Genomic DNA, 230686 nt, shown 5'->3' with positions numbered 1-230686 from the left:
CACCGACGCTGGCGTCGAACTCGGTCACCCCCAGCTCCAACGCGGTCAACAGATTGGCCAGGGCCGTCCCCCGGGTGTTGTGGAAGTGCAGGAGCACCGGCACGTTCGCGTTCCGGTCGCGTACCGCGGTCAGCAGCTCACGGACCCGGCGTGGCGTGCCCATGCCGGTGGTGTCGCCGAACGCGACCCGATCCGCGCCGTCACGGACCACCCGGTCGACGATGCCGGCCACCCGCGCCGGGTCGACGTCACCCTCGTACGGGCAGCCGAAGCTGGTCGCCACGATCACCTCCACCCGGGCGGACGCTCCGTGCAGCAGGTCGATCAGCTCGGCGATGTCGTCCAGCGACTCGTCGGTCGACCGGTTGACGTTGCGGCGGTTGTGCGTGTCGCTGGCGGAGACCACCACCTCGATCTCGCTGAACCCGGCGGCGAGAGCCCGCTGGGCCCCCCGGGTGTTCGGCACCAGCGCCGAGTACCGCACCCCCTCGGCCTTCACCGCCCGCTGCCACACCTCGTCGGCGTCGGCCATCTGCGGGATCGCCTTCGGATGCACGAACGACACCGCCTCGATCCGGCGTACGCCGGTGCCGGAGAGTGCGTCGAGCAGCCGCACCTTGGCGTCGGTCGGGATCGGGTCCTCGTTCTGCAACCCGTCCCGTGGCCCGACCTCACGGATCGAGACGGAATCTGGCAACTGGCTCATCGGTCACCTCGCTGTGACGTCGGATCGGGACAGCATGTCGGCCGCTTTGCTCTGCTGCCCTATGTGCGACGGCTACTGTCCGTCATCGGGACGCCGCTGTCGCATATAGGTAAGCAGAGCAAAGGGCCCACCAACCAGTCTCGCCCGGCCGACGGGCCGCACCGCCGGGCGACGGGCGACGGCGACGGGCCGCCCGGCGGCCTGACGGTTCAGCGCATGCGGGAGACGATGCCCGTGTCGTAGGCGCCGGAGCGGAACTCCTCGTTGTCCAGCAACTCGGCGAAGAAGGGCAGGTTGTTCTTCGGGCCGACGACCTGGAACCCGGCGACCGCCTCCTTGGCGCGTCCGAGCACCTCGTCACGGGTCGCGCCGCTGATGATCAGCTTCGCCATCAGGCTGTCGTAGAACGGGGTGACGGTGTTGCCCTCGGTGTAGCCGGAGTCCACCCGGACACCCACGCCGCTGGGCTCCACCCAGGTCGTCACCACTCCGGGCCCGGGAAGGAAGCGCTTCGGGTCCTCCGCGTTGATCCGCATCTCGATCGCGTGCCCGGCCGGCGTCAGGGCGTCCGGATCGAACGTCGGCGCCAGCCCGGACGCCACCCGCAACTGCTCCTCGACCAGGTCGATCCCGTAGACGTACTCGGTCACCGGGTGCTCCACCTGCAACCGCGTGTTCATCTCGAGGAAGAAGAACTCTTCGGAGCCGGGGACGTCGCCCTCGGAGTCCCGCTGACGCGGGACCAACAGGCACTCAACCGTGCCCGCGTTGCGGTAGCCGACCGCCTCACCGGCCCGTACCGCCGCCGCCAGCAGGCGAACCCGCAGCTCCGGCGAGACCGCCGGGGACGGGGACTCCTCGACCAGCTTCTGGTTACGTCGCTGCACCGAGCACTCCCGCTCACCGAGCGCCACCACCCGACCGTCGGCCAGGCCGAGGATCTGCACCTCGACGTGGCGCACCCGGGGGAAGTACCGCTCGATCAACACCGACCCGTCACCGAACATCCGCTCGGCGAACGCGCGCACCTTGTCGTACTCGGTGCGCAGCGCTGCCTCGTCGACGGCGACGCCCATGCCCATGCCGCCGCCGCCGGCCGCGGCCTTGACCATGACCGGGTAGCCGATCTCGGCGGCGGCCGTCACCGCCGCGTCCAGGTCGGCGGCCGGGTCGGTGGTGCCCGGCGCGACCGGAACACCGGCTGCGGCCATCAGGTTCCGGGCATTGATCTTGTCGCCCATCGCGGTGATCGCGTCCGCGTCGGGGCCGACCCAGATCAGGCCACTGGCCTCGACGGTACGGGCGAACTCGGCGTTCTCCGACAGGAAGCCGTAGCCGGGGTGGATGGCCTGCGCACCCGTCGCCTTCGCGGCGGCGAGGATCGCCTCGGTGTTGCGGTAGCTCAGCGCCGGGTTCGGCGGGCCGACGAGAACCGCCTCGTCCGCCTCGGACACGAACGGCAGGTCGGCGTCGGCCTCCGAGTGAACCGCGATCGTGCGGATGCCGAGCCGCTTGGCGGTCCGGATGATCCGGCGGGCGATCTCACCCCGATTGGCTACCAGCAGTGACTCGATCATGTTTCCTCCCGGCGTCCGGATGGTGGGACGGTGGTTAGGGAATCATGACCGACGAACCTTTGCCGAGCCGGGTTCAGGCGAGCAACGCGGCGAGTGTCGCGCCGCGCAGCAGCTCGGCCCGGCGACGCCGGTCCACCTCACCGCCGAGGAACGGAGTCGAGTTCATCAACCCGAAGGCGGCATGCGCGAGCACCCGCGCCTCGCCGTCCGGCATGCCCGGGTGCAGGGCGGTGAGCACTGTCACCCACTCCTCGACGTAGAGCCGTTGCAGACGACGGATCCGTCGCCGCGGCTCGTCCGGCAGGCGATCCAACTCGTGCAGGTGCAACGCGATCACCGCCGGGTTGGCCAGCGCGAACTCGACGTGGAAATCGATCAGCGACTCCAACACGCCGCGCGGGTCGTCCGGGTGCCCGGCGGCGCGTTCCCGCCCGCCCGCCAGCAGGCCCTCACTGACCGGGATCAGCGCGGCGGCCAGCATGGCCTCCTTGCCGGCGAAGTGGTGGTAGAGCGCCGGACCGGTGACCCCCGCCGCCGCGCCGATGTCGTCCATCGACACACCGTGGTAGCCGCGCGCGGCGAACAGACCGACCGCGATCTCCAGGATCTCGTCCTTGCGGGACCTGCGCCGGCCCGCGCCCGCCGCACCCCGTGCCTGCTGCTCCACCGTCACCGGGCAAGCGTAGACCGCTACCTGAACACGGTGGGCCGCCGGTTGGCGAGCCGTTGAGCACACCTCGGCGCGGGTCGGCGCACTCAGTCGTCGTCCGGGTCGAGGTCGTGTTCCGTTCGCAGCGCGGCGGCCTCGGCGGGCCGGTCCAGCAGATCCAGGGCACGGGCCAGCAGCCAGGCCGTCTGGCGGACCGGCCGCGAGTCGGCCGGCAGCCCACCGAGAACCCGTCGCAGGAGCGGCTCCGCCTCCGCCGGCCGGTCCAGCCGGAGCAGCAGCTCACCGGCGAGGATCTCCACCTGGGCGGCCTCACCGAAAGCCTCGATCGACCGTAGTCGGTCGGGCACCCCGTCCAGCCGGGCCAGCGCCTCGTCCGGCCGGTTCTCGGTGGTCAGCACCCGCGCCCCGACCTCGGCGACCATCGCCAACTCGTACGTGACCGGTGGCTCCGGCTGCCCGGTCAGCGTCACCGCCAGCGCGTCCGCCTGCTCGACGGCACGAGTGGCCGCGGGCCGGTCGTCCGCCCAGAACCAGGCGTACGCCTCCCGTCGGCGGGCCCGCAACTCATCCAGCGGCAGGTCACCGAGCCGGTACGCCTCGGCGGCTGCGGCGAACCGCTCCGCGCCCGCCGCGTCCCGGTCCGCGTCGTAGAGGATGCCCCCGGCCTCCTCCAGCACCTGCCCCCGGTACGGGAGGTTGTCCGGACCATCAAGGTTGTGGGCCAACTGCTCCAACAGGCTCAGCGCCGGGTCGATCTCGCCCAGCCGGGCGTACACGCCGGCCAGCAGGTGCCGGCACCGGTCCGCCTCGGCCTGGGCACCGAGCCGGTCGAGACCGAGGACGGCCTCCTCGGCCACCTCGGCCGCCTCGCCCAGCCGACCCACCACCCGGTACGCGTTCGCCAACTCCCACCGCAGGAACGCGTCCCCCTCGGCACCCCGCTCCACGCAGAGCGTCACCGCCTCGACGAAGTCGTCCACCGCGTCGTCGGCGCGACCGGCGGCGAGCAACGCGCGGGCACGGGCGACGCGAACCGCCAACTCCGCGTCCGCCGGTGCCGACGCCAGCGCCTCGTCGCAGGCGGCCACCGCCTCGGCCGGGTCGTCCACCGTCCGGGCGTACGCCAGGGAGGCCGCCGTGACCAGCTCGCCGACGCCCACCTCCCGACCGAGCCGACGCGATTCGGCGGCGGCGGCTCGCGCCTCCTCGAAGCGTTCCGACTGCTCCAACACGTGCGCTCGGTGCAGCGCGACCCGGGCCGCCAGGTACGGGTCGCCACCCGCGTCGGCGGGCACCCGGTCCAGCGCCGTGAGCGCCTCGGCCCAGCGCTCCTGGTGGAGCAGCGCCAACGCCACCCGGTGGTGGGCGGCGGCCCGCTGCCGGGCGTCGCCGTCGCGGTCCAGCACCTCCGCGGCCTTCCGGACCAACGCCACCCCCTCGTCGGCGTCGTCGGACCGGGCCAGCAGCACGCCGAGCCGCCCGGCGACGACCTGGGCGGACAACTCGTCGCCCGCCGTCAGGTACAGGTCCAGAGCCGATCGGTTCGACTCGATCGCGCCGGGCAGGTCGTTGTCGTCGCCGTGCTGGGCGGCCCGCAACGCCATCCGCTGGGCGGCGGTACGCGCAGGCAGGTCGACCGAGCCGAACCGCTCGTCGTACGCGGCCAGCGCCGCCCGGAACGTGATCTGGTCGTGCCGACCCCAACTCTGCTCGGCGAGGTCCAGCAGCTCGTCCGGCCCGGCGTCGGCGGGCACCGTCGGTGCGGGTGTCTCGACGACACCGGCGCGCGTCGCGTCGCCGGCCGGAGAACCCTCGCCGACCGGAGTGGTCGACTCACCCGCGCTCGGGCGGGGCGGGCGTCGGCGGACACTCGCTGACAACGGCAGGTGTTCTGCGCTCGGCCGCACCGCCAGCCGACGGGCGATCCACTCCGACTGGTGGGTGCTGCCGTTGCGGGCGTCGAAGCGCTCGGCCAACTCGGTAGCGGTCCGCGTCAGCTCGTCGGCGAGCACCGACGCCGACACCTCGCCGCCCGGTCGGCCCTCGGCGGCGCGGCGGTAGACGGTAGCCGCGCCGCCCTGACCGGCCTGGCGCAACGCGGCGGCGGCCGTGGCGGCGAAGTGCATCGCGGCGGCCGGTGACGGTGCCCGGTCCAGCCAGTCCAGGTGCCGTTCGACCAGCTCCACCGCCCGCGCCTCGTTACCCGTCAGCGTGCAGAACTCGACGTGGTCGCCGATCTCCCACAGATTGGCGAGGTTGCCACGCAACCGGCGGTACGCCTCCCGGTGCGCGTCCCGCGCCGACTCGTCCCGCCCGGTGCGCAGGTACGGCGGGAGCAGCGCGGTGAGGATGGCCTGCGGCTGCTCGGTGCAGGTGAGCCGACCGGCGAGCACCGGTTCGGCCAGCGCGACGGCCTCCGCGTCCCGCCCGTTGTCGGCGAGGTAGACCACCTGGCTGGTGGGGTCGCAACCGGCGCAGTCGGAGAGGTCGTCGCGCGGGGTGGTCTGCCAGAGCCGGTACCAGTGCGCGGCCTTCTCGGTGTCGCCCACGTGGTCGGCGACCCGGAACCGGTGCTTGTGGACGGTCTGCAGGCTGTGCCCACCGGCCCGGTAGCGGCGTTCCATGTCGTCCAACACCGCGTACGTGCGGTCGAGGGGCACCTCGGGGAAGTTCAACAGACCGGTGATCATGTACTTGAAGTGCCAGAGCAGGTTGTGCGCGTGACGCTGGTGGTAGGGCTGCGGGTCACTGTCGAACTCGGACAGACACCGAGAGAAGGTCACGAAGGACTTCGCCGGCTCACCGCCGTAGATGTAGCCGGTGGTGGCCTGCATCCGGGTGACGAAGGCAAGGTGCCGGTCGTCGGCGGCGTCCACCCGGCGCAGCAACTGCTCGAGCGCGGCGATCTGCCCCGCCCCGTACGGCATGTCGGAGATGCCGCGCAGCGCCCGCCACAGGTCCTCGTCGCTCATGCTCGCTCCTGTCCTGGCACGGCCCGGCCGAGCAGGCCGAGGAAGGAATCGTTGAGCAGCGCCGCGTCGGCGGCGCGGATCGGATGGTGGCCGAGCAGCAGCGCCTGGCCGTACAGCGCCTCGACGGCGAGCCCCACCAGGTCCGGGTCGGCCAGCGCGGTGACCCGGCGGACCAACGGGTTGCGGTGGTTGAGCACCAACTGCGGACGGTCCGGCGGCGCGGTGGCGGCGAGCGCATCGAGGACCCCGCCCCACAGTTCGTCGGCCCGGTCCCGGCTGGCCGCCAACTGGTCGTTGAACGCCGCCGACCTGCTGACCAGGTAGAGCGCGGGCAGCGACACCGGGTCGTACGCCCGGATCACCACCTCGCAGCCGGACCGTTCGACGGCCCGCTGCGCGGCGGTGAGGAACGGCCGCAGCGCCAACTCCACCTGCGGGTCGAGCGCGTCGAAGCGGGTGGTCAGGTCGCTCGGCTCCAGCCGTTCGATGAGCACCGAGCGGTCCACCGCCGGCAGTCGCTCGATCAGCTCGGTGTCGTACGTGTAGCCGCCGTTGACGACCGCCAGGTCCTGTGCGGCGGCCACCGCGGCGAGCTGACGGAACTCGTCCAGGCTCGCCGCGTAGCGGAGCACGCCGTGGCGCTCCCGGAACTCGGCGAGGGTGAGCGTGCCGACGTTGGTGTCCATCGGCCACCACCTGTCGACCAGTCGGAGCATCTCGTCGTCGTGCAGCGCCAGCGCCTTCACACCCAGGTGGTGCACCTGGAGGAACTCGGCCAGCCGGTGCGGGTCGTGCCGGGCCAGCCGGACCAGCCAGCCGCGTACCTGGTCGCCGAGCGCCTCCCGGGTCGCGGTCAGCAGGGTGTCCTCGTAGAGGGCCTCCCGGCTGGCGGTGGGGCGCAGCTCGGTGGCGTCCACCACGCAGTGCGCGAAGAACGCCCAGTCCGGCAGCAGCCCGTCGGCGTGCTCGGTGAGCAGCATGCGCTTGAGGTAGACCCGGTGCCCGGCACGGGCGGCCGGGTTCACCGGTGCGGGCAGGATGACGGCGACACCGGTCAGCCCGGCCTCCGGCACGGTCAGGGGCAGCACGTCGAACGGGTCGACGCCGAGCGTCTCCCGGGCGTACGCGACGAGTGCCGCCCGGTCGACCGGCGCGCCGGGGGTGGTCGGCCAGGGCGGCTCACCGGTGGTGGTGACCACGTCGCCGACCCGGACGGTGACCGGCAGCAGCGCACCGAAGAGGCGGGCCAGGTCGGTGACGGTCGGGGTGGTGAACCACTGGTCGGCGTCGCGGCGGGGCACCAGCGTGACGGTGGTGCCCGGTTCGGCGCGGGCGGCGTCCGGCGGTGCGAGGCTCACCGCGTACCGGCCGTCGGCGTACCCGGTCCAGTGCACGGTGGGGTGGTCGCCGTTGCGGGTCGACACCTGGATCTCGTCGGCGACCAGGAAGCAGGAGAGCAGGCCGATGCCGAACTGGCCGAGGAACTCGTGCCGGGAGAAGCCGAGTTCGTCCCTCTTGGAGCTGCGGCCGATGGTGGCCAGCAACTCGTGCACCTGCGCCTCGGTCAGACCGATGCCGGTGTCGTGCACCCGCAGCGTGCCGTCGCCGGTGGTCTCCGGAGTCTCGATGCGGACCAGGGCGGGCGCGTCCGGCTCGGTCGAGCGCCGCGCGGTGATCGCGTCCACCGCGTTCTGCAGCAGCTCCCGCACGTAGACCCGCGGACTGCCGTAGAGGTGGTGGCTGAGCAGGTCGACCACGCCACGGAGGTCGACCTGGAAGGTGTGGTCCACGCGTTTCTCCCCGGTCCCGACATGCCGGCGCCCACCGTACCGATGATCACCGACACGCGCGTCCCCCTTTCGCCCGGCGGCTTGACCCTCGACCCGGTCGAACCCGCACGGTCGCCGGATGACCTCCACAGCTCTGGGCCGGGACTTCCGGCTGCTCTGGTCCGCCGCCGTCTCGTCGCGGTTCGGGGACGCGCTGCATACCCCCGCACTGGCCCTGCTGGCCGCGGCGGTGACCCGCGATCCGCGGATCATCGCGGCGGTCACCGTGGCGGGTCAGGTGCCACCGCTGCTCTTCGGCCTGCTCGGCGGCGTGTACGCGGACCGCTGGGACCGTCGTCGGACGATGGCAGTGGTCGACGGGGTACGCGCCGCCGTGGTGGCGGCACTGGCGGTGGCGGTCGTCCTCGACCGGGCCGACGTCCTGGTGTTGCTGGTGGTGGCGTTCGTCCTCGCCACGCTGGGCACTCTCTTCGACTCGGCCTCGTTCGCCCTGCTTCCCGCGCTGGTGCCACCGGACGCGTTGCCCCGGGCGAACGGTCGACTGCAGGCGGGGTCCGCGGTGGCCGGGGGCTTCCTCGGGGCACCGGCCGCCGGTGTCCTCTTCGCCGCCGCACCGGCCCTCCCGTTCGCCCTCGACGCCGTGACCTTCGCGGTGGCCGCGCTGCTCGTGCTGGCCCTGACCCCGACGCCGGTGGCGGTCCCGCCGACGCGGCCCGGGGCACGACGTGGATCGGTGTGGGGGGAGATCGTCGAGGGGCTGCGCTGGCTGCACGGGCACCGGACACTGTGGCGGGTCACGGTGCTCGCCGCCGCTAGCAATCTGGCGATCAGCGGGATGATGGCCGTGCTGGTGCTCTACGCGCTGGACGTGTTGCGGGTGCCACCGGCCGGGTACGGCCTGTTCGCCGCCGCCGCCGTCGTCGGGGGCCTGGCGGGGGCGCTCGGGGCCGGTCGGCTCGCCGCCCGACTCGGCACGGTCCGGGCGTTGGGCGTGGTGCTCGCCGCGGAGACCGTGGCGTTGACCGGGTTCGCGCTGGCCCGACATTCGGTGCCGGGCGGCTTCGCGTTGGCCGTGTTCGCCGCCGGCACCGTGGTGTGGAACAGCCTGTGGGCGTCGTACGGGCAGCGGAACGTGCCGGGCGGGCTGCTCGGCCGGGTCGGTGCGGCCCAGCGGATGGTCGGTCTGCTCACCGCGCCGGTCGGCGCGACGCTCGCCGGGTTGGCCGCCGCCGCGTTCGGCACGGTGCCGGTGGTGGGCGCGGCCGCGGGTGTGTTCGCGCTGGTCACCGTCGCGGCGTGGTGGGCTCTACGGCCGGTCCCACCGGCCTAGCTCACCGGCTCGGCTCGGCGGCCGGGGTCACCGGCTCAGCTCGGCGGCCGGCTCCCGGTGGGACAGGCCGGACAGGCGCAACGCGATCCGCCGCCGGACCGGTGGCATCGCACCGATCAACCGGAGCAGCACGTCACGGGCCGGCCGGCGGGCCGGGGAGACGGTGGCCAGCCGGGTCAGCCCGGCGGCGAAGCTCATCACGTCCTCGGCCATCGGTCGCTGCCGCGTGGTGTAGTCGTCGAGCAGCGAATCCGGGCCACCGTCGAGCACGTCGGCCAGCGCGGTGCCGACGGCGACCGCGTCGCAGATCCCGAGGTTCATGCCCTGCCCGCCGGCCGGGCTGTGCACGTGCCCGGCGTCCCCGGCCAGCAGCACCGATCCGGATCGGAACGTGTCGGCGATCCGGTGGTGCACCCGGAACCGGGAGCCCCAGAGCACCTCGGTGACCAGGTCGGGCCGTCGCGTCGGGCCACGTTCGTCGAGCAGCGCCTGAAGGTAAGCCCGGTCCGGGGCGGGTGGGGCGGCCGCCACGGCGGCGACCAGTCGGACCACCCCGTCCGGCAGCGGCGCCCAGATCAGCGGGCCGGGGCGGGCGAGGAAGAGAGCCGCCTCGTCGCGCGGCAGGACGCTTCGCACCCGTACGTCGGCGAGCACGAAGGACTCCTCGTCGGTCGGGCCGGTGAAGCCGATGCCGGCCGCCTGCCGCACGGTGCTGTGCAGGCCGTCCGCGCCGACGACGAACCGGGCGCGCACCGGTTCCCCGTCGACCTGGGCGAGCACCCCGTCGCCGGTGTCGTGCAGCCCGGTCAATCGGCTTGGTCGTCGCACCTGGACGCCGAGGTCGGCGAGCTGCCCCGCGAGCACCGCCTCGGTCACCGCCTGGGAGACCAGCAGCGCGTAGGCGTAGCGGGACGGCAGCTCGTGGAACGGCACCGTCAGCAGCACCCGGTCCCGGTCGCGCACTGTGAAACGCGGCGTCCGCACCGCCTGGGCGATCAACGGCGCCGCCGCGCCGATCCGGTCCAGCACCTCCAGGGTGTACGCGTGCACGACCGCCGCGCGGGATGTCGTCGGCGGCTCGGCCAGCTGGTCCAGCACTGTCACGTCGACCCCGCGCCGAGCCAGCGTCAGAGCTGCGGCGAGGCCGGTGGGCCCGGCACCCACCACCAGGACGTCGGTGTTCATCGCCACCTCCAGACGATCGATGCCAACACTTGTTGGCAAACGCTTGTTGGCGACGTTAGGACCCTGCTCATTGCGTGTCAACAGTTGTTGGCATACGGTCGTTGACATGACAGTGCCCGCTCCGCCGACCCCACCCCGCCGATCGGACGCCACCCGGGCGGCGATCCTGCGCGCGGCCCGGGAACGATTCGCGGCGGACGGCTACGAACGCGCCACGATCAGAGCCGTCGCCGCCGACGCCCAGATCGACCCGTCGATGGTCATGCGCTACTACGGCAGCAAGGAAGGGCTCTTCGCGGCGGCCGCCGAGTTCGATCTGCGCCTACCCGACCTGACCCCGATCCCGCCCGACGAGCTCGGCGAGACGCTCGTCCGGCACTTCCTCAGCCGGTGGGACGGCGACGAGACACTTGTGGCGCTGCTGCGGGCCGCCAGCACCAACCCCGGTGCCGCCGAACGGATGCGCGACATCTTCGCCAACCAGCTCACCGCGGCGGTGGCCGCCTTCGGCACCGACCCGACCACGACCGCCCGCCGTGCCGGGCTGGTGGCCAGTCAGGTCCTCGGCCTCGCCTTCACCAGGTACGTCGTCCGCCTGCCGCCCATGGTGGACATGCCACCGGAAGACCTGGTCTCCTGGGTCGCACCGACTCTTCAGCGCTACCTGACCGGAACACCGGGAAGCTGACCCAACCTTTTCCCTCCCCCCGTGCGTCTGGCAGGTGACGCGCATCGGGACGGCCGGGAAGGAGGGCGGATGGCACCCAGGGGTGACGACGGGCGCGACGGCTACCTCGCCTTCGTGGAGAGCCACCAACACCGGCTGCTCCGCGCGGCGTACCTGATCTGCGGCAACCGCCACCAGGCCGAGGACCTGCTCCAGGACGCCCTGCTGAAGCTGGCGCTGCGCTGGGGATCGGTCCGTAACGCCGACCCCTCCGCGTACGTGCGGGCCATCCTCTACCGCGACTCGGTGTCGTGGTGGCGTCGCCGACGGCGGGAGTGGCTCAGCGCCGCACCGCCGGACCAGGTGGCCCACGACCGGGACGGCGCGTTGCGGCTGACGTTGCACGACGCGTTGGGCCTGCTGCCCCCACGGCAGCGGGCCGTGCTGGTGCTGCGCTACTACGAGGATCTGACCGAGGTCGCCACCGCCGAGGCACTCGGGGTGACCGTCGGCACCGTGAAGAGCCAGTGTCACGCGGCGCTACGTCGACTCCGCGAGGTCGCCCCGGACCTCGCCCGGGACACCCGACCGAGCCAGGGCTCGGCCGACCTGGCCACCGGTCTGGAGGTGAACCCGTGAACGAGCAGGACCTGCGCCGACTGATGACCGTCAGCGTCGAGGACGTGCTGCCCAGCCGACCGGCCACCGCCGGATGGGAGCGGGCTCGCCGCACCCGCCGTACCCGAAGGGCCGTCGCGGCGGCGGCGCTGGCCGTGGCGCTCGTCGGCGGTGGCACGGTGGCCGCCCTGCGCTCGTCCGCCGATCCGCCGCCGGTCGTTCCGGTGGCCCCGACCGTCGAACCCACCCACTCCGGCCCGGTCCAGCGACCACCCGACGATCTGACCTACCTACCCGACCCGTTGAACCGGCTCGGCAGCCCGGCGACGGTGCCGCTCTCCGAGCGGCCGGTCCAGCGGGCACGGGCGCTGTTCCAACCGGTCGACGAGGAGAACCGCGCGAACGGGCCGGTCCGGGTTCTCGGCGACGACGGCGTGGTGCGCAGTCTCGACGTGGTGACGCCGGCGCCCACCCGGGACGCGAGCGGCAACGAGGCACTCGCCGTGAAGCCGGGAGTGCTGTCGCCGGACGGCCGATCGGCCGCGTTCGCCCAGAACGACGAGCTGATCATGGTCGACCTCACCACGGCGGCCGTCCAGCGAATACCGCTCGAGGGATACCTGGAGTTGGTCGTGTGGGCGCATGACCGGGTGCTGGTCGGAGGCGACGACCGGACGTACGCCGTGGACCGGGCCACCGGGGTCGCCGACCGGATCGACGTGTCGGCCTGGGTCGTGGCCGCACCCGACCCGGAGGCCGGCCGCGAGGCGGCGCTGATCGAGATGATCGGCGAACGGGACGCCCTGAAGCTGCGCAGCAGGACAGCCCGCGAGGCGGACATCCGTTCCGAACAACCCGTCACCCGCGGTGCGCTGCCCTCGCCGTACGCGATCAACGAGTTCTACGGCCGGGGCTGGCTGCACGGCGAGCGGTTGGCCAGCGCGGCGTGGATCACCAGCAGTGAGATCGACGGCGCCGAGGGGGTGGCCGTGCTGGACGCACGGACCGGCGCCGTGTCCCATCTGCTCGACCTGGGCCGGGATCGGGCCAAGGGCTGCTGCGAGGTGCTGGGCTGGGACAACAAGGGCTCGGTGCTCCTCCGGCTGGAGCCGGCTGCCCTGGCCCGCTGGAACCCGGAGACCGGCGAGATCACCGGCATCGTCCGCGACCTGCGTGGGGCGATAGCACTCGCCGGCTGACGGCCGTCCCCGCGCGACCGGGGCAATCGCGCGGGGACGGCCGTACGGCTCCTACGGCGAGGCTGCCGAACCCGCTCAGGCGGCGAGGCCGCCGGGCTGGTCGCCCTTGACCACAGGTGCCCGGACCAGGTTGCCCCACTCGGTCCACGACCCGTCGTAGTTGCGCACCTGCGGGTAACCCAGCAGGTGCCGCAGCACGAACCAGGTGTGGCTGGACCGCTCACCGATCCGGCAGTACGCGATCACGTCGTCGTCCGGGCTGAGCCCGAGCTGGTCGGCGTAGATCGCGCGCAGCTCGTCGGCGGACTTGAAGGTGCCGTCGTCGTTGGCGGCCGACTTCCACGGCTTGCTCACGGCACCGGGGATGTGCCCGCCACGCAGCGCGCCCTCCTGCGGGTAGTCCGGCATGTGCAGCGTCTCGCCCGTGTACTCGCCCGGCGAACGCACGTCGACGAGCGGCCGACCGGCGGCGATGTGCGCCATGACCTGCTCACGGTAGGCCCGCAGCGGCGCGTCGTCGCGCAGCGGCACCGGGTAGTCGGCGCGCGGGCGAGCCGGCTTGTCGCGGGTCACCTCGCGGCCCTCGGCGATCCACTTCTGCCGACCGCCGTCGAGCAGCCGCACGTCGGCGTGGCCGAAGAGCGAGAACACCCAGAGGGCGTACGCGGCCCACCAGTTGAAGTTGTCGCCGTAGAAGACGACGGTGTCGCCCCGCCCGATGCCCTTCGCGGCACACAGCTCGGCGAAGCTCTTGGCGTCCAGGTAGTCCCGGGTCACCTGGTCGTTCAACTCCAGGTGCCAGTCGACCTTCACGGCACCGGGAATGTGGCCCGACTCGTAGAGCAGCACGTCCTCGTCGGACTCGACGACGACGAGGCCCTCGTCGCCCAGGTGCTCGGCCAGCCACTCGGTGGTGACCAACCGTTGCGGGTCCGCGTACGACTGGAGGCGGGGATCGGGATCGCTCGGCACAGACATGATCCCCAAACTACGCCGCGTCGCGGCCGCACGGCCTGCCATCGGGGATCGGGAACGACACATGTGGCCGGGAACGCTAACCCGGAGCCGGTCGTTCTGTTCCGAGGATCAGTCGACGATCGGCCCGAGCAGCGGGCGCTTGGCCGTCACCGTGTCGCCGGATGACCGGCCGGTGAGCCGCCTCCGCACCCACGGCGCGAGGTGCTGACCGGCCCACCGCAGGTCGGCGGCGCGGGCGGCCAGCCACGGCGACGGGGCCGGGTGCGGAGGAACCATCAGCCACTCCTCGTCGCAACCCACCCCCAGCGCGTTCAACACCTGCCCCGCGACCCGCCGGTGACCGGCGGCGGAGAGGTGCAGCCGGTCGGTGCTCCAGAGCATCGGGTTGAGGAAGGTGTCGTCGGCGTACAGGTCGACCATGATCGCGCCGTGCCGCTCGGCGGTCTCACCGACCGCCTGGTTGAGCAACTGCACCCGGGGAGCGACGAGGCGCTGACCGGGCAGCCGGGCCATCACGTCGGCGAACCGGAACAGCAGCACGTCGGCGCCGCCGGAGCGCAGTTGCCGGACCACCTCGTCGAAGCGGGCCACCAGGGTGTCCGGGTCGAAGGTGCGACGCAGCACGTCGTTGCCACCGGCCGCGAAGCTGATCAGGTCAGGCTTCATCGCCACCGCCGCGGGCACCTGCTCGGCGACCACGCTGGGGAAGAGCCGGCCGCGGATGGCCAGGTTCGCGTACCCGAAGTCGGGGCCGGCCTCGGCGGCGAGCCGGGTCGCCACCAGGTCCGCCCACCCCCGATAGGTGCCGTCCGGGTACGCGTCGTCCATCCCCTCGGTGAAGCTGTCCCCGACCGCGACAAAACTGCGCCAGCGCACCCGCGCCCCCTCACGCCATTCGTTGCCTGCGGCGACCAGTCTGTCACCGCGTGCCCGGCGACGAGTGCCGCCAACCCGACGACGTGGCGCACGTCATCGATACCGCGCGCTGGCTGGCCCACCTCACCGTCGACCGGTCGTCAGCGGGATGACCGCCGCCGGGTAGCGGCCATCCCACCGACGACACCGGTCAGCCCAGCGCTGTGAGGATCTGCATGTTCCGGAGGCTGGCCGGCTCCGGCTGCTCACCGACCTTCTTCCCGTTCTCGTCGACGAGGAGCAGGGTGTAGCCGTCGTTGCCGCGTAACCGAACCACCATCGAGCCGTCCGGCTGGAAGAAGACCTGTCGCATCTGCCGGCCGCCCAGCGGCAGAGTGACGGCCTTGCCGGTCCGGGTGTCCAGGACGGCGTTCGCGATCAGGTCACGGCCGGCGTCCCCGTAGGTCTCGCTGTCACGGTCGATCCGGAACAGTGCCAGCCGTCGGCCGTCTGGTGACAGGCTGGCGATGTCGAAGCAGACGTATTCGCTGCTCTTGCCGCCGAGGCCGGGGATGGTGCGCCGGTCGGCGCCGGTCCGGTCGGTGATGACCACCCCGCCCGACGTGCCGTCGGCGAAGGCCAACGTGCCGTCGGCGGCCCAGACGGCGTGGCAACCGTCGAAGACGGGCAGCTCTGAGTACGCCCCCGACGACACGTCCAGCAACCGTGCACCAGCCGACGCACCGGCCGCGGGGTTGAGTCGTACGGTCAGTTGCCGGGAGTTCGGCGACCAGGCGGGCGATCCGCAGTTGTTGTCGGCCCCTTCGCCCAGCTTCCGTCGCCCCGAACCGTCGACGTCCGCGACCCAGAGGTCGCCGTTCTCCTCCACCCACGCGGCCCGTCGACCATCCGGCGAGACGGTCGCGTTGGTGAGGGCCGCGACGAAGGGAAGGTCGAGCAGTCGGTCGGGAGTCTTCCCGGGCTGCCACGAAAGGAGATGACCGGTTGCCGGGTACTCGCCGTCGGAGCTCGCCGGCCCGTACACCAACCGGCCGAAGGTGACTGTCGTCCCCGCCGACCCCTCCGGTGGCGGGGCCACCGGAGAATTCTTGGTCGGTGGTGGCGTGGGGTCCGGTGGGGGCGACGGGGTCGCCGTGACCGACGGGCTGTCGGCGGGCAGCGGGGGCGGGGACTGGTCGGGTCGGATCGCGAAGGCGGTGCCGGCCGCCGCCGCGATCAGCACCAGAGCGGCTGCCGACGTGGCCACCGCCCGTTGGATACCGAGCCTTCGGGACGTACGCAGGGTCCGGTCCCGCAGGTCGACCACGGTGACCTCCTCGGCCAGCTCGACCAGATCGAGCCGGAGGCGCTGGTCGTTCATCGGGTGCTTCCTTCCAGGACGTACAACTCGGCGAGTTCGGGTGCGACGACGCGCAACCTGGCCAGCGACTTGGCCGTCTGGCTCTTCACGGTGCCGACGGTGACGCCGAGCAGGTCGGCGGTCTCCACCTCGGTGCGGTCCTCGAAGAACCGCAGCACCAGCACGGCCCGCTGTTTCGGGGAGAGCTTCGCCAGCGCGGCCCGCAGGGTGAGCCGCAAACTGGTCTGCTGGGCGTGGTCCGGGCCCGAGTCGCCTCCGCGTGGCTCGGGCAGGTCGCCCGGCATCGACTCGGGTACCCGGCGACGCCGCCACCAGGAGACCTGCAGGTGGTACATGGTCTTGCGGGTGTACGCCTCGGCGTTGCCGCTGTGGTGCAGCCGGTTCCAGGACCGGTGCGTACGGGCCAGGGCCGACTGGACGAGGTCCTCCGCCAGGTGCTGGTCGCCGGTGAGCAGGTAGGCCGAGCGCAGCAACGCCGGCGTGCGAGTACGGACGAACGAGTCGAACTCACTCAGTAGAGGGTCCACACGGGCCGATCCTTCGGGTAGTGAGCTGGGGGTGATGTGCTGCCTTCCCTGACGCGAGCCGGCGCGACGATGGTTGCCGCCCGCGACGCCCAGGTTCACGTCACCGGAATCGCCCCGGCACGTCCGAATTGGTTCGCCCGGCCGGTCGGCTCGGCCCTAGGCTGCGCCCATGCTGCTACGCATGTCGACCCTGTTGCTGCGGACCCTGCGCGAGGATCCGGCCGACGCGGAGGTGCCGAGTCATCGGCTGCTGCTGCGCGCCGGTTACATCCGTCGCGCCGCGCCGGGCGGCTACACCTGGCTGCCGCTGGGCAAGCTGGTGCTGGACCGGATCACCGAGGTGGTCCGCGACGAGTTGGTGGCGATCGGCGACCAGGAGGTGCACTTCCCGGCGCTGCTGCCCGCCGAGCCGTACCGGACCAGCGGCCGGTGGACGGAGTACGGCGACGACATCTTCACCCTCGCCGACCGGCGCGGCGCCGAGCACCTGTTGGCACCCACCCACGAGGAGATGGCGGCTCTGCTCGTCAAGGATCTGTTCACGTCGTACCGGGACTTCCCGGTGACACTGTTCCAGGTGCAGACGAAGTTCCGGGACGAGGCCCGACCCCGGGCCGGTGTGCTGCGCGGCCGGGAGTTCCTGATGAAGGACGCGTACTCCTTCGACCTGGACGACGCGGGGCTGCGCGACGCGTACGCGCGGCATCGCGTCGCGTATCAGCGGATCTTCGACCGGTTGGGTCTGGACTACACGGTGGTGCACGCGATGTCCGGCACGATGGGCGGCTCCGCGTCGGAGGAGTTCCTGGCGACGACACCGGTCGGCGAGGACACCTACGTCGGTTGCACCGCGTGCGACTACGCGGCGAACACCGAGGCGGTGACCACCCGGGCACCCGCCGCTGGTGATCCGAGCGCGCAGCCTCCCGTCGAGGTGCACGACACACCGGAGACGCCGACGATCGCCGGCCTGGTGGAGTTCGCGAACGCCCGTCGGTTGGGCGGCCGGGACGGCTGGACCGCCGCCGACACGCTGAAGAACGTCGTGCTGTCCGTCAGCCAGCCGGGCGCGGACTGGGCCGAGCTTCTGGTGATCGGGCTGCCGGGTGACCGGGAGGTCGACCTCAAGCGGGTCGAAGCCGCTTTGCACCCGGCCCACGTGGCCGTCTTCGAGGAGTGGGCCGAGCATCCCGAGTTGGTGCGCGGCTACATCGGGCCGCAACTGCTCGACAAGTTGGGCGTCCGTTACCTGGTCGACCCTCGGGTGGTGACCGGCTCGGCGTGGCTGACCGGGGCGAACGAGCCGGGCCGACACGCGACCGACGTGGTCTGCGGGCGGGACTTCACGCCCGACGGCACGATCGAGGCGGCCGAGGTGCGCGCCGGCGACCCCTGCCCGACCTGCGACGACGGCGAGCTGACCATCCGGCGGGGCATCGAGATCGGGCACATCTTCCAACTCGGCCGCCGGTTCACCGACGCCTTCGCGGTCGACGTGCTCGGCCCGGCCGGCAAGCCGGTCCGGCCCACCATGGGTAGCTACGGCATCGGGGTCTCCCGGGCGGTGGCGGCGGTCGCCGAGCAGCACCACGACGACCGTGGGTTGGCCTGGCCGGCAGTGATCGCGCCGTGTGACGTACACCTCGTGGTTGCGGGCAAGGGCCCGCAGCTCGACGCGGCGCTGGAGCTCGGCGGACGTCTCGCCGCCGCCGGCCTGCGGGTGCTCGTCGACGACCGCACGCACGTCTCGGCCGGGGTCAAGTTCACCGACGCCGAGCTGATCGGCATCCCCCGGGCCGTCGTGGTCGGCCGCCGACTCACCGAGGGGTACGTCGAGCTGCGCGAGCGGGCCGGCGACGGACGCTCCGAGCTACCCCTGGAAGGGCTGGTGGAGCGGCTTGTCCACGAGGTACGCCAGGAACGTGGAAACCTGGTGTAGCTGCCGCGTCACAGGGTAGTGCTGTCGGATCGGTGGAAACGTCTTCGGAGGCTCTCGTGACCGAATACCGGGTCAGTGACGTGATGACCAAACAGGTCGTGTACCTGCCGGTCGAGACCACCCTGGACGAGGCGGCCAGGGTGATGAAGGAGGCGGACATCGGCGACGTGGTGGTCACCGACGGCGCCAGCCTCGCCGGGATGCTCACCGACCGTGACATCGTGGTGCGGGCCGTGGCGGAGAACAGCTCCCCCGCGGCCACCACCATCGGCTCGATCGTCACCCGCGAGGTCGTCATGATCGAGCAGCACTGCACGGCGGGTGAGGCGGCGGCGCTCATGCGGGACCGGGGCATCCGACGGGTGCTGGTCTGTGACAGCGATCGCAAGCTGGTCGGGATCGTCTCGCTCGGCGATCTGGCCATGCAGCTCGACCCCACCAGCGCGCTCAGCGAGATCAGCGAGCAGTCACCCACCGTCTGACGCCGGTCGGGTCGGCCCGGTCGGCTTGTGCCAAGGGCTCCGCACGACGGCGGTAGCCTCGACGCATGGCTGACATGCCGGCCCGACTGGCCGAGATCGTCGACGAGTTCGCCGCCGCCCCGCGCGACCTGGTGCTGGAGATGCTCCTGGAGTACGCGGACGTCATCCCGGTGCTGCCGGAGGGCACCGTCGAGCGCGAGGGCATGGAGCAGGTGCCGGAGTGTCAGACGGCGTTCTTCCTGCGCGCCAAGGTCACCTCGGAGGGCACCGTGACGACGATCTTCGACTGCCCGCCGGAGGCACCGACCACCCGGGCGTTCGCCGGGATCCTCGCCGAAGGGCTGGCGGGTGCGAGCGCCGAGCAGGTGCTGGCCGTGCCGGACGACCTCTACCAGCGAATGGGCCTGGCGCAGGCGATCAGCCCGCTGCGGATTCGCGGCGGCACGGCGATCCTGGGCCGGCTGAAGCGCCAGGTGCGGGAACAACTCGGCTGACCGCGAGGTTCCTTCCGATCATGGAGATCGAGATCTACGCGGACGTCATCTGCCCGTGGTGCTACATCGGCAAGCGCCGCCTGGACGAGGCCCTCGCCGGTTACGAGGGCGAGGTGACGGTCCGTTACCGGCCGTTCCAGCTCGACCCGTCGCCGGTACCCGAGCCGCTCCCGCTGGTGGAGGCGCTGGCCGGCAAGTTCGGCGGCCCGGAGCGCGCCCGGCAGATGATCGCCCACGTGACCCAGGTCGCGGCGGGTGACGGCCTGCGGCTGGACTACGACCGTGCGGTGATCGCGAACACCTTCGACGCGCACCGGTTGGTCTCGTACGCCACCGACCGGGGTCGGGCGGCCGAGATGGTGGAGGCGCTCTACCAGGCGCACTTCAACAACGGCATCGACGTCGGCTCCCGGGAGGCGCTGGCCGCGCTCGCCGGTGACATCGGCCTGGACGCGGCCGACGCACGACGGTTCCTCGACTCCGACGAGCGCGTCGCCGATGTCGAGGCCCAGCTCGCCACCGCCCGGGACCTCGGCATCACCGGCGTGCCGATGTTCGTCCTCGCCGGGAAGTACGCCGTCTCCGGTGCGCAGGAGGTGCAGACGTTGCTCGCCGCGATCGCCGAGGTCGAGCAGCGCGAGGCCGCAGCCCACTGAGCGGTCACAGCACCCGGCACCCGGCACCCGGCACCCGGCACCCGGCACCCGGCACCGATGATCACGATGTTTCACGTGCAACGACATCGATGCCGGTGGCTGGTCAGGCCGGCCTGGCCAGCCCCTCCACCACCTGAGCACCGGGCAGCGCGCCCAACGCCGGCCCCGGCAGTGCGATCTTGCTGTGCCGTACGCCGGAGCCGATGATCACGTGTGGGGTGGCGATCACCCGCGAGTCCACCAGGATCGGCCACTGCGCCGGCAGCCCGATCGGAGTGATGCCGCCGTACTCCATGCCGGTCAACTCGACCGCGTCGGCCATCGGCGCGAAGCTCGCCTTCCGCACGTCGAGCGTCCGGCGGGCCACCCCGTTCACGTCGGCCCGGGTGGTGGCCAGGACGATGCAGGCCGCGTACCGCACCACGCCGTCACGCTTGCCCGCCACCACCACGCAGTTGGCCGACACGTCCAGCCCCACCTCGTACGCCTCGCAGAACGCGGCCGTGTCGGCGAGGTCGGCGTCGATCGGCGCCACCAGCACGTCGTTGACGTCCACCGGGGCGTCGGCGGGCCACTGTGCGATGGCCTCCGCCACCGGCGGGGCCAGCAGGTCGAGGCGGGCGCGGGCCGGTTCGGTCTTCAGCGTTCCCATCACGGGTGCGATCCTCGCATCCGTGCTGCCGAACCGCCCGACGGCTCCCGGGCCGTCCCGCGACACCACCGGCCCGGGCCGGACCGCCCCGGTGCTCAACTGCCGGCGAGGAACGCGTTGTCGCGCATGAAGGAGCGGTCGCGAGCGGCCGCCAACTCCTCCTCGCGCCGGGCCCGGGCCCGTTGCAGCTCAAGGTCCTCCATCGCGTGCCGGACACCCAGCCGGATCACGCCGTAGAGGAAGACGAAGCCGAAGACGTAGAGGATCACCGTGGTGACGACAACGAACATGGCGTCACCGTAAAGCGAACGTGAACCGTTGTTGCTCTCATTTCCGGCCGGTTCCCCCGTACGTGTCAGCGAGGTGATCGGCCCAGGTACGGACGCCCCGGGGCAGTGCCTCGGTGACGAGACCACCGGCGCGCAACTCGCGACCGAGCCGCCCGGGGATCCGTACCGGCAGCAGCGGTCGGCGCGAGCCCCGGGCCGCCCGCCAGGCGCGCACCGCCTCGTCGAAGCGAAGCACCTGCGGGCCGCCGTACTCCTCGATGCCGCCCAGCGGACCGGCGACCAGCCGTGCCGCCAACCGCGCCGCCACCTCGCCCGGGTCGACCGGTTGGGCGAGCACCGCCCGGTCGCCGATCACCGGTCCCAGCCGTGAGCTGGATTTGAGCAGGTCGTCGAGGAACTGCGGGAACTGGGTGGCCCGCAACACCGACCACGGCACCGGTCCGGCCGCGACCACCTGCTCGGCGGAGAGTTTGTGCCGGTAGTACGGGATCGGTACTCGATCCACCCCGACGATCGAGATGTAGACGAGGTGCCCCACACCGGCGGCGCCGGCGGCCACCACGAGCCGCCGGGTGCCCAGCACGTCCACCTGGTAGGTCTGCCCGCCCTGCGGAGCGGACGCCAGGTGCAGCACGGCGTCCACCCCGGACACCGCCTCGTCCAGCCCGTCGCCGGTCACGAGGTCCGCCACCACCCACTCGACGTCGGAGCCGGTACGCGGTTGCCGGCTGGTGGCCCGGACGGTGACCCCGTCGTCGTGCAGCCGGGCGAGCACCGCACGCCCGAGACGACCACCCGCTCCGGTGACCAGAACCCTCATCTCGTCCTCCTCGCTCCGGCCGCGAGTCGCGGCACACCGTTTCGATCGATGAGCCGTCGGCCCACTCGGTGTCGACGGCACAAGCGGTACTCCCGTGACCGGGTGTGCGGCGGCTCACCCGGAGCGGACCAGGTCCAGCACGGTCAGCAGTGCGAAGAACGCGATCACGATCTCGTTGACGATCCAGGCGTGCCCCTCGGCCCATTCCCGCATCCGGGTCAGCACCCGTGCCGCCTTGTCTCCGAGCAGCAGCAACGCCAGCAGGGGCACGGCGAGCAGGAGCACGGTGACCAGCACGAACGGCACCAGGTGCCACCACGGCAGGTTGTGCCGGGCCACGCTCGCGCCGACGGCGGCCATGGTCAGGTCGTCGGTGGGTGTCACCACGAAGAGCAATGCGCCCAGCCGCATCGCCTGCCGGGGCTCGGCGCGCTCGATGCTGCCCAACCATCTCGGTGGACCGGACCGGTCACGGCGTACCCACACCACCGCGGCCAGGCAGACCAGCAGCACGAGGACCACGAGGTCGATGGCGGGACCGCGGTCGATCTTGCCGGCGGCGGCGCTGGCGTCGGCGGCCAGGCCGCCCACCCAACGGGTCAACAGCCAGCTCACCGTAACCCCGGCCGTGACGACCAGCCCGGCGCCGCCGAGGAAGGCCAGCGACGCCGCCCGGGGCCGGTTCGACGAGGCGAGGAAGACCGCCACGACCAGTTGGGACCCGGCGACCATCACCACGGCGAGCGGCAGGATGGTCAGGAGGTTCATCGCCCGTCATCCTTCCGGCCCGACCGGCTCGGATGCGGCCGTTTCCCCGGATCACCCGAGCGGTCGGGTGCTCCCGCCCACCACGACGCGGCCGGCCAGCAGCGCCCCGAGCAGGGCGAGGCCCGCCGCCACCACCAGGGTCGCCGTGTAACTGGCCGGGCCGGGAGCGCTACCCGCCGCCAGCACGGCCCCGGTCAGCGCCAGCACGGTGGCCGCGAAGAGAGAGTCGCCCAGTTGCAGCGACGAGCTGTTGCGGCCCTGCTCACCCGGGGCGGACAACTCCAGGGTGAGCACCGACAGCGACGGGTAGAGCAAACCCATGCCGAGACCGGCGACCGCCCAGCCGACCACCGCGACGGTCACCGGCAGCTCCGGCCGGACGGCCAACGCCACCGTTGCGGTGCCGACGGTGATGCAGGTCAAGCCCGCGCGCGGCAGGCTGGCCCGGGAGGCCGGCACCGGAATCCGGCCCTGCAACCAGGAGCCCACCGACCAGGCCAACGCCCCGACCGTGAGGACCAGCCCGGCCGCGGTCGGCGAGAGGCCCCGCTCCCGGGAGAGCATCAACGGGATGACGACCTCGGCGCCCACGAACGCCGCCGACGCCAGACCACGCAATCCGACGACGGTAGGCAGCCCGCGAGCGGCCCGGAGGAACCCGGCCGGCAGCAGACGCGGGGCGCAGACCAGCAGACCCACCACGGCGACCACGATCAGCACCAGGGCGGAGACGTCGCGCTGCTGACCCCCGATGTGCAGCAGTGCGGCGCTCACCGCGGCGCCGAACGCCCAGACGATCCGCGCCGCCGCGCCGGCCGGCGGACCGGTCGTCACGCTCCGGCCCAGCGACCGAAGGCCCGGATGGATCAGCAGGACCGCCGGCACGGCCACCGCTGGGACCGCCAGGAACACCCACCGCCAGCCCAGGTACTGCACGATCAGGCCCGCGACCGCGGGCCCCACCAGCGACGGTACGACCCACGCCGCAGCGAACGCCGCGAAGATCTTCCGGTGCAGGTCCTGCGGGTACGCCTGCCCCACGATCACGTAGAGCGCCACCGAGAGCAGCCCGGAGCCGAAACCCTGCACCGCCCGCCCGACGACCAGCGCGCTCATCACGGGGGCGGTCCCGGCGATCAGCAGACCGACCACGAACCAGGCGACGCCGTGCCACATCGGCCCCCGAGGTCCCCGTGCGTCGCACCAGATACCGGACACCACCATGGCCAACACACCCGTGGCGAACGATCCTCCGAACGCGATCCCGTACAGCGCCAGCCCGTCCAGGCTGCGGGCGACGGTGGGCATCGCCGTACCGACGGCCAACGCCTCGAACGCGAGCAACGAGATCAACGCGACGCTGCCCACGGTCATCGCCCGCAGTCGGGGCGCGAACAGCCCCGGTGCTGCGGGTGCGGCTGTGGCTGTAGGTGTGGTCGACATCCAGCGAGGATGCGACCTCAACCCTGATTCATGTCAAACCCTGGTGATCCGGCTCTCGTCAGGCGTCCTGCAACGCCTCCCCAACCCCGCGCACGAGGCCGGAAAAATGTTGGTCGGCCAGGAGGTGACCGGCGGTGATCACCAGGGCGATCGGCCACTCGATGACCTGGAGCGCGGCCAGCGCCCCGAGCCCCGCGTAGTAGACGATCTTGTCCGGTGGTGGTACCGCCACCTCGCCCAGCATCGGCAGGTCGACCCGTCGCTGATACATCTGGACGTTCTCGCGCGAGCCGTTGAGGTGTCGCGTCAGCGTGCTCATTCCGGCCTCCCCGTGTCCGGTGATTGTCGTCGGATTCCACACCCCACCCCGTCCATGCCCCGGCCTCGGCGGAAAGTTGCGCCACTGGCGGGGCATAACGGACGGCAGGTCGGGAAGCCAGGCCGCCGGACGCGAGGCGGTGGGAGGACTAGATGGCCGGCGTGCCGCACCTGTTCGGCGAGGCGGCGCGGACCGTCAACTCGGCCGCGACCAGGCTGGCCCGGACCGTCGGGCTGAGCCGTCGTCGGGTCTGGTCGCGGCCGGGCCGGCACCACATCGAGGTCCACGGCGTGTGCCAGGACGGCGGCAACCGGCTGGCGCGCCAGGTGGAGGACGCGCTGGAGCGGATGCCGGGAGTGGCCTGGGCCCGGGTCAACGCCCCGTCCGGCCGGGTGGTGGTCGCCGTCCAGAACCCCGAACCGGCGATGCGTGACCTGATCGCCACGATCAGCCGGGTCGAGCAGACCTGCGACCACGAACCCGATCCGGAGATCCCGCCGCCGCACCCACCGGAGGAGGGGCCCCGAACTCCGCGCACCCTCGGCGGCCTCGCCTCGGACGCGCTGGGCCTCACCATCTCGGCGGCCACCCGGATCCTGCCGTTCGCGCCGCTGCCCGGGGAGGTTTCCGGCCTGCTGGCCGCTGTGGATCTACAGCCGAAGCTGCACGAGTTCGTCGGCAAACGGCTGCGCTCCGACCCCCGCGCCGACATCCTCTTCCCCCTGGCCGAGGCGGTGGTGCAGGGTTTGACCGGTCGCTGGACCGGGATCGTCCTGGACGGCGCCCAGCGGGTGGTGCAGTGGGGCGAGGCGCGGGCTCAACTCTCCGCCTGGGAGCGCGCCGAACCACGGCTCACCGGTCACCCGGACCGCGCGACGGCCCGCTGGCCGGTGATCGACCGCCCTCGTCCGAAGCCGGACGGCCCCGTCGAGCGGTACATCAACAAGATGCTGGCCGCGGGCGCGGCCGCCGGGGCGGCGGCGATGCCGTTCGCCGGGCCCAAGCGGGCCACCGCGCTGGGCCTGGCCGCCCTTCCCAAGGCACCCGGTAGCGGGCGCGAGGGGTACGCCGCCCAACTCGGTTGGATGCTGGCCCGGCGTGGCGTGATCGCCATGGACCGCAGCGTGCTGCGGGAACTGGACCGGATCGACACGCTCGTGCTGGACGCGGCAGTGCTCGGCTCGGACCGGGGCGTACTGGCCGATCTGGCCCCGGCGACCGGAGCGGACGTCGACCAGGTGGCGGAGCGGGCCTTCGCGCTGTTCGACCCGGACCACCCGGCCGCGTCCCGCACCGCCGACGACTGGCGGCTCGGACCGCTGGACCAGATGCCCGCGAACGACGGTGCTGACATCCCGGACGGCGACCGGCTGCGGGCCGCCGGGGGTCAGCTCCTCGGTCTGCGACACGGGGACCGGCTGGCCGCGCTGTTGCGGGTCGAGCCGGAACCCGCGCCCGGTGTCGACGGCCTCCCGGCCGCCGCCCGCAGGGCCGGCCTGCGGCTGGTCGTCGCCGGTGGGGACGAGCAGCGGTACGCCTTCGCCGACGCGCTGCTGCCCGGCGGCGACCGGTTGACCGAGTCGGTACGCGCGTTGCAGCGGGACGGCGCGGTGGTGATGGTGGTCTCCGCGGACCGCAAGGCGCTCGGCGCGTCCGACTGCGGTCTCGGGTTCACCACCGCCCCGGACGAGTTGCCGCCGTGGGGGGCGCACCTGCTGGTCGGCGGCGACCTGCGGGTGGTGGCCCTGGTGATCGAGGCGACCGGGGTGGCCCGGCGCTTGGCGAAGCAGAACATCCGGCTGTCCATGGCCGGCAGCGGTCTCGGTGCGCTCGGCGCGTTCACCGCCCCACCGACGCAGTTGCCGCACAAGGCGCTGGTCGCCGTCAACGGTGCGGCCGGGTTGGCCTTCGCGAACGGGGTGTGGCGGGCCCGTCGGCTGCACGACCGTTCGGACACCCCGGCACCCGTCGCGACCGCCTGGCACCTGATGCCCGTCGGCACCGTCCTCGACCACCTGCGCAGCACAGCGGACGGGTTGACCGGCGGGGAGGCGCAGCGCCGGCACCACGCAGCGGCGGGGGACGGCGACTCCGGGCCCGGTAGCGGTGGTTTGGTGCGCGCGTTCGTGGAGGAGTTGTCCAACCCGTTGACCCCGGTGCTGGCCGCCGGTGCGGTGCTCTCCGCGTCGTTCGGATCGCTTGTCGACGCCGCGCTGGTGGGCAGCGTCGTCGGTGGCTCCGCCCTGATCGGCGCGGTTCACGAGCGGAACACGGAACGGTCGCTGGCGGAGTTGCTGTCCCGGTCGGCGGTGACGGCACGGGTCCGTCGGGACGGCGCCGAGCAGGTCGTCGCCGCCGGAGACCTGGTCCTGGGTGACGTCATCGCCCTCGAACCGGGCGACTCGGTGCCCGCCGACTGCCGGGTGCTCGAATCGGTGGGCTTGGAGGCGGACGAGTCCTCGCTGACCGGGGAGTCGTTGCCGGTCGCGAAGTCCAACCGGCCGGTGGTGGCCGCCGCGATCGCCGACCGCCACTCGATGCTGTACGAGGGAACGACGGTCGCCGCCGGACACGGCACCGCCGTGGTGGTGGCGACCGGATCGGACACCGAATCCGGCCGCAGCCTCGCTCTGGTCCGGCAGGCTCCGCCGACGAGCGGGGTGGAAGCCCGGCTCGGCTCGTTGACCAGCACCGCCATCCCGTTGGCTGCCGGCTCGGCGGTGGCGGTGGCGGGTGCGGGGTTGCTTCGGGGCGTACCCCTGGCCGAAACGGCGGCGACCGCCGCGAACCTGGCCGTGGCGTCGGTGCCGGAGGGGCTGCCGTTCCTGGTGAGCGCGGCGCAGCTGGCCGCCGCCCGGCGCCTCGCCGAGCACGGCGCGTTGGTCCGGAACCCGCGCACCATCGAGGCGCTGGGCCGGGTGGACGTGCTCTGCTTCGACAAGACCGGCACTCTCACCGAGGGGCAGTTGCTGCTGGCCGGGGTCGGCGACAGCGCCGGCGACCGGTACGCCCCGGTGGACCGGCTGGACGACCGACTCCAGTTGACGCTGGCCGCGGCGTTGCGGGCTACTCCGGCGGCGGCGAACCCGGAGGAGTTGGCGTTGCAGACCGACCGGGCGGTCCGGCGGGGTGCCGGGGATGCCGGGGTGGTGGAGCAGACCGGCGCTCCCGGTTGGCGGGCGACCGGAGGGCTGCCGTTCGAGCCGTCCCGTGGCTATCACGCGAGTATCGGCGAGACCGACGGCCACCTGTTGCTGAGCGTCAAGGGTGCTCCGGAGACGGTCCTGCCGCGTTGTTCGGCGCGGCGCATGGACGGCACCCAGCAGCCGTTGGACGACGCCGGCCGCGCCGAGCTGGAGCGGATGCTCGCCGACCGGGCCGGGGCGGGAAACCGGATCCTCGCCGTCGCGGAGTGCCCGGTGAACGACCCGAAGGTGACCGACTCCGACGTGCGAGGGCTGACCTTCGTGGGTTTCCTGGCCCTGGCGGACGGGGTTCGGGAGAGCGCCGCCCCGGCGGTACGCCGGATCCGGCAGGCCGGTGTGCACACCATCATGATCACCGGTGATCATCCGGCCACCGCCGAGGCGATCGCCGCCACCATCAGCGAACACGACGAGCAGCGGGTCGTCACCGCCGGTGAACTCGACCGACTGGACGACGACGCGCTCGCGGAACGGCTGGCCAACACCGACGTGGTGGCCCGCTGCACCCCCGCCCACAAGGTGCGGATCATCCAGGCGTTGCAGAAGTGCGGGCGGACCGTCGCGATGACCGGCGACGGCGCCAACGACGCTCCGGCGATCCGGCTGGCCGACGTAGGCATCGCCCTCGGTCAACGGGGCACCCCGGCGGCGCGTGCCGCCGCCGACCTGGTGGTCACCGACGACCGGTTGGAGACCATCATCGCCACCCTCGTCGAGGGGCGGGCCATGTGGTCGTCGGTGCGCCACGCACTCAGCATCCTGGTCGGCGGCAACCTCGGCGAGATCGCGTTCAGCGTGCTCACCGCCGCGGCAACGGGTCGTTCCGCGCTCACCGGACGACAACTGCTGCTGGTCAACCTGCTCACCGACCTGGCACCGGCGCTGGCCATCGCGGTCCGGCCACCCGCGTCGGACCGCACCGACAGGTTGCTCCGGGAGGGTCCCGACCTGGCGCTCGGGGAGAGCCTCACCAGGGAGATCGGGCTGCGGGCGGCAGCCACCACGCTGGGCGCGACGACGGGCTGGACGTTGGCCCGGTACACCGGCCGCCGTCAGCGGGCCGGAACGGTCGCCCTGGTGTCCCTGGTCGGCACCCAGCTCGGTCAGACCGTCCTGGCCGGGGGCACCAGCCCGACCGTACTGGCGTCCACTGCGGCGTCGCTGGGGGTGTTGGCCGTGGTGGTGCAGACACCCGGGGTCAGCCAGTTCTTCGGTTGCACTCCGCTCGGGCCGGTCGGCTGGACCATCGGGGCCGGGTCGGCGCTCGGCGCCACCTTCGCCAACGGCGTGCTCACCAAGCTGGTGGAACATCTGCCGGAGGCACGACCCGACACCGCCGCGCCCTCGCCCGAGGCCGAGCACGCGGATTGACCACCGCTGCACCGCTTGACCGGCTGCGGCCGGGCTATCGCAACGGGACCCGGGTCCTCTCCCACCTGCACGGCCGTCACTTCTACCGTTGATCTCGCTGGCTAGCCTGACGCAATGCCGCCGTTCCTGGACAACGGGACTCGTCCGAAGGTGTGGCCGTCCCTCCCGTTGGCGCTGCTGCTGCCGTGCGGTCTGCTGATCCTGATGGGCATCACCGACGACCGTGAGCCGCCTCCACCGGCCGGCGTACTGATGCCGGCGACAGTGGTCGCGGCGGAACCGGCCCAGAACGCTTACGGCCCCTACGTGCAGGTACGCGTCGACACAGCCGACGGGCCGACCGTCTGCGGCATCTACGCGCACTCGTTTCCCGACGGCCGGCTTCCAGCGCCGCACCAGCGACTGACGGTCGACTACACGCCGGAGAGATGCATGCCGGAGCCGGTCAACACGGAGATGCCCCGCAGCGTGATCGTCGCCATGGGAGCCACCGGACTGACGGCCTCACTCTTCTGGCTCTGGGCCGGTGCCCGTCTGCAACGGTTCACCCGCTGGTGGCGCTCGCGCCCCTGACCACAAGTCGTATCGTCACCGCCCATCGACCCGGAACGGGTCCCGCGCGGGCCCCTGCTCGGCCCAGCACAGACCGCCCCGGAACTCCACCCCTGGAGTGCCCTCGCCGAGCCGGCTGATGTCCACCACACCCGCCAACGAGGTCACGAGGTCCGACCGAAGTTCCTCGACGGCCGTTTCCAGACCGTCCTCCTCCGCGGACCAGTCGATGTCGGCCGCCCGCAGGTCGGCGATCGCGTGACCGGTGACCGCCGCCGGATCGGTGACGAGCACCTCGACCCGACAGTAGATGTGCACGGTGACGGGGGTTGGCTGCTCATCCATCGGTGGAGCATGACAAGTGGCACGCACGACGCGACAGGTCATTATCGAAGCGGATCGGGGAGCGGCACTTCCCCTCTCATCGCCTTCTCAGCCAGGTCGATCCGCTCACGGTGAAGTCTGCTGTCGTCCAGCGGATGACCAGGAACGTTGATGCAGCGTTGCCCCGACAGGGCACTGCACACTGGACACAGGAGAAAGAACCCGCTCGACGGCACCAGTTCGACACCCTGCGCCAGGGCGGCCCTGCCGATCTTGACGATCGCCTCGTACAGGTCGTCGTCCTGGTGCCGGGTGGCGGCAGCGGCCGCCTCCCGCATCCCATCCCAGAACTGTTCGACCGAATCCGGTTCGTCCACGTCAATACGCACGGCCGCGGATCCCCGCCCCCGGTCCAGGTAAACGTGAAACCCCACCGGGGCGTTGGTCGGTACCGTCGATGCGGAACGGGCCCTAGCATGTCGGCATGGCGACCCGGCTCGTGCAGATCAACATGAAGGCTCAGGACGACTCCGCGCTCGGCGGCTTCTGGGCGAAGGCGCTGAGCTGGGGAGTTTCCAGCGAAGCACCCGGCGTGACCAACCTCGAACCCGAGGGCTTCGTCTATCCCGACCCCGTCGCCGTCTGCATCGACCTCGTCGTCTCCCCGGAACCCAAGACGGTGAAGAACCGGGTGCACGTCGACCTCGCCACCACCTCGGCCGACCATCAGCAGCAGGTGGTCGCCCGGCTGATCGACCTCGGCGCGACACCAGCCGACGTGGGCCAGGGCGACGTTCCCTGGACGGTCCTGGCCGACCCGGAGGGCAACGAGTTCTGCGTGTTGGAACCCCGACCGGTCTACCGGGACACCGGGCCGATCGCCGCGATCGTCGTCGACTGCGCCGATCCGCGTGCGATGGCCCGCTTCTGGGGACAGGCCACGGACTGGACCGTGCACGAGGTCACCGACCGCCAGGCGGTGCTGCGCTCCGCCAAGGGCATCGGACCATACCTGGAGTTCATCCGGACACCCGACGTGAAGACCGTGTGGAACCGCGTCCACCTCGACGTCCGCCCGTACCCCGGGGACGACCTGGAAGCCGAGGCGACCAGGCTGAGTGCCCTCGGCGCCACCGTGGTCGACCTGGGCGAGGACGACATCCCGTGGAAGGTCCTCGCCGACCCCGAAGGCAACGAGTTCTGCCTGCTCACCCCCGCCTGACCGAGCCCTCGTCCGTACCCCGGCTCGATCCGCCGTCAACCGCCATCGCCCCTAGCATCGGGCACGGCGACCGACCGCTCAGCGCTGCCCTACCGCCGACAACGAAGGGTCTAGCATCCCAGGTCATGCGTGGTTTCTTCGCGGTTGAGGGTCGAAAGCTCTCCTATCTGGACTTCGGTGGAACGGGCACCCCGCTCCTGGCTCTGCACGGGCACTACAACGAGGCGTCGGCGTTCGCACCGCTGGCCGAGGCGTTGGCACCCCGCTGGCGGGTGATCGCGCTCGACCAGCGCGGGCACGGGGCGTCGGACCGTGCCGAGAGCTACGAGCGTGGCGACTACATATCCGATGTCGCCGCGTTCCACCAGCATGTGGACGTCGGACCTGCGGCGGTGCTGGGCCACTCGCTCGGCGGAGTGAACGCCTACCAGTACGCCGGGCGGTACCCCGACCAGGTCACCGCGCTCATCGTCGAGGATGCCGGCGCGGTCGTAGACGTTGATTGGTCGTTCACGACCAGCCTCCCCCGTCACGCGCCATCCCGTGACGCGCTGGCCGCGGCCCTGGGCGCGGCGGCACCCTACCTGGCATGTTCCTTCCGTCAGTTCGACGACGGCTGGGGCTTCTCATTCGACATCGATGACACGGTGGCGTCCCAGAAGGCACTCAGCGGTGACCACTGGCAGGACTGGGCTTCGGTGACCTGCCCGACTCTCCTGATTCGTGGAACGCGTAGCGATGAACTGGCGGCCGACCACGCTCGCGAAATGGTCGCTCGTCGCGCCGGCCACGCCCGCCTTGCCGAGCTGCCCGCCGGTCACGTGGTGCATCACGACGCCCGAACACAGTTCGCCGACACTGTTCGCGCCTTCTTGTCCGGACCCAGCTGAGCCGGGGGGAGTTCAGTACGGCTTGATCACTGCTCGTGCGGCAGACCCCAGCCCACTGACCAGGGGTAGGCGTTCGTGCCGCCGAAGACACACCGGTCGAGCCGTCCACTGCCGCTGTCCGTGTGTCGGAGGCGCTGCGGGCACGGCAGGCCAAGAAGCGGCTTGCGGTGATCAACCGGGGAAAGTGCTGGTGGAGCCCAGGGGACTCGAACCCCTAACCCCTGCCTTGCAAAGGCAGTGCTCTGCCAGTTGAGCTAGGGCCCCGTGTGGGCGTCGGAACGCCCGTAGGCCGAACGTCAGCGCAGGTCGGGCGCGGTGGTCGCCTCGTGCCACAGGGCGCGCTCGTCGTTCGAGGCCTTGATCTTGTTGAACACGACGGCGGCCACGCCGACGACGCCAGCCAGAATCAGCAGCTTCTTGAACATGCGGGCGACCCCTTGCGCTCGACTGACCGTCGGACGACATGCGGTGGGGCTAGCTGGAATCGAACCAGCGACCTCAGAGTTATCAGCTCTGCGCTCTAACCGACTGAGCTATAGCCCCGCGTTGCGACGAGCAAGATTAACCCATCCGCTCAGCCAGCCCCAAATCGGGGTCCAGCCGGACGAGCCAGGCCGTCGACGCCTGCACAACCTACCTGAGTACGGGACACCGGAGCGACCGCATTGCACGGTGCCCCGGTGTCCCGGTCGCTCAGTCCCGCTCGGCGAGGGTCAGCTCGATCCCGCCGACCAGGTCGGCGCAGACGTTGTAGACGAACGCTCCCAGCGTGGCCAGCGCGGTGAACAACACCACGTTGACCAGGCCGATCAGCGCCGAGCTGAGGATCACGCCCTTGGCGGTGATCTGGAAGCCGCTGGTGCTCTGGCCACCGCCGGCGTTCACCAGGTCACTCAGGCTCTCGTTGACGCTCTGGAACACACCCATCGCGTCCAACGCCAGGTAGAGCACCGACGTGGCGACCACCACGACGATGAAGAGCACCACCGAGACGGCGAACGCGAACTTCATCACGGACCACGGGTCGATCCGCTTCAGGTTCAGCCGGGCCCGGCGGGGTCCGCGGGAGGCGGCCGAGCTGACCGAGGTACGCGCGGCGCGTACCGCGTCACCGACACGCGCCGCCCCGACGGCGGACGCGTTGCCGATGCCCGGCGGCAGTCCACCGCCGCTGGCCGGGCGTCCGGCGGTGCCGGTACGGGCCGTGTCGGGCTGCGGCGATGTCATGCCCGGTGTGATCCGCGGCTGAGTGCCGGTCGCCCCGGTCGACGCCGCCGGCCCGGGCCGCACGGTGATCGGCTGGGTGGTCGCCGGACGCGCCGAGGAGGACGCCGTCGCCGAACCCGAGGGGGTGGCGGCGGTCGACGACGTCGGCGCGTCGGCACCGACGGTCTCGGTCTTGTCGGCCGACCCGGCATCTTCAGCGGGCGGCTCCGGCGGGGGTGTCATGCCCGGAGCCCTCGTGAATTTCGGGGCAGGCGCGTCGGCGGGGACCGTCGCCCGGCCCACGGCCGCGCGGCCGGTCGCTGGTGTGCCGCCCTTGGCGGCCTCCTCGTCGACCGGGTTGGCCGAGGTCCCCGTGTTCCCCGACTTCGCCTGTGTCTCCGTCATTCAACTAGTCCTGTTCGTCAGGCTCGTCGGCATTGCGAGCAATCGCCACGATAGTCACGCCGTCCGGGAGGTCCATCAGCTTGACCCCCATTGTGTTCCGGTCACGCGTACGGCGTACAGGCTTCACCGGAGTCCGAATGACACCACCATTGCTGGTGATCGCGAACAGCTCGTCGTCCGGATCGATCACCACCGCGCCGACCAGACCACCGCGCCGCTCGGTGATCTTCGCAGTCAACACGCCCTTACCTCCCCGGCCCTGCACCGGGTATTCCTCGATCGGGGTGCGCTTCGCATATCCCCCGTTCGTGGCCACCAGAACGTCCAAACCTTCTCGGACGACCTCCATGGCGAGCAGGACGTCGTCGTCCGTGAAGCGCATGCCGATCACGCCCGAGGTGGCCCGGCCCATCGGCCGCAACGCCTCGTCCGACGCGTTGAACCGGATCGCCTGTGCCTTCTTGGAGACCAGCAGCAGGTCGTTCTCCGGCGCAACCAACGCAGCACCGACCAGCTCGTCCTCATCGCGCAGGTTGATCGCGATGATGCCGCCGGAACGGTTGGAGTCGAACTCCTCGAGCCGCGTCTTCTTCACCAGGCCGTTCTTCGTGGCCAGTACCAGATAAGGGGCTACCTGGTAGTTCGGGATCTCGATGATCTGCGCTATCTGCTCGTCCGGTTGGAAGGCGAGCAGGTTGGCCACGTGTTGGCCCTTGGCTACCCTACTGGCCTCCGGCAACTCGTACGCCTTGGCCCGGTACACCCGCCCCTTGTTCGTGAAGAACAGGATCCAGTCGTGGGTCGAGCAGACGAAGAAGTGGCTGACGATGTCGTCCTGCCGCAGCGTAGCGCCACTGACGCCCTTGCCGCCGCGCCGCTGGGAGCGGTAGAGATCGACCTTGGTCCGCTTGGCGTACCCCGTCCGGGTGATCGTCACGACCACGTCCTCGCGGGCGATGAGGTCCTCCATCGAGACCTCGCCGTCGAACGGGATGATCTGCGTACGCCGATCGTCGCCCCACTTGGCGACGATCTCGCCCAACTCCTCCGAGACGATCCGCCGCTGCCGCTCGGGCTTGGCGAGGATGTCCTTCAGGTCGGCGATCTCGAGCTCGAGCTTGGCCAGGTCGTCGAGAATCCGCTGCCGCTCCAACGCGGCGAGACGACGCAACTGCATGTCCAGGATCGCGGTCGCCTGGATCTCATCGATCTCCAGCAGCCGGATCAGGCCCTGCCGCGCGTCCTCCACGGTCGGGGAACGCCGGATGAGCGCGATCACCTCGTCCAGGGCGTCCAGCGCCTTGGACAGACCCCGCAGGATGTGCGCCCGCTCCTCGGCCTTGCGGAGCCGGAACGCCGTCCGCCGGCGGATCACGTCGATCTGGTGCTCGACGTAGTAGCGGATGAACTGGGCCAGGTTGAGCGTGCGCGGCACCCCGTCGACAAGCGCCAGCATGTTGGCGCCGAACGTCTCCTGGAGCTGGGTGTGCTTGTAGAGGTTGTTCAGCACGACCTTGGCGACCGCGTCGCGCTTGAGCACCAGCACGATCCGCATACCGGTACGCCCGGAGGACTCGTCACGGATGTCAGCGATGCCGGCGAGCTTGCCCTCCTTGATCAGCTCGGCGATCCGCTCGGCGAGGTTGTCCGGGTTGACCTGGTAGGGCAGCTCGCTGACGACCAGGCAGGGCCGACCCCGCTTGTCCTCCTCGACCTCCACCACGGCGCGCATCCGGATCGACCCCCGACCCGTGCGGTACGCGTCCTGGATCGCCGTCGTGCCGACGATCAGGCCGTGGGTCGGGAAGTCCGGGCCCTTGACGATGCCGAGCAGCGCCTCGAGGGTGGTCTCCTCGTCCTCCTCCGGGTGCTCCAGGCACCACTGCACGGCCGCGCCGATCTCGCGCAGGTTGTGCGGCGGGATCTTGGTGGCCATGCCGACCGCGATGCCCTCGGAGCCGTTCACCAGCAGGTTCGGGATCCGCGACGGCAGGATCGTGGGCTCCTTGGCCCGGCCGTCGTAGTTGTCCTGCAGGTCGACGGTGTCCTCGTCGATGTCCCGCAGCATCTCCATGGCGAGCGGGTCGAGCTTGCACTCGGTGTTGTGGCTGACGAACCCGTCCGAGACGAACGAGTGGTCGTCGGTGTCGACCCGGACGCTGTAGACCGGCTGGATGCCGGCATCGGTGATCTGCGCCACCTCGGCGTAGTAGAAGCGCCCGTCAACGAGCGGCTCGACCACGTCGAGCACCTCGGAGTTGGTGATCCGGGCGGCGATCTCGTCGCGGTCCCGTTCCCAGCGCTCCACCCGGTCCACGTTGTGCCGACGGAGCCAGTCCCGCTCGGTCCAGCGCGTCGCGCCGTGCTCACGGATGAAGTCGCCGACCAGCGGCACGTGGTCGCTGGAGAGCGCGGTGCTGCTAGCCGGCACCTGGGCCAGCTCGGCCTCCAGCTTGGCCTGCTTGCGGCCGAGGAAACCGACGTGCGCGGCGAAGATCCGGGCGTCGCGGCGGTTGGTGACCACGACCTTGATCTCGCCGCTGTCGTAGCGGGTCTGCCGGCTGATCACACCGAACTCCAGCAGCAACTGCTGGACCTCGGCCGCCAACCGCTCGCTGCGCGTCGAGTACGAGATCTGCATGGCGTTGCGCGACAGTAGCGAGGAAGAGCCGTCGCCCTCGAACAGCGCCTGAAGGAACGCCCGCTTGATGGCGGCCGGCCCCTGCCAGACGAACTCGGGAACGAACTTCGCGGCGCTCCGTGCGCCCATCAGCTCACCGAGGAGGCTCGACCGGAGCGCGGTGAGGTCCTGCACGTCGAGTTCGTGCAGGGTGCTCCCGGAGGCGATGACCCGCTCGCTGATGTAACGCGGGCCGCCCACGGCCAGGTCGTAGGCCGCGAGGACGCGGACGAAGAACTCGCGGTCGATGTTGTTGAACCCGGCCCGGTTGGCGGACACCCAGCCCTCGCTGACGAAGGCACCGGCGAGGACGGCGGCCTCGACGTGCTCCAGCATCGGGTAGCCGATCTCGTCCGGCACGCTGCGCTGGAGGACCACCCGGTCGCCGGGGGAGATCTCGGCGAGCAGCTTCCACAGCAGGGTCGGCACGCCGGCCACGTCCACCAGGCACAGCACCGGGTGGTTGTGGGTGCCGGTCAGCTCGTACCCTTCGCGGATACGCAGCCGCAGCGTCGGGTGCTCGCCGGAGTGGAAGAACTTCGAGGCGCGGACCAGGTCGCCGTTGCGGTCGCGGACCTTGAGATCGATGTCGGTCTCGCTGGACGGCGCGGCGTCCGCCACCACGTCCGCGATCCGCACACTGCCGTCAGCGGTACGGATGCGGACATTACCGGTCAGACAATAACGCATCGCCGCAGCCGGGTCGTTACCCGGCGAGCCGAAGTTGCCGTTGCCGTCGACCAGCGGGTAACGCAGCGACCAGGGCTGCGCCATCCGGACCAGCGCGTCGTAGATCGCCGAGTCGCCGTGCGGGTGGAACTGGCCCATCACGTCGCCGACGACGCGGGAGCACTTCACGTACCCGCGGTCCGGGCGGTAGCCGGAGTCGAACATGGCGTAGAGGATCTTGCGGTGGACCGGCTTGAGGCCGTCCCGGACGTCCGGCAGCGCACGCCCGACGATCACGCTCATCGCGTAGTCGAGGTAGGAGCGCTGCATCTCCACCTCGAGCCCGACCGGTTCGATCCGGTCGTGCGCGACCACCGCGGCGATGGCCTCGGCGGGGACCTCGGGCTCGTTCGGTGTGGACTCGGGAGAATCGGTCACTGTATACCCTTATCAGACTCAGTGTCGTTTTCGTGCTGTGGATAACCGCTGTGGATACCGGCCATGCTGTGGATAACTCTGTGGACCGGCGGATCGACCGGGCAGCGCCCGGTCGATCCGCAGCGGTCCGTCAGATGTCCAGGAATCGCACGTCCTTGGCGTTGCGCTGGATGAACGACCGGCGCGCCTCGACGTCCTCACCCATCAGCACACTGAACAACTCGTCGGCGGTCGCCGCGTCGTCGAGAGTGACCTGACGCAGGGTACGCGTCGCCGGGTTCATCGTGGTTTCCCACAGCTCGGGATAGTTCATCTCGCCGAGGCCCTTGAAGCGCTGGATGTCGTCCGGCTTGGCGTTGGCCTTCTTCTGCTGGCGCAGCGCGATCAGCCCGTCCCGCTCCCGGTCGGAGTACGCGTACTGCGCGTCGTCACCCTTCTTGTTCCACTTGATCTTGTAGAGCGGCGGGGCGGCCAGGTAGACGTGCCCCAGCTCGACCAGCGGACGCATGAAGCGGAACAGCAGGGTGAGCAGCAGCGTCTGGATGTGCTGGCCGTCGACGTCGGCGTCGGCCATCAGCACGATCTTGTGGTACCGCAGCTTCTCGATGTCGAAGTCGTCGTGGATGCCGGTGCCCAGCGCGGTGATCAGCGCCTGGACCTCGTTGTTCTTGAGGACCCGGTCGATCCGGGCCTTCTCCACGTTGAGGATCTTGCCCCGGATCGGCAGGATCGCCTGGGTCCTCGGGTCGCGACCCTGCTTGGCCGAGCCGCCTGCCGAGTCGCCCTCGACGATGAACACCTCGGACTCGCGCGGATCGGTGGACTGGCAGTCGGCCAGCTTGCCGGGCATCGAGCCGGACTCCAGCAGCGACTTACGCCGGGCCAGCTTGCGCGCCTGCTGGGCGGCGATCCGGGCCCGGGCGGCCTGGGACGCCTTCTGGATGATCATCTTGGCTTCGGCCGGGTTACGGTCGAACCAGTCGACCAGCCGGTCGTTACAGACCCGCTGCACGAAGCTCTTCACCGGGGTGTTGCCGAGCTTGGTCTTGGTCTGGCCCTCGAACTGCGGGTTGGTCAGCTTGACCGAGATGATCGCCGCGAGCCCTTCGCGGATGTCCTCACCGGAGAGCTTCTCGTCGCCCTTGAGCAGCTTCTTGTCGGCGCCGTACCGGTTGACGACGCTGGTCAGCGCGGACCGGAAGCCCTCCTCGTGCGTGCCGCCCTCGTGCGTGTTGATGTTGTTCGCGAAGGTGTAGACCGACTCGCCGTACGACTCGTTCCACTGCATCGCGATCTCAAGCGACATGCCCTCCTCCTCGGCCCCGAACTCCACCACCGTCTTGTGGATGGGGTTCTTGGAGGCGTTGAGGTGCCGGACGAAGTCGGCGATGCCGCCGTCGTAGCGGAAGGTGACCTCGCGGGGCTTGCCGTCCTCACCCTCGGGGACCCGCTCGTCGAGCAGGTGGATGGTGAGGCCGCGGGTGAGGAAGGCCATCTCCTGCAGTCGCCGGTAGATGGTCTGGAAGTCGAAGTCGACGGTCTCGAAGACGTCCGCGTCCGGCCAGAAGGAGACCGCCGAGCCGGTGCGGTCGGTGGTCTCGCCCTTCTCCAGCGGAGTCGGCTTGGAGTTGTGGTACTGCTGCCGCCACACGAAGCCGGACTTGTGGATCTCCACAGCCATCTTCGTGGAGAGCGCGTTCACCACGGAGACGCCGACACCGTGCAGACCGCCGGATACGGCGTACGCCTTGCCGTCGAACTTGCCGCCCGCGTGCAGCACGGTCAGCGCGACCTCGACACCCGGCTTCTTGAGCTTCGGGTGCAGGTCGACCGGGAAGCCACGGCCGTTGTCGGTGACCCGGACGCCACCGTCGGCCAGCAGCACCACGTCGATGGTGTCGCAGTATCCGGCGAGCGCCTCGTCGACCGCGTTGTCGACGACCTCCCAGACGAGGTGGTGCAGACCGCGCTCGCCGGTGGACCCGATGTACATACCGGGCCGCTTGCGGACCGCCTCCAGCCCTTCGAGAACGGTGATCGACTCTGCGCCGTACTCCTGCTTTTCCTGCGCTGCCACCCTCGGCCACTTTCTCGCGTCAGCCGCGCCGGTTGGGCGCAGCGGGCGCGGGTTCGGCGGACAGGACGCGACGTCGGCGCGCGGACCGGTGCCGGAGACCTCCGGACCACGGGTCGAACGCGCCGGTCGCCGCGGTTGCCCGCGGATCGCGATCGGCTCGACCCGACGTGGAGAATGAACCTGGGGCCACCGGCCCCCGTCCCCCGCACCGGGTCTTCGTCTCGCTGTCAATCCTACTGTGCCCGGAGGACAGAACCACCACTCGGCACCCTCGGAGAGGCGGCTGAGAAGTCCGTAGCCGGAAGAACCCCGTCGCCCGCGACTCCCCCCACACGCCATGCTCGGATCGCACGCGCCGCCGCCGGACGGGTTGACCCGCGCCCGGGCGGGTCGGGGGTCGCGGCCCGGGCGTCCGTGCCGTACGTTTGCGGCGCCCCGGAACCCACCCTTGATCTTTATGGGCTGGAACCGGGACGATCGACCCGATCGACCCGACACGTGCTCTCTAAGAGGTGACAGATGGGGCTGGACAACGTCGCGGTGCACTGGCCGCGGACCGGCCGCTTCTACGATCCGGTGGCGCCGGCCGAGTTCGTCGACTTCGGCGAGATCGTCGACCTGCCGCGGATCTCCGCGCCGACGGCCGCCCTGGCCGAGCTGATCGCGAAGACCGGCACCATCCGGGCGACCGCGTACACCGAGTTGGTGGATCTGCTCCTGGGGCTGGAAGGTGTGTTGTACGCCACAGACGCCGCCGCCGAGGACGAGGACCCGGTGATCGATCCGGACGGCTGCTCGTGGATCGCCAGCGGGATCGAGAGGTTCGTGGCGGGGCACCGCGCGTACGGCGAGGCGGTCACCTTCGAGTCGGTCAGCACGGTGCTGCGTTCCCTGCTCGGCGACGGCAGGCTGGCCGAGCAGCAGTTGCGGTGGCTGGAGAGCCGCCTCGACGCGCTGCGCGACGAGCGCGGCGACCCGCCGCAGTGGAACTTCACCTGCGCCGAGTTGGGCGTGCTGGCGGCGTTCTACCGGCGGTGCGCGGAACGCGGTTTCGCCGTCTACGCCGACGCCTGACCCGAGCCGGTCTCCTGGGCCGCAGCGCCGCCGGTCGGTCGGTTGGCCGCCGCGATCAACCGGGTGAGCACCGCGTGCAGGTGTTGCAGGTCCTCGACGGGCAGCCCGAGTCGCTGCACGATCGCGGCCGGGATCAACTCGGCCTGACTGCGTAGCGCCGCACCGCTGGCGGTCAGGGTGACGGCCAGGCTGCGCTCGTCGCCGGGGTCGCGTTCCCGGCGCAGGTAGCCGGCCGCTTCGAGGCGCTTGAGCAGGGGAGACAGGGTGCCCGGATCGAGCTGCAACAGCCGACTGAGGTCGCGACCGGACAACGGGGCGTGTTGCCAGAGCGCCAACATGACCAGGTACTGCGGATGGGTGAGCCCCATCGGTTCCAGCAGCGGCCGGTAGACCGCGACCACACTGCGCGCGGCCACCGAGAGGGCGAAGCAGACCTGCTGTTCCAGCGCCAACGGGTCGACGCCCTGCGGTTCCTCACTCATCGGTTGCCCTCCCCACGCACGGTGGTTATCGTACCAACCATTGGTACACCAACTGTTGGTGCGCCAAACATCTGTGGAACACGCGGGAGAGGGCAGTCAGATGAGCAAGGACGGCGCGGTCACCAGGGCTCCGGGCGAGGGAGGTCGCCTCCTCCGCTGGGCCTTCCGGCACCTCGCCGGCCCGGCCGACGGGGTGAAGGGCGCGGTGCAGGGCGGCTCCGCCGAGGCCCGCGAGGCGTGGAAGCGGGACCTGGCCGAGCGCAAGCGCTACACCCGGGAGCAACGCGAACTCAAGCGGGCCGCCCGCGAGGCCGCCCGACGGAGCTGAGATCCCGTCAGCCGTACGTGTCTCGCGGGCCCCGCCCGCGTACCCGGCGCGGCCCCTTCGACCACGACGGCGCGGCCGGCCCGTGGATGTGAAGCTTGCGCACCACGTTGTGGCCGACCTCGCTGGCGATCTGCTTGAGCAGCGAACCCGCCAGCAGCCGCAGTTGGGTGGCCCAGGCCGTCGACCGCGCCTCCACGGTCAGCTCACCGTTCTCCAGCTTGACCGGGCGGCTGTTCTGGGCCACCTCCGCGCCGACGACCCGCTCCCAGGCGCCGAACACGGTGGCCTCGGCCGCCGGTTGCTGCCAGCCACGCGCCTTCACCAACCGGTTCAGCACCGCACCCAACGGCTGCGGGTCGCGGGGGTCGGGGCCCGGGCCGGAGTAACCCCGCAACCGCCGCCCCGAGCCGCCGGCAGCGTCGCCGCCCGCACCCCCGGGGGTACGCCGGGCGCGGGCCGCCGCCTGCCGCTTGGACAACGCCGCGTCGAGTACCGCCCGAGCCAACTCCGGCCCACTCGCGGCCGCCGCCGGCTCACCGCCCGCCGATTCCGCCTTCGGGGTACGCGCGCTCCGCCCCGCCTCGGGACGGTCGGCGCCTGACTCATTCGACACGGCGTACCGTCCCTTCGCCGACCCGGTAGCGGGTGCCACGCAGCGCAGCCGGCACATCGTCGTCCACCGCACAGGTGACCAGCAGTTGACCCGCCCCACCGACCAGCTCCGCCAGCCGCTCCCGGCGGCCGGTGTCCAACTCGGCGAAGACGTCGTCGAGCACCAGCACCGGCTCGATGCCGTCGGCCCGCAGCAGGTCGTAGCCGGCCAGCCGCAGCGCGAGCGCGAACGACCACGACTCGCCGTGGCTGGCGTACCCCTTGGCGGGTAGCGGCCCGAGAGTCAACGCCAGCTCGTCGCGGTGCGGGCCGACGAGCGTGGTGCCCCGTTCGATCTCGGCGGAGCGGGACGCGGCCAGCCCCGCGGCCAGTGCCTCCGCCAACGCGGCCCGGTCGGTGGTCGGCTCGGCCAGGTCGATCGAGGGCCGGTAGGCGATACCGGCCGCGCCCCGACCGGCGGCCACCGCGTCGTACGCCTTGGCGACGTGCGGGGTGAGCGCGGCGACCAGCTCCAACCGGCCGGCGAGCAGCTCCGCGCCGTGCTGGGCCAGGTGGGTGTCCCAGACGGCGAGGGTGCCGAGGTCGCCGCCCCGCGATCCACCGGTCTTGCGAGCCAGGTACGCGGTGCGCAGCAGGGCGTTGCGCTGCTTGACCACCCGCTCGTAGTCGGCCCGCACACCCGCGTACCGGGGTTGGCGGCTGACCAGCAGGTCGTCCAGGTAGCGGCGGCGCTCGGCCGGGTCGCCCCGGACCAGCTCAAGGTCCTCCGGGGCGAAGAGCACGAGGCGCAGGGCGCCCAGCACGTCCCGGGCCCGCCGCGCCGGAGACCGGCCCAGCCGGGCACGGTTGGCCTTCCCGGGCACGATCTCCAACTCGACCAGAAGCTCTCGCCCGTCGTGCGCCACCGCGCAGCGGATCACCGCCGACGTGGCACCCATCCGCACGAGTGGCGCGTCGGTGGCGACCCGGTGCGAGTCCAGGGTCGCCACGTAGCCCAACGCCTCGACGAGATTCGTCTTGCCGACGCCGTTGGCGCCGATCAGGACGTTCGCCCCCGGTTGGAGGTCGACGGCCACCCGCTCGTACGAGCGGAAGTCGACCAGTTCCAACCGTCGGACGTACACCGGGTGTGGATTTCGCTCAGCGCTTGTGGACGGCGTGGCCACCGAACTGCTGACGCAGCGCGGAGACGGCCTTCATGGCGGGCGAGTCGTCCTGTCGTGAGGCGAACCGGGCGAACAGCGAAGCGGTGATCACGTTCAGCGGGACGGCCAGCCGGACCGCCTCGTCGACCGTCCACCGGCCCTCGCCGGTGTCCTCGGTGTAGCCGCTCAGGTCGGCCAGCTCCGGGTCCTCGTCGAGCGCCCGGTCCAGCAGGTCGAGCAGCCAGGAGCGGACGACGGTGCCCTCCCGCCAGGACTTGATGACGCCCGGCACGTTGGTCACCAGTTCGGAGGCCGCCATCAGCTCGTAGCCCTCGGCGTAGGCGTGCATCAGGCCGTACTCGATGCCGTTGTGCACCATCTTCGAGTAGTGCCCGGCACCGACCGGCCCGGCGTGCACGAAGCCGAACTCGCCCTCCGGCTTGAGAGCGTCGAAGATCGGCATCAGCCGGTCGACGTGCTCCTGGGAGCCGCCGACCATCAGCCCGTAGCCGTTCTGCCGACCCCAGACACCGCCGGAGACGCCGACGTCGAGGTAGCCGATGCCCCGCTCGTTGAGCCGCTCGGCCCGGGGTGCGTCGTCGCTGAACCGCGAGTTGCCACCGTCGATGATGATGTCGCCCTCGCCGAGCACCGCGGCCAACTCGTCGATCGTCGCGTCGGTGACTCCGGCGGGCACCATGACCCAGACCGCGCGCGGCGACTCGAGCTTCTCCGCCAGGCCCGCGAGGGATGCGACGTCGCTGATCTGCGCGTTGTGGTCGAAGCCGACGACTTCGTGACCAGCGGCGCGCAACCTCTCCCGCATGTTGCCGCCCATACGGCCGAGTCCTACCAGGCCGAGCTGCATGTGTTTGTACCTCCGTGGATCTGTGTTGCAGGGCGCGATCAGCGAGAGACGCGGATCGGCATGATGAGGTACCGGTACCCGGGAATGACCTCGCCATCCTCGCCGGCGGGGGAGATCACGGCGGGTTTGAAGGCGTCGACGAACGACAGGACGGCCGTCTGGGAGCCCAGGTTTGCCAGGCCGTCGATGAGGTACTGCGGGTTGAACCCGATGGTCAGCGCGTCGCCGGTGAAGGTGGCCTCCATGGCCTCGCTGGCGCGGGCCTCCTCGGAACCGCCGGCCTCGACGACCAGGCCGTCGGCACTGAAACTGAGCAGCACCGGCGTGGTCCGCTCGGCGACCAGCGCGACCCGCTTGACGACCTCGATCAGGGTGCTGACCGGCACCCGGGCCTCGGCGTTGTGGGCCGCCGGGAAGAGCGACCGAACCGGCGGGTAGTTGGCGCCGTCGAGCAGACGGCTGGTGGTACGTCGGGTGCCACCGGCCAGGCCGACCATGCCCTCGCCTGCGGCACCCTGGGCCAGCGCGAGGGTGACCTCGCCACCCAGCGGGCCGAGCGCCTTGGCGGTGTCGTTCAGGGTGCGGGCCGGCACCAGGGCGTTGATGCTCACGTCGGGGTCGTCCGGTCGCCACTGGATCTCGCGCAGGGCCAACCGGTAGCGGTCGGTGGCGAGCATCGACAGCGTGCTGCCGGAAAGCTCGACGCGAACGCCGGTCATCATCGGAAGGGTCTCGTCCCGCCCGGCCGCGATGGCCACCTGGGAGACCGCCGTGGCGAACGCGGCGGCGTCCACCGTGCCGGCGCTCTGCGGCATCTCGGGCAGCGCCGGGTAGTCCTCCACCGGCATGGTGGGAAGGGTGAACCGGGCGCTGCCGCAGACCAGTTCGAGGTGGGCGCCGACCGCGGCGATGTCGACCGGCTTGGCCGGCAACGCCTTGGTGATCTCGGCGAGCAGGCGGCCGGAGACGAGGGCGGCGCCGTCGGCGTCTCCCTGCACCTCGACGGTCACCTGGCTGGAGACCTCGTAGTCGAACCCGGAAACCCTCAGGTTGCCGTCGGTGACCCGGAGCATGACCCCGGCGAGCACCGGTACGGACGGCCGGTTGGGCAGGCTCTTCGCGGTCCACGCCACGGCCTCGGCGAGCGCGTCGCGCTCCACTCGGAACTTCATCAATGCCTCCGCGTCGACGTCAGCGACAACTCTCTCATGCCGACCGCTGCCTACCGTCCCGCCCGACCGTGCGGGTACCCATCGCACCTTAGGGCGCGGGGGTATCGGCTGTGCGCCCGACCCCATGGATCGTGTCGATGCTGACCGGTTGATCCGGCAGCGTTCGGCCCGATCCACAGAAAGCCCAACGGTGATGATTGGTTTTTGTTCTCTTAGAAGAGATAACTCATCGTCTTCATCGCACCTGTGCAAACTGTGGAAAAGCCAGGTCTGCGCAGCTCAGACAGGTTATCCACCGGTGATTTAGCTGTGGAGAACCAGGGGTACAACCGGCCTGCGTGTCCACAGCCCGCCCTCGGTGCACAGTTGTCCACCGTCATCCACCGGTTGTCCACCGGTAATCCACCGACTTTCTCCCCAAGCCTGTGGACGACGATGAAGATCACCATTGCCGTCATCCCCAGAACCTTCAACAGGTCGTACACAGGTCGTCGGTCACCGGTGGAAAACCTGTCGGTTGTCCCCAGGCGTCCACAGCCTCGTACACAGGGTTTCTCCACAGCCTGTGGGTAACCGGCGGGGGACGGACCGTAGTTATCCACCGGCGGTGGACAACGAGTTGTGGACAACGAGTGGACGTCGAGGCGGTCACGGCCTCGATCCTGTGGTCTACACCATGTCGAGAGTCCAGCCGGAAGCCGAAAAAGTACGCCCGGCCGGAGATCCGGCCGGGCGTGTCCCGGGCTGTGCGCCGTCCCGACGGCCGGCGTACGCCTCAGCTGTTCTGCTTGATCCGGTTGGTCAGCTCGGCGATCTGGTTGTAGAGCGAGCGGCGCTCCGCCATCTGCTGCCGGATCTTCCGGTCGGCGTGCATCACCGTGGTGTGGTCCCGGCCACCGAATGCCTGCCCGATCCGGGGCAGCGACAGCTCGGTCAACTCCCGACACAGGTACATGGCGACCTGGCGCGCGTTGACGAGCACGCGGGACCGGGACTGGCCCCGCAGGTCCTCCAGGCTCACCCCGAAGTAGTCGGCCGTCGAGGCCATGATCTGGTCGGCGTTGATCTCCGGCCCGGCGCCGTCGGGCATGAAGTCCCGGAGCACCTCCTCGGCCAGGGACAGCTCGACCGTCGACCGGGTCAGGCTGGCGAACGCCGTCACCCGGATCAGCGCCCCCTCCAGTTCCCGGATCGAGTTGGACACCCGGGAGGCGATGAACTCCAACACGTCCGGCGGGGCGTACATCCGCTCCTGGGCCGCCTTCTTCTGCAGGATCGCGATGCGGGTCTCCAGGTCCGGCGGCTGGATGTCCGCCAGCAGGCCCCACTCGAACCGGGTTCGCATCCGGTCCTCGAGGGTGGCGAGCTGGCGCGGCGACCGGTCGGAGGTGATCACGATCTGCTTGTTGGCGTTGTGCAGGGTGTTGAAGGTGTGGAAGAACTCCTCCTGGGTGCGCTCGCGGTTCTCCAGGAACTGGATGTCGTCGATCAACAGGATGTCGACGTCGCGGTAGCGCCGTTGGAACGCGCTGGTCTTGTCGTCCCGCAGGGAGTTGATGAAGTCGTTGGTGAACTCCTCGGTCGAGACGTACCGGACCGAGCGGGCGTTGCCGAGGGTCGTGGCGTAGTGCCCGATGGCGTGCAACAGGTGCGTCTTGCCCAGACCGGAGTGACCGTAGATGAAGAGCGGGTTGTACGCCTTCGCCGGTGACTCCGCGACCGCCACGCTCGCCGCGTGCGCGAAGCGGTTGGACGATCCGATGACGAACGTCTCGAACATGTACTTCGGGTTCAGCCGGTTGCCGCCGGCGTCGGCACCGGGCAACCGGCGCTCGTCACGACCACCCGGGCGGTGGTCCACGCCGCTGCGGCCCGGGCCGCTGTCCGTGCCGGTGTCCCGGGGAAGCGCGCGGATCACGTGCTGGTCGCGCGGAGACGCCGCCTCTTCCCGGTAGCGGGGCTCGTAGGGCCGGGTGTCCGGGCCCGGCGGGTCCAGCCGAGCGGCCTGCTCGTCGTAGCCACGCCGGTCGGGCCCCGGCCGGGGGGTACGCATCGGCTCAGCGAAGGTTGCGCTGAACAACGCCTCCTGCCCGTCCCTGCTGGCGGGGATCATCCCGGGACGGTGCACGTCGACGGCCGGTGCGAGCGGTGGACCCGTGGGCGCCGGTGGAGCGGCCGGCTCCGGCGCGTGCCCCGCGTGGGTCTGCTCGGGGATCATCGGGTCGGCGGACGGCCGAGCGCCCTGGTCGTCACCGAAGGGTTCGGCGGCCGGGCCGTCGACGTCGAACGGCCCGGTCTCCGGGGTGCTGCGGTAGACGGTGCCGGCGGGTCGGCCCGCGGCGTCCTCGGCGACCCGGACGGTGACCGCGACCTGGATCGGCCGACCCAGTCGGCGGGTGAGCGCCTCGGTGATCGCCGGTCGGAGCCGGGATTCGATCACGTCGCGGGTGAACGCGTCCGGAACGGAGAGCAGAGCAGTGTCCTCGACGATCGCCCGCAGCCGGGTCAACCGGAGGTAGGCACGCTGCTGAGCGGAGATGATCTCGTCGGCCAGCTCGTCGGTCGCCGCTAACCACACTGCGGCAAGGTCGGTCGTACCGGCCACCGTCGTGCCACCCCCTCGCCTCTGCTCCCGGCCGCCGCTGTCTGCCAGCCGGCCGTCCCGGGCCCGCCGCGTTCGCGGGTGGAACAACACCCACCTGACGGTCGACCGATGGTCGTCCACAAGTTATCCACAGCCTGTGTACCGACCGATTGTGGCCGCCGCCGGCCGCGGGTGGGACCTGCCCCCTGCCTGAACGGGCGCTGAAGCGGGTTCACCGTGCCGAACGATTCACTACCTTGTCCGGTCTTGCCTCTGCGACGACCGGAGCTTCCGACGCTCACCGCAATCGGGCACGGTAACAGCGTTGTCCCTGCGCCATCAACCGGCGACGCGGCGGGGGCCTTCTCGGCATCAGCGAAAACCACCCTCCGGCCTCGGGCGCGTCCCGTTCTCGTACTGCTCGGGGTGTTTGACGGTCATTGCCCCCCTGCGTAGGCTGGAACGGCTGCTTTCACGCCCTCTGCTAGGGTGATGGGTGCTTGCTGTCCACGGTCGCATCCCCGCACCGCCGAGGTCCCGCTCCGCCGGACAGCACCGATCGTGGGCCACCGTCGAGGTGGCCTGGACCACCACACGACCCCGGCGATTCCGTCGTACGGGGCGCGTACGAAAACGGAGAGCCTGACGTGAGCAAGCGCACCTACCAGCCGAACAACCGCCGGCGCGCGAAGACCCACGGCTTCCGGCTGCGCATGCGCACCCGTGCCGGCCGTGCCATCCTCTCGAGCCGTCGCGCCAAGGGTCGCACCACCCTGTCGGCCTGAGCCGACCGGGCCGGTCCAGGGGACGTGGGCAGTCGTGCTGGCCGCCGCACAGCGACTGCGGCGCAGCACTGACTTCGCCGCAGCGGTCCGTGGTGGCCGGCGCGCCGGGCGTGGTGCCGTCGTGGTCCACCTGACCATGCCGGTGAACGCCGACCCCAGCACACCGACCTCGCCGCAGCCGGTGCGGGACGACAACGCGGAGCTGATCTCCGTGGCGTCCCGTGCCGGCTTCGTCGTGTCCAAGGCCGTCGGTAACGCGGTGACCCGTAACCGGGTCCGTCGTCGACTGCGTGCGCTGGTCCGGGAACGGCTGGTCGACCTGCCGCCCGGCAGCACCCTCGTCGTCCGGGCGCTGCCCGCGGCGGCGCAGGCGTCGTACCCCCGACTCGCCACCGACCTGGACGCCGCCCTCGCGGTCGCCCGGTCACCCCGCGAGCGGCGGCACCGATGAACGGCACCGGGCAGACCAGCCCACGCCCGTCGACAACAGGTGCCAAGGTGCTGATCGCGCCCATCATCGCGTACCGTCGGTGGATAAGTCCGGCACTGCCGGCCCGCTGTCGGTTCTACCCGTCGTGCAGTGCGTACGCCCAGGAGGCGGTCGTGCGGCACGGCGCGCTCCGGGGAGCCGTCCTGGCGGTCCGGCGGCTGTTGCGCTGCCACCCCTTTCACCCTGGTGGACATGACCCGGTACCGGAGCCGGGCGGCCGCCGCCGTGCTGATGTGACTGGAGCCCCGAATTGAGTCTCGACTGGATCTACTACGCGATTTCGTGGATCCTGCTGACCTGGCACTCTGCCTGGGACGCCATCGGGGTGCCGGTCGGCGCGGTGATCGGCACCAACTTCGCCTGGATCCTGGCGATCATCTTCCTGGTCGTCACCGTCCGGGTGATCCTGTTCCCCGTCTTCGTCAAGCAGATCAAGTCGCAGCGGGCGATGCAGGCGCTCCAGCCCAAGGTCAAGGAGCTTCAGGAGAAGCACAAGGGTGACCGGGAGACGCTCCAGAAAGAAATGATGGAGCTGTACAAGAAGGAGAAGGCCAACCCGCTGATGGGTTGCCTTCCGATGTTCCTTCAGATCCCGGTCTTCCTCGGCCTCTTCCACGTGCTGCGCCGCCTCGACCCGGACAAGCAGAACCAGACGCTGTACGGCTGGACCGCCGACCAGTTCCAGAGCGCCTCGCAGGCGAAGCTCTTCACCGCCCCGATCGCCGGAAAGTTCGGCTCCACCGCCGACGAGCTGGCCAGCCTCGGTGCCAACGGCACCACCGTCAAGGTCATCGCCGGTGTCCTGGTCCTGGTCATGATCGCGACCACCTACCTGACCAGCCGTCAGATGATCCTCAAGACCGGTTGGGCCGAGGACCCGCAGCAGCGGATGATCCAGCGACTGATGCTCTACGGCATCCCCGCGTCGCTGCTGATCTCCGGCGCGATCTTCCCGATCGGTGTGATCATCTACTGGGTCACCAACAACCTGTTCACCCTGGGCCAGCAGCAGTGGGTGCTGCGCAAGTTCCCGCCGCCGGTGACCGCCAAGAAGGCGGTGGCACCCGCCGCCAGCCGCAACCCGGTGCAGCCCGCCAAGACCGGCGGCCTGTTCGGTCGGGGTAAGACGGCTCCGCCGGCGCCGGTCAAGGCCGCCGCTCCCAAGGTGGCCGGGCCGAAGCCGGGCGCCAAGCCGGTGAACAACCCGAAGAAGGGTCGCCCCGCCAAGCGGCAGGGCTGACCCACAAGGGCCGCCGCCGGTGATCCGACGGCGGCCCGTTCCACACCGTGCAGCCGCCGGATGGTCGGCGCCGGTGGGAACCGACCGCGCGCCGCGCGGCCACGGGCGACACTGCCCGTACAGACGTGCCCGCGGGCACCGGCGACCTCCCGCCGGCCCCGGGAAACCAGTCGGACCGAGGGTCCGGCCGAGCGAGTACGGAGATGAGACCGTGACCGAGACCAGCATCCCCCGCACCGAGCAGCCCCTGGACGAGGAGGAGACCGCGACGCTCGAGGTGGACGGCGACGACACCGACACCGAGGACGACGACACCGACGCCCCCGCTACCGGTGCCCGGTCGAAGAAGGCCGTCGGTGAGGGCGACCTGTTCCGGCAGAGCGAGATCGCTGCCGACTACGTCGAGGGGCTGCTCGACATCCTCGACTACGACGGCGACATCGACGAGTTGGTCGCCGCCGGCCGCCCGATGGTCGAGGTGGTCGGTGAGCGTCTGCAGAATCTGGTCGGCCAGCGCGGGGCCACCCTGGAGGCGCTCCAGGAGTTGACCCGCCTCGCCGTCTTCCGGCAGACCGGCACGCCGAGCCGCCTGCTGCTCGACGTCGGTGGCTACCGGGCCAACCGCCGCAAGGAACTCGCCGCCGTCGCCAAGAACGCCGTCGAGAAGGTCAAGGAGTACGGCGAGCCGGTCCGCCTCGAGGCGATGTCCGCGTTCGAGCGCAAGTGTGTGCACGACGTGGTCAACGCCATGTCCGGCGTGGCCAGCGAGTCCGAGGGTGTGGAGCCGAACCGGCGCATCGTCGTACGGCCGGTGGACTGACCGGGTGACCCACGACGACAGCACGGCTGACGCCGTGTCCGGCCCGGGCGGTACGCCGTCCGGGCCGTCCCCTGTCCGGCCGGCTACTTCGGACGCCGCCGCGACTGAACCGGGCACTTCCCCCTCGCCGAGCGACGCGGCCCTGCCACCCGGGTTGGCACCGGCCGCGCTGACCCTCTTCGGTGACCGTCTCGACCTGGCCGCCGCGTACGCCGAACTGCTGGCGACCGACGGGGTCGTCCGTGGTCTGATCGGTCCCCGAGAGGCACCCCGCATCTGGGATCGCCATCTACTCAACTGCGCCGCGGTCGCCGAGCGGATTCCGTCCGGCGCGACGGTGCTCGACGTCGGCTCCGGCGCCGGTCTGCCCGGACTGGTGCTGGCCATCGCCCGCCCCGATCTCACTGTCACCCTGATCGAGCCCCTCGCCCGACGTACGTCGTTCCTGATCGAGGTCGTCGAGCGACTCGGTCTGGCCAAGTCGGTGCGGGTGTTCCGCGGCCGGGCCGACGAGGCGGCGACCGGGTCGAGCGGTCGGGACCCGATCAGCGGGGACGTGGTGACCGCACGCGCCGTCGCTCCACTGGACCGGCTGGCGGGTTGGAGTCTCCCCCTGGCCGTTCGGGGCGGCCGTCTGCTGGCGCTCAAAGGATCGTCCGCCGCCGCGGAGATCGAGGAGCACGCCGAGGTGGTGACGCGCCTCGGCGGCGGCGAGCCGACCGTGCACCTGTGCGGTGTGGACGTGATCGATCCCCCCACCACCGTCGTGGAGATCGTGCGGGAGCGGATGGTCGGCCCTCGACCCGCGGCTGGTAAGCGCACCCGGGCCGGTCGCTCCCGCCGACGCTGACACTTCGCGCCATCGGGCTTCCGGCTGGTGGGTTGCCTCGTTGTACCGGTACGGATGGACGAGGAGATGAGAACCCGACGTGGACCGGCCGCGCCCGTCCGCCGTAGGCTGGCCGCGCGTCGATAGTGTGGAGCGGGCGGTGGACGTCGTGGGTCTCCGACCGCTCCCGAGGGCCGTACAGTTCGCGGGTTGCGAGCGTGGCACGGCCGAGTTGACCGGGGCGCGGACCGACCATCCGAAGCGGGCAGGGATGACAGGTGCATGACGACGGCAGGTACGACGATCCACACGTGACCGGGGCGAGCAACGATCCCGTTTCACGTGAAACCGACTACCCGAGCTGGTCGCCCGGCGCGACCGACCCATCCACCCGACCTGCCGACGGCGTTGCGCCGGCAGTGCACGGTGCTGCGGCTGATCAACCAGTCGGGCCGGAAACCGGGGACCCGGCGGGTGTCCGTCGGTCAGCGGAAGGGTCGAGCCGACCCGCGAACGTCGCCGAGGTGCGGCAGGTGGTGGGTCGCCGGAACACCGCCGCAGCGGTTCGGTTCGAAGCGGCGGTCCCGCACCAGCCCACCGCAGCGGCCTCTCGGGATGCCGCGCCGACGTTCGCTGAAGCACCTGTCGCGTCGACCGAGTCGTTGGCAGCCGTGGCCGCTGACCCCACGTACGTTTCACGTGAAACCCCGACGCGCGAAGAGGATGACCCACCGTTGGCTATGGAGGCGATGCGGGCCGTGCAGATCCTGAATCCCAGTGGCGAGGTGACCATGCCTCGACCGGACCGGACCCGGGTCATGTGCGTCGCCAACCAGAAGGGTGGCGTGGGTAAGACCACCACCACCGTCAACCTTGCGGTGGCGCTCGCCCTGCACGGCAACCGGGTGCTCGTGGTCGACCTCGACCCCCAGGGCAACGCCTCGACCGGGCTCAACGTCCCGCACCACACCGGCATCCCGGACGTCTACGACTGCTTGATCAACAGCGTGCCTCTGGTGGAGGTGGCGCAGGCGGTCGAGGGCATCCCCAACCTGTGGTGCGTACCCGCCACCATCGACCTGGCCGGTGCGGAGATCGAGCTGGTCTCCGTGGTGGCCCGCGAGTCGCGTCTCGACCGTGCCATCGCCGCCTACCCCGGCCAGTTCGACTACGTCTTCATCGACTGCCCGCCGTCGCTCGGCCTGCTCACTGTCAACGCGCTGGTGGCCGCGCAGGAGGTGCTGATCCCGATCCAGTGCGAGTACTACGCCCTGGAAGGGCTCAACCAGCTGATCAACAACATCAACCTGGTACGCCAGCACCTCAACCCGAAGCTCGACGTCTCCACGATCCTGCTGACCATGTACGACCGGCGTACCCGGTTGGCCGACGCCGTCGAGCAGGATGTCCGGAACCACTTCGGCGACAAGGTCCTCCAGGCGGTCATCCCCCGCAACGTCCGGGTCTCCGAGGCACCGAGCTACGGCCAGTCGGTGATGACCTACGATCCCGGTTCGCGGGGCGCAACGAGCTACTTCGAGGCCGCCCAGGAGATCGCCGAGCGAGGCGTCAAGGAGCCGGTGGGCCGGAATGCGTAGTGCGGACGAGTCGCTGGGAGGCGTGGCATGAAGAACCGTCCTCGGGGCGGTCTGGGTAGGGGCCTGGGGGCGCTGATCCCGACCGGGCCGCAGCCGGGTGCCGCCGGCGCCGTGACGGCTGAACCGGCCACCGAGCATGAGGAGGTGGCTGCCGCAGCCGTCCCCGCAGTGCCCGTCGGGGCGCCGGTCCACGAGCCGGAGCCCACTCTCAGCCCGGTGCCGGGAGCGCGCTTCGCCGAGATCCCGGTCGACGCGATCCTGCCTAACCCGAAGCAGCCCCGTCAGGTCTTCGACGAGGAGGCCCTGGAGGAACTCAAGACCTCGATCCAGGAGGTCGGTTTCCTCCAGCCCATCGTCGTCCGTCAGCTCGACGACGAGAAGTACGAACTCGTCATGGGTGAGCGGCGCTGGCGCGCCGCCCAAGCGGTGGGGCGGGAGAACATCCCGGCCATCGTCCGGGACACCCGCGACGACGCCATGCTCCGTGACGCGTTGCTCGAGAACATCCACCGGGCCAACCTGAACCCGTTGGAAGAGGCCGCCGCCTACCAGCAGTTGCTGGAGGAGTTCGGGGCGACCCACGAGGAGCTGGCCCGCCGGATCGGTCGGAGTCGCCCACAGATCTCCAACACGATCCGGCTGTTGAACCTGCCGGCTCAGGTGCAGCGTCGAGTGGCAGCGGGAATTCTGTCGGCCGGCCATGCCCGTGCACTGCTGAGCCTGGACGAGGCAGAGGCACAGGAACAGCTGGCGTTGCGCATCGTGGCCGAGGGCCTGTCGGTCCGGGCCACCGAGGAGATCGTGGCGCTGACACTCAACGACGGGTCGGCCAAGAGCCAAGCGGCGAAGCGTCGACCCAAGGCACACGCGCCGGCGCTGAACGATCTCGCTGACCGGCTCTCCGACCGCTTCGACACCCGCGTGAAGGTGGACATCGGTCGGAGCAAAGGAAAGATCACGATTGAGTTCGCGACAGTGGACGACCTGGAGCGGATCGTCGGGATCATCGGTGTGCAGCAGGAGGGCGAGGGCTGACCCCTCCTCTCGCTGACGGCCGCGCCACCCATCGGGGTGCGCGGCCGTTCTGTTTCCATCGCCGTTTCACGTGAAACCGGTCGCTGTCCGTGCGATCACGGTGCCGTCGGCTTTGTCGAGGCGGCGGCGGGATCCACAGCAGAAGCGATACCGGTGCTTTTCTGGGGGATGGATACAGCGGCGCGCGCTCTGTGCGGTGCTTGTGGGCCTCGCGGTGCTTGTGGGCCTCGTGAGGGCTGCGGACTCGGAGGTCGCGTGCGGAGCGTGCGCGGACAGGCGTGCGGGCGGGGCAGGAGTGCCGGGCAGGCGTGCGGGGGCGGGCGTGCGGGCGGGGCGGGCGTGCGGGGGCGGGCGTGCGGGCGGGGCAGGCGTGCCGGGCAGGCGTGCGAGCGGGGCAGGAGTGCCGGGCAGGCGTGCGGGGGCGGGCGTGCGGGCGGGGCAGGCGTGCGGGCGGGGAGGCGTGCCGGGGGCGGGCGTGCGGGGGCGGGCGTGCGGGGTAGCGAGGGTGCGGGGTGGCGAGGGTGCGCGGCTGCCAAGGCATGCAGTGTCGGAACCCCCGAGGGGAGTGCCTGCGGGTGGCGCCGCGACCAGCCGCCAGACCGATCCGCGCACTCTCGGCCGTGCTGCAGAGGGCCTACGAGTCGGGCGGGCCGAGGGCGGGCGTTCGGGGTTTTTCGGCCGGGCGGCCTGCAGGCGGACTCCGCGCCACCTCTGCCCGGTAACGGCGGGGAACCGTTGGGTGCCGCCAGTTGCTTTCCGGTGCGTCAGGTGTGGCCGCTCCGGCTGATTGGCTGCGCCCGTTCGTCGGTAGGGGTGATCGACTCGAGTTCGGTGAAGTGGGGGTATCCCGACACCCTCGATACCCCTACTTCCGGGAACCCGTGTTGATCGCCTCGGAGCGCGGCGGCACTCTGGTGGCCGGATCGCCCAGGAGCGCCGAAACGGCTCGCCGTGCGGCTTGGTCGACCGCAGCCACCCCCGGCCGTTCTTGGGGCCGCAGCGGGCCACTCAGCGGCGCGCAAGCACCCCATGAACCATCCCAAGGACTCACGTGCGTCGGCAGTCTCCGTTTCACGTGAAACAGCGCCCCCTCACTGCCAACCCACGCGGACAGAGTGCCGAGACTCCTCGCCCAACAGCATCGGCGGATCTGGCCGATGAGCGCGGCCGGGAACGCCGACTGCCCTGGCGTACGGGGCGACGCATCTGGAGCGGCTCGACTCTGTGAAGGGAAGCGGATGTGCGGGACCGGCCGGCCGGTGGGCCCTCCACCTTCCGGGCTTCCGCAACGACGCGGATGTGCGGCGACCCACTCCCTAGGAAGACCGCGTCAGCACCACAGACCCGTCAGCACCACAGACCCGTCAGCACCACAGACCTATCTCACGGCGGTCGCGGTCGAAGCGCACAGTTCCGCGGGACGCCCCGGCCCTGTGCACCCCAAAGAGAGGCCACCGACGTCGGGAAGCTCCCACTCTCCCCAGCCCTGTGGAAAACGTGCCGGGCACTGCGTCCGCAGGATCTCTGCGTACCTTCGGTCGACCGTCCTGACGGTGATCGGTCGAGGGGCGCGGTCGGCGTTCGGAAACCTCCACGAGGGCAAGGATTACGCAGCACAGCGGGCTGCGACGACCCGTCCCCTCGGCCCGCTTCGACGGCCCGCCGACAACGACCCACGGGCGGAAAAGTTATCCACACCGGTTTTCCACAGGCACGCGTTGTTTCACGTGAAACAGCGCGTGGGAGGGGGTGCGGGCCTGTGGATGACGGCCTGTATTCGTGATCTCGGCAGCCTGTGGATACCGCTCGACCGGGAGGTCGGCCGCCCGACGTACCGGGCCTACGGCCGGTCCCGATCCGCTCTGTCGGGACCAGTCGTTCAGGTAGGGACACGGGTGCCAGACTCGGTTAGGGTCAGCGTCGTGCACGACACCCCTCCCTCAGTGCCGGACTTCACCCAGTGGCCGTCGTTCCCCTTCGAGGGTGACCTCTACGTGAAGCAACTCGATGACCCGGTCCCGGTCGAACCGCCTCGGAAAGGCGAAGGTCTCCGGGAATGCACAGCCTGCAGCGCGCCGGACGACGCCTACATCTGGGTGGGAGAGCGTTGGCGGGTCCGTGCCATGGACCGGCCGACCGGGCTGCCCATGGTGCTCATCCTGGAATCGCGAACTCACCTCGACCTGGGCGACCTTCCGAACCTTCTGGCTGCCGAGCTGGGTGTGATGACCGTCCGTCTGGAGAGGGCCATCCGGTCCCTCGACGGCGTGGCGCGTGTGCACGTCAACCGGTGGGGCGACGGCTCAGCCCACCTGCACATGTGGTTCCTCGCCCGACCGTATGGCCGCCTTCAGTTGCGAGGCACCTTCCTGTCCCTGTGGGACTCGATCCTGCCGCCGATCTCCGAGACCCAGTGGCGGGAGAATCTGGCGCTCGTCGCCGCCTGGCTCGCCGAGTTCGGTGGCCGCCCGCTCGCCGAGCCGCCCCGCATCCAGTGGCAGGCACCGTCCAGCCTGACGGCCCAATCGGCTGCTGCGGATGCCGCTGCTGTCGAGGCCGCTGCGGAAGCGGCTGCCTCGGTCATCGAGGCGGCGGAGGAGATACCCGAGCCGGCACCGGATCCGGCCGCCGACGTCGTCATGCCGGCCCAGGGCGCCAGCAGCCCAGCCCTCGACGCGGTAGCGCTCGGCGGGGACACTGAGGCCCGCGCCATCGGGCTCGGCGGGGACACCGAGGCCGACAGGACCGGGCTCGGCGGGGACACCGAGGCTGGCGCAGCCGCACTCCGCATCGATCCGGCGGGCCGATCCGATGCTCCGGGATCCACCGACAACGCCTCGGAGGGCGCGTCCTCCGACACACCGACGCCGACCACTCCAGCCTTCGGCAGCCCGACGTCGGGCATCCCGACGCCCCGCACCTCAGCACCCGGAATCGCCGGCACGGTGGAAGCGCCAGTCAACGCACGGTCGGTCCTCGGCGAACCGGATGAGAACCCGGATGACGGTGCCACCGACGACGCCACTGAGGGTCGCCGGTAACGGGGTCACCGCCAGGAAGGGGCAGCGTGCCCGCCCAGGAAGGCGGGCACGCGTGGCCGTCCGACGGCCCAGCGAACTCGACCGACCACAGAGCAGGCGACGGATCCGCGCCTGCACCGCCGAGCAGATCAGGCGGATCCGCGCCTGGGCGGCGGAACCGATCAGGCGGCGGCGAACCGATCAGGCGGCGGCGAGGCGGGTCGCCGCGCGGCTGACCAGGGTGCCGAGGAGACGGCCGAAATCCAGCCCCGCCGCCTGCACGGCGAGTGGCAGCAGCGAGGTCTCGGTCATGCCCGGCGAGACGTTGACCTCCAGCACGTGTGGCTGCCCGGCCGCGTCCACGATCACGTCGACCCGGGAGAGATCCCGCAGTCCGAGTGCGGTGTGCGCGGCGAGAGCCACGTCGGCGACCGTGGCGGAGACCTCCGGGTCGAGCCGGGCCGGAGCGTGCCAGGTGGTGCGTCCGGCCGTGTAGCGGGCGGCGTAGTCGTACACACCGTTGCGCGGCACGATCTCCACCGGCGGCAGAGCCTGCGGACCGTCACCGAGGTCGACGACGGAGACCGCCACGTCCATGCCGGGCACGTACCTCTCCACCAGCGCGGTGGAGTCGTACGAGAAGCATCCGACCATCGCGGCGGGCAGCGCCGCGGCGTCCCGGACCACCGCGCCCCCGAGCCCGGAACCGCCCTGCGCCGGCTTCACCATCAGAGGTAGGCCGAGCCGGTCGACGATCCGGTCCAGTACGGCGACCGCCCCGAGTTCGGAGAAGCGATCGTGTGGGAGTGCCACCCAGTCCGGGGTGGGGATGCCGGCTTCGCGGAGCACCGCCTTGGCCGAGGGTTTGTCCCAGGCGAGTCGGGAGGCTCTGGCGTCGCAGCCGACGTACGGGATGTCGCAGAGGTCCAGGACTCCCCGCAGCGAGCCGTCCTCGCCGGTGGCGCCGTGCAGTGCGATCACCACGGCGTCCGGCGGATCTGCGGCGAGCGCCGGTAGCAGCGCCACGTCGGCGTCCCGCAACTCGGCTTCCAACCCGACGGCACGCAGTGCGTCGAGCACCCGACGGCCGGAGCGCAGTGACACGTCCCGCTCGTAGGAGAGCCCGCCCGCGAGCACCACGACGCGCAGGTCGGGCGGGGCTGCGGAATCAGTCACGAGGAGGCGCTCAGCGGCGGTCGTACCCATGCCGGCATCATGCCAAGTCGGGCCCTGGCACGTCGGAACCGGCCCGGCCGCGCCGGCCGGTGGCACCGCCCACGGCGCCGAAGACCCGGCGCATCGCCATCTCCTGCTCCATCACGCCGGACAGCCGGCGGACGCCCTCGCGGATCCGCTCCGGCGGCGGGAAGCTGAAGTTGAGGCGCATCGCGCCGGTGCCGGTGCCGTCGGCGTAGAAGCCGGTGCCGGGCACGTAGGCGACCCGGGCGGCGATCGCTCGCGGCATCATGGCCTTGGAATCGAGCCCGTCGGGCAGGGTGGCCCACACGAAGAGACCGCCGGTCGGGGTGGTCCAGCTGGTGCCCTCGGGCATCAGGTCGGTCATCGCGTCGAGCAGGGCGTCCCGGCGTTCCCGGTAGACCTCGCGATAGACCTTGAGCTGCTGCCGCCACGGCATCGTGCCCAGGTAGGTGGACACGGCCGCCTGGGCGTAGCCGCTGGGGCAGAGGATCTGCGCTTCGCTGGCGATGACCAGCTTGTCGCGGACCGCGTGCGGGGCGAGGATCCAACCGACCCGCAGCCCGGGGGCGAAGGTCTTGGAGAAGGTGCTGAGGTAGAACACACCATCCCGGCGGCGGGCCCGCAGGGGTGCCGGCGCCTCACCCTCGAAACCCAGCTGACCGTACGGGTCGTCCTCGACGACGAGCAGTCCGGCGCGTTCGCAGATGTCGAGCACCCGTTCTCGGCGCTCCTCGCTGAGCGTCACACCGGTCGGGTTCTGGTAGGTCGGGATCGTGTAGAGGAACTTCACCCGGCGTCCGGCCCGGGCGAGATCGGCGATGGCGGCTTCCAGCGCCTCGGGGACGAGCCCGTCCGCGTCCATCGGTACGTGCACGACCTGCGCCTGGGCGGCCTGGAACACGCCCAGCGCACCGACGTACGTCGGCCCTTCGGCGAGCACGACGTCACCCGGGTCGAGGAAGAGCCGGGCCACCAGGTCGAGCGCCTGCTGCCCGCCCACGGTGACCACCACGTCCTCCGGGGAGGCGCCGCACGCGGCGTCGATGCCGGAGAGCGCCATCACCTCGCAGATCCGCTCGCGCAGCTCGAGTGTGCCCTGGCCGATGCCGTACTGAAGGGTGCTCACCCCGTGCTCGGAGCCGAGCCGGCCGAGCATCTCGCCGACCGCGTCCAGCGGCAGCGCGGCGATGTAGGGAGCACCACCGGCGAGCGAGACGACCTCCGGGCGGCTGGCCACCGCGAACAGTGCTCGGATCTCCGAGGCGGTCATCCCGCGTACCCGCCGGGCGTACCGGTCGGTGTAGTCGTCGAGCGTCGTGCCGGTCATGACCTCACCTCGATCGCTGCTCGGGTGGCTCCCGCCCCGGGTACCCCACCCGCCGGTGACCATGGCGGCGCGGGGTGCCGATTGTCGATCCTAATCCTTCAGGGCCCGGCTGCCGGGGCGCCGAGACGGATCGACCACATGGCGGACCCTCCCTCGGCGTCCCCCGGTGAGGTGGGCATCTGCGCGTCCCCTCCCGGATCGCCGATCGGCGGCGTACGATCGCTCGTCGGGGGCAGGAAGGCGGCGCTGTCGTTCCATGCCGGTCTCACCACCGAGCCTATTGTGGGGATGCGCCATATGTCGCGACGTCTGGTCAGCCTGACCCTCGACACGTTGGAAGACCTGCCCAGCCCGTGCCGGCAGTGCGTCTACTGGGAGCTCGACCCGGTCTCCGCCGACCGGGCCTGCGCCGCTGGTGATCCGGGCCTGGAGAAGGAGGCGTGGGTCTCCCAGACCCTGTTGGAGTGGGGCTCCTGCGGCAAGCTCGCCTACGTCGACGGCATGCCGGCCGGTTTCGTGATGTACGCCCCGCCCGCCTACGTGCCCCGCTCGATGGCGTTCCCGACGTCACCGGTCTCCGCCGACGCGGCACTGCTGATGACTGCCAACGTGGTCGCCGCGTTCGCCGGTGGCGGGCTGGGCCGGATGCTGGTGCAGGGCGTCGCCCGGGACCTGACCAAGCGGGGGATCAAGGCCATCGAGGCGTTCGGTGACGCCAAGTTCGGTGACGCCGACGATCCGTCGGGTGGCTGTGTGGCACCTGTCGACTTCTTCCTGTCGGTGGGGTTCAAGACGGTACGCCCGCACCCGCGCTTCCCCCGGCTGCGTCTCGAGTTGCGCACCGCGCTGAGCTGGAAGTCCGACGTCGAGTACGCGCTGGAGAAGCTGCTCGGCTCGATGAGTCCGGAGACCCTGCTCCGGCCGGTTCGTCCCGCCCCGGCGACCCGTTCCACCAACGGCTGAGCCGGGCGACGATCAGTCGACCACCGTGCCGGCGGTCACGACCGCCCGCAGCTCACTGACGTCCAGCGAGCCGGTCGGGACGTCCCGTTCGATCGGGTAGTACATCCGCTGCACCGCGGCCACGATCGCCTCCACCACCCGGTCCCGGAACCGCGGGTCGACCAGTTGGGCGCGGTCCGTGGGTGAGGTGAGGTAGCCGACCTCGACCCGGACGGCGGGCATCCGGGTCAGTCGTAGCAGCTCCCAGGTCTTGGCGTGGGTACGGCAGTCCCGCAGCCCGGTCCGTGCGACGATCTCCCGCTGCACGAGACCGGCCAGGCGTTCACCGGTCGCCGAGGTCACCCCGTTGTCGGTGCCGTAGTGGTACGTCGCGACGCCCTCCGCGTCCGGGTTGGCGTGGCCGTCCAGGTGCAGTGAGATGAACACGTCGGCACCGAGTGAGTTGGCCAGCAGAGCCCTCTCGGTGTCCGGTAGGCAGCTGTCCGGTGACGGCCCCCTGGTGAGCTGCACCCGCACCCCCGACGCGGCGAGTCGTCCCTCCAGCCGGCTGGCCAGGTCGTGCACCAGGTCCGCCTCGGTCCAGCGAAGCGAACCGTCGGGCACCACCATCCCGGGGTCGGTGCCCCCGTGCCCGGGGTCGATGACCACCGTCTTGCCGACCAGCGCGGGCCCGGACTGCCGGATCGCGTCGGACTCGCGGAGCCACTGCGGGCGGCCACCGACCACCTTGCGGCCGATCCGGCGCAGCGCGTTCATCGTGTGTGGGCCGCAGGCGCCGTCGGGGGTGAGCCCCACCTCGCGCTGGAACTGGGCGACCGCGCGGGCGGTCCGGATGCCGTAGATGGAGTCCGCCCGGCCCACGTCGTACCCCATCTCCAGTAGCCGTTCCTGGAGCGATCGGACGTCCTCGCCGGTGAGCGGCTCGGGGACGGCGTGGTAGAGGGTGCGGGCGCCGAGCCGCCACCGGGCGGCGTCCAGGGCGCGCCAGGTCTCCGCACCGACCCGGCCGTCCACGCTGAGCCCACGGGACTGCTGGAAGGCGCGGACCGCCCGCTCGGTGTCGAGGTCGAACTCGTCGGCGTGCGTTCCGGCGGCGGCGAGGAGGTCGAGGCTGAGAAGGATGGTACGGATCTCCGTGACCGCTGGTCCCCGGTCACCGGGTCGGATCGGACGCACGCACGACCCCCTCTGCACGACGCTGGCTGGCCGGGCGGCCTCGCTTGAGGCTATGCGCTCCGGGGCGGCGAGGTGGCGGGGCCAGGAAAAACAGCCCGGGGAACGCCGAACCCCGCACCCGGCGAGCGGGTACGGGGTTCGGTTGGTGCTTCTGCCGGTCAGAGGGCCGACTGGATGAGCCGGACCAGCTCGCCCTTCGGCTTGGCGCCGGCGATCGACTGCACCGGCTGGCCGTTCTTGAAGACGGTGAGCGTCGGCACCGACATCACCCGGTAGGCCCGTGCGGTCTCCGGGTTCTCGTCGATGTTGAGCTTGACGATGGTGACCTGGTCACCCATCTCGCCGGCGATCTCCTCGAGCAGCGGCGACACCTTGCGGCAGGGGCCGCACCACTCGGCCCAGAAGTCCACCAGAACCGGCTTGTCGGCCTGCAGCACGTCAGCGACGAAACTCTTGTCCGTTACCGCCTTGGTATTTCCCACTATGCCCCTCCTCCGGGATGTGTTCCTTGGTTCAGCCGAGCGTCGCGATGAACCGTTCGGCGTCGAGCGCGGCGGCACAACCGGTGCCGGCCGCGGTGATCGCCTGACGGTAGGTGTGGTCGACCACGTCGCCGGCGGCGAACACGCCGGGCACGTTGGTGCGGGTGCTGGGAGCCTGGACCTTGACGTAACCCTCGTCGTCCAGCTCGACCTGGTCGCGGAACAGCTCACTGCGCGGGTCGTGGCCGATGGCCACGAAGACGCCGGTCACGTCCATCACCTTGGTCTCGCCGGTGTGCACGTTGCGGACCCGTACGCCGGTGACCTTGCCGTCGTCGCCGAGGATCTCCTCGACGGTGCTGTTCCACTCGACCTTGATCTTCTCGTTGCTCAGCGCCCGGTCGGCCATGATCTTGCTGGCCCGGAACGAGTCGCGGCGGTGGATGATCGTGACCGAGTCGGCGAAGCGGGTGAGGAAGGTGGCCTCCTCCATCGCCGAGTCACCTCCGCCGACGACCACGATGTGCTGGTTACGGAAGAAGAAGCCGTCACAGGTGGCGCACGCGGAGACGCCGTGACCCAGGTATTCCTGCTCACCGGGCACGCCCAGCGGACGCCAGGCCGAACCGGTGGAGAGGATGACGGACTTGGCCCGGTAGGCGGTCTCGCCGACCCAGACGGTGCTCACCGCGCCGGAGCCGAGGTCGCCGGTGTCCACCAGCTCGACCCGGGTCACGTCGTCGGTGAGGAACTCGGCACCGAACCGCTCGGCCTGCTTGCGCATGTTGTCCATCAGCTCCGGGCCGAGGATGCCGTCGGCGAAGCCGGGAAAGTTCTCCACCTCGGTCGTGGTCATCAGGGCACCACCGGACTGCACGCCCTCAATGATCAGCGGCTTCAGGTTGGCGCGCGAGGCGTAGACCGCCGCCGTGTAGCCAGCCGGCCCGGAGCCGATGATGATCAGGTTGCGGACCTCGTCCACTGCCGTCTCCCGAGTTGTGTGTGTTCGGCGTCGGCGCGAGCACCGATGCCGATCCGAGTCGCCGACGCCTGGGTGGGGCCGGCAGCTGACTTCCAGAACGTCATCGTACGAACCGGGGATTCCCGAGCCGGGCATCCGGTGGGTCAGGTCACGTGGGCGGCCATCGCGCCATCGACCGTGGATTCACCCTACCCGCGACGAATACCGGCTGTCCGAGCCGGACCCGGGCACGCCGCACTCCGGACCACTCACCCAGGCCCACCGGGCCCCGGTCGCGTCGGTGAAGCGGATGACCAGCGCCGGCTCGCCCTGGAACCGGGCGTAGTCCAGCAGCTCGACCACCAGCGGGCCGTTCCCGTGCTCCGCCGTCACGCTGGTCAGGCAGGTCGTCAACGCGGCCTCGTCGGTCAGCCGGGTCAGCTGCTCCGACCCGTCGGGCGAGGGACGGCGGCCGCCCTCGGCGTCCACCTCCGGCGCCGTTCCAGGCGCGGTTCCGGTCGCTCGGCTGGGAGTCGGAGCACTCTGCATACCGACGCCCTGGTCGTTGCCGAGGATCTGCGGGGTGTAATCCGTACCGCTGCGCAGTGTCGGCCCGGTGGTGCGGGCCGCGTCGGCCCCCGCGGGGTCTGCGGGCGCGTTGGCCGGCCGGTCGAGGGCGCTGGTGCCGCTGGTGTCCTGTGAGACGCTCCTGGAGAGTTGGGTGAGGCCGAGCGCGACAGCTACGACGGCGACCGCGCCGGCGGCCACCGGTCCGCCGCGGCGGACCCATTCGCGCCACCGCCGACCAGGCCCGGTGGATGCACGACGCCCCGACCTGGCCATCGTGGGGGTGACCGGGCGGCGGCCGCCCTGGGCCGGTACGACAGCTCGCGTCACCGGGTCGCCGCCCGTGTCGGCCTCGTGCCCGGTGTGCTCCGGCACCGGGTCGCCGGATGTCGGCTCCGCGACGGACAGCGCGGCGGAGATGCGGTCGACGATCGCCTGCGGCATCTCCGGTGCCGGCTGGGCCCAGCGGGCCAGGCTCGCGCTGACCTCCGTCAACGCGGGTGCCAGCTGCGCGTACGCCTCGACCCAGGCCGGGTCCGTGGACACGAGTCGGGCGACTTCCTCCTGCTGCGGGGTGCCGTCCAACGCCCCGCCGAGGTAGTCAGCGAGGAGGTCGGCGTCGACCTCCCGGAACCCCTCGGTCGTCACGTGTCCTCCTGGTTGGCGTCCCGCCGGAACCGGCTCGACCTCGATCCGACGCCCTCTGCCGGGCCCGGGTTCCCCGGCGTGACGCCCGGCACGTCTCGGATCGGGAGGGCCGGATCCGCTCGGGGCGGGAGGGCCGGATCCGCTCGGGGCGGGGGCGCGGCGGCCACGGTGGGGCGCAGGTGCCCGAGCATCACCGCCAGTCGGGCTCGACCCCGGGCACACCGGCTCTTCACCGTCCCCTCGGCGACGCCGAGGATGCGGGCGACCTCGGCGACCGCGTAGCCCTGGACGTCCACCAACACCAGCGCCGCGCGCTGTTCGAGGGGCAGTGCGGCGAGCGCCTCACGGACCACCAGCGCGGTGTCGTGGTCCGGGGCCGCGGCGGCCGGCTCGGGCCCGCCGACACCTGAACCGTCCTCGGTACGGTTGCCGTCCGGCAGCGGCACGGTGGGGTGTGCCTGCCGGCGGCGGATCCGGTCCAGACAGGCGTTCACCACGATGCGGTGCAGCCAGGTCGTGACGGCCGAGTCGCCCCGGAACCGGGCCGCGGCCCGGTGCGCGGACAGCAGCGCGTCCTGCAGAGCGTCGGCTGCCTCCTCGCGGTCACCGAGGGTGCGCAGGGCGACGGCCCAGAGCCGGTCGCGGTGCCGGCGGAACAACTCGGCGAAGGCGTGCGGGTCACCATCGACATGAGCACGCAGCAGCTCCAGGTCGGTGGCTGCCGCGTCCTCGTCCATCACCATGTCCAGCGGTTGCGGTGCCCGGACGACAGTGCCGGGTTCACGACCCCTGGACCGTGATCTCCTGCACCCCCAGCTTGAACCCACCCTCGGACGGTGGCAGTTCGGTGATCCAGAACAGCAGGTACTGGTATTTCTTGTCGGCGTCGAAGCCGTTGAACGTCATCGTGGTGCCGTCATGGTCCTCGAACGGCTGCCCGATGGCGGTCTTGTAGTTCGCCACCAACTGCTTGTCACCGTTGGAGCTGGACGGCGGGTTCGTCGTGCCTGCGAAGAGTTGGGCGGATGCGCCGGTGGCGGAGAGCACCGCCTGCACCGACTTGACGCTGTGCGGCTCGCCCAGGTCGAGCCAGACGCCCATGCCCTTCTTGAGGTTGCCGAAGTTGGGCCGGTTCTGGTACGTCTCCGTCTCCCAGCCCTTGTCCTCGTCACCGTCGATCACCTTCGCGGCGCCGTCGACCTCACTGCGGTCCTTGCTGTCCGGGTCGATGATCCGGACGTCCTTGACCGCCAGCTTGCGCACCTCGTTCCCGGCCGGGGTGGCGTCGCCGGCCGGAGCGCTGGACGTGGGAGCGGGGGGCTGATCGGCCTGCGAGCCCTTGTCGCCGTCGTCGCCCAGGGTGCTGATCCCGATCAGGAGACCGACCAGGGCGACCACCAGCAGACCAGCGATGCCCAGGGCGACCTTCCGACCTCCGGCAGCGGCCAGCGGCGACGGCTCGTCGCCGGTCTCGGCGGCGAACCGCAGCGGCCCGCTGTTGTCGAGGTAGTGCTCCTCCTCGGCCGGCACGTCGAGTCGGGCCAACTCGGCGGCGAGCACGTCGGAGGACGGCGGAGCGATCTGCGCGTCGAGCAGATCCATCGTCAGGTCGTCCAGGTACGCGGGCACGCCCGCACGGACCTGGCGGGGCGCTGCGAGGGCACCAGTGGCGTCCCGAACGGCGTCCGGGATGGCGGCGCGGCCGTGACCGGCGGTGGCGCCGCGCAGCGGTGCCTCGGCGTGCGGCCAGTAACCGGTCAGGGCGAAGTAGAGGACGCCGCCGACCGCCCGGATGTCGTTCTCCTGGCTGTCGTCGCCGTCGGTGCGGGCGTCCGCCAGGACGACTCGGCCCTCGTCACTGATCATGACGGTGCCGGGGTGGACGTTTCCGTGCACCATGCCGGTGGCGTGCACCGCGGCGAGGGCGCTGGCAACGGCGTTGCCGATCGCGGTGGCCCGGGCCGGGTCCAGGGGGCCCTCGGCGGTCAGGTCCCGCAGGGACTGCCCGTCGACCCACTCGCGCACCACGTACGCCCGGTCGGCCTCGTCGATCGCGTCGTAGACGCCGACCAGGTTCGGGTGGATGACCCGGCTGGCCGCGACGGCGGCCTGAAGCATCTCGGTGGCGGAGTCGCCACCCGGGTAGCGCAGCACCACCGCGACGGGACGGCGCAGGATGACGTCGACCCCGCGCCAGACCAGCCGACCCGCGCTGTCGTTGTTGATGTGCTCAACCAGCTCGTACCGCTCGGCGAGGACTTCACCGGCCGTGGGAGCACCGAAGGTCATGACCGGAGGAGCGCTTTCGTCCGCCTCCTGACCCTCGCCGACCTGGGTCACCCGTCCTCCCTCGGTGATCGTGTCGATCGATGGACCCGCACTGCTGGGCATGTGGCTTCCCGCTCTGCCGTTGAAGGAACCGGCCGACCGGTGTCGACGCGCAGCGTCGGCCCCTGCCGTACCCGTCGAGAGCGACCTTACCCGGGTTGCCCGTCTCCCCGACATGTCATCTTCCCGCCGCATCTGGCGGGTGCCCGGCAGTCGGAGAACTCGTCCGGTTACGACCGTTGTCAGCCACGTTGCTGGCACATGTACTAGCTAATCTACGGCTTCACCGCAAGTGACCGACGCCGGGGCTGGGCTGGTGGGACGCTCCCAACAACCGATGGGTTCCCACCGATCGGCCCGCCACGCTCAGCCGTACGGTTGGTTATCCACAGGCCGATGCGGTGGTTGACCGGCGAATCGCGGAGTTATCCACAGGTGCATCCCCAGCCTGGTGATCCGCAGTGACGTTCTGTATGTGTGTCAACTTGTTGTGATCGGTTGCTGGCGATCAGCGACCGACGCGACGTCGGACCATGCCGACCACCTCGGTGATCTCACTTATCCGCAGCAGCATGGCCAGACCCAGGTAGGTCCCGCCGATCACCGCTCCGCCGATCACCAGTTGGATGACGGCCTGGGCCCAGCTCGGCGTTTCGCCACCGGGCAGCAGGTTGATCACGAGCAGGCCGACCAGCGCGGCGCCGAGCGCGGCGACCAGGACCCGGCCCAGGGTCCGCATGATGTGGCCCAGCCCGATCCGACCGACCCGTGGACGGAGCAGCCAGGCGGAGCCGATCGCCGCCGCCAGATACGAGACAGCGTTACCGATCATCATCCCGGCCGCCGCGAAGTGGGGGGCGAACGCGGCGAACAGCACGATCTGCACGCCGATCCGCAGCGCCACGACCGGAATGTTGATCAACGCCGGGGTGCGGGTGTCCGGCAGGGCGTAGAAGGCGAAGGTGAAGAGCTGACTGATCGCGAACGGCACCAGAGCGAGCGCGGCCAGCAGCAGCACCAGCGAGGTGTCGGCGGCGTTCTCGTCGCTGAACGCACCGTAGCGGAACAACACCACCGCCAGCGGAGTGGCGAGCACGGCGTAGCAGACGGCGATCGGAGCGAGCACCGCGGAGACCGTCCGGGTGCCCCGGGACAGGTCGGCGGCCACGTCGGCGTAGCGGCCGTCGGCGGCGTTGGCGCTCATCCGGGGCATCAACGCGGTGATGATCGAGACGGCGATGATGCCGTGCGCCATCATCAGCAGCAGGAAGACGTTGTTGTAGATCAGGGCGCCGGCGTCTCCGTCGCCCGCCCGGTTGAGCAGGTTGAACAGCACGATCAGGCCGACCTGGCTGACCGCCACGTAGCAGAACATCCAGCCGCCGAGCCGGCCCAGCTCACGCAGGCCGAGCGCGCGGAAGTCGAAGCGGAGCTTCCACCGGAAGCCGACCTTGCGCAGCGCCGGCAGCAGGCCGGCGGCCTGGATCGCGACACCGAGCAGGGTGCCACCGCTGATCAGGAGGATCCGGCCGGTGGTCATCTCGTTCGGCTTCACGATCTCCGCACCGAAGATCGCGATGTAGAGGCCGGCGGTGGCGATCACCACGATGTTGTTGAGGATCGGCGCCCACATCGGGGCGGCGAAGTGACCCCGGGTGTTGAGTACCGCGCTGACCAACGCGCTGAGGCCGGTGAAGAAGATCATCGGCAACATCAGGTACGACAGCTTGGTGACCAGCTCCTGGTAATCCGCTCCGCGGTTGTCGCTGGTGTAGAGCTGGGTCAGCAGGCTGGCCGCCAGCACGGCCAGCAGGGCTGCTCCGGCCAAGGTCAGCACCGCGAGGGTCAACAGCCGCTGGGCGTACGCCTGGCCGCCGTCGGTGTCGACCTTGCGCCGACGGACCAGCACCGGGATCAGCACGCTGGTGAGGATTCCGCCGAGCAGGAACTCGTAGACCATTCCCGGCAGGATCTGCGCGGTGGTGTAGGCGTCACCGACCAGCGCCCCACCGAGCGCGGCGGTCAACACCAGCGTCCGCAGGAAGCCCGTGCCTCGGCTGACCAGGCTGCCGATCGCCATCACCGCGCTGTTGGCCGCCGCGCTCGCCTCGCCCACCTGCTCCTGCGGCGGCGCGGTCGACTCCAGGGCCGGCTGGTTCAGCGGCTCGGCGGAGATGAAGGTGGCGCCGTCCCCGGGACGGATGCCAGGGCCGCCGTCGTTCGCGGCGTTGGCGCTGCGGTAGAGCCCGCCGCTCATCTCCAGCCTCCCAGGGGTACGTCGGGTCGGACACCGACCCGCACGTCACAGACCATAGTCAACCCCCGCCCGTTACCCGCGCCCGGCGGATCGGATCACACCCCGGCCCGATAAGCTGGCGATCCCATGTCCGAAGCCTCCGCTCCACACGCCGCCGACCGCCGCGAACTCACCGCCGCGCAGCGCAACGCCGTCGCCGAACTGCTCCGAGTCTCCCCGGTCGCCGACGAGTTGGGCCGCCGCTTCGTCCGCGCCGGTCACGAGTTGCACCTGGTGGGCGGTTCGGTTCGCGACGCGCTGCTCGGCCGACTCGGGGACGACCTCGACTTCTGCACCGACGCGCACCCCGACGAGACGCTGCGCATCCTCAAGGGCTGGGCCGAGTCGATCTGGGAGACCGGTCGCGAGTTCGGCACCATCGGTGCGCAGCGCGACGGTCTCCGGCTGGAGATCACCACGTTCCGTGCGGAGTCGTACGACCAGATCAGCCGCAACCCGGTGGTCGTCTACGGCACCAGCCTCGACGAGGACCTGAAGCGGCGGGACTTCACCATCAACGCGATGGCCGTCAGCCTGCCGGAACACCGGTTCACCGATCCACACGGCGGGTTGGACGACCTGTCGGCCAAGGTGATCCGTACCCCGAGCACCCCCGGTGAGTCGTTCGGCGACGACCCGTTGCGGATGCTGCGGGCCGCCCGGTTCGCCGCCCAGCTGCGCTTCGCCGTGCACCCGGACGTGCACCGGGCGATGACCGAGATGTCGGCGGACCTGGACCGGATCACCGCCGAGCGGATCCGCGACGAGTTCACCAAGCTGCTCTGCGGCTCCGATCCGATCACCGGTCTGCGGCTGCTCGTCGACACCGGGCTGGCCGAGCGGTTCCTGCCGGAGCTGACCGGGTTGAAGCTGGAGATCGACGAGCACGCGCAGCACAAGGACGTCTACGAGCACACCCTGACGGTCGTCTCGAACGCCGTCTCCCACGAGGACGACGGGTGCGACTTCGTCCTGCGGATGGCCGCCCTCCTGCACGACGTGGGCAAGCCGGCGACGAAGGCCGTCGGGTCCGACGGCCGGGTCAGCTTCCACCACCACGAGGTGGTCGGCGCGCGGCTGACCAAGGCCCGGATGAAGGCCATGCGGTACCCGAAGGAGATCACCGCGAAGGTGACCGCGCTGGTCGCGCTGCACCTGCGCTTCTACGGGTACGGGCGGGGCGAGTGGACCGACTCGGCGGTACGCCGCTACGTCGCGGACGCCGGTGACCTGCTGCCCCGACTGCACAAGCTGACCCGCTCGGACTGCACGACCCGCAACCGGCGCAAAGCCGCGCAGTTGGCCGCGGACTACGACGCACTGGAGGAGCGGATCGCCCGGATCGCGGCCGAGGAGGACCTGGCCCGCGTCCGCCCCGACCTGGACGGCAACGCGATCATGGAGCTGCTCGGCGTACCGCCGGGACCGGTGGTGGGTCGGGCCTGGAAGCACCTCAAGGAGCTGCGCCTCGAACACGGCCCGCTGGACCGTGACGCCGCCGAGGCCGAGCTGCTGCGCTGGGCCCGAGCCGAGGGCCTGGTCGACTAGCTGGATCTGACGGGCGCCGCCCCCGAAGCGGGGGCGGCGCCCGTCGGCGTACGGCGTCAGCGGGTCTCGACGGCGGTCCCGTCCACGGCCGGGGTGCCCTTGCCGGTCGAGGTGCCCTTGCCGGTCGGGGTGGACGCCGAGCCGAGCCGGGCCAGCAGACCGGCCAGGTCGATCCCGGTCAGGTCGCTGCCGAGTTGGAGCCCCTGGGCCACGTTGCCGGCCACCGACTTCGTCAGCGACGACGCACCGTCGGTGGAGATGACAGTCATCTTGTCGATCGCCCCGATCGGCGCGCTGGCTGCCTCCACCACCTGCGGCAGCACCCTGACCAGCAGGTCCAGCACCGCCGCCTCGCCGTACGCGGCGAACGCCTCGGCCTTGCGCGCCATCGCGTCCGCCTCGGCCTCACCCTTGGCCAGGATGGCCGCCGCCTCGGCCTGACCCTCCCGCTCCACCGCCTCGGCGATGGCGGAACGCCGACGCTGCTCGGCCTCACCCTCCTTGGCGCCCTCGATCGCGTTCGCCTCGGCGAGCGCCGCACGCCGGGCCCGCTCGCCCTCACCGGTGAGCCGCGCCTGTTCGGCGGCGGCCTGCGCGGCGGCGATCACCGACTGCCGCTGCGCGTCCGCGTGCAACACCGCCGCGTTGCGCGACGCCTCCGCCTCCTGCTCCACCTTGTACCGGGCCGCGTCAGCCGGCTTACGCACCTCGGTGTCGAGTTGGCGCTGCTTGAGTTCGGCGTTGCGCTCGGCGACCTTCTGCTGCTCGGAGAGGATCGCCTGGTCCCGTTCCGCCTGCGCGAGCGGGCCGGCGGCGGCGGACTTCGCCTTCGCCGCGTCGATCTCGGCCTGGATGCCGGCCTGCTTGAGGGCCAGGTTCCGGTTCGCCTCCGCGATCGCCTCCTCGGCGAGCAGCCGCTCCTGCTCGGCCTGCTGCCGGGCCCGCGCCTCGGCGATCGCCGCGTCCTTGAGCACCCGGGCGGCCTCCGGTCGACCCAGGTCCTGCAGGTAGGAGCCCTCGGCGAGGATGTCCTGGAGCTGGAACGTGTCAAGCACCAGACCCTGGTTGGTCATCGAGTGCTCGGCCTCCTCGGCCACGGCGCTGGCGAACGCCGCCCGGTCCCGGATGACCTCCTCGACGGTGAGCCGGCCGACGATCGAGCGCAGCGCGCCGGCGAGCACCTCGCGGGTGAAGTTGTCGATCTCGTCCTGTTGGTGCAGGAACCGCTGGGCGGCGGCCCGGATCGCGTCCTCGGTTCCGCCGACCTTGACGATCGCCACGCCGTGCAGATCGGCACGGATGCCCTGCTTGCTCACCGCACCCCGGATGCCGACGTCGATCCGTCGGCTGGACAGATCCAGGGACTGGAGCTTCTGCACCACCGGCAGCACGAACACCGACGCGCCCAGCACGACCTTCTGCCCGGAGGTGTCGGTCGACCGTCCGCCGTCGGCGGTCTGCGTGGTGCGGCCCTTGCGACCGGTGACGATGAACGCCTCGTTCGGCCCGGCCACCTTGATTCGGGAGAGCACGAAGAGCACCAGGATGAGCGCGAGGAGGACCGCGCCGCCGATGGCGATTAACAGGGCCATATGGAAGTCCCGTCTACGAGGGGGTTGATCAGTAGGTCTCGACGTGCACGCTGGTCTCGCTGAGCGCCTGCACGACGAAGACCTGGGCGCCGATCGGTATGGGCTGGTCCGCACGGGCGCTGAGCTTGACCGGTTGGCCGGCGAGGCGGATCCGGACCTCGCCGTACCCGTCGACCGGCACCGGTGTGACGACCAGGCCGAGCGCGCCGACCAGGTCGTCCCGGGTCGGGGTGGGGTCGGTGCGCATGTTGCGCGCCGCCCGGCTCAGCCGGGAGGCCAACCATCCGGTGGGCACGGCCGCGAGCACGCCGCCGACCACCGCGCCGACGACCATTCCCGGGGTACGCGCACCGAGCAGTTCGTTGACGATCGCCGCGCCGAACCCGAATGCTCCGGCGAACCCGGCCACCGTCTCGACCGAGATCGGGCCGTCCACGTCGGCGTGCCCGAACTGGAACAGTTCGGTGCCGAGCAGGGCGAGCGCGAGCACCCCGATGCCCGCCCCACCGATGATCAGAAAGATCAGCGTCCCCGTTGCCACGACCTGCACGGTATCGACGTGGCGCAACATCCAACGGTCGCGCTCGACGCGGAGATGATCTTTTCGGGGCTGATCGAAACGCGCCGAACGGGCCGCGGCGAAGGAGGCGACCCGGGTCGCCGAGCAGTGGCGTTCGACCCGACGCTGGTAGCCGTGCCGGCAACGTCGCCCGGGTCGGGGAGAATGAGCTGATGCGCTGGACAGTGCTCGACTCACCGATCGGCGAGTTCTCCGTCGCCACCGACGGCACGAACGTCTGCGGCGCCGCCTTCGGCCGGGTCGAAGCAGCCGTCGATGAGCCCGGCGACGCGTTGTCCCAGCAAACCGTGACCGAGCTGCGGGCGTACTTCGCCGGTGAGCTGACCGCGTTCGGCATCCCGGTGTCGATGCCCCGGGGCTCCGCCTTCGAGCGGGCGGTGTGGCGGGAGATGACCCGAATCCCGTACGGGGAGACGCTGACGTACGGCGAGGTGGCGCGCCTGGTCGGCGAGGTCGGGGCGGCGCGGGCGGTGGGAGTGGCCTGCAACCGCAACCCGGTCCCGGTGCTCGTGCCGTGTCACCGGATCGTCGGCGCGGGCGGCAAGCTGGTCGGCTTCGGCGGGGGCCTGCCGCGCAAGATCAAGCTGCTGGAGTTGGAAGCCGCTGTCGCCCTGCGGCACGCGTGGTCCTAGACCGCCTGGCCGATGTCCCCGCGTGACCGCCGCCGGCGGCGGTCCGACGTCGCCAGCGGACGACCGCCTAGATCCACTCCAGTTCGCCGAAACGGCGGTATCCGCCTGGCCGGGATACCCCGACATCGCCGAACCCGAGTCGATCAAGCCCGTCGGCATCACGAAACCTGACAAACGCCCACCCGGCGACCTGCGACTGTGGTTGAAACGCGGCGAGGGCCGGGTCCGTTCGGACCCGGCCCTCGCCGGTGCTGGTGGTGTTCAGCGGGTCAGCGCGCGACCTCGCCGGCGATGAACTCCTCGACGGCCTGGTGGGCGTCGTGGTCGGCGTACTGCACCGGCGGGGACTTCATGAAGTACGACGACGCCGACAGGATCGGGCCGCCGATCTTCCGGTCCAGGGCGATCTTCGCGGCGCGGACCGCGTCGATGATGACGCCGGCCGAGTTCGGCGAGTCCCACACCTCGAGCTTGAGCTCGGCGTTCAGCGGGGTGTCACCGAACGAGCGGCCCTCCAGGCGGATGTACGCCCACTTGCGGTCGTCCAGCCACGGCACGTGGTCCGACGGGCCGATGTGCACGTCGCTCTTGCTCATCTCGTGCGGGATCTGCGAGGTGACCGACTGGGTCTTCGAAATCTTCTTCGAGACCAGCCGCTTGCGCTCCAGCATGTTCATGAAGTCCATGTTGCCGCCGAAGTTGAGCTGGTACGTGCGCAGCAGCTCGACGCCCCGGTCCTCGAAGAGCTTCGCGAGGGCGCGGTGCACGATGGTCGCGCCGACCTGGCTCTTGATGTCGTCGCCGACGATCGGCAGGCCCGCGTCCTCGAACTTCTTGGCCCACTCGGGGTCGGAGGCGATGAAGACCGGCAGGGCGTTGACGAACGCGCAGCCGGCGTCGATCGCGGCCTGGGCGTAGAACTTGGCGGCCTGCTCGGAGCCGACCGGGAGGTAGCAGACGACGACGTCGACCTGCGCGTCGCGCAGCGCCTGCGCCACGTCGACGGGCGTGGCGTCGGACTCCTCGACGATCTCGCGGTAGTACTGGCCCAGACCGTCGAAGGTCGGGCCGCGCTGCACGCTGACGCCGGTCGGCGGCACGTCACAGAGCTTGATGGTGTTGTTCTCGCTGGCGACGATCGCCTCCGCGAGGTCCATGCCCACCTTCTTGGCGTCCACGTCGAATGCCGCGACGAACTCCACGGCGTTGACGTGGTAGTCGCCGAAGGCGACGTGCATGAGACCCGGGACGCGGTCGTTCGGGTCGGCATTCCGGTAGTACTCGACGCCCTGAACCAGGGACGAGGCGCAGTTACCCACACCGACGATGGCGACGCGGACGGAGCCCATAGCGTCTGCCTCCTTCTTTTCTGTCACGGCCGCTCATTCCTGGTCTCTCCAGGCGGAGGCGGGCTGTTGTCTTCTCGTCGGCCGCCGGCTGTCCCGATGTTCGGGACCGTCGGGGCTCGGCCGGAGCGCTCGTTGGCGATGAGCTCCTCCAGCCAGCGGACCTCGCGCTCACAGGCATCAAGACCGTGGCGCTGCAGTTCCAAGGTGTAAGCGTCGAGGCGCTCGGCCGCCCGGCCCAGCACGTCGCGAAGCCCTTCGCGACGCTCCTCGATCTTGCGGCGGCGACCCTCCAGAATGCGCAGGCGGGTCGCCTGGTCGGTCCGGGCGAAGAACGCGAAGTGCACCCCGAAGCCCGTGTCGTCGTACGTCTCGGGCCCGGCCTGTGCGATGAGCTGGGCGAAGCGTTCCTTGCCCTCCGCGGTGATTTTGTAGACCACCCGACCTCGTCGGCTGGTCAGCGCGGGAACCTCCTCGGCAGTGGCGGGCGTCTCGGCAGCTTCGGTGATCCATCCCGCCGCCTGCAACCTGCGCAGGGTCGGGTAGAGCGAGCCGTAGCTGATCGCCGCCCGGATCGCGCCGAGTTTGGCGGTCAACTCCTTGCGCAGCTCGTAGCCGTGCATCGGAGACTCCTGCAGGAGGCCGAGGATGGCGAACTCGAGCACTGGCCGCCCTCTCTTTACCCTCCGGCTTGAAGTGGTAACCGCCGCGATGTATCGGACCGATACATCGCACGTTAGCGGCTCGCACCGGCCAGGGCAAACCCCCTCTCCGAGATGTCATCGTCACGGATCGTGAGCGTGGTCGCCTGCTCGGGCCGGACCGCGTACCCTTCTCCGCATGCGTACGCAGCGCCAGGTCGTCGACTACTCGCTCCAGAAGCGAGCAGTGCTGCGTGAGCTTCTGGCGGGCCGGGTCGGCACGTACGACGTCTGCGACGCGTCGCCGTACCTGAAGAACGCCGCCCGCTTCCACGGTGAGCCGACCGACCGACGCTGCCCGATCTGCCGCAGCGAGAACCTGACCCTCGTCCACTACATTTACGGCGACGAGCTCAAGCAGTCCGCCGGACAGGCCCGGACACTCGCCGAGTTGCCCGTGCTGGCGATGACGCTGCGTGAGTTCCAGGTCTTCGTGGTCGAGGTATGCCTCGGCTGTGACTGGAACCATCTCGTCGAGCAGTACCTGCTCGGCCGGGACGGACTGACCGGCGACGGCGACGGCACCGGCGAGCCGGATGTGGCGGCCGAGGTTGCGGGTCGGCGGAGGCGAGAGGCGCAACGGTGAACGCAGCAGGTTGGACCGGCCCCGGGGCCGTAGACGAAACCCGGGACGGTCGACCGCTCGTTAGTCCGATTAGCCCGATTGATACTGCAAGTACCACGGTGAACCGGCACCCCCGTGCCGGCGTCCCGGGTGAAGCAACTCACGGCAACCCGGTGGCGGCGCAGCAGCGCCCCACCGCGACCGGCAGGGTGTGAGGAATGAACTCGTACGGCGATCCCAGTTCTGCGCGCGGACGGGCCCAGTACCCGGGCCCGGACGGTGACCCCGGACCGGGCGCGGCCGACGCGTACGGTCGATCCGGCGGCGACTCCCGCGCCGGTGGCTGGTCGGCCTCGGAGGGCGGCGCGGCGACCCCGGGCCGTGCCTCGGTGACACCACGCGCAGCCGGCGGGCGGGCCACTGTCGGCGGATCCGCCTCGGTGCCGCGCGGCACCGCCGCGGCGGCCGGTTCCGCCTCGGTGGGTTCGGCGACCCCGGGGCGCTCCGGGCGGGCGTCGGTGCCGGTGTCGCCGGCACCGGGCGCGGCAGCCGGACGCGCCGGCGCGGGCCGGGCCTCGGTGCCCGTGTCCCCGGCGCCCGGTGCACCGGCGGGTCGGGCCGCGGTCGGTGCCGCCGCCGTCGGTGCGGCCTCGGTCGGCACCGCCTCGGCGGGCCGGGCCAGTGTCGGCTCCGCGTCGGTGGGTGGCCGTGCCGCCGTCGCACGGGCGAGCGTCTCACCGGTCTCCGGTGGCCCTGGAGGCCCTGGTGGTCCCGGCGGACCCAACGGGCCGGGCCGGAGTGGCCGTGGCGCGGGTGACTCGGGCGCCGCCGCGCGGGCGAAGAAGCGCAAGCGGATGAACCTGATGATCGCCGCGTTCGCGGCCTTCATCATGCTCGCCGGCGTCGGTGTGGTCGGGTTCACCTACTACTCGACCAACGTGGTCATGCCCGACGAGTTGCCGTTGCCGCTGTCCACCACGGTCTACGCCAAGGACGGCAAGACCGCGCTGGCCAAGCTGGGCAGCGAGAACCGCACCTTCGTGACCATCAACCAGATCCCGAAGCACGTGCAGGACGCGGTGGCGGCAGCCGAGGACCGCAACTTCTACCGGCACTCGGGCGTCGACTACAAGGGCATCGTCCGAGCGGGCTGGAACAACATCTCCGGTGGCGACAAGCAGGGTGCCTCGACGATCACCCAGCAGTACGCCCGCAACGCGTTCGAGAACCTCCAGGACGACACGTACGGCCGGAAGGTGAAGGAGGCGATCCTCGCCTCCAAGCTCAACGACGCGTACAGCAAGCCGGAGATCATGCAGCACTACCTCAACGTGATCTACTTCGGGCGCGGTGCCTACGGCATCGAGGCCGCGGCGCAGACCTACTTCGGCAAGTCCGCGAAGGACCTCAGCGTGGGTGAGGGCGCGGTGCTCGCGGCGGTCATCAAGCAGCCGGTGGCGAGCGACACCCACAAGGGGTTCGACCCGGCGGTCAACCTGCCCGACGCCAAGGCGCGGTGGGACTACGTGATCGGCGGCATGAAGAAGGAAGGCTGGGTGGACGCCCCCGGCCGACCCGCGTCGCCCACCGAGTACCCGAAGGTGCTGCCGCCGAAGAAGGGCGGCAACGGGTTCGGTGTCGACAGCCCGCGCGGCAACGTCATCAACTACGTCCGGCAGGAGATGGACGCGATGGGCCTCTGCTCCGACACCGGAGCGGAGGGCAAGGTGAGCTGCGTCGACGCGCTGCGCGACGGCGGCTACCGGATCACCACCACCATCGACCCGAAGTTGCAGACCGCCGCCGAGAACATCGCGATGCAGTCGAAGAAGGGCTCCGAGCTCAACGACCAGCCGAAGAACCTGATGGCGGCGATGGTGTCGATCGACCCGAAGAAGGGTCGGGTGCTCGCCTACTACGGCGGTGACAGCGGTGCCGACTTCGACTACGCCGGCAAGAACACCGACAAGAACGGTGACCTGACCGGTGGCCACCAGCCGGGCTCGTCGATGAAGGTGTACACCCTGGCCGCCGCGATCGAGGCCGGCATCTCGGTCAAGTCGCACTGGGACCCCACGCCGTACAAGCCCGAGGGCTCCGCGGTCGCGATCGGTAACGCCGGCCGCACCAATCTCAAGTGCGGCAAGTGGTGCACCCTCGAAGAGTCGACGGTCCAGTCGTACAACGTGCCGTTCTACTGGGTCGCCGACACGATCGGCGCCGGCAAGGTGGTCGACATGGCCCGCAAGGCCGGCGTGACCACCATGTGGGGCGTCGACCCGCCGCAGGCCTTCGACCTGTCGAAGAAGGGCCCCAACCCGTTCGACAACTACACCGCCTTCGGCAAGTACCCGATCACCGTGTTCGACCACGCCAACGCCATGGCGACGTTCGCCAACGACGGCAAGTACATCAAGGCCCACTTCGTCCTCAAGGTCGAGCAGCAGGAGAAGGACACCGGTAAGTGGAAGGTGGTCGGCAGCGAGCGCATCAAGCCTGAGCAGCGGATCTCCAAGAAGGTCACCGACGAGGTCACCGCCGTCCTGAAGCAGATCCCCGGGGCCGGGTCGAACAACATGTCGCTGGAGAGCGGCCGTCAGGCCGCCGCCAAGACCGGCACCTGGGAGTACGACAAGGACGACAACTCGCACGCCTGGACGGTGGGCTACACCCCGCAGAACGCCACTGCGGTATGGGTCGGTAGCAAGGACCCGAGGAAGCCGGAGATCCGGCTCGCCAGCGGCAAGGACATCGGTGGTTCGACGCTCCCCGGCCCGATCTGGGAGAAGTTCATGAACGCCGCCCTCAAGGGCCAGGAGGAGATCCCCCTGCCCAGCGTCACCGGCGAGGGTGACGTCACGAAGGGCAACGGCAAGGAGCCGGTGGCCCCGCCACCGCCGCCGGGCGGCCAGCCGGGCGGGCCGCAGTGCGACCCGCTCACCGACCCGTTCTGCCCGCGTGGCGGTCTCCCCGGCGGTAACCCCGGGGGCAACCCCGGCGGGAACCCAGGTGGTAATCCCGGTGGCCCGGGAGGCGGTGGTGGCGGCGGTGGAGTGCTGCCCGGCCTACCGCCCAACCGAGACTGACCCGTACCCTCCGCACACCGCCGCCGGCCGGACGACACGTCCCGCCGGCGGCGGTGTTCGTACCCGGGATCTCCGCGTCGGGACGGGACGGGCACCCCTTCCGTACGGCAGGATGCCTCTTCATGAGCACCCAGTCGACGCCCGGCATCGACGACGCCGGTACCACCGACCACCCGTCGCGCTCCGACGGATTCGTCCGCGGCTTGTCCAGCGCGATCGGCGGACCGCTGGGCGACCACGCGACAGCGCTGGACCGCCCGGCGGGCCGGGAACATCGTTTCTGGACCGCCGTCCGGATCGTGCTGGCGCTGGTATGTCTCACGCTCGCGCTGCACTGGGTGCAGAAGTCGCCCTGTCAGGACGGCGCCTGGCAGAACAACGTCCAGTACACGCGCTTCTGCTACACCGACGTCCTCGCCCTCTACTACGCCGAAGGGCTCAACGAGGGCAAGGTGCCCTACCGCGACCACCCCGTCGAGTACCCGGTGCTGACCGGCTACTTCATGGGGGCGCTGGGCCTTCCGGTGCACGCCATCGGCGACGGCGACCCGAGCATCAACCAGGGCCAGTGGTTCTACAACCTCAACGCACTGGTGCTGGGCGCGCTCGCGGTGGCCACCGTGGCGGTGATCCTGGCCCTGCGCCGCCGACGACCCTGGGACGCGGCGTTGTTCGCGCTCGCCCCGGCTCTGGTGCTCACCGCCACCGTCAACTGGGATCTGCTCGCCATCGGGTTGGCCGCCTTCGGCCTGCTGGCCTGGGCGCGGAAACGACCGGCCGTGGCCGGTGTGCTGCTCGGGCTCGCCGGCGCGGCGAAACTCTGGCCGCTGTTCCTGCTCGGGCCGATCCTCGTCCTGGCGTTGCGCGCCGACCGGCTCCGCGCCGCGCTCGTCGCCACCGGTACGGCGATCGCGGCCGTGGTGCTGGTGAACCTGCCGGCCGCACGCGCCTACCCGGAGAACTGGGACCGGTTCTTCGAACTCAACACCACCCGGCCCATCGACTGGGGCACGCTCTGGTACATCGGGCGTTACCTGGACGGCAAGGTCGGCAACGACCCCGGGCAGCTCGGCCCGTTCGAGTGGCTGAACGCCAACATCCCCACCCTCAACACCATCTCGTACGCGTTGTTCGGGCTGGCCTGCCTCGGTGTGGCAGTGCTGGCGCTGCGCGCGCCGCGCCGACCGCGGCTGGCGCAGCTCGCCTTCCTGGTGGTCGCGGCGTTCCTCATCTTCAGCAAGGTGTGGTCCCAGCAGTTCGTGCTTTGGCTGCTGCCGCTGGTGGTGCTGGCCCGTCCGAAGTGGGGTGCCTTCCTGGCCTGGCAGATCGCCGAGGTCTGCTACTTCGTCGCCTTCTACGGAGAACTGCTCGGGGCGGCCACCAGTCGCCCGGTCTTCCCGGAGGGGGTGTTCGTGCTGGCCTCGACGTTGCGGCTGACCACTGTCGTGGTGCTCTGCGTGCTCGTCGTCCAGGAGATCCTGCACCCCGAACGGGACGCGGTGCGGGCGACCTACCCGGACGACCCGGACGGCGGCGTGCTCGACGGCGCGCCAGACGCCCCCTGGCTGGACCGCTGGCGCCTACCCTCGAAAAGCGAACCCTCACGAGAGCCAGCAACCACAACCTGATCCCCCAGGTCGATCGTGGTCCGGACCACGTCAGGGTTTCCGGGGGAGCCCGCCCGGCGCAGGGATCAAGCCTGACCGCCCGGAGCCGGGTGGGCTCCCCCGGAAACCCCGCCCTAGAGAGAGCCTCAGAGCCGATACACGACAGCGTCACCGACGTCCTGCCGGCTGATGCCGAGCGATTCCACCGGCGTGTCGATGGTGATCTCCCACGGTGTGCCCGGCACCTGGCCACGCAGCAGCACCACAGTGCGGACGCCGAGCGTGCGCAGGTAGTCGACGCTGGTCTGGTCGGGGAACGACTGGCTCACCCGACGAACGTCGTCGAGCTGACGCGGAGTGAAGCCGCTACCGCCGTTGACCACGTCGGGGAAGCCGCTCGTCGACCAGAGCATCACGTGCTGGTCCAGACTCTGGTTACTGGGCAGCACCAGCAGCGGCCCCTGCGCCGAACGCATCGCGGCCGGTTGGGTCGGCACCACCGGGTGCGGCGTGGTGTTCAGGCCCTCGACTGTCACCAGCAGCAACGGCAGCAGGGTGGCCATCCGCAGCCACGGCCCCGGCCACGACGGGATCCGCTGTGCGGTCAACTCGCGGACCCGGTCGGTGAGGGCGGTGACCGCGCCGGCCGCGAGCAGGCCGAGCAACAACGTGGTCCACAACATCAACCGACCCGGGGTACGCAACGCGCTCCAGCCCGGCAGGTGCTCGAACAGCGGCACGTAGGTGAGGGTGCCGTCGAAGAAACGGGTGCCCATCGCGAAGGCCATGGTCACCAGCACCCCGGCGAGCAGCAGCAGCCGGTGCCGCAGCCGCCAGACCGAGAAGAACAGCCCACCCAGGGCGAGCGCGTAGAGCACGAAGCCCGGCAGCAGGGTCATCTCCGGGTGCCACGGCAGGGCGGCGCGAGCGCCCTCGTGCAGACCACCCCAGATCCGCGACTCGGCCGGCGCCGTCACGAACCCGGACGCCGGTGGCGAGAAGATGCCGATGTCGGCGATGGTCCGCTCGGCGTACGGGTGCAGCTCGGTCACCTGGTAGAACGGGTAGGCCATCAGCAGGCCCACCCCGGCGAAGAACAACCCGCCGAGCACGTCGGCGAGGAACAACCGACGACCGAACGGCACGGCCTGGCGAGTGCGTAGCCGCCGCACGTAGAAGAGGACGACCGCGACCAGTACCGCGCCGCCCAGGAAGTACGCGAACGGCAGCCCGATGCCGAAGCCGAGGCTGAGCTGCCAGGCCGCCAACATCCACCCGGCGTAGACCCAGCCGTCGTGTCGGCGCTCCGGCCGGTAGCCGTGCCGCAGGGACCAGCCGTGCCCGCGCGCCAACATCGCCAGCGCCAGCGGCATCCCGCCGTTGGAGATGACGTGCAGGTGCCCGGCCTGAGCCAGCAGCCACGGCGCGTAGGTGTAGCTGACCCCGGCGACGGCGGCACCGATCCGGCCGGCCCCGAGCTGACGGGCCAGCGCGTACGCCCCGAGCGTGGCGAGCGCGTGCGCCAGCACGAACATGATGTTGTAGCGCAGCAACGCGTCCTCGGGGCCGCTGCCGAACATCCCGGCCGGGGCGTACCCGAGCAGGGTGTCGGAGAACGCGAAGCTCCACAGTTCGGGGAAGAACGTGTTGGACTGCCACAGACGCGCCGGGTCGGCCAGCAGGATGTGCCCGGACCAGGCCATCTGCCAGGCCTGCAGGCTCGGGTCCCAGTAGTCCTGCGGGAGCGTGTAGCGGGGATAGCGCAGGGTCGGCCAGGTCATCAGAACGGCCAGCGCCAACGAGCAGAGAGCGGCCAGGGTCCATTCGTGGATCAGGAAGCGGCCGACAGCTCGGCCTGCCCGGGTGGCGATGGACGGCCTCGGCTCCGGCGCGGAGGCGAACGCCTCCCAACGGTCCGCCACGACCGGCGTGGCCACACCGTCGGTCTTCACCGGCTCGCCGGTCCTGCCCTTACCCGCCCTACGCCACCATCTCGCTCGCGGCTGCGACGCCTTGGCCTCGGCCGCGTCGTCCTTCGCCGGGCTGTCCGTGCTGCCCTTGCCGTCTTCGACCGGGGTGCTGGGTTCGGCGTCCCCGCTTCCCTTGCCGTTCTTGGCCGGGGTGCTGGGTTCGGCGTCCCCGCTTGCCTTGCCGTTCTTGGCCGGGGTGCTGGGTTCGGCGTCCCCGCTTCCCCTGCTGTCCTTGGCCGGGACGTCGGCCTTGCTGTCCTTGGCCGGAACGCCGTTCTTGCCGTTCGTGCTCTCCTTGCCGTCCCTGGTCGGGGCGGCCGGCGTGCGGTCGGTCTGCGCGGGGCTCGCGGCGGAGTCGGCGTCGGAGGAGCGAGCCGGCTGGGCTGGGGTGCCCGACTCGGATGCGGTAGCGGGTCGGGTCTCGGCGTCCGAGTCGGTGAAGGTGGGCCGGGCGTTCCCGGGCCCGGGCTGTCCGGTCGTCATGCTGCCGGGCTCGCCGTCCCGAGCTGCTGACGGAGGAAGTCGATGTCGGCCGCCTGGCCCTCGACACCGCCGGGTGTCTCGACCACCGCCGGTGCCCCGGCCGCCCGGATCACCGCCACGACCAGCTCCGGATCGATCGTGCCGCCGCCCAGGTTGTCGTGCCGGTCCTGGCCGGAGTTGAACGCGCCCTTGGAGTTGTTGGCGTGCACCAGGTCGATCCTTCCGGTGATCGCCTTGACCCGGTCGACGAGGCCGAGCAGCTCCTCACCGCCCGCGTACGCGTGGCAGGTGTCCAGGCAGAAGCCGACCTCGTAGTCACCGACGGCGTCCCAGAGGCGGGCGAGCGCGTCCAGTCGCCGGGCACACGCGTTGTCGCCGCCGGCGGTGTTCTCGATCAGAACCGGCACGCCGAAGCCGCCGGATTCGGCCGCGTACGCGAATGTCTTGCGCCAGTTGTCGAAGCCGACGGCCAGGTCGTCCCCGGCGTTGACGTGCCCACCGTGGACGATCAGGCCCTTGGCGCCGATGGAGGTGGCCGCCTTGGCATGCCCGAGCAGCAGCTTTCGGCTGGGGATCCGGATCCGGTTGTTGAGGGTGGCGACGTTGATGACGTACGGCGCGTGCACGTAGAGGTCGACCTCGGCCGCGCGTAGCCGATCGGCGTCTTCCCGGGGCTTGGGTGCCTTCCATCCCTGGGGGTCGGCGAGGAAGAACTGCACGGTGTCGGCGGACCGGGCGGCTGCCTCCGCCAGCGGGTCGGTCGAATCGACGTGGGCTCCGATACGCATGCGAGCGAGCCTACGTCGCGACCCTGACCGGCTGGTGACGGCCGGGGCGGTGTCGCGGGCGATCGCGTCACCGGGCGGACCGACGATCGTTGATGGATTCGAACCGGCGATCAGTGTCCGGGCCTCCGGCGGCGTGAGATCGCCCCGGCTGGTGACCGGAGGATCGGTGGTCGGCAGCGAGGTCACCTCCGCCGCGCGGCCCGGCGTGGCGGAGGAGACCTCCCGCATACCGGACGGGTACCGACAAGAATCTCGGCAATTTGGGCTTTCCCCCCTACAAGGTACGGATGCCGTTGTATCGTCAGGTAACAACACGATAAAGCTCCGCGGGGCGTCTTCGGTCCAACCTCATCGGTGTGGTCGTTCCTCCCCAGGTCCCACCCAAGGAATGCGGACCAGACGCCTCGCGGCCTCGTAGACGGGGGTCCACCACCGACCGGTTGACGGTCGGAAGGTGGGCCCCCGTCGACACGGCAGAGCTAGTGCCCACCACTCCGGGCATGATCGTCCGGACCGGCTATCCTGGTCAGGTTGTCCGCGTCCGGTCGGGTTCCCCCGGCGCGTGCGGGCAGCGACGCACGACCTCCTGCCACGGAAGGACCGTGGCCGCATAGCCCACAGGAGGTGAGCACGTCTTGCGTCATTACGAGATCATGGTGATCCTCGATCCCAGCCTCGAGGAACGCACCGTCGCCCCGTCGCTCGACACGTACCTGAACGTGATTCGGACCGCGGGTGGCTCGGTTGAGAAGACGGACGTGTGGGGCCGCCGGCGCCTCGCGTACGAGATCAACAAAAAGGCCGAGGGCATCTACGCCGTCGTCGACCTGCAGGCCACGCCTGCTGCCGTGGCCGAGCTGGACCGTCAGCTCCGGCTCAACGAGTCCGTGCTGCGCACCAAGGTCATCCGGCCGGAGATGCGCTAAGCATTCAACCCGGTTCGCCCGGATCAGCCTCCGCGACTCTGTCGTACGGCTCTGCGAGCCTGTACGACGAGACGCTGAGTGCGCGAGGAGATGGTCATGGCAGGAGACACCACCATCACGGTCATCGGCAATCTGACCGATGACCCCGAGTTGCGGTTCACCCCCTCCGGGGCTGCGGTCGCCAAGTTCCGAGTCGCTTCGACGCCCCGTTTCATGGACAAGGCGACGAACGAATGGAAGGACGGCGAGCCGCTGTTCCTCGCATGCACCGTGTGGCGGCAGGCCGCCGAGCACGTCGCCGAGTCGCTGCAGCGTGGCGCCCGGGTGATCGTGTCGGGCCGGCTGCGTCAGCGGTCGTACGAGACCCGCGAGGGTGAGAAGCGCACCGTCATCGAGCTTGAGGTCGACGAGATCGGCCCATCGCTGCGCTACGCCACGGCGAAGGTGCAGAAGATGTCCCGCTCCGGCGGCGGTGGCGGCGGCTTCGGCGGCGGTGGCGGTGGCAACCAGGGTGGCGGCGGAGGCAACTTCGACGACCCCTGGGCTTCGGCTGCTCCCTCTCCCGCGCGTGCTGGATCGGGCGGCAACTTCGACGAGGAGCCTCCGTTCTAATGGCGCCGAGCGCCCGCGATCGCAAACCAGGAGCACGTGCAATGGCCAAGGCTGCGGCACTTCGCAAGCCGAAGAAGAAGGTGAACCCGCTCGACAAGGACGGGATCACCTACATCGATTACAAGGACACCGCGCTGCTGCGCAAGTTCATCTCCGACCGCGGCAAGATCCGCGCTCGGCGGGTGACCGGCGTGACCTCGCAGCAGCAGCGGCAGATCGCCCGTGCGGTCAAGAACGCCCGTGAGATGGCGCTCCTGCCGTACACGGCCACCACCCGCTGAGAGGAGGCACCGATATGAAGATCATCCTGACTCAGGAAGTGTCCGGCCTCGGTGCCCCGGGCGACATCGTCGAGGTCAAGAACGGCTACGGCCGTAACTACCTGCTGCCGCAGGGCTTCGCGATCGCCTGGACCAAGGGCGCGGAAAAGCAGGTCACGGTCATCAAGCGGGCCCGTTCGGCCCGTGAGATCCGCGACCTCGACCACGCCAACGAGGTCAAGGCTCAGCTCGAGGGTCTCAAGGTCAACCTGAAGGTCCGCGCCGGCGACGGCGGACGGCTCTTCGGCTCGGTCACCCCGGCCGAGATCGTGGACGCCGTCAAGGCGGCCAGCGGCCCGGTCCTCGACCGGCGTCGGCTGGAGGTGCCCGGTCACATCAAGTCGACCGGCACCTACCCGGTGAAGATCAAGCTGCACCCTGAGGTGACCGCGTCGTTCAACCTGAACGTCGTTCAGGGCTGACGTCCGCAACACCACCACGAGGGCCCGCACCGAGCGATCGGTGCGGGCCCTCGTGCGTACCGTCGTCAACCGACCCTGTCAGGGAGCGGGCAGCCGAGCCGTGCCGCGCCACCCGCTGGACCGTCACCCGATCGGCTGGCCGGTCACCGCGCTGATCAGCACCGTGGACAGGCCGCCGCCCACCACCGCGGCGGCGACGGCGATGGTCGCCGAGCGCCACGTCGTGCCCACCCGACGCAGCAGAGCCGCCACCACCAGACTGCTCACCAACGCCAAACCGAAGCGCGGCGACCCGGCAAGGAGCGACTCCAACGCACGCGACCGGGCCGAGTCGCAGCCGCCCCCGCTGATATCGGTCACACAACCGGCCGGTGCCTGACCGTCCAACGTCAACAGCCACACGAAGATCAGCATCGCGGGCACCAGGTAACAGGCCGCCGTGTACAGCAACGGCCGGACCGAACCGCCCGGATCCGGGTCCAGCAGGTCGTCCTCGAGGCGTCGAGAGAACGCACCGGAGGCCGCCGACTCGACCCGCCGACGCACCGACGCCGCCCCGACCGGAGGGCGATCCGCCCGACGTCGTGGCGCCCCACCGCTCGGCACCGGCGCACTGCGTGGTCGCGGAGCCGTGTAGCCCACCACCGGTGACCGGGGTGCCGACGTCGTCGGATCCATCCACCGCGGATCGTCATCGGCCAGCCGGGTACCGGGCCAGAACCCCTCGTCCCGTGCCGGCCAACCCTCAGCGGCCACGGACCGGTCGGAACGCGGCGCCAGCGTCTGGTCCCACTGGTCGTCCTCGATCGCGGACCGCTCCCACTGACCGGTGCGGTCGGACCGCTCCCAGCCACCGACGCTCTCCACCGCCGACCACTGCTCACTCAGATCCGTACCGGACGCCGACGGCCACGCGTGCACGCCCGAGGCGTCCCACGGATCCACCGCAGGCGGATAGGACGGCTCGGGCTCAGCCGGCCGGTCCACCCCGCGAGCCCACGGGTCGGCCGCCGGACGGGTCCAGGACTCCTCGGCCGCACGGCGGCTCCGCCGGGTGGGGCGCTTCACCTCCGGCTCGGGTGCCGGCTCGCTCGGGGTGGACTCCACATCCCCGCCCGACCAGATCACCTGGGGACGGCCAGTGGACGCCCGACGAGGGCGGCGTTCCCGGGCCGCACCGGAGATCGGCTCGTCCTCCTCGGCGTCGGCGCGACGACGGCCCGCGTACCCCTGCTCCTGCGGGCGGTCGAGGGTCCACTCCCGAGTGTGGTCCGAGTCGGGCGCGGCACCGATCGCCGGCTGCTCGCGCCAACCCGTCTCGGTGCCGCGCCGCCGCCGGCTGTTCGACGCCTCGGCCGACCGTCGGCCCGCACCGGACGTGGGTGTCTCGCGGTCGTCCTCGTCCGGTGCCGCGTGGCGTCCGCCGCCGTCCGCGTGCCGGACACCCGACTCAAGGGCCCACCGGGGCAGGTATGCGTCGACGGGCTCGTCCTGGCCACGGTCCAACGCGCGCCGCCGACTGGACGTGCGGTAGCGCCCTTCCTCGTCGTACGGGTCAACCGGAAGGGACGCCGCGCGCTCACTCCACGAGGCGGTCGGCGGGCGCTCGCGCGGGCTGCCATCCCCGCGTCCCCAGTCCCGGTAACTCACGGCCGGAGTGTGACCCTTCTGAACCCAAAACGGAATCCGCTGTCCAGGTGTAGCCGTTCGCTGGAGATAGTACGGGACGATCGTGTCACAGAGCCGACCGAAATATCTTCCTCCACAGGCTGGGGAGCATGTTTCCGCAGGTCAGAAAGCTATGACGAAGAATTCCCCAACACTTATCCACAGGCTGTGCACACGCCGCGCACATGCTGTCCACCGACATCCACAGGTTGTCCCGAGGCTCGTCCACCGGCGTTGTTGAGTCTCTGACCTCGGGGTCCGTATGGTTGGCCCTCGACCGCCGGCCCGATGGCCCCCGATCGGCCGGCCCGGTCGGACGAGAAGCGTCATACCCCAGCGGTAGAGCTGGGATCGGGTTCGGCGCAGTGGAGGGGGGACCCGTGTCGGTTACCGACGACATGCGGGCAGAGTCACGCTCCGGCGGAGGTCAACCACCAGCCCAGCGGGACGGCCAGTTCGACAAGACCCCGCCGCAGGACGTGGCAGCCGAGCAGTGCGTTCTCGGCGGCATGCTGCTCTCCAAGGACGCCATCGCCGACGTCGTCGAGATCCTCAAGACCAACGACTTCTACCGGCCGGTCCACGCCACCATCTTCGACACCATCCTGGACATCTACGGTCGGGGTGAGCCCGCCGACCCGATCACCGTGGCCGCCGCCCTGACCGACTCCGGTGACCTGGCCCGCATCGGCGGCGCGCCGTACCTGCACACGCTCATCGCCAGCGTGCCGACCGCCGCGAACGCCGCCTACTACGCGCGGATCGTCAGCGAACGGGCGGTGCTGCGCCGGCTGGTCGAGGCCGGCACCAAGATCGTGCAGCTGGGCTACGGCACCGCGAGCGGCGGCAGCCGCGACGTGGACGACATCGTGGACCTCGCCCAGCAGGCGGTCTACGACGTCACCGAACGCCGGGTCAGCGAGGACTTCGCGGTCCTGGCCGACATGTTGCAGCCGACGCTGGACGAGATCGAGGCGGTGGGTGCGCAGGGCGGTGTGATGACCGGTGTGCCGACCGGTTTCAGCGACCTGGACCGACTGCTCAACGGCCTGCACGCCGGGCAGCTTGTTATCGTCGCTGGTAGACCTGGTTTGGGCAAATCTACAGCAAGCATGGATTTCGCTCGAAACGCTGCGATTCGGGCAAACCAGGCGGCGGCCATCTTCTCGCTGGAGATGAGCAAGGTCGAGATCGTCATGCGACTCCTCTCGGCCGAGGCGCGGGTGCCGCTGCACGTGCTGCGCAGCGGGCAGCTCTCCGACGACGACTGGACGAAGCTGGCCCGTTGCATGGGCGAGATCAGCGAGGCGCCGCTCTTCGTGGACGACACGCCGAGCATGAACCTCATGGAGATCCGGGCGAAGGCGCGGCGGCTCAAGCAGCGGCACGACCTCAAGATGATCGTGGTCGACTATCTCCAGCTGATGACCTCACCGAAGCGCACCGAGAGTCGTCAGCAGGAGGTCGCGGACCTCTCCCGTGGCCTCAAGCTGCTGGCCAAGGAGGTCGAGTGCCCGGTCATCGCGGTCAGTCAGCTGAACCGTGGCCCGGAGCAGCGCACCGACAAGCGACCCCAACTGTCCGATTTGCGGGAATCCGGCTGCCTTACGGCGGAGAGCCGAGTGATTCGGGCCGATGACAACACCGAGATCACACTAGGTGAATTGTTGTCCAACAACACCAAGGACATTCCCGTCTGGGCGTTGGACGAGAGCCTTCGCTACACACCCCGCACCATGACCCATGTCTTCCCCAGCGGCACTCGCGAAGTGTTTCGGCTGACCCTTGCGTCGGGCAAGCAGATCGACGCCACGGCGAACCACCCCTTCCTGGCCTTCACGGGGTGGGTGCCACTCGGTGAACTGTCGCCGGGAGATCGCATCGCCACGCCACGTCACCTACCGCCGCCGATGATGACCCGCCCGTGGGCCGACGCGGAGGTGGTGATGTTGGCGCACCTGTTGGGCGACGGATCCTTCGTGCGACGTCAGCCCATCCGGTACGCGAGCTGTGACGAGCTGAACCTTCAGGCCGTGTCCGACGCGGCGAAGCATTTTGGGATTTCGGCCGTCCGTGACGATTATGCGGCTGCTCGGGTGACGACCCTGCGGCTGCCAGCGCCCTATCGCCTGGCTCGCGGTCGGCGCAACCCGATCGCCGCCTGGCTGGACGACCTCGGCCTCTTCGGTTTGAGATCGCACGAGAAGTTTCTCCCTCCGGCCGTCTTCAGCCTGCCCAAGGAGCAGATCACCTCCTTCCTGCGGCACCTGTGGGCCACCGATGGTTCGGTGACCGTCAACAGCTCAGGCCGCGGCGGGCGCGTCTACTTCTCGTCCACGAGCCGGCGAATGCTCGAAGACATCTCCCGACTCCTTCTGAGGTACGGCATCACGGCCCGACTGAAGGTGGTGCCAGTTTCGGGGCACCGTCCTCAGTACACGCTCGACATCTCCGGCCGGGACGACCAGTTGAGGTTCCTGCGCGAAGTCGGCGTGTACGGGCAGCGGTCGGACGGCTGCGCCGCTCTACTTGCCGCGTTGGAAACGACGGAGAGCAACACCAATGTCGACACAGTGCCGCGCGAGGTATGGACCAGGGTCAAGGAGATTCTGGTCGAGCAGGGCATGACTCACCGTGAGTTTGCGAAGGCCATTGGCACCCAGTTCTGTGGAAGTACTCTCTGGAAGCGTGCGCCCAGTCGCTCCCGACTGGCGGCGATCGCCACCGTCCTTGACGCGGCTGACCTGGACCTGCACGCGACCAACGACATCTTCTGGGACTCGGTCGTGTCTATCGAGTCGATCGGCGAGCAGGAAGTGTTCGACGCGACCGTCCTCGGTAAGCACAACTTCATCGCCAACGGCATCGCCACGCACAACTCGATCGAGCAAGATGCTGACGTTGTCATCCTTCTGCACCGCGACGACTACTACGACAAGGAGTCGCCGCGGGCCGGGGAGGCGGATTTCATCGTCGCCAAGCATCGGAATGGCCCCACCGACACGGTGACCGTCGCCGCCCAGCTGCACCTGTCGCGTTTCGTGGACATGGCCATCGGCTGAGAGACACACCCCAGGTCAGCCGAGCAGTGGGAACCAGCCCGCCGACTCGCCCAACTCCAGCCGGTCCCCGTCGGTGAGCGGCACGCGCCCGGTGGCCTTCAGGAGGAAATCGTGGTCGCTCCAGGCGGTGGGGCATACGGTGTCGTCGCTGAGCAGGCCGTCCATGGTGGTCACCGCGACGCGTGTCGCCAGTGGACCCGGGGGCGGCGCGCCGGGCAGGTCCACGATCAGGTCCAGGTGGTGGACGACAGCCTCGGTCGTCAGGGTGGCGAGGAAATCCGGTACGCGCAGCACGTGCCCCTGCGTGGTCACGTACCCCTCGGGGTCGGTCGACGCGGCGGCGCGGACCGCAGCCGGTGCGGTTTCTCGCCAGAGCCGGACGATTCCGGTCGGGCTGTCGAAGGCGCCGGCCGAGCGTCGGACCCACCAGGCGTGCCGGGTGGCTTCGTCGCCACCGCCGGGGAAGTCACGCCAGTAGCTCACGTCGTCGACGTCGGCGGGGCCCTCCGCGGGGCTGGCCAGTGCGACGAGCGCGCGTTGGGCGTCGCCGAGCACGTGTAGGAGCAGGTCCGCGACGAGCCAGCCGTGGCAGCGGGTGGATCGTTGCAGGCCGGCGTCGTCCAGGCCGTCGACCGCCGCGCTGATCCCGGTGTACGCCTGGGCCAGTGCCTCGTCGGCTCGGATCACGGTCATGCGAACCAGCCTGGCACGACGGATTCCGCCCACCAATCATCGACGGGGTGGCCGGGGACGCGGCGTGAGGAGCGCACCACGGCGTTGTGCCCGGGTCGACGCGTGGATCGACCCGGGCGCGCTGTCGGCGGTGGGATCAGCCGAACATCTCGTCGAGGAAGCCCTTGCGCTTCTTCTGCCGGTAGTGGCCGTGGTAGCCGTGGTGCTGCTGCTGGTGGCCGTACGCCGGCGCCGGCGGGTAGCCGTGTGCGGGCGGGGGCGGCGGCGGGACGGCACCGTAGCCGGGCTGGTGGGGGGCCGGGGGCGGCGGGGGCGGGTAGCCGGCCGGCTGCTGGGCGGGTGCGCCACCGCTCTGTTGGCGGCTCCAGTTGGCCTCCGCCTCGAAGAGCTTCTCCAGCTCGCCGCGGTCCAGGAAGATGCCTCGGCACTCCCCGCACTGGTCGATGACGACTCCGCTGCGCTCGTACTGGCGCATTTCTCCACGACACTTGGGACAGGTGAGACTACTCATCGCCCGACGGTACCTGCTGGACCTATGCAGTTGCTGTGAGCGCCTCGGTGACTTCTTCGTCGGACACTTCGTGGAAGTCGTCGTAGTAGACGCTCACCGCGCCGAAGTCCGGTGGGCGTTGGGCGCAGATGACCTGGTCCGCTTCGGCGGCGAGCAGTTCGTAGGCCTCCTGTGCGCCGACCGGGACCGCGACCACGACCCGGTTCGCCCCGAGTTGACGGGCGACCTCCACGGCGGCGCGGGCGGTGGCTCCGGTGGCGAGACCGTCGTCGACGATCACCGCGGTCCGTCGGGTGAGGTCCAGTGGTGCGCGACCGCCCCGGTAGAGCCGTTCGCGGCGCTCCAGTTCAGCCTGCTCCCGTTGGCTGACCTCGGCGATGTCGTCGCTGCTGAGGCGGCTGGCCACCGCGTCGTTGAGCACCTGGACACCGCCCGGACCGAGCGCGCCGAAGGCGACCTCCCGGGCCCACGGCATGCCGAGTTTGCGGACGACCAGCACGTCCAGTGGTGCGCCGAGCCGTTCGGCGACGACCTGGGCGACCGGTACGCCGCCGCGCACGAGGCCGAGGACGACGACGTCGGGTTCGCCGACGAGTGCGGTGAGCCGGTCGGAGAGCACCCGGCCGGCGTCGGCCCGGTCGCGGTAGGTGGTCATGCCTTCAGGTGTACGCCCTGAGGCGGTCCTGTGCGGGGCGGTTACGCGGAAGTGGCCCGACCGGACACGTGGCCGGGAACCGTGGTCGGCGCCGTGTCGGCGGTGCGGTGCAGGGCAGGTGCCCAGGTGAGCAGGGCGAGCGGGTACAGCAGGTAGCCGAAGCGGGTCGAGGGCATCAGTGCGATGGCGGCGAGTAGTCCGTATCCGCAGATGGCGGCGGTGGCGACTGCCGTGCGGGGCGGGCGGCGGGCGAGTCGGACGGCGATGGCGATGCCCGCTGCGACCAGCAGCGCGGCGGCGATCAGCCGACCGGCGGGCAGCCCGGTGGCGATCAGGTAGCCGGGGAACGGGGATTGTGCGGGGCTGGTGACCAGGCCGTGGCCGAGGGGGAAGCGCAGCACGTTCTCGGTCAGCGCGTCGCGGTCGACGAGCATCGCGGGCAGGAGGGCGGCGACCGGCAGGCCGATCGCACCGGCGGCGACCCGCGCGCCGGCGCGTCGGGTCAGACCCCAGACGATCAGGACCAGGGCGACCGGCCAGGCGAACAGTTTCAGCGCGCCGGCCAGCCCGACCGCGAGGCCGGCCCGGCCGGGTCGGTCGGCGGCGGCGAGCGCGAGGGCCAGCAGGCAGAGCGCGAGTACGGGCAGGTCGTCGCCGCCGGTGGCGAGGGTGAGGGCACAGATCGGCAGGACGGTGGCGGCCTGGACGCCGCGCAGCAGTGCGGCGTTCCGGCGGTGAGCGGTGTCGGCCTGGTCGGTGTCGGTGGTCGTTCGGCGCAGGGCGGTCACGGCGAGGGCGAGGGCCAGTGCGGTGCCCACCGCGAACCAGACCCGGGAGTCGGTCCACCAGGTGTCGGCGAGTGCTCTGGGTAGGCCGAACATCGCCATGCCGGGCTGGTACGGGGTGTAGCCCATCAGTTGCTCGCCGGGTGGCAGGGCGGCGATCGCGTCCGGCCCGAGGTACGGGGTGCCGTGTTCCAGGAGTCGGGTGCCGGCGTGTTCCACGACCAGCACCTCCTCCTGGGCGCGGTCGGTGCGCCCGCCGGCCCGCTCGACGCTCTGCCAGAGCAGCGGCAGTAGTGCGGTGCCCGCCCAGGCGAGGGCGGTTACCGCCCAGCGGGCCGGCAGCCCGACCAGCGGCGATGTCGGTGAGCGTCGGCGTAGCAGCAGTTGGGCGGTCACCACGAGCGTCGCGACCAGGTAGCCGACGGCGGCGACAGCGCCCCAGGCCCGGTGCGGCAGCAGGGTCGACGTGACCGCGGTGATCGCGGCGAAGATCGTCGAGGCGGCGTAGAGGCCGAGGTCGAGGGCGAGCCCGCCGGCGGCGGTGTCGACCGTCCGCCAGTGTCGGCGACGGCGGCGGGTGGTCGGGGCGTCGGCGATCACGGCGCAAGTCTGGCAGACCGGCTCGTTTCGGCAGCGGGCCGATGCCTGGTCAGGCGGGCAGGTGCGGGAGGCGGTCGGTGCGCGACCGGCCGGTCTGGCGGCGGTTCTGGCTCAACCTGATCACCGCGCCGGCGTCGTGCAGAGGTGCGGCCAGGGTGCCGGGTCGGCCGCCCGAGCCGCGTTGCATCGCCGCGAGCAGGGTGCCGGCCGGCATCGGCCGGGCGAAGAGGTGCCCCTGACCGGCGACGCAGCCCAACTCCCAGAGCGCCCGCCGTTGCGGCTCGCTCTCCACCCCCTCGGCCACCACGTCGAGGTCGAGGCTGCGGCCCAGGTCGAGGGTGGAGCGGATGACGGCGGCAGCCTCCGCGGAGCTGTCCATCGTCGTCACGAAGCTACGGTCGATCTTCAGCTCGTGGACCGGGATTCGGGAGAGCAGGGAGAGCGACGAGTAGCCGGTGCCGAAGTCGTCGAGCGCCAGCCGGACCCCCTCGTCGCGGAGCCGGCTGAGCACCCGGTCGACCACGTCGAGTTGGCTGAGCGTCAGCGTCTCGGTCAGCTCCAGCACCAGTCGGTCCGGTGGTAGGTCGTGGGCGCGCAGACGGGCCAGCACCGAGCCGGGGAACCGCGCGTCGAGCAGGCTGCGTGGGGACACGTTGACCGCGACCGGCACGTCGAAGCCGGCGTCCCGCCAGCTGGCCGCGGCGATCAATGCCTGGTCGAGGATCGCCTCGGCGAAGGCCGGCAGCAGGCCGGAACGTTCGACGGCCTCCAGGAAGCGCAGCGGGTCGATCATGCCGTGGGTGGGGTGGTGCCAGCGGGCCAGCGCCTCGGCGCTGGTCACCTCGCCGGTGCCCAGGTCGACGATCGGTTGGAAGTTGACGACGAACTCGTGGTCGGCCACCGCACGTGGCAGGTCGCCGCCGAGGGTGAGGCGGCCCAGGTCGGCGGTGTCCCGCGTCGGGGCGTACGTGGCGATTCTCTGCCCAGCCCGCTTGGCCTGGTACATGGCGACGTCGGCGCGGCGCAGCAGCTCGGCCATGCCACCACTGGACGGCGCGACCGAGATCCCGCCGCTGGCCTCCACGCTGATCCGCATGCCGTCCAACTCGAAGGGCTCGTGCAGGGCGGCGAGCAGCGTCTCGGCGCGGTGCGCGGCCACCGCCGGGGCCGGTAGACCACGCAGGAGTACGGCGAACTCGTCGCCGCCGAGGCGGGCCACCAGGTCACTCGACTGGGCCGCGCCCCGCAACCGGTCGGCTACCTGCACCAGCACCTGGTCACCGGCGGCGTGCCCGAGTGTGTCGTTGACCTCCTTGAAGTGGTTGAGGTCGATCAGCACCAGGGCGGTCACGCCGTCGGCGTGGCGGCAGCTCAACTGCTCGGTGCCCTCGTCGAGGAGTTGGCGGCGGTTGGCCAGGTCGGTCAGCGCGTCGTGGGCGGCGGCGTAGGCGTGTTCGTCGGCCACCCGGGCGAGTTCGGCGTACGCCAGGGCGTTGCGCACGGCGGTGCAGAGGGCGGAGGCGAAGGTGCGCAGGGTGTACTGCTCGCGCTCGGAGAGCTGCACCGGGCCGCGGAAGCGCAGCCGGAGGACGCCGACGTCGACGGTCCGGTCGTGGCCTTCCAGCGGCGTGGGGACGACTGTGCCGTCCACGTTGGTGGGGGTGCCGGTCGGGCCGTCGAAGGTGATGCCGCCGGTGCCGCCGCGTACGGTGCGACCGCCGTCCCGCAGCTCGATCTCGACTTCGTCGGCGGAGAACAACTCGGCGGCCTGGGTGACGGCGGTGGTGAGGACGGCGTCCAGGTCGACCACGTTGAGCGCGTCGGTGGTGCGGGCGAGCCGCTGCCACGCCTGCTGTTCGGTCCTGGAGCGGATTCTCGTGGAGTAGGCCAGGTGCAGGCTGAGTACGAGTGGTGGGACAGCCAGCAGGAGCTTGAAGTTCGCGTCGAGGATCAGCAGCGTGCAGACCGCTACGACGAACCGTACGGCGAAGCCGGCGAGTCGAAGGTCGAGGTTGGTCCGGAACTGCTTCGAGATCCTGGTGTTGGAGGCCAGCGCGATGACCGGGATCGCCAGGAGGTCGTCCAGCAGGGCCGCGACCAGGTACGAGGCGGCCACCGGCACGACGAGAGCGGCAGTGTTCTCCGGCGGCCAGGTCCAGGCCGTCATCGCCAGCGTGATGCCGGCACCCCAGGCCACGATGACGTTCTTACCGACGCTGAAGGCCATCTTGATCGGCGGTAGGCGGAGCGAGGCGAACATGATGCCCACGGCGGTGCAGAGCACCACCGACTGGGCGGGGGCGAGGGCGAGGCCGATGATGATCGCAGCCTCGGTCCAGCTGATCGAGTGGGTGGTGGATCGGATCCGCACCCTCGCTTTGACCAGGGTTCCCAGGGCGATGGCGATGGTGAGGGCGACGAGGATCGCGGCATCGTTCGGGGTGGCGGACATCGCCGAGCGCGCTGCGACCGGTAGCGAGGTCGCCGTGATGACGGTCGCCACAACGACGACGAGACCGACGAGCAGCCGTAGCCGCCGATCGGTCTCAATCTCTCGTCGCTGAGGAAGGGTCATGCAACTCCCGAAGCCTGCCTCTGCCGTGCTCGTAGCCTACCGTCCGGGGCCTGTGCTCGTCCCCGGTCGAGGGGTCAGTTCCACTCGCTGCCGCGCATCGCGATGCCCCTCTCTGTGCTGTGTCTATTCGGGACCTACCCCAAAGGGGAGGTCTTCCTCCGAAAGGCAGCTTAAGAGAAGGATCGACAGCTTAGAAGAAATAAATGTCGGTATGCGCAACATTAGCCAAGATGGAGTATTTTTGTGACGTTCTGTCCATCATTGCTGAACGGAGTGCGGTCGGACTCGCCTCTTCTGGATTCGTTGGACACCTCGCGACTGCAGACGGTATCGGGCGAGATTATGGTCCTGTTATTCGCTGAGTCTGACTCCTCCCGGTAGTCACCTCATCCGGAGTTTGGCCAAGGCGCAAGGGCGGCACGGGCAGAGTTGGCGCTCCCCGAGTGTCTGGGCGGGCCGGGGAAAGGTGTGAGCCTTCGACTGGATCGGGCGGACGGCAGGTGGAATTTGCATCTCGGCCGGCGGCGATGCAACTTGCCGCCGGCAGGGTGCGGCTGCGGATAGGCATTCGAGCGAAGCTCCTCACCGTAATCCCGGGATCACCGGCGGCCACCCGCTCCACCCCGTGAGCGACAAGTCACCGGAGCCGGGCCGTAGACTTCGTTGCGTGATCGACTGAATACCTCGTGGCTGAACAAGGGGTCCGGTGGAGATTCGGGTTCTGGGCGGTCTTTCGGTGCAACTGTCTACCCGCATGCTGCGCCTCGGTACGCCCAAACAGCAGGCCATCTTCGCGATGCTCGCCTTGCAGCCCGGCCGACTGGTGCCAATGGACGACCTCGTCGACGAGTTATGGGTTGATAGCCCACCGCGATCAGCCGTAGCTAATGTGCGGACCTATGCGGCCAATCTGCGCCGGACTTTCGAGGCTTTCCCGGGCGGTCAGGTGGTCGTCGCACGCCAGCGCAACGGCTATCGACTCGATGCGCGTCCGGAACTGATTGACATCTTTTGCTTCGAGTTCGAGCGGTGCGCGGGTAGGGAAGCGCTGGCGGCGGGTCACCTGGATCGTGCCAGGGACCTGCTGAGCCGGGCCCTGGCGCACTGGCAGGGTCCGATGCTCGCCGGTATCCCCCTCGGACCCGTCCTCACCGCCCGAACCGTCGCCGCCGAAGAGGAGCGGCTGTTGGCCATGGAGCTCCTGGCCGACGTCCAATTGCGATCAGGCCGGGACGACCTGGCGATTCCGCTGCTACGTGACGTGGTGGCTCGCCACCCTCTCCGTGAGCCGGCCTACCTCCTTCTCGTGCGTGCGCTGTTCGAGCGGGGATCCACCGCGGAGGCGCTGGCCGCGTACGACGAGATCCGGACAAGGCTCCGCACGGAGTTGGGGGTCGGTCCGGGAAGCAACCTCCACGATTTGCGCCGCTCCATCGTCGCGGCGGCGTCGCGCCCGAGCCCCGCCTCAAGGGGCGGCGGGATCGGCCCGGGGCGGTCGGGCGCTGCTGATGCCGATCCGAAAGATCACCTGCCTCGGGCGGTCACCGACTTCGTCGGTCGCGAGGACGTGGTGTCCCGACTGCTGGCGGAGACCCGGAGAGTCGAGAAGCGGGTGCCCGCCGTGCACATCATCGACGGGATGGCGGGCAGCGGTAAGACCACCCTCGCCGTGCATCTGGCTCGTCGGCTGTCCGATCGATACCCGGACGCCGCGCTGTTCATCGACCTCAGCGGGCACGGCGAGAAGCGCCAGGTGGAGCCTGGGAGCGCCCTCGTCGTTCTGCTCCGACAGCTCGGTGTTCCGGCCGAGCGTGTCCCGGTCGAGCTGGACGCGCGAGTGGAGTTGTGGCGGCAGGAACTGGCTCGCCGAAGGTCGGTGGTCGTGCTCGACAACGCCGCGAGTAGCGAGCAGGTGATGCCCCTGCTGCCGGCCGAGTCGAGCACCGTCGTGTTGGTGACCTCGCGACGACGTCTGTACCACCCGGAGGTCGGACCGTCGCGGACGCTGCCGCTCCTGAGCCCGCAGGAGAGTGTGGAGCTGCTGAGCCTCAGCATCGGCCGGGACCGGGTCGAAGCAGAGCCGGCGGCCGCCGCTGAGGTGGTTCGACGGTGCGGACACCTGCCCTTGGCGATTCGGCTGGCCGGTGCCAGGCTGGCACATCGGCGCGGCTGGCGGTTGGCGGATTTCGTCGAACAGATGGCCGGCGACCCGCTGGTGCTACACCATCTGGCGCAGGAGGAGAGCACCGTCACCGGTGCCTTCGCCGCTTCCTACGAGCCCCTCCCGGACTCGACCAAACGCGTCTTCCGGTTCCTGGGTCTGTATCCCGGTAACCGTTTCGGGCCGCCCGCAGTCGCCGCACTGACCGGCCTGACCTTGGCGCAGGCCCACGCGGCGCTGGACGACCTCGTCGACCGGAACCTGGTGGAGGACCTGGAAACCGACCGGTATCGGCTGCATGACCTCATGCGCCAGTACTCCATCGAACTCTGCTCCCACGACGACTCCCTGGACGACCGTCGACTCGGGCTGGCTCGCCTGTTCGACTTCATGCTGGGGGCGGCGCTGAGGGTCGCCGATCTGCTGGAGCCCGGCGTCATCAGAACCCAGGTCAGGCACGACCCACCCGGACGGCTCGAACTCGTCGAGGCCCTCGGGGAGCCGACGGTCGACTGGATGGAGGCCGAACGTACGGACCTGGTGACGATTGTCGTCTCGGCGTTCGAATCGGGGTTCTACCAGCATGCGTGGCAGTTGGCCCGCGCCCTCTGGCGGTTCTGCTACATCCGCGGATACTTCGAGGACATCATCCTGACCCACCGCGCCGGGGTGAAGGCGGCGGAGGCGACCGGGGACGCCGACGCACTGGCGTTGATGAACAACTACCTGGCGTCCGCGTACGTCCGCACCGGCAACAAGCGGGGCGCGATCGACCACCTGACACGTTCGGTCGACCTGTCGCGCAACTCGCGGGACGTGTTGAACGCCGCCCGATACCGGGCGAACCTTGCCGCCGTCTACTGGTGGAGCGGTCACCTTTCCGAGTCGGTGCGACTCGGCGTCGAGTGTCTGCGTGATTACAAGACATACGGGGAAATCGGTGGATCCATCCTGTTGCCGAATCTCGGCTTGGCGCTCACGGCTCTCGGTCGCTACGAGGAGGCGTTGCGGATACATCGCCTGCACCTGTGGTGGGCCGGGACGAATTCCGACGACTTCCACACGCTCAACGCGCTCAGCCACATCGGCGGGGTGCGGGTTCGGATGGGCGACCTCCTACAGGCGGTCCGGATTCTGCTGGCCTCGTTGGCTCTGCGGGAGCGCACGGGTCACCGGTACGCGGAGGCCGAGGTACGCAACGACCTCGGGATCGCCTACCGAGGTCTGGGACGTCTGGCGGAGGCGCAGCAGGAACACGAGATGGCCCGGAAGCTGGCGACCGGCTCCGGCGAGCGGCACGTCGAGGCGGCCGCGTTGAACGAACTGGGACGCACCCTGCTGGCGCAGGAACGGGGAGGCGAGGCAGCCGAACTGTACGAGGAGGCGCTGCGGCTGGCGACCAGGATCGAGCACCCGTACGAGCAGGGGCGCGCCCTGGCCGGCCTCGCCGAGCACTTCGCCGGCGTGGACCCGGCGGAGGCCCGGAGGCACTGGGAACGAGCCCTGGCGATCTTTCGACGGATGGGCGTGCCGGAGCGCGTCGACGCTGAACGTCGCCTCGCCGAGTTGGCGGGTGTCGAAGCTGACGACCACACCCCGCGCTGACCTGGCTCACCTGCGCTTATCGATTTCTTATCGACCGGCCCGGTAACTTACCGGCCGTATCGGCGAACGGGGGAGGTTCTGTCAGTGGACAGAACCGGTCCGTCGACACGCCCCCGCCGACAGGTCTCCCCAGCGACCGGGCGGCGGGTCGGTAAGGGAGGAGCGGCGTCGGGCCGACGCGCCGTCAGCACCCGGCGTGGCGGTCAACGCGACGCCGCTCCTTCTCCAGCGCCGTCGTACCGCACCGATAGGCTCACGAGCGTGACCGAACCCGCGCAGCTCAGCCACGTCGACCGAGCCGGCGCGGCCCGCATGGTCGACGTCTCCGCCAAGGCGGTGACGGGCCGGCTGGCCGTCGCGGCCGGCCGGCTACGGACCACGCCCGAGGTGATCGACCTGCTGCATCGCGACGGGCTGCCGAAGGGCGACGCGTTGGCGGTCGGTCGGCTGGCCGGGATCATGGGGGCCAAGCGCACGCCGGATCTGATCCCCCTGTGCCATCCGATCGCGCTGCACGGCGTCACGGTCGACCTGCTGTTGACCGCCGACACCGTGGAGATCACGGCCACCGCACGCACCGCGGACCGCACGGGGGTGGAGATGGAGGCGCTGACGGCGGTCGCCGTCGCCGGTCTCGCCCTGGTCGACATGGTCAAGGCGGTCGACCCGGCCGCCTCGGTGGAGGCGGTCCGGGTGCTGCGCAAGGAGGGCGGCAAGACCGGTGAGTGGGTTCGGCCGGAGGACCGGCCGTGATCCGGGCCCGGGTGGTCGTGGCGTCGAACCGGGCCGCGGCCGGCGTCTACGCCGACACCAGCGGTCCGTTGCTCGTCGCGGGCCTGCGGGAGTTGGGTTGCCAGGTCGACGAGCCGGTGGTGGTGCCCGACGGGGAGCCGGTCGGCGCTGCCCTGCGGGCGGCCCGCGCCGATGGCGTCGACGTGGTGCTGACCAGCGGTGGCACCGGCGTGACCCCGTCGGATCGGACGCCGGACGTGACCCGGGGCGTGCTGGACTACGAGATCCCCGGCATCGCCGAGGCGATCCGCGCGCACAGCCGCGACCGGGTGCCCACGGCGGTGCTGTCCCGCGGCCTGGCCGGGGTGGCCGGCCGGATGCTGGTGGTCAACCTGCCCGGCTCGACCGGCGGCGCCCGGGACGGCCTGGCCGTGCTCGGGCCGATCCTCGGGCACACGGTCGACCAGCTACGCGGCGGCGACCACTGACTCAGCGGGTTCACCGGCGCGGCGAGGAGCACCCGGATCGGCGGCGGCACCGCAGCCGGTCCACGGCAGGCCCGGACGGGTGTCGGTGCGTGCCGATAGGCTCGGTCGGTGAGCACGGAAACCGCACCTACCGCGGATCGGGTCGCCGCGCCCCCGCCGGCCGGCTGGGAGGAAGCGCGATCGCGGGTCTACGCGGTCGGTCTGGCCGCCGCACTGCCCGCCGTCGCCCGATCACTGGCCGACATCGACGGCTTCACCCTGGCCGAGCCGTTGACCACCCGCACCGACCTTCCGGCCTTCCCGACATCCAGCGTGGACGGGTGGGCGGTGCGCGGCACCGGCCCCTGGCGGGTCGTCGGCCGCGTGCTGGCGGGCAGCACACCGGCACCGCTCACCGAGGACGACACGACCGTCGAGATCGCGACCGGAGCCATGGTGCCCGAGGGTGCCACCGCCGTCCTGCGCGTCGAGGAGTCCACGGTCGCCGACGGCCTGGTGCGCGGCACTCCCCGGAAGACGCCGGAGTGGCGGCAACCCGGCGAGGAGGCGTACGCCGATGAGGAGTTGTTGCCGGTCGGCACGCCCGTCGACCCGGCGGTGATCGGCCTGGCGGCCTCCTGTGGGCACGACACGTTGCTGGTCCGGCGGGCACCGCGCGCCGCTCTGCTGGTCTTCGGCGACGAGCTGTTGACCGCGGGGCCACCGGCGGCCGGTCGTGTTCGCGACGCGTTGGGTCCGGCGGTGCCCGCGTGGCTCCGGCGCTACGGCTGTCAGGTCCGCCCGTCGGACGTGGTGGGTCCGGTCGCCGACACGCTGCCCGCGCACGTGGCGGCCCTGCGCTCGGCGTTGGCCGGTGCCGACCTGGTGTGCACCACCGGGGGCACGATGAACGGCCCGGTCGACCACCTGCACCCGACCCTGGAGGCGCTGGGCGCCGACTACGTGGTCAACACTGTCGCGGTCCGACCGGGCTTCCCGATGCTGCTGGCCCGGTTGGCCGACCCCGACGGGCGGATCCGGTTCGTGGCCGGGCTGCCGGGCAACCCGCAGTCCGCGATCGTCGCGCTGGTGTCGCTCGTCGCACCGCTGCTCGCCGGCCTGCAGGGCCGCTCGATGCCCGTGCTGCCGCAGGCCACGCTGGCCGAGGCGGTGCCCGGTCGGGGTGACCACACGCACCTGGCGCTGGTTCGACTGGACCGGGCCGCCGGCACCGCCTATCCGGTGCGACACGTCGGCTCGGCGATGCTGCGTGGCCTGGCCGGCGCGGATGGTTTCGCCGTCATCAGACCCGGCACCAGGGGCGAGCCGGGTGACCGGGTGCCGATCGTGCCGCTGCCGTTGCTACCCGGGGAGCGTGCGTCATGACCGCGCCGACGATCACCTACGGTGAAGTCACCGACCAGCCGCTCGACCTCGCCGCCCACGAGGCGGCGGTCGCCGACCGGCGGGCCGGCGCGGTGGTGTCCTTCCAGGGCGTGGTCCGCGACCACGACCACGGGCGTCAGGTCACCAGACTGGAGTACGAGGGGCACCCGAGCGCCGCCCAGGTGCTGCGCGAGGTGGCGGCCGAGATCGCCGCGGAACCCGACGTCTACGCGGTGGCCGTCTCGCACCGGGTCGGCCCGCTGGCGATCGGCGACGTGGCGTTGGTCGCCGCGGTGAGCACCGCACACCGGGCGGCGGCCTTCGCGGCCTGCGCCCGGCTGGTCGACGAGGTCAAGGCGCGCCTGCCGATCTGGAAACGGCAGGTCTTCACCGATGGCACCGAGGAGTGGGTCAACTGCCCCTGACCGGGCTCACCGGCGGCTGCTGAGCACCGCCGCCCTGGCGAGCCGGTCGCCGTAGAACGCGGGCTCGGCACCGGGCCGCCAGGGCAGCGTGGCGACCAGCACGATCAGCGCGACCGCGAGTGAATTCTCCATCAGGGCCCCGAACAGACCGTCCTGGTAGTGCGACATCTCCGGCAGTTGGTGCTCGTACGGCCAGATCGGGGAGATCAGGAAGAGCAGGTAGAGCCCGATCGCGGCGACGCCGTGGCGAAGCCCGGTCAGGGTGGGATACCAGATCGGCGGGCGAAGGCCGTTGACCCCCGGCAGCCCGCCGAACCCGGGCCCCTGGCCGGTGCGCTGGGGCATCGTGCGGCTCGCCTCCCGGCGACGCACTGCGGCATCGGCCAGCACGATGATCGCCGGGATCACCCAGACCAGGTGGTGCGTCCAGGAGATCGGGCTGATCACGTTCGCGGTCAGACCGACGAGCGTGAACGCGGTCAGCTCATCACCGTCGGCGCGGGAACTGGCCGCCCGGGACAGGCCCAGCGCCAGGATCAGCACCGAGAAGGCGAACCAGAGCAGCCCGGGGGTCTCGATCGAGTCGTACAGCCGGGCGAGCAGACCGGCGAGGGACTGGTTGGGCGTCATGTCCGCCGCGCCGACCCGCTCGGTCTGCCAGAGCACGCTGCCGAAGTACGTCCGCGACTCGTCGCCGACGATCGCGAAGCTCGCCACGGTCACGCCGATCGTGGTGCCGATGGCGGTGGCCGCCACCCGCCACTGGCGGGTGATCAGCAGGTAGGCGATGAACAGTGCGGGGGTGAGCTTGACCGCGGTGGCCAGGCCGATGCCGGCACCGGCCCAGGCTCCGCCGTAGACGAAACGCAGCAGAGGGCCGTCGCTCGCGGCGTAGTGGGTGCCTCGGCGGGAGCGCCAGCGGAGGCCGATCAGATCCGCCATGATCAGGGCGAACAGCAGGATGTTGACCTGGCCGTAGCCGAGGGTCTCCCGAGCCGGTTCGATGGCGACGGCGAGCGGCACCGCCAGGGCCACGGTGAACCACAGTGGCCACGCCAGGCGGTCCACGATGGGGCGAAGCAGCCCGGCCAGGACCAACGTCAACGCGGCGATGCTGGCGGCGGCGTTGACCAAGCCGGCCATGCCGATCGGGAGCTGCGCCATCGGCAACATGGCCAGGCCGGCGAACGGTGGATAGGTGAAGCCCAGCGTGGTCCCGGGCGCGATGAACTCATAGAGCTCGTGACCGCTCGCCCACCACACCACGGCACCGTGGTAGATCTTCATATCGAAGAAGTTGTACGGACGCCCGAAGGTGCCGATGGCGAGCCATGCGGCGTAGGCGACGGCGGCCACGATGGCGCCCCGTACGACGTTCCTGCGATCGATCCCACGCGTCATGCGTTGGATTGGGGCGAGGCGGTCCGCCCGTCTACCGACAGCCGTCGGCATGGCGTGGCCACCCCCGTACCAAGGTCGTCCTATCCGTCCAGGTCCTGCACGGAGCCTAGAACGGCGCCTCACGTCAGTGCCTCCCGCGTTATGCGACCGTGTCCGATCCCACACATGTTTTTGACATTTCCACCGCGTTAACGCCTACCGGGTGGTTCAGGTAATTCGCGGCCTTAGCGGGGGGTGGGGGTGGCTCGGAGACGGATCGATGCAGTTCAGCCGGGGAGTCGACGTGCGGTGGAGGCGGATCGGACGGCGATCCGAGCCTCGCGCCGGGCGGTACGGACGGCGCGCTGCACGGAACGTCGAGAGTGGCCGATGCGATGACCGGTCCGCCACCGCAGACCGGGCTTGCCGCCGGTGTCGGCGGCGGCCAGCAGCAGACCACCGAGGAGGCCCAGGTTCTTCATGGCGTGGATCTGGTTGTTGTTCCGAGCCGTCGGATCGTCGTTCTTCCAGAAGGGATGCCCGGCGACCGTCACCGGCACCAGCGTACCGGCGAGGACCAGCGCAGCGGGTCGACTGAGCCGACCGGTGGCCAGCATCAACCCGGCGCTGACCTGCACCGCGGCGTTGAGTCGGATCAACGTCCCGGTCTCGGTGGGGAAGCTCGGGTGTGCCTTCTTCAGAAGCGGCGCGACCTTCTCGGTCACCGGCTGGGCGGCCACCACGAGTCGGCCCGGGTCACGGAAGTTGCGGTAACCCTGGACCACGAAGATGCCGCTCAGCATGGCTCGGGCGAGAGAGCGTACGGGCGTCATGGATCAGTCATACCCCGTCGCGGCGTTTGCTACCCGGGCAACGGCCGGATCGGATCGGTGCCCATGCACGTGCGCCACGCCGATTCGAGCGACAGTCACGGATGGACCGGCTGTGGCGAGTAACGTCGCGCGGGTGACCACGCTGCGGCTACGCCCCGAGGATCCGGCCGACGCCGGCTCGGTACGCCGCGTGCTGGCCGCCGCCTTCGCCCGTCCGGACGTGGCGACGCCGCCGGAGGTGGGCCTGGTCGACGAGTTGCGGGGCACCGCCGCCTGGCTGCCGGAGTTGGCCATGGTCGCCGAGTACGGCGGTGAGGTGGTCGGCTACGCGCTGCTCACCCGGGTGCGTGTGCGGCCGGAGGGGGGCTCGGACGTGCCGGTCCTGGCACTCGGCCCGGTGGCGGTCGCGCCGCACCGGCAGCGCGTCGGGCACGGCACGGCCGTCGTGCAGGCCGCGCTGGATGCCTCCACCGAGCTGGGCGAGCGGCTGGTCGTGGTCCTCGGTGACCCGGCGTTCTACCGCCGGTTCGGGTTCGGCCCGGCGACCGAGCTGGGCCTGACCGGCCCGTGGGCTGGCCTGGGGGAACCCTGGCAGGCGTTGGTGCTGCCCCCGTCCACCAGCGAGGAGGGCCCTCCGCCCCGCGGTGAAGTGCTCTTTCCGGCGCCCTGGTCCAAGGTCTGAGCCGCGTCGGCGCGGTCGACGACGGTCAGGCCGGTTGGGTGCGCAGGTACCGGCCGAAGTGCGGCACAGTGAAGGCGACGGTGCCGCGCTCACCGGAGTAGATCAGCCCCTTCTTGATCAGCGCGTCGCGGGCCGGGGACAGGCTGGCGGGCTTGCGACCGAGAGCCCGGGCGATCTCGGCGGTGGGCACCGCGGCGTCCATGTCGTCGCGGACCACCGCTGAGGAGTCGCCCTCGACCGCGGACATGGTGGCCATCGCCCGCATGTACTCGCGTTCGGCGGGGGTGGCCCGTTCGAATCGGGAGCCGAAGAACCCGACCGCCAGCTCCGCTTCCGCCTCCGGCGCGGCGACCCGTACGTCGGCGGCGGTGATCGGCGAGCGCGGCGCGTGATCCCAGGTCGCCTTGCCGTACGCCTGCACGAAGTAGGGATAGCCTCCGGACTTCTCGTAGAGCAGGTCGAGTGCCTTCTGCTCGTACTCGACCTCCTCGCGCTCGGCCGGCGCGCAGAGCGCCTGGTCGGCGGCGATCCGGTCGAGCCGGTCGATGCGTTGGTAGCGGAACAACCGTTCGGAGTACGACTTGGCGGCGCTGAGCACCGCCGGCAGGTGCGGCAGCCCGGCGCCGACCACGATCAGGGGAGCGCCGAGTTGGGACAGCTCGTGGCAGGCGGCGCAGAGCGCCGACACGTCCTCCGGGCCGAGATCCTGCATCTCGTCGATGAAGATGGCGATGCCGGTGCCCACGTCACTGGCCACCGCGGCGGCGTCGCTGAGCAGCTCGACGAGGTCGATCTCGATGTCGCCGGAGTCGGCCCGGCCGCTGGCCGCAGGCACGTCGATGCCGGGCTGCCATCGGTCGCGCAGTTTCGGGGCGGCGCCGCCACGGCCGGATGGGGCGGAGCGCTGGGCGAACGCCTTGAGGACGCCGAGGAACGTGTCGATCCGGTCGGGCGCGCGGTGTCGGGGTGCCAGCTCCCGGACCGCCATGTGCAGGGCGGCGGCGACCGGGCGACGTAACGACTGGTCCGGTCGTGCCTCGATCTTGCCGCTGCCCCAGAGGTGGTTGATCGCCTGGGAACGGAGGGTGTTGAGCAGGACCGTCTTGCCGACGCCCCGCAGCCCGGTGAGCATCAGGCTGCGTTCGGGGCGGCCTCGCGCGATGCGTTCCAGCACGATGTCGAAGACGTCCAGCTCGCGCCCCCGCCCGGCGAGCTCGGGCGGACGCTGACCGGCGCCCGGCGCGTACGGATTGCGGACCGGATCCACGCATTGGAGAGTATCGGGCCCTCTAGCTGCGGGGCTAGACATGGATAGATGGGGCTACCGGCGTGTCGAGGCCGTCGAGACAAAACTAGGGCTGTCTAGCGTCCAAGCTAGACAGCCCTAGTTTTGGCAAGCGGCGGCTAGCGTTCCTTCAGGCAGAGGACGTAGTCGAACAGATCGATCGAGTTGTCGTGCACGTAGTTCGCCGTCGCCTGCGGCGCGAGCGTCTCGCACCGGTCCCCATCGGTGGTAGCCGGAATCCGCAACAGCACCTGGTAGGTGTTCGGGCCGCACGGCACCTTGCGCAGCTCCGCGTCGTCTTCGGTGCCCTCGTTGACCACACAGTCGCCCCGGGCGAACTCCTCGTCCGGGTCCGGCAGGTCCGGCAGGTCCGGCGTCGGTACGGCGCTGGGCACGACCGGCGGACGGACCGGCATGCTCACCGACGGCCTGGGCTCGACGTCGTTGCCGGCGTCCGCGACCCTCCAGATCGCCCAACCGGCCAGGCCGAGGCATGGGCAGAGCAGAAGCAGCACCACCAGCCCGATGATGAGAGCGACCTTGCGTCCGTTGTTCTTCGCCGGCGGGACGGGTGGCAGACCGAAGCCGCCCGGAGGCGGTGGACCCCACGGCGCGGGCGGCTGACCCGGCACCGGCCCGGCCGGCGGAAACGGCCCGGGCGGCGGATGACCCGGGCCGGAGGCGGGCGGGTATCCCGCACCGGAGGTCGGCGGGTAACCCGACCCCGAGGCGGGCGGCTGACCCGGGCCCGAGGTCGGAGGGGGTGCCCACATCGGCGCGGTGGGCGGCTCCGGATCGCTCGGCGGTGGCCCCCACTGCTGCCGCGTCGGGTCGTCCGCCGGCGGTGGCGGACCCCACTGGGGCAGCGTCGGATCGACCGGTGGTGAGCCGTCGGACCCGGTGGGAGGGCGCTGCTGAGGGTCGTCCGGCTGGCCGGAGCCCGGCGGTCCGTAGGTCGTCATGTCATATCCCCGGGGTGGGTGGTCTCAGCGTTGTTTGAGGCAGAGGACGAAGTCGAGAGTGTCCAGCTCGCTGTCGAAGAAGTACCAGTTGGTGTAACCCTCGACCTTGCTGCACTTGGCCTCGGCGTCGCGTTCGCCGCTGGTCGCGCCGTCGATCCGGCTCAGCACCTCGTAGGTCTTCGCGGCACAACCGCTGATCAGCAGCTTGGGCTTGCCACCCGCGGCACCGTCGTTGCGGACGCACTGGCCGACCTTGGCGAACCGGGGGTCGGCCGACGACTCCGGTGCCGCGCCGCTCGGCGTGGGCTCGGCCCCGTCCACATCCGCGTCCGCGCTCGGCTCACCGGCGACCGGCGAATCGCTCGGCGCGGCCGACGGCGCCGGGTCGTCCTGCCCGCGCAGCAGCCAGAACGCGCCACCGGCGGCCACCACCAGCAGTACGACGGCCAGCACCGCGATCAGCGGCCCCCGACCCCGTCGGCTCGGTGCCGGAGCAGGATCACCGCCGTACGGGTGCTCGTCGGGGCGGTACTGCTGCCCGCCGTACGCCGGGTCGGCCCCGTACGTGCCGTAGGGCGACTGCTCGCGCCCGTAGGGCCCCTCGGAACCGCCTCCGTAGGGCGCGGGGCCCTGCCCTCCGTACGGCGCGGCGCCCGGGTCGTCGTACGGCCCGGGTCGCCCCTGGGGTGCGCGCGGGTACGACGGGACCGCCGGAGGGTAGGGCTGCTGCACCGGCCGTCCGGGCGTCTCGTCGGGTCGCTGCCCACGCCACGGTCCCGGGTCGCCGCCGCCCGGTGGTCCGTAGTTCGTCATGCCGCCCTCCTGCACGAGTGGTGAGAGGCCGGCCACCAATACGCGACGCCGACTCCGACGTCACCGTAGCGTGGTCCACTGATGAGCTCACCTCCACCGAGCGCCGCAGCCCTCGCGGCCCGCCGCGCAGGCGCCACCCCGACACTGATCTGGACCGCGTTGATCGTGGTCTACCTGCTGTGGGGTTCCACCTATCTGGCCATCCGGATCACGGTGGAGACGCTGCCGCCGCTGCTGTCGGCCGCCCTGCGGTTCGCTGTGGCCGGTCTGATCCTGGCGGTGGTGCTGCGGCTGCGCCGAGGTCCCGGCGCGCTCCGGGTGGACCGGCGGCAACTCGGGTCCGCCGCGCTGATCGGCGTACTCCTGCTCGCCGGTGGTAACGGTCTGGTGGTACTCGCCGAGTCCGGGCCTCCCGGGGTGGCGGTGCCCTCCGGTGTCGCCGCGCTACTGGTGGCGACGGTTCCGCTGTTGGTGGTGCTGTTGCGCTCGGCCACCGGCGACCGGCCCCCGCTCTGGACGTTCGCCGGGGTCACAGTGGGCTTCGCCGGTCTGGTCCTGCTGGTGCTGCCCGCCGGCAGTTCGGCGGCGGTGCCGCTGGTGGGCGCGTTGACCGTGGTGGCGGCATCCGTCTCCTGGTCGGTCGGGTCGTTCCTGTCCGGGCGAGTCCGGATGCCCACCGACCCGTTCGTCGCGACGGTGTACGAGATGGTGGCCGGAGCACTGGCGCTCGCCGTCGTCTCCGCCGGTCGGGGCGAGCTGAGTGACTTCCACCCGGCGCAGGTCAGCACCCGCTCCTGGTTTGCACTGGGCTACCTCATGGTGGCCGGCTCACTGGTGGCCTTCACCGCGTACGTCTGGCTGCTGCACAACGCGCCCATCTCGTTGGTGTCGACGTACGCCTACGTCAACCCCGCTGTCGCGGTGGCGCTCGGCGCGTTGCTGGTCGCCGAGCCGATCACCCCGCAGGTGCTGCTCGGCGGCGCGGTCATCGTCGCCGGTGTCGCGCTGGTGGTGAGCACAGAACGGCCCCGCCGGGTGAGCGCGGATTCGCGATCGGGGACCTCGCCAATGAGCGAGCGCCGCTAACCTCCGGCCCATGTCGGCCGCTGCTGTGCTCGGGGTGGCGTGGCTCGGCGGGCTGGTCGGTCTCGTCGTACCCCCGCTGGCCCGGCGCTTCACCGACCCGCCGGCCCGGCCGCAGCCTCGACGCGGCGCCGGGGCCCGGGTCTGGCTGCCGGTGTCGGCGGCGGTGTTCGGCGGGCTCGCCGTCACTCGTGGTGACGATCCTGCGTTGCCGGTCTTTCTCCTGGTGGCGGCCGTCGGGCTGGTGCTGGCCCGGGTAGACCTGGCCTGTCTGCGCCTGCCCGACCCGTTGGTCCTCACCGCCGGGCTGGTGGCCCTCACCGGGCTGACTGGCGCGGCGCTGCTGGCCGACGAGTCGGCCCGACTGGTCGGCGCGCTGGCCGGCGCGACGGTCGCCGGAGTGGCGCACGTCCTGCTGGCCCTGCTCCCCGGCTCACGACTGGGGTTCGGAGACGTGAAACTCGCCGCGGTCCTCGGCCTGCCGCTCGGCTGGCTGGGCCGGGATGCCCTGCTCGTCGGGCTGGTCTTGCCACACCTGCTACACGGCGGGCTGGTGGTCGGCCTGCTCGTCGCGCGGCGGGTCCGCCGGGACACCCTGCTGCCGCTCGGACCGGCCCTGCTCGCGGGCGCCTGGCTCGCTGCCCTACTCGGCTGACCAGCCTGTTGCTTCACTCTACGTAGCAGCCGTCCGTCGGCCCACTTCAGCGAGCGATATACCTGTGAGTCATAAGAATGACTCACAGGTATATCGCCTGCGCGTAATAGTGCGGCGAGGGCCCGTGCCGGCCGGCGGCACGACTCGGACCGTCAGATCAACCGGAGCTGGCGATCCTTGGGGCGGCGGGGTTCCGTCTCGCCGAACCGCTCGAACAGGCCGGGGTCGACGACACCGAGGAACGGCGACGGAGCACAGTCCCGCTCCACACCGTGCCGGGTACGCCGGGCGGCGTGGCTGACGTACAGCCGGTCCTGGGCGCGGGTGAGGCCGACGAAGAAGAGGCGTCGCTCCTCGGCGACCGCGTCCTCGTCGGGAGTCGAGCCGGGCCACCGCAGCGGCAGCAACCCGTCCTCGACGCCGATCAGGAAGACCACCGGGAACTCCAGGCCCTTCGCGGCGTGCAGGGTGAGCAGCGTGACCGCCTCCGCGCGTGGGTCGAGCGCGTCCACCTCCGCGCCGGTCGCGAGCTGCGACAGGAACGTCTCCAGGTCGTCCCCACAGCGTCGGGCCAGTGGGGTCAGCAGGTCCACGGCCGAGCGGACGTCCTCGGGGCGCACCGCGCCGCCGCCGCCGTCCAGGGTGGGCACGGCGAACCGCTCGGCGACCACCTGCCCGGCAAGCCGCACCCGGGCGGCCAGTGGGCCGGCCAACCCGTCGGCGTGCCGCAACTCGCGGGCGATGGCCGCCACCCCGGGCCGGTCCCGCAACCGGTCGTGGGACCGCTTCTGCACCGGGATGTTGGCCCGGGTCAGGGCGTCCACGACGGGCGCGGCCTGCGCGTCGGTGCGGTACAGCACGGCGATGTCGGAGAACGACAACGTGGTGGAGCGGCCGTCGATCCGGCCCGAGTCCAGCGAGCGGTGGGACAGCCCGCCGACCAGCTCGTCGACGGTACGGACCACGAAGTCGGTCTCCTCGGCGACGGACGCCGCCGGGTAACGGCCGACCAGCGGGGCCTCCGGGTCGAGCCGGGCCGGATCGAGCCGCCGACCACGGACCAGCGAGGACGGCGCGATGGCCTGCACGGCGGCGGCCAGGATCGGCGCCGACGAGCGGTAGTTGCGGTTCAGTCGGACCAACCGGGCGTCCGTGAAGTCCTCGGAGAAGCGCAGGAAGTAGCCGACGTCGGCACCCCGGAACGAGTAGATCGCCTGGTCCGGGTCGCCGATCGCGCAGAGGTTGCCGTCCGCCGGGCTGAGCAGCCGCAGCAGCTCGTACTGGGTCGCGTCGACGTCCTGGTACTCGTCGACGAAGATCCACCGCCAGCGGTCCCGGTAGCGTTCCACCAGCCCGCGATCGGCCCGCAACAGCTCCACCGGCAGGCTCACCAGCTCGTCCAGGTCGACAAGGTCCTGCTTGCGCAGCAGCGCCGTGTAGCCGGCGCTGTCGTCACCGGCCTCCGTGCGCGCCGCCGCCCGCTCGGTGTCGTCGGCGATCCGGAAATCGCTCGGCAGGCCCACGGCTCCGGCGTTCTCCCGCAGGATGGTCAATCCCAGCGCGTGGAACGTGCCGACCGTGACGTCCTCCGCGACCGGGCCGAGCAGACCGTCGAGGCGGTGCCGCAGCTCCTCGGCGGCCCGACGGGTGAACGTGATCGCCAGACAGTGCTCCGGGAAGACGTTCAGCTCCGCGCAGAGGTACGCGATCCGGTGGGTGAGTGTCCGGGTCTTGCCGGTGCCCGGCCCGGCGACGATGAGCAGCGGACCGCCGGGTGCGGAGGCGGCCACCCGCTGCATCGCGTCCAGCCGGTCCAGCAGGCCGGTGCCGACCTCCTCCATCCCGGCGAGCATCGGCTCGAACGGCTCGTGCGGTGACGGCGGCGGCGCGATCGGTGGCGCGGGCGGCGGGGTCGGCTTGCGCTTCGACTCGGCCTTGGCCGCCGCCGGGCGCTTGGCCGTCGCGCGGGCCGTCGGCTCCGCGGGGCGTCGCTGCGCCGGCACGGGTACGTCGAACAGCGTCTCCTGCGCCGTGCCCGCGTGGGCACCCAGCTCCGCCGGGTCGAAGAGCGTGATCACCCCGTACTCGCCGTCGTAGCCCGGCACCCGGCGTACGTCGCCCCGCCGCAACCGCCCGATGCCCTCGGCGAGGAGTTCCCCGCCCGTCTGCGCGATGTCGCCGAGCGGCGTGGTGGTCAGGATCTCCAGCTCCGGGCCGAGCGTTGCGACCAGCTCGTTGAGGCGCCCCTCGACCTTCTTCGACCGAGCGCCCACCTTGTTGATCTCACCGAGGATCTCGGCCAGCGGCACCAGGTGTGTGACGTCCCGGGCGTCCGCCGGCCGGTGCCCCTCCGGACGGTCGGCCAGCTCCTCGATCCGGCTGAGCACGCCCACGGTGAGCGGCTTGCCGCACTCGGGGCACTTTCCGCCGGCCGCGCGGGTGCGCTCCGGCGACCAGTTGACGCCGCACAGCCGGTGCCCGTCGGCGTGGTACTTCCCCTCCTCCGGGAAGAACTCGATCGTCCCGGCCAGGCCGATGCCGGTCCGCAGCGCCTCCCGGACGGCGAAGTAGGTGCGCTCGGCGGTCAACACCGTCGCCTCCCGGCCCAGCGCGGGCGGGGAGTGCGCATCCGAGTTGGACACCAACTGGTAGCCGTCCAGGCTGCCGACCCGCCAGTTCATCGCCGGGTCGGACGAGAGGCCGGTCTCCACGGCGAAGATGTGCTCGGCCAGGTCGGCGTAGCAGTCGGCGATCGCGTCGAAGCCCGACTTCGAGCCCAGCGCGGAGAACCACGGCGTCCAGATGTGGGCCGGCACCAGGAAGCCGTCCGGGCTGGCCTCCAGGGTGATCTCCAGCAGGTCGCGGGAGTCCAGGCCGAGGATCGGCCGGCCGTCCGAGCCGAGGTTGCCGATCCGGCCGAGCGCGGTGTTGAACCGCGCCACCGCGTCCAGGTCGGGCAGGTAGATCAGGTGGTGCACCTTGCGGGTCCGGTCGTCCCGCTTGTAGATGGTGGAGATCTCCACGCTCAGCATGAACCGGACCGGGTCCGCCTCCGCGGCGCTCGCCAGGCGGGGAGGCAGCCGACGGGCGACGTCCCGTTCCGCGTCGGCATCGAGCCGGTACAACCCCGGCTCGGCGGGCCGTAGCGTCTCGCGCAGGTGGTCGTACCAGGCGGGATGGGTGAAGTCGCCGGTGCCGAGCAGACCGATGCCCTTACGCCGGGCCCACCACGCCAGATTCGGGGTGGTGAGGTCGCGGCTGCACGCGCGCGAGTATTTCGAATGGATGTGCAGGTCCGCGACGAATGGCGGTAGGCCACCGGGGGGTACGGCGCTGAACGGAGGCACGCCGCATCCTGTCACGCCCGCCACGCCGGCCGCCTGCCGCCACGCGCGGACGTGACGTCCGCTATGCCGAGCGCAACTCGACCAGACTGATCTGCGGCTCGGCCCCGACCCGGACCGGCGGCCCCCAGAAGCCGGCGCCGTTGGTCACGTAGACCTTGGTGCCGTCGACCTCGCCGAGGCCGCTGACCACCGGCTGCTCCAGCCGGACGGCCAGGTTGAACGGCACCATCTGGCCGCCGTGGGTGTGCCCGGACAGTTGCAGGTCGACCCCGTACGTGGCCGCCTCCACCGCTGCCAACGGCTGGTGGGCGAGCAGCACCACCGGGCGGCTCGGGTCGCGGTCACCGAGGGCGGCGGCGAAGTCCGGCCCGGCCGCGAGGCCGCTGCCTCCCGTCGCGTCCAGGTCGTTCACACCGGCCAGGTCGAGCACGCCACCCCGGGCCTGGATCTCCTGGCGGCGGTTCTGCAACACCCGCAGGCCGAGCCGGTCGACCTCCTGGACCCACTCCTCCACCCCGGAGTAGTACTCGTGGTTGCCGGTGACGAAGAAGTTGCCGTACCGGGAGCGAAGGTCGCGCAGCGGCGCGGCGGCCGAGCCGAGTTCGGCGACCGAGCCGTCGACCAGGTCTCCGACGACCGCGACCAGGTCCGCGTCGAGTCGGTTGATCGCGGCGACGATCCGCTCGGTGTGTGCCCGGCCGCGCAGGGGGCCGAGGTGGATGTCGGAGACGGTCGCGATCCGCAGGCCGTCCATGCTGCGAGGAAGCTTGGCGAGCGGGATCTGCACCCGGTCCAGGCGCGGTGGGCCGAGGGCGGTGCGGACGCCGTACCCCACGGTGGCGGTGGCGGTGAGACCGGCGAAGATGGCCGCGCCACGGGCCAGCAGGAGCCGGCGGGCCGGGTCGTGGTCCGGTGCCGCGACGGCACCGGCGGCCGGCGGCTCGGTGGGCCCGGCGGCACCGACCAGCACCGGTTCGGGCGCGGCGGCGGTCGGCTCCGCGGCGATCACCCGGCGGCGCATCACCAGCCGGGTGACGAGCATCGGCACCTCGAGCACGACCAGCACGACGAGCAGGTAGAACATCAGTGCGAGCCACAGGTAACCCGGCCAGGCGAGCCAGTAGAGCCCGGCCTGCGTCCCGGCCATGGTCGCCGGCACGAGCAGCGCCAGCACCAGGGCGGCGATCCCGCCGATCCGTCGCCGACGGCCCGGGGTGGTGGTGTCGCGAACGAGCCGCTTCCACAGGTAGAGGTGGATGAGGCCGGTGACCGTGGCCAGGACGGTCACGAACCCCAGAACCGCCAACATGCGTGCGCCTCCCTCAGCCGCCCGCGAACGGGGGCAGGACGTCGATCGTGGCCCCGGCCGGTAGGGGTGCCTGACGATCATGACAGGTGACGCCGTCCACGAGGAAACTCGCCACCCGCAGCACGGCGGCCAGCCGCTCGCCGTGTCGCCGGGTCAACTCGGCGCTGAGATCGTCGAGCGATCGACCCGCGGTCACGACCTCCTCGGGCCGACCTGCGGCGGCGCGGGCCCCCGCGAAGTAGCGGACGGTCAGTTGCGTCTGCCCCATGTCTCAGCCCCCGATCGCGGACATCGGCCGGGTCGGCTGGAGGAAGGTGGGATCGTCGATGCCGTGCCCGGCGCGCTTACCCCACATCGCGGTGCGCCAGCGCCGGGCCAACTCGTCGTCGTCCGCGCCGCCGCGCAGCGCGGCGCGCAGGTCGGACTCCTCGGTGGCGAAGAGGCAGGCACGAACCTGGCCGTCCGCGGTCAGCCGGGTGCGGTCGCAGTCCCCGCAGAACGGGCGGGTGACGCTGGCGATCACACCGACCCGGGCGGGGCCGCCGTCGACCAACCACGTCTCCGCCGGTGCCGCCCCGCGCTCGGCCGGGTCGGGGCTGAGATCGAAGGCGGTACGCAGGGAGGTCAGGATCTCCTCGGCCGTCACCATCGTGCTGCGGTCCCAGCCGTGTTGGGCGTCCAACGGCATCTGCTCGATGATCCGCAACTGGTAGTCGTGGTCCAGGGCGAAGCGCAGCAGGGCCGGTGCCTCGTCCTCGTTGACCCCGCGCATCAGGACGGAGTTGATTTTCACGGGGCTCAGCCCGGCGGCCTTCGCCCCGGCGAGCCCGGCCAACACCGCGTCCAGGCGGGGGCGGCGGGTGAGCCGCTCGAACCGGCCCGGGTCCAGGGTGTCCAGTGAGACGTTCACCCGGTCCAGGCCGGCCGCGCTCAGCGCCGGGGCCAGCCGGTCCAGACCGATGCCGTTGGTGGTCAGCGAGACCCGGGGGCGGGGCTGCAACGCGGCCACCGCGCTGACGATGCCGACCAGCCCCTGTCGGATCAGCGGCTCACCACCGGTGAACCGCACCTCGGTCACACCGAGACGCTCGACGGCCACCCGGACCAGCCGGACGATCTCCTCGTCGGTCAGCAACTGGGGACCGGCCAGCCAGGGCAGACCTTCGGCCGGCATGCAGTAGGTGCAGCGCAGGTTGCACTTGTCGGTGAGGGACACGCGCAGGTCCCGGGCGACGCGGCCGTACCGGTCGACGAGGACCCCGTCGGTCCCCGGGGCGACGCTCACCTGTCGACCGTAGCGCGCTCGGCCCGCCCCAGGGCGGCGCGGGCGGTCTGGACCACCGCATCTCGGTAGCTGCCGCCGAACAGCGCGGTGTGCACGAGCAGCAGATGCAGTTGGTGCAGGGGCAGTCGGGCCTGCCAGCCGTCCGGCAACGGCCAGCTCTCCTGATAGGCGGCCAGCACCCGATCCAGGTGCGGGACGCCGCCGAAGAGTGCGAGTTGGGCGAGATCCGTCTCCCGGTGCCCACCGTGGGCTGCCGGGTCGACGAGCCAGGCCCGGTCGTCGGCTCCCCACAGCACGTTGCCCGGCCACAGGTCGCCGTGGACGCGCGCGGGCGGCTCGTCGCCGCCCACCCCGTCGACCCGGTCGATGACCTGCTCGACCACCGTGACGTCGGCGCCGGTCAGCGCACCACCGTCGACCGAACGTCGGAGATGGGGGAGGAGTCGTCGCTCGGCGAACCACGTCGACCAGGGCCCGTCGGTGGCGGTGTTGTCCTGTGGGAGCGACCCGATGAAGCCGGGCCAGGGCGCACCGAAGCCGGCCGACCCTGCCCGATGCAGGTCGGCCAACTCCCGGCCGAAGCGTTCGGCGGCCTCCGGCGTCGGCTCGCCGGGCTCCACCCAGTCGAGCGCCAGCAGGTCCGGCAATGCCACGATCACCTCGGGTACGCCGACGGCGCCGGCCTCCCGCAGCCACCGCAACCCGGCGGCCTCGGCGGCGAAGAAGCCCTCCGGTGCCGCCCGGTCCGCCCTTTCGGGCCAGGACTTGGCGAAGACGGAGTGGCCGTCGTCCAGGGTGAGCCGGGCGGCGTCGCAGATGTTTCCACCGGCGACCGGCGTCTCCCGGATGCGCTGGTGGGTCCGGAAGGTCGGCAGGTGTGCCGGGTGCGCGCGTAGGTACGCCAGGTCCATCAGCGCACGGTAACCGCTCCCCACGACACCACGGCCCCGCCCGACCCAGATCGGCCGCCCTCCGACACCCGTGGAAGTGGGCTGAGCAGGGAAAACACGGTGAGTAACTGTGGATAAGCCGCGTGTCGTCCACAGGGGCAGCGGCCCCGAACCGGCCCGCAGCACGCTTCCGGCATGACAGCGATCGAACGTTCTCAGCTCACCGTCCGCTCACCCGCCGACCTGATCGCCGCCGTGCCGTACCTGCTCGGGTTCCATCCCACCGACAGCGTGGTGGCCGTGGCGTTGCTCGGTCGGCAGATCATCTTCGCCGCCCGCGCGGATCTGCCCGAGCCGTCGACCGATCCGGCCGAGCGGGCGCGGCACCTGGCCGGCGTGATCCGCAGGCAGGGCGCGGAGTCCGCCACCGTGGTCGGCTACGGGTCAGCGGATCGGGTCACCCCGGCGGTGGACGCGGTGCGCGTCGCGCTGGCCGCCGGCGGGACGGAGGTGCTCGACGCGTTGCGGGTCACCGAGGGCCGCTGGTGGTCCTACCTCTGTGCCGAGCCTGACTGCTGCCCGCCCGAGGGTCGGCGCTACGACCCGAGCGCCAACCCGGTGACCGCCTCGGCGGTCTTCGCCGGCCAGGTCGCCCTCCCCGACCGGGCCGCCCTGGTGGCGCAGGTGGCACCTGTCGACGGGCCGCCCCGGGAGGCGGTACGCGCGGCCACCGCCCGCGCCGAGCTGAGGATCACCGAGCTGATCGAGCAGGCGCCCGAGAGTGATCTGCTCGGTGGGCGGGCTCTGCGCTCCGCCGGGGTGGCGGCGGTTCGTGCGGCCCACCGTCGGCAGCGGCGCGACGAGCGGCTCGACGACGACGAGGTGGCCTGGCTGAGCCTCCTGATGACCCACCTCCCGGTCCGGGATCACGCCTGGGAACGCACCGACGGCCGGGATCGGGACATCGCCCTCTGGACCGACGTGCTGCGTCGGGCCGAGCCGGAGTTGATCGCCGCGCCGGGGGCACTGCTGGCGTTCGCGGCCTGGCGCGCGGGGCAGGGGGCGCTGGCCGCTGTCGCGCTCGAACGCACGCTCAGCCTGCACCCCGACTACTCGCTGGCGGTGTTGCTGGACGACCTGCTCCGGCGGGGCGTGCCGCCGTCCGAGCTGGACGGCTGGCCGTCGGTCGGCATGCCGGGCGTGCTCCGCCCTCGCCGGAGGAGCCGACGTGGTCGCCGCTGAGGAGGCGGGTAATACCGCTGGTGCTACCAGAATTGGTAGGCTGCCGGACATGACCGTGAAGCGCTCGGTGAGCCTCCCCGACGACGTCGCGGAGTGGCTGGACCAACAGCCCAACGTCTCGGCCGCGATCACCGCGGCGGTCCGGGTTCAGATGGCCCGTGTGCATCTCGACGAGGTGCTGCGGCGAGCCGGGATCGAGGCGACCGAGGCGGGCAGGGCGCGGTGGCGGGAGCGGCTGGCGACACCCATCCCGGCGGACGCCCTGGCCGAGGGACGCCGGATGTTGGGACGCGCCGGATGAGCGGTCGGATAGCGGCCGTCTTCGACGCGTCGGCGTTGACCGCCTATATCGAGGGCAACGTCTCGGTGGGCGAGTTGATGCTGGAGGTCGCTGACGAGGGTCGGCAGGTGGCCGTCCCGGCGACCTGCCTGGCGGTCGCGTTCGCGAACGTGGCCGACGAGATCGATGCCGCGTTGCTCGCCCTGATGATGACCGCCCCGATGATCCGCCTGCTGCCGCTCGACGCCGAGGACGTGCGAGACACCGGCACGTTGGCCCGCGTCGTGGGGGGCGACGTCTCGTTCGGCCATGCCGCGCGGGCGGCACTCACTCACGAGGCGCACTACGCGACCGCGCAGCCCGAGGTGGCGGCCAAGGTCCTACCGATGAACTGGAGCATTCTCGACCTGGCCTGACCGGCGGGCGGCGATGCCATCTGAGCGGGTTGCCCGGCGACGCCCTCCGTCGAAGGATGTACGCGTTGTTCCTGTCCACGGCCGACGTGGCAGGGGTCAGGAGCCACGCAGAATGATCTCGTGAGCCCCGAATTGCCGCTGTCGCTGGCCGGGCTGGCGCTGATCGACAGCACCAGCATCGGCACCCTGTTCATCCCGGTCTGGCTGCTGCTCGCCCCCGGGCCGGTCAACGCCCGACGGATCCTGGGCTACCTCGCCACGATCGCGGGGTTCTACCTGGCGGTGGGTCTGCTGCTGGTCTTCGGCGGCGGCACGCTGGCGGACGCGCTGGGCGGTGCGCTGGACAATCGCGTGGTGCTCTGGGCGCAACTCGTCCTGGGCGTCGGCATGCTGGCGCTCAGCTTCCGCTACGACGGCAAACGGCGTCCGCGTACCGGTGGCGTGCTGCGATGGCGGGACCGGGCCACCGCCGGTGACTCCTCGGCCCGGTGGTTGGTCGGGCTCGCCCTGCTCGCCGCGCTCGCCGAGGTGGCGACCATGCTGCCGTACCTCGGTGCGGTGGGGCTGTTGGCCACCTCCGGGGTCGGTTCGGCGACCGTGGTGGTGCTGCTGGCCGGATACTGCCTGGTCATGGTGCTGCCAGCGGTCCTCCTGCTGGGTGCCAGGTCGGCCCGCCCGGCGATGGTCGAGCCGGTGCTCGCCCGACTCAACAACTGGATCGTCAACAAGGCCGGTGGTGCCTTCGGCTGGATCCTCGGCATCGCCGGTTTCCTGATCGCCCGCGACGCCGCCGTCCGACTCGGCCTGTTCGACCTGCTCGATCGCTGAGCGTCAGGCCGACTGCTCCACCATGATCCGGTGTGGCCCGGCGTAGACGTTCATCGTCCGGCCGCGTAGGAAGCCGACCAGTGTCATCCCCGCCTCGTCGGCCAGTTCGACGGCGAGGGTGCTCGGGGCGGACACCGCGGCCAGCAGCGGCAGCCCCGCCATCCACGCCTTCTGGGTCAGCTCGAAGCTGGCCCGCCCGGAGACCAGCAGCAGGTGCCCGGCCAGTGGGAGGCGTCGTTCCCGGACCGCCCAGCCGATCACCTTGTCCACGGCGTTGTGCCGGCCCACGTCCTCCCGCAGCACCACCAGCTCACCGTCGGGAGTGAACAGCCCCGCCGCGTGGAGTCCACCGGTCCGGTCGAAGCCGCGCTGGGCGGCGCGGAGCCGGTCGGGCAGGTCGGCGAGGAGCGTGGCCGGCACAGCCAGCGGGTCCGCCGAGACCGGGAACAGCGACCGGGTGCGTACCGCGTCGATGCTCGCCTTGCCACAGACACCGCAGGAACTGGTCGTGTAGAAGTTCCGGGACGGGTCGGTGGTCGGCTCCGGCACGCCGGGCGCGAGCACCACGTCCACCACGTTGTACGTGTTCGGCGTCTCCGCGCCCGCGCAGAGCTGCGCGGTCGACACGTCGTCGGTCGACCGGATCAGCCCCTCGGTCAGAAGGAACCCGATCGCCAGGTCCAGGTCGTCGCCGGGCGTACGCATGGTGACGGCGAGCGGCCGTCGGCGGCCGGGACCGGCCGCGCCCACCCGGATCTCCAGCGGCTCCTCCACGGCGAGGGTGTCCGGACGACGGACGGCCCCACGCCCGGAGGTCGCCGCATCCAGGTCGATTCGGAGTACGCCCCGTCGATCAGTCGCCCGTCCCATCCCGCCATCCTCCACCCCAGGCCGGCCCGCCCGCACGACCACCGGCCGTAAGCTCCCCCACCCCCACTCCCGCCCCACCCCCGCCCCTGCCCTCGTGCGTCGATCATGAAGTTGTCCGCGCGTGTCGTCGGCGTGTTGACCGACAACTTCATGACCACCGGGGCGAGGGGTCGGGTCAGCAGGGTTGGAGGAGGCGGTTGCGGGCCTGAGCGGCGCCGGCACGATCGGGCGCTGGCGGGGCTACCGTGGCCGGGTGGAGACGTACGCCGCTGTGGTGCTCGCGGGTGGAGCCGCCCGCCGGATGGGCGGGGTCGACAAGCCCGCGCTCCCGGTCGGCGGCCGGCCGATGCGCGACCGGGTGTTCGCCGCCGTCACCGACGCGACGCCACGGGTGCTTGTCGGTCCGGCCGACGCCGTGCCCCCGGGCGTGCGGGTCGTCCGGGAGGACCCACCGGGCGGGGGCCCGGTCGCCGCGGCGGCTGCCGGCCTGACGCTGCTGGACCCCGACACCAGCCTGGTCGCGCTGCTCGCCGCCGACCTGCCGCTGCTCACCCGGGCCGCGATCCGGTACCTGCTGAACCACCTCGACCGGGAGACCTCCGACACCGAACCGGCGACCGACGGCCTCGCTCCGGCACCGTCGGCTCGCAGTGGCCTCGGCAGCGAGCGGCGACCTGACGGGGTGTGCTTCGTCGACGGCGACGGACGGCGGCAGTCACTCTGCGGCGTGTGGCGGGTCGCCGCGTTGCGGGCCGGGCTGGACCGGTTGACGGCCGAGCGGGCTGGCAGCCTGTCCGGAGCCCCGGTCCGGGCCCTGCTGGCCGGGCTCGTGGTGCGGGAGGTGCCCTGGTCCGGTGACGGCCCGCCGCCCTGGTTCGACTGCGACACTGACGAGGACGTACGCCGGGCGGAGGAGTGGGCGCGATGACGGTGATGGACGACTGGGTGACCGCTGCGTGCGCCGAGTTGGAGTTGGACCCGGCCGGGGTGCCCGTTACGGCGGTGCTGGATCTGGCCCGCGACGTCGCCCACCAGGTGTTGCGGCCGGGCGCGCCGGTCAGCGCGTACCTGCTCGGGGTGGCCGTCGGTCGGGGTGCTGATCCGGCGGACGCCGCGGCCCGGCTCCGAGCGCTGGCCGGCTCCTGGCCGGTCGGGCTGGGGGTCGACCCCACGGACCCGACGGCTCCCTGACCGCCGTTGTCCGATCCCGGTCCGGGCTGATTCGACGCACGGGTGGCGTGGGTAGGGTGATCGTGACGGACGGAGGCGATCATGACGGCTGACCACCCCTCGGCCTCGGACGGTGAGCTGCCCGGTAGCGCGGCGGAGTCGATCCTGCTCGACGAGCCCAGCACCACCGACCTGCGGGCGAAGGTGACCGAGGCGTGGCGGGAGTTCGCCCGAGCGCTCGCCGTACGACTGCGGGACCTTCCGGTGGGTGCGCACCTCGACGTGACCCTGGATCCCACCGCCTCCGGCACCGGAGACGCTGTCTACTCGATCAGCGTCGACGTGGGCGGTGACGGCGCGCTGTCCGCCCGCGCGGTCGGCAACGCCACGCTGCCGGCCGGCTACCGACTGGACCGGGGCGCGGTGGCGGACATGATCGCGCTCGGGTGGTCGCCGCCCGGGGTGGTCGCCGGCTCCGGCGGGTCCTTCGGGCTGGACGCCACGACGGCCGACTCGACCCGGATCGCCGCGTTGCTCTCCCGCACGCTGCGCGACGTCTACGGCGCCCCACACCCGGCCTTCCTCGTCTACCTGGTGCACGACGCCGACGGCGAGCCGTTGGCGGTGGACGCGCTGGGCACGGCGCGCAGCGAGTTCGGTCCGGACGCCGATGTCGAGGCCGATCTGGAGGAGGCGCTGGCGGAGGCGGCTGCCGCGCAGGCCGAGCGGGACGACGTGCTCGACCTGGCGGACCGGGTCCGTACCGTGGTCTCCACGATGTTGAAGTCGGACACCGACCGGTTGCAGGTCGACTCGGACGGCGACATCAACATCCGGGCCGGTTCGGCGATGGTCTTCGTGCGGGTGCGGGACAACCCACCCCTGGTGGACGTCTTCTCCCCGATCCTCACCGAGGTGGAGCCGACCGAGCGGCTCTACGTGAAGCTCTCCGAGCTGACCAACCGGATGCCGATCGGCCGTCTCTACTGCGCCGACGACACCGTCTGGGCGTCCATCCCGGTCTTCGGCCGCAATTTCCAGGCCACCCATCTGATGCTCGCGGTGCAGGTGATGACCGGTCTCGCCGACGAGTTGGACGACCGTCTGCACGGCGAGTTCGGTGGTAAGCGGTTCTTCGGCGAGGGTGACAAGCCGGTCCGGCGCGACGACGCGGAGCACCGCACCGGGATGTATCTCTAAAGCCTGTCCAGCAGGGTCTTGCCGACCGTCGTGCGCGCTTCGATCGCGGCGTGCGCGTCGGCGGCGCGTTCCAACGGGAATCGCTGACCGATCAGCGGTCGTAGGCGGCCGGCCACCGCGTCGGCCAGGGCCTGCCGGGTGTACGCCCGCAGCCGCGCGGGTGGCACGTTCGGCCGGATCTGGGTGACCTGCCGTGCCGCGGCGACCTCCGCCGAGACCGGGGACCACTCGCCGCTGGCCAAGCCGAAGCTGATCATGCGACCGCCCGGTTCCACCAGGTCGAATGCCGCCCGAGCCGTCGCCCCGCCGACACCGTCGAACACCACGTCGACTCCGCCCATCGCTGCTCGGACCAGGTCGGGCCAGTCGGGCCGGCGGTAGTCGACCGCCAGTTCGGCGCCCAGGCCGGGCAGCAGCTCGACCTTGCGCTGCCCACCGGCCGCGCCGACCACCCGCGCGCCGGACCGGGACGCGAGCTGCACCAGCAGACTGCCCACGCCGCCGGCGGCGGCCTCCACCAGCACCCGGTCACCCGGCCGGACAGCCACCGCCTCGACCAGCATGGTGGCGGTACGCCCGTCGGCCAGCAGCGCCACCGCCTCGTCCAGGGCCAGTTCGGCGGGCACCTCGATCGGGGCGGACGCGTCCACCACCACGCGTTCGGCGTACGCGCCGGAGCCGCCGGTGGCGCTGATCACCCGACGCCCGGTCAGCGTCGCGTCGACGTCCGACCCGACGGTGGTGATCACTCCGCCGACCCCGTTGCCGGGGATCAGCGGTGGGGTGACCCGGAACGGGCCGGGGCGACCGGAGCGCTGCTGTGTCTCGACGAAGGTGATGTTCACGTGCGCCACGTCGATCAGCACCTGGTCAGGGCCGGGCGTCGGGTCGGGTGTGGTTTCGGGCACCAGCACCTCGGGCCCGCCGAACTCGTGTAGCCAGATCGCCCGCATGTCTCCCCCTCCGCGTCGTGTCCGCACCCACCACTGGAGCAGGTGAACCCGACTTGAGGTCAAGCCCCGTTGGACGGGCCCACGCCCGGTGACTCGACCAGCCTGGAGAGCACGATGGTGCTGCGGGTCGACGTCACGAAGGACTCGGCCCGCAGCCGTTCCAGTGCCGCCTCCAGGTGGGCGATGTCGGCGGCACGCAGGTGTACGAGCGCGTCCGCCTCGCCGGAGACGGTGTAGGCGCCGACCACCTCCGGGTGCCGGCGGGCGGCCACGCCGATCTGCGCGGGTGTCGTCCGGCCGGCGCAGAACAGCTCGACGAAGGCCTCGGTGGTCCACCCGACGGCGGCCGGATCCACCACGGCCGTGAATCCCCTGATCACGCCGGTGGCCCGGAGCCGGTCGACGCGACGCTTGACGGCTGGGGCGGAGAGTGACACCCGGGTGCCGATGTCGGCGTACGACGCGCGGGCGTCGGCGACGAGTAACGCAATGATCCGCTGGTCGACCGCGTCTATCTGCAACGTTCCGCCTCTGGGAAGCAACGGTTGTGGCTGTTACCAAAGTTCTACGGTACCTACTCTTGGTGACCGTGAACCAGCAGCGATTCCCGCGAAAGCGGACATATCTCATGTGCTCACCGGAGCATTTCGCGGTCGAGTACGCGATCAATCCGTGGATGGACGTGACCACCCCGGTCGACCGGGACCTGGCCGTCAAACAGTGGGACCGGCTGCGCGAGACGCTGATCGGCCTCGGCCACGAGGTGCACCTGCTCACGCCCGAGCACGGCCTGCCCGACATGGTCTACGCCGCCAACGGCGCCTTCACCGTCGACGGCAGCGTCTACGGCGCACGGTTCAAGCACGAGCAGCGGGCCGCCGAGGCCGCCGCTCACCACGCCTTCTACGAGTCGCAGGGCTGGCGGTTCGTCGCGCCGAGCGAGACCAACGAGGGCGAGGGCGACTTCGCGTACCTGCCGGAGGCGCACGGCGGGCTCATCCTGGCCGGGCACGGCTTCCGGACCGAGATCGCCGCGCACGCCGAGGCGCAGGAGGTGTTGGGCCGTCCGGTGGTGTCGCTGCGCCTGATCGACCCGCGCTTCTACCACCTCGACGTGGCGCTCGCGGCGATCGACGACTCGAACGTCGTCTACTTCCCGGGCGCGTTCTCCGCCGCCAGCCAGCGGGTGCTCACCCAACTCTTCCCGGACGCGGTGATCGCCGACGACGAGGACGCGATGGCCTTCGGGCTCAACCTGGTCAGCGACGGTGCCAACGTGGTGCTCAACAGCGAGGCGACCCGCCTCGCGGGCAAGCTGAAGGCCGCCGGCTACACCCCGGTCCCGGTCGAGCTGGCCGAGCTGAAGAAGGGCGGCGGCAGTGTGAAGTGCTGCATCGCCGAACTGCGGCACTGACCCGCCCGTCAGCTCGTACGCCAGGGGCCGGCCTCCCGAACGGGAGACCGGCCCCTGACCTCGTCGTGGTGGGTGCTCAGCCCAGCGTGGCCAGCTCGTTGATCAGCACGTTCGACATGACCTGACCGTCGCGCTGCACCTCTCGCAGGTACCACTTCTGCTGCGGGGTACGCGGCTGGTTGAACTGCCAGATGCCGCGCGGGCTGTCGATCTGGCCGATCTTGCCCAGGGCCAGGTTGACCTGCTGCGGCGTGGGCTTCCCGCCGGTCAGCTGGATGGCCTGGTCGAGGACCTGCGCCGCGTCGTACGACGCCATGGCGTAGGTGGTGGGCGTGACCTGGTGCTTCTTGCGGTAGGCCGAGGCGAAGACCCGGTTGGAGGTGTTGTTCAGGTCGGCCGAGTAGTTCAGCGCGGTCTGGATGCCCAGCGCGTTTTCCTTCAGGTTCTCCAGCACGGTGCCCTCGGTGAGGAAGCCGGGCGCGTAGATGGGCCCGGAGAACTTCTCCCGAAGCTGCTTGATGAACTCCACGGCGGCCGCCCCGGCGAAGAAGCAGAAGACGGCGGTCGGCTTCTTGGCCAGCGCCTTGCTGATGTCCGAGGCGTAGGTGGTCTTGCCCGGGTTGGCGGTGGCGTTCGTGTAGGTCACCGGGTCGCTGATCCGCGGGTCGGTCTGGCCGAACTCCTCCCGGAAGCCGCGCACCACGTCCGGGCTGCCGACGTTCTCCGGCACGATGATCGCGACCCGGCCGTTCGCCGGCAACCTGTCGCGCAGGTAGCGACCCAGCGCGCGGCCGGCCTCGTCCAGCACGTACGACGTCCGCCAGATGTAGAAGACGCTCTGCAGGCTGCTCGGTGAGGCGTTCGAGCCGATCAGCGGGACGCGCGCCTCCTCGACGGTGTCCCGGATGCCGACCATCACCGCCGAGTTGACCACGCCGGTGAGCGCCAGCACGCCCTGCTTGAGCAGGCCCTCGACGGCGGCCTTGCCCGTCTTCGCGGTGTCACCCTCGTCGGCGGTCAACAACTCGACCGGGTGTCCACCCAACTTCTGGTCGTGCAGGTCCAGGAAGATCTGGAAGCCGTTGGTGATGTCGTCGCCGATGCTTTTGAACCCGCCGCCCTGCGGCGTGATCAGACCGATCTTGACCGGGCTGCGGTCAGCGGTCGGTTGGGCGTCGGTGTCGGAGCCACATCCGGCGACGAAGCCGGTGGTACCGAGCGCGGCCAACAGTTGGAGCGCCCGCCTGCGATTCATCTGCGACACCGAGTTCCTTCCAGGAAGCATTGCAGGGCCGAACACCGCCCCTCCGGCGTTCTACCTGGTCCGCGACGCTGCGTCAATGGCTAGTGATCATCGTGCAGGGACCGCAACATAACGAGGACCTGAGGCCACGCTGGCGACTCCGGATCGATCAGCCCGAAATGCTCGCATCCGGGCAGTTCAACAAGGGAGATATCGGATCCTGCGGCACGGGCGTCCGCAACGAAGTCCCGGCTCATCTCCGCTGGTACCTGTTGATCCTCCGAGCCGTGCATCACTACTGTGCGTGTCCGGATGGGTACCAGCATCCGTGGATCGGTCGCCGCGTACCGGTCCGGGACCTCGGTCGGACCGCCGCCGAGCAACGCGGCCACCGCACCCCCGTCCAGGTCCCGCCGGTACGCCTCGCCCAGGTCGGCCACCGGGGCCAGCGCGAGCACCCCGGCCACCGTCGCCGGGGCGGTCGCCGCCACGTACATCGCCAGGTGACCGCCGGCGGAGTGCCCGAGCAGGATCGGCGCGGCCCGGCTCACCTGGCCGGGCAGCGCGTCGGCGGCCAGCGCGGGCAACTCGGCCACCCCGGTCAGCACGTCGGTGAACGTGCCCGGCCAGCCGCCCCCCGGCTGCCCGGTCCGCCGGTACTCCACCTGCGCCACCGGGTGACCGGCGGCGGCGAGCGCCGCGGCCAGCGGGCCGGTGTGCTGCCTGTCGTACTCGGCCCGCCAGAAACCGCCGTGCACCACGACGACCAGCGGCCGGGCCGGGCCGGTCCCCGCCGGGCGGCGCAGGTCGGCCACCTGATCCGGGTGGTCGCCGTACGCGACGGTCCGGTCGGGTCTCGGCGCGGGCCGGGTCAACACGGCGCGCGGGTCGGCGGGCATGGCGCGACGGTAGCGCGCCCCGGCCGGGTGGTTCGGCCCCGGGAGTAGGTCCCGGGCGGCATGGTTCGCGACCGCTGGGTAAAGATGGACCCCATGACCGACGCGCGTTCCGCTGGACAAGACGAGCCCGGCACCGACGACTCCGGCCACTCCGGCACCGTTGTGGTGGTCGGTCCGGACGGGCAGCCGATCGGCACGATGCAGACCGACGAGGGGCAGGGCGAAGACCCGACCCGCCTGGTCGAACAGCCGGCCAAGGTGATGCGGATCGGCAGCATGATCAAGCAGTTGCTCGAGGAGGTGAAGGCGGCACCTCTCGACGACGCCAGCCGCAACCGGATGCGGGAGATCCACGAGCGGTCGATCGTCGAGCTCAAGGAGGGCCTCGCCCCCGAGCTTCGGGACGAGTTGGAGCGCATCTCGCTGCCCTTCACGGAGGACAAGACCCCCAGCGAGGGCGAGTTGCGGATCGCGCACGCCCAACTCGTCGGTTGGCTGGAGGGCCTGTTCCACGGCATCCAGGCGGCCCTGGTGGCCCAGCAGATGGCCGCGCGGGTTCAGTTGGAGCAGATGCGCGGGGGCCGCCAGGCTCTGCCCAGCGGCCCCGGCGGGATGGTCCCCGGGATGCCGCCGGGCATCGGCCAGCCCGGCGGCGGTGAGGGCCACAGCACCGGCCAGTACCTCTGACCGACTCAGCCCACCCCGTAGATCTTTTCCAGGTACGCCGCCACGCCGTCCTCGGAGTTCGTCGTCGTCACCTCGTCGGCGACCGCCAGGACGGCGCGGTGCGCGTTGGCGACCGCCACGCCCCGCCCGGCCCAGGTCAGCATCGGCACGTCGTTGGGCATGTCGCCGAAGGCCACCACGTCGGCGGCGTCCACCCCGATCCGATCGCAGTACCAGGCCAGGCCCGCCGCCTTGGTGACTCCGGCCGCGGAGATCTCCACCAGGCCGGACGACGACGAGTGGGTGGCCTCGGCGAGCCCCGCCACGGCGGTGGCGATCAGCTCGGCGAAGGCGTCCGGGTCCTGCTCACCGGCTCGGGCGAGGAGCTTCACCGCCGGAAGGGAGAGCAACTCCTCCGGCGTCTCGATCGCTCGGATGCCCTCCGGGTCGACATCCCAGCGCAGCGGGTAGTGCGCCTCGTGCCGCATCTGCCGGCTGTCCAGGATCTCCACGGCGAAGCTGATGCCGGGCACCTCGGCGCGTAGCCGCTGGGCCACCTCGGCGAGGTGCTGCGGCGCGAGCGGGTCGGCGCGGAGCACCTCGTCGTCGACCGGGTCGTAGACCACGGCCCCGTTGGCGCAGACCGCCGGTAGGGGCTCGGCCAGTTGGTCGTACACCATCTTGAGCCAGCGGACCGGACGGCCGGTGACCAGGATGACCGGCGTGCCTCGCGCGGAGATCCGCGCGAGCACGTCGGCGGTGCGTGGGCTGACGGTGTGGTCGTCGCGGATCAGCGTGCCGTCGATGTCGGTGGCGATCAGGCGGGGTGTCTCTCCCATCACCGGGACAGTAGCCGGTCCAGATACACCGCCACTCCGTCGTCGTCGTTGCGCAGGGTCACCTCGTCGGCGGCGGCACGGACGTCCGGGTGCGCGTTGGCCACCGCCACCCGCGCCCAGCCGGCCCACTCGAACATCGGCAGGTCGTTGGGCATGTCGCCGAAGACCAGCACATCGGCCGGGTCGACCCCGAGGGTCTGCGCCACCACCGTCAACCCGCTCGCCTTGTCCACGCCGGGCGGGCAGATCTCGATGAAGCCGAGCCCTGCCTGGGTGAGCGTGGCGACCTGCGGTGAGACGATCCGGCGGGCCACCGCCAGCAGTTCGTCCACGTGGTGGTCGGCGGTCCGGGCGAACGCCTTGATCACGTCGCAGGAGAGGCACTCCGCGCGGCTCCGCGCCTCGAACCGGTCCTGGTAGGGCCAACTCTCGTGGTAGTCACCCCAGAGCGGCGCGTCGTGCTCGTCGGACGCCTCGACCATCACCGTCAGCGGCCCGACCTCGGCCTCCAAGTCGGCGAGCAGCCGGGCCAGCACCTCGGCGGGGAGCCGCTCGTCGCGCAACACCACCGGGCCCGACGGGTCGCTCTGGTCGACCACCCGTCCGCCGCCGGCCATCACCAGGAAGTCGGCGGCGCGGATGTCGTTGCGGGTCAACTCGGTCAGCCGAGGACCGCGACCGGTCGCGCCGACCACCGGAATCCCGGCGGCCCGCACCCGGTCGAGCACCCCATGGGTGTACGCGGAGACGGTGTCGTCGCTGCGGACGAGCGTCCCGTCGAGGTCGGTCGCGATCAGCTTGGGCAGTCCCGGGCGGGTCATCGTTCCTCCTTCGCCCGCCGCCGTCGCAGCCTGCCGTGCGGTCGGGAAGCCGAGGCCCGGCGTGACGGCGGGCAGCAACCGTACCTCGGGAAAAGGGCCCCAACCATGTCTTCCAGGCGAATCGGTCACCAACGACGGCAGACGTCCGGCCATCAGTCGGAGGTGCTCACCGCGTGATCCACTTCCAGGTCGGCGACTCGGGGGCGTTGCGGTGCCGGACACCCCCACTTCGGCGACCTGGAGTGGACCAACCGGCGGTCGCCGGGGGCAGCGGCCCGGACGGGTCAGGTCTGGTTGTCGGGGCGGGCGAAGGGAGTGGCGGGAGTGACGGTCAGGTCGGCTGGGCCGGGGAGGCCGTCGTCGACCGGGCCACGGTGCCGGCGGCGCCAGCCGCGTGTCGCTGAGCCGTCTCCCGCCTGCTCGTCGCCCTCCGGTGCGGGCGTGGTGTTAGACGCCAGCCGCAGCGCCGCGCCGAGCAGCACACAGGCGGCGAACGCCATCACCAGACCCCGGCCGTACTCCGTCCGGAAGCCGTCCTGCGTCGAGTAGAAGAAGGTCCGCTGGCCGGAGTCGTTGAGGGTGGCCGTCGCGGCGACCAGCAACGCCAGCAGCGCACCGGCCAGGGTCAGACCGACCAGCCGGGCGTTCGACCGCACCGCCGCCGTGCCGCGCAGCGCGAGCGCCACCGTGCAGACCAGGACGAGGAGCCCCACCAGGTAGCCGGTACCGAAGCCGCCGACCTCGGACACCCCGGCGGGCACCTCGATCGTGGTGTCCCCCTCCGGCCCAGCGTTCGGGAGGCTCATCACCAACCACTCGCCGACCATCGACGCGACCCCGGCCACGGCGCCCAGAGCGGCCAGCAGCAGGGGCAGCCGAGGGTCCTGCACGAACCCGGCCACCGACCAACCGAACCGGCCGCGCGGAGTCGGGTCGTCGTCGGCACCCCACTCGATGACGGCTGGACCGTCGGACCGGTCGCCCTGCCGTGGGATCGGTAGCTCCTCGGGCATCGGACATCCTTCCGCCGGTCACGGACCTGGGTCGAATCATGGCACAGCCAGCGGCGCGTGACGGGGATCGCAGGGCCTGCGTCCGCGCCGGTCGGTCGCTCGGCGGTCACCTTTCCGCTAGCGTTCTCTGCATGCCTATCCGTACCGCTTCAGCACAATGGCAGGGCAATCTCACCGAGGGTGCCGGCACCGTCCGCACCGGTAAGGGTGGCCTGTCCGGCAACTACTCCTTCAAGTCGCGCTTCGAGGAGGGCGAGGGCACCAACCCGGAGGAGCTGATCGCCGCCGCGCACGCGGGCTGCTTCTCGATGGCGTTCTCGAAGGCCCTCGCCGACGCCGGCTCGACGCCCACCTCGGTCGAGACCACCGCGAAGGTCCACCTGGACAAGACCGACGCCGGGATGACCGTGACCCGCATCGACCTGGAGACCGTCGGCCAGGTTCCGGGCATCGACGACGCGGAGTTCCAGAAGCTCGCCGAGGCCGCCAAGGCCAACTGCCCGATCTCCCGACTGCTCTCGCCGGGTGCCGAGATCACCCTCAACGCGCGCCTGGCTTCCTGAGCCGGTCGATCCGACACCGCTCGACCACGGAGAGAGTCTCCGCCCACCCCGGGCGGTCGCTCTCTCCGTGACCCGCGGAGCCGGTCGGCCGCACCGCTGACCCGGCGGGCCGGACCCGCCATCGGGCAGAATGGGTGAGGTGCCGGTGGAGATGACCCGCGAGCGCTTCGAGGAGTTGGTCGGCGAGGCCCTCGACGAGGTGCCCGAAGAGCTGCTCGGCCTGATGAACAACGTGGTGATCCTCGTCGAGGACGACCCGCCGCCGGGCGAGCACGACCTGCTCGGCCTCTACGAGGGCCACGCCCTCACCAGCCGTGGCTGGGACTACTCCGGCGTGCTGCCGGACCGGATCTTCATCTACCGACACCCGATCCTGCGGATCTGCGACGATGACGACGACGTCGTCGACGAGGTGGCGGTCACCGTGGTGCACGAGATCGCCCACCACTTCGGCATCGACGACGAGCGACTGCACGCACTGGGCTGGGGCTGACCCCCCGGGGGCGGCGGTCGCCGCGCCACCCGTGCCGTGGTTGCCCCCTTCGCCTACCGTCGGTGCAGCGACCGCGAATCCCTGTCAGGAGGCACCTTTCATGCGCAGCGAGCTGTTCTCCTCGGAGAACCTGGAGAAGGAGTCCGCTCAGCCCGGCATGCGGCTGCAGAACTCCAAGATGCTGAAGATCGAACTCAACGGCGAGGCGATGGCCCGGGTCGGCTCGATGGTCGCCTACCAGGGGAACGTGCAGTTCCAGGCGCTCGGCTCGGGCGGGCTCGGCAAGTTCCTCAAGCAGAAGCTCACCGGCGAGGGTGTCCCGCTGATGAAGGTCTCCGGCCAGGGTGACGTCTTCCTCGCCGAGCTGGCCAAGGACGTGCACATCATCGACCTGGAGCCCGGTGACGCCCTCTCCATCAACGGCTCCAGCGTGCTCGCCTTCGACTCGACCCTCCAGTACGACATCCGGATGGTCGGCGGCGCCGGCATGGCCTCCTCGTCCGGCCTGTTCAACTGCGTCTTCAGCGGCTACGGACGGATCGCCATCACCACCAAGGGCACCCCGGTCGTACTCAACGTGGACGCCCCCACGTACGTCGACCCGCAGGCCGCGGTCTGCTGGTCGGCCAGCCTCCAGACCGGTTACCACCGGGCCGAGCAACTGGGCCTCGGCACGCTGCTGGGTCGCCGCACCGGGGAATCGTTCACGATGAGCTTCGCCGGTCAGGGCTTCGTCGTGGTGCAGCCGTCCGAGGAGCCGCCGGTCATGGGCAGCGGTCAACAGCAGCAGGAGGGCGGTCTGCTCGGCGGTCTGCTGAGCTGACCGCCGGGGCGGGGCGCTCCCGGAACCGGGGCGCCCGGCCCGCTCAGGTCAACTCGCCGGTGCGCAACCGAGCCAACCATGCCGCCGCGTCGGCGTAGTCGACGTCGGAGAGGCCGGCCGGCGCGGGCACCGGCCGTTCACCGGCCGCCTCGGCCCACCGGTGCCGGGGGTACGAGCCCAGGAAGCGGACGTCGGCGCAGACCCGGCGCAGCCCCTGCAACGCCTCGCCCAGGCGGACGTCGGCCACGTGCCCGGTGCAGTCCAGGAAGAAGACGTACCGGCCCAGGGCCTCACCGGTCGGGCGGGACTCGATCCGGGTCAGGTTGACCCCGCGCACGGCCAGCTCCATGAGCACCGACAGCAGGGCACCGACCCGGTCGTGGGCGATGTAGACAGCGAGCGAGGTGAGGTCGTCGCCGGTCGGCGGCGGGGGCGGCCCCGGCCGGGACACCAGCGCGAACCGGGTCACCGCGTCGGGGTGATCCGCGATCTTGTCGGCGAGGATCGCGAGCCGGTGCCGGGCCGCCCCGATCGGTGCGCAGATCGCCGCGTCGTACTCGCCCGCCCCGGCACCGGCGGCAGCGGCCCCGTTGGACAGCACGTCGACCACCACGCCGTCCGGCAGATGGTCACGCAGCCAACCTCGGCACTGGGTGGACGCCTGTGGGTGGGCCGCCACGGTCCGGATCGACGTCAACGAGGTGCCCGGTCGGGCACCGAGCACGAACTCCACCGGCAGGATCACCTCCCGGGTGATCACCAGCGGCTCGCCCTCGGCCATCTCGTCCAGCGTGACGCCCACCGCGCCGCCGATCGAGTTCTCCAAGGGCACCAGCGCGGCGTCGGCGTCCCCGGCCCGGACGCTGTCCAGAGCCTCCCCGACGCTACGGGCGGGCGTACGGGTGCCGCGCTCGGCGGCGGGGACGGAGCGCAGGGCCTGCTCGGCGAAGGTCCCCTCCGGCCCGAGGTAGACGAAGCGTGTCGGCGGTGTTCCCGGCATGCCGATCAGCCTACGCACCCGGCCGGGTGGCCGGACCAGCCTCACAGGCCAGGGCGCGGATTCCGGGCGGCCCGGCGGCGCGTACCTCGATGGTGCAGACGTCGGTGCCGGCGGTGACCAGCTCCGGGGCGCTCGCCCGGCCCCGGGTGACCACCTGGAGTTCTTCGTGCCCGGTCACCGCCAGCACGGTGAACTGCCAGTCGGCGGCGCAGAGTGGCCCGGTGCGGACCTGGACCCGGACGTTGGCCGGGAGCACCCCGGCCCGGCCACGGAGCAACTGCACCACCCGCGCCCCGGTCGGCCCGTTGCGGCAGGCCGTCGCGACCGACCCGGCGTCGGCGGTCGGCGTGACCGGAACGGAGGGCGGCGCGGTCACCGGTGGGGTGGTGGGTGCGATGCTCGGACCGGGCGTCGGTGCAGACGCGCTGGCGGTGGGCAGTGCGGTCGGCGTCCTCACCCCCGGAGGCGCGCCACACCCGGACAGCGCCGCGACGGCGAACACCGCGAGCGTGACCGCCAGGGTCCGTGCGGAGGCGTGGCCGGTCGTCCGGGAGCGGGTCGCCGGCGGGACGTGGATCGTCGTCCGCGCCGGGGGAGGCGCGGGGTGGGGTGGGGTGAACGGCACGGGCCGATCCTCGGGACATCGGAGAATTCGTCACGGCCGGGGTGGCCGAGCCCATCGTAGGGTGAGCGGCCCTCGGGGGTGAAGATCAGTCGGTGACCCGGTGCCCGGCGCGCTGTAGCGCGGCCGTGCCCTCGGTCAGCCGGACGGCCGGCACCAACAGGTAGTCGGTGTCGAAGGTGGAGAAGGTGACCACGCTGACCCGTGCCTCGGCCAGCGGGTCGACGAGCGCGGCCAGGCTGCCGACTCCGCCCGGTTCCGCGGACGCGGTGACCCGGAGACAGCGCCACACCGTCTCCACCACGGTCTGCGCCGGAGCCCGATCCGTCGGGCAGATCACCGAGATCCCGTCGGAGGTCCAGCTCACCGTGACGACGTCGGTGTCACCGAGGCCGCTCGACATCGCTTCCGGCAGCGGGGTGCCGGCCGCCAGCCGACACACAGCGTATTCCCCGGGCAGTAGAGCGATATCGAGCATGAGGGCACTTTACGGGTTGCGCGAGGGCTCCTCCGAGCATCGCCGCGTGCGGTGAACGACACACTCCGCCGCAGGTCAGACCTCAGAGAAGAAGGTGAGCGAGCCGGCGACGGCGCCGTCGGTGAGCACCGGCGTGGAGATCGCGTCGACGGTCGCGTCGGAGCTGCTCGGCGAGGCGGCCTGCACTCGGAGTAACCCACGAGCGAGTCGGCCGGACGAGAGCGCCAGCAGGGGCGGGATCTTGTCGATCTCGGCCTCGGTCAGCACGCCCCGGTTGGCGGTGAAGTCGAGCAGGCGCAACCCGCCGTCGAGCAGCGGCCGCCCGATCAGACCGCCCGGCTCGCCCAGGCAGAGCAGCTCGCAGCCGGCCGTGGAGATCGCCACCACCCTCGTGTCGGCGTCGATCAGCAGGCACGGCTCGTCGGCCCGGGACACTGTCGAGGACCATTGGCCGACATTGTCGGACTCCGGCTCTGTCGAGGCTCGCGCCGCCGGCACGAACGCTTCCGAGAGCGAAAGTTCGACGTGGGCCACCGCGCCTCCTATGTGCACCGATCGACTGTCCACGCTAGCGGGTCGCCGACGGAATCACCGAGCGCACCGGGTCACCGGACCGCGCAGTCTGCACCGACGCGGCTGGTGACGGCGCGAAACCGGTGAGGGAAACGGGGGGACCGGAGCCGCGTGGCGTCGCCGGTGACGTTACCGGCGGTGGGCCGGCTTGTCAGCGGCCGTTCGGCCCTCGTCGTACCACCGGTAGTCGGCCGTTGGACGGTACGTGCCGTTCAACCAGGTGCTGGGGTGCTGTGCGACCCGGGAGAGCTTCTCGGCCGTGGCCGGGCTGATCCGGCTGCCACCGGCCACGAGAAGCCGGTCCAGCTCCCGGTGGGTCGCCATCAGACAGTCCTTCGGGAGGCCGTAGACACTGATCACGCCGGAGCCGACGAAGGTCAGCACCGGAGTCACCGGGACGGGCAGCCCCACCGCGTCGGAGAGGGCCTTGCTGGCCCGCTTGGCATCCCGGCGGGACTCGGCCACGTACGGGGGACGCTTGCCGTTGATCTGCACGACGTCGCCGGCGACGAGCACCCTGGCCCGACCGTGGTCGGCGATGGTCACCGCGAAGAGACCGCTCGGCCCGATGGCGAGGAACCCGGCACGGTCGTCCTGACCGTGGTCGAGGACGTCTGTCACGTCCGTACGCGGCCACTCGATGACGTGCCAGGCGGGCCCGAGGTGGTCGAGCTGGCCCAGTGCCCGCGCCCCGGCCGCCTCCAGGCGACGCGCACCCCGCTCGGCCCGACGGCGGCGGGCCCATTCGAGGGGTGTCGGACGGACTGGTGCGAGAACCCCCGGCGACTCGACCCGGGGGTGTGGCACCGCGACGGGCGGCAGTGCCCGGGCGGACGGTACGGCTCGTCGTGCGGGAAAGACAGTCATCGTGACCTCCGGCAAAAGGTCCCTCGAAGTTATGTCCCCACTACCCTACGTTGTCACTCCCGGTGTTCGGCAAGCCGGAGCGCCGGAATGACTGTGGATGAATGCCATATTCATCCACAGTTCTTTTGTCGGATGCCGCCAAACCCTGCCCTACGCTGCGGGAGTGACCCACTACGTCGACAGTGAAGTCGGCCGGCTCGGCACCGTGCTGCTGCACCGGCCCGGCCCCGAACTGGCCCGGCTCACCCCGCGCAACAACGACTCGCTCCTGTTCGACGCGATCCCCTGGGTCGGGCGCGCCCAGGAGGAGCACGACGCCTTCGCCGCCGCCCTGCGCGAACGCGGGGTCGAGGTGCTCTACCTGGCCACCCTGTTGGCCGAGACACTCGCCGTGGCGGACGCCCGCGCCGAACTCACCGAACAGGTGTTGCGCTCCCGGCGACTCGGGGACACCCTGCGCGCCCGCGTCGCCGACCACCTCTCCTACCTGGACCCGGCGGCCCTGGCCGACGTGCTCACCGCCGGGCTGGCCCACGAGGAGCTGCGGATCAGCTCGGAACGACCGGGCGGGCTGGTCTACACCCTGATGAACAGACACGACTTCGTCATCGATCCGTTGCCGAACCTGTTGTTCACCCGCGACTCGTCGCTCTGGATCGGCGACCGGGTCGGTGTCACCAGTCTGGCGATGCCCGCACGCCGCCGCGAGACCACCCTGACCGACGCCATCTACCGTCACCACCCACGGTTCGCCGGTACCGAGTTCGTCTACCGCCCGAACCTGGAACACCTGGAGGGCGGGGACGTGCTGCTGCTCGCGCCCGGGGTGCTGGCGGTGGGGGTGGGCGAGCGGACCACACCGGCCGGTGCCGAACGCCTCGGCAGGCAGGTCTTCGCCGCCGGTCTGGCCCACACCATCCTGGTGGTGCCGATCGCGCAGAAACGCGCCACCATGCACCTCGACACGGTCTGCACGATGGTCGACGTGGACGCCGTACTGATGTACCCCAACATCGCGAGCACGCTGTCCGCGTACACCGTGATCGCCGGAGCGGACGGTGCGGACCCGCGGGTGGACGGTCCGGCGCCGTTCCTGCGCGCCGCCGCCGACGCGATGGACCTCGACGTGCTCCGGGTCATCGACACCGGGCTGGATCCGGTCACCGCGGAACGCGAGCAGTGGGACGACGGCAACAACACCCTCGCCCTGGCGCCTCGACTCTGCGTCGGCTACGAGCGCAACACCGAGACCAACGCCCAGTTGGAGCGGGCCGGTATCGAGGTGATCCCGATCGCCGGGTCCGAGTTGGGTTCCGGCCGGGGCGGCCCACGCTGCATGTCCTGCCCGATCACCCGCGACCCGTTGCGGGGAAGGGCGCCCTCGCCGGAATAGGCGCCCTTCCGCGGCTCAGCGGAGGGTGAGCTGGCGACCGAGCAGACCCTGGCGGGCGCGTCGGCCGGCGGCGTCCAGTGGGCCGTCGGCGGCCAGTGCCTCCGCGTAGCGCTTGGCGAACTGCGCCACCGGGTCCTCCCAGTCCGTCGCCGGAGTCTCCTCCGGCAGGTCCCACACCGGGACCAGGCGGCCGTGCGCGCGGAACATGCCGGCGAACTTGGTCTGCTCGCCGAGCGTCAGCGAGCCAGCCGCGCCGAGACGGGCCAGCGCGTCCAGGGCGGCGTCCTCGTCGTCCGGCAACACCCAGCGCACGTGTGCCTTCTCCGGTACCTGGCACCAGTACGCGGCCTTCGCCGCGGTCAGCCGCACGGTCGGGTAGATGGCCGCGTTCGCCCGCTCCAGGGACGCCTGGACGGTCGGGTCATCGGCGGCCCCGGGGTCGAGCCAGAACTCGAAGCCCTCGTGCATGCTGACGTCCAGTGGGCCGTCCACGAGGATGTCCTGCAGGCGTGGGCCGGGGCCGGGCAGCGGGGGCACGGACACCTGACCGCCCGGCTCGGTCCGCAGGGCGCACAGCAGCGCCTCGGCCAGGTCCCGGGAGACGTCACCGGACTGCTGGTGGCGCTGAAGGCCGATGAGCACCCGGCCGTCCGGCTTGGTGATCGCCGGCGCGGCCATCGGCAGCACCGTGGCGAGCGTCGCCGACCGGTCGCCGAACTCCTCGACCAGGGCGGGTGCCAGTCGCAGCGGCGCGGAGGCCGCCGGCACCAGCTCGCGCAGGGCGATCCACTCGGGCTCGTCGACCAACCCGTCGAACGGACGCGGCACGAAGATGTCCCGCACCTTGTCCTTACGGGGGGCGGTGTCGGCGGCGGTGCGCTGGCTCTTTCGACGCTTGCTCACGGCGTCACAGCCTAGAGGCCCGACCGGCTCGCCGTGGGCCGGACCCACCCGACCTCCGCCCGGCGGCCACCGAAGTCGCCACCACCCGGGGGCGGTCGGCGGGGTTCAGCCCGCCGGCACCAGGCCGGGTCGGGGTGTCGGCGCCGGATCGAACTCCGCCCAGACGCGCTGGCCCATGCCGTCCCGTTCGGCCCCCCAGCGGGTCGCCAGACCGGCGACGATGTGCAGTCCGCGACCGTCCGCCGCGTCGGGACTGGCCGTCCGGATCCGCGGGCCGGTGCTCGCGCCGCCGTCGGTGACCCGCAACTGGATCAGCGGACCCTCGGCCGAGGACCGTAGCCGCCAGGCGACCCGGATGACTCCGCCGGGCAGCGGCCGGGCGTGCCGCACCGCGTTACCCACCAGCTCAGCGAGCACCGCGATCAGATCCGCGAGGAGCGTCGGGGGTACGACGTCCGCCAGCTCGTCGGCGAGCCGGTGCCGGGCCAGCCGTGCCCCGGCCGGATGGTGGGGAACCACCACGCACCATGCCCGATCCGTCACTGCCGCTGCCACCGTCGCCTCCACGTCGCGCCACCTCGGTCAACAGCGGGGTAGTCGCACCTCTGCGACCGTACCGCCGCCCGTTCTCGGACGTAGGGATACCCATCCATTCTGTTGTTCAACGATCCGGCGGACGAGATAGAGGCCGAGACCCGCCCCCGGGTAGCCGCGTCGGTCGCCGGACTCGCCCTGCCAGAACCTGTCGAACGCGCGCTCCACGTGCTCCGGTCGAATGCCGATGCCCCGGTCGCTGACCCGGAACGCCACCAGTTGGCCGTCGACCGAGGCGGTGATCTCGATCGGGGAGTCCGGTGAAGAATACTTGCCGGCGTTGGTCGTCAACTCGGTCAACACCGTGGCCAGGCTGGGCCGGTGACCGAGCGCCTTGGGCAGGTCGTTCGGGAGCAGCAGCACCAGCCGACGGCGCAACTCCGCGGGCAGGTCGACGACTGCGGCACGCAGCGCCTCGCCGAGGTCGAACGGTGTCGCCGGTTCGTCGCCCGGCCCCGCCTCGGCGGCCGAGGAGAGGAGACGGTCGACCAACCGGGCCAGCTCGTTGGCGCGCTGCCCGATCACCCGGGCGGCCTGCCGCCGATCCACCTCGGTCAGCGACTCCCAGTGGTCGGTGAGCGTGTCCGCGTACCCCTTGATCACGGTGACCGGCGTCCGTAGCTCGTGGCTGGTCACGGCGACGAACAGATCGCGGTCGTGGTCGCGTTGCTGCTGGTCGGTGATGTCGCGGAAGGTGACCACCCGGAGCGTGCCCGGGCCGGGCAGGTCGCCGGAGGTGATCCGTAGCCAGCGGCCGTCCGGCATCCGGTGGTCCCGCACCTGACCGGAGGGCGGCAGCGGGAACGGCAGGGGGCGGCTCAGCGCCTGCTCGGCCGCCCGGCCGGTGACCTGGGCGGCGGCCGGGTTCCAGAGTCGGACGTGCCCGTCCCGGTCGACGACTGCCAACCCGTCGGCGAGTGCCGCCACCACCGGGCCGTCACCGTGCACCGGCAGACCGCTCTGGTCGCCGTACATGTGCGCGACGCAGGACGCCAGGTAGGCGACCACCCCCTGCTGCTCCGGGCCCGGTTCGCCGTCACCCGGGTAGAGCGCGTGCAGGCTGCCCACGGTGTGGCCGCCGATCTCCGCCCGGGAGACCACCATCCAGCGCAGGTCGCTGCCGGCCAGCTCGGCGGCCAGTTTGCCGTTGAGGTGGCCCACCCGCACCTGGCGTGCCCGAGGCCCGGCGAGCAGGCAGACGGTGTCCGGGTCGTCGACTGCCAGCGGACGGCCGAGGGCCCACTCCGCGGCGCCGGTCGCGGAGATCACCCGACCGCCGGTCGGGCCGAACTCGACGAACGCCATGCCTGTCGCACCGATCGCCGGCTGGGCCACCCGGAGAAGTTGGGTGAGGACCGGCAGGCCCGCGTCCCCAGAGTTGATCATCTCGATGACGACTGTGTGGCCGCCGAGGAGAGCGGGAAAATCGATACGCTCCGGCATGTGCCGAGTCTGCCCGGTCGACTCGGATTCGGACACCCCCGGCGGTCAGCGGCCCAGTCGGGCGAGGGCGTACGCCGGCCGGTCGGTGATGATCCCGTCGACCCCGGCGGACAGCACCAGCTCCAGGTCGGTCGGTTCGTTGACCGTCCAGACGTACACCTGGTTGCCGGCTGCACGCAGTGCGGGCAGCAGTTGCGGCCGACCCCGGACCAGACCGATGCCCGGCCCGGCGATCCGGGTGCCGAACGGCAGCCGACCCAGCCGCAACCAGCGTGGCAACCCCTCCAGCAACAGCACGGTGGGCAGGGTCGGGGCCAGCTCCCGGACCCGGCGGACCGCCAGCGGCGAGAACGACATGACGGTGACCTGCACCGGGTCGTCCGGCGCCGGGTCGGCCAGCCCGTACCGGCGCAGCATGGTGACCAGTCGTCGCTCCACGTTCGAGCCGTAGCGCGACGGGTGCTTCGTCTCCACCAGCAGCCGGACCGGCCGACCCGCGTCGAGTACGGCGTCCAACAGCCGGGCCAGGGTCAGCAACCGCGTGTGCGACTCGTCCGGCGGCAGGTCGCCGGTCGGTGCGCTGCCCGGATGCCACGAGCCGAAGTCCAGTGCGTCCAACTCGGCGAGCGTTCGCGCGCTGACCAGACCGCGACCGTTGCTGGTGCGGTCGAGTCGACGGTCGTGTACGCACACCAGGTGCCCGTCCCGGGTCAGCCGGACGTCGCACTCCAGCCCGTCGGCGCCCTCGTCGAGAGCGCGCAGGTACGCGGCGAGGGTGTGCTCGGGCAGGTCGTACGAGGCGCCGCGGTGCGCGAAGACCAGTGGGCCGCCCATCCCGCCCGCCTCAGATGACCTGGCCGGGCTGCCCGTCCGCGTCGACCACCGGTCGGCCGACCGCCGCCCACTGGCGCATCCCACCGTCGGCGTTACGCACCCGGTCCCACCCGTTGTTGACCAGGTAGGCGACGACCTGGGCGGAACGCCCGCCGGAGCGGCAGACGACGGCCACGTCCCGGTCGGTGGGCACCTCGGCCATCCGTGCCGGTAACTCCATCATCGGCAGGTGGTGGGCGGCGGGAGCGTGGCCGGCGGCCCACTCGTCGGCCTCCCGCACATCCAGCAGGTAGGTCTCGTCGTCGATCTCGGTCACGGGCACGGTGGGAACCTGGGGTCCGAACACAGGAAGCAACACTAGATCCTCGTCGGCCGGATCGGCACCGACAGGGCCGTCGCCACCGTCACAACCGGGTCACCCAGCGCGGGTTGGCCTGTGCCCAGGCCGGCACCCGAGTGCCGCGAACCGCCTCGAAGAGCCCGTTGCCCCCGTTGTCCAGCACCACGTACGAGACCTCGTCGATGGTCTGCGGTGACGACGGCACCTGGACGCCGCGCATCCCGTCGGGCGGCAGCGCGCGCAGCGCGAGGAGTAGATCCTCCAGGGGTACCCCGTTGGTGTCGACCGTCAACGACCCGCCGACCGCCCGGAGCACCTGGTCGAACTTGACCGGATTGCTGCGCAGGTCCGCCTTGCCGGCGCTGTCCAGCATCGCCCGGAGCAACTGTTGCTGGTGGTGCTGTCGGTCGTAGTCGCCGCCGGGCAGGTCGTAGCGCTGTCGTACGTAGTCCAGCGCCTGTGCCCCGTCCATCCGCTGACAGCCGGTGGGGAAGACCCGGTCGGTGTGGATCGAGCGGACCTCGGTGTCCACGCACATCTCCACCCCGCCGAGCAGGTCGATGACCTTGCGGAAGCCGGAGAAGTCGATGAGTGCGGCGCCGTCGAACCGGATGCCGGTGAGCCGGTGCAGGGTGGCGGAGAGCAGACGGGCGCCGGCCTGCCCACCTCCGCCGTGCTCGTACGCCGCGTTGATCTTGTCTTGGCCGCCGCCGAAGCCGTTTCCGGGCGGGATGGCGACCAGCAGGTCACGCGGGATGGACACCAGGTACGCCTCCCGCTGCCCGGCGGGTACGTGCACGATGAGGATGGTGTCCGAGCGTTGGTCCGGCCCGCTGTCGCCCGGTCGGCGATCCGAGCCGACCAGGAGGTAGTTGAGGGGCCCGTCCAGGTCGGTGCGGTCGGTGCGGGCGTCGGCGTCGAGCAACTGCTCCTTGGTCACCGTTCGGTCGTACCGGTTGCTGAGCGTCTTGAGCCCGACCATGGCGAGCCCGGCCAGCAGGACGAGGGCCAGGCCGATGCCGAGCATGATCCGCGACCCGCGCGCGGGGCGTGCGGGGGTGGACGGGGCCGGTGCGCTCCGGCCCGCCGTGTTCCGCCCCCACCTGGACGTGACCGCCTCCCCGCAGCCGCACGTGAAACCTACTCACGTCGAGGCTACGGGCGGTGACGACGCCGTCGCTGGCTTTCCGCCACTCCCGGTCGTCACTTGCGGGTGGAGATCACCTCGGGGTGGGTGAAGACGAACTCGGCGAGTTTGTCCTGCTTGACGGCTTGGAACATCGCCATCGTCTCTTCGCTCAGGCCCTCGGTGTTGTTGCCGTTGGCGTGGAAGGTGCCGCCGTTGGTCTTGAGCATGGTCAGCTCGTTGGCGGTGACCCCGCGCATGGTGAAGATGAAGTTCTCGATCGCCACGCCGCCGGTGTCCAGCACGAAAGCCTTGCCAGCCGCCTTGATCAGGTTGTTCATCTTGGCCGGGTTGGTCAACATCCCGCCGTCGGTGGCCTTCTTGGCCATCGCCTTGATCAGCTGCTGCTGGTTGGCCTGCCGGTCGTAGTCGCCGTTCTTGAGTGACTTGCGCTGCCGGGAGTAGTCGAGCGCGGCCCAACCCTCCATCTCCTGGCAGCCCTTCTTGTGCACCACCGGGGTCCGCGGCTTGCCGGTCTTCTTGGCGTCCGCGTTCCACATCGGCTTGCCGTCGACGTACGACATGTGCAGCGACTTGACCTCCTGGCTGACGCAGATGCGCACCGTGCCCAGGGTGTCGATGACGTTCTTGAAGCCGCCGAAGTTGATGATCGCCGCGCCGTCGAAGCTGATCCCGGTGAGCCGCTTGATGGTCTGCGCCATCAGCTGCGCGCCACCCTCCCAGCCGCCACCGTTGGCGGCACCGGCCTGGAACGCGCCATTGATCTTTCCGGTGCCGCCGGCGTAGCCGCTCTTCTTGAACGGAGGGATCTGCGCCTCGGTGTCCCGAGGGATCGAGATCAGGTACGCCTGGTCGTGGGTGGCGGGGATGTGCAGGATGATGATGCTGTCCGAGCGCACGTCGTCGGCCGCCCAGCGCTCCCGGGCGTCCACGCCGAGCAGCAGCATGTCGATCGGACCGTCGAGGCTCGCCCCGCCCTCGGCGTCGGACTTGCCGGCGTCGCCCAGCAGGTTACGTTGCGCGATGTCCCCGGTTGCCTGGCCGATCAGCACCTTGCCGCCGACGATGCCCACGCCGCTGCCGAGCATCAGCACCGCACCGAACACCACTGTCAGTCGGGCCCACAGTGGGTCCTTGCGCTTGGTCCGCTTCTTCGCCGGCCCGCCACCACCAGCAGGGCCGCCACCGCCGACGCCGGGCGGCCGCGCACCCGGCCCGCCGCCCGAGGCGCGTGCCTGCACGGGTATGGCTGCGGCAGCACGACCGCTGGGCGCGGCGGACCCGGGGGACGAAGGGCGACGACTGGCCTGAACCGGCATGCGTGCTCCAGCTCGTGATCAGGAGGGGGCGGCACCACTGTACGGACATCAATTCGACTTTGCGAGTTCAGCTCGGGTCAATCCGGACGTCAACTTCCACGGACTCGGTCGATCGTCGCCACTCGATGAGCCGAACGGCGGGCCAGTCGTCGGCCGTCGGGCCCTCCGCCCCGGTCAGCCGCCGTCGTTGCTCTTCGGCGGGTTGGCAGTGACCCAGTCCTCCATGGTGTCCGCCGACATGGCCCGGTACATGGCGAGCGCCTTCTCCCGGTCCGAAACCACCACCGACTCGCCGTTGATCGTGTCGCTGCCCGAGTTCGGGCTGGTCACGAAGGTGAGGTTCTCACCGCGCAGGTTCCGGAACTGCAGCGCCATGTCTGTAACCGAGAAACCCTGGTCGACGGTTACGGCCGCGGTGACCGACTTGAGGAAATCGTTGAGCTTCTTCGGGTTCGCCAGCGTGCCGCTGCTCGCCGCCTTGTCCATCAGCGCCCGCAGGAACTCCTGCTGGTGCCGCATCCGGGCGAAGTCCCCGTCCGGGAACTGCTTACGCTGCCGGATCCAGTCCAGAGCCTCCGCGCCGTCCATGTGGTTCGTGCCCTTGGTGAACGTCCGGTACGGCTTGTGGATCGACGTGATGGTCCGTTCAACCTTCAGGTCCACCCCGCCGAGGGCGTCGGTGACCTCCTTGAACCCGCCGAAGTCGATCGCCATCACGTGGTCGATCCGAACATCGGTGAAGCACTCCACCGTGCGTACCGCCAGTGGCAGGCCGCCGAACGCGAACGCCGCGTTGATCTTCGCGCGGTCACCGGAGTCGCAGGCCGCGCCGGCACTCTCCGGGATCGGCACGTAGAGGTCGCGTGGGATGGAGACCAGGTACGCCTTCTGGTGGTCCGCCGGGATGTGCATCACGATGATCGTGTCGGCACGCCACTGACTCTTGGTGTCGACCGGCGCGTCCGGGTCCCGCGAGTCGCTGCCGACCAGCAGGATGTTCAGCGCGCCGTCGACCGGCTTGACCGGGCGGCCGCCGGTGATCTCCGCGAACGGGTCGGTGCGGGCCAGGTCGTTGTTGAGGTTGCGGGCGTAGAGCCAGCCGCCGACGCCGGCGAGAAGCGCCAGCACCAGCACCGCGACCCCGGCCACGAGGGCGATCCGACCCCAGCGCGGCCGCGGGCCACGTCGCCCCGGCCCACCGGTGCCACCCGGGCCGCCCGGCCCCCTGGGCCCCTTCGGGCCGCCGGGCCGGGGCTCCTCCTCGTCGTACGACGGGTAGAAGCGTGCCTCGGTCGGACGGGCGCGCCCGGAGGCGCCCCGATCGGGACCGGGCACCGAGGCGCGCCCGGCGCTGCGGTGCAGGAACGGATGAGGGACGCCGGCAGACGAAGTCGCGGACATGTAACTCAGGGTACGTAGCGGGAGCCACCACCGCCTTCAGGCGACACTCAGCGGCAGGCGGTACGCGACGGACCGGTTACCCTAGCCGCGCCCGGAAGTACTCGATCGTGCGTCGAAGGCCGTCTTCGGGCGCCACCGTCGGCTCGTATCCGAGCAGTTCGCGGGCGAGCGTGAGGTCGGGGCGGCGCATCTCCGGGTCGTCCGAGCTGCGCGTGACGTAGGTCACCTCGGAGCTGCTGCCGGAGAGCGACACGATCAACTCGGCGAGTTGCCGCATGGACAGCTCGTGCTCGGTGCCGCAGTTGACCGGACCGGTCTCGGTCGAGTCGAGCAGCAGCAGGATGCCCCGCACCAGGTCCTCGACGAAGCAGATGGAACGGGTCTGGTCGCCGGTGCCGTGCACGGTGATCGGCTCGCCGCGCAGCGCCTGGGAGACGAAGGTGGGGATGGCCCGGCCGTCGTCCGGACGCATCCGCGGGCCGTACGTGTTGAAGATCCGGACGATCGCCGCGTCGAGCCCTCGGTAGCGGTGGTACGCCATCGTCGCGGCCTCGGAGAAGCGCTTCGCCTCGTCGTAGACGCTGCGGACCCCGATCGGGTTGACGTTGCCCCAGTAGGTCTCCCGCTGCGGGTGCTCCTTCGGGTCCCCGTACGCCTCGGAGGTGGAGGCCATCAGGAACCGGGCGCCGTCGGCGACCGCCCGCTCCAGCAGGTGCAGGGTGCCCACCGAGCCGACCCGGAGGATCTCGACAGGCAGTTGGGCGAAGTCGGTGGGGCTGGCCGGTGAGGCCATGTGCAGGATCGCGTCGAAGCGCTCGGCCATCGCCGGGTCGTGAGTGGGCAGGCCGTCGGAGATGTCCGCCTCGACGAGCGTGAAGGTGGGCCGGTCCAGCAGGTGGGCGACGTTCTCCTTCGAACCGGTCACGAAGTTGTCCAGCGCCACCACCGTGCAGCCCCGGGCGATCAGGACGTCCACCAGGTGCGACGGGACGAAGCCGGCTCCACCGGTGACGAGGACGCGGTGACCGGAACCGAAGCGCTCAACAACCTTCATACCGCTCAGCCTACCGACCCGCGGATACGGCGACGGGCTCCCGCCGACGCGAGGCGTCGGCGGGAGCCCGCCCGCGAGCGTCAGTGGGCGCCCGCACCGGTGAGGGCGCGCACCTCCAGCTCCGCGTACTTGTCCTCGTCGTGCTCCTTCGAGATGACGGTGCCGATCCACCCGCACAGGAAGCCGAACGGGATGGAGAGGATGCCCGGGTTGGACAGCGGGAACCACTGCCAGTCGTGGTTCGGGAACATGGAGGTCGCCGCGCCGGAGACCACCGGGGAGAAGAACACCAGCACCACGGCCGACAGCAGACCGCCGTAGATCGCCCACACCGCGCCGGAGGTGTTGAACCGACGCCAGAAGAGGCTGTAGAGGATCGCCGGCAGGTTGCCCGAGGCGGCGACCGCGAAGGCGAGCGCCACCAGGAACGCCACGTTGAGGTTCTGCGCGTAGATCGACAGGGCGATCGACACCGCGCCGATGACCAGAGCGGAGATCCGGGCGACCCGTACCTCCTGCCGCTCCGACGCCTCACCCCGCTTCAGGACGTTCGCGTAGAAGTCGTGCGCGAGGCTGGACGACGACGCCAGCGTCAACCCGGCGACCACCGCGAGGATGGTGGCGAAGGCGACCGCCGCGATGATCGCCAGTAGGGCTGCACCGCCCAGTTCACCGCCGAAGAAGCTGATGCCGAGCGCCTCGGCCAACTGCGGCGCGGCCGTGTTGCCGGCCTTGTCCTGTGCGGTGATCGCCTGGCTGCCGACCAGCGCCGCCGCACCGAAGCCGAGGGCCAGGGTGAGCAGGTAGAAGGTGCCGATGATGCCGATCGCCCAGAGCACGCTCTTGCGGGCCGCCTTGGCGGTCGGGACCGTGTAGAAGCGGATCAGGATGTGCGGCAGACCGGCGGTGCCGAGCACCAGGGCGATGCCCAGGGACAGCAGGTCCACCTTGTTGTAGAAGGTCTGTGTCGAGTTGCCGGCGACCTCGACGCCGTACCGCAACCCGGGTTCGAGGAAGGCCCCACCCTTGCCGGACGCCTCGGCCGCCTGGCCGAGCAGCGCGGACAGGTTGAAGTTGAACTTCGCCAGCACCAGGATGGTCATCAGCAGCGCGCCGCCCATGAGCAGGAACGCCTTGACGATCTGCACGTAGGTGGTGCCCTTCATGCCACCCACGGTGACGTAGATGATCATCAGGGCGCCGACCATGATGATGGTGGCCACCTTCGCGGTGTCCGCGTCCATGCCGAGGAAGGTCGTCCCCGGCCGGATGCCGAGCAGCAGCGCGACCAGCGCGCCGGCACCCACCATCTGCGCCAGCAGGTAGAAGATCGACACCGTGATGGTGGAGACCGCCGCCGCCGTACGCACCGGGCGCTGACGCATCCGGAAGGCCAGCACGTCCGCCATCGTGTACCGGCCCGAGTTGCGCAGCAGTTCGGCGACCAGCAGCAGGGCCACCAGCCAGGCGACCAGGAAGCCGATCGAGTAGAGGAAGCCGTCGTAGCCGTAGAGCGCGATGATGCCGGCGATGCCGAGGAACGAGGCGGCCGACATGTAGTCGCCGCCGATCGCCATGCCGTTCTGGAAGCCCGAGAAGGACCGGCCGCCCGCGTAGAAGTCGGTGGCCGTCTTGGTCTGCCGGCTCGCCCAGATCGTGATGCCGAGGGTCACCGCCACGAAGACCAGGAAGAGCGTGATGGTCAGGTTGCGAGCCGTGTGGTTGCCCGCCTCGGCCGCGAGGAACGTCTCAACCGCGTGGACCGTCTTCATGGGTCACCTCCCCGATCTCGGCGCGGATCCGGTCGGCGATCGGGTCGATCTTCCGGTCCGCGTACCGGGAGTAGAGCCAGGCGATCAGGAACGTGGAGACGAACTGGAGCAGACCGAAGACCAGCGCGACGTTGATGTTGCTGCCGAACAGCTTCGTGCCCATGAAGTCCCGGGCATACGCGGAGAGAATGACGTAGAGCGAATACCACAGGAAGAACGCGACGGTCATCGGGAAGACGAAGCCGCGCAGCGCACGCCGCAGCCCGGCGAACTCGTCCGACCGTTGTACGGTCAGGTACTTGTCCGACTGGGGAGCGGCCGGAGCGGGTGTGTCCGTGGACATCTGTGGATCACCACCTTCACAGGCGTCAGAGGGAGTTTCGCGCACGGTAGAGAGCGCGCTCCCCGACGGGGAAGGCCGAGATCGACGCCGGTCGCCGACTGCGCCGAGCGGTTGGCTGGCTGCGCCGAGTGACCCAGGTCACTCCGGTGACCGGTCGGTCCCCGTGGACCGCCAGTTCAGCCCGGTAGCTCGTGGTAGCGACCTCGATAGTGCAGCAGCGGAGAGGTCTCCCCGGTCAGGTCGACCGCCTCGATGGTGGCCTCCACCAGCAGGCCCCAGCCGTACTCCCGGGCGGTGTCCAGGCGGCACCCGGCCCACCCGCCGGCATCCGAGGGGACCGGCCCGTACGGGGTCTCGATCCAGGTGTCGGCGGCGAAGAGCCCGCCGGGAGCGGGGAACAGACCGGCGAACCGGTCGGCGAGCTGCCGGTGCGGTGGGCCGAGCGGCGTGACCGCGAACCGAGAGGCATCCTCCGCCGCCGCCCAGAAGTCGGACTCCGGGTCGATCAGCCCGACCAGCCGGTCCGGCTCCCCCTCGGCGACCAGCGTGGACGACACCGTCAGCCCGGCCGGGCCGGGGGCCGTCCAGAGGGTCACCGGTGCGGCGAGCCGGCCGCGCAGTCGGCGTACCGGTGACCGTTGCCCGGTCGGCACCGCGAACGGATCGGTGTGGTGGATCTCGGCACCCGGCTCATGATTCACGTGAAACATTGTGACCCCGCCGGCCCGGCTCGTGGACCCGGCCGGCGAAGCTCCGGACCAGGTCGGCCACCTCGTCCGCCCGTGTGTCGAGGACGAAGTGCCCGCCGTCCAGCAGGTGCACCTCCGCCCCTGGGACGTCCGAGCGGTACGCGGCCGGCTCGGTGACGTCGAACGAGGTGTCGTGTCGCCCCCAGACGACGAACAGAGGTGGCTGCGTCCGGCGCAGCCAGTCCTGCCAGACGGGGTACGAGGCGACGTTGGTCCGGTAGTCGTACATCAGGTCCAGTTGGCGCTCGATCACCCCGGGTCTGCTGAGGAAGGCGTGCTCGTCGACCCACAGGTCAGGGTCGTACCGCTCGGGGTCCGGGTCGTCACCGACGTGGCGGGTGCGGATCGCCGCCAGCGAGAGGATGTTCTCCCGGACGGCCGCCTCGTGCCCGGCGCGGTCCTGCCAGAACGCCCGCCGGGTCGCCCAGAGCGGCCCCAACCCCGAGTCGTGAGCGACCGCGTTCTGCACGATCAGGCCGCGCAGTCGACCCGGATCGGCGCGGGCCATCCGGAACCCCACCGGCCCGCCGTAGTCCTGCAGGTAGAGCAGGTAGCGCTCGGCCCCGACGGCGGCGGCGAAACTCGTCATCGTGTCGGCGATCCGGTCGAACGTGTACGGGAAGTTGCGCGGATCGGGGCCGTCGCTGTGCCCGAAACCCGGGTAATCCGGTGCGATCAGCCGGAAGTGGTCGGCGAGCCGGTCGAGCAGCGGCTCGAACATCCGCGACGAGGACGGGAACCCGTGCAGGAGCAGCAGCACCGGCGCGTCCGGCGCGCCCGCCTCCCGGTAGAAGACCGAAAGCCCGTCGACGACGACGCGTCGGTAGCGCGTGTGCGAGCCCATGCCGACCGTCCCCTCGTCCCGACTGCTCGCACCATAACGGGAGGTGGGCGCGCCCGGCCGGCGTTCGGCCGGACGGGACGCGCCCCCTGTTCAGCGGCGCGGCGTGACCGTGGCCAGCAGTTCGGGCATCCGACGGTCCAGCACGTCACCGGCCAGGTACGCGCCCAGCAGCGCCGCCCCCAACCCGTACGCCGCGCCCACCGGCAGGGCCAGCCAGAGCCAGGCGTCCCCGAGCAGTGCGGCGGCCACCACCATCGGCACCCCCGCGACCGCCGAGACGACCATGGCGAGCAGGGTGAGCAACCCCTTCGCCATGCCCGCGCCGCTGTTCATCGCGAACGGGTTGCTCGTCTCCGGCAGCGAGTACGCCCCGAGCACCGAGACGAAGCCGGTCACCGCCAACCCGGCACCGTAGGTGGCGATCAGGCTGCCGGCCGTGAGCCCGATCCAGCCCGGTCGGTCGAGCAACAGCGACAGCGCCACCGCGACGACCGCCAGCATCGGCAACACGTACAGCGAGAAGGCCGTCATCCGGGCCCGCAACTCGACCCGACCCGGCACGCCGGCCACCACGTTCGCGGCGTACGCGCTGCCGTCGAAGCCGAACTGGTTGGCCAGGGTGACCGCGGCGACCACGCCCACGACGACCAGGGTGATGGTGACCACGACCGGCGAGTTGCCGCTGGCGCGCGTGCTCCCGTCCTGGTCACCGGTCACGAAACCCGCGCCCCCGAGGTTGACCATGATGGGTACGAAGAGGCCGACCACGGCGATCGTGATCAGGTTGGCGCGGCGGCGAGCGTCCCGCCACCAGTACCGGGACTCCCGGGCGACCAGGGCGCCGAACCGGTCCCGGCGGGCCCAGCCGGCGATCCGGGGAAAGAGTTGGGCGACCGCGCCACCGGTCACCCCGCGCCGAGCCGGGGCCTTACCGGCGCTCGCCGCGCCCACCATCGCCGATTCGAGCGACCGCGACCACCAGGCCAGCAGCGCACCGATTGCCACCAGTGTGATCAGCACCTTGAGCGGCGCGGCCCACACCCGCCCCTGGGCCACGTCGATGCCCGCTGTCCACGGCGCGCCGAGAGGCGTCCAGCCGACCACCGTCGCCATGCCGGTCAGCCGGGTCCAGTCCGCCTCCCGGAGCGCGGCGACGCCGAAGACCTGCAACGGGCCGAGGAGCGCGGCGACGACCGCCAGCAGCACCGCCGCCAGGTCCCGGACCCGCCGGGACCGCAGCATGGTGGCGAAGGCGCTGGTCACGGCCCGGCTGGCCGCCACGCAGAGCAGCAGCCCCGCGATCACGCCGACCACGGCCACCAAACCCGCCGACCAACCGCCCAGCGACCAGGAGGTGAGCACCAGCCCGAACGTCGCGATCAGCACCGCGAACACCGGCACGCTGATCAGAGCCGCCGTGAACAGACCGGTCACCAACGTGCGGCGGGACAACGGCAGCAGCGCGAACCGGGCCGGGTCCAGTGTCTCGTCCACACCGAAGAAGACCAGCGGCAGGAGTAGCCAGCCGAGCACCAGCAGGCCACCGCCCGCCGCCCCGACCAGCACCGCGTACCGGCCGTCGCCGGTCAGGCCGGGCAGGGCGAAGAGGAAGAAGCCACTGACGGCGAACCAGAGCCCGAGCAGCGCACCACCGATGAACAGCGCGATCCGCCAGCCCTGACCACGGAGGCTGTTGCCCATCACTTGCAGCTTGAGCCGCACGAAGTGCCGAGCGGAGACCGTGCGTACGGGCGCGGCGGGCCCGGCGTCCGTGCTCACCGCGACAGCCACGACAGCTCCTCGCCCGTAGCAGTGCGCCCGCCGACCACCTCGACGAACACCTGCTCCAGCGAGCGGTCACCACGGACCTCGTCGATCGTGCCGACCCGCTTGATGGTGCCGCCGGCCAGGATCGCCACGTGGGAGCAGAGCCGCTCGACGACCTCCATCACGTGACTGGAGAAGATCACTGTGCCGCCGCCGGTCGCGTACCTGCTGAGAATGTCCCGGATCAACGCGGCGGAGACCGGGTCGACCGCCTCGAACGGCTCGTCCAGCACCAGCACCCGAGGGCCGTGCAGCAGCGCGCAGGCCAGGCCGATCTTCTTCTTCATGCCCGCCGAGTAGTCCACCACCAGGGTCCGACCGGCATCGCCGAGCGCCAGCACGTCCAACAGCTCCGCGGCCCGCTGGTCGACCACCGCCGGGTCCATGCCTCGCAACAACCCGTTGTACGCGAGCAGCTCCGCCCCGGTCAGCCGGTCGAACAGGCGTACCCCGTCGGGCATCACGCCCAGAAGCTGCTTCGCGGCGACCGGGTCCTGCCAGACGTCCTGCCCGAGCACCCGGGCCGAGCCGGCGTCCGGCCGCAGCAGCCCGACCGCCATCGACAGGGTGGTGGTCTTGCCGGCGCCGTTCGGGCCGAGTAGGCCGTAGAAGGAGCCGGTGGGGACGTCCAGGTCGACGCCGGCCACCGCGATGGTGCCGTCGAACCGCTTGGCCAGGCCACGCAGTGCGAGCGCGGGGTGCTCAACAGTCATGGGTCGACGCTATCCGGCGACCGCCAGTTCCGCCGTCCGGCGACGGGCGGACCGGGATCATCCTGAAGTCGTAGACCCCCTGGGAGGCGGTTGATCCACTCCAGGTCGCCCATGTGGGGGTGTCACGGCGTGGGGATACCGCCAGATCGCCGACCTGGAGTGGATCACGCGGTCCCGCGCGCTCGTCACTGCATGCGGAGGGCTTCGGGAGTGTGCAGGCGGAGCATGGTGGCCGCGACGTCGGCAGGTGCCCGTCGACGGGTCGCCATCGACACCGCGACCATCACCGTGAAGGCCAGCGGCACCGTCCAGGCGGCCGGCTGCGTGGTGAGCGTGGCCGGCCAGCCGGAGAGTGGCGGGCCGAGCACGGTGACCAGCACCGCCCCGATCGCCGCCCCGCCGCCGACCAGCACCCCGGCGGCGGCACCCAGGTCGGTCAGGCCACGCCACCAGATGCCGAGCACCAGCAGCGGGCAGAAGCTCGACGCGGCGACCGCGAAGGCCAGCCCGACCACCTGTGACACGTCCATCCCGGAGACGTGCAACGCCAGCACCGTCGGCACCGCTCCGGCGATCACCGTGGCCAGTCGGAAGCCGCGTACCGAGCCTCGGCCGAGCACGTCCGTCGAGATCACTCCGGCGACGCTGGTCAGCAGCCCGGACGACGTGGAGAGGAACGCCGCGAACGCGCCCGCCGAGACGAGCGCGGCGAGCAGCCGGCCGACCGTCCCGTCACCGAGCGCCGCACCGGGCAGCAACACCACCACCGCGTCGGTCTGCCCGCTGACCAGCAGTTGCGGCGTGTAGATCCGGCCGAGCACGCCGTACAGGGTGGGCAACAGGTAGAAGGCGCCGACCAGGGCCAGCACGACCAGGGTGGTCCGGCGTGCCGCCGCGCCGTCCGGGTTCGTGTAGAAGCGGACCAGCACGTGCGGCAGGCCCATGGTGCCCAGGAAGGTGGCGAGGATCAGCGAGTACGTGGCGAAGAGCCCTCGGTCGTCGTCCCCCGCCGCGCTGGGCAGTAACCAGTCGCTCGCCTCGGTGGCCACCCCGGACACCTCCGGCACCCTGTCGCCCGCCGCGAAGGTCAGCTCGTCGCCGGGGCGTACCTCCCGGATGTGGCCGTCGGCCAGGGTGAGTGTCGCGCGGTGCTCGACCACGACGGTGGTCGCGGTCCGGAACGTCGGCCCGTCGGGCGGAGTCACCGCCGGGCGGCCGTCGGCCTGCCACTGCAGGGCCAGGAAGATCACGGGTACGGCGAGCGCGGTCAGCTTCAGCCAGTACTGGAACGCCTGCACGAAGGTGATCGCCCGCATGCCGCCCAGTGCCACGTTCGCGGTGACGACGGCCGCCACCAGCAGGGCACCGAGAGGGTACGGAGAGCCGGCCACCGTGGCCAGGGTCAGCCCGGCGCCCTGGAGCTGCGGTACCAGGTACAGCCAGCCGATGAAGATCACGAATGCGGTGGCCAGGATCCGTAGCCGGCGCGACCCCAGCCGTAGCTCGCAGAAGTCGGGCAGGGTGAACGCGCCGGACCGGCGCAGCGGTGCCGCCACGAAGAGCAGCAGGGCCAGGTATCCGGCGGCGAACCCGACCGGGTACCAGAGCACGTCCACGCCGTACTTGAGGACCAGCCCGGCGATGCCGAGGAAGCTGGCCGCCGACAGGTACTCCCCGCCGATCGCGGCGGCGTTCCAGGTCGGGCTGATCGCCCGCGAGGCGACCAGGAAGTCGGACGTGGTCCGGGCCAACCGCAGCCCGTAGAAGCCGATCCCGACGGTGACCAGGGTGACCGCCACGATGGCCGGCACCACGAAATCGTTGCCCACCTCAGTGCTCCGGCCGCTGCACCAGGTCGGTGAAGTCCTGCTCGTTGCGTTCGGCCAGCCGCACGTACGCCCAGCCCACCCCGATCAGGAACGGGAAGGAGGCCACACCGAGCAGCAGCCACGGCAGGTTGACGCCGGCGACCGTGGTCCGGCCGAGCGGGGGTGCGATGGCGAACAACCACGGCAGTCCACCCAGCCCGATGGCCACCACCAGCGAGAGTCGCAGCGCCAGGGCTAGTTGAGCCCGGACCAGGCCGCGAACCAGCGCCTCACCGACCTGGGTCTGCTGGGCCAACTCGGCGCGGGTCCGCTCGGCGCGGGTGTCCTGCCTGGTGATCTCGGCCAGCACGATCCGGGCCCGCCGGGGCGGCGGTACCGCACCGCCCGACCCCACGTCAGGGATTTGCTCGGCCACCCCGGCAGTCTGGCCCGCTGGGGTGGATTGTCAAGCGCAGGCGCCCGACAGCAGGGCGCGCGTTGCCGGCAGCCGTTGTGGATAACCTGTGGAGAATCGTTCACCCCTGTGGATAACTCGCCAGTGACGCAAGCTGGCCTGTGTGAACGCCCGAGGCTCGTTGTGGACGACCGTCCGAGCTGTCAGGGTGGTCCGGTAGAGAGGAGGTGTGACGGTGACCAACCCTGCCCGGCCCGGCTGGGGCGATGCCTGGACGGTGGACGACCTCCGGGGCCTCCCCGAGGACGACCAGGTCTACGAGATCTTCGACGGGAGCCTACTCGTGTCCCCCCACGCGGACGTCTTCCACGGCGCGGTCGCCAACCGCCTCCGCCGGCTCCTCGATCGGCAGGCCCCCACCGGTGTGCTCGTCGGTCAGGACATCGGGGTGAGTGCGAGACGCTCCTCGTACTTCGTGCCGGATCTCTTCGTCGCACGCGAGAGCGCACTGTCCAGCGGCGGTGCCGCGCTCGACCCGGCCGACGTGCTCCTCGTCGTCGAGGTGATCTCACCGAGTAACGCCGGCCGCGACCTGGTGCTCAAACGTCACGAGTACGCGGCCGCCGGCATCCCGCTCTACTGGCTGGTGGAGCCGCGCAAGCAAACCCTCACCGTGCTGGTCAACGGTGCGGGCGGTTACCGTGAGCAGGCAACTCCGCCGGTCGGCGAGGTCTACCGCACCGAGCAGCCGTTCCCCCTCGCCCTGCCGCTGGCCGACATCTTCTGACCCGTCACCCCTCGACGCACGAGCGGACAGATCCTCGGACACGAAGCGGGGCCGGTGGCACACCGCCACCGGCCCCGCCTCGTGTGACGTCAGCTCGTCGCGAGGACCAGACCGACGGACATGCTGCCGCTGGCCGGAACGGTGAACCGCTCCAGCTTGCGGGTGCCGTCCGGTTGGGTGACCAGGTAACGGCCGTCGAAGTACTCGTCGCCGAGCGACACGTTGTAGGTGAAGAAGATCCGCTGCGGGCCCTTGAGGTGCATGCTGAACTGCCCCTCGCTGATCCAGCCACTGCCCGCGATGTCACCGGTGTCGACGCTGCGCGCGATGACGTACCCACTGTCGAACGCCGTGCCGTCCGGTGTGCGGAAGGTGCCGGTCAGCTCGGTGCCCTGATCGAGTTGGGTGTTGTAGGTCGCTGCCGCACCGGCGGTCACCGTCACCGGAGCGGCGGTGTACCGGCTGGTCTTGTCGCCGGACCACTCGCTGGCGTACTGATAGCCGCCGACCACCACCGGCCAGGCGTACGGGCCCAGCCCTTTGAGGGTGTAGACGCCGTTCTCGTCGGTGGTGGCGTCCTCGGCACCGACCCCGGGGTGGGCGGTCAGGATCGACACACCGACGTTCGGCATCGGCTGCCCCGACGGGTCGGTGATCGTGCCGGTGATCGTGCCGGCCCGGTCCAACTTCACCTGCGGCGCGGTGGCGACCTGACCAGCGGTCGCCGTGACGACTGCGGCCTCCCGTTCGTCGCCACTGCCACCGTCGGCACCCACCCACTGGCGGCCGTGGGTGTCGTTGCGCGGCACCGCGAGGAGCTTGTAGCTGCCGGCGGTGAGCGGCCCGACCTGGATCCGGCCGTAGTGGTCGCTGCAGTCGCCGTAGCCGTCACGGAGCGAAGCCTGCTTGGGCAGGAACGCGTCCAGGCAGATGTTCGGCACGGGTGACCCGCTCTGCCGGTCGACGATGGTGGCGCTGATGACCGCGGCGGGCTTCAGCTTCACTGTCAGCTTGGTGTCGCTGTTCGCCTTGACCCGCACCCCGGTCACCTCGCGGTTGAAGTGAAGCTCGTCCGGTGCGTCCACGTAGATGGTGTGGCGGCCCTGCGGCAGGTCGGTGACGGTCGCCTTGCCGGTGCCGTTGCTGCAGACCGACTGGGCGCAGAAGTCAGCGATCGGGGCGCCGGTGACCGCGTCGACGGCGGACACGGTGACCGTGCCGGTGCCGAGCAGGCTGTCCTTGATGGACGTCGTCTGCCCGCCCCGGACCTCGACGATGTCGGCCTCCTCGCGGGTCAACGTGCCGCGGTAGTACTGCTGCCGTTCGCCGGCGCTCAGGCCGACCTTGTACGCGCCCTGAAGGACCTGGACGGAGAACTCACCGTTCGCGTCGGTCTGCGTCCACGCTCCGCCATAGGAGTCGGCGGCGCTGACGTCGACCGAGGCGTCGGTGAGCGGCGCGCCGGCGGCGGTGGTGAACCGCCCGGCCAGCACACCCGTCGGCAGGACGGTGTCGTTGACAGCGGTCGTCTCGTCCGCCTTCACCTGGAAGACGTCGGCGCTCTCCTCGTCCAGCTTCCCGGGAACGTACTGCTCCTGGTAGGAGCCCTCGATCGGCCGCATGCTCACGACGTAGCCACCGGGCTTGACGGCGATCGTGAACCGGCCCTGGTCGTCGGTGCGGCCCCAGGCCCGGGCGCCCGTGTCGACCTCGCGGGCGTCCACGCTGAGGTCCGCGACCGGGTCCCCGGCGGTGTTGACGAGGCGACCGGCGATGGTGCCGACCTCGAAGAGCTGCTCGTCGACCCGGGTGGTGCCGCCCTCGGTGACGGTCACCGGGTCCGCGTCGAAGGGGCTGACCTTCTGGTGGTGGTACTGCTCGGGCCGATCCCACGAGAAGTAGCCGACCAGGTAGGAGCCGGCCCGCAGCCCGCCGAGGCTGTAGTTGCCGTCGGAGTCCGTGTCGGTGGAGGTGACGTACGCGTAGCTGTCGCTCCGGTAGAGCTGCACCTGGACCGCTGCGGCGGGGGTGCCGGTGTTGGTGGTGACTCGTCCACTGACGACGCCCGTTGGCGCGGCCTGGGCCGGAGTGGCCCCGGGCAGCACGAGTGCCGCCACGACGGCACCGGCCAGCAGGCCGCGGCGGCCTGGGATTAGCTGCATCGATGTCCCAACGTGATGGTGGTGGGGCGATCGAGCAGACTCCGCCTGCCCCGATCCGGCGCCCCGTACGCGAATCGGTGTCAGGAGAATAGGTCACGGGCGATGACGGCGGGGTGCCCGGTCGGTCGGATCCGCACGACCGGGCATTTCCCCTCGTAGATGCTCAGTCCATGCCGACGCGCTCCGGACGGGCCGAGGCGGAGCCGAGCCAGGTGTGCGGGTTGCCGTACCAGCACCAGCCCAGCTTCGGTGCTCCCTGGCTGATCCAGAGCGCCGGCACCCGCTTGTCACCGCTTCGGGATCCGACGAGCGAGAAGCACCTGTTGCTGGCCAGCGCGGCCGGGTGCAGCGTGACGAAGGCCAGCCCCTCGTCGATGGTGAGCGGCAGCCGACCCTGGGCGGTGATCTGCTCCATGGCCGTGGCCGGGGCCAGGTTGCGGAACTCCTCGCCCCGGTCGACGTCGAAGAGCAGGTACGCGGGCCCGGCCGGCACCTCCAACTCCTTGATCGGGTCGAAGCGCGGCAGGTCGTCCTCGGCGTAGTTGCGGTCGACGACACCGGGCTTGCGCTTGCCGGCCAGCGTGGTGAGCCCCAGGCGTTCCGGTACTCCGACCAGATCCCGGGTGACGACCAGCAGGAAGGGCACTCGCGCGTCGGTGGGGGCGGGCAGCCCGGCGGTGCCGTCGGCCGCCCTGGCCCGCAGTGGCGCGACCAGGTCTCGGAAGGCGGTCTCGGACAGCCCGGCCAGGGCCGGGTAGCCCAGTCGCACCAGGTGGTCGACTTGGCGATCGAACTCGGTCTCGGCGTCGAACGGGGTCACGGTCACGGCGGCCTCCCGGAAGTCGTACGGACTAGCGTACAACGTACGGTAGGCGTCTTTGCATTCCCGATTCAGCGATTCCAGTCCTGCTTCGCGGCCCTGACCAGCTTGTCCTTCAGCTCCCGGGTATGCCGACGGCTCACCGGCAGCTCGGTCGAGTCGATCACCACGACATAGCCGGAGTTGACCAACCGCAGCTCCGCGATCAGCTTCAACTGCACGAGGTACGACCGGTGCACCCGGACGAAACCGGCATCGGCCCAGCGTTCCGCCAACGTGGCGAGCGAGACCCGTACCAGGTGCGACCCGTCCGCGGTGTGCAACCGGGCGTAGTCCCCCTGCGCCTCCACCCAGCGCACCGCCGAACGCGGCAGCATCCGCGTGGTGCCGGCCAACTCGATGGGGATCGTCGGGTCCTCCTCCGCGCGGGCCAGCGCCGCCGGGTGCGACGGCACCACCCGCGACCCGATCACCCGGCGCAAGGACTCGGCCAACCGGTCGGCCCGGACCGGTTTGCGCACGTAGTCGGTGGCACCCAGGTCGAAGGCGTCCACCGCACCGTCGTCGTACGCGGTGACGAACACGATCGCCGGTGGCCGGGCGAACCGGCGCAGCACCCGGGCCAGCTCCATCCCGTCCAGCCCGGGCATCCGGATGTCCAGGAAGACCACGTCGACGTCACCGTCCCGCAGCAGCCGCAGCGCCTCGGTCGCGTCACCGGCGGTGAGCAGCCGGGCCACCCGGGGGTCGGCCCGAAGGTGGTACGCCAATTCATCGAGCGCGGGCGGCTCGTCGTCCACCGCCAGCACCCGGAGGAAGCCGGACGCGTTCACCGCGGCCGTCCCGGTCCGCTCGCTCACGACCCGGCCCGTACACCCGGGTGGAACTTCGGCACCCGCATGCTCACCTTCGTGCCCGAGCCCAGCCCGGTCTCCACGACCAGGCCGAACCGGTCGCCGAAGACCGACCGCAGCCGCTCGTCGACGTTGGAGAGGCCGACGTGCCGGCCCGTGTCGTCGCCCGGGTCGCCGGTGCCGCGGGCCAGCTCGGCGATGCCGGCGGTCAGCGTGGTCGGGTCCATTCCCACTCCGTCGTCCTCCACCGTGATGTGGCACTCGGCACCCGCGTCCCGGGCCTCGATGCTCACCATGCCCGTGCCCGGCTTGCGGGACAACCCGTGGCGGACCGCGTTCTCCACCAGAGGTTGCAGGCACAGGAACGGCAGGGTCACCGGCAGCACCTCCGGGGCGATCTGCAACCGCACCTGCAACCGGTCGCCGAACCGGGCCCGCTCGATGGTCAGGTAACGGTCGATGGAGCGCAACTCCTCGGCCAGGGTGGTGAACTCACCGTGCGCCCGGAACGAGTAGCGGGTGAACTCGGCGAACTCCAGGATCAGCTCCCGCGCCCGCTCCGGGTCGGTGCGGACGAACGAGCCGATCGCGGTCAGCGCGTTGTAGATGAAGTGCGGGCTGATCTGCGCCCGCAACGCGCGGATCTCGGCGCGGGCCAGCCGTTCCCGGGACGAGTCCAGCTCCGCCAGGGCCAGCTGGTTGCCGGCCCAGTGCGCCGTCTCAAGAGTGGCCTGCACCAGCCCCGGTGGTGGTGGGCTGTCGGCGACGGCCACCAACGCGCCGACCACCCGACCGTCCGCCCCCCGCAACGGCGCGACCATCGCCCCACGGATCGGGCAGTCCACCCGGTCGCAGTGCAACTCCTGCTCGCCGAGCACCGTCGAGCGGCCGGTGTCCACCGTCCGCTGGGCCGCCGCGAGCAACTGCTCGCCGTGGTGCGTGCCGCGCCCGTCGAGGGCCAGCAGCCGGTCGGTGTCGGTGATCGCGAGCCCGACCGCGCCCACCAGGGCCCGCAGATGACGTACGGCCTTCGCGGCGCCCACCTCGCTCAGCCCCGCCCGCAGCGGTTCGGCGGCCAGGCCGGCGGTGTGCAGCACCTCGTAGGTGGCCCGCTGGGTGGCGGTGGCGATCCCACGGCGGGCGCGCAACCGCAGCACCGCCAACAGGGCGGCGGTCAGCGCGGTGACGAGCGAGACGACGCCGACCACGGCGGAGAGGTTGGCACCCACGCAGCGATCCTTGCCCCTGCGGGCCGACCCGCCAAGCCCCAGGCCTATCGCGTACGGCAGGTTGAGGTCCGAGACCCGGACGGGAGAGGGTGGCGGCGTGGCAAGCGCAGGTCCGTCAGCTCCACTTGGCGGGGCGGGTGTAGCTGCGCCCCGTCGCTGGGTCCGCGACGATGTTGGGCAACTGGGCGTCGCGTAGAGCTTGCTCGCGGATGAAGAACTGACCGAGATCGCCGACGCTGGTCAAGTGGCTGGAGGCCTTGGTGTTGCCAGGTGGCATGGCGAGGTAGATCCGTTGGTTGGGGTTGACCGCCCGTACGGTGGACAGCGCCGGGGCGAGGTCGGTGTCAGCGCTGATGAGCAGGGTGGTGTCCGCGATGCGGAGGGCCGCGTCGGCGACCATCATCGCACCGAGTGCGACGTCGGTCCCCTTCTCCTCGAAGCTCCTGTACTGCCGGCCGCAGCCACAGCTGTAGCTCTGTCCGCAGCGGCGGCAATCCTTGATCGTCCGCTCCTTGAATCGCCCGAGGTGCACAGTGAGCAGCCCACCGTTGCGGATCTTCATGGCGTCGATGTAGCTGGTTTGGTTCTGGGCGGCGGCAGGTTCGTTCTTGACGATGGCTGAGAAGTAGTGGACCCCGGTAACGGTGTCCTTGGGCCTGAGTTTGCGTACGAGTTCGACGACGTCGAGCCACATGTGCTTGCGGCCGTACTTGTTCTTCATCCCGTAGTACAGGTTGAAGCCGTCGATGTAGGCGGCGACTGTGGCCACGTCCACCCCTCTGGTTCTCGGTGTTGGTGTATGGTTGGCCCATACGACGCCGAGAGATACGGCAGGAACGGCCCCCGACTGGGGGCCGTTTTTTTGCCCTGATTGCCGTTGGTCACCTTATCGCTACCGTCCGACGATACTGATGCGAGGTGGCCACGGCTGCGCGGCACCGGTGGCTCGAAGCCCTCGAAACAGCGGCTAGTACGCGCCCTTGCGGGCGAGCACCACCCCGACGGTGCGCCACAGGATGCTCAGGTCGTACGCCAGCGACCAGTTGTCGACGTAGTAGAGGTCCAGTCGGACCGACTCGTCCCAGGACAGGTCGGAGCGGCCGGACACCTGCCACAACCCGGTCATGCCGGGGCGGACCAGCAGTCGGCGGCGTACGTCGCCCAGGAAGTCACCGTCGTCGGCCGGCAACGGGCGGGGCCCGACCAGCGACATCTCACCCCAGAGCACGTTGATCAGCTGCGGCAGCTCGTCCAGCGAGGAGGCCCGCAGGAAGCCACCGACCGGGAAGACCCGGGGGTCCTGCTTCATCTTGAACAACATGCCGTCGGTCTCGTTGCGGTCGACGAGGCTGGCCAGCCGATCCTCGGCGTCGACGTACATGGTCCGGAACTTCCACACCCGGAACGTGCGTCCCTCGTGCCCCACCCGGGGCTGGCGGAAGAACACCGGCCCCCGGTCGGAGGTCTTGATCGCCACGGCGATCACCACGAAGAGCGGGATCAGCAGCAGCAAGCCGAGACCGGCGGCGACCCGGTCCATCAGGTTCTTGGCCAGCAGCGCGGGACCGGAGAGGGTCGGCTCCTCGACGTGCAGCAGCGGCAGGCCCTCGATCGGCCGGATGTGCACCCGGGGCCCAGCGATGTCGGTGAGCTGCGGCGCGACGACCAGGTCGACGCCGGAGCCCTCCAACTGCCAGGCCAGCCGACGCAGCTCGCCCGGCTCGGCACTGGCCGACCCGCAGACGGCGATGGTGTCCCCGCCGACCTCACGGACCAGGGCCAGGACGTCGCGGCCGGCGTACACCGGAACCGGGGTCGGCATCCCTCGGGCCGCCGCGTAGCCGTCGGTGATGTGGATGGCGACGGGCACCAGCCCGGCGGCCGGGCTGCGGGTGACCGCCGCGTAGACCTCCAGGCACTCCGGAAGGGTGCCGACCAGCACCATCCGGTGGGCGGCCTGGCCGGCCCGACGCCGGATGTAGTGCAGCGCCCAGCGGGCCACGAACCGACCCCACAGGATCAACAGCAGCGCACCGAGCAGGGCCGTCCCGACCGTCCACCGGGACAACGCGGTCTTGGTGGCGAAGGCGAGGAACGAGACACTCGCGGCCACCGTCACCGCGGCCCGGATCACCCGCTTGAACTCGTCTGGGCCGAGCCCCAGGTACCGCCGGTCGTACGCCCGGTTGCTCCAGAGGATCACCACCCAGCCGAGCGGAAGCAGCAGGTAGGAGATGGTGTGGAACCAGGTCGGGTCCTGGTTGGTGCCGGTGAACCCGGAGGCGGCCTGGTCGAACAGTTGGATCGCGATCCAACTGGCGAAGGCGGCCGCGCCGAAGTCGAGCAGCAGCAGGATCGCGATGTAGGGGCGGTGCCAACGGGAAACCCGGCGTCGAGCCCTGGTCCACGCCGACCGAGGGACGCCGTTGTGTGACGGCGGCGTCGGCGGCTGGATCTCGAAGCTGTCGACGTGCCGCACGAGTCTGCTCCGGCCTTCGTTGGTTACCGGGCGCTGGAGGCTTGCCGTCACCTCACCCATGTCCTCCCGCATGACACGGGCCGCTCACTCGGCGTGAGGGCCCGGGTCGCCCACCGTCCCAGTCTCCCACGCGAGCTCCGACCGGTCGCCGCCCCGAAGGAGATTGGCGACCGATGGTGCCGGCGGGATCTGGCCGGCTCCGCACCATTTCAGAAGCCGGGGACCGGGCCACTATACCGATGGATGCGCGCGTGGCGAGAACGGCGGACCGGAGCTTCCGCTCAGGAAGGCCGATTCCGCTCCGTAGTCGCCGAGTGGAATTACTCACCGTACGAGGCGGGACAACCGTCGGTCAGCGAGGGGTTTGCCGCCGGTCTGACAGTTCGGGCAGTACTGCAGGCTCGAATCGGCGAACGACACCTCGCGCACCGTGTCCCCGCACACCGGGCAGGGCAACCCGGTGCGGGCGTGCACCTTCAACCCGGAGCGCTTCTCGCCCTTCAGCTCCGCCGCCCGCTGACCGAGGGAGCGCTCGACCGCGTCGCCGAGCACCTGCCGGGTGGCCGCGTGCAGCGTGGCGATCTGCGCATCGGTGAGCCGGTCGGTGATCGCGAACGGGGACAGCTTCGCGGCGTGCAGGATCTCGTCCGAGTACGCGTTCCCCACCCCGGACAGCACCGACTGGTCGGTCAGCACCCCCTTGACCTGCCCCCGCCGGCTCCGCAGTCGCTCGGTGAACGTGGGCAGGTCCGCGGCGAGCGCGTCCGGCCCCAGCTTGGCCACCCCGGGGACCGCTGACACGTCGGTGACCAGGTACGCGGCCAGCTTCTTCTGGGTTCCGGCCTCGGTGAGGTCGAAGCCGGAGCCGTCGTCCAGGCGTACGCGCAGCGCGATCGGGCCCTTACCGGGGCGCAGCGGGGTGGTGGCCGGGAACGCCTCCCGGTAGTGCAGCCAGCCCGCCCGGGCCAGGTGCACCACGAGGTGCAGGTCACCCTCGAAGAGCACGTCGAGGAACTTGCCGTGCCGACTGGCGTCGACCACCGTCCGACCCGCGACCGCGGTCGGTGCCGGTTCGTACGTCTTCAGGGCGCTGATCGCGGCGATCTCCAGCCGGTCGACACGCCGCCCCACCGCGCGCTGCCGCAGGTAACCCGCGAGCGCCTCAACCTCCGGTAGTTCGGGCACCAGCCAACGGTAGCCTTCTTTCCCGTGAGAATCGTGGTGGCGCACAACCGGTATCGGGAAGCTCAGCCCTCCGGCGAGAACACGATCGTCGACTCGGAGATGGCGCAGCTCACCGCTGCCGGCGTCGAGGTGCTGCCCTTCATCCGCAGTTCGGACGAGATCCCGTCGATGTCGAAGGCGGCGAAGGCGCTGCTGCCGATCTCGCCGATCTGGGCGCCACGTGCCCAGCAGGACCTGAGCCGACTGCTCACCGAGCACCGGCCGGACGTCCTGCACCTGCACAACCCGTACCCCCTGATCTCGCCGTGGGTGGTGCGGACCGCGCACCGCCACGGCGTGCCGGTGGTGCAGACGGTGCACAACTACCGGCAGGTCTGCTCCTCGGGGATCTACTTCCGCGACGGCGTGATCTGCCAGGACTGCAAGGGCCGGGCGCTCGGGGTGCCGGCGATCAAGCACCGCTGCTACCGCGACTCGGCCGCGCAGAGCGCCCTGATGGCGACCACCCTGGCCGTGCACCGGGGCACCTGGCGTTCGGTGGACCGGTACGTCGCGCTCACCTCGGCGATCGCCGACCACCTCCGCGACTACGGCATTCCGGACGAACGCATCGTGGTGAAGCCGAACTCCGTACCCGACCCGGGCCGGCCGACGCCACTCGGCGACGGGTTCCTCTACATGGCCCGACTCAGCCCGGAGAAGGGCGTCGACCTGCTGTTGGACGCCTGGCGTCGGCACCCGGTGGGCACGCTCGGCACGTTGCGCATCGCCGGGGACGGCGAGCTGCGGCCGCTCGTGGAGTCCGCCGCCGCCGAGCGACCCGACGTCGTCTACCTCGGTCAACTCGACCGAGCCGGGGTGCGGGCAGCGGTCGAGGCGAGCGCCGTGGTGATCGCCGCCTCCATGTGGCACGACGTGCTGCCGACCGTGATCATCGAGGCGTTGGCCAGTGGTCGGCCGGTGCTCGGCACGGCGCTCGGGGGAATTCCGTACCTGGTCGGGGCCGACGCCCCGCACGAACCCGCCGGCACCGGCCCGGCCGCTGCCGCCTCCGCCGTCGCCTCGCCGGTCGCGTCGGAGGTCGCCTCGCCGGTCGCGCCCCGGGTGGCCGGGGGCGGGTCGCCCATGCCGACCGGGACCGGTCTGGGCGACGCGGGCTGGGTGGTCGCCCCGGAGCCGGCCGCGCTGGCCGCCGCCCTGCCGATCGCCCGCGCCGGTGCGCCCGCACTGGCCGGGGCCGCCCGCGCCCGCTACGAGCGCACCTTCCACCCGGACGTGGTCACCAAGCAGCTGATCGACATCTACGCGGGCCTGGCCCGTACCCCCACCCGCGCCTGACTCCCGTCCCGCGCGGCGTCGCCCCGCGCCCGCGGTGCCCCGCGCCCGCGGTGCCCCGCGCCCGCGGTGCCCCGCGCTGGCGGTGCCTCACGCCGTGCGGCCGCAAGATCCGCACAACATCGGGGAAGTTGCTGTCTCCGGCGCCCCGGAGGCAGCAACATCGCGGAAGTTGCGCGAATCTTGCGGGCGGCGGGGCGGGGTGCGCGGGGCGGGGTGCGCCGGGGTGGGTCAGCGTAGGGAGGCGCGGGCGGAGAAAGCGATGCTCGCCAGCAGGAAGCCACCGTTGACGATCGTGAAGGCGACGATCACCCAGAGGACCAGGGCGGGTGCCACGGCCAGCACCAGGGCGGCCACGAAGACCACCGCGCCGTAGTCGCGGACCAGCTTCACCAGGCGTACCGGCAGTGAGTTCGAGGTGACCATGCTGGCCGCGTTCGGGCCGGATTGCATCACCGACGTCACCAGGTTGACCATCCAGGTGCCGGCGAAGGTCGCCACCAGCCAGGTCGGGGTGGACGGCTCCTGCGCGACGGCGGTGGCGGCCAGCGCGGCGACCAGCGCGATCTGCGCGGCCACGTCGCAGAGGATGTCGATGCGGGCGCCCGCCGGGCTGCCCTGGCCGGTCACCCGGGCGAGCTGCCCGTCGGCGCAGTCCAGGGAGTACGCCACCTGCCAGCCGATCAGGGCGAGCAGGCCGACCACCCAGGCCGGTACGTCTCCGTCGGCGACCGGGCCGGCGAGCGCCACCACGGTGACCGAGGTGGCCAGCCCGAGCACCAGGTTGGCGAGGGTCAACGCGGTCGGGCGCAGCCCGAGGCGCTGGGCGACGAGCGCGAAGACGGCGCCCAGCCACTGGCTGATCGACTCGCTGAACAGGCCGCCACCCCGGTTCACCCGGTGGAAGTCGGCGACGGTGGGACGGGGGTCAGCCAAGCTGGTCGCGGATTGCACCGGCGTAGTCTGCCAGCCGGTCCCGCGTCTCGGTAGGCGACAGTGCCAGGTGTTCGAGGATGGTGTACCGGTCCGGGCGGGTACGTGGTGCGAACTGCACCGCCTCGACGAACTGGTCGTCGGTGAGCGCCACCTCGGCGGGGAGCCGGGGCAGACCGTGTCGGGCGAGGCAGGCCGACATCTCCCCGAAGCGCCGCTGATCCCCCCGCAGCCAGGTGCAGAACAGCGCGCCCAGCCCGGCCAGCTCACCGTGTGAGGCGGTGCCGGGGAAGAGCGAGTCGACCGCGTGCATGATCTCGTGGCAGCCGCCGCTGCACGGTCGGCTGGTGCCGTCGACAGCCATCGCCAGGCCGCTGGAGATCAACGCCTCGGCCAGCACGGTGACGAACGCGTCGTCCGTCATGTCGCCCGGGTGGTTGAGCACCGCCTCGGCGCCCGCTCGCGAGAGCGAGGCGGCCAGCCCGTCGACGGGTTCGCCGCGTACCTGGCGGGACAGCTCCCAGTCGGCCAACGCGCTGATGTTGCTGATCACGTCACCGATGCCGGCCCGGTTGTGCCGGTCCGGGCCGCTCTCCACGAAGTCCAGGTCGACGATCACCGCGATCGGGATGTGCACCCCGTAGGAGCCTTTGATCCCGTCGGTGATCAGGCTGGCCACCGGGGAGGCGATCCCGTCGTTGGCGAGGCTGGTCGCCACCGACACCATCGGCAGTCCTCGGCGGGTGGCCGCGTACTTGGCCACGTCGATGGTCTTGCCGCCGCCGATGCCCACGACCGCGTCGTACGACCGGGCGCGGAGTTTGCCGCCGAGGTCGTCGGCGGCTTCCAGCGTGCCCCCGGCGACGGTGAACACGTCGGCGGTACGCAGTGACGGCCGGATCAACTCCGCGATCTGGGCACCCTGACCTGGGCCGACCACCACCGCGACGTCACCGCCCGAGGAGATCCGCCCGTCGGCGAGGATCGCGGCCAGGTCGGCGACCGCCCCCCGTCGTACGTCGATGTGCAGCGGGGTGAGGACGCTCCGCGCTAGTAGCGGCACGCGATCTCCCGCGCGCGGGCCAGGTCGGCGTGGTTGTCGACCTCGACCCACGGGACGTCGCCGATCGGCGCGGCCCGCACCTCGCCGCCCCGGTCGGCGAACTCCTGGTAGCCGTCCTCGTAGTAGAGGTTCGGGTCCCGTCGCCAGGTCGCCTCCAGCGCGTCGGCGAGGGCGTCGGCGACCTGCGGCTCGATCAGGGTGGCACCGATGTACTCGCCGTACGCCTCGCCCGGGTCCATGATCTTGGTGATTCGGGTGAGCTGGCCGGCGGCGTCGAAGGTGGTCTTCATCTCCTCCTCGGCCAGCGGCTTGAGGGTGTCCACGGCGAGCAGGATGCCCGGCCCGCGCTCGGCGAGCAGGGTCTTCTCCACGCTCACCGGGTGCACGGTGTCCCCGTTGACCAGCAGGACCCCGCGTGCGAAGTGCTCCCGGGCCAGCCAGAGAGAGTAGGCGTTGTTCCACTCCTCGGCCTTGTCGTTGTGCACCAGGGTGAGGCTGACGCCGTACTTCTTCTCCAGGTCCGCCTGGCGGGAGACGACCGCGTCCGCCGCGTAGCCGACCACGATCACGATGTCGGTGAGCCCGACCTCGGCGAGGTTGCCCAGCGCGATGTCCAGGATCGTGGTCTCGCCGTCCACCGGCACCAACGCCTTCGGCAGGGTGTCGGTGTACGGACGCAGCCGGCGTCCCGCTCCGGCCGCGAGCACCATTCCGATCATCGCGACATCCTCCCTCGTCCTGCTGCCCGTCATCGGTGGAGGATAGCGCCGGTCGGTCGGCCCGCTCTGGTCAACCGGGCAGCCCGGTGACGCGGCCCAGCCGCCGAGCCGGGCAGGTTCGGGGGAGCCGGGTCAGCCGGGTAGCGCCGCCAGGTCGGCGAGCAGGGTCAGTCGCTCCTCCGCGCCGAGGGCGGCGTACGGGCCTGCGGCCCGCCGGTCGGTCTCCAGCTCGATGGCGGTCCGCTCGGGTCCGGGCGGCAGCGCGGCGACGCTGGCGGCGGTGTGCCCGGCGGCGGCCCAGGCGGCGGCGTGCGCGTCGGCCCGGTGGTAGCGCAGCGTGCCGAGCCGGTTGAGCAGCAGTACGCCCGACGGGGTGCCGTCCGGCTCGTACGGGGGCGCCATCGCGGTGAAGGCGGAGCCTCCGTCGTCGCCCTCCTCGTCGACGAGCACCAGGGCGTAGGACAGCAGCCGACCGAGCGCTGCCACCATCCGGGACACCCGCTCGTCGTGTCCGGCCCACAGTTCCTCGGTGACGTCGGCGTGCACCTGGTACAGCTCGCCGAGGAAGGCGGCCCCACGTTCACTGGCCGAGAGCGTGCCGTCGGTGCCGCGGTGGAGCATCCCGTACGCCACCTGTTTGTCCAGTGCGCGGCGGCAGGCGACCGGGTCCTGGTACCGGGTGACCGCCGCGAACCCCGGGCCGTCGACCTTCCCGCCGGGTGCGGCCAGTCGGGTACGCAGGTCGACCAGGAATCCGGTCGCCGCGATCCCGCCGTACTTCTGGGCCAGGACCGCGCCGCCGCCGTCGCGGCCGGCCAGCATGCCGGCCCGGAAGACCCGGTCCGCGGCCGGGGCGAGCAGCCCGGCGATCCGGTGCGGGGCCAGCTCGACGGTGTTCACAGACCTGTCGAGCGCAGAGCGGCGAAACCCTCGTCCGCGATCCGCCGGATCAGTCCGTCGTTGACGTCGCGGTGCTCGTCCAGCACGGAAAGCTCGTGTTCGGCGAGCCAGCGGTACTCGGTGTGCTTGCCGGCCTCCAGCCTCGGGTGGTCGAGGTCGCCGTCGACGCGGACCAGGAAGTCGTACTCGATCCGGGTCAGTCCGTCGTCGCCCACGTAGGTGTACTCGCCCACCTGGCCGAGGACGTGGGAGAGGGACCAGCCGGTCTCCTCGGTGATCTCCCGGCGGAGTGCCGTGTCGATGTCCTCGCCGGGTTCCAGGTGGCCGCCGACGATGTCCCAGCAGTTGGGGAAGAGGCGTCGGTGGGGTGAGCGTCGCTGGAAGAAGATGCGGCCGTCGTCGTCGACGATCAGCGCGCCGGCGCAGCGCAGGGGCTCGGTGGACACCATCCGACAGTAGCGAGCGTTCGTGTGGTGCCAAGGCGCGGCCTTGTCCTGGAAACATCCACCGACGACCATGTTCCTACCGGATGCCACCGTCCCAAGGGAGTGATGAGTGATGCAGGTACGGGATGCCATGTCCAGCCAGGTCCTCGTCGTCGGGCCGGAGCACACGCTCCGCCAGGCGGCCCGGATGATGTCGGCCCGTGGTGTCGGGTCGGCGGTCGTGATCGACCCGGATTCCGAGGGGGTCGGGATCATGACGGAACGCGATGTGTTGAAGGCGGTCGGCGCGGGCCTGGACTGTGATGTGGAACGCACCGGTGCACACCTGACCTGGGACGTGGTCTACGCCGGGCCGGAGTGGACGGTGGCCGAGGCGGCTGCGGCGATGGCCCGGGGCGGCTTCCGGCACCTGGTGGTGCTGGACGGCCGGGAGGTGGCCGGGGTGATCTCGGTACGGGACATCATGCGGGTGTGGGCGGAGAGCCAGGCGGTCGCCACGACCTGACTCGACCAGGTGTGCCCGGTCGAATCGATGGGTAAGCATCCCTTGCGGGCGCGGAGGTGCCGTCACCCGCAGGGGAGGGCCCGATGCGTGACGCGGAGCGCCTGGTCGAGCAGCAGTACGCGATGCTCCTGCGTCGGGACGTGGCCCGTCTACCGGATCTCTACGCCCCGGAGGCGTTCTACTCCATGCCGGGTGTGACGGTCCGACCGATCGAGCTGCCCGCGCTCCTGCGCACCTGGACGGGCGCCTTCCCGGACCTGCGGGTCGAGCCGTTGGGCGCGGTCCGCACCGGCGCTGGCGCGGCCGTCGAGCTGCGCCTGACCGGCACCCACACCGGTACGCTGCACTCGCCGTACGGCACCGTCGCGCCGACCGGCCGGACGGTGAGCTGGGAGGTCGCCGACGTGGTCCGGGTCCGCACGGGGCGGATCACGGCCTGGCGTTCCTACTTCGACTGGAGTCGACTCCTCGACGCGCTCGGCGTGCAGATGGAGGGCCTTTCCCGGGCCGCGCACCACGACGCGCTCGCCCTTCCGGTCTGAGTTGCCGCCGACCGGTGGAGTCGGGTCACCCGTCCCGGTGGCTCAGGATGCGGACATCGCCGTGCCGTCGGCGCGCCCCCCGCCGCCGCCCGTACGCTCAATATCCATGACCGCCGAGCAGCTGATCTCCTTTGCCCGTGGGGCCCCCTCGCTGGACATCGTCGATGTCGAGGGGCTCAAGGCCGCCGCCGTCCGCGCCTTCGAGGCCGACCCCGCCGGGGTGACGGCCTACGGCACCTCCGTCGGTTACGTTCCGCTGCGAAAGTGGATCGCCGAGAAGCACGGCGTCGAAGCCAACCAGGTGCTGGTCACCAACGGGTCGCTCCAGGCCGACGCGTTCCTCTTCGACCACCTGGTCCGCCCCGGCGACGCGGTGGTGGTGGAACGCCCGACGTACGACCGGACGTTGCTCAACCTCCAGCGGATGGGCGGTGAGCTGCACGGCATCTCGGTCCAGCCGGACGGCCTCGACACGGCCGAGCTGCGCAAGCTGCTGGAGTCCGGGGTCCGCCCTCGGCTCGCGCACGTGATCCCGAACTACCAGAACCCGGCCGGCATGACCCTCTCGCTGGAGAAGCGTCGGGAGTTGCTGGACCTGGCCGCCGAGTACGAGTTCACCATCTTCGAGGACGACCCGTACGCGGACATCCGCTTCCGTGGCGAGGCGCTGCCGTCGATGCTCTCGTTGGACACCCGCAACGTGGTGGTGCACGCGTCGAGCTTCACCAAGACGGTGTGCCCGGGTGTTCGGGTCGGATACCTGGTCGGTCCGGCCGACCTGATCGCCGACATCGCCAAGAACGCGACAAGCCTCTACATCTCGCCCGGGATGGTGTCGCAGGCGATCGTGCACCAGTTCTGCGTCTCCGGTGACATCGACCGCTCGATCGAGACGGTACGCGCGGCGTTGGGTGAGCGGGCCCGGGTGCTCGCCGAGTCGTTGCGCCGGCACCTGCCGCAGGCGCGGTTCGTGGAGCCCGACGGTGGCTACTTCCTCTGGGTGGAGTTTCCGGAGGACGTGCTCGTCGACCGGCTCGCCCCGGCCGCCGCCGAGCGCGGGGTCGCCGTGGTCAAGGGCAGCGATTTCGTGCTGGACGGTGGGCGGCACGCCCTTCGGCTGGCCTTCTCGGCGGTGACCGCCGACCGGATCGACGAGGGCGTCCGCCGTCTCGCGGACGCCGTCGAGGCCGTCCGCAGCTGAATCAACTGTCGGGTTCCTGACAGAACGACGATGCCGGCCGCCCCGGGGCTCCCGCCCGGGCGGCCGGCGGCCCACAATGCTGCGAGCATCATTCGTGTTACGTCGCGGAGATCACCCCCAGCCCTCCGGGCTGGCCGCGACCCGAGTGACGCGGCAGCACAACCTCCCGCCCCCACGGGTGCCGGGTGGGCCGTGTCGTCCCCGCACACCCCCCGATGCGGCCCGGCCCGCCCGGCACCACCCCACCGGCCTACGCGACCGCCGTCACACGTTTCCTCGACCGCGGTCGGCGTAGCCTGCAAGCCGCAGCTGAGCGCGGGAGGTGACGCGATGACGGATCGGACAGAGCGGGACCGGACGGCACCGTCGAGCACCGGTCGGGTGTTGCGACCCCGGGCGTGGCCCTCCCCGGTCCGGGCGATGACCCGGATCCTGCAGACCGACGGCGCACCCCCGGTGCCGACCCCCACCGGCACCGGTCGCAGCTCGGTGGTCGACTGCGCGCTCTACGTCGACGGTAAGCGGCAACCCGGCGACTGGACGTACGCGGAGGCCCTCACCGCGGCCCGTCGCGAGGAACACGGCTTCGTCTGGATCGGTCTGCACCAGCCGGAGCTGGCCGAGATGACCGCCATCGCGGAGACCTACGGTCTGCACGAGCTGGCCGTCGAGGACGCCGTCAAGGCCGAGCAGCGGCCCAAGCTGGAGCGGTTCGGCGAGGTCGTCTTCCTGGTGCTGCGTACCGCCAGGTACTGCGAGCACGCCGAGCTGACCGAGAACTCCGAGGTCGTGGAGACCGGCCAGGTGATGCTCTTCATCGGCCCGAACTTCGTGATCAGTGTTCGGCACGGCGACGCCTGCCGGCTCGCCCCGATCCGCGCCGACCTGGAGACCAAGCAGGATCTGCTGCTGCACGGCCCGTGGGCGGTGGCGTACGGGGTGACCGACCGGGTGGTGGACCTCTACCTGGAGGTGGCCGAGCAGATCGAGGACGACCTTGACGTGCTGGAGGCCGAGGTCTTCGACCGGCACGGCCACGGGCGGATCCAGCGGATCTACCAGATGAAGCGGGAACTGGTGGAGTTCAAGCGGGCGGTGGTGCCGTTGCAACGGCCGATGATGACGCTGACCTCGCAGGTCAACCGGGACGTGCCCAAGGAGATCCGGCGTTACTTCCGGGACGTGCAGGACCACCTCAGCCGCACCGTGGAGCAGGTCAACTCCTACGACGACCTGCTGAACTCGATCCTCCAGGCGCGGTTGGCCCAGGTCACCGTCGACCAGAACAACGACATGCGCAAGATCGCCGCCTGGGCGGCGATCGCCGCGGTCTGGACCTCCATCGCCGGCGTCGAGGGCATGAACTTCGACAATATGCCCGAGCTGAAGATGACGTACGGCTATCCGGTCGCTCTCGCCCTCATGCTCGGCGTCTCGCTGGCCCTCTACCGCTGGTTCCGCCGCAACGGCTGGCTCTGACAGCGCCGCGGAAGCGCCCTAGCCGGTGCCGAGATGCAGGGCTGGCACGGACAGCACGACACGGACGGGCGACGGCGCCCGACGCGGAAGCGCCGACGCGCGGAGTGATCCGCGCGTCGGCGCCCGATGCTCTGCCGCTGCCGTCAGCGACGGCCGTTGGTGCGGGCGGTGTCCTTGCCCAGGGCCTTGGTGAGGTCGTCGGTCGGCCGACCGGAGACGTCAGTGGCGCCCTCGGCGACCGACGGGACCTTGTCGGTCGGGCGGATGCCGGTCTGCTTGGCCGGGCTGGTGGTGCCGGCGCTGGTGCCGCCGGCCACCGCCGAGCTTCCCGCACCGGTCATCCCCGCCGCGCCGGCCATGGCGGACCCGTCGCCTCCCTTGGTGGTGGACGGGGTGCGTACCTCGATCGAGTCGACCTCGTCGCGCATCGGCTCCAGGGAGCGGGTCGGGTCGTACTCGGCCCACTCCTGCTGCTCCCGGCGACGACGGAGCGCGACCGCGCCAGCCAGGCCGGCTACGACACCCGCCGCCAACAGGCCGGTCATCATCGAGCCGCGACGGCGCGGCTGCTTCTTCTTACCGGTGATCCGCATGGTCTTCGACTTGGCCTTCCTGGTCAGCGGCCCTGCCTGCGCGGCGCCGTCTCGGGCCGCCGCGGCCAGCGGCGCCAGCGTGGTGAGTGTCGTCCCCCAGCCGGTCGACGCGCGGTCGCGCACCTTCGCGGCGGTCGGTGCCACGTAGCCCCGGGCCACCTGGACCCGAGGGCCGACGGTCGCGCCGGCACCCTTGGCGGCGTGGTTGGCTGCCTGCATCAGGTGGCTGATGCTCTGGTTCAGCTCGGCCTTCGCCAGCTGCCCCTGGGACTTGCGCCGCCCGAATCCAAACACGGTCCTACCTCCTGGGAGTTGTTCCTTCGTCATCCTCCACCTTCGGATGCCTCCGCGATGCCAGATCGGGCACATGGGAGGATCCGCATGGAACTGACCAACGAGTGAGGAGTACCCGTGGCCGAGGCTGTCTACGCCACCCTGCACACCAACGCTGGCCCGATCCGGCTGGAGCTCTTCCCGAACCACGCTCCGAAGACGGTCCGCAACTTCATCGACCTGGCCGAGGGCAACCGGGAGTACACCGACCCGCGCACCGGTCAGCCGGGCAGCGGACCGTACTACGACGGCACCATCTCGCACCGCGTGATCAGCGGGTTCATGGTCCAGATGGGCGACCCGACCGGCACCGGCCGGGGTGGGCCGGGCTACAAGTTCGCCGACGAGTTCCACCCGGAGCTGCGCTTCGACCGGCCCTACCTGCTGGCGATGGCGAACGCCGGACCGGGCACCAACGGTTCGCAGTTCTTCATCACCGTGTCGCCGACGCCGCACCTGAACAACCGGCACACCATCTTCGGGCAGGTCGCCGACGAGCAGTCGGTGAAGGTCGTCGACTCGATCGCGAACACCCCGACCGGCCCGAGCGACCGTCCGCTGCAGGACGTCGTCATCGAGCGGGTCGAGATCGAGCGGTCTGCTGCCTGACCGACCGGCGAGGTACCTTTGCTCGCATGATTGAGCGCTCCGGAGCACCGCACCGGCCGGTGCCGGTGGTTCGCGCGGTGGTGGACGGCGGGTCGGCCCGGTGAGCGAGTCGCCGCCGACCACCCCGGTCTGCTACCGCCACCCCGGCCGGGAGACCTACGTCCGGTGCACCCGCTGCGACCGGCCGATCTGCCCGGAGTGCATGCGGGAGGCGTCGGTCGGGCACCAGTGCCCGGAGTGCGTCAACGAGGGTCGTCGTAGTGTCCGGCCGGCGCGCACCGCCTTCGGTGGCGGTGCGGCCGGCCGGCACGGCTATGTCACCAAGGGCATCATCGCCCTGAACGTGCTGCTCATGCTGCTCTCCATCGCCTCCGACCGGGGTGGGGACGCGGCGCTGGGCGGTTCCGGCTTCGGTGGCCTGATGGGTGGCAGTACCCCGCTGACCAACTGGGGTTCGGTGCTCGGGCTCGCGGTCTTCCCCGACGGCACGATCAACGGCATCGCCGAGGGTCAGTGGTACCGGCTGGTCACCGCGATGTTCCTGCACTACGGCGTGATCCACCTGCTGCTCAACATGTGGGCGCTGTGGGTGCTCGGCCGGTCGTTGGAGGCCAACCTCGGGCCGCTGCGCTTCGGCGCGCTCTACCTGATCGGTGGGCTCGGCGGCAACGTGGCCGCGTACCTGTTCAGCGCCCAGAACTCGGCTACCGCCGGGGCGTCCACTGCGGTCTTCGGCCTCTTCGCCGCGCTGATCATCATCGAGCGGAAGATGGGTCGGGACATCTCCCAGGTGATCCCGATCCTGGTGATCAACCTGGTGTTCACGCTGACCGTGCCGGGCATCTCGATCCCCGGGCACCTGGGCGGTCTGCTGGTCGGCGCGCTGATGGCGTTGGTGCTGGCCTACGCTCCGCGTGGTCGGCGCACGCTGGTCCAGGCCGCCGGTGGAGCGATCATCCTGCTGGTCCTGCTGGTCCTGGTCCTGGTCCGCACCGCCTACCTGCTCGGCTGACCGGTCACTGCTTCGGGCGGACGGCACGCAGCTCGGCGGCCACCTCTTCCGGGGTGGTGCCCAGATCGAACCGGCCGAAGAGGTGCAGCGAGTCGCCGGTGTCGATCTCCAGGACCTCGGACGTCAGCCCCAACCGCGGTCGACGGTCCACGGTGATCGCCTCGACAGCCGTCCAGGGCAGCAGCCGGTGGCCGGCGAATCCGTGGATGACGCTGAGCCCGGTCGGATCGACAGCCAGCCGAACCGGCGCGATCAGGTCGCGTACCGCCCAGCCGGCCAGGACGGCGGCGGTCAGAATGGCCAGCACCAGCCGGACGGCGTCGCCGTCGGCGAAGAGCAACCCGAGTGCGATCAGCAGAACCGCACCGGCCAGTTTCGCCGCCGGCAGGCTCGACGGCACCCGCCACTGCCGGGATCCGGTGATGTCATCCACCCGCCCAGCATGCCAGCAGCCCTCCCGCCGCCGTCGATCATGGAGTTGTGGCGCCCCACATATGGTGCGAAGCGGGGAACTTCCCCCACCACAACTCCATGATCGACGCCGGAAGGAGGGCTGGGCGACGGCACCGTGGGGGCTGGGCGACGTAGGATCGGGGGAGCCTAAGTTACCGGGGAGTAAACATGAGTGACGCGGTCATCGTCGGCGCGGTACGGACCCCGGTCGGGCGGCGTAAGGGCAGCCTCGCCGGTGTCCACCCGGTCGATCTCTCGGCGCACGTGCTGCGTGCCCTCGCCGAGCGCACCGGGCTCGACCCGGCCCAGGTCGACGACGTCTTCTGGGGCTGCGTGTCCCAGGTCGGCGAGCAGTCGTGGAACATCGCCCGCAACGGGGTGCTCGCCGCCGGCTGGCCCGAGTCGGTGCCCGGCACGACACTGGACCGGCAGTGCGGCTCCAGCCAGCAGGCCCTGCACTTCGCGGCCGCGACGGTGCTCTCCGGCCAGGCTGACCTGGTGGTCGCCGGTGGAGTGGAGTCGATGACCCGGGTGCCGATGGGTTCCAGTGTGGCCGGTGGCATGCCGTTCAGCGACCAGCTCCGGGCCCGGTACCGGGGTGTCGAGGGCTTCGCCGACGACGCGCCCCTGCCGTTCAACCAGGGCGTCGGGGCCGAGCTGATCGCCCAGCGGTGGCGTCTCACGCGTACGCAGCTCGACGAGTTCGCGCTGGCCAGTCACGAGAAGGCGGCCGCCGCGCAGGACGCGGGGGCGTTCGACCCGGAGCTGACCCCGGTGCCGCTCGGCGACGGGGGTAAGTTCGCCGCCGACGAGGGCATCCGCCGGGACACGACGTTGGGCAAACTCGCCGAACTGGCCACCCCGTTCCGCCCCGACGGCGTGGTGACCGCCGGGTCCGCGTCACAGATCTCCGACGGCGCCGCGGCGCTCGCCGTGACCACCTCCGACTGGGCCAGCCGGCACGGCCTGCGCCCGCTGGCCCGGATCCACACCGCCGTGGTCGCCGCCGACGACCCGGTCACCATGCTCACCGCGCCCATCCCGGCCACCGCGAAGGCGCTGCGCCGCGCGGGGCTGGGCATCGAGGAGATCGGGGTGTACGAGGTGAACGAGGCGTTCGCCCCGGTGCCGCTGGCGTGGTTGGCGGAGACCGAGGCGGACCCGGAGCGGTTGAACCCGCGTGGTGGGGCGATCGCCCTCGGCCACCCGCTCGGCGGCTCCGGTGCCCGGATCATGACCACCATGCTCCAGCACATGCGGGACAACGGGATCCGCTACGGCCTGCAGACCATGTGCGAGGGGGGCGGCATGGCCAACGCCACGATCGTCGAGCTGATCTGACACCGGCCCGGAAAACGCCTCGCCCCGGCCGGAGTGGGCGGCCTAGGGTGCCCAGCGTGACGACGACCGCTGCTGAACGTGCCCCGGACTGGTCCAGCGAGCAGTGGCAGGTGCGGGCCCGCACCTGGGTGGACGCGCAACTGAACAGCGCCGATCGACGGGTGACCGGGTTGGTGGAGCCTCGGGTGCGTCCGTGGTCGCTGGTGTGGCGGGTGCCCACCGACGACGGCCCGGTCTGGTTCAAGGCCAACAATCCGGGCACCGTGCACGAGGCCGTGCTGGTCGAGACGCTCGCCGAATCGACGCCGGACCGGGTGCTGACGCCGATCGCGGTGGACCGGGAGCAGGGCTGGTCGTTGCTGCCCGACGGTGGTGAGTCGTTACGCGACGTGCTGCTACGCGACCCCGATCTGGCGCACTGGGAGCGGGCGCTCCCCGGCTACGCGGCACTGCAACTGGCGAGCGCGCCGCGCGCCGACGAGCTGGTCGCCCTGGGCGTGCCGGATCAGCGTCCGGAGGTGCTGGCCGCCCTCTTCGCCGAGCTGCTCGACGATCGTGAGGCGCTGCTGGTCGGTGCCGAGGGCGGGCTCAGCCCCGACGTGTACGAGCGGTTGCGGGCGGAGGTGCCGTCGTACGCCCAGCGGTGCCGACGGCTCGCCGACATCGGCATCCCGGCCACCGTGCAACACGACGACCTGCACGACGGCAACGTCTTCGCGGGCGACGCCGGTTACCGCTACTTCGACTGGGGCGACGCGTCGGTGGCGCACCCGTTCGGCACGCTGCTGGTGACCCTGCGCTCCGTCGCGTACGCCAAGAAGCTCGCCGCCGACGACGCCGGGCTGGCCCGGCTGCGCGACGCCTACCTGGAGGCGTGGACGGACAGCTACGACCGCCGGACCCTCGTGGAGGCCGCCGACCTCGCGATCGGCCTGGGCCCGGTGGGCCGGTCGCTGTCCTGGCGTCGGGCCCTGGACACGCCGGACGAGTCGCGAGCCGAGTACGCGGACGCGGTCCCCGGGTGGCTGGAGGAGCTGTTCGCCGCCAGCCCTCTTCAGCCCACCTCCTGACCACGATCCGTCCGAGTCGGAAGTCGGACAGCCAGTGCGGCAAGCGGCGTGGAACTTCCAAAATTCCGCCGTGACCCACGTCACCCCGTCGGGGACGTCGTTGGGCAGGTCATGGACGTCTTCTCCCGAACGTTCCTTCCGGCCGCCGCCGAGGCTGGCCTGGCCGTGCAGACCGTGAGCCGGCACATGCCGGTCTTCCGGCGCTGCGTCGGCTCCGGTGACGCCACCATCCTGGTCACCCGTTGCAGCCGCCCCGACCGTCCGGTCACCGGCGACTACCTGCTGCTGCTCACCCACCGTCGGCTGGTCGTGACCCAGCAGACCCGACTCCTGCACCGACTGCGCCTGCACCTCAACACCGAGTTGCGGGAGCTGAGCAACGTGACCTGGAGCCCCGACCCACGGCTCCAGTCGGTCGAGTTGGCGGCCACCGCGATCGACGGGATCCGCGAGCGCTTCCTCATCCGTACCAGCCACCCGAAGCGGGTGTGGCAGCTCGACGCGTTGCTCAACCACGCGTTCCGGACCCGCCTGCGGGCGCCCCGGGAGCGCGTCGTCGCCACCATCAGCGACACACCGGCCTCCGCGCGGCCCAGCGCGTTCCGTCCGGCCCCGGTGAGCTGACCGGCCCCACCGGGCCGCCTTGCGTCGCTCTTACCCAACCCGAACACGCACCGATCGCGCCGGGCCCACCGGGTCGGCAATCATGGGTCGGTGACCGTCGAACCGCCGCACCGTGGGCTCGTCCTCGTGGTCGAGGACGAACCGGCCATCGCCGACCTGGTCCGGCTCTATCTGACCCGGGACGGGTTCGGCGTCCACCTGGAACGCGACGGTGCCGCCGGCCTGAGCGCGGCCCGTCGGCTACGCCCGGTGGCCTGCGTGCTGGACATCGCGCTGCCGGGCCTGCCCGGCACCGAGATCTGTCGTCAGCTGCGGGAGGCCGGTGACTGGACCCCCGTCATCTTCCTCACCGCCCGCGACGACGAGGTGGATCGGATCGTCGGCCTGGAGTTGGGTGCCGACGACTACGTGACCAAGCCGTTCAGCCCCCGGGAGTTGGTGGCCCGGGTGCGGGCGGTGCTGCGCCGCTCCGCCGGTGGCCCCGAGGGCGCGGACCGGCCGCGCGTCGTCGGCCCGGTGACGCTCGACCCGGCCCGCCGGACGGTCAGCGCCGCCGGGACACCGGTGCAGCTCACCTCCACCGAGTTCGACCTGCTGGCCCATCTGATGGCCCGGCCCGGTCGGGTCTTCACCAGGGAGGAGTTGCTGGCCGGGGTCTGGGGGTACGCCGCCCACGCCGGCACCCGCACCGTGGACGTGCACGTCGCCCAGGTGCGGGCGAAGCTCGGCCCGGCCAGCGTGATCCGCACCCATCGCGGCGTCGGGTACGCGGTCGATGCCTGACCGTCCCGAGCGCGTCGAGTCGCCCACCATGGCGCTCCCGGTGGTCGCCGCCCGCCCATCGGCCGAACCCCGGCGGGTCCGCTTCGGCCGTACGCTGACCGCCCGGGCGGTCCTCGTCACGTGCGCGGTGGCGCTGGTGTCGGTGCTGGTCACCGCGATCGTGGCGGTGCCGTTGGCGATTCGCGGAGCGGAGCAGCGAGACCAGGACGCGCTCGCCGCCCAGGCCCGGCTCGCCGCCGAGGTGCTACGGACCCGCCTGGACCGGGGGCGCGGCACCGACGAGGAGCGGCTCATCCAACAGCTGCGTGACCAGGGCATCGACGCGTACCTGATCCGGCGCGGGACGGTCGACCGGCCGGGCCTGCCACCCCGGGTGGTGCAGCGGATCGGGCAGGGCCGCAACGTGTCGGTCCGACGCGTCGTCAACGGGAAACGTGCCCTGGTCGAGGGTCGGGCGCTGCCCAACGGCAACGGCGTGGTGCTGTCCCGTCCGTCGTCGGACGGGCTGTGGGCCCAGGTGCTGCGCAGCCTCTGGTTGCCGCTCCTGGCCGGGCTGGCCGCCGGTGTGGCGGCCGGTCTGCTGCTGGCCCGTCGGCTGGCCCGGCCGATCCGCGTCGCGGCCACCGCCGCCGCCCGGCTCCGCGCCGGGGACCGGGCCGTCCGGGTGCCGGTCGAGTCACCGGACGAGGTCGCCGACCTGGCCGAGGCGCTGAACGGCCTGGCCGGCGCACTGGCCACCAGTGAGGGACGACAGCGGGAGTTCCTGCTGTCCGTCTCGCACGAGTTGCGCACCCCGCTGACCGCGATCCGGGGGTACGCCGAGGCGCTCGCCGACGGCGTGCTCGGCGCGGACGACACGGTCGACACCGGTCGGACGATGCTCGTCGAGGCCCAACACCTGGACCGGCTCATCGGGGACCTGCTGGCGCTGGCCCGGTTGGAGGCGGCGGACTTCCCACTCGAACCGGTGTCGGTGGACCTCACCCGGTTGGCGGTGGACGCGGAACCGACCTGGTCCGGCCGGTGTGCCGCGGTGGGGGTGCCGTTCCGGTTGGAGACGACCGGCCTGCCGGTGCCCGCGTACACCGATCCGGGTCGGATCCGGCAGGTGCTGGACGGGTTGCTGGAGAACGCGCTGCGGGTCGTACCCCCGGATTCGCCCGTGGTGCTCGCGGTCCGGCCGGCGAGCGCGGACCCGGCCGACGGCGGTGTGCTGGAGGTCCGCGACGGCGGGCCCGGCTTCACCGACGACGACCTGGCGGTGGCGTTCAAGCGCGGTGCCCTGCACGAGCGGTACCGGGGGGTGCGCAAGGTGGGCAGCGGGTTGGGGTTGGCGCTGGCCGCCGGCCTGGTCCGGCGGCTCGGCGGGGAGATCGCCGCCGGGCACGCGCCGGAGGGCGGAGCCGCCTTCACGGTCCGGCTGCCCGGTGATCCTTACCTGACCCGAACATCGGCCTGACGCTCCGCTCGTCGTTCCCGGGGAGGCTGAGGGCTCCACGGACGAGAGGGAACGTCATGTCACGTTGGGGATTCGCCACCGGCACCACGGCACTGGTCGCCGTGTTCGCGTTGAGCGGTTGCGGTGCGGCCGAGGTGGCCGGCCAGCCCGCCCGGGAGGCGGCCGTCGAGGTCGCCGCCGCCATGGGCGTCGAGGGGCAGGCGCTGACCGCGATGGGGTTCGACGCCGACGACCTGGACGTGCTGACCGTCGCCGCACCGGCCACCCCGACGCCCGGTGCCTCCCCCACCGCCCAGGAGAAGGCCCGGGAGAAGCGCGGTGAGGAGTGGCGCAAGCGCCGCCAGGCGCGGGTGCTGCTGCGCAAGAACACCCTGCACGGGGAGGCGGTGGTGAAGACCAAGGACGGCGGTACGCAGACCGTGGCCGTGCAGCGCGGGGAGGTGACCGCGATCGACGGCGATTCGATGACCGTCAAGTCCACCGACGGCTTCACCATGACCTGGACCTTCGGCGAGGACCTGCGGGTCGTCGAGCGGCGCGCCACGGTGCAGCCGAGCGAGGTGAAGGTCGGCGCGACGGTCGGTGTCGCCGGCGCGAAGGACGGCGACAAGGGCGTGGCCCGACTCGTGCTCATCCCCCGCGCGAAGTGAGCGAGAGGGGCCCTGGCCGACGCCGGGGCCCCCTCGTTCGTCAGTACACGCGTGACCCGATGAAGTCGTCGTGACCGTAGCCGACCGGGTTGGCGGCGGTACGGGCCTCGAACGACCACTGCTGCCGGGTGCTGCTTCCGCAGTTCGCCAACCGCAGGCGGGAGCTGCCCAGCAACGGGTTGTCGAACGCCACGCAGAGGTTGCTCGCGGCGGCCGGCTTGATCTGGTTGCCGGAGAAGACGAACTGCTGGGCCCCGGTGCCGTTGCAGTCGTAGATGTTCACCGCGGTGCCGGCGGTCATCGAGCTGTTGGAGACGTCCAGGCAGCGATCGTGGGACAGCTCCGAGTGCAGCGAACGCCGGGTCGAGTCGTACCAGAAGCCCTGGTTACGCCCACCGTGACAGGAGTACGGCTGTTGCACGGTGCCGTTGCGTGAGTCGTACCCCTTGCCGTCGACGCAGGTGCCGGTGGCCAGGTTGCGCAGTTGCCTGAAGTCCAGCAGGCCCGGGTAGAGCACGCCGCTGCCGGTGCTCGCCGGGTCGACGCAGCTGGCCCCGTCCTGGCCGGAGTTCCAGAACTGGGTGATGCACTGGGCGAACATGCCGTGCCCACGGGCGTTGGGGTGGAACGACTGGCGGGCGGCGTTCTCGTTCCAGATGCCCACCTCGATGTAGAGGCCACGTACCGAGGTGTTGTCGGTGCACACCTCGTGCCCGTGGAAGAGTCGGCTGGCGTCCAGGTAGCGGGTGCCGGTGTTCGCGGCGGCCGACCGCAGCGCCGACTCGAACAGCGGCACCGCCTTGTTCCGGGCGAACGCCGCGTCGGCCAGGTAGAGCAGACAACCGCCGGAGTACCAACCCGGGAAGTTCGGGTTGTCCTCCACGTCCGGGCTGCCCGGGCTCGGGTACGACATCAGCACCAGCTCGTAGTCCGACCGCAGGTAGCCGGCCTTCGTCATGGTCCGCCGGATGTCGTTGAGCGCCGATTCGACGGCCTGCCGGCTGCCGTCGGTGCGGATCGTCCACTGGTCGGTGTAGGTGGGGTAGCAGGGCCCCTGGAAGAAGACCCGGCGGACGGCGCAGTCGGTGGCGACCGGCCCGAACTGGATGGTCCCGTCCCCGTTGGCGCCGACCACCACCCAGATCAGCTTCACGTGCGTGTTGCGCGCCTTGATGCCCAGGTAGTCGCCCTGGTTCAGCTCGTTGTGCTGGGTCGGTCCGCCGGCGATCAGATTCCACGGGGTGGCACCGGAGCAGGCGATGTTGTACTGCGCGTCCGACGTGATGCCGGTGCGGAACACCGCCTGGTCGTACGAGCGGTCGCACCAGTTGCCGTCCTGGTGGGTGCCGGGGACGTAGTTGCCGACCCCTTCGCCGGAGATCTCGCTGTCGCCCATGGTGACCAGCGCGGTGCGGCGCTGTTCGATCGGGCGGATCGCCGGGCTGCCGTAGAGGGCGGTGGCCTCGGCGGCCCGGATGGCCTCGAGGTTCGCGGGGAGTGGTTGGACGGTCGGCCGCTCGGCGGCGGTGGCGGGGGTGGCCGGTCCGGCGAGCATCGGGAGGACGAGCGCGGCGACGGAGACGGCGACGGTGAGGGCCCGTCGTCGGGTCGCGCGTTCGGGCCTGGTGGGGGTTGCAGGCATCGACGCACTCCTTTCGGCTCAGTCGCAGGACGTCGACTGAGTTACCAGACGGTAACGTGCGGATCAATAGATGTGAATGCGCCTCGGATCCTTGCGCGCGGGCTGCCGAACCGCCCGGATCGGACTATCCGGGCGGCCGGGTCTGCGTTGCCCCCGTCAGCGAACGGGCGGCGGCGTTCGCGTTGCCCTCGTCAGCGCGCGGGCGGTGGCGTTCGCGTTGCCCTCGTCAGCGAGTGGGCGGCGGCGTTCGCGTTGCCCTCGTCAGCGCGCGGGCGGCAGGGCGTAGCCGACGTAGCCGCGGAACTCCAACCGCCAGCCGGCCGGCACCAGCTTCGTGCAGGCCGGACGGCTCCCGGTGCAGACGATCGCGTCGACCGAGGAGGGGTCGGCGGGTGGCCGTTCCGGCAGCACCGACTGCAACGCCACCAGGTCGGGTGACCCACCGTCCGGCTGCCGGAGCAGCAGCCACCACGGGTACTCCCAGTTGTCGTTCTGCTGCACCAGCCCGATCCGTCGGGCATCGCTGGCCCGGACCGCCGCTGCGGCCCAGCGGAACTCGTCGGCCCACTGCGGGCGGCGCAGGAACCGGGTGTCCCAGTCCGAGGTGGTGAAGACCGAACCGGAGCCGACCAGGCGGCGCGGGAAGCCGTACGACAGCGCGAGCACCCCGGCCAGCGCCGAGGTGGCCAGCACGGTGACCACCGCCAGGGTGGCCACCGACCGGCGTGTCGAGTTCGCGCCACGTCGACGGAGAAGCGCGTCGACCCAGAGCCCGGCCAGCGGCACCGCCAGCACCACCGCGTAGAGGATCAGCCGGTTGCCCCACGGCTGCCACTTGATCATCGAGGTGTGCAGCAGGACGGCGGCCAGCACCACCACCGCGTACGCGCGCAGCGGCCCGGCCTGCTCGCTGTCGATCCGGCGCGGGCGGGCGAGTGCGACGACGGCGCCGATCAGCGCCAGCGCCCCGGTCAGGGGGAACGCCACCCGGTCCTCGTCCGGATACCAGGCCGGCTCCGGGAAGATCTCCCGGCCGAAGGTGATCGCGCGGTCCTGCGGGTCCACCCCGATCACGCCCGCGCCGTCGATGATCACCTCGGCGCCGGCCCGGCGCAGGGGCGCCACCGGTGTGTCGAACGCGGTGTGCGCGATCCGCAGGGCGTTGACCAGGATCGACTGCGGGTCGTGCCGTTCCATCGGGATCGACTCGCGCAGCCGTGGCGGGCCCAGCGGATGCCCGAACTCCGCTGTCACCCGGGCCAGGAACGGGCCGACCACCACTGCCGCGACCAGCAGGATCAGCACCGAACCACCGACCGTGCGGACCACCCCACCGGCCGGCCGAGGTCGCCGATCCCCGCCGGTCGCCGCGTTCGCGCCCGTGCCCGGCGTCGCCGGGTTCGCGGCAGTGCCCGGTGTCGCCGCGGTCGCGGCAGTGCCCGGTGTCGCCGGGTTCGCGGCAGTGCCTGACGTCGCCGCCTTCGCGGCCAGGCTCAGGCGGAGCTGCGCCAGCCCCCAGAGAACCAGCAGCGGGCCGACCGCGATCAGCCCGCTGGTCTTGGTCACCGCGGTCAGGCCGGTGGCCGCTCCCAACCCGAGCAGCGTGCCCCAGCCGGTACGCCGTCGCAGCCCGTCCAGCACCAGGGTCGCCGCGCAGGTCACCCACGCCGCGCAGACCAGGTCGGTCTGCGTGCTGGTCGCCTGGAGCACGACCATGGGCGTGGTCGCCAGCACGAACGCGGTGAGCAGTTGGGCCCTTCGGCCGCCGCCGAGCTGAGCGGTGATCCGTGCGGCCACCAGCAGGCAGACCACTCCGGCCGCCCACTGCACCAGGTTGTGCAGCTGGTCCCCGCCGGTGAGGAGACGCAGGTGCAGCAGCAGATACTCGGCTCCGGGCGGGATGGTCACCTGCCGGTGGATGGCGGTGGGCCAGAAGTCCAGGTCGCCCTGGGCCACCCAGTGCTCCACCTTCGGCAGGTGGTAGGTCTGCGAGTCGAAGTTGTTCGGCTCGGCCAGCAGCGCGACCAGCAGCTCCACCAGGACCAGCCCGGCGATCGTGCCGACGAGCAGCCGCTCGCCCCGTCCGGCCGTACGCCAGGTGTCGACCGCCACGGCGAGCAGGCCGGAGGGCGCCCGAGAGGTCCGCGTCGGCGCGGGGCCGGAACTGGTCGCAACGGGCTCTGGCGTTTCCGGGCTGCCACCGACCACGGCGCCCACCGGCACGGGTCGCGGGGTGGCGGCGGAGGGAGGTGCTGGTCGGCTCGACCGTTGCCGCAGACCGGCGGCTGTCGCGGCCGCGGCCAGGAAGAGCAGCCAGGCGGCGGCGAAGGTCGACCGGGTCAGTGCGTGCAACGCGCCGAGAAGCTCGACGACGAGCACCGCGTACACGCCGGTGAGCAGTACTGAGCGCACCACGGCGAGTCGCAGCGGCGCGACCGCATCGACCGCGCGCGACCTCAGTGCGACGGTGAGTAGGAGCACCGAGGCGGCGGGAACCACCGCGAGCAGGGAGCCGGCAGCCGACATGGCCGGAAGTAAACACCATCGGCCTGAGCCCGCCACGCCGACTGCCCGCGGTGGCGGCAGACGATGGGCTAACCTGCCAGGCTAGGCTAGGCCCGACGTGTTGTCGCCACCGTGGAGATTCCCGTGAAGCTCTCGATCCTCATGCCGGTCTACAACGAGGAAGAACGCATCGCGGATGCCCTCAAGCAGGCGTTGGCGGTTGACTATCCCTGCGAGATCGAGCTGGTCGTCGTCGACGACGGAAGCCGGGACGGCACCGGCGAGGTCCTCGGCCGCGCCGACGACGCACGCCTGCGGGTGATCACCCACCAGCGCAACGCCGGCAAGGGTGCGGCCATCAAGACGGCTGTCGACAGCGCGGAGGGTGACTACATGGTCATCCTCGACGCGGATCTGGAGTACGACCCGCAGGACATCCCCAAGCTGCTCGACCCGGTGCTCGACGGGCGGGCCACGGTGGTCTACGGCAATCGCACCTTCGGCAGCCACAGCGCCTACAGCTTCTGGTACGTGATGGGCAACAAGGGCGTCACGATGGCCGCCAACGTGCTGTTCAACTCGTACATCGGTGACCTGGAGACCTGTTTCAAGCTGATGCCGGTGGCGCTCTACCGTTCGCTCGAGGTGCGCTCGCGCGGCTTCGGCATGGAGGCCGAGGTGACCGGCAAGCTGCTGCGTCGCCGCATCCGCCCGTACGAGGTGCCGATCAGCTACCGGGCGCGTGGCCGGGAAGAGGGCAAGAAGATCACCTGGAAGGATGGGGTCGAGGCGATCTGGATCCTCGGCCGCGAGCGCGCACGTCGCCGCCCGGTCCCCGCGTCACGCTGACCGACGCTGCTCTTTCGAGCGGGCTAACCTTTAGTTGAAGTGCACTTCAACTAAAGGACCTGGTGATGCCGGATTCGTTGACGATCGGCGAGTTGTCCGTCCGCTCCGGCGTGGCACCCTCGGCGCTGCGCTACTACGAACGACTCGGTCTGATCCGCGCCGAACGGACCGGCGGCAACCAACGCCGCTACGCCCGCGCCGAGTTGCGGCGGGTGGCCTTCATCCGGATCTCCCAGCAGGTCGGCGTCTCACTCGACGAGATTCGGGCGGCGCTCGACTCGCTCCCCGAAGGCCGCACCCCCAGCCCGCAGGACTGGGCGCGACTCTCCGCGAGCTGGCGGAGCCGGTTGGACGAGAAGATCAGGTTGCTCACCGAGCTCCGCGACAACCTGGACGGCTGCATCGGCTGCGGGTGCCTCTCCCTGCAACGCTGCGTGCTCTACAACCCGGGGGACGCGCTGGGCGGCGAGGGCCCCGGTGCCCGTCTGATGCTGCCGCGACCAGCGGGCACGCCCTCCGGCGTCACCCCAGGGTGAGCAACACCTTGCCGAAGTGGTCGTTCGACTCGACGAGCCGATGCGCCTCCGCCGCCTCGACCATCGGCAGCCGCCGGTCGACGATCGGGCGGACCGTGCCCGCCTCGATCAACGGCCACACCTCGTCCCGTACGCCCTGCACGATCTGCGCCTTCTCGGCGAGCGGCCGGGAGCGCAGCGACGTCGCGGCGACGGTCGCCCGCTTGGTCAGCAGCGCGCCGAGATCCAACTCCGCCTTGCGCCCACCCTGCATGCCGATCACTACCAGCCGCCCGCCGGTGGCCAGCGCCGCCACGTTCCGCCCCAGGTAGGACGCACCCATGATGTCCAGGACGACGTCCGCTCCGCGACCGTCGGTGGCCTGCCGGACCTCCTCGACGAAGTCCTGCTCCCGGTAGTCGATCGTGTGCGACGCGCCCAGCTCACGCAGCCGGGAGTGCTTCGCCGCCCGAGCGGTGGTCAGGACTGTGGCACCGAGAGCGGCCCCGAGCTGGATCGCGAAGGTGCCGATCCCGCTCCCGCCGCCGTGCACGAGCAGTGTGTCGCCCGCGCCGAGCCGCCCCACCTGGACCAGGTTCGACCAGACCGTGCAGGCCACCTCGGGCAGCGCCCCGGCGTCGACCGGGTCGCAGGCCGGCACCGGCAGCAACTGCCCGGCGGGCACCGCCACCCGCTCGGCGTACCCGCCACCGGCCAGCAGCGCGCAGACCTGCTGCCCGACCGCCCACCCCGCAACGTCCGCGCCGACCACGGTGATCACCCCGGAACACTCCAACCCGGGGTACGCGGACGCGCCCGGCGGCGGCGGATAGTTGCCCTGCCGTTGCAGCAGGTCAGCGCGGTTGACCCCGCTGGCCCGCACATCCACGATCACCTCGTCCGGGCCCGGCTCCGGGTCGGGCACGTCGGCCCAGACCAGTGCTTCGGGTCCACCGGGCTGCGGAATGGTGATCGCCTTCATGGAGTCAGTCTTACCCGATCACAGTCGATGCCGCAGGCGCACCGTCGCTCGCCCACAGTGGACGCCCTGAACCGCCTGGCTGACGCATCGGGGAGGGACGCCGGGCCGCCCGGAGTGAGCCGTGGCAGACTATGCGTGGCCGTACGCCCACGGGTGGCGGTCCAGGAGGGTTCGCCTAGTGGCCGATGGCGCTGGTCTTGAAAACCGGTAAGGCAGCGATGTCTTCGTGGGTTCGAATCCCACACCCTCCGCCACCGTGATCGACTCCGTTTCGCTGAAGTTGGTGTATCGGGACGCCGTGGATACCGCGACTTCGCGGAAGGCGAGTGGATCAGGGCTCGACCGGGGTGCCGGAGCGGCCCCGGCTCCACGCCTCGTAGCTGAGTAGTACGGCCAGGAACGCGGTGAGCAGGCCGAGGGCGGCCAGGCCGGGCAGGTAACGCCCGACGGGGAGTAACAGCAGCGCCGCGGCGGGCGCGAGAAACTGCTCGGGTCGTACGCACCGGACGCTCAGTGCCAGGAACGTCGCACGGCCGGCGAGGTACAGGGCGGTTCCGCCGAACAGTGCTACGGCCGGGATCCAGTGCAGGGTGTGGTGGGTCTTGCCGTGTGCCAGGCCGGCGAGCACCTCTTCGACTCCCAGCGCCACGTAGATGGTTCCGGCGAGCAGCGGGAGGTGGGCGACGCTGTACGCGTTGCCGGCCATGAAGCCCCGGTGCAGCCCGGAGTCCGTCGTCAGCGCGTTTCCGGCGCTCGTCGCGCTCGGGAAGTACAGCCAGTACAGGCACCCCGTGACGGTGAGGGTGAGCAGCGCCGCCGCCAGGGTCGGCCAGTGGATCATCTGGGTTCCGACCCCGGCGCCGACCGAGATCAGGGATTCTCCGAGCGCGATGATCACCACCAGGCCGTGCCGTTCCGCGAAGTGGCCGGGGCTGCGTACCGGCCACCCGCCCACCAGCAGGGCGAGCACCCCACCGCCCATGTCGACGATGAGCGCTGCCGCCCAGAGCAGGATCTGCGGGGTGCCGCCGAACACGGCCCCGAGGACGAGTGGGATCGCGGACAGCGCTGTGGTGAGGGCGTAGAGCCGGACGGTTCTGAGTCGCCGAGGGTCGTCCATCGATGCCCAGTAGAAGAGGGCGAACTGGGTCGACCGCACCACGACGTACGCCAGCACCAGGATCAGCCGGGGTGTCCTCGTACCCCTGCCGGTTTCCCAGGCTTCGGGGAGGACCAACGCGATGAGGAAGACGGCTGCCATCGCCACGGCGACGCCGACCCGGATCAATCCGACGTCGAGCCGGACGTAGTTGCCCAGCCAGGCGTAGACCAGCCAGGAGTTCCACAGCAGCATGAGGACGAGCAGACCCTGCACCAGCGTCACCGACGTGGGTCGTTCGCTCATGAACGTGGTGACCCGGATGAGCCCGAAGACGAGCACCAGGTCGAAGAAGACCTCGAACAGCGTCGGTCGGTGCGTCTCTGCGGTGACCACCGGCCGGGATCGGACGATCCGCCACATCAGGTCATCTTGGCTGTTGGCCCGGAAGGGGTCCGGCCTCCGGGGTCCCGGTCACTCCGGCGGGTCTGCGCCTCGCCGTTCCTGCCGGATCGTCTCCTCGGCCAGTCGTTCGACAGCTCGGCGGCGCTCGTCGGCGGTGGTCCGCGCGTCCCGGCGGCGGAACGCGGTGAGGACAGCTACCGCGAAGTCCCGCCAGATGCCGGCCACGAGGTCCCCCTGAGGAACGTTGCCCGAACTCCACCGTAGCTCCGGAAAACCACGGTGCCGGTCGTCGGACGGGACAGCGCGGGGTAAGAAGGGGCTGGTATCTCCGCACACCGGAAGGATGCGTCCCGATGACCCTGGAACGACCGATTGCCCCGGACCCGTACGAGCTGCTGCCGACGCTGCCCTCGTTCACGCTGACGAGCGATGACGTGCAGAACGGCGAGCCGATGGACGCCCGGCACGCGCATGGCAGCACCGGGGGCGAGAACGTCTCGCCGCAGCTGTCCTGGTCGGATTTCCCCGCCGAGACGAAGAGCTTCGCGGTCACCTGCTACGACCCGGACGCGCCGACCGGCAGTGGCTTCTGGCACTGGGTGCTGGTGAACGTGCCGGTCAGCGTCACCCAGTTGCCCACGGGGGCCGGTGGCGCGGCGGGCACCGACCTCGGTGGCGCGTTCTCGGTGCGTAACGACTACGGGGAGCAGGGGTACGGCGGCGCGGCTCCGCCGGCCGGTGACCGCCCGCACCGGTACGTCTTCGCGGTGCACGCCGTGGACGTCGAGCGCCTGGACCTGACCCCGGACGCCAGCCCGGCCTACGTCGGCTTCAACCTCACGTTCCACACACTGGCCCGTGCGGTGATCCGCCCGACGTACCAGATCAAGGAGTAACGCCCCGTCTCGTCGATCATGGAGTTGTGGTGGGGGTCAAAACACCCTGCAGGTAATGAACCTGGCACCACAACTCCATGATCGCCCAGGCTTGGCGGCCCGAGTGGGTCAGGAGGGGACGCGGGCCACCGCGAAGACGGACTGGCCGAACGGGGGGCGGACGATCTGCTCGGCGGCCTTGGTGGCGGGCAGGACGAGGGTGTCGTACACCTTGACCATCGGGCCCTCCTTCGGCATCAGCCGGAAGACCTTGGTGGCCATGAAGTAGCCGATCAACCCCAGCGCGTTGGCGTAGTGGATCTTCTCGACGGTCAGGCCGGCCTCGGTCATCGCCGCCTGAAGCGTCTTCTTCGTGTAGCGGCGGACGTGCCCGGTGGCGATGTCGGCCGGGCTCATCGCGAACTGGAACGCGGGCACGATGATGATCACTGCGCCGCCGGGTCGGACCAGGTCGCGCATGCTGCTGAGCGCGCCCACGTGGTCCTCGATGTGCTCCAGGACGTTGTACGAGACGGCGGCGCTGTAGTCGCCCCGGTCGTTGTGCGGCAGCAGCATCTGCCGGACGTCGATGTTGGGCCGCTTGGCGAGGCGCTCCTTGAGCTGCACCAGCCGGTCCGGGTCGGCCTCGGTGGCCGTGAACCGCGGCAGCCGCTCCGACCACTCCAACGCGTAGTCACCGAGGCCGCTGCCGATCTCGATCGGGTTGTCGCCGAGGTACGGCACCGCCAGCTCGATGAACCAGCGACGGTGGTTGACAGCCGTCGCCAGGCCTTCCAGCACCTCGGACTGCACGCGCTGATCCCCAGTGATTTCTGCCATGCGTCGATTCCTCACGATATGAACTCGACCCGTGCCTGGACCGACAGAGTGAATCATCCGCTGGGACGGCAGAAGAATCGGGGCATCGGGGGTGGCCGAATTGTGGTCGGGGGGTGGGTTCGTGATCGGCGGTCGGCGAACCCGGCACATAGTACGGCAATACCCCGAAACATGTCACGGCAGCGGCAGCCCGTGACTATCCTATGAATTGTCATGACTAATCCCGAATCGGACGCGCCCAGCGGCGGCGACGGCCCGGCCGCTGCGTCGGTGGAGGGGGCCTCAGTCGATGCTCGGCGGCCACGCCGGGGGAAGGTGGCCGACCTGGTCGCCGTGCTGAGCTTCGTGGTGCTCGGCTTCTGGGTCACCTGTCGCCTCTGGCTCGACCCCGGCGGCGCGGTGCGGGACAACCAGTCGGATCAGTCGCAGTTCGAATGGATGATGGCGCACGGTGCGCGGGTAATCACGCATTTCGCATACCCGTTCCATTCGGATCAGATGAACGTCCCGGACGGCGTCAATTTGATGGCGAACACGTCCGTATTATCCATTTCGTTGCCACTTACGCCTATCACCCTGCTCTTCGGGCCGCGGACGTCATTCCTGGTCTTTCTCACCGCCGGCATGATTGCCACCGCCACCGCCTGGTACTTCCTGCTCTCCCGGGTGCTGATCGGCAGCCGTGGGCCCGCCTGGCTGGGCGCGGGCTTCTGCGCGTTCGCGCCCGCCATGGTGTCGCACGCCAACGGGCACCCGAACATCGTGTCGCAGTTCGTCGTCCCGCTGATCATCTGGCGCACACTGCGACTCGGTGACGGGGGCCGCTGGCTGCGCAACGGTGTCCTCCTCGCCCTGGTGATCGTCTGGCAGGCGTTCCTCAACCTGGAGATCCTCCTGATGACCGCGATCGGGCTCGGTGTGGTCGTCGGCGTACTCGCTCTCGGTCGTGCCGATCTCCGCACCCGGACCCGGCCCTTCCTCGCCGGTCTCGCCGTCGCGGCAGTGGTCGCCGGGCTGCTGCTGGCCTACCCCCTGTACGTGCAGTTCTTCGGCCCGGGCGCGTACTCCGGGCTATCCCGCCTGATCCGCGGCTACTCCAGCGACCTCGCCTCGTTCGTCGCGTACTCCCGGGAGTCGCTCGCCGGCAGCCCACGCACCGCCGCGGGCCTGGCCAAGAATCCGACCGAGGAGAACAGCTTCTTCGGGTGGGCGCTCGTGGTGCTCGTCATCGCCCTGGTCTGGTGGTTGCGCCGCTCGGTCGTCGTGCTCGCGCTGGCCGGGCTCGGACTGCTCTTCGCGGTGCTCTCGCTGGGCCGCGAGGTCCGGTTCGACAACAAGGGTACGGGTGTGCCCGGCCCGTGGGCGGCGCTGGAGAACCTGCCCATCCTGCACTCGGTGGTGCCGACGCGGTGGGCGCTGGCGATCACCCCGATCATCGGGCTGCTGCTCGCCTACGGTGCCGAACGCGCCCGCGAACTGGCCGACTCGCACCCGACGGCCCGGGGGCAGATCCGTTTCGTCACCGCCACCGTGCTCGTGATGGCCCTGCTGCCGATCGTGCCGACCCCGCTACCCGTGACCCGTCCCGACCCGATCCCCACCTTCGTGACCGGTGGGGCGTGGCGTCAGTACGTGGCCGGTGGGCGCAGTGTGGTCACCCTGCCGTTGCCGGACACCACCTACGCGGAGCCGCTGCGCTGGTCCGCGGCGACCCGGCTGGACATGCCACTGGCCCGCGGCTATTTCCTCGGCCCCGACACCCGGCCCAGCGCCGATCCGCCGAAGGTCGCGCTGTTCGGTGCCACCCCGCGCCCCACCAGCAGCTTCTTCGCCACCATCCGTCGCAGCGGCGCGGTGCCGCCGATCACACCGCAGAGCCGGGTCCGGGCGGTCGACGACCTGCGGTTCTGGCGGGCCGGGGTGGTCATCCTCGGCCCACACGAGCACCAGGACGCGTTGCGCCGGGGGATGACCGAGCTGACCGGCATCCAGCCGACCTTCACCGGCGGTGTGTGGGTGTGGGACGTCCGGCCGTTGACCGACTGAGGCGGAGACTCAGCGGACGCAGCAGCCCTGGCAGACCTTCGGCCGGGGCAGGGTGAACGCGAGGCAGCAGGTGCGCCGCTGCACCGTCGGCTCACCGGCCGGGCCGGGCACCAGCTCGATCAGGTCGGTCAGACCGAGGGCGCCGAGCAGGGTGTCGATGCTCTGCACGGTCGAGCCGGGCAGGCCGTCCGCGGCCCGCAGGATGCCGTGCGCGATGCCGGAGGCGACCGAGCCGAGCAGCGTCCGGGTGCCCACCCGGACCTCCGACTGGATCGCCGTGATGAGCGGCGCCAGGTGGGAGTCGAGGAGGGAGACGCGCAGTGCGGTCAGCAGTTCGGCCTCGTCGGCGACGACCCGCACCTCCGGCAGGCCGGTGAGCGCCAGCGGGTCGCTCGGTAGCACTGCCACGGTGATCCCACGGCGCAGGCCCAGGGTGATCAGCTGGCGGTGGTCCTCGAAGTGGATCAACACGTCGGCCGGGTCGAACAGCGGCACCCGACGGGCCGAGGCCCAGCCGAGCACGACCGGCAGGGCCGTCCAGTAGCTGTACGACTTCCAGGCCAGCGCGGCGCAGGCGTGCGGGGTGCCGCCCCAGCGGGTGGCGGCGCCGTTCAGCAGCTCCGGCAGCCGACTGCCGTCGATCAGGGTGGTGGCGGGGGACCAGCCGAACTCGTCGTGGACCACGAGCCCCGGGGCGAGCCCCGGAAGATCGTCGGTGCCGAACATGGCTCGGAGTGCCGCGGTGACGGGGGCGAGTGGCGTGGCGGTGACGTCCCGCCCCGGCAGCACCGCTGTCACCTGAGATCCCCCGTCCGCGTGGCCGAGGAGTGGGCCCCGGCGGACGACGACTGCCGTCCTGAGCTAAGGCTAGCCTAACCACGCCCTCGGGTCTAAGGGAAGCCTCACCTTGGTCATATCGGGAGGCGCAGGTCACGCCGGTTGCCCGATCGGAGAAGCGCCCCCTACCTCGCCTACTACCCGGCGGTTTCAGGGGAAAACGCTGCCGCAGCATCGATGTCTATCGGTGAATTGTCAACCAGAGTGTCGACAAGATGCCAGATGCGTGTGCGCCCAGGCACGGAACGTGAAACTTATAGCCCCGGCCACGAGGAAGCCGATGACGACCTCACCCCTCGAACGGGCTGCCGACTCCTTCGCGGCCGAGCTCGCCCGCCAACGGACCGGGCGCGGGCTGTCCAAGAAACAACTAGCCGTCCTGATGGGCTTCGACCCCTCCTACGTGAGCCACGTCGAGAGCCGCCGGCACCGGCCGACGGAGGACTTCGCCCGCCGCGCCGAGGCCGTCCTGGAAGCCAGCGGCGCGATCTGGCAGCGCTTCCGGGAGTACGACGACCTGCGCCACGCCCGCACCGGTAACCCACCGCGCGAGCAGTACCCGCCCGGGCAGTGGCTGCCACCGGGCACCGGCCTCGTCGTGGAGCGGGAACTCGCCACCCTCACCCACACCGTCGACGGCTACCGGTGCGTGATCCACCGCGAGTTGTACAACGCCGGCACCGAGCCGGTCACCCGCTACCTGGTCCGGGTCGCCGTGGACCGCTACCCGAACGACCCCGGCCGCTCCAACCGGCACCACCGGGAACACCCGCTCACCTTCGCCGAACTGCAACTACAGGCCCGGCGCGACGACGGCGGCGGCGACCCGGAGCCGATGCACTGGCGTGCCAAGCACGACCGGGACGCGTTCAAGGAGATCTGGCTGCTCTTCGAGAACGGGGAGCGGCGGTTCCCGCTCTACCCCGGAGATCGGGCCATCATCGAGTACGCGTACAGCGTCGGGCAGGACAAGTGGGGTCCCTGGTTCCAGCGGGCGGTCCGGCTGCCCACCCGGCAACTCGCCGTACGCCTCGATCTGCCCGCGTCGCTGGACCCGCAGGTCTGGGGCGTGGAGACCTCCCTCTCCGCGGAGGAGGGCCCGCTGCGGACGGCGCCGCAACGCCACGACGAGGGCGACCGGGCGATCTACGACTGGCAGACCGACGACCCGCCGCTGAACGCCCGCTACCGGATGCAGTGGCGCTTCCGGGCGCGACCGGAGGCGGACCCCGACAGCGGCCCCGGCGGTGTCCGGGTACGGCCCAGCGACCGGATGCGCGGCCTCGGCATCGTGCAACGCGGCGACGACCTGCTCCGGCAACACGTCCGCCCGTTCGACCTGCCCGTCGAGGAACCCGTCGCCCGGGACCTGGTCGACCGGCTGACCACGGCCCTGGCCCGGCTCGACGAACTGCACCCGTTCAGCAAGGGGGTGGGGGTCGCCGCCCCGCAACTCGGCGTCGGTCGGGCGGTGGCGGTGGTCCGGCCCCCGGACCGCTCGGCGGAGCCGGTCGTGCTGCTCAACCCCCGGGTGGTCGACGCCGGCCCGGACACCGACGAGCAGTACGAGGGCTGCCTCTCCTTCTTCGACCACCGGGGTCTGGTGCCCCGACCGCTCCGACTGGACGTGGAGCACGCCCAGTGGGACGGCAGCCGGATCATCACGTCGTTCGAGTTCGGCATGGCCCGGCTGGTCGCCCACGAGATCGACCACCTGGAGGGCCGGCTCTACGTCGACCGGATGGCACCCGGCGTGCCACTGGTGCCGGTGGAGGAATACCGCGAGACCGGGCACCCCTGGTGTTACTGACCGTTGGGGACCGGGGCGCGTGCCCCAGGGGGCAGGGGCACGCGCCCCGGTGTGGGGGGAGGAACGTCTAGAGGTCACCGAAGGTGTCGTAGCGGATGTGCGGCGGCGGCACCTCGTCCGCGGCCAGCACCCGCAGCGTGGACCGGACCATCCGGGCCGAGCCGGAGACGTAGCAGTCGTGCGTGGTCCACGGGCCGTACCGGGCCACCACGTCCGGGATGTCGCCCTGCTCACCGTCGAAGTCCGGCTCCTCGCTGCACGCCGGCGTGACCGACAACCACGGGTGTACGGCCACCAACTCCTGCAACCCGGCCAGGCCGTACAGGTCCGCCGCCTGCCGGGCGCCGTAGAAGACGTGCACCCACCGGGTCCGGTTGTAGGTGGCCAACTCCTCGACCAGTGCCTTGATCGGCGCCAGGCCGACCCCGCCGGCCACGCAGAGGATGTCCCGTTCCGAGGCGCGGTCCAGGGTCATCGACCCCATCGGCGCGGCCACCCGGAGCAGCTCACCCGGTCGCACCCGACGCACCAGCGCGCCGGACACCCACCCGGCGCCGGGCGACCGCACGTGGAACTCCAGCAGGTTGTCGTCGTTCGGGGCGTTCGCGATCGAGTAGTTCCGCCACACCCGGGGGTGGTGACGCGGCGCCTCCAGGCTCACGTACTGCCCGGCCTGCCACCGCAGCGGATGTTGTAGTGCCCGACAGGTCAGTACGGCGGTGTCCGGGCCGTACCGCTCATGGGTCAACACCTCGGCGTGCCAGAACGGCGGATCGTCGTCGGCCTTCGCACCGGCCAGCATCAAAGCGGTGATCGCCGCGTACGCCTCCCGCCACGCCTGGTCGTACTCCAGGTTCCAGCCGTCGCCGGCGGTGCTGCGAAGCGCGTCCAACAAGGCGACTCCCATCGTCGCGTAGTGCGAGTCGTCGACGTGGTACTTGCGGTGGTCGCGGCCCAGCGCCCGCAGGAACTCGTCGAAGCTCTCCGGGTCGTCGACCGTGTGGATCGCCGTGATGATCGCTTCCAGCAGGCGGTCGCCCTGGCCGGTCATCTGCACCGGGAAGAGTTGCCGCAGGGCGGGGTCGAGCAGGAACAGCCGGGCGTAGAAGTGCCCGCTCAACCGGACCCGGTCGTCCTCGACCAGGGTCCAGCTCTCCTTCAGCAACCGCGCGAGGTTGTCCACGGGCGCTCCTTCTCCAGACGGCAGCGGATCGGGCATCCATAGAATCTCCACGGAGAGTGTCGACCGGTCGCACAGAATGTGCGATCGGCTCATGCCGGCCGGTCGGCCATGTCACCGGCGCAGCCCGTCGGGCAGAGTGGTGCGGTGACCGTTGAGCTGACCCGACCGGTGTCCCGCCGACTGCTCGGCACCGAGACGTTGCTGGTCCTGGGCCTCTCCCTCGGCCAGTCCGCCGTCTACGCGGTCGTCTCGATCATCGCGAAGCTGACCGCCGAGGGTCCGCTCTCCAAGCAGACCGCCTCGCTGAACACCTCGGCGTCGAGCCGACCGTGGCTGGACCTCACGTACCAACTGCTCGGCATCGTGTTCGCGCTGCTGCCGGTGCTGCTCGCCGTACACCTGCTCAGCAGGGACCCCGGAGACCCGGCGCGAACCCTCGGCCTGGACGCCCGGCGGCCCGGTCAGGACCTGGCCCGGGGTGCCGGCCTGGCGGCGCTGATCGGCCTGCCCGGGCTGGCCCTGTTCTGGGTGGCCGCCCAGTTGGGGGTCAACGCCACGCTGGTGCCGGCCGCGCTGCCGGACCTCTGGTGGACGGTCCCGGTGCTGATCCTCGCCGCTGTGCAGAACGCCGTGCTGGAGGAGGTGATCGTGGTCGGCTACCTGGTCACCCGGCTACGCCAGCTCCACTGGCGGCTGGCAACGATCATCGCGGCCAGCGCGTTGCTGCGCGGCTCGTACCACCTCTACCAGGGCTTCGGCGCGTTCCTCGGCAACGCGGTGATGGGCGTCGTGTTCAGCCTCTTCTACCTGCGCACCCGACGGGTGATGCCGTTGATCATCGCGCACACGCTGCTCGACGTGTTCGCCTTCGTCGGCTACGCGTTGCTGCCCCGGGAGTGGTTCGACTGGCTCTGACCGGTCAACTGGCCCTGATTCGTCGGCTGGTGCTGGCTGGTCAGCGCCGCGCGGGCCGGTAGGCGGCCACCGCCCGGGCCGCGAGCCGGTCGGCCGCCGCCGCGTCCCCCAGCGCCGCGGCGAGCATCGCCGCACCCGGCAACAAGCGCGCCACCAGCCGCAACGCGACCCACCCGCCGGTCTGCGCGGTGAGCGGAGCGGCCAACCGCCAGGCGGCCTCCGCCGCCCGGGGCCAGCCTGCCTCGACGGGGTCGCCCGCCTCCTGCGCGGCCGCCAGGGCCGCCTCCGCGCTCGCCGCGTCCGGGTGGACCTGGGTGAGCACCAGCAACTCGACGGCCCGATCCGGATGGGTTGGGTCCTTCCCGTACGCGGCGGCCAGGTGCAGCACCAGGTTCGCGTGCGTCCACAGCACCGAGGTCAGCTCGGCCAACGGCGCGAAGAACCCGGCCAGTGCCGCCGCCGCCCCGCCCGCGCCCGCCGAGCGGACGAACCGCCGGGTGGCCAACCGGGCCAGGCCGTCAGCCGACGCGTCCGGGTACCGGGTACGCAGCCCTGCGGCCCACTCGGCCGCGCCGGGCCCGAGCGCACGCACCGCGGCAAGAGCTAACAACTCCGGCGCGAACCCCGGGTGGTCGAGCACGCGCGAGGCCACCGCCCGCAGTTCCGATTCCGGGGTGCGCCCCGACGTGGCGATCACCGCAGTCAGCGGCTCGGGCGCGGCCTCCTGTGCGGTGGCGCTCTGGCCCGGGGCGACCGCTCGCTTGGTGGGACTCGGGGCGCGCTTTCTCGGCTTCGACGTGGTCGGCGTCACCTCGACCGCCTTCTTGGCGACGGCCTTGCGTGCGGGCGTGGCCCGGGCCTTCGGCGTCCGGGCCGCCGGCTCGGTTAGCGCCGTCGGCCCCGACGCGTCCTGGCCCACGCTGTCGCCCGGCGGCTGCTCGGTGCTCGAATCGCTGGTCGACTGGTCTGGCTGCTCGGTGCTCGGAGCGCTCGTCGTGGCGGCCGGGGCGCGCCTCGGCTGCCGGGGCAGGGGCCGGTCCGGGTCCGGTGGCTGGAAGAGCACCGCCGGGGCGGCCTTGGCCCGTCGCGGGCGCGGGGTCGGCTTCCCCGTCGACTGCTCGCCGTCGGCCGGGGACGGTTCGGTGGTCGCGGCCGGCCCGGAAGTCGCGGCCTGCTCGGCGGCCGTCGGGGGCGTGAAGGTGGCCCGAGGGGAGCGTCGACGCGCTCTCTCAGCAGGCTCTCGACGGGGCGACTCGCTGGGCGGCTGCTCCTGCATATCGATGGAGCGTAGTCCCGATCACGCCTTCGCACAGCGCGAAGACACGGGGGCGGGTGAACCTGGTCGGCGTACCCCGGAAGTCGTTTTGCTCCCGGTGGGTGGCGACCTGTATCCTCGGGCGCGGTGGTCTACAGGGCCACCAGGGAGACTTCGCCTAGTCTGGTCTATGGCGCCGCACTGCTAATGCGGTTGGGGTCTTAAAGCCCCTCCCGGGTTCGAATCCCGGAGTCTCCGCGCGAAAGCCGGGTGTGTATGCTGGCTGAGCACGAGCGCCCGTAGCTCAATGGATAGAGCATCTGACTACGGATCAGAAGGTTAGGGGTTCGAGTCCCTTCGGGCGCACAAGATCAGGAAAGCCTGACCTGCTAGAACGCAGGTCAGGCTTTCCTGTTTCACCTGTCCTTGCGCGGGCTGGTCGGCCTTTCGGTCCTGAGGCTCATCGAACAACGCCGGGAAGGGCCGTTCGGAGAGGCCGTCCCTCGTGCGGGAGGCAGGGAGCTAGGGCCTGTTTCATAAGAACTGGCCGGCCTGCGGCGGGCCCGGACGACGCCCGGCGGCGTTGCGGTTTCGCCCGGATACAACACCGGTATCCGGACGAAACCGCGCCTTGCCGGATCGCCGCCCGTGCTCCGCCTCGGCTCGACCGCCCTTATGAAACAGGCCCTAGTCCGCTAGGGCGGCGCGTCGGAGCCGCCGCACGTCGGTGATCGTGATGCCGACCAGGACGGCCACGGTGACGATCATGACGAGCCACGGGGGCAGCATGGTCAGCAGCGGCGTCGAGGCGAGCAGCAGCGCCAGCCAGGCCAGGCGGCTGGGCGGGAGTTGGCCGAGGAGCACGTACTCCGAGCTCATCCGGCCGAGTACGTACAGGACCGGTCCCACGGCGAGGAGAGCGACCCAACTGGCCGGTGCGGTCCCCTGCGGTTCGTGGAGGACGAGGTCTACACCGCCGGACGTGGCGATGATGCCGGTGACGACGAAGGCGTAGACGTACGGGGCCAACAAGATCGAGGCGTGCGGACGCAGGTGCGCCGACCGGTCGACCAGCTTGTTGCTCTGTAACACGTAGATCTGCCAGAACAGCAGCGCAGTGACGATCGCGGCGAGGAACGCGACGGCACGGGCCGGGGTGTAGCTCGCGCGGCTGAATATCAACGTGGACATCAGTGCCAGCTCGCCGAGGGCGAGAATGGCGATCTGCTGGTAGCGCTCGCCGAAGTGCGTGGTCAACCGTGTGATGGGTAGCCGGCCTCGTCGGGGCGTCGGGTAGCGCAGTCCGGCGGCCAGGTAGTCAACAGTGATCGCGCCGGCCCACAGGCCGGTGCGCCACGCCGGCCCGGCGAACCCGCCGGCGAGCCACAGGATCCCGGAGAGGACGAACCAGAAGAGGACGCGTTCCTCCCGGGCGTGCGCACGGCGTGGGCGCAGCGCGACGATCAGCAGGCTCCCCCGGAGCAGGTGGATGCCGACGTGCGCCCCGGCGAAGAGCAGCCCGCGCCCGCCGTAGGCGGCCGGTACGGCGACCGCCATCAGGGCCACGCCGAACACCGTGCCGGCGACCACCGCCTGGACCGCCCGGAGCTGGGGGTCGTAGAACTCGGTGGCGTTCACCGTCGTCGACCAGGTCCACCATGCGGCCAGCAGCAGGATGAGGGTCTGTCCCAGGCCGCCCCAGCTCGGATTCCTGGCGAACTGCATGGAGAGCTGCGCGAACATGGCGACGTAGAAGACGTCGAAGAACAGCTCCAGGAGCGTCGCCCGATTCGACGACTTGGGGCTACGTCGCGGCCCGGTCGGCTCCGTGCTCGTCATCGGTCCGCCGTTCCCGCCGCGCCTTCTGCCGACGCTCGCATGTCAGGTCGAGACGATCCCGAGATGACGCCGTGACGGTCACGGTCGGGGGCTGGCCGCACACGGCGATCAACGATCTAGGGAGCCGGAAGTTACCCGCCGGTCGAGCGGGGGTGGTGGCCTGCGGGTGTTCGGCGCGGTGCGATCACGTCGCGCCCGACGCGGTGGCAGCCATCGATGTTCCCAGCACGTTACGTCTTGACGAACGCCATGTTATCGCTCACAGTCGATGCCTAAGGACGACGAGATGCTGGCTTCCCGGGCAAGCCCTGCTTCGTCGATCTCGAATCAGGCGTGCGCTGGGCATCCAGGCGTCTTGTTAACGCTAACGCTGGGATGTCTGGTCCCGGCCACGCGTCGCGGTGGGCCCAGCTCCGGGCAGGCCGTTCGGCTCTTGGTCATTGGAGGAGGATCATGTCTGCCCTAGATAGGTCTCCATCGATCGCACCGCCCGCGCGGCGGCGCTGGTGGCTGCCCCGGCTTCTCGCCGCCGGTGCGGCGGCGGTGATGGTCGGTGGTGTCGCCGTGGCGGCGGTGCAGTCACCCGCCGCCGCCGCGACTGTCGACACGAGCGCGTGGTACGTGTTGGTCAACCGCAACAGCGGCAAGGCCCTGGACGTCTACAACCTGGCCACGAACGACGGTGCCCGGATCACGCAGTGGGCCCGGAACAACGGTAATCAGCAGCAGTGGCAGTTCGTGGACTCCGGTGGTGGTTACTACCGGTTGAAGTCGCGGCTGTCGGGCAAGGTGCTCGACGTGTACCAGCGTTCGACGGCCAACGGTGCGGCGGTCGTGCAGTGGTCCGACAACAACGGCACCAACCAGCAGTTCCGGTTGGCCGATTCGGACAGCGGCTACGTCCGGTTGATCAACCGGAACAGCAACAAGGTCATGGAGGTGCAGGGCGCCTCGACCGCCGACGGTGGGAACATCGTCCAGTACGACGACTGGAACGGCGCCAACCAGCAGTGGCAGCTCGTCCGCGTCGACGGGAGCACCCCGCCCACCACCACGCCGCCGCCGACCGGCACCTGTGACCTTCCCTCGACGTACCGGTGGTCGTCGACGGGCGCGCTGGCGCAGCCGAGGTCGGGTTGGGTGTCGTTGAAGGACTTCACCGTCGCGCCGTACAACGGCCAGCAGCTCGTCTACGCCACCACGCACGACTTCGGGTCGAGCTGGGGTTCGATGAACTTCGGCCTCTTCAGCAACTACTCCCAGATGGGCTCGGCCAGCCAGAACGCGATGAACTCGGGAACTGTCGCGCCGTCGCTGTTCTACTTCGCGCCGCGCAACATCTGGGTGCTCGCCTACCAGTGGGGCGGCCCGGCGTTCTCGTACCGGACCTCGAGTGACCCGACCAACCCGAACGGGTGGTCGTCGCCGCAGACGCTGTTCAGCGGCAGCATCTCCAACTCCAACACCGGCCCGATCGACCAGGCCCTCATCGGCGACGACCAGAACATGTACCTGTTCTTCGCCGGCGACAACGGCCGGATCTACCGGGCCAGCATGCCGATCGGGAACTTCCCCGGCAGCTTCGGCTCCAACTACCAGACGATCATGACCGACACCACGAACAACCTGTTCGAGGCCGTCCAGGTCTACAAGCTCCAGGGCCTGAACAAGTACCTGATGATCGTCGAGGCGATCGGCTCGACCGGCCGCTACTTCCGCTCGTTCACGGCGACCAGCCTGGGTGGTACGTGGACGCCGCAGGCCGCGTCCCAGAGCAACCCGTTCGCCGGCAAGGTCAACAGCGGTGCCACCTGGACCAACGACATCAGCCACGGTGAGCTGCTGCGGACCAACGCCGACCAGACGATGACCGTCAACGCGTGCAACCTGCAACTGCTCTACCAGGGTCGTTCCCCCAGCTCCGACGGCGTCGACTACGGCCTCCTGCCGTACCGGCCGGGTCTGCTGACCCTGCAACGCTGAGCCGGGTCTGGTGACCCTGCGACGCTGATCCATGGAAGGTGGCCCGCGACGGACGACTCCGTCGCGGGCCCGTCCATGAGAAACGACCAGTTGGGCGCGGCGCCGCCACCGAATCGTCACCCCCGTTGGATTAGCGGTCGTGGATAGAATCGGGCCGTGGCTCGTGAATACGACACCCAGCTCATCGAGTCGGTCGCGGTCCGCCGTGCCCGAATGCGTGAGCTGCTGCTGTGGGGCAGGCAGCGCCGTGTCCGGGCCACCGGTGACGGCTTCCGCTGGTTGCGGATCGGGCTCGTGTTGGCGGCTGTGGCCTGCGCCGGGTGTGTGGGCTGGTCCTTCCTCCAGGGCGTGATCGCCGACCAGCAGAAGGCACGCAACCCACCACCGGCCCAGTCGGAGGCGGCGCGATGACCCAGACGCAGTCTTCCAGCGCCGCAGGCCAGCTCAGCCGGGTGACCCTGGCCGGGGCGCACCGGCGCATCGACCTCGTGCTGCCGGCCGACGAGCCGCTCGGTCTGCTGCTGCCCGAGATCGTCGCCATGGTCGGGCACCGGCCGATGGACGACTCCCGGGGCTACCAGATCAGCACCCTCGACGGCACCGTGCTCGATCCGGGCGGCAGCCTGCGGCAGGCGGCCGTCCCTGATGGCGCCATGCTGAGGGTCGACCCGATCTCCGAGGCTCCACCGGCTGCGATCGTGCACGACGTCGCCGACGAGGTCGGCGACGATCTCGCCCGGCGGCACGGGCGATGGGGCACCACCGCGCGGATGTGGACCGCCACCGCGGTCTGCCTGGTCGCCGCCAGCATGGCGGCGGTGCTCGCCGCCCCACGGCTGGGGGCGGTGGCGGTCACCGTCATCGGGGGCGTGGTCGCGCTGGCCGGTCTCCTCGTCGGGCTGGTAGGCAGGCGGGCCGTCGGGATCGCGGTCCTGCTCAGCGGTGCCGCGATGACGATGACCATGGTGCCCGGGTTGACGAGCGGGCACACAGTGCGCTGGGCGCTCTGGGCCATCGGCGTCGGCTGCGTCGTGCTCGCCGTGGGCGCGGTGACGGGCAACCGCCGGGCCGGCGTCCTCGGTGGTGGAACGCTGCTGACCCTGGTGGCCGGTTGGGGCGTACCCCTCGCGCTCGCCGTGCCCGCCGAGCGCGTCGCGGCGGTGCTGACGATCGTGTCGGTGGGGATGTTGGGTCTGCTGCCCCGGGTCGCGATGATCGCGTCCGGGCTCACCCGCCTCGACGACCGGCGGAGCAACGACGAGTTGGTCAGCCGCGTCGCGGTGTTGGCCGCAGTCGACTCCGCGCACCGAGGGCTGGCCGTGGCGACGCTGGCGACGGCGACGTCGGCGGCGCTCGGTGGCCTTGTCCTGGCCGCCGCGGCCGGCCCCTGGGCGCTGGTGCTGGCGGCGCTGGTGGCCACCGCCCTGCTGCTGCGGATGCGAGCGTTCCCGCTGACCGTCGAGGTGGCCGGGCTGGTGGCGGGCGCGCTGGTCATCGCGGGCGGCCTGCTGGCCCGCTGGGCACGGGAGGCACCCGGTGCCTGGTGGGGTCCGGCGCTGGTGGCGCTGGCCTTCTGCGCGGCGACCCTGGTGATCCTGGCCTACCGGCCGCCACCACACGCGCTGGCGCGAGCCCGGCAGTACGCCGACCGCGTCGAGGCGCTGACCGTGATGGCGCTGATCCCCGTGGCGGTGGGGGTGTTCGGGCTCTACTCGCGACTTCTCGACACGTTCTGATTGAGGCGGTGGCATGAGTGCTCCACCGGTTCCCGGGCCGACCCATTCCGGGGGGCACGGACCGCACCCACCACAACTGCGGGTGCCGGGAGGCTCGACCACCCCTGCCGCGGCTCCTCGCCAGCCGGCGTCGGCACCACCCCGGTCGGCTCCGACACCACGGGTGTCCGGCGAGCCGACCGGGCCGGAGCTGGACGACCTGTCGCTCGTGCGGCGCATCCGTCCCGGCGATCCGGCACCGCGGCGACTGTGGCGCAGCGTCAGCCGAATGTTCACCAGTGGACAGGCCACCCGGGAGTTGGCCGACCTCGCGGCCGAGGTGCAGGTGCCGGTCCACACCGGGCGGCGCATCGCGGTCGCCTCGGTGCACGGTGGGGCCGGGAAGACCACCGTGGCAGCGGTGTTGGCGTCGGTCTTCGCGGCGCGGCGGGCCGATCCGGTGCTCGCCGCCGACGCCGACCCGTACGAGGGCTCGTTGACCTGGCGGCTCGGCGCGCCGGGCGAGCCGCCCCTGGAGAGGCTGGCACCCGATCTGATCGCCGCCCGGGGCGGCGACCTCCACGCGCTCGAGCCGTTCCTTCCGCGTACCGGAACGGGTTTGTGGGTGTTGCCGAGCGGCACCGCGAACCCGACGCTGTGCAGCGAGGTGACGCGGGCGCTGTCGCGGCTCTTCGCGGTCGCCGTCGTCGACTGCCCGCCCGGCCTGGAGTCCCGCACCGCGGCGGCGGCGATGGCCGACGCGCACTCGGTGGTGCTCGTCGCGGCGGGGACGCCGGACGGGGTCCGGGCCACCTACCAGGCGTTGCGCCGGATCATCGACGGCGGGTACGGGTCGTGGCTGGCGCGGGTGGTGGTCGTCCTGAGCACCAGCAATCCCGACGGCCGCGCCGCGCTTCTCGGCGACGCCGCCCGCGAACTGATCGAACACACCGGCGTGCCGGTGGTGGTGCTGCCCTACGACCGGCACCTGGCGGCCGGGGCGCTCATCACGCCGTCGCGGATCGGCGAGGCGACACTCGTCGAGGCGACCCGCGCGGCCGGCCTGGCGCTGGCCACGGCCCGGCGGATGTGACCGGAGGACGCCCTGATGTCGACGCGCATGGTGCACCGCCCCACCCGGGTCGCCCGTCCGGCGTCCACGATGGATCCGCTCGTGCTGGACGCGCCACCGCAGCTCCCCGACGGCCGATCCGCGGTCGGGCTGCAGGCGTTGCTGCCGATGGCAGGCGCGGGCGTGGCGATGAGCATGATGATGTTCCTGCGCGGCTCCGGTTTCGCCGCGTTGGGTGCGGTGGTCATGGTCGTCGCGCTGGCCGCCGCCGGAGCCATGTACCTCACCCAGCTCGGCAAGGCCGGTCGGCAGCGCCGGGTCCAGCGTGAGCGTTACCAGGACTACCTGGAAGAGCTACGCGAGCAGCTCCGCGAGGACGAGCAACGTCTTCAGGAACAGGCGACCGTGCTGGACCCGCCGGTCAGCCGGCTGCTCGACGTCATCCGCAGCCCGGCCCGGTTGTGGGAGCGCCGTCGTGCCGACGTCGACTTCCTGCGGGTACGGGTGGGCATGGGCGCGTTACCGGTCCGGCCGATCCAGCTGCGCGAGCAGAGCACACCGACCAACCCGCTCGACCCCTTCATGCGTCACGAGGCACAGTCGCTGATGCGCCGCTTCGAGCTGACGCCCGGGCTGCCGGTCCGGGTCGACCTGGACTGCGCCGGTGACGTCAGCGTGATCTCCCCGGACTACGACGAGGTGGTCGCCCTCGCCAGCGCCGTCCTCGTGCAGGTCGCCGCGTTCCACGCCCCCGACGACGTGACGCTCGCGGTCGTCACCACACCGGAGCGGGCGACGACCTGGCAGTGGGCCCGTTGGCTGCCGCACCTGCTCGACCGCGCCTCGATCGGCCCGAGCGGCCCGACCCCGCTCCTGGTCACCGCTCCCGAGACGCTCGCCGAACTCCTCGCCGCGGACCTGGAGGAGCGCGCCACCAACGCGCTCAAGTCGTTCCGCCACAACGCCGGCCGGGCCGAGGCCCGTACGCGGTCGCGGCTGCTGGTCATCGACGACGCCCACGGCGGGGTGGCCCGAGCGCTGGCGAGCCCCGACCAGTTCGTGGGCCTCGGGAGCCTCGGTGTCACAGTCGTCCACCTGCTCGCCGACCGGCTGCACGAGCCAGGCGACATCTCCCGGCGGATCACCCTCGACGGTGGTTCGCTGACCCTGGAGGATCTCACCGCGTCGCCGCCGATGACGGTGGTCGGCACTGTCGACGAGGTGCCGGTGCCGCTGGTGGAGGGCCTCGCCCGGGGGATCGCACCGCTGCGACTGTCGGCCGACTCGTACGACGACGGCACCGGCACCCCGCCGGCCGACTTCCAGGACCTGCTGGGGTTGTCCGATCCCACGAACCTGGATCTGGCCACGCTGTGGCGGCCGCGGGGTGAGCGCGACTTCCTGCGCGTGCCGATCGGGGTGGATCCGGTGGGACGACCGGTGTTGCTCGACCTGAAGGAATCCGCTCAGCTCGGGATGGGCCCACACGGGTTGTGTGTCGGCGCCACCGGGTCGGGCAAGAGTGAGCTGCTGCGGACGCTCGTCCTCGCCCTGGCGGCCAGCCATCCGCCCGAACGGTTGGCGATGGTGCTCGTCGACTACAAGGGCGGTGCGACGTTCGCGCCGTTCGCCGAGATGCCGCACGTCTCCGGCCTGATCACCAACCTGGTCGCGGACGCCGCGCTGGTGGAACGGATGTACACCAGCCTCGACGGTGAGGTGCAGCGCCGCCAGCAGTTGCTCGCGGACGCGGGCAAGGTCACCGACATCGTCGAGTACCACCTGCTGCGCGCGGTGCAGGGCGAGCGCAGCACCCTGCCCCCGCTGCCGCACCTGCTCGTGCTCATCGACGAGTTCGGCGAGCTGCTCGCCGCGAAGTCGGAGTTCATCGACCTGTTCCTCCGGATCGGTCGGATCGGCCGATCCATCGGGGTGCACCTGCTGCTGTCGAGCCAGCGGGTCGAGCAGGGCAAGATGCGCGGCCTGGAAAACTACCTGGCCTACCGTCTCGGGCTGCGCACGCTCACCGAGATGGAGTCGCGCACCGTCCTCGACACCGTCGACGCGTTCCAGCTGCCGCCGCTACCCGGCAACGGGTACCTGAAGGTCGACGTCTCGATCTACCAGCGGTTCAAGGCCGCCTACGTGTCCGGCCCGCTCACCGACGGCGCCGACGCCGAACTCGCCCCGATCGTCGGCCCGATGGCGAAGCCGATGCCGGTGTTCGGCACCGTCCGCCGGGACACCGACGACGGCGTACCCGAGGAGCCGAAGGCGACCAAGCGCACCACCGGTCCGACGCTGCTCTCCACGGTGGTCGAGCAGATGGCCGCGAGTGACCAACGCGTCCAGGCGATCTGGCTACCGCCGTTGCCGCCCGCCCTCACCCTCGACCAGGCAGCCGGAGGGATCCGCAGCACCCCGGAGGGGCTCCGGCTGGAGATCGCCGGGCAGGCCGGAGCCGGGTTGCCGGTGCCGCTCGGCCGCCTCGACGATCCGGCCCGCCAGTGGCAGGGCCCCTGGCTGGTCGACCTGGCCGGCAGCGGCGGCAACGCACTCGTGCTCGGCGGGCCCGGCACCGGCAAGACGACCACGCTGCGCACCCTGGCCCTGGGTCTGGCCACCACCTACCGCCCGACCGACGTCGGTATCTACGGCATCGACCTGCTCGGCAACGGGTTGTCGGGCCTCACCGGGCTGCCCCATGTCGGCGGCGTCGCCAGTCGTGAGGACCGGGAGCGCATCCGCCGCACCGTCGACGAGGTGCACGCGATGCTCTCGCAACGCCAGCGGATCTACACCCAGCACCAGTTCGACACCATCGAGGACCTCCGTGCCGCCGACGAACGCGTACGCGCGGAGGTCGGCTGTGTCGACGTGGTGCTGCTGATCGACGGGTACGGCCAGCTCAACACCGAGTTCGAGAGCCTCGAACCCAAGGTGCACGACCTGCTCGCCAGAGGCGGCCGCTACGGCATCCACGTCATCGGCACCGCCCGACGGTGGAACGAGGTTCGCGCCGCCCAGCAGGTCGCCTTCGCCAACCGCATCGAGCTGCGGCTCACCGAGCCCGCCGAGTCCAGCATCGACGGCAGGCTGGCCCGGGGCATCCCGTCCGACCAGCCCGGGCGGGCGCTGACCAGCGGCAAGCTGTTCGCCCAGGTCGCCCTGCCCCGCCTCGACGGCCGGCCGGATCCGGCGAACGCCGGTCTGGTCTCCGCCGCCGAGTCGGTACGCGGATCGTGGTCCGGGCCACTGCCACCACCCGTGCGGGTGCTCCCCGCGGTACTTCCGCTGGCCGACCTCGCCGACACGCCCGCCGGGCACGGGGTGGTCCCCTTCGGCCGGTTCGAGAGCGACTTCAGCCCCGCCGTGCTCGACCTCTTCGGCCAGGACCAGCACTTCCTCGTCCTCGGCGACCCCCGCACCGGCAAGACGAACCTCTTGAAGCTCGTGGCCGAGGAGTTGATGGGGCAGTACTCCTCCGACGAGCTGGTGTTCGCCGTGTTCGACCCGCGCCGCGGGCTCGCCGACGTGGTGCCGGACGCGTACTGCGGCGGATACGCCACCAACGCGACGCTCGCCCAGCAGTTGTCGGCGGCGGTGTGCAAGGAACTGGCGACGAGACAGCCGTCCGCGTCGGCGCGGCACCGGATCGTGCTGCTCATCGACGACTACGACATCCTCGCCGCGTCGGCCAGCCAACCGCTCGGCGCGTTCGTCCCCTACGTGGCGGCCGCACGCGACACCGGCCTGCACGTCGTGATGACACGTCGGGTGGCCGGTGCCTCGCGCGGCCTGTTCGAGCCGTTTCCACTGGCCGTGCGCGAGGCCGGTTGTCTGAGCCTGCTGATGTCCGGTGACCGCACGGAGGGCCAACTCTTCACCGGGGTACGGCCGACGGTCCTACCGGTGGGCCGCGGGCAGCTCATCCGCCCGGGTCACTCCCCACGCATGACGCAGACCGCGTACCTCGGCGAGACCAAGGAGCACTGATGACGTACGACACGGTGGCCCTGTGCCGCTCCGAGCCCGACGCCGCCACGATGATCGGCGCCCTGGTCGCGGTCGGTTCCGACCTCAAGATGGACACAGTCGACGCTGCCGGGCTGGTGCAGTTGTTCGACCCTGCCGACGGTCGGTTGTTGCTGACCGTCGAGACCGCGCGGCTGGTCCAGGTGCCGGGCGAGGCGGAACGGCTGCTCGGCGTCGCGCTGGATGACTCCTTCGGCGGCCGGGTCTGGTGGGTGGAGAGCCGCGCACCGGACGGCGACCCGCAGGCCGCCGAGGTGACCCGCCGTTTCACGACCGCGCTGGTATCGATAACGGGAGGACTGACATGGGCGAACCGATGACCGGTGCGACCGACACGATCACCGACCGAGCCGTCGTCCTGCACCAGAACCGCGCGGTGGTCGGCCTCTCGCCCTGGCTCGCCGAAGCGGCGGTCGACGCCGTCCGCAACGGGTTGCTGCTTCAAATCGTCACGCCCGAAGACGGCTCCATCACGTACCCGCTCGAAGTGATGCTGGCCCAGGCGCAGGGGCAGTGGGTGGTGCGCGCCGGCGACCAGTACCGCGACGGGCTCACCGGGCTGTCCCTGCACTGGGACGGCCGACGCTTCTCGGCGTCCAACGGGTCGCCCACCGGCGGCCCGCTGCCGACCGCCGTGCCGTGGTCCGGCGGCCTGGAGATCCAGATCGTCACGCTGCACCCGGCCACCGAGGCCCTGAACCTCGGCGCCAGCACCGAGACAGCCGTGCGCGCCCTCACCGGCGACGACCCGGCCGGGTGGGGCGTCGCCGAGCCGGTGACCGAGCGGTGGTCGCGCCGCGAGCTCACCTCGTTCTGCCGTACGCGGGCACCGGCACCGTCCAGCGTGACGATCGTCGGCGGGGAGCGCGGTTCGGCGCTACTCGGGGTCCTGACGGTCGAGCGGGTCGACGTCGGCGTCCGCGAACAGCTCCGGCTGGCCGGCCCTCCGCTGTCGGCGGTCGACGAGGAGACGGTCGAGACACTCGCCGAGACGTTGGCGACGACAGTGCGCAGCATGATCGTGACAGTGCACCCGGGCCGGTCCGGCGGGCTACGGTCCAGCACACCGAGCCTTCCGGCACTGCCGTTGGGCATCCTGGTCGGCCGTCAGGAACAGGCGCTCGACTCCGAGCCGGAGGTGGTCCCGGGCCGGGCGCTCGGCCGGGGCGCACGCCGGGCGTGGTGGTACAGGGTGGACAGAGGGCCGGGGGCCCCGTACGAGAACCTCACTGCGGTGTTGCGCAGGTACGGCCTGAGCACCGCAGGCCAGGGCACCGGCTGAACGCTGTGGTGCCCGACCCCGGGAGGCGGCGCGGCGGGCCGCCTCCTACTAGATCGGTTCGTGTGTGCGGTCGATGAACGAGCTGACACTCTCCGCCTCTGCACGGGTCTTCTCGTGCAGGCCCGGCTCGTTGGCCAGGCGATGGAAGTAGCCCTTCTCGTCGGGGCCGCCGAGATCGAGGATCGTCGGAATGGTGATGACCGTCAGGCGCCACTGCAGACGAGGAGTCGCCTCTTTGAGCAGGTCGACCACTCGGGCTCGTTCCGAATCGTCCAGGTGATCGGGCCCGACCTGGCGGAGCCACCGGACCAGGCTTTCCGTCGCCCCCTGCAGGATGAAGAAAGCCCAGGACCGACCGACGCGGTCGACGACCTCGTCCGGCGGCGTCGTCCAGGTCGCGTCGAAGACGTCCTCCGCGTCCAGGTACGCCTCAGCCCAGTCACGGACCCTCTCGGGTGTGACGTCAGCGAGGGTCGGCATCGACTGCTTGAGCCTCGCGTACAGGATGAACCAGTAGTCGTCGAAGAACGCGCGGGGAAGACCCCAGTCGGTCTCGTCGCCGTAGCGGTCCTTGACGTCCACCAGGTAGGCGAGACACAACTCCAACGCCCGTACGGCCTCAGCCCGCTGCTGCGGGTCGGGCGGCAGCTCTCGCGTCGCCTTGCCACGCTCGACGGGATCCGCCAACCGCCATGGAACTGGCAGGGCGGCCAGCAGTTCGGGGGCAACCCATGGACCGGTCACAGGAAATCAACTCCGTAGGGCCTGAGGAAGTCACGCGCCGCGTCGAGATTCGGCAGGTGCTCGGCGAACCAGGGGCCCGGCTTGCGCATCGGATGCGCCGGATCGACCGCGGCCCGCTCCACGGCCTGGTGCAGTGCGGTCAACTGCTCCCCCGACAAGGTACGCCCGCCGAACGTGATCGGTACGTTCTGGTCGGCGAGCCGTTCGATCGCCATCTGTGGCGGGTCGTTGCCGGTGCGACTGAAGAGCCCTGTCCAACCATCGTCGGTGCCGACCCGGATGCTCACCTCCCGTCCTGGCGCGCCGTCACGCCAGTCGAGCATGCGCTCCAACTGAGCGGGGTCGGATCGGAACTTGTTCGCGACGGTCTGGGCGTTGGCCTTGACCTCGACCACGTGCACGTTGCCGTCAGCAGTCTGGTAGACCAGATCGGCCTCCGGGATGCGACCGGTGTCGACGACCGTACCGTTGCCCAGGTTGACTCGTTCGCCGGCGACGACGTTCAGGCCGATCTTGCTTCCCGGTGCGAGATCCCCGCTCTGGAGCACCTCGTTCGCGGCGCGCAACTCCGTCGCCGCGCCATCGAAGGCGGAACGGTCCCCGTTCAGGTTGTCGAGCGTGTCCCGGAAGATGTCCGCCTGCCGGTCGACACTACCCGCGAGCCGCCCGGAGTCCTGAAGGTCCAGGAAGTCCCGGGCGGCCTGGTTGGCCATGCCGTCCGGCAGGTCGGTACGGGCGAGCAGGTTCTCCACCTGTGCCCTGGCTCCAGGACCGAGCCGATCGGCCTGGTCGAGCAATCGCTGCTGCTCGGTCGGCGTGAGGTCCCGCCCCCGGTCTGGACTGACCCCGTCCGGCCCGTTCGCGTCGGGGGTGTTGCCCTCAGGCGTGTTGTCGCCCGGCGTGTTCCCGGGAGTGTTGTCGTCGGGCAGGTTGCCCGGTGGCGTGTTGTTGTCCGGGACGTTGCCGGAGGGCGTGTTGCCCTCAGGCGTGTTTCCACCCGGGGTGTTACCAGGCGTGTTGTCGCCCGGCGTGTTCCCGGGAGTGTTGTCGTCGGGCAGGTTGCCCGGCGGTGTGTTGTTGTCGGGCAGGTTGCCCGGCGGTGTGTTGTTGTCCGGGAGATTGCCGGAGGGCGTGTTGTCGTTCGGCAGGTTCGTGGCCGGTGGGTTGTCTTCCGGCACGTTCCGAACGGGTGGGGTGTCGCCTGGGTTGTTGGCACCCGGGTTATTGCCTCCAGGGTTGTTGCCGCCATCCATGTTCATCTGATTGCCGCCGCGCTCGTTCGGCATCTCGACGTCGAAGCTGCGCCCGACCGGCGCGTCGCCCGCGATGGAGGGCACGAGACCGAGCTGCGGAATCTGGATGTCGAACTTCTTGGCGAAGTTGATGGCGACCTCGCCCACGGTGGGCAGGTTGTCGAGCCAGTTGCCGACGCGGACCAAGCCGGCGCTGATGCGGGCGGCGGTCGCGCTGCCCCGGATGCTGTTGACCGCTGCGCCGGCGCCGCGCAGGCCGGAGGCGGCGCCCTTGGTGCCGAGGACGGCAGAGACGATGTTGAACGCGGCGAGACCGCCGGCCCTCGACTTGTCCTCGCCCCACATGTCGTAGGCGATGATGGTCTTACCCGCGTTGAGCAGGAGGTTGCCGGCCTCGCGTTTCTCCATGAACGGCATGCCGACCGTCTGGTCGATCACGATGGTGACCGGGTTGATGTAGATGGAGACCGCCCAGACGAACTTGCCCAGGCCCAACCAAGCCTGGCCGGCGGTGTCCCAGCTCCATTCGCCGGTGGTGGGGTCGCGGCCGATCAGCGCACCGAGGTCTCCGAGCATGGTGACGAAGCCTTCGCCGATGCCGCCGAAGAACGCGCCGACGTCACCGAGGAAGCCGCGGTCGTGTTCCTCGGTGCTGCCCCAGGGCAACGCCCCGTCCTCACCGGCAGCGGCGTTCAGGGTGTCGGCGTCGAAGCCGTACTCGCCGTCTTCGGCCTTACCGTCGGCGTTGTCGGCGCGGTACTGACGGCCGCCGTAGAGGGCGTTGATGGTGTTGGCGCACTTGCGCTGCGCTTCGAAGAACGCGGCGACCTGCGTGTTCACCGCGGAGATCAACCCGTTGTGCTGGTTGACCTTGCCTTCGTCCTCGCGCCAGTCCTCGTCTCCGGTGGTGGAGGCGACGAACTGTTCGGCTTGACCCTTGAGCGCGGCGAGTTGGGCCTTGATCTCCTTGACCTCGGTGGCGTACGTGGCCAGGGCGGTGCCGACGGCTTGGACGTCCTCGCCGACCGACGCCGACACGGTGCGGATCGGGCCGGACGCGGCGAACAACTGCGCCGCCTCCGGGGCCTCGTAGACTGCGGCCAACCCCTGCCAGGTGGTGTCGACAGCCTGACCGGTGTTGGCGAAGTCGACGCCGGTGGTTTTGATCGTCTGTGCGTGGGTGGCCAGCAGGTCCATGTCACCCGGAATCTGCGGGATCTCCCCCGGATTGATCATCGCGGCACCGCCTGACGGCCCGGCCCCGGCATCGTGGCCGACGGGTCGGGTGCCGCCGAGGCGCTGCGCTGCGCGTTGGCGGCCATGTCCAGATCACCCTGGACATAGGCGTTCGTCGCCTGCGCCGCCGCATTCATACACGCCCCCGTGCGAGTGAACACGAACTCGAGGTCGGTACGGATCGACTCCACGAAGCCCTGAAGCGCCTGCCCGACGATCTCCGAACTCGACTGGACGGCAGAACCCTCCAACGCCGAGTTGAAGTTCTTCATCTGCCCCTCGAACGGGGCGGCCGCGGCATGCGTGCGATTCAGGACATCACGCACTCCACCGGGGGAGATATCCCAGGCGCTCACGCTAGTGCTCCCTCGTCAACACTGGTAAGGAAAACCTGGCTCAGCCGATGGACTGCACCGCCGTGCGCGCCTTGGCCAACGTGGTCGTCGCCGTGTCGTCGTTCTTCACCATGGTGGTCTTGACCAGTTCGATGATCGTGCGCACCTCGCTCGCCGCGCGGTTCCACCGATCCTCGACCGTCCGGTATTCCTCCGAGACACCGTCGGCCTGGAAGTCCGCCATCGCGGCCGAGACATCTGCGCTGCGCTGCGATATCACCGCCTCCAACCGGGCGATGATCCCGGCGAGGTCACCCTGAACCTGCTGCGAGGTGCCCACGTCAAAACTGCGTCGGTCCGTGCTCATAACCTGCCCACTCCCCCGGATCAGCGGCCGCTTGAGAACCTGGCGGCGTCGAAGTTGGCGGTCCCCGCCGCCGACGAGGCGTTGTCGGCCATCTCGGTGTCACCCTGACCGAACGCGGAATCCATTCCGCTCTGACCGCCGAGAATCGCGCCCAACGCCGAATTCAACGCAGCGGTGATCGAATCGGCGTTCGCCTTGAACGAGTCGAAAGCCACCCGCCCCGCACCGTTGAAGTTGCCCTGCAGCGGCTCGGCGGCGGCAATCAACTGCTTGATCAGACTCCCGAGATCATCTGACGACCCCTGAGTCTGCTTCGTGAGACTCCCGAGAGTCTGCGCTCCCATGTCGAACTTCATGCCGCGCCCTCCCCGTGCCGGGATGAATAACGTTCGCGGTCAATGCTACGACACCTCTGCAACCCGGACGGGTACAGACGGAGAGCGATAGATCAATTGGCGATTGCGCAGTTCTTGCCCCGGTAAGTCCCAAGAAATCGCAACGTCCAATGGAGGGCAGGCCCCGACCTACTCGGTCGGTGTGCCGCTGACGCAGGTGAGCACCCGGCCCTTGCCGCGTACGACGCTCGACCTGGTCGTCACGAAGCCGTGGGCTTGGAGCAGCACCTCGGTCGCGGTGAGATTCGCCGTGGCGTGCGCGGTGCCGGGCCGCTCGCCGAAGACGTAGAGCTGCCCACCGGGCGCGAACAGGCTTCGTACCCGGTCGATCTGCTGCGTCGCGTCGCCCAACCAGAACAGGCTGACGTTCACCGCGAAAATCTTGGTGAAGCGGTGGTCGGTGAGGTCGGCCGACTCGAATCCGGCACATCTGATCTCGGCTCTGCCGGCGTCGATGTGGCTCGTGTTCCGTTCGGTGGCGAGTCGCACCATCGTCGCCGAGCGGTCGACGGCGATGATCCGGCCGGTCCTGAGCTGGTCGGCGATCAGGGAGACGGCTGCTCCTCGCCCACAGCCGATCTCCAGCACCTGGTCGTCGGGCGCGATGGCCATCGTCCGCACCGCCCAGCGCTGTCGATAGGCCGCAGCCTCCCGCGCCGGTGCGGGAGACGAGGAGGCGTCGTCACCGCCGGGCGCGGCCGGACGGCGGTCCGGCAGAGCACGCATCCCACCGTCACTCGTGGTGTGTGCTCTGCTCACGCATCTGATTCCACCCTGCCGGACGGTTCCGCGCACCGTGTCCTCGGTCACCGGTGCCGGAGTCACCGGCTTCGGCCGGATCCGATCGTCAGAGCCAGATCACGATCCCGGTCAGGTCGTTGAGGACGGCGGCCACGCCTGCCCGGATGGCCGCGGCGCAGCGTTCCCCGGTGAAGGAGGCCGGGTCGTACGTCGAGGACGCCCCGAGCCCTTCGCCTCGGAACGACGCGCCGTCCCAGTCGACGGCCGTGACGTTGTGGGTGGGCTCGGCCAGCTCCGCGCCCACCACCAGGAACTTCTCGTCGAGATGACTCGGGGTGACCAGCGCGAGGGGATCGATGAGGTCGTTGCCCGCGCTGACGATGAGATCCGGGCCCATCTCCATCGCCTCGGCGATGCTGGGAACGGCGTCGTGGGCGTTGCCGACGACGATCGTGCGGAGATCGACGTGCTCGTCGCCCGCCCACTCCTTGACCGCGGTCACGAGGGCTTTGGTGGGGGCGTCGCCGCCGGCGGTCAGCAGCACCACCCGATAGTCCTTCGGCGGGTGCACGCCGGACCAGGAGCCCGGCTGCGGCGTGATCGTCGCCTCCGGCGCGGGCCTCGTGGAGGGGTCGACGAATCCTGGGCCGAGTGTGCCGACGGCGCTGGGTGCCGGACGCGGCTGGGACCAGTCGTCGCCGGAGTTGCAGGCGGTGACCAGCGCGGCGGTCGCGGCCAGCATGGCGACGGCCCGAAGCGGGGGGCGCAAGGTGGTCGTCCTCTCGGGTGGTGGCGCGGAGCGCGGATGCTTTCCCGTATTCCTATCGCAATTCCGCTCGACGGCGATGTCCGGGTAGCCATTCGGGAATTTGTTCTCCGGCGGTTCGTCGGCACGCGGGTTGGTGTTCACCCTCGGCATGCAACGTGCACTGGCCAACCAAGGGAGTCGCATGTTAGGGCGCGTCCGCCGCACCGTTATCGTCACCGCTGTCGGGATCGCCGCGGCGGTGATCCCATTTCTGGGCGCCGGTCCGGCGTCCGCGCACGGTTTCTCGTCGACTGTGTACACGAGAATCACTGCGGGAGACGAGGGTCACATTCGCACGGCGGTCGAGCTCGAATATGACCTCCTGGTCGTCTCCGCCGCCGATTCCGGTGACGACGATCCGCTCTTTCAGGCGGGGAACGCCGCGTTCGAGGCGGGTGACTCCGGTGCCCAGGCCGCGGCCCTGAAGAGCCATGCGTCGACGGTCCTCCGGTACGTCTCGGACCGTTTCGAGGTCAGGTCGGGGAGTACGGCGTGCCGGCCGACGCAGGTGGGCGACGCGACGATCGGCGAGCGCGAGGGCGTGCCGTACGCGGATCTGCTGCTGGACTGGACCTGCGCCGAGCGGGTCGACGAGCACGAGGTGCGCAGCGATCTCTTCCCGGACGGCGAGGGGTACGTCAAGGGCACCAAGACGATCGTCACCTACGAACTCGACGGCCGTACGGGCAGCGCGGCACTCGACACGGCCCACCCCTCCTTCTCCACCGGGCAGGCCTGGTACGACCGGTTCGGGGAGTTCTTCCTGCTGGGCGCCGAGCATCTGCTGTCCGGGATCGACCACATCCTGTTCCTGCTGGCGCTCATCGCCGGGTCGCGGCGGCTTCGCGAGATCGTGCTCGCGGCCACCAGCTTCACCCTGGCGCACTCGGTGACGTTCATGCTCGCCGCGCTCGGCCTGGTCGAGGTGCCGGCGTCGATCGTGGAGCCGGTGATCGCGTTGTCGATCGCCGTCGTCGCGGGCTGGCACCTGTGGGGAATCTGGCGGCGGGGTACCCACGCCGCCGACCTGGAGACGGCCGGGCACGGGCACCTCAGTCTGGACCGGGCCGGCTGGATCCGCCTCGGCGTGGTGTTCTGCTTCGGCCTCGTGCACGGCCTGGGCTTCGCCGGCGCGTTGGGCATCGACGAAGCGTGGTCGTGGACCCTGCTGTGGTCGCTGCTGGTGTTCAACGTCGGCATCGAAGTCGTGCAGTTGACCATTATCGCGGTTGTCTTCCCGCTGTTGCTCGTGCTGCGCCGCCGTGCGCCGAAAGCCGGTCTCTGGGCGACCGGTGCTGTTTCGGGAGCGGTGTCCATCATGGGCCTCATCTGGTTTGTGCAGCGCATTTCCGGGTCCTGAGTAAGGCTAAGTAGTTCGCGAAGTGCAGTCTTTCGCAAGATCATGTTCATGATCGGTTCATCGGGCGGCGAAAGCGTGGATCCGCTTCCCCAGCGTCGGGTGAAGACACATCCATTTCTCTATTTGAAAAGGGAACAATGTCGATGACATTGAGCACCTCGACACGGGCTTCCGGGCTCGTGCGGCGGCGCCTGGTCGCCGGGGTCGTCGCCGGCTTCCTGGGAATGGGAGCGGCCCTCGGTAGTGGCCTGATGGCCACCGCGAGCGCGGCCGAGTCCACCACGATCAGCAGCGTGATCCTCGGCGTCGGCGCCGACGAGACCCAGCGCATCGTGACCTGGTACTCCTCCGCCGACACCGCCCAGAAGATCCAGCTCGCCCCGACCGCCGAGATCGTCAACGGCGAGTTCCCGGCGAACGCCGTGAGCTTCGACGCCGTCGGTGCGGCGAACACCTCCACCACCGGGTTCAACCGGCACGCCACGATCAGCAACCTGCGCGAGAAGACGGCGTACTCGTACCGGGTCGGGGCCGAGGGCAGTTGGTCCCCGACCTACGCCTTCAAGACGCAGGACTTCGAGGGCGACTACGACTTCCTGTTCTTCGGCGACCCCCAGATCGGCTCCTCCGGCGACCGGCTGAAGGACCAGGCCGGCTGGGAGGACACCCTGAAGGTCGCCACCGCGGCCAACCCGAACGCCGAACTGCTGGTCTCCGGCGGCGACCACGTCGAGTCCGCCAACGACGAGGGCCAGTGGACCTCGTTCATGGCTCCCGACCAGCTGCGCCAGTACCCCGTCGTCGCCACCATCGGTAACCACGACGTCGGCGGCAAGTCCTACGAGCAGCACCACTTCACCCCGAACACCGACCGCACGGCCCCGTACTACGACAACGGGAACCCGGCGGGCACCAAGTCCGGTGGCGACTACTGGTTCGTCTACAAGGACGTGCTGTTCATCGACATCAACAGCAACAGCTACAAGCTGCCGACCGACGGCAGCAACGCCGGTGACGCCGCCCACGTCGCGTACATCACCGACGTGGTCAACAAGCACGGCTCCGAGGCCAAGTGGAAGGTGCTGGTCTACCACCACTCCATCTACTCGCCGGCCAGCCACGCGACCGACACCGACAACAAGCAGCGGCGGGAAGACTTCACCACGGCCTTCTCGAACCTCGGCATCGACATGGTGCTGCAGGGCCACGACCACAGCTACTCGCGCAGCTACTCCATCAAGAACGGCCAGAAGGAGAACCCGGCCGAGAAGCCGGGTGCTGCCGACGTCTTCCCCGGCCCGGGCGGCGTCATCTACGTGACCGCCAACTCGGCCTCCGGCTCGAAGTACTACGACATCAAGAAGCCGGACACCAGTGGCACGGGCATCCGGGGCAACGGCCCGGACCCGCTGGACCCAAACAAGTACTGGTACAACTCCGTGCAGAACCAGGAGCACGTCCGCAGCTACGTCAAGGTGCAGGTGCGCAGCGACAAGCTGGTCCTGGCCAACATCCGCAGCGGCACCTGCGCGGCGCCGAACGCGTCGGTCGAGAACGGCCTCTCCTGCGTCAACACCCCGGAGGGCCAGCCCGTCGGCTCGATCGTCGACAACGTGACGGTGCACCCGTTCAACGGTGACGGCCAGTCCATCCAGGTGAACGTGCCGAACCCGGCTCCGGGCGAGTTCGGCTGGACGATCGACGGCTACAACGGTCTGGTCGACCTGGGCACCGCGCAGGAGCGCGACGGCACCTACTTCCAGGCGAACGGCAAGATCAACCCGATCCTCGTGTCGGACAGCCGTCGTTCGCTCGCCCCGTGGTCGATCTCGGCCAACGTCGGCGACTTCTCCGACGCCGACAAGACCTTCTCGGGCTCCTACCTGGGTTGGACCCCGTACGTGCTGGACGCCGGAGCGGGTGCCGAGGCCGGCGCGCCGGTCCTGTCCTCCTACGACGACCAGGGCAAGGGCCTCTCGGTCTCCAGCGCCCTCGGTGCGGCCGCGCAGGGTCACCCCCGTGGTGGCGCCAAGCTCGGCGCTGACCTGGACCTGAAGATCCCGGACAGCATCGCGAAGGGTAGCTACCGCACCACCCTCACGATCACTGCGCTGAGCAGCTGACCGGACCGCTCCATTCGGCGGGGTAGGCACCTTCGGGGGCCTACCCCGCCACCCGTTTGCACTCCTCCCAAGATCACCTCAAGGAACCGACATGTACCCGTCCGTAACGCGCTGGAAGACACTCCTCCGTACGACCGCACTGTCAGTGCTCGCCGCCGTCGCGGCCGTCGGTGTCGGTGCCGTCCCCGCCTCGGCGGCGGAGGGCAACGTCGCCTGGACGGTCCGGACGGCCTCCAACAGCTACGGCGAGGCCCGGTCCAGCTACAGCTACAACGTCAACCCCGGTGGTGCCGTCGAGGACGCCATGGTCGTGGCCAACCGCGGCTCCGCGCCGCTGACCCTCGCCGTGTACGCGGCCGACGGCTTCACCACCGACGCGGGCCAGCTCGACCTGCTCACCAAGGACAAGAATTCCGTCGCCGTCGGCGCCTGGGTGAAGGCGAACGCCGACAGTGTCGTGGTCCAGCCCGGCAAGACCGTGCAGGTGCCCTTCAAGATCAGCGTGCCGGAGAACGCGACCCCCGGTGACTACGTCGGCGGCATCCTCACCGCGCTGACCCAGACCGACCAGGCCGAGGGCATCAACGTCGACAGGCGTCTCGGTATCCGGATCAAGTTGCGGGTCGGCGGCGAGCTGAAGCCGAACCTCGCGATCGAGGACCTCCACGTCGCGTACGCCGGCTCGTCCAACCCGTTCGCCAAGGGCGACGCCACGATCACCTACAAGGTCCACAACGTCGGCAACGCCGCCCTGTCCGGCCGGCAGGAGGTGACGGTCTCGGGTCCGTTCGGCCTGCTGCGGGTACGGGCCGGTGACATCGCCGCACCGCCGGAGCTGCTGCCCGGCGAGAGCTGGAACGTGACGGTGCCGGTGCCCGGGGTGGCTCCCGCCGTCTCGCTGGCCGCGACCGCGACAGTCACCCCGCTGCTGACCGACGCCTCCGGTTCCACCACCTCGCTCAAGCCGGTCCAGGCCACCGCGCACGGCTGGGCCCTTCCCTGGATGCTGGTGCTGGTGTTCGTCGTCCTGATCGCCGTGCTCGTCGCCGCGTACCTGTACCAGCGCCGCAACCGGACGCAGCGCAAGGCGCGCGAGGACGCCCGGGTACGCGACGCCGTCGAGCAGGCCCTGCGCGGCCCGAAGCCGCAGACGTCCTGATCATGGCTCTCGTCACCGCCGCCGGCCCTGGTCGGCGGCGGTGTGCTTTCCCGTCGCTTGCTCCGCCCGCCCGGCTACGCCCTGTCGCGGCGCGTCGGTCCGGCCCGGTCGTCCTTGTGGGTGAACGGTGTTCGGCGCCCGGTCAGGGCTGTCCCCGAGGCGGCATGCTGCGACGGGGACGCCGGCACGGAGAGGGAATCCACATGGTTGACGGGGATGTGCCAGAGCGGATGCAGGCCGCGGCCTTCGACGAGTTCGGTGGGCCGGAGGTGATCACGCTGCGCAAGCTGCCGATCCCCGAGGTCGCCGACGACGAGGTGCTGATCAAGGTCCTGAGCGCGGGCGTGGGGGTGTGGGACGCGTACGAGCGGCAGGGCATCCTCGTGCCGGAGGGCTCGTCCCTGCCGATCGTGCCCGGCTCCGACGGCGCCGGCACCGTCATCGCGGCCGGCAGCAAGGTGTCCAACGTCGCGGTCGGCGAACTGGTCTACGTCTCCGCCACGACCCGGCCCAAGGGTGGCTGTTACGCCGAGTACGCGGTCGTCAAGGCGGAGTACGCGGCGAAGGTGCCCGACGGCGTACCGGCCGAGCACGCCGGGGCCATGCCCACCGACGCGCTGACCGCCTTGGCGGGGCTCGACACGCTCAGCCTGTCGGCCGGCGCCTGGTTGCTCGTCTTCGGGGCGAGCGGCGGTCAGGGCCACCTGGCCGTGCAGTTGGCCAAGCGCCAGGGGCTGAACGTCATCGCCGTGGCCTCCGGGGCGGACGGCGTCGCACTGGTGACCCGGCTCGGTGCCGACATCTCCCTCGACGGCCACGGCGACCTGGACGACGTGCTCGCCCGCATCCGGGACGCGGCACCGGCGGGAGTGGACGCCATCCTCGCGATGGCCGGCGGCGCGCCGGTGGACCGGCTCACCGAGGCGCTTGTCGACGGCGGCGTGGTCGCGTACGCCCACGGGGTGCAGCCGGAGCCGAGCGAACGCCCCGGCGTCGTGGTCCGGGCGTACGACGGCGAGTCGAACCCCCGGCAGTTGCAGCGCCTCAACGAACTCATCGAGGCGGGACCGTTCGTGGTGCACGTCGCGGAGACGTTCCCGCTGGGCAAGGTGCGGGAGGCACACCAGCGTCTGCAGACCTCCTACGCGGGGAAGCTCCTGCTGACGGTGGCCTGAGACCTCAGCTCGTGCGCTGCTGCGGCACCCGTACCGAGGCCATGCCGGCCGCCGTCGCGGCCTGGATGCCCAGGTCGGTGTCCTCGAAGACCAGGCACGACTCCGGGGGTACGCCGAGGTGTTCCGCCGCGAGCAGGAACGCCTCCGGGTCGGGCTTGGCCCGCGTGTAGTCGTCGGCGCAGACCAGCACGTCGAACCGGTCCAGGAGGCCGAGCGCGTCGAGGGAGGCGGTGACCGAGGCGCGGGTGCTACCGGAGACGACCGCGAACGGCACCCGCCGGTGCGCGTCGTGGATGTGCGCCAGCACGTCGGGCACCGCGGCGAGCTGCGGCAACAACTCCTGGTAGATGCGCTCACGGTTCTCGACGACTGTCGCGACCGGCATCGCCAGACCCTGCTGCTCGTTCAGGGCGACGATGATGTCGGCGGTCGGCCGGCCACCCCAGGCGTAGAAGAGGTCCTCCGGGAACTCGCAGCCCCACTCTTCCAAGGCCCGCTGCCAGGCCACGTAGTGCAGCGGCATCGAGTCGACGATCGTGCCGTCGCAGTCGAACAGGTACGCGGCGAACTCACCGGGAGGCAGAGGCAGACTCACCCGGCGAAGGGTACAGCTCACTCGGCCGTGACGGCTCTGAGCCGGCCGAGCAGGTAGGCCCGCTCCGGCTCGGTGCCGACCAGCTCCAACGCGCTGCGGTACGCCTCGGCGGCCTCGTCGTACCGGCCGAGCCGCCGCAGCAGGTCGGCCCGTGCCGCCGGATAGGGATGGTGGCCGCGCAGACGCGGATCGTCGGCCAACCCGTCGAGCAGGGCGAGCCCGGCCTCCGGTCCGTCCCGCATCGCCACCGCGGCGGCCCGGTTGAGCGCGACGATCGGCGAGGGCACCAGGTCGAGCAGCACGTCGTAGAGCGCCACCACCTGCGGCCAGTCGGTGCCGGCCACGTCCGCCGCCTCGTCGTGCAGGGCGGCGATGGCGGCCTGCAACCCGTACGGGCCGGGGGCGGGCCCGGTCAACGCGACCACCACCAGCCCGCGCCCCTCCTCGATCATCGGGCGGTCCCAGCGCCCCCGATCCTGGTCCTCCAGGAGGACCATCGCGCCGTCCGGCCCGGTCCGCGCGTCCCGCCGGGCATGGACCAGCAGCATCAGACCGAGCAGCCCGGCGACCTCCCGCTCGGCGGGCAGCAGCCGTCGAAGGATCCGGCCCAGCCGGATGGCCTCCTCGGCCAGGTCGATCCGTTGCAGATCCGGGCCGGAACTGGCCGCGTACCCCTCGGTGAAGACCGAGTAGACGGCCTGGAGCACGGTCGGCAGCCGAGCGGGTAACTCGTCCTCGCCGGGCACCCGGAACGGGATACGGGCGTCCCGGATCTTCCTCTTGGCCCGGACGAGTCGCTGGGCCATCGTCGCCGGCGGCACCAGGAAGGCCCGCGCCACCTCGACGGTGGTGAGACCGGCGAGAAACCGCAGGGTGAGCGCCCCGCGGTCCGGCGCGGCCAGGGCCGGATGCGCACAGGTGAAGAAGAGCGCCAACCGGTCGTCGGGCAGGTCGCGGTCCGCGTCGGCGGGTGGGGCGGGGTCGGCCCGTTCGGCCTCCGCCCGGAGTACGGCGAGCCGCGTCGCCAACACCCTGTCGCGTCGCAGCCGGTCCACCGCCCGTCGCCGGGCCGTGGTGAGCAGCCAGGCGCCGGGCCGGCTCGGAACGCCGTCGGTCGGCCAGTGCACGAGCGCCGCCTCGATGGCCTCGGACGCGACCTCCTCGGCCAGGTCGAGGTCCCCGAAGCGGTGCACGAGCGAGGCGAGCAGTCGACCGCGTTCCTCCCGGAAGACCGCCTCCACCGACGACCCGACTGCTGCCTCCCCGTCCGTCATGGTCAGCCCGGCATGTCGAATTCGAAGATCGGGCGAACCTGGACCGAGCCGGTACCGATGGCACCGGGGCTGCGGGCCGCCCAGTCCAAAGCGGCGTCGAGGTCCGGCACGTCGATGACGTCGTACCCGCCGAGCAGTTCCCGGGTCTCGGCGAACGGCCCGTCGGTGATCGTGCGCTCACCGCCGGGGCCGACCTGCACCGTCGTGCAGGTGGTCAGGTCCTGCAACGGGTACCCGGAAACCCAGACCCCGGCGTCCTTCATCTCCCGGTCGTAGCGGATCCAGTCCTCGACCGTGCACCCGTTGTCGACTGCCTCCCCGTCGGCCACGGGACTCATGAACAGCAGCATGTACTTCACGTTCTGGCTCCTCTCGGTGCGGCAGGTCGCCGTACAGCATGACGACGATCGGCGCCCGGGGATGTCGACACGGCACGTCAGATTTCTCCCGGCCGGACCGGCCGGGCGGGTTCCGGCCGCTCGTCGCGGCGATCCATCCGTCGCTCGAACCAGGTCACCCCGACCAGGAGGACGGTCAGCAGGGCGAGCGCCGCGAGTGGCGGCAGAGAACGGCCGACCGGCAGCAGGACCAGCGGCAGCACAGCCACGACGACCTGCGTCGGGTAGATCGTCCAAAGCGTCAGTCGGCGGAAGGCCAGCCTGCTGAGCAGGTAGACGGCCGCGCCACCGTAGAGCGCGGTGGCCGCCTCCCAGCCCAGTGGATCGGCCTGCCCAGACTCCTCGGTGAGCCGGCCGATCACCTGCTCGATGCCGAGCGCGACGTAGATCGCCCCGATGATCAACGGCGAGTGCCCGAGGCCGTACGCGTCACCGGCGACGTGGCCGCGTCGCTCACCCGGCACGTTGCGGACGGCCTCCCGCGCGGCGGGTGCCAGCCGGTCGAAGTAGAGCCACCACAGGCACACCGTGCTGGCGAGACCGAGCAGCGCGGCGGCCACCGCCGCACTGATCGGCGCCACCGTCCGCGGCCCCGCACCGGCGGCGATCAACGACTCGCCCAGCGCGATGATGAGCACCAGACCGAACCGCTCGGTGAAGTGGCCCACGCTGCGCACCTGCCACGGCCGGAAGGCGGACGCGATCCGGGCGCCACCGATGTCGGTCAGCAGCGCGACCGTCCAGAGCGCGGTCTGGGCCTTGCCGCCGAGCAGCGCCCCGCCGATCAGCGGAAACCACGCCAGCACCACCGGCACGGTGAAGAAGCGCAGCGTCGAACGCATCGGCTGGCCCGTCGTGCTCACCCAGAACAGGAGCACGAGCTGCACCGCACGGCCGACGACGTAGGCCAGGGCGAGCGCGAGCGGCGCGTCCACGAGCCCCGGGCCCTGGGTCCACGCGTCCGGCAGCACCAGGGCGGCCACGAAGATCGCCGCCATCGCGACCAGGGTGGCCGCGCGGACCAGACCGACGTCCGCGCGCACCAGGTTTCCCACCCAGGTGTACGGGCCCCAGGAGTAGAGCAGCAGCAGGAGCAGGAGCAGCCCTTGGGCCAGGGTGAGCGCGGTCGGCGACCCGGCCATGAACGTGATGACCCGGGTGAGGGCGAAGACGAAGACCAGATCGAAGAAGATCTCGAACATCGTGGTTCGGTGCGTCTCCGCGACCGGCACCGGCCGAACGCCCGAAATCCCCCTCATCCCCGCATTCTGCGCCACGGTGCAGGTCGAACCGGCCGACGGTCCGACCGGTCCCCCCGCCGAGCACCCGAATGCTCCCGCCTCACGTCTGCGCCCGACGCCGGCTCCGCTCAGCCCGCCGCCGCACCTGCTGGTAGGCGCCGGTCAACCCCATCGCCCGGCGTACCTCGATCACGGTTTGCCGAACCTCCTCCCGGGTCCGTTCGGTGCCCTCGATGATCAGCCGGTCCACCAACCCGTGGTCCGCCTCGATCTCGGCCCGCCGCTGCCGAATCGGCGCCAGGAGCGCTTCCAACGCGACGACCAGCCGTTCCTTGACCTCCACGTCACCGACCTGCCCGGCCCGGTAGCGCCGGGCCAGGTCGGCGACCTCGTCGCGGTCCGGATTGAAAACCTCGTGGTACGCGAACACCGGGTTGCCCTCCACCGTGCCGGGCACGTCGGCCCGTACCCGGTTCGGGTCGGTGTACATGCCGAGCACCTTCCGGCGCACGGTGGCGGCGTCGTCGGACAGGGCGATGGTGTTGCCCCGGCTCTTGCTCATCTTGGCCGCGCCGTCGGTGCCCACCAGGCTCGGCGTGTCCGCCGGGATCAACTCGGGCACCGGGAAGACCGGGCCGTACAGGTGGTTGAACCGGCGCGCGATCTCGCGGGTCACCTCCACGTGCGCCGCGTTGTCCCGACCGACCGGGACCACCTCGCTCCTGACGCAGAGGATGTCAGCGGCCTGGAGCACCGGGTAACCCAGCAACCCGTACGGCATCTCCTCCTTGCCGGCGTCGCGGGCCATGTCCTTGAGCGACGGAACCCGTTCCAGCCGGGGAACGGTCACCAGGTTCTGGAGAAGCGTGTTGAGGTCACCGACCTCCGGGATCGCCGACTGGAGGTAGAAGGTCGCCCGCTCCGGGTCGACGCCGGCGGCCAGGATGTCGGTCACCATCTCCCGGGCGTTACCGGAGACCTGCTCGATGTCCGCACGGCGGTTGCGGGTGGTGAGCATGTGCAGGTCGGCGATGATGAAGAAGCTTTCGTAGCGCCGGTGCAGCCGTACCCGGTTGGCGATGCTTCCGACGTAGTGGCCGAGGTGAAGGCGGCCGGTGGGCCGGTCGCCGGTGAGCATTCGTGCGACGGACATGGTGGTGTGCCTCTCGTATCCGGGGATGGGTGACGCGGGCGCGCGCCGAGCGGGGCCCGTTCGGGCCCCCTCGGTCAGCGGGATCGACTCAGCGAGCCGTCCGCCATCGCGCGCCGGCGCGGTACCGCAGACCACCGGCACGGAGGACGTTGAGAAGTTGCTCCCGGCCATCGCCGGGGCTGGTCGTGGCCCCGGGCAGCGCACCGAACGGGAGGCCGTCGACCGTTTCGGTCGCCTTCCACGCGCAGTTGCCCAGCCGGACCACGAGGTCAGATTACCCGCGGTATGGCCCCGGGCGGGGGAAGGTAGCTGTCGGCGTAGTAGCTGCCGACGCGTTCCCGGTACTCCGGGTCGGCGTGATCGGCGTCCAACGGTGGTGCGTCCTTGATGTCCTGCCGAGCCCGGTCGACGTGCACGACGCGGTCCTGGTGATCCACCCGGACCACCGTGCCGGCCGGCAGCAACACCTTCTGGCCGAAGATCCAGGGGCCG

At 71.0% G+C, this 230686-nt stretch carries 212 protein-coding genes, 5 tRNA genes and 2 pseudogenes (2 of these 219 only partly in view); 89 read left to right on the top strand and 130 right to left on the bottom strand.

The window, feature by feature from the left end:
• The 5 genes from O7616_RS05355 to O7616_RS05335 all read right to left on the bottom strand — a co-directional run.
• A protein-coding gene (locus O7616_RS05355) for a hydroxymethylglutaryl-CoA lyase (protein WP_282305849.1) crosses the window boundary here: on the bottom strand, positions 1-706 show its 5' portion. 215 nt of this gene lie to the left of the window's left edge; only the first 706 of its 921 coding nucleotides appear in the window; the start codon lies at positions 704-706; the stop codon falls past the left edge of the window.
• 209 nt (positions 707-915) lie between these two features.
• Positions 916-2283, bottom strand: coding sequence for a biotin carboxylase N-terminal domain-containing protein (locus O7616_RS05350; RefSeq protein ID WP_282305847.1), 1368 nt, complete (start codon positions 2281-2283; stop codon positions 916-918).
• A 73-nt stretch (positions 2284-2356) separates the two neighbouring features.
• Positions 2357-2956 (bottom strand): TetR/AcrR family transcriptional regulator, encoded by a 600-nt coding sequence (locus O7616_RS05345; RefSeq protein ID WP_278149742.1) that lies wholly within the window; start codon positions 2954-2956, stop codon positions 2357-2359.
• A gap of 83 nt (positions 2957-3039) precedes the next feature.
• On the bottom strand, positions 3040-5925 hold the full coding sequence (locus O7616_RS05340; RefSeq protein WP_282305845.1) for a hypothetical protein: 2886 nt from the start codon (positions 5923-5925) through the stop codon (positions 3040-3042).
• Positions 5922-7715 (bottom strand): HSP90 family protein, encoded by a 1794-nt coding sequence (locus O7616_RS05335; RefSeq protein ID WP_282305844.1) that lies wholly within the window; start codon positions 7713-7715, stop codon positions 5922-5924. The genes O7616_RS05340 and O7616_RS05335 overlap by 4 nt, the downstream gene beginning before the upstream one ends.
• A 118-nt stretch (positions 7716-7833) precedes the next feature.
• On the opposite strand from O7616_RS05335, the gene O7616_RS05330 reads away from it, so the two are divergent.
• Positions 7834-9045 carry an MFS transporter gene (locus O7616_RS05330; protein WP_282305843.1) on the top strand — a complete coding sequence of 404 codons (1212 nt, stop codon included), beginning with the start codon at positions 7834-7836 and terminating at the stop codon, positions 9043-9045.
• A 27-nt stretch (positions 9046-9072) separates the two neighbouring features.
• Here O7616_RS05330 and O7616_RS05325 read toward each other — a convergent pair whose 3' ends face one another.
• Complete coding sequence (locus tag O7616_RS05325; RefSeq protein ID WP_282305842.1) at positions 9073-10230, bottom strand: FAD-dependent oxidoreductase; 1158 nt, start codon at positions 10228-10230, stop codon at positions 9073-9075.
• Positions 10231-10336: 106 nt separating this feature from the next.
• Between O7616_RS05325 and O7616_RS05320 the strand changes: the two genes are divergently transcribed.
• From O7616_RS05320 to O7616_RS05310, 3 genes are all read left to right on the top strand, one after another.
• Complete coding sequence (locus O7616_RS05320) at positions 10337-10918, top strand: TetR family transcriptional regulator (RefSeq protein WP_282305841.1); 582 nt, start codon at positions 10337-10339, stop codon at positions 10916-10918.
• Positions 10919-10987: 69 nt separating this feature from the next.
• A complete protein-coding gene (locus O7616_RS05315; RefSeq protein ID WP_282305839.1) occupies positions 10988-11536 on the top strand; it encodes a SigE family RNA polymerase sigma factor in 549 nt (182 codons plus the stop codon).
• Entirely contained in the window at positions 11533-12714 is a 1182-nt protein-coding gene (locus O7616_RS05310) for a hypothetical protein (protein WP_282305838.1), read from the top strand. Before O7616_RS05315 ends, O7616_RS05310 begins: the two co-directional genes overlap by 4 nt.
• A gap of 75 nt (positions 12715-12789) precedes the next feature.
• Here the strand turns inward: O7616_RS05310 and O7616_RS05305 are convergent, their stop codons facing one another.
• The 4 genes from O7616_RS05305 to O7616_RS05290 form a co-directional block, all read right to left on the bottom strand.
• Positions 12790-13692, bottom strand: a complete 903-nt coding sequence (locus O7616_RS05305; protein ID WP_282305837.1) for a sulfurtransferase — start codon at positions 13690-13692, stop codon at positions 12790-12792.
• A 108-nt stretch (positions 13693-13800) separates the two neighbouring features.
• Positions 13801-14568: an SGNH/GDSL hydrolase family protein gene (locus tag O7616_RS05300; RefSeq protein WP_282263493.1), complete on the bottom strand. Its 768-nt coding sequence runs from the start codon at positions 14566-14568 to the stop codon at positions 13801-13803.
• A 190-nt stretch (positions 14569-14758) separates the two neighbouring features.
• Positions 14759-15928: a hypothetical protein gene (locus O7616_RS05295; protein WP_282305836.1), complete on the bottom strand. Its 1170-nt coding sequence runs from the start codon at positions 15926-15928 to the stop codon at positions 14759-14761.
• A complete protein-coding gene (locus O7616_RS05290) occupies positions 15925-16455 on the bottom strand; it encodes a SigE family RNA polymerase sigma factor (protein WP_282305835.1) in 531 nt (176 codons plus the stop codon). The genes O7616_RS05295 and O7616_RS05290 overlap by 4 nt, the downstream gene beginning before the upstream one ends.
• Positions 16456-16624: 169 nt before the next feature.
• On the opposite strand from O7616_RS05290, the gene O7616_RS05285 reads away from it, so the two are divergent.
• From O7616_RS05285 to O7616_RS05270, 4 genes are all read left to right on the top strand, one after another.
• Complete coding sequence (locus tag O7616_RS05285) at positions 16625-18394, top strand: proline--tRNA ligase (protein WP_282305834.1); 1770 nt, start codon at positions 16625-16627, stop codon at positions 18392-18394.
• 56 nt (positions 18395-18450) lie between these two features.
• Positions 18451-18876: a CBS domain-containing protein gene (locus O7616_RS05280; protein ID WP_282263496.1), complete on the top strand. Its 426-nt coding sequence runs from the start codon at positions 18451-18453 to the stop codon at positions 18874-18876.
• A gap of 65 nt (positions 18877-18941) precedes the next feature.
• The gene (locus tag O7616_RS05275; RefSeq protein WP_282305833.1) at positions 18942-19370 is read left to right on the top strand and encodes a SufE family protein; all 429 of its coding nucleotides are present in this window, start codon (positions 18942-18944) and stop codon (positions 19368-19370) included.
• A 20-nt stretch (positions 19371-19390) separates the two neighbouring features.
• Complete coding sequence (locus tag O7616_RS05270; protein ID WP_282305832.1) at positions 19391-20026, top strand: DsbA family oxidoreductase; 636 nt, start codon at positions 19391-19393, stop codon at positions 20024-20026.
• Between the two features lie 103 nt (positions 20027-20129).
• On the opposite strand, the gene O7616_RS05265 is transcribed toward O7616_RS05270, so the two are convergent.
• From O7616_RS05265 to O7616_RS05240, 6 genes are all read right to left on the bottom strand, one after another.
• Positions 20130-20678 carry a YbaK/EbsC family protein gene (locus O7616_RS05265; RefSeq protein ID WP_145778307.1) on the bottom strand — a complete coding sequence of 183 codons (549 nt, stop codon included), beginning with the start codon at positions 20676-20678 and terminating at the stop codon, positions 20130-20132.
• Between the two features lie 95 nt (positions 20679-20773).
• The gene (locus tag O7616_RS05260; RefSeq protein WP_282263502.1) at positions 20774-20968 is read right to left on the bottom strand and encodes a hypothetical protein; all 195 of its coding nucleotides are present in this window, start codon (positions 20966-20968) and stop codon (positions 20774-20776) included.
• Between the two features lie 37 nt (positions 20969-21005).
• The gene (locus O7616_RS05255; RefSeq protein ID WP_282305831.1) at positions 21006-21788 is read right to left on the bottom strand and encodes an NAD(P)H-binding protein; all 783 of its coding nucleotides are present in this window, start codon (positions 21786-21788) and stop codon (positions 21006-21008) included.
• A gap of 114 nt (positions 21789-21902) precedes the next feature.
• The gene (locus tag O7616_RS05250; RefSeq protein ID WP_282305829.1) at positions 21903-22556 is read right to left on the bottom strand and encodes a GAP family protein; all 654 of its coding nucleotides are present in this window, start codon (positions 22554-22556) and stop codon (positions 21903-21905) included.
• Between the two features lie 51 nt (positions 22557-22607).
• Positions 22608-23999 carry an MFS transporter gene (locus O7616_RS05245; RefSeq protein ID WP_282305828.1) on the bottom strand — a complete coding sequence of 464 codons (1392 nt, stop codon included), beginning with the start codon at positions 23997-23999 and terminating at the stop codon, positions 22608-22610.
• Positions 24000-24057: 58 nt separating this feature from the next.
• Positions 24058-24318 carry a hypothetical protein gene (locus tag O7616_RS05240; RefSeq protein WP_282263507.1) on the bottom strand — a complete coding sequence of 87 codons (261 nt, stop codon included), beginning with the start codon at positions 24316-24318 and terminating at the stop codon, positions 24058-24060.
• Between the two features lie 2114 nt (positions 24319-26432).
• On the opposite strand from O7616_RS05240, the gene O7616_RS05235 reads away from it, so the two are divergent.
• Both O7616_RS05235 and O7616_RS05230 read left to right on the top strand, forming a co-directional pair.
• Complete coding sequence (locus O7616_RS05235) at positions 26433-28895, top strand: HAD-IC family P-type ATPase (RefSeq protein WP_282307538.1); 2463 nt, start codon at positions 26433-26435, stop codon at positions 28893-28895.
• Between the two features lie 114 nt (positions 28896-29009).
• Positions 29010-29468 (top strand): hypothetical protein, encoded by a 459-nt coding sequence (locus O7616_RS05230; RefSeq protein WP_282305827.1) that lies wholly within the window; start codon positions 29010-29012, stop codon positions 29466-29468.
• Between the two features lie 15 nt (positions 29469-29483).
• Here O7616_RS05230 and O7616_RS05225 read toward each other — a convergent pair whose 3' ends face one another.
• Positions 29484-29792, bottom strand: a complete 309-nt coding sequence (locus O7616_RS05225; protein ID WP_282305826.1) for a hypothetical protein — start codon at positions 29790-29792, stop codon at positions 29484-29486.
• Positions 29793-29833: 41 nt separating this feature from the next.
• Entirely contained in the window at positions 29834-30160 is a 327-nt protein-coding gene (locus O7616_RS05220) for a hypothetical protein (protein ID WP_282305825.1), read from the bottom strand.
• A 95-nt stretch (positions 30161-30255) separates the two neighbouring features.
• Here O7616_RS05220 and O7616_RS05215 point away from each other — a divergent pair, with 95 nt between their 5' ends.
• Together O7616_RS05215 and O7616_RS05210 are read left to right on the top strand one after the other, a co-directional pair.
• Entirely contained in the window at positions 30256-30993 is a 738-nt protein-coding gene (locus O7616_RS05215) for a VOC family protein (RefSeq protein ID WP_282305824.1), read from the top strand.
• 125 nt (positions 30994-31118) lie between these two features.
• A complete protein-coding gene (locus tag O7616_RS05210) occupies positions 31119-31883 on the top strand; it encodes an alpha/beta hydrolase (protein ID WP_282305822.1) in 765 nt (254 codons plus the stop codon).
• A gap of 188 nt (positions 31884-32071) precedes the next feature.
• Here O7616_RS05210 and O7616_RS05205 read toward each other — a convergent pair.
• The 6 genes from O7616_RS05205 to gyrB form a co-directional block, all read right to left on the bottom strand.
• Positions 32072-32147 (bottom strand) — tRNA-Ala (locus tag O7616_RS05205).
• 32 nt (positions 32148-32179) lie between these two features.
• A complete protein-coding gene (locus tag O7616_RS05200; protein ID WP_209444550.1) occupies positions 32180-32308 on the bottom strand; it encodes a DLW-39 family protein in 129 nt (42 codons plus the stop codon).
• A gap of 44 nt (positions 32309-32352) precedes the next feature.
• Positions 32353-32426 (bottom strand) — tRNA-Ile (locus O7616_RS05195).
• Between the two features lie 150 nt (positions 32427-32576).
• On the bottom strand, positions 32577-33494 hold the full coding sequence (locus O7616_RS05190) for a DUF3566 domain-containing protein (protein ID WP_282305820.1): 918 nt from the start codon (positions 33492-33494) through the stop codon (positions 32577-32579).
• 4 nt (positions 33495-33498) lie between these two features.
• Positions 33499-37281, bottom strand: a complete 3783-nt coding sequence (gene gyrA / locus O7616_RS05185; protein ID WP_282305819.1) for an intein-containing DNA gyrase subunit A — start codon at positions 37279-37281, stop codon at positions 33499-33501.
• Between the two features lie 130 nt (positions 37282-37411).
• Entirely contained in the window at positions 37412-39358 is a 1947-nt protein-coding gene (gyrB, locus tag O7616_RS05180) for a DNA topoisomerase (ATP-hydrolyzing) subunit B (protein WP_282305818.1), read from the bottom strand.
• A 519-nt stretch (positions 39359-39877) separates the two neighbouring features.
• Between gyrB and O7616_RS05175 the strand changes: the two genes are divergently transcribed.
• Positions 39878-40432: a hypothetical protein gene (locus O7616_RS05175; RefSeq protein ID WP_269681771.1), complete on the top strand. Its 555-nt coding sequence runs from the start codon at positions 39878-39880 to the stop codon at positions 40430-40432.
• Here the strand turns inward: O7616_RS05175 and O7616_RS05170 are convergent.
• Complete coding sequence (locus tag O7616_RS05170) at positions 40417-40914, bottom strand: MarR family transcriptional regulator (RefSeq protein ID WP_282305817.1); 498 nt, start codon at positions 40912-40914, stop codon at positions 40417-40419. The genes O7616_RS05175 and O7616_RS05170 overlap by 16 nt on opposite strands.
• Before the next feature lie 100 nt (positions 40915-41014).
• On the opposite strand from O7616_RS05170, the gene O7616_RS05165 reads away from it, so the two are divergent.
• Positions 41015-41242 carry a hypothetical protein gene (locus O7616_RS05165; protein WP_282305816.1) on the top strand — a complete coding sequence of 76 codons (228 nt, stop codon included), beginning with the start codon at positions 41015-41017 and terminating at the stop codon, positions 41240-41242.
• A gap of 7 nt (positions 41243-41249) precedes the next feature.
• Here O7616_RS05165 and O7616_RS05160 read toward each other — a convergent pair whose 3' ends face one another.
• From O7616_RS05160 to dnaA, 5 genes are all read right to left on the bottom strand, one after another.
• Complete coding sequence (locus O7616_RS05160) at positions 41250-41855, bottom strand: DciA family protein (protein ID WP_282263525.1); 606 nt, start codon at positions 41853-41855, stop codon at positions 41250-41252.
• Positions 41845-42978: a DNA replication/repair protein RecF gene (gene recF / locus O7616_RS05155; RefSeq protein WP_282305815.1), complete on the bottom strand. Its 1134-nt coding sequence runs from the start codon at positions 42976-42978 to the stop codon at positions 41845-41847. Before recF ends, O7616_RS05160 begins: the two co-directional genes overlap by 11 nt.
• Before the next feature lie 16 nt (positions 42979-42994).
• A complete protein-coding gene (gnd, locus tag O7616_RS05150; RefSeq protein WP_282263528.1) occupies positions 42995-43867 on the bottom strand; it encodes a phosphogluconate dehydrogenase (NAD(+)-dependent, decarboxylating) in 873 nt (290 codons plus the stop codon).
• 38 nt (positions 43868-43905) lie between these two features.
• Entirely contained in the window at positions 43906-45039 is a 1134-nt protein-coding gene (gene dnaN, locus O7616_RS05145; RefSeq protein WP_282263529.1) for a DNA polymerase III subunit beta, read from the bottom strand.
• Positions 45040-45814: 775 nt separating this feature from the next.
• Complete coding sequence (gene dnaA, locus O7616_RS05140) at positions 45815-47644, bottom strand: chromosomal replication initiator protein DnaA (protein ID WP_282305814.1); 1830 nt, start codon at positions 47642-47644, stop codon at positions 45815-45817.
• Positions 47645-48270: 626 nt separating this feature from the next.
• On the opposite strand from dnaA, the gene rpmH reads away from it, so the two are divergent.
• The 9 genes from rpmH (at position 48271) to O7616_RS05095 (ending at position 57461) form a co-directional block, all read left to right on the top strand.
• Positions 48271-48408: a 50S ribosomal protein L34 gene (rpmH, locus tag O7616_RS05135; RefSeq protein ID WP_007453904.1), complete on the top strand. Its 138-nt coding sequence runs from the start codon at positions 48271-48273 to the stop codon at positions 48406-48408.
• A gap of 34 nt (positions 48409-48442) precedes the next feature.
• Complete coding sequence (rnpA, locus tag O7616_RS05130) at positions 48443-48859, top strand: ribonuclease P protein component (RefSeq protein ID WP_282305813.1); 417 nt, start codon at positions 48443-48445, stop codon at positions 48857-48859.
• Positions 48856-49152 carry a membrane protein insertion efficiency factor YidD gene (yidD, locus tag O7616_RS05125; protein WP_282305812.1) on the top strand — a complete coding sequence of 99 codons (297 nt, stop codon included), beginning with the start codon at positions 48856-48858 and terminating at the stop codon, positions 49150-49152. Before rnpA ends, yidD begins: the two co-directional genes overlap by 4 nt.
• Positions 49149-50138: a membrane protein insertase YidC gene (yidC, locus tag O7616_RS05120; protein ID WP_282305811.1), complete on the top strand. Its 990-nt coding sequence runs from the start codon at positions 49149-49151 to the stop codon at positions 50136-50138. The genes yidD and yidC overlap by 4 nt, the downstream gene beginning before the upstream one ends.
• A gap of 211 nt (positions 50139-50349) precedes the next feature.
• The gene (locus O7616_RS05115; protein ID WP_282305810.1) at positions 50350-50958 is read left to right on the top strand and encodes a R3H domain-containing nucleic acid-binding protein; all 609 of its coding nucleotides are present in this window, start codon (positions 50350-50352) and stop codon (positions 50956-50958) included.
• A 4-nt stretch (positions 50959-50962) separates the two neighbouring features.
• Positions 50963-51808, top strand: coding sequence for a 16S rRNA (guanine(527)-N(7))-methyltransferase RsmG (gene rsmG / locus O7616_RS05110; RefSeq protein WP_282305809.1), 846 nt, complete (start codon positions 50963-50965; stop codon positions 51806-51808).
• A gap of 257 nt (positions 51809-52065) precedes the next feature.
• Positions 52066-53385 (top strand): AAA family ATPase, encoded by a 1320-nt coding sequence (locus tag O7616_RS05105; RefSeq protein ID WP_282305808.1) that lies wholly within the window; start codon positions 52066-52068, stop codon positions 53383-53385.
• A gap of 27 nt (positions 53386-53412) precedes the next feature.
• On the top strand, positions 53413-54420 hold the full coding sequence (locus O7616_RS05100) for a ParB/RepB/Spo0J family partition protein (RefSeq protein WP_282305807.1): 1008 nt from the start codon (positions 53413-53415) through the stop codon (positions 54418-54420).
• Between the two features lie 1943 nt (positions 54421-56363).
• Positions 56364-57461, top strand: coding sequence for a hypothetical protein (locus O7616_RS05095; RefSeq protein WP_282305806.1), 1098 nt, complete (start codon positions 56364-56366; stop codon positions 57459-57461).
• A gap of 180 nt (positions 57462-57641) precedes the next feature.
• Here the strand turns inward: O7616_RS05095 and O7616_RS05090 are convergent, their stop codons facing one another.
• Both O7616_RS05090 and O7616_RS05085 read right to left on the bottom strand, forming a co-directional pair.
• Complete coding sequence (locus O7616_RS05090; RefSeq protein WP_282305805.1) at positions 57642-58646, bottom strand: D-alanine--D-alanine ligase; 1005 nt, start codon at positions 58644-58646, stop codon at positions 57642-57644.
• 7 nt (positions 58647-58653) lie between these two features.
• Positions 58654-59967, bottom strand: a complete 1314-nt coding sequence (locus O7616_RS05085; RefSeq protein WP_282305804.1) for a PLP-dependent aminotransferase family protein — start codon at positions 59965-59967, stop codon at positions 58654-58656.
• A gap of 297 nt (positions 59968-60264) precedes the next feature.
• On the opposite strand from O7616_RS05085, the gene O7616_RS05080 reads away from it, so the two are divergent.
• Complete coding sequence (locus tag O7616_RS05080) at positions 60265-60930, top strand: GNAT family N-acetyltransferase (RefSeq protein ID WP_088987047.1); 666 nt, start codon at positions 60265-60267, stop codon at positions 60928-60930.
• A 12-nt stretch (positions 60931-60942) separates the two neighbouring features.
• On the opposite strand, the gene O7616_RS05075 is transcribed toward O7616_RS05080, so the two are convergent.
• The 7 genes from O7616_RS05075 to murJ all read right to left on the bottom strand — a co-directional run bounded on the left by O7616_RS05075 (position 60943) and on the right by murJ (position 69349).
• Positions 60943-62106 carry an N-acetylmuramoyl-L-alanine amidase gene (locus O7616_RS05075; protein ID WP_282305803.1) on the bottom strand — a complete coding sequence of 388 codons (1164 nt, stop codon included), beginning with the start codon at positions 62104-62106 and terminating at the stop codon, positions 60943-60945.
• Between the two features lie 158 nt (positions 62107-62264).
• A complete protein-coding gene (gene trxA, locus O7616_RS05070) occupies positions 62265-62588 on the bottom strand; it encodes a thioredoxin (RefSeq protein ID WP_088987049.1) in 324 nt (107 codons plus the stop codon).
• Between the two features lie 31 nt (positions 62589-62619).
• Entirely contained in the window at positions 62620-63570 is a 951-nt protein-coding gene (trxB, locus tag O7616_RS05065) for a thioredoxin-disulfide reductase (protein WP_282305802.1), read from the bottom strand.
• 183 nt (positions 63571-63753) lie between these two features.
• On the bottom strand, positions 63754-64764 hold the full coding sequence (locus tag O7616_RS05060; RefSeq protein WP_282305801.1) for a hypothetical protein: 1011 nt from the start codon (positions 64762-64764) through the stop codon (positions 63754-63756).
• Positions 64761-65501 carry an RNA polymerase sigma factor SigM gene (sigM, locus tag O7616_RS05055; RefSeq protein WP_282307537.1) on the bottom strand — a complete coding sequence of 247 codons (741 nt, stop codon included), beginning with the start codon at positions 65499-65501 and terminating at the stop codon, positions 64761-64763. The genes O7616_RS05060 and sigM overlap by 4 nt, the downstream gene beginning before the upstream one ends.
• Before the next feature lie 43 nt (positions 65502-65544).
• Positions 65545-67155, bottom strand: a complete 1611-nt coding sequence (locus tag O7616_RS05050) for a protein kinase family protein (protein ID WP_282305800.1) — start codon at positions 67153-67155, stop codon at positions 65545-65547.
• A 445-nt stretch (positions 67156-67600) separates the two neighbouring features.
• The gene (gene murJ, locus O7616_RS05045) at positions 67601-69349 is read right to left on the bottom strand and encodes a murein biosynthesis integral membrane protein MurJ (protein ID WP_282305799.1); all 1749 of its coding nucleotides are present in this window, start codon (positions 69347-69349) and stop codon (positions 67601-67603) included.
• A 126-nt stretch (positions 69350-69475) separates the two neighbouring features.
• Between murJ and O7616_RS05040 the strand changes: the two genes are divergently transcribed.
• Positions 69476-70936 (top strand): CCA tRNA nucleotidyltransferase, encoded by a 1461-nt coding sequence (locus tag O7616_RS05040; protein WP_282305798.1) that lies wholly within the window; start codon positions 69476-69478, stop codon positions 70934-70936.
• Positions 70937-70992: 56 nt separating this feature from the next.
• Here the strand turns inward: O7616_RS05040 and O7616_RS05035 are convergent, their stop codons facing one another.
• Positions 70993-72528 (bottom strand): SPFH domain-containing protein, encoded by a 1536-nt coding sequence (locus tag O7616_RS05035; protein ID WP_282305797.1) that lies wholly within the window; start codon positions 72526-72528, stop codon positions 70993-70995.
• 28 nt (positions 72529-72556) lie between these two features.
• Positions 72557-73099, bottom strand: a complete 543-nt coding sequence (locus O7616_RS05030; RefSeq protein ID WP_282305796.1) for an NfeD family protein — start codon at positions 73097-73099, stop codon at positions 72557-72559.
• Positions 73100-73260: 161 nt separating this feature from the next.
• Here O7616_RS05030 and O7616_RS05025 point away from each other — a divergent pair, with 161 nt between their 5' ends.
• Positions 73261-73740: a methylated-DNA--[protein]-cysteine S-methyltransferase gene (locus O7616_RS05025; RefSeq protein ID WP_282305795.1), complete on the top strand. Its 480-nt coding sequence runs from the start codon at positions 73261-73263 to the stop codon at positions 73738-73740.
• A gap of 269 nt (positions 73741-74009) precedes the next feature.
• On the opposite strand, the gene O7616_RS05020 is transcribed toward O7616_RS05025, so the two are convergent.
• Positions 74010-75089, bottom strand: coding sequence for an inositol-3-phosphate synthase (locus O7616_RS05020; RefSeq protein WP_282263558.1), 1080 nt, complete (start codon positions 75087-75089; stop codon positions 74010-74012).
• A 23-nt stretch (positions 75090-75112) separates the two neighbouring features.
• Positions 75113-75751 carry a PadR family transcriptional regulator gene (locus O7616_RS05015; RefSeq protein WP_030331823.1) on the bottom strand — a complete coding sequence of 213 codons (639 nt, stop codon included), beginning with the start codon at positions 75749-75751 and terminating at the stop codon, positions 75113-75115.
• A gap of 175 nt (positions 75752-75926) precedes the next feature.
• Here O7616_RS05015 and O7616_RS05010 point away from each other — a divergent pair, with 175 nt between their 5' ends.
• Positions 75927-76373, top strand: a complete 447-nt coding sequence (locus tag O7616_RS05010; protein ID WP_282263560.1) for a DUF5318 domain-containing protein — start codon at positions 75927-75929, stop codon at positions 76371-76373.
• A gap of 139 nt (positions 76374-76512) precedes the next feature.
• Here the strand turns inward: O7616_RS05010 and O7616_RS05005 are convergent, their stop codons facing one another.
• Positions 76513-77241, bottom strand: a complete 729-nt coding sequence (locus O7616_RS05005; protein ID WP_282305794.1) for a hypothetical protein — start codon at positions 77239-77241, stop codon at positions 76513-76515.
• On the opposite strand from O7616_RS05005, the gene O7616_RS05000 reads away from it, so the two are divergent.
• Positions 77207-79438 carry a transglycosylase domain-containing protein gene (locus O7616_RS05000; protein WP_282305793.1) on the top strand — a complete coding sequence of 744 codons (2232 nt, stop codon included), beginning with the start codon at positions 77207-77209 and terminating at the stop codon, positions 79436-79438. The two genes, O7616_RS05005 and O7616_RS05000, sit on opposite strands and share 35 nt — an antisense overlap.
• Positions 79439-79560: 122 nt before the next feature.
• Complete coding sequence (locus tag O7616_RS04995; RefSeq protein WP_282305792.1) at positions 79561-81066, top strand: glycosyltransferase 87 family protein; 1506 nt, start codon at positions 79561-79563, stop codon at positions 81064-81066.
• A gap of 125 nt (positions 81067-81191) precedes the next feature.
• Here O7616_RS04995 and O7616_RS04990 read toward each other — a convergent pair whose 3' ends face one another.
• A complete protein-coding gene (locus O7616_RS04990; protein ID WP_282305791.1) occupies positions 81192-83498 on the bottom strand; it encodes a hypothetical protein in 2307 nt (768 codons plus the stop codon).
• A complete protein-coding gene (locus tag O7616_RS04985; RefSeq protein ID WP_282263568.1) occupies positions 83495-84286 on the bottom strand; it encodes a deoxyribonuclease IV in 792 nt (263 codons plus the stop codon). The genes O7616_RS04990 and O7616_RS04985 overlap by 4 nt, the downstream gene beginning before the upstream one ends.
• A gap of 635 nt (positions 84287-84921) precedes the next feature.
• On the opposite strand from O7616_RS04985, the gene rpsF reads away from it, so the two are divergent.
• The 4 genes from rpsF (at position 84922) to rplI (ending at position 86566) form a co-directional block, all read left to right on the top strand.
• Positions 84922-85212: a 30S ribosomal protein S6 gene (rpsF, locus tag O7616_RS04980; RefSeq protein ID WP_007073791.1), complete on the top strand. Its 291-nt coding sequence runs from the start codon at positions 84922-84924 to the stop codon at positions 85210-85212.
• Positions 85213-85290: 78 nt separating this feature from the next.
• Entirely contained in the window at positions 85291-85824 is a 534-nt protein-coding gene (locus O7616_RS04975) for a single-stranded DNA-binding protein (RefSeq protein WP_278136685.1), read from the top strand.
• Between the two features lie 41 nt (positions 85825-85865).
• The gene (gene rpsR / locus O7616_RS04970; RefSeq protein ID WP_013289355.1) at positions 85866-86105 is read left to right on the top strand and encodes a 30S ribosomal protein S18; all 240 of its coding nucleotides are present in this window, start codon (positions 85866-85868) and stop codon (positions 86103-86105) included.
• Positions 86106-86119: 14 nt separating this feature from the next.
• The gene (gene rplI / locus O7616_RS04965) at positions 86120-86566 is read left to right on the top strand and encodes a 50S ribosomal protein L9 (RefSeq protein WP_030331806.1); all 447 of its coding nucleotides are present in this window, start codon (positions 86120-86122) and stop codon (positions 86564-86566) included.
• Between the two features lie 123 nt (positions 86567-86689).
• Here rplI and O7616_RS04960 read toward each other — a convergent pair whose 3' ends face one another.
• Positions 86690-88216 carry a hypothetical protein gene (locus O7616_RS04960; protein WP_282305790.1) on the bottom strand — a complete coding sequence of 509 codons (1527 nt, stop codon included), beginning with the start codon at positions 88214-88216 and terminating at the stop codon, positions 86690-86692.
• Between the two features lie 383 nt (positions 88217-88599).
• On the opposite strand from O7616_RS04960, the gene O7616_RS04955 reads away from it, so the two are divergent.
• Complete coding sequence (locus tag O7616_RS04955) at positions 88600-91296, top strand: replicative DNA helicase (RefSeq protein ID WP_282307536.1); 2697 nt, start codon at positions 88600-88602, stop codon at positions 91294-91296.
• Positions 91297-91311: 15 nt separating this feature from the next.
• Here O7616_RS04955 and O7616_RS04950 read toward each other — a convergent pair whose 3' ends face one another.
• From O7616_RS04950 to O7616_RS04925, 6 genes are all read right to left on the bottom strand, one after another.
• Positions 91312-91989, bottom strand: a complete 678-nt coding sequence (locus tag O7616_RS04950) for a maleylpyruvate isomerase N-terminal domain-containing protein (RefSeq protein ID WP_282305789.1) — start codon at positions 91987-91989, stop codon at positions 91312-91314.
• A 136-nt stretch (positions 91990-92125) separates the two neighbouring features.
• On the bottom strand, positions 92126-92500 hold the full coding sequence (locus O7616_RS04945) for a zf-TFIIB domain-containing protein (protein ID WP_282263575.1): 375 nt from the start codon (positions 92498-92500) through the stop codon (positions 92126-92128).
• Between the two features lie 22 nt (positions 92501-92522).
• Entirely contained in the window at positions 92523-93155 is a 633-nt protein-coding gene (locus tag O7616_RS04940) for a phosphoribosyltransferase (protein ID WP_282263576.1), read from the bottom strand.
• A 41-nt stretch (positions 93156-93196) separates the two neighbouring features.
• A complete protein-coding gene (locus tag O7616_RS04935) occupies positions 93197-94540 on the bottom strand; it encodes a glycosyltransferase 87 family protein (protein ID WP_282305788.1) in 1344 nt (447 codons plus the stop codon).
• Between the two features lie 49 nt (positions 94541-94589).
• Positions 94590-97115 (bottom strand): bifunctional diguanylate cyclase/phosphodiesterase, encoded by a 2526-nt coding sequence (locus tag O7616_RS04930; RefSeq protein ID WP_282263578.1) that lies wholly within the window; start codon positions 97113-97115, stop codon positions 94590-94592.
• A gap of 874 nt (positions 97116-97989) precedes the next feature.
• Entirely contained in the window at positions 97990-98178 is a 189-nt protein-coding gene (locus O7616_RS04925; RefSeq protein WP_282307817.1) for a hypothetical protein, read from the bottom strand.
• On the opposite strand from O7616_RS04925, the gene O7616_RS04920 reads away from it, so the two are divergent.
• The 5 genes from O7616_RS04920 to O7616_RS04900 all read left to right on the top strand — a co-directional run bounded on the left by O7616_RS04920 (position 98113) and on the right by O7616_RS04900 (position 103891).
• Positions 98113-100881: a BTAD domain-containing putative transcriptional regulator gene (locus O7616_RS04920; protein WP_282307535.1), complete on the top strand. Its 2769-nt coding sequence runs from the start codon at positions 98113-98115 to the stop codon at positions 100879-100881. The genes O7616_RS04925 and O7616_RS04920 overlap by 66 nt on opposite strands.
• Before the next feature lie 261 nt (positions 100882-101142).
• Positions 101143-101634: a cyclic pyranopterin monophosphate synthase MoaC gene (moaC, locus tag O7616_RS04915; protein WP_282305787.1), complete on the top strand. Its 492-nt coding sequence runs from the start codon at positions 101143-101145 to the stop codon at positions 101632-101634.
• Complete coding sequence (locus O7616_RS04910; RefSeq protein WP_282263582.1) at positions 101631-102101, top strand: MogA/MoaB family molybdenum cofactor biosynthesis protein; 471 nt, start codon at positions 101631-101633, stop codon at positions 102099-102101. Before moaC ends, O7616_RS04910 begins: the two co-directional genes overlap by 4 nt.
• Before the next feature lie 108 nt (positions 102102-102209).
• A complete protein-coding gene (locus O7616_RS04905) occupies positions 102210-103466 on the top strand; it encodes a molybdopterin molybdotransferase MoeA (protein WP_282305786.1) in 1257 nt (418 codons plus the stop codon).
• On the top strand, positions 103463-103891 hold the full coding sequence (locus O7616_RS04900; RefSeq protein ID WP_282305785.1) for a molybdenum cofactor biosynthesis protein MoaE: 429 nt from the start codon (positions 103463-103465) through the stop codon (positions 103889-103891). The genes O7616_RS04905 and O7616_RS04900 overlap by 4 nt, the downstream gene beginning before the upstream one ends.
• A 6-nt stretch (positions 103892-103897) precedes the next feature.
• Here the strand turns inward: O7616_RS04900 and O7616_RS04895 are convergent, their stop codons facing one another.
• Together O7616_RS04895 and O7616_RS04890 are read right to left on the bottom strand one after the other, a co-directional pair.
• Positions 103898-105343 carry a glycosyltransferase 87 family protein gene (locus O7616_RS04895; RefSeq protein WP_282305784.1) on the bottom strand — a complete coding sequence of 482 codons (1446 nt, stop codon included), beginning with the start codon at positions 105341-105343 and terminating at the stop codon, positions 103898-103900.
• Between the two features lie 215 nt (positions 105344-105558).
• Positions 105559-106104 carry a DoxX family protein gene (locus tag O7616_RS04890; RefSeq protein ID WP_282305783.1) on the bottom strand — a complete coding sequence of 182 codons (546 nt, stop codon included), beginning with the start codon at positions 106102-106104 and terminating at the stop codon, positions 105559-105561.
• A gap of 133 nt (positions 106105-106237) precedes the next feature.
• Between O7616_RS04890 and O7616_RS04885 the strand changes: the two genes are divergently transcribed.
• The gene (locus O7616_RS04885) at positions 106238-106786 is read left to right on the top strand and encodes an N-acetyltransferase (protein ID WP_282307534.1); all 549 of its coding nucleotides are present in this window, start codon (positions 106238-106240) and stop codon (positions 106784-106786) included.
• A gap of 25 nt (positions 106787-106811) precedes the next feature.
• On the opposite strand, the gene O7616_RS04880 is transcribed toward O7616_RS04885, so the two are convergent.
• From O7616_RS04880 to O7616_RS31125, 3 genes and pseudogenes are all read right to left on the bottom strand, one after another.
• Positions 106812-108053, bottom strand: a complete 1242-nt coding sequence (locus O7616_RS04880) for an ATP-binding protein (protein WP_282263589.1) — start codon at positions 108051-108053, stop codon at positions 106812-106814.
• A gap of 137 nt (positions 108054-108190) precedes the next feature.
• Positions 108191-108649, bottom strand: coding sequence for a hypothetical protein (locus O7616_RS31130; protein WP_348773872.1), 459 nt, complete (start codon positions 108647-108649; stop codon positions 108191-108193).
• 408 nt (positions 108650-109057) lie between these two features.
• Positions 109058-109525, bottom strand: a pseudogene (locus O7616_RS31125) (flagellar basal body protein FliL); the annotation flags it as partial.
• A 402-nt stretch (positions 109526-109927) separates the two neighbouring features.
• On the opposite strand from O7616_RS31125, the gene O7616_RS04865 reads away from it, so the two are divergent.
• Together O7616_RS04865 and O7616_RS04860 are read left to right on the top strand one after the other, a co-directional pair.
• Positions 109928-110932, top strand: coding sequence for an EamA family transporter (locus O7616_RS04865; protein ID WP_282305780.1), 1005 nt, complete (start codon positions 109928-109930; stop codon positions 110930-110932).
• Positions 110933-110942: 10 nt separating this feature from the next.
• Entirely contained in the window at positions 110943-111584 is a 642-nt protein-coding gene (locus O7616_RS04860) for a prepilin peptidase (protein WP_282305779.1), read from the top strand.
• Between the two features lie 152 nt (positions 111585-111736).
• On the opposite strand, the gene O7616_RS04855 is transcribed toward O7616_RS04860, so the two are convergent.
• The 5 genes from O7616_RS04855 to O7616_RS04835 all read right to left on the bottom strand — a co-directional run bounded on the left by O7616_RS04855 (position 111737) and on the right by O7616_RS04835 (position 118436).
• Complete coding sequence (locus O7616_RS04855) at positions 111737-114931, bottom strand: UvrD-helicase domain-containing protein (protein ID WP_282305778.1); 3195 nt, start codon at positions 114929-114931, stop codon at positions 111737-111739.
• A gap of 61 nt (positions 114932-114992) precedes the next feature.
• A complete protein-coding gene (locus O7616_RS04850) occupies positions 114993-116240 on the bottom strand; it encodes a metallophosphoesterase (protein WP_282305777.1) in 1248 nt (415 codons plus the stop codon).
• A 13-nt stretch (positions 116241-116253) separates the two neighbouring features.
• Positions 116254-116508, bottom strand: coding sequence for a MoaD/ThiS family protein (locus tag O7616_RS04845; RefSeq protein WP_282305776.1), 255 nt, complete (start codon positions 116506-116508; stop codon positions 116254-116256).
• Between the two features lie 3 nt (positions 116509-116511).
• A complete protein-coding gene (moaA, locus tag O7616_RS04840; RefSeq protein WP_282305775.1) occupies positions 116512-117525 on the bottom strand; it encodes a GTP 3',8-cyclase MoaA in 1014 nt (337 codons plus the stop codon).
• The gene (locus O7616_RS04835; protein WP_282305774.1) at positions 117522-118436 is read right to left on the bottom strand and encodes a fructosamine kinase family protein; all 915 of its coding nucleotides are present in this window, start codon (positions 118434-118436) and stop codon (positions 117522-117524) included. Before O7616_RS04835 ends, moaA begins: the two co-directional genes overlap by 4 nt.
• Before the next feature lie 174 nt (positions 118437-118610).
• Here O7616_RS04835 and O7616_RS04830 point away from each other — a divergent pair, with 174 nt between their 5' ends.
• The 4 genes from O7616_RS04830 to O7616_RS04815 all read left to right on the top strand — a co-directional run bounded on the left by O7616_RS04830 (position 118611) and on the right by O7616_RS04815 (position 121181).
• Positions 118611-119657 carry a DUF4192 domain-containing protein gene (locus O7616_RS04830; RefSeq protein ID WP_282305773.1) on the top strand — a complete coding sequence of 349 codons (1047 nt, stop codon included), beginning with the start codon at positions 118611-118613 and terminating at the stop codon, positions 119655-119657.
• A 49-nt stretch (positions 119658-119706) separates the two neighbouring features.
• Positions 119707-119958: a hypothetical protein gene (locus O7616_RS04825; protein ID WP_282305772.1), complete on the top strand. Its 252-nt coding sequence runs from the start codon at positions 119707-119709 to the stop codon at positions 119956-119958.
• Positions 119955-120353, top strand: coding sequence for a hypothetical protein (locus O7616_RS04820; RefSeq protein ID WP_282305771.1), 399 nt, complete (start codon positions 119955-119957; stop codon positions 120351-120353). Before O7616_RS04825 ends, O7616_RS04820 begins: the two co-directional genes overlap by 4 nt.
• Positions 120354-120473: 120 nt before the next feature.
• Positions 120474-121181, top strand: coding sequence for a GAP family protein (locus O7616_RS04815; RefSeq protein ID WP_282305770.1), 708 nt, complete (start codon positions 120474-120476; stop codon positions 121179-121181).
• A 3-nt stretch (positions 121182-121184) separates the two neighbouring features.
• Here O7616_RS04815 and fdhD read toward each other — a convergent pair whose 3' ends face one another.
• Positions 121185-122051 carry a formate dehydrogenase accessory sulfurtransferase FdhD gene (gene fdhD, locus O7616_RS04810; RefSeq protein WP_282305769.1) on the bottom strand — a complete coding sequence of 289 codons (867 nt, stop codon included), beginning with the start codon at positions 122049-122051 and terminating at the stop codon, positions 121185-121187.
• Between the two features lie 205 nt (positions 122052-122256).
• On the opposite strand from fdhD, the gene O7616_RS04805 reads away from it, so the two are divergent.
• From O7616_RS04805 to O7616_RS04795, 3 genes are all read left to right on the top strand, one after another.
• Positions 122257-122979: an NTP transferase domain-containing protein gene (locus tag O7616_RS04805; protein ID WP_282307533.1), complete on the top strand. Its 723-nt coding sequence runs from the start codon at positions 122257-122259 to the stop codon at positions 122977-122979.
• Positions 122976-123242 (top strand): DUF6457 domain-containing protein, encoded by a 267-nt coding sequence (locus O7616_RS04800; protein WP_282305768.1) that lies wholly within the window; start codon positions 122976-122978, stop codon positions 123240-123242. Before O7616_RS04805 ends, O7616_RS04800 begins: the two co-directional genes overlap by 4 nt.
• 81 nt (positions 123243-123323) lie before the next feature.
• Positions 123324-124421 carry a hypothetical protein gene (locus O7616_RS04795; protein WP_282263614.1) on the top strand — a complete coding sequence of 366 codons (1098 nt, stop codon included), beginning with the start codon at positions 123324-123326 and terminating at the stop codon, positions 124419-124421.
• Here O7616_RS04795 and O7616_RS04790 read toward each other — a convergent pair.
• Both O7616_RS04790 and O7616_RS04785 read right to left on the bottom strand, forming a co-directional pair.
• Entirely contained in the window at positions 124418-125374 is a 957-nt protein-coding gene (locus tag O7616_RS04790) for a zinc-binding dehydrogenase (RefSeq protein ID WP_282305767.1), read from the bottom strand. The genes O7616_RS04795 and O7616_RS04790 overlap by 4 nt on opposite strands.
• A gap of 59 nt (positions 125375-125433) precedes the next feature.
• Complete coding sequence (locus O7616_RS04785; protein WP_282305766.1) at positions 125434-125895, bottom strand: Lrp/AsnC family transcriptional regulator; 462 nt, start codon at positions 125893-125895, stop codon at positions 125434-125436.
• Between the two features lie 59 nt (positions 125896-125954).
• Between O7616_RS04785 and ddaH the strand changes: the two genes are divergently transcribed.
• Positions 125955-126788, top strand: a complete 834-nt coding sequence (gene ddaH, locus O7616_RS04780) for a dimethylargininase (protein ID WP_348773853.1) — start codon at positions 125955-125957, stop codon at positions 126786-126788.
• A gap of 76 nt (positions 126789-126864) precedes the next feature.
• Here ddaH and O7616_RS04775 read toward each other — a convergent pair whose 3' ends face one another.
• Together O7616_RS04775 and O7616_RS04770 are read right to left on the bottom strand one after the other, a co-directional pair.
• On the bottom strand, positions 126865-128052 hold the full coding sequence (locus tag O7616_RS04775; RefSeq protein WP_282305765.1) for an ABC transporter substrate-binding protein: 1188 nt from the start codon (positions 128050-128052) through the stop codon (positions 126865-126867).
• A gap of 80 nt (positions 128053-128132) precedes the next feature.
• Positions 128133-128930, bottom strand: coding sequence for an alpha/beta hydrolase (locus O7616_RS04770; RefSeq protein ID WP_282305764.1), 798 nt, complete (start codon positions 128928-128930; stop codon positions 128133-128135).
• Positions 128931-129014: 84 nt separating this feature from the next.
• Between O7616_RS04770 and O7616_RS04765 the strand changes: the two genes are divergently transcribed.
• Positions 129015-129617, top strand: coding sequence for a bacterial proteasome activator family protein (locus O7616_RS04765; RefSeq protein ID WP_282305763.1), 603 nt, complete (start codon positions 129015-129017; stop codon positions 129615-129617).
• A gap of 5 nt (positions 129618-129622) precedes the next feature.
• Here O7616_RS04765 and O7616_RS04760 read toward each other — a convergent pair whose 3' ends face one another.
• The 3 genes from O7616_RS04760 to O7616_RS04750 all read right to left on the bottom strand — a co-directional run bounded on the left by O7616_RS04760 (position 129623) and on the right by O7616_RS04750 (position 132269).
• On the bottom strand, positions 129623-130435 hold the full coding sequence (locus tag O7616_RS04760; RefSeq protein WP_282305762.1) for an HAD family hydrolase: 813 nt from the start codon (positions 130433-130435) through the stop codon (positions 129623-129625).
• A complete protein-coding gene (locus O7616_RS04755) occupies positions 130435-131256 on the bottom strand; it encodes an HAD hydrolase family protein (RefSeq protein ID WP_282263622.1) in 822 nt (273 codons plus the stop codon). Before O7616_RS04755 ends, O7616_RS04760 begins: the two co-directional genes overlap by 1 nt.
• Before the next feature lie 284 nt (positions 131257-131540).
• Entirely contained in the window at positions 131541-132269 is a 729-nt protein-coding gene (locus tag O7616_RS04750) for a hypothetical protein (protein ID WP_282305761.1), read from the bottom strand.
• A gap of 131 nt (positions 132270-132400) precedes the next feature.
• Between O7616_RS04750 and O7616_RS04745 the strand changes: the two genes are divergently transcribed.
• From O7616_RS04745 to O7616_RS04735, 3 genes are all read left to right on the top strand, one after another.
• Positions 132401-132832: an OsmC family protein gene (locus O7616_RS04745; RefSeq protein ID WP_145778392.1), complete on the top strand. Its 432-nt coding sequence runs from the start codon at positions 132401-132403 to the stop codon at positions 132830-132832.
• A 145-nt stretch (positions 132833-132977) separates the two neighbouring features.
• Positions 132978-133325, top strand: a complete 348-nt coding sequence (locus O7616_RS04740) for a metallopeptidase family protein (RefSeq protein WP_282307531.1) — start codon at positions 132978-132980, stop codon at positions 133323-133325.
• Positions 133326-133425: 100 nt separating this feature from the next.
• Positions 133426-134148 (top strand): AIM24 family protein, encoded by a 723-nt coding sequence (locus O7616_RS04735; RefSeq protein ID WP_282263627.1) that lies wholly within the window; start codon positions 133426-133428, stop codon positions 134146-134148.
• Between the two features lie 43 nt (positions 134149-134191).
• Here O7616_RS04735 and pheA read toward each other — a convergent pair whose 3' ends face one another.
• The 5 genes from pheA to O7616_RS04710 form a co-directional block, all read right to left on the bottom strand.
• On the bottom strand, positions 134192-135148 hold the full coding sequence (gene pheA, locus O7616_RS04730) for a prephenate dehydratase (RefSeq protein ID WP_282305760.1): 957 nt from the start codon (positions 135146-135148) through the stop codon (positions 134192-134194).
• A 10-nt stretch (positions 135149-135158) separates the two neighbouring features.
• Complete coding sequence (locus O7616_RS04725; protein ID WP_282307530.1) at positions 135159-135668, bottom strand: hypothetical protein; 510 nt, start codon at positions 135666-135668, stop codon at positions 135159-135161.
• 190 nt (positions 135669-135858) lie between these two features.
• Entirely contained in the window at positions 135859-136248 is a 390-nt protein-coding gene (locus O7616_RS04720; protein ID WP_282305759.1) for an ACT domain-containing protein, read from the bottom strand.
• A 75-nt stretch (positions 136249-136323) separates the two neighbouring features.
• A complete protein-coding gene (locus O7616_RS04715; protein WP_282263632.1) occupies positions 136324-136782 on the bottom strand; it encodes a hypothetical protein in 459 nt (152 codons plus the stop codon).
• A 168-nt stretch (positions 136783-136950) separates the two neighbouring features.
• Entirely contained in the window at positions 136951-137688 is a 738-nt protein-coding gene (locus O7616_RS04710; RefSeq protein ID WP_282263633.1) for a hypothetical protein, read from the bottom strand.
• Positions 137689-137851: 163 nt separating this feature from the next.
• On the opposite strand from O7616_RS04710, the gene O7616_RS04705 reads away from it, so the two are divergent.
• Positions 137852-139081 carry an arginine deiminase gene (locus O7616_RS04705; RefSeq protein ID WP_282305758.1) on the top strand — a complete coding sequence of 410 codons (1230 nt, stop codon included), beginning with the start codon at positions 137852-137854 and terminating at the stop codon, positions 139079-139081.
• Positions 139082-139096: 15 nt separating this feature from the next.
• Here the strand turns inward: O7616_RS04705 and O7616_RS04700 are convergent, their stop codons facing one another.
• From O7616_RS04700 to O7616_RS04620, 17 genes and pseudogenes are all read right to left on the bottom strand, one after another.
• Complete coding sequence (locus O7616_RS04700) at positions 139097-139984, bottom strand: DUF5926 family protein (protein WP_282305757.1); 888 nt, start codon at positions 139982-139984, stop codon at positions 139097-139099.
• A 105-nt stretch (positions 139985-140089) separates the two neighbouring features.
• Complete coding sequence (locus O7616_RS04695; protein WP_282307529.1) at positions 140090-140506, bottom strand: ATP-binding protein; 417 nt, start codon at positions 140504-140506, stop codon at positions 140090-140092.
• A gap of 60 nt (positions 140507-140566) precedes the next feature.
• Positions 140567-142021: a PAS domain-containing sensor histidine kinase gene (locus O7616_RS04690; protein ID WP_282263637.1), complete on the bottom strand. Its 1455-nt coding sequence runs from the start codon at positions 142019-142021 to the stop codon at positions 140567-140569.
• Between the two features lie 45 nt (positions 142022-142066).
• Positions 142067-142855: a glycerophosphodiester phosphodiesterase family protein gene (locus O7616_RS04685; RefSeq protein ID WP_282263639.1), complete on the bottom strand. Its 789-nt coding sequence runs from the start codon at positions 142853-142855 to the stop codon at positions 142067-142069.
• Between the two features lie 10 nt (positions 142856-142865).
• The gene (locus tag O7616_RS04680; RefSeq protein ID WP_282263640.1) at positions 142866-143201 is read right to left on the bottom strand and encodes a rhodanese-like domain-containing protein; all 336 of its coding nucleotides are present in this window, start codon (positions 143199-143201) and stop codon (positions 142866-142868) included.
• A gap of 58 nt (positions 143202-143259) precedes the next feature.
• Complete coding sequence (locus O7616_RS04675) at positions 143260-144222, bottom strand: LCP family protein (protein ID WP_282263641.1); 963 nt, start codon at positions 144220-144222, stop codon at positions 143260-143262.
• A gap of 176 nt (positions 144223-144398) precedes the next feature.
• Positions 144399-145583 (bottom strand): LCP family protein, encoded by a 1185-nt coding sequence (locus tag O7616_RS04670; RefSeq protein ID WP_282263643.1) that lies wholly within the window; start codon positions 145581-145583, stop codon positions 144399-144401.
• A 252-nt stretch (positions 145584-145835) separates the two neighbouring features.
• The gene (locus O7616_RS04665) at positions 145836-147062 is read right to left on the bottom strand and encodes an LCP family protein (protein ID WP_282305756.1); all 1227 of its coding nucleotides are present in this window, start codon (positions 147060-147062) and stop codon (positions 145836-145838) included.
• 76 nt (positions 147063-147138) lie between these two features.
• Positions 147139-148116 (bottom strand): NAD-dependent epimerase/dehydratase family protein, encoded by a 978-nt coding sequence (locus O7616_RS04660; RefSeq protein ID WP_282263646.1) that lies wholly within the window; start codon positions 148114-148116, stop codon positions 147139-147141.
• Between the two features lie 80 nt (positions 148117-148196).
• Complete coding sequence (locus tag O7616_RS04655) at positions 148197-149888, bottom strand: cation acetate symporter (RefSeq protein WP_282305755.1); 1692 nt, start codon at positions 149886-149888, stop codon at positions 148197-148199.
• On the bottom strand, positions 149866-150231 hold the full coding sequence (locus O7616_RS04650; RefSeq protein WP_282263649.1) for a DUF485 domain-containing protein: 366 nt from the start codon (positions 150229-150231) through the stop codon (positions 149866-149868). Before O7616_RS04650 ends, O7616_RS04655 begins: the two co-directional genes overlap by 23 nt.
• Positions 150232-150407: 176 nt before the next feature.
• A pseudogene (locus O7616_RS04645) lies at positions 150408-150959 on the bottom strand (flavin reductase family protein); the annotation flags it as partial.
• Positions 150922-151824 (bottom strand): alpha/beta hydrolase, encoded by a 903-nt coding sequence (locus tag O7616_RS04640; protein WP_282305753.1) that lies wholly within the window; start codon positions 151822-151824, stop codon positions 150922-150924. The gene O7616_RS04640 and the pseudogene O7616_RS04645, both read right to left, overlap by 38 nt.
• A 90-nt stretch (positions 151825-151914) precedes the next feature.
• The gene (locus O7616_RS04635; protein ID WP_282305752.1) at positions 151915-153615 is read right to left on the bottom strand and encodes an ABC transporter permease; all 1701 of its coding nucleotides are present in this window, start codon (positions 153613-153615) and stop codon (positions 151915-151917) included.
• Entirely contained in the window at positions 153600-154364 is a 765-nt protein-coding gene (locus O7616_RS04630) for an ABC transporter ATP-binding protein (protein ID WP_282305751.1), read from the bottom strand. The genes O7616_RS04635 and O7616_RS04630 overlap by 16 nt, the downstream gene beginning before the upstream one ends.
• A gap of 185 nt (positions 154365-154549) precedes the next feature.
• On the bottom strand, positions 154550-156193 hold the full coding sequence (locus tag O7616_RS04625; RefSeq protein ID WP_282305750.1) for a cation acetate symporter: 1644 nt from the start codon (positions 156191-156193) through the stop codon (positions 154550-154552).
• 1 nt (position 156194) lies between these two features.
• The gene (locus O7616_RS04620; RefSeq protein WP_282305749.1) at positions 156195-156608 is read right to left on the bottom strand and encodes a hypothetical protein; all 414 of its coding nucleotides are present in this window, start codon (positions 156606-156608) and stop codon (positions 156195-156197) included.
• Positions 156609-156822: 214 nt separating this feature from the next.
• Here O7616_RS04620 and O7616_RS04615 point away from each other — a divergent pair, with 214 nt between their 5' ends.
• A complete protein-coding gene (locus tag O7616_RS04615; protein ID WP_282305748.1) occupies positions 156823-157374 on the top strand; it encodes a Uma2 family endonuclease in 552 nt (183 codons plus the stop codon).
• 89 nt (positions 157375-157463) lie between these two features.
• Here O7616_RS04615 and O7616_RS04610 read toward each other — a convergent pair whose 3' ends face one another.
• The 7 genes from O7616_RS04610 to O7616_RS04580 all read right to left on the bottom strand — a co-directional run bounded on the left by O7616_RS04610 (position 157464) and on the right by O7616_RS04580 (position 166103).
• Positions 157464-159536 (bottom strand): carboxypeptidase-like regulatory domain-containing protein, encoded by a 2073-nt coding sequence (locus tag O7616_RS04610; RefSeq protein WP_282305747.1) that lies wholly within the window; start codon positions 159534-159536, stop codon positions 157464-157466.
• Between the two features lie 163 nt (positions 159537-159699).
• Positions 159700-160362 carry a DUF5701 family protein gene (locus tag O7616_RS04605; RefSeq protein WP_282305746.1) on the bottom strand — a complete coding sequence of 221 codons (663 nt, stop codon included), beginning with the start codon at positions 160360-160362 and terminating at the stop codon, positions 159700-159702.
• Positions 160363-160427: 65 nt separating this feature from the next.
• Positions 160428-161189 carry a LytTR family DNA-binding domain-containing protein gene (locus O7616_RS04600; protein WP_282307528.1) on the bottom strand — a complete coding sequence of 254 codons (762 nt, stop codon included), beginning with the start codon at positions 161187-161189 and terminating at the stop codon, positions 160428-160430.
• A 23-nt stretch (positions 161190-161212) separates the two neighbouring features.
• A complete protein-coding gene (locus O7616_RS04595; RefSeq protein WP_282305745.1) occupies positions 161213-162439 on the bottom strand; it encodes a histidine kinase in 1227 nt (408 codons plus the stop codon).
• A 115-nt stretch (positions 162440-162554) separates the two neighbouring features.
• Positions 162555-163208, bottom strand: coding sequence for an NYN domain-containing protein (locus tag O7616_RS04590; protein ID WP_282305744.1), 654 nt, complete (start codon positions 163206-163208; stop codon positions 162555-162557).
• Between the two features lie 198 nt (positions 163209-163406).
• Entirely contained in the window at positions 163407-164978 is a 1572-nt protein-coding gene (locus O7616_RS04585) for a sugar transferase (RefSeq protein ID WP_282307527.1), read from the bottom strand.
• 264 nt (positions 164979-165242) lie between these two features.
• Positions 165243-166103, bottom strand: a complete 861-nt coding sequence (locus O7616_RS04580; protein ID WP_282305743.1) for a DNA-formamidopyrimidine glycosylase family protein — start codon at positions 166101-166103, stop codon at positions 165243-165245.
• A 24-nt stretch (positions 166104-166127) separates the two neighbouring features.
• On the opposite strand from O7616_RS04580, the gene O7616_RS04575 reads away from it, so the two are divergent.
• The gene (locus O7616_RS04575) at positions 166128-167441 is read left to right on the top strand and encodes a glycosyltransferase family 4 protein (protein ID WP_282305742.1); all 1314 of its coding nucleotides are present in this window, start codon (positions 166128-166130) and stop codon (positions 167439-167441) included.
• 228 nt (positions 167442-167669) lie between these two features.
• Here the strand turns inward: O7616_RS04575 and O7616_RS04570 are convergent, their stop codons facing one another.
• The 5 genes from O7616_RS04570 to O7616_RS04550 all read right to left on the bottom strand — a co-directional run bounded on the left by O7616_RS04570 (position 167670) and on the right by O7616_RS04550 (position 171502).
• Entirely contained in the window at positions 167670-168392 is a 723-nt protein-coding gene (locus tag O7616_RS04570; RefSeq protein ID WP_282305741.1) for a CDP-alcohol phosphatidyltransferase family protein, read from the bottom strand.
• Positions 168367-169434, bottom strand: coding sequence for an iron-containing alcohol dehydrogenase family protein (locus O7616_RS04565; RefSeq protein WP_282305740.1), 1068 nt, complete (start codon positions 169432-169434; stop codon positions 168367-168369). Before O7616_RS04565 ends, O7616_RS04570 begins: the two co-directional genes overlap by 26 nt.
• Positions 169422-170153, bottom strand: a complete 732-nt coding sequence (locus O7616_RS04560) for a phosphocholine cytidylyltransferase family protein (RefSeq protein WP_282307526.1) — start codon at positions 170151-170153, stop codon at positions 169422-169424. The genes O7616_RS04565 and O7616_RS04560 overlap by 13 nt, the downstream gene beginning before the upstream one ends.
• Before the next feature lie 132 nt (positions 170154-170285).
• Entirely contained in the window at positions 170286-171053 is a 768-nt protein-coding gene (locus tag O7616_RS04555) for a hypothetical protein (protein ID WP_282305739.1), read from the bottom strand.
• Positions 171050-171502 (bottom strand): NUDIX domain-containing protein, encoded by a 453-nt coding sequence (locus O7616_RS04550; RefSeq protein WP_282305738.1) that lies wholly within the window; start codon positions 171500-171502, stop codon positions 171050-171052. Before O7616_RS04550 ends, O7616_RS04555 begins: the two co-directional genes overlap by 4 nt.
• A 109-nt stretch (positions 171503-171611) precedes the next feature.
• Here O7616_RS04550 and O7616_RS04545 point away from each other — a divergent pair, with 109 nt between their 5' ends.
• The 4 genes from O7616_RS04545 (at position 171612) to corA (ending at position 175226) form a co-directional block, all read left to right on the top strand.
• Positions 171612-172004 (top strand): CBS domain-containing protein, encoded by a 393-nt coding sequence (locus O7616_RS04545; protein WP_145778434.1) that lies wholly within the window; start codon positions 171612-171614, stop codon positions 172002-172004.
• 83 nt (positions 172005-172087) lie between these two features.
• Positions 172088-172546 carry an ester cyclase gene (locus O7616_RS04540; RefSeq protein WP_282263688.1) on the top strand — a complete coding sequence of 153 codons (459 nt, stop codon included), beginning with the start codon at positions 172088-172090 and terminating at the stop codon, positions 172544-172546.
• Positions 172547-172652: 106 nt separating this feature from the next.
• On the top strand, positions 172653-173747 hold the full coding sequence (locus O7616_RS04535) for a PLP-dependent aminotransferase family protein (protein ID WP_282305737.1): 1095 nt from the start codon (positions 172653-172655) through the stop codon (positions 173745-173747).
• A 330-nt stretch (positions 173748-174077) separates the two neighbouring features.
• The gene (corA, locus tag O7616_RS04530; RefSeq protein WP_282305736.1) at positions 174078-175226 is read left to right on the top strand and encodes a magnesium/cobalt transporter CorA; all 1149 of its coding nucleotides are present in this window, start codon (positions 174078-174080) and stop codon (positions 175224-175226) included.
• 143 nt (positions 175227-175369) lie between these two features.
• On the opposite strand, the gene O7616_RS04525 is transcribed toward corA, so the two are convergent.
• A complete protein-coding gene (locus O7616_RS04525) occupies positions 175370-176146 on the bottom strand; it encodes a hypothetical protein (protein WP_282305735.1) in 777 nt (258 codons plus the stop codon).
• Between the two features lie 84 nt (positions 176147-176230).
• Between O7616_RS04525 and O7616_RS04520 the strand changes: the two genes are divergently transcribed.
• Positions 176231-176761, top strand: a complete 531-nt coding sequence (locus O7616_RS04520) for a peptidylprolyl isomerase (RefSeq protein WP_088987147.1) — start codon at positions 176231-176233, stop codon at positions 176759-176761.
• Between the two features lie 100 nt (positions 176762-176861).
• Positions 176862-177773, top strand: a complete 912-nt coding sequence (locus tag O7616_RS04515; protein ID WP_282305734.1) for a rhomboid family intramembrane serine protease — start codon at positions 176862-176864, stop codon at positions 177771-177773.
• 4 nt (positions 177774-177777) lie between these two features.
• On the opposite strand, the gene O7616_RS04510 is transcribed toward O7616_RS04515, so the two are convergent.
• On the bottom strand, positions 177778-178206 hold the full coding sequence (locus O7616_RS04510) for a PH domain-containing protein (protein WP_282305731.1): 429 nt from the start codon (positions 178204-178206) through the stop codon (positions 177778-177780).
• Between the two features lie 188 nt (positions 178207-178394).
• Between O7616_RS04510 and O7616_RS04505 the strand changes: the two genes are divergently transcribed.
• The 6 genes from O7616_RS04505 to O7616_RS04480 all read left to right on the top strand — a co-directional run bounded on the left by O7616_RS04505 (position 178395) and on the right by O7616_RS04480 (position 184153).
• Positions 178395-179567: an acetyl-CoA C-acyltransferase gene (locus O7616_RS04505; protein WP_282305730.1), complete on the top strand. Its 1173-nt coding sequence runs from the start codon at positions 178395-178397 to the stop codon at positions 179565-179567.
• Positions 179568-179623: 56 nt separating this feature from the next.
• On the top strand, positions 179624-180637 hold the full coding sequence (locus O7616_RS04500) for a phosphotransferase (protein ID WP_282305729.1): 1014 nt from the start codon (positions 179624-179626) through the stop codon (positions 180635-180637).
• Between the two features lie 111 nt (positions 180638-180748).
• Complete coding sequence (locus tag O7616_RS04495; RefSeq protein ID WP_282305728.1) at positions 180749-181261, top strand: hypothetical protein; 513 nt, start codon at positions 180749-180751, stop codon at positions 181259-181261.
• A gap of 90 nt (positions 181262-181351) precedes the next feature.
• On the top strand, positions 181352-182044 hold the full coding sequence (locus tag O7616_RS04490) for a response regulator transcription factor (RefSeq protein ID WP_282263702.1): 693 nt from the start codon (positions 181352-181354) through the stop codon (positions 182042-182044).
• A gap of 28 nt (positions 182045-182072) precedes the next feature.
• On the top strand, positions 182073-183503 hold the full coding sequence (locus O7616_RS04485) for a HAMP domain-containing sensor histidine kinase (RefSeq protein WP_282307525.1): 1431 nt from the start codon (positions 182073-182075) through the stop codon (positions 183501-183503).
• 56 nt (positions 183504-183559) lie between these two features.
• A complete protein-coding gene (locus O7616_RS04480; protein ID WP_282305727.1) occupies positions 183560-184153 on the top strand; it encodes a hypothetical protein in 594 nt (197 codons plus the stop codon).
• 40 nt (positions 184154-184193) lie between these two features.
• Here the strand turns inward: O7616_RS04480 and O7616_RS04475 are convergent, their stop codons facing one another.
• Both O7616_RS04475 and O7616_RS04470 read right to left on the bottom strand, forming a co-directional pair.
• Positions 184194-185795 carry a ricin-type beta-trefoil lectin domain protein gene (locus tag O7616_RS04475; protein ID WP_282305726.1) on the bottom strand — a complete coding sequence of 534 codons (1602 nt, stop codon included), beginning with the start codon at positions 185793-185795 and terminating at the stop codon, positions 184194-184196.
• Between the two features lie 261 nt (positions 185796-186056).
• Positions 186057-188321, bottom strand: coding sequence for a glycosyltransferase family 39 protein (locus tag O7616_RS04470; protein WP_282305725.1), 2265 nt, complete (start codon positions 188319-188321; stop codon positions 186057-186059).
• A 123-nt stretch (positions 188322-188444) separates the two neighbouring features.
• On the opposite strand from O7616_RS04470, the gene O7616_RS04465 reads away from it, so the two are divergent.
• Together O7616_RS04465 and soxR are read left to right on the top strand one after the other, a co-directional pair.
• On the top strand, positions 188445-189149 hold the full coding sequence (locus tag O7616_RS04465; RefSeq protein WP_278147840.1) for a glycosyltransferase family 2 protein: 705 nt from the start codon (positions 188445-188447) through the stop codon (positions 189147-189149).
• Positions 189150-189214: 65 nt separating this feature from the next.
• Positions 189215-189685 carry a redox-sensitive transcriptional activator SoxR gene (gene soxR, locus O7616_RS04460; RefSeq protein WP_282305724.1) on the top strand — a complete coding sequence of 157 codons (471 nt, stop codon included), beginning with the start codon at positions 189215-189217 and terminating at the stop codon, positions 189683-189685.
• Here soxR and O7616_RS04455 read toward each other — a convergent pair.
• Complete coding sequence (locus O7616_RS04455; RefSeq protein WP_282305723.1) at positions 189672-190646, bottom strand: NAD(P)H-quinone oxidoreductase; 975 nt, start codon at positions 190644-190646, stop codon at positions 189672-189674. The two genes, soxR and O7616_RS04455, sit on opposite strands and share 14 nt — an antisense overlap.
• Positions 190647-190810: 164 nt before the next feature.
• Between O7616_RS04455 and O7616_RS04450 the strand changes: the two genes are divergently transcribed.
• A tRNA-Ser gene (locus O7616_RS04450) sits at positions 190811-190900 on the top strand.
• Between the two features lie 77 nt (positions 190901-190977).
• On the opposite strand, the gene O7616_RS04445 is transcribed toward O7616_RS04450, so the two are convergent.
• Both O7616_RS04445 and O7616_RS04440 read right to left on the bottom strand, forming a co-directional pair.
• The gene (locus O7616_RS04445) at positions 190978-192168 is read right to left on the bottom strand and encodes a low temperature requirement protein A (RefSeq protein WP_282305722.1); all 1191 of its coding nucleotides are present in this window, start codon (positions 192166-192168) and stop codon (positions 190978-190980) included.
• Between the two features lie 51 nt (positions 192169-192219).
• Positions 192220-192375, bottom strand: coding sequence for a hypothetical protein (locus tag O7616_RS04440; RefSeq protein ID WP_282263711.1), 156 nt, complete (start codon positions 192373-192375; stop codon positions 192220-192222).
• A 128-nt stretch (positions 192376-192503) separates the two neighbouring features.
• Between O7616_RS04440 and O7616_RS04435 the strand changes: the two genes are divergently transcribed.
• Positions 192504-193046 (top strand): YbhB/YbcL family Raf kinase inhibitor-like protein, encoded by a 543-nt coding sequence (locus O7616_RS04435; RefSeq protein ID WP_282263712.1) that lies wholly within the window; start codon positions 192504-192506, stop codon positions 193044-193046.
• Positions 193047-193154: 108 nt separating this feature from the next.
• Here the strand turns inward: O7616_RS04435 and O7616_RS04430 are convergent, their stop codons facing one another.
• Positions 193155-193865 (bottom strand): class I SAM-dependent methyltransferase, encoded by a 711-nt coding sequence (locus O7616_RS04430; protein WP_282305721.1) that lies wholly within the window; start codon positions 193863-193865, stop codon positions 193155-193157.
• A 213-nt stretch (positions 193866-194078) separates the two neighbouring features.
• Here O7616_RS04430 and O7616_RS04425 point away from each other — a divergent pair, with 213 nt between their 5' ends.
• The gene (locus O7616_RS04425) at positions 194079-195911 is read left to right on the top strand and encodes a hypothetical protein (RefSeq protein ID WP_282305720.1); all 1833 of its coding nucleotides are present in this window, start codon (positions 194079-194081) and stop codon (positions 195909-195911) included.
• 9 nt (positions 195912-195920) lie between these two features.
• Here O7616_RS04425 and O7616_RS04420 read toward each other — a convergent pair whose 3' ends face one another.
• On the bottom strand, positions 195921-196697 hold the full coding sequence (locus O7616_RS04420) for a hypothetical protein (RefSeq protein ID WP_282264723.1): 777 nt from the start codon (positions 196695-196697) through the stop codon (positions 195921-195923).
• Positions 196698-197028: 331 nt separating this feature from the next.
• Between O7616_RS04420 and O7616_RS04415 the strand changes: the two genes are divergently transcribed.
• Entirely contained in the window at positions 197029-198558 is a 1530-nt protein-coding gene (locus tag O7616_RS04415) for a peptide deformylase (RefSeq protein ID WP_282305719.1), read from the top strand.
• Positions 198559-198625: 67 nt separating this feature from the next.
• Here the strand turns inward: O7616_RS04415 and O7616_RS04410 are convergent, their stop codons facing one another.
• Positions 198626-199741 carry a globin domain-containing protein gene (locus O7616_RS04410; protein WP_282263716.1) on the bottom strand — a complete coding sequence of 372 codons (1116 nt, stop codon included), beginning with the start codon at positions 199739-199741 and terminating at the stop codon, positions 198626-198628.
• A gap of 144 nt (positions 199742-199885) precedes the next feature.
• Between O7616_RS04410 and O7616_RS04405 the strand changes: the two genes are divergently transcribed.
• Entirely contained in the window at positions 199886-200656 is a 771-nt protein-coding gene (locus O7616_RS04405) for a CPBP family intramembrane glutamic endopeptidase (protein ID WP_282305718.1), read from the top strand.
• 40 nt (positions 200657-200696) lie between these two features.
• Here O7616_RS04405 and O7616_RS04400 read toward each other — a convergent pair whose 3' ends face one another.
• Complete coding sequence (locus O7616_RS04400; protein WP_282305717.1) at positions 200697-201932, bottom strand: hypothetical protein; 1236 nt, start codon at positions 201930-201932, stop codon at positions 200697-200699.
• 146 nt (positions 201933-202078) lie between these two features.
• On the opposite strand from O7616_RS04400, the gene O7616_RS04395 reads away from it, so the two are divergent.
• Both O7616_RS04395 and O7616_RS04390 read left to right on the top strand, forming a co-directional pair.
• Positions 202079-202169 (top strand) — tRNA-Ser (locus O7616_RS04395).
• Positions 202170-202204: 35 nt separating this feature from the next.
• Positions 202205-202277: transfer RNA gene (locus O7616_RS04390), tRNA-Arg, on the top strand.
• Positions 202278-202598: 321 nt separating this feature from the next.
• On the opposite strand, the gene O7616_RS04385 is transcribed toward O7616_RS04390, so the two are convergent.
• Positions 202599-203750 carry a low temperature requirement protein A gene (locus O7616_RS04385; RefSeq protein WP_282305716.1) on the bottom strand — a complete coding sequence of 384 codons (1152 nt, stop codon included), beginning with the start codon at positions 203748-203750 and terminating at the stop codon, positions 202599-202601.
• 453 nt (positions 203751-204203) lie between these two features.
• Between O7616_RS04385 and O7616_RS04380 the strand changes: the two genes are divergently transcribed.
• The 7 genes from O7616_RS04380 to O7616_RS04350 all read left to right on the top strand — a co-directional run bounded on the left by O7616_RS04380 (position 204204) and on the right by O7616_RS04350 (position 213837).
• The gene (locus O7616_RS04380; protein WP_282305715.1) at positions 204204-205733 is read left to right on the top strand and encodes a non-reducing end alpha-L-arabinofuranosidase family hydrolase; all 1530 of its coding nucleotides are present in this window, start codon (positions 204204-204206) and stop codon (positions 205731-205733) included.
• Positions 205734-205889: 156 nt separating this feature from the next.
• On the top strand, positions 205890-206144 hold the full coding sequence (locus O7616_RS04375) for a hypothetical protein (protein WP_282263841.1): 255 nt from the start codon (positions 205890-205892) through the stop codon (positions 206142-206144).
• On the top strand, positions 206141-207469 hold the full coding sequence (gene eccD / locus O7616_RS04370) for a type VII secretion integral membrane protein EccD (protein WP_282305714.1): 1329 nt from the start codon (positions 206141-206143) through the stop codon (positions 207467-207469). The genes O7616_RS04375 and eccD overlap by 4 nt, the downstream gene beginning before the upstream one ends.
• 268 nt (positions 207470-207737) lie before the next feature.
• Complete coding sequence (locus O7616_RS04365; protein WP_282305713.1) at positions 207738-208541, top strand: hypothetical protein; 804 nt, start codon at positions 207738-207740, stop codon at positions 208539-208541.
• 15 nt (positions 208542-208556) lie between these two features.
• On the top strand, positions 208557-212516 hold the full coding sequence (eccCa, locus tag O7616_RS04360) for a type VII secretion protein EccCa (protein WP_282305712.1): 3960 nt from the start codon (positions 208557-208559) through the stop codon (positions 212514-212516).
• Positions 212516-212875 (top strand): hypothetical protein, encoded by a 360-nt coding sequence (locus O7616_RS04355; RefSeq protein ID WP_282263846.1) that lies wholly within the window; start codon positions 212516-212518, stop codon positions 212873-212875. Before eccCa ends, O7616_RS04355 begins: the two co-directional genes overlap by 1 nt.
• Positions 212860-213837 carry a DUF6177 family protein gene (locus O7616_RS04350; protein WP_282305711.1) on the top strand — a complete coding sequence of 326 codons (978 nt, stop codon included), beginning with the start codon at positions 212860-212862 and terminating at the stop codon, positions 213835-213837. The genes O7616_RS04355 and O7616_RS04350 overlap by 16 nt, the downstream gene beginning before the upstream one ends.
• A 48-nt stretch (positions 213838-213885) precedes the next feature.
• Here O7616_RS04350 and O7616_RS04345 read toward each other — a convergent pair whose 3' ends face one another.
• The 7 genes from O7616_RS04345 to O7616_RS04315 all read right to left on the bottom strand — a co-directional run bounded on the left by O7616_RS04345 (position 213886) and on the right by O7616_RS04315 (position 219677).
• Entirely contained in the window at positions 213886-214581 is a 696-nt protein-coding gene (locus O7616_RS04345; protein WP_282305710.1) for a hypothetical protein, read from the bottom strand.
• Entirely contained in the window at positions 214578-217070 is a 2493-nt protein-coding gene (locus O7616_RS04340; RefSeq protein ID WP_282305709.1) for a hypothetical protein, read from the bottom strand. The genes O7616_RS04345 and O7616_RS04340 overlap by 4 nt, the downstream gene beginning before the upstream one ends.
• Entirely contained in the window at positions 217067-217426 is a 360-nt protein-coding gene (locus O7616_RS04335) for a DUF6507 family protein (RefSeq protein ID WP_282305708.1), read from the bottom strand. The genes O7616_RS04340 and O7616_RS04335 overlap by 4 nt, the downstream gene beginning before the upstream one ends.
• 40 nt (positions 217427-217466) lie before the next feature.
• On the bottom strand, positions 217467-217772 hold the full coding sequence (locus tag O7616_RS04330; protein WP_282263851.1) for a pore-forming ESAT-6 family protein: 306 nt from the start codon (positions 217770-217772) through the stop codon (positions 217467-217469).
• A gap of 20 nt (positions 217773-217792) precedes the next feature.
• The gene (locus O7616_RS04325; RefSeq protein ID WP_282263852.1) at positions 217793-218128 is read right to left on the bottom strand and encodes a hypothetical protein; all 336 of its coding nucleotides are present in this window, start codon (positions 218126-218128) and stop codon (positions 217793-217795) included.
• Positions 218129-218296: 168 nt separating this feature from the next.
• On the bottom strand, positions 218297-218926 hold the full coding sequence (locus O7616_RS04320; protein ID WP_282305706.1) for a class I SAM-dependent methyltransferase: 630 nt from the start codon (positions 218924-218926) through the stop codon (positions 218297-218299).
• Positions 218927-219014: 88 nt separating this feature from the next.
• On the bottom strand, positions 219015-219677 hold the full coding sequence (locus O7616_RS04315) for a hypothetical protein (protein ID WP_282305705.1): 663 nt from the start codon (positions 219675-219677) through the stop codon (positions 219015-219017).
• A 133-nt stretch (positions 219678-219810) separates the two neighbouring features.
• On the opposite strand from O7616_RS04315, the gene O7616_RS04310 reads away from it, so the two are divergent.
• From O7616_RS04310 to O7616_RS04295, 4 genes are all read left to right on the top strand, one after another.
• Complete coding sequence (locus O7616_RS04310) at positions 219811-221076, top strand: HupE/UreJ family protein (protein ID WP_282307524.1); 1266 nt, start codon at positions 219811-219813, stop codon at positions 221074-221076.
• 143 nt (positions 221077-221219) lie between these two features.
• On the top strand, positions 221220-223199 hold the full coding sequence (locus O7616_RS04305) for an FN3 domain-containing metallophosphoesterase family protein (protein WP_282305704.1): 1980 nt from the start codon (positions 221220-221222) through the stop codon (positions 223197-223199).
• 91 nt (positions 223200-223290) lie between these two features.
• Complete coding sequence (locus O7616_RS04300; protein WP_282305703.1) at positions 223291-224358, top strand: DUF916 domain-containing protein; 1068 nt, start codon at positions 223291-223293, stop codon at positions 224356-224358.
• A 203-nt stretch (positions 224359-224561) separates the two neighbouring features.
• Positions 224562-225533: an NADP-dependent oxidoreductase gene (locus O7616_RS04295; RefSeq protein ID WP_282305702.1), complete on the top strand. Its 972-nt coding sequence runs from the start codon at positions 224562-224564 to the stop codon at positions 225531-225533.
• A gap of 4 nt (positions 225534-225537) precedes the next feature.
• Here the strand turns inward: O7616_RS04295 and O7616_RS04290 are convergent, their stop codons facing one another.
• The 6 genes from O7616_RS04290 to O7616_RS04265 all read right to left on the bottom strand — a co-directional run.
• Positions 225538-226128 carry an HAD family phosphatase gene (locus tag O7616_RS04290; protein WP_282263871.1) on the bottom strand — a complete coding sequence of 197 codons (591 nt, stop codon included), beginning with the start codon at positions 226126-226128 and terminating at the stop codon, positions 225538-225540.
• A gap of 17 nt (positions 226129-226145) precedes the next feature.
• Positions 226146-227402 carry a DUF6596 domain-containing protein gene (locus O7616_RS04285; protein WP_282305701.1) on the bottom strand — a complete coding sequence of 419 codons (1257 nt, stop codon included), beginning with the start codon at positions 227400-227402 and terminating at the stop codon, positions 226146-226148.
• 2 nt (positions 227403-227404) lie between these two features.
• Positions 227405-227752, bottom strand: coding sequence for a YciI family protein (locus tag O7616_RS04280; RefSeq protein WP_348773871.1), 348 nt, complete (start codon positions 227750-227752; stop codon positions 227405-227407).
• 86 nt (positions 227753-227838) lie between these two features.
• The gene (locus tag O7616_RS04275; RefSeq protein WP_282305700.1) at positions 227839-229059 is read right to left on the bottom strand and encodes a low temperature requirement protein A; all 1221 of its coding nucleotides are present in this window, start codon (positions 229057-229059) and stop codon (positions 227839-227841) included.
• Between the two features lie 82 nt (positions 229060-229141).
• The gene (trpS, locus tag O7616_RS04270; RefSeq protein ID WP_282305699.1) at positions 229142-230194 is read right to left on the bottom strand and encodes a tryptophan--tRNA ligase; all 1053 of its coding nucleotides are present in this window, start codon (positions 230192-230194) and stop codon (positions 229142-229144) included.
• A 269-nt stretch (positions 230195-230463) separates the two neighbouring features.
• On the bottom strand, positions 230464-230686 hold the 3' portion of the coding sequence (locus O7616_RS04265) for a PRC-barrel domain-containing protein (protein ID WP_282305698.1). 248 nt of this gene lie beyond the right edge of the window; the window shows 223 of its 471 coding nt (coding positions 249-471); its start codon lies off the right edge, out of view; its stop codon occupies positions 230464-230466.

It is taken from the genome of Micromonospora sp. WMMD964 (genome assembly GCF_029581455.1).
Classification (GTDB): domain Bacteria; phylum Actinomycetota; class Actinomycetes; order Mycobacteriales; family Micromonosporaceae; genus Micromonospora.
Note: the sequence above shows the minus strand (reverse complement) of the source record. Positions and strands in the feature narration are given on the sequence as shown.

What these genes read in the sequence shown, in the direction of transcription:
- O7616_RS05265 (WP_145778307.1), bottom strand. Translation starts at nt 20,678, where the DNA reads ATGGGAACGCTGAAGACCGAACCGGCCCGCGCCCGCCTCGACCTGCTG.
- O7616_RS04525 (WP_282305735.1), bottom strand. Translation starts at nt 176,146, where the DNA reads ATGACGAAGGAACAACTCCCAGGAGGTAGGACCGTGTTTGGATTCGGG.
- O7616_RS04995 (WP_282305792.1), top strand. Translation starts at nt 79,561, where the DNA reads ATGAGCACCCAGTCGACGCCCGGCATCGACGACGCCGGTACCACCGAC.
- O7616_RS05035 (WP_282305797.1), bottom strand. Translation starts at nt 72,528, where the DNA reads ATGGCCCTGTTAATCGCCATCGGCGGCGCGGTCCTCCTCGCGCTCATC.
- O7616_RS04865 (WP_282305780.1), top strand. Translation starts at nt 109,928, where the DNA reads ATGAGCTCACCTCCACCGAGCGCCGCAGCCCTCGCGGCCCGCCGCGCA.
- O7616_RS05285 (WP_282305834.1), top strand. Translation starts at nt 16,625, where the DNA reads ATGCTGCTACGCATGTCGACCCTGTTGCTGCGGACCCTGCGCGAGGAT.
- O7616_RS04685 (WP_282263639.1), bottom strand. Translation starts at nt 142,855, where the DNA reads ATGGGCGGCCCACTGGTCTTCGCGCACCGCGGCGCCTCGTACGACCTG.
- O7616_RS04560 (WP_282307526.1), bottom strand. Translation starts at nt 170,153, where the DNA reads ATGATCGGAATGGTGCTCGCGGCCGGAGCGGGACGCCGGCTGCGTCCG.
- O7616_RS04795 (WP_282263614.1), top strand. Translation starts at nt 123,324, where the DNA reads ATGACGGCTGACCACCCCTCGGCCTCGGACGGTGAGCTGCCCGGTAGC.
- O7616_RS05025 (WP_282305795.1), top strand. Translation starts at nt 73,261, where the DNA reads ATGCGCTGGACAGTGCTCGACTCACCGATCGGCGAGTTCTCCGTCGCC.
- O7616_RS04495 (WP_282305728.1), top strand. Translation starts at nt 180,749, where the DNA reads ATGGACGTCTTCTCCCGAACGTTCCTTCCGGCCGCCGCCGAGGCTGGC.
- O7616_RS05245 (WP_282305828.1), bottom strand. Translation starts at nt 23,999, where the DNA reads ATGTCGACCACACCTACAGCCACAGCCGCACCCGCAGCACCGGGGCTG.
- O7616_RS05005 (WP_282305794.1), bottom strand. Translation starts at nt 77,241, where the DNA reads ATGAAGGCCGCGAACGCGGCGATCATCAGGTTCATCCGCTTGCGCTTC.
- O7616_RS04355 (WP_282263846.1), top strand. Translation starts at nt 212,516, where the DNA reads ATGACGTACGACACGGTGGCCCTGTGCCGCTCCGAGCCCGACGCCGCC.
- O7616_RS04930 (WP_282263578.1), bottom strand. Translation starts at nt 97,115, where the DNA reads ATGACCCTTCCTCAGCGACGAGAGATTGAGACCGATCGGCGGCTACGG.
- O7616_RS04765 (WP_282305763.1), top strand. Translation starts at nt 129,015, where the DNA reads ATGGACCCCATGACCGACGCGCGTTCCGCTGGACAAGACGAGCCCGGC.
- O7616_RS04340 (WP_282305709.1), bottom strand. Translation starts at nt 217,070, where the DNA reads ATGATCAATCCGGGGGAGATCCCGCAGATTCCGGGTGACATGGACCTG.
- O7616_RS05215 (WP_282305824.1), top strand. Translation starts at nt 30,256, where the DNA reads ATGGCGACCCGGCTCGTGCAGATCAACATGAAGGCTCAGGACGACTCC.
- O7616_RS04945 (WP_282263575.1), bottom strand. Translation starts at nt 92,500, where the DNA reads ATGAGTAGTCTCACCTGTCCCAAGTGTCGTGGAGAAATGCGCCAGTAC.
- O7616_RS04300 (WP_282305703.1), top strand. Translation starts at nt 223,291, where the DNA reads ATGTACCCGTCCGTAACGCGCTGGAAGACACTCCTCCGTACGACCGCA.
- O7616_RS05250 (WP_282305829.1), bottom strand. Translation starts at nt 22,556, where the DNA reads ATGAACCTCCTGACCATCCTGCCGCTCGCCGTGGTGATGGTCGCCGGG.
- O7616_RS05080 (WP_088987047.1), top strand. Translation starts at nt 60,265, where the DNA reads ATGTCGCGACGTCTGGTCAGCCTGACCCTCGACACGTTGGAAGACCTG.
- O7616_RS05210 (WP_282305822.1), top strand. Translation starts at nt 31,119, where the DNA reads ATGCGTGGTTTCTTCGCGGTTGAGGGTCGAAAGCTCTCCTATCTGGAC.
- O7616_RS05190 (WP_282305820.1), bottom strand. Translation starts at nt 33,494, where the DNA reads ATGACGGAGACACAGGCGAAGTCGGGGAACACGGGGACCTCGGCCAAC.
- O7616_RS04985 (WP_282263568.1), bottom strand. Translation starts at nt 84,286, where the DNA reads ATGCGTATCGGAGCCCACGTCGATTCGACCGACCCGCTGGCGGAGGCA.
- O7616_RS04900 (WP_282305785.1), top strand. Translation starts at nt 103,463, where the DNA reads ATGACCGCGCCGACGATCACCTACGGTGAAGTCACCGACCAGCCGCTC.
- fdhD (WP_282305769.1), bottom strand. Translation starts at nt 122,051, where the DNA reads ATGGGACGGGCGACTGATCGACGGGGCGTACTCCGAATCGACCTGGAT.
- O7616_RS04545 (WP_145778434.1), top strand. Translation starts at nt 171,612, where the DNA reads ATGCAGGTACGGGATGCCATGTCCAGCCAGGTCCTCGTCGTCGGGCCG.
- O7616_RS04895 (WP_282305784.1), bottom strand. Translation starts at nt 105,343, where the DNA reads ATGCCGACGGCTGTCGGTAGACGGGCGGACCGCCTCGCCCCAATCCAA.
- O7616_RS04745 (WP_145778392.1), top strand. Translation starts at nt 132,401, where the DNA reads ATGCCTATCCGTACCGCTTCAGCACAATGGCAGGGCAATCTCACCGAG.
- O7616_RS05255 (WP_282305831.1), bottom strand. Translation starts at nt 21,788, where the DNA reads ATGAGGGTTCTGGTCACCGGAGCGGGTGGTCGTCTCGGGCGTGCGGTG.
- O7616_RS04675 (WP_282263641.1), bottom strand. Translation starts at nt 144,222, where the DNA reads ATGCTCGGCATCGGCCTGGCCCTCGTCCTGCTGGCCGGGCTCGCCATG.
- O7616_RS04750 (WP_282305761.1), bottom strand. Translation starts at nt 132,269, where the DNA reads ATGCCCGAGGAGCTACCGATCCCACGGCAGGGCGACCGGTCCGACGGT.
- O7616_RS05330 (WP_282305843.1), top strand. Translation starts at nt 7,834, where the DNA reads ATGACCTCCACAGCTCTGGGCCGGGACTTCCGGCTGCTCTGGTCCGCC.
- O7616_RS04425 (WP_282305720.1), top strand. Translation starts at nt 194,079, where the DNA reads ATGACTAATCCCGAATCGGACGCGCCCAGCGGCGGCGACGGCCCGGCC.
- O7616_RS04275 (WP_282305700.1), bottom strand. Translation starts at nt 229,059, where the DNA reads ATGAGGGGGATTTCGGGCGTTCGGCCGGTGCCGGTCGCGGAGACGCAC.
- O7616_RS05230 (WP_282305827.1), top strand. Translation starts at nt 29,010, where the DNA reads ATGCCGCCGTTCCTGGACAACGGGACTCGTCCGAAGGTGTGGCCGTCC.
- O7616_RS05275 (WP_282305833.1), top strand. Translation starts at nt 18,942, where the DNA reads ATGGCTGACATGCCGGCCCGACTGGCCGAGATCGTCGACGAGTTCGCC.
- O7616_RS05100 (WP_282305807.1), top strand. Translation starts at nt 53,413, where the DNA reads ATGAAGAACCGTCCTCGGGGCGGTCTGGGTAGGGGCCTGGGGGCGCTG.
- O7616_RS04845 (WP_282305776.1), bottom strand. Translation starts at nt 116,508, where the DNA reads ATGGGGCAGACGCAACTGACCGTCCGCTACTTCGCGGGGGCCCGCGCC.
- O7616_RS04660 (WP_282263646.1), bottom strand. Translation starts at nt 148,116, where the DNA reads ATGAAGGTTGTTGAGCGCTTCGGTTCCGGTCACCGCGTCCTCGTCACC.
- rplI (WP_030331806.1), top strand. Translation starts at nt 86,120, where the DNA reads ATGAAGATCATCCTGACTCAGGAAGTGTCCGGCCTCGGTGCCCCGGGC.
- O7616_RS04720 (WP_282305759.1), bottom strand. Translation starts at nt 136,248, where the DNA reads ATGCTCGATATCGCTCTACTGCCCGGGGAATACGCTGTGTGTCGGCTG.
- O7616_RS05305 (WP_282305837.1), bottom strand. Translation starts at nt 13,692, where the DNA reads ATGTCTGTGCCGAGCGATCCCGATCCCCGCCTCCAGTCGTACGCGGAC.
- O7616_RS04735 (WP_282263627.1), top strand. Translation starts at nt 133,426, where the DNA reads ATGCGCAGCGAGCTGTTCTCCTCGGAGAACCTGGAGAAGGAGTCCGCT.
- O7616_RS04890 (WP_282305783.1), bottom strand. Translation starts at nt 106,104, where the DNA reads ATGACGCCCGTACGCTCTCTCGCCCGAGCCATGCTGAGCGGCATCTTC.
- eccD (WP_282305714.1), top strand. Translation starts at nt 206,141, where the DNA reads ATGACCCAGACGCAGTCTTCCAGCGCCGCAGGCCAGCTCAGCCGGGTG.
- O7616_RS05320 (WP_282305841.1), top strand. Translation starts at nt 10,337, where the DNA reads ATGACAGTGCCCGCTCCGCCGACCCCACCCCGCCGATCGGACGCCACC.
- O7616_RS04610 (WP_282305747.1), bottom strand. Translation starts at nt 159,536, where the DNA reads ATGCAGCTAATCCCAGGCCGCCGCGGCCTGCTGGCCGGTGCCGTCGTG.
- O7616_RS04305 (WP_282305704.1), top strand. Translation starts at nt 221,220, where the DNA reads ATGACATTGAGCACCTCGACACGGGCTTCCGGGCTCGTGCGGCGGCGC.
- O7616_RS04365 (WP_282305713.1), top strand. Translation starts at nt 207,738, where the DNA reads ATGTTCACCAGTGGACAGGCCACCCGGGAGTTGGCCGACCTCGCGGCC.
- O7616_RS04665 (WP_282305756.1), bottom strand. Translation starts at nt 147,062, where the DNA reads ATGTCCGCGACTTCGTCTGCCGGCGTCCCTCATCCGTTCCTGCACCGC.
- dnaN (WP_282263529.1), bottom strand. Translation starts at nt 45,039, where the DNA reads ATGAAGTTCCGAGTGGAGCGCGACGCGCTCGCCGAGGCCGTGGCGTGG.
- O7616_RS05295 (WP_282305836.1), bottom strand. Translation starts at nt 15,928, where the DNA reads ATGAACGACCAGCGCCTCCGGCTCGATCTGGTCGAGCTGGCCGAGGAG.
- soxR (WP_282305724.1), top strand. Translation starts at nt 189,215, where the DNA reads ATGCCGGATTCGTTGACGATCGGCGAGTTGTCCGTCCGCTCCGGCGTG.
- O7616_RS05000 (WP_282305793.1), top strand. Translation starts at nt 77,207, where the DNA reads ATGAACCTGATGATCGCCGCGTTCGCGGCCTTCATCATGCTCGCCGGC.
- O7616_RS05340 (WP_282305845.1), bottom strand. Translation starts at nt 5,925, where the DNA reads ATGAGCGACGAGGACCTGTGGCGGGCGCTGCGCGGCATCTCCGACATG.
- O7616_RS04325 (WP_282263852.1), bottom strand. Translation starts at nt 218,128, where the DNA reads ATGAAGTTCGACATGGGAGCGCAGACTCTCGGGAGTCTCACGAAGCAG.
- O7616_RS05175 (WP_269681771.1), top strand. Translation starts at nt 39,878, where the DNA reads ATGGGGCTGGACAACGTCGCGGTGCACTGGCCGCGGACCGGCCGCTTC.
- O7616_RS04650 (WP_282263649.1), bottom strand. Translation starts at nt 150,231, where the DNA reads ATGTCCACGGACACACCCGCTCCGGCCGCTCCCCAGTCGGACAAGTAC.
- O7616_RS04655 (WP_282305755.1), bottom strand. Translation starts at nt 149,888, where the DNA reads ATGAAGACGGTCCACGCGGTTGAGACGTTCCTCGCGGCCGAGGCGGGC.
- O7616_RS04770 (WP_282305764.1), bottom strand. Translation starts at nt 128,930, where the DNA reads ATGCCCGCCGACCCGCGCGCCGTGTTGACCCGGCCCGCGCCGAGACCC.
- corA (WP_282305736.1), top strand. Translation starts at nt 174,078, where the DNA reads ATGACGGATCGGACAGAGCGGGACCGGACGGCACCGTCGAGCACCGGT.
- O7616_RS04485 (WP_282307525.1), top strand. Translation starts at nt 182,073, where the DNA reads ATGGCGCTCCCGGTGGTCGCCGCCCGCCCATCGGCCGAACCCCGGCGG.
- O7616_RS04825 (WP_282305772.1), top strand. Translation starts at nt 119,707, where the DNA reads ATGACCGTGAAGCGCTCGGTGAGCCTCCCCGACGACGTCGCGGAGTGG.
- O7616_RS04850 (WP_282305777.1), bottom strand. Translation starts at nt 116,240, where the DNA reads ATGTTGGCGGTTCTGGGGTTCGTGACCGTCCTGGCCACGGTCACCGGC.
- O7616_RS04860 (WP_282305779.1), top strand. Translation starts at nt 110,943, where the DNA reads ATGTCGGCCGCTGCTGTGCTCGGGGTGGCGTGGCTCGGCGGGCTGGTC.
- O7616_RS05165 (WP_282305816.1), top strand. Translation starts at nt 41,015, where the DNA reads ATGAGCAAGGACGGCGCGGTCACCAGGGCTCCGGGCGAGGGAGGTCGC.
- O7616_RS04470 (WP_282305725.1), bottom strand. Translation starts at nt 188,321, where the DNA reads ATGTCGGCTGCCGGCTCCCTGCTCGCGGTGGTTCCCGCCGCCTCGGTG.
- O7616_RS04755 (WP_282263622.1), bottom strand. Translation starts at nt 131,256, where the DNA reads ATGACCCGCCCGGGACTGCCCAAGCTGATCGCGACCGACCTCGACGGG.
- O7616_RS04350 (WP_282305711.1), top strand. Translation starts at nt 212,860, where the DNA reads ATGGGCGAACCGATGACCGGTGCGACCGACACGATCACCGACCGAGCC.
- O7616_RS04280 (WP_348773871.1), bottom strand. Translation starts at nt 227,752, where the DNA reads ATGCTGCTGTTCATGAGTCCCGTGGCCGACGGGGAGGCAGTCGACAAC.
- trpS (WP_282305699.1), bottom strand. Translation starts at nt 230,194, where the DNA reads ATGTCCGTCGCACGAATGCTCACCGGCGACCGGCCCACCGGCCGCCTT.
- O7616_RS04400 (WP_282305717.1), bottom strand. Translation starts at nt 201,932, where the DNA reads ATGCAGGAGCAGCCGCCCAGCGAGTCGCCCCGTCGAGAGCCTGCTGAG.
- O7616_RS04380 (WP_282305715.1), top strand. Translation starts at nt 204,204, where the DNA reads ATGTCTGCCCTAGATAGGTCTCCATCGATCGCACCGCCCGCGCGGCGG.
- O7616_RS04295 (WP_282305702.1), top strand. Translation starts at nt 224,562, where the DNA reads ATGGTTGACGGGGATGTGCCAGAGCGGATGCAGGCCGCGGCCTTCGAC.
- O7616_RS05240 (WP_282263507.1), bottom strand. Translation starts at nt 24,318, where the DNA reads ATGAGCACGCTGACGCGACACCTCAACGGCTCGCGCGAGAACGTCCAG.
- O7616_RS04550 (WP_282305738.1), bottom strand. Translation starts at nt 171,502, where the DNA reads ATGGTGTCCACCGAGCCCCTGCGCTGCGCCGGCGCGCTGATCGTCGAC.
- O7616_RS04835 (WP_282305774.1), bottom strand. Translation starts at nt 118,436, where the DNA reads ATGGACCTGGCGTACCTACGCGCGCACCCGGCACACCTGCCGACCTTC.
- O7616_RS04535 (WP_282305737.1), top strand. Translation starts at nt 172,653, where the DNA reads ATGACCGCCGAGCAGCTGATCTCCTTTGCCCGTGGGGCCCCCTCGCTG.
- O7616_RS04285 (WP_282305701.1), bottom strand. Translation starts at nt 227,402, where the DNA reads ATGACGGACGGGGAGGCAGCAGTCGGGTCGTCGGTGGAGGCGGTCTTC.
- sigM (WP_282307537.1), bottom strand. Translation starts at nt 65,501, where the DNA reads ATGGACGAGGACGCGGCAGCCACCGACCTGGAGCTGCTGCGTGCTCAT.
- O7616_RS04505 (WP_282305730.1), top strand. Translation starts at nt 178,395, where the DNA reads ATGAGTGACGCGGTCATCGTCGGCGCGGTACGGACCCCGGTCGGGCGG.
- O7616_RS04940 (WP_282263576.1), bottom strand. Translation starts at nt 93,155, where the DNA reads ATGACCACCTACCGCGACCGGGCCGACGCCGGCCGGGTGCTCTCCGAC.
- O7616_RS05325 (WP_282305842.1), bottom strand. Translation starts at nt 10,230, where the DNA reads ATGAACACCGACGTCCTGGTGGTGGGTGCCGGGCCCACCGGCCTCGCC.
- O7616_RS05040 (WP_282305798.1), top strand. Translation starts at nt 69,476, where the DNA reads ATGTCCGAAGCCTCCGCTCCACACGCCGCCGACCGCCGCGAACTCACC.
- O7616_RS05260 (WP_282263502.1), bottom strand. Translation starts at nt 20,968, where the DNA reads ATGTTCGTTGTCGTCACCACGGTGATCCTCTACGTCTTCGGCTTCGTC.
- O7616_RS04710 (WP_282263633.1), bottom strand. Translation starts at nt 137,688, where the DNA reads ATGACTGTCTTTCCCGCACGACGAGCCGTACCGTCCGCCCGGGCACTG.
- O7616_RS05350 (WP_282305847.1), bottom strand. Translation starts at nt 2,283, where the DNA reads ATGATCGAGTCACTGCTGGTAGCCAATCGGGGTGAGATCGCCCGCCGG.
- O7616_RS05225 (WP_282305826.1), bottom strand. Translation starts at nt 29,792, where the DNA reads ATGGATGAGCAGCCAACCCCCGTCACCGTGCACATCTACTGTCGGGTC.
- rpsR (WP_013289355.1), top strand. Translation starts at nt 85,866, where the DNA reads ATGGCCAAGGCTGCGGCACTTCGCAAGCCGAAGAAGAAGGTGAACCCG.
- O7616_RS05050 (WP_282305800.1), bottom strand. Translation starts at nt 67,155, where the DNA reads ATGCCCAGCAGTGCGGGTCCATCGATCGACACGATCACCGAGGGAGGA.
- O7616_RS04585 (WP_282307527.1), bottom strand. Translation starts at nt 164,978, where the DNA reads ATGGGTGAGGTGACGGCAAGCCTCCAGCGCCCGGTAACCAACGAAGGC.
- O7616_RS05020 (WP_282263558.1), bottom strand. Translation starts at nt 75,089, where the DNA reads ATGGGCTCCGTCCGCGTCGCCATCGTCGGTGTGGGTAACTGCGCCTCG.
- yidD (WP_282305812.1), top strand. Translation starts at nt 48,856, where the DNA reads ATGAACGGCACCGGGCAGACCAGCCCACGCCCGTCGACAACAGGTGCC.
- O7616_RS04540 (WP_282263688.1), top strand. Translation starts at nt 172,088, where the DNA reads ATGCGTGACGCGGAGCGCCTGGTCGAGCAGCAGTACGCGATGCTCCTG.
- O7616_RS04330 (WP_282263851.1), bottom strand. Translation starts at nt 217,772, where the DNA reads ATGAGCACGGACCGACGCAGTTTTGACGTGGGCACCTCGCAGCAGGTT.
- O7616_RS05200 (WP_209444550.1), bottom strand. Translation starts at nt 32,308, where the DNA reads ATGTTCAAGAAGCTGCTGATTCTGGCTGGCGTCGTCGGCGTGGCCGCC.
- O7616_RS04790 (WP_282305767.1), bottom strand. Translation starts at nt 125,374, where the DNA reads ATGCGGGCGATCTGGCTACACGAGTTCGGCGGGCCCGAGGTGCTGGTG.
- eccCa (WP_282305712.1), top strand. Translation starts at nt 208,557, where the DNA reads ATGTCGACGCGCATGGTGCACCGCCCCACCCGGGTCGCCCGTCCGGCG.
- O7616_RS04475 (WP_282305726.1), bottom strand. Translation starts at nt 185,795, where the DNA reads ATGCCTGCAACCCCCACCAGGCCCGAACGCGCGACCCGACGACGGGCC.
- O7616_RS04385 (WP_282305716.1), bottom strand. Translation starts at nt 203,750, where the DNA reads ATGACGAGCACGGAGCCGACCGGGCCGCGACGTAGCCCCAAGTCGTCG.
- gnd (WP_282263528.1), bottom strand. Translation starts at nt 43,867, where the DNA reads ATGCAGCTCGGCCTGGTAGGACTCGGCCGTATGGGCGGCAACATGCGG.
- murJ (WP_282305799.1), bottom strand. Translation starts at nt 69,349, where the DNA reads ATGAGCGGCGGGCTCTACCGCAGCGCCAACGCCGCGAACGACGGCGGC.
- O7616_RS05090 (WP_282305805.1), bottom strand. Translation starts at nt 58,646, where the DNA reads ATGGGTACGACCGCCGCTGAGCGCCTCCTCGTGACTGATTCCGCAGCC.
- O7616_RS05170 (WP_282305817.1), bottom strand. Translation starts at nt 40,914, where the DNA reads ATGAGTGAGGAACCGCAGGGCGTCGACCCGTTGGCGCTGGAACAGCAG.
- O7616_RS04455 (WP_282305723.1), bottom strand. Translation starts at nt 190,646, where the DNA reads ATGAAGGCGATCACCATTCCGCAGCCCGGTGGACCCGAAGCACTGGTC.
- O7616_RS04690 (WP_282263637.1), bottom strand. Translation starts at nt 142,021, where the DNA reads ATGCCGGAGCGTATCGATTTTCCCGCTCTCCTCGGCGGCCACACAGTC.
- O7616_RS04800 (WP_282305768.1), top strand. Translation starts at nt 122,976, where the DNA reads ATGACGGTGATGGACGACTGGGTGACCGCTGCGTGCGCCGAGTTGGAG.
- O7616_RS04950 (WP_282305789.1), bottom strand. Translation starts at nt 91,989, where the DNA reads ATGACCGTGATCCGAGCCGACGAGGCACTGGCCCAGGCGTACACCGGG.
- pheA (WP_282305760.1), bottom strand. Translation starts at nt 135,148, where the DNA reads ATGCCGGGAACACCGCCGACACGCTTCGTCTACCTCGGGCCGGAGGGG.
- O7616_RS05010 (WP_282263560.1), top strand. Translation starts at nt 75,927, where the DNA reads ATGCGTACGCAGCGCCAGGTCGTCGACTACTCGCTCCAGAAGCGAGCA.
- O7616_RS04445 (WP_282305722.1), bottom strand. Translation starts at nt 192,168, where the DNA reads ATGTGGCGGATCGTCCGATCCCGGCCGGTGGTCACCGCAGAGACGCAC.
- O7616_RS05030 (WP_282305796.1), bottom strand. Translation starts at nt 73,099, where the DNA reads ATGTTGCGCCACGTCGATACCGTGCAGGTCGTGGCAACGGGGACGCTG.
- O7616_RS04430 (WP_282305721.1), bottom strand. Translation starts at nt 193,865, where the DNA reads ATGGCAGAAATCACTGGGGATCAGCGCGTGCAGTCCGAGGTGCTGGAA.
- O7616_RS05315 (WP_282305839.1), top strand. Translation starts at nt 10,988, where the DNA reads ATGGCACCCAGGGGTGACGACGGGCGCGACGGCTACCTCGCCTTCGTG.
- O7616_RS04640 (WP_282305753.1), bottom strand. Translation starts at nt 151,824, where the DNA reads ATGGGCTCGCACACGCGCTACCGACGCGTCGTCGTCGACGGGCTTTCG.
- O7616_RS04435 (WP_282263712.1), top strand. Translation starts at nt 192,504, where the DNA reads ATGACCCTGGAACGACCGATTGCCCCGGACCCGTACGAGCTGCTGCCG.
- O7616_RS04830 (WP_282305773.1), top strand. Translation starts at nt 118,611, where the DNA reads ATGACAGCGATCGAACGTTCTCAGCTCACCGTCCGCTCACCCGCCGAC.
- O7616_RS04415 (WP_282305719.1), top strand. Translation starts at nt 197,029, where the DNA reads ATGACGACCTCACCCCTCGAACGGGCTGCCGACTCCTTCGCGGCCGAG.
- O7616_RS04630 (WP_282305751.1), bottom strand. Translation starts at nt 154,364, where the DNA reads ATGACTGTTGAGCACCCCGCGCTCGCACTGCGTGGCCTGGCCAAGCGG.
- O7616_RS05085 (WP_282305804.1), bottom strand. Translation starts at nt 59,967, where the DNA reads ATGACCGGCACGACGCTCGACGACTACACCGACCGGTACGCCCGGCGG.
- O7616_RS05270 (WP_282305832.1), top strand. Translation starts at nt 19,391, where the DNA reads ATGGAGATCGAGATCTACGCGGACGTCATCTGCCCGTGGTGCTACATC.
- O7616_RS04760 (WP_282305762.1), bottom strand. Translation starts at nt 130,435, where the DNA reads ATGGGAGAGACACCCCGCCTGATCGCCACCGACATCGACGGCACGCTG.
- O7616_RS04990 (WP_282305791.1), bottom strand. Translation starts at nt 83,498, where the DNA reads ATGACGACCGGACAGCCCGGGCCCGGGAACGCCCGGCCCACCTTCACC.
- O7616_RS04820 (WP_282305771.1), top strand. Translation starts at nt 119,955, where the DNA reads ATGAGCGGTCGGATAGCGGCCGTCTTCGACGCGTCGGCGTTGACCGCC.
- O7616_RS04480 (WP_282305727.1), top strand. Translation starts at nt 183,560, where the DNA reads ATGTCACGTTGGGGATTCGCCACCGGCACCACGGCACTGGTCGCCGTG.